This window comes from Methylorubrum populi, assembly GCF_002355515.1.
GTDB classification, from domain to species: domain Bacteria; phylum Pseudomonadota; class Alphaproteobacteria; order Rhizobiales; family Beijerinckiaceae; genus Methylobacterium; species Methylobacterium populi_A.
In genome coordinates this window covers 4,153,872-4,384,051 of sequence record NZ_AP014809.1, presented here as the reverse complement: position 1 = coordinate 4,384,051, position 230,180 = coordinate 4,153,872, and the positions used below count along the sequence as shown (strand labels likewise).

188 protein-coding genes, 2 tRNA genes, 19 pseudogenes, 1 riboswitch and 1 other annotated feature (2 of these 211 cut by a window edge) are annotated in these 230,180 nt (G+C 68.3%); of the genes and pseudogenes, 114 read left to right on the top strand and 95 right to left on the bottom strand.

Features of this window, described 5'->3' with window-relative positions; translation table 11 throughout:
* The 5 genes and pseudogenes from MPPM_RS20340 to MPPM_RS28120 form a co-directional block, all read right to left on the bottom strand.
* Nucleotides 1-678, bottom strand: the 5' end (the start) of a protein-coding gene (locus MPPM_RS20340; protein WP_096486604.1) for an efflux RND transporter permease subunit. Its footprint begins 2,496 nt before the window's first position; only the first 678 of its 3,174 coding nucleotides appear in the window; it begins with the start codon at nt 676-678; its stop codon lies beyond the left edge, outside the window.
* Nucleotides 675-2,153: an efflux RND transporter periplasmic adaptor subunit gene (locus MPPM_RS20335; protein WP_096486603.1), complete on the bottom strand. Its 1,479-nt coding sequence runs from the start codon at nt 2,151-2,153 to the stop codon at nt 675-677. The genes MPPM_RS20340 and MPPM_RS20335 overlap by 4 nt, the downstream gene beginning before the upstream one ends.
* A complete protein-coding gene (locus tag MPPM_RS20330; RefSeq protein ID WP_096486602.1) occupies nt 2,150-2,560 on the bottom strand; it encodes a FixH family protein in 411 nt (136 codons plus the stop codon). The genes MPPM_RS20335 and MPPM_RS20330 overlap by 4 nt, the downstream gene beginning before the upstream one ends.
* A gap of 81 nt (nt 2,561-2,641) precedes the next feature.
* Nucleotides 2,642-3,052, bottom strand: coding sequence for a hypothetical protein (locus MPPM_RS20325; protein WP_096487945.1), 411 nt, complete (start codon nt 3,050-3,052; stop codon nt 2,642-2,644).
* Nucleotides 3,053-3,235: 183 nt separating this feature from the next.
* Nucleotides 3,236-3,394 (bottom strand): annotated as a pseudogene (locus tag MPPM_RS28120) (response regulator); the annotation flags it as partial.
* Between the two features lie 94 nt (nt 3,395-3,488).
* Between MPPM_RS28120 and MPPM_RS20320 the strand changes: the two are divergent.
* Nucleotides 3,489-3,871 (top strand): annotated as a pseudogene (locus MPPM_RS20320) (IS3 family transposase); the annotation flags it as partial.
* Here MPPM_RS20320 and MPPM_RS20315 read toward each other — a convergent pair.
* Nucleotides 3,844-5,355 carry a T6SS phospholipase effector Tle1-like catalytic domain-containing protein gene (locus tag MPPM_RS20315; protein WP_096486601.1) on the bottom strand — a complete coding sequence of 504 codons (1,512 nt, stop codon included), beginning with the start codon at nt 5,353-5,355 and terminating at the stop codon, nt 3,844-3,846. The pseudogene MPPM_RS20320 and the gene MPPM_RS20315 sit on opposite strands and share 28 nt — an antisense overlap.
* Before the next feature lie 892 nt (nt 5,356-6,247).
* Here MPPM_RS20315 and MPPM_RS20305 point away from each other — a divergent pair.
* The 3 genes and pseudogenes from MPPM_RS20305 to MPPM_RS20295 all read left to right on the top strand — a co-directional run bounded on the left by MPPM_RS20305 (nt 6,248) and on the right by MPPM_RS20295 (nt 11,613).
* Nucleotides 6,248-7,975 (top strand): annotated as a pseudogene (locus MPPM_RS20305) (efflux RND transporter periplasmic adaptor subunit).
* 12 nt (nt 7,976-7,987) lie between these two features.
* Nucleotides 7,988-11,215: an efflux RND transporter permease subunit gene (locus tag MPPM_RS20300; RefSeq protein ID WP_096486600.1), complete on the top strand. Its 3,228-nt coding sequence runs from the start codon at nt 7,988-7,990 to the stop codon at nt 11,213-11,215.
* Between the two features lie 32 nt (nt 11,216-11,247).
* The gene (locus MPPM_RS20295; protein ID WP_003596849.1) at nt 11,248-11,613 is read left to right on the top strand and encodes a hypothetical protein; all 366 of its coding nucleotides are present in this window, start codon (nt 11,248-11,250) and stop codon (nt 11,611-11,613) included.
* Between the two features lie 249 nt (nt 11,614-11,862).
* On the opposite strand, the gene MPPM_RS20290 is transcribed toward MPPM_RS20295, so the two are convergent.
* The 6 genes from MPPM_RS20290 to MPPM_RS20265 all read right to left on the bottom strand — a co-directional run bounded on the left by MPPM_RS20290 (nt 11,863) and on the right by MPPM_RS20265 (nt 18,901).
* On the bottom strand, nt 11,863-12,804 hold the full coding sequence (locus tag MPPM_RS20290; RefSeq protein WP_003596846.1) for a cation diffusion facilitator family transporter: 942 nt from the start codon (nt 12,802-12,804) through the stop codon (nt 11,863-11,865).
* Nucleotides 12,805-12,846: 42 nt separating this feature from the next.
* Nucleotides 12,847-13,389, bottom strand: a complete 543-nt coding sequence (locus tag MPPM_RS20285) for a hypothetical protein (RefSeq protein ID WP_003596842.1) — start codon at nt 13,387-13,389, stop codon at nt 12,847-12,849.
* Nucleotides 13,390-13,416: 27 nt separating this feature from the next.
* Complete coding sequence (locus MPPM_RS20280; protein WP_003596841.1) at nt 13,417-13,770, bottom strand: hypothetical protein; 354 nt, start codon at nt 13,768-13,770, stop codon at nt 13,417-13,419.
* A 5-nt stretch (nt 13,771-13,775) separates the two neighbouring features.
* A complete protein-coding gene (locus tag MPPM_RS20275) occupies nt 13,776-17,024 on the bottom strand; it encodes an efflux RND transporter permease subunit (RefSeq protein ID WP_096486599.1) in 3,249 nt (1,082 codons plus the stop codon).
* Nucleotides 17,025-17,034: 10 nt separating this feature from the next.
* Nucleotides 17,035-18,402 (bottom strand): efflux RND transporter periplasmic adaptor subunit, encoded by a 1,368-nt coding sequence (locus MPPM_RS20270; RefSeq protein WP_096486598.1) that lies wholly within the window; start codon nt 18,400-18,402, stop codon nt 17,035-17,037.
* Between the two features lie 124 nt (nt 18,403-18,526).
* On the bottom strand, nt 18,527-18,901 hold the full coding sequence (locus tag MPPM_RS20265) for a hypothetical protein (protein WP_096486597.1): 375 nt from the start codon (nt 18,899-18,901) through the stop codon (nt 18,527-18,529).
* A 156-nt stretch (nt 18,902-19,057) separates the two neighbouring features.
* Here MPPM_RS20265 and MPPM_RS20260 point away from each other — a divergent pair, with 156 nt between their 5' ends.
* Complete coding sequence (locus MPPM_RS20260; protein ID WP_096486596.1) at nt 19,058-19,285, top strand: hypothetical protein; 228 nt, start codon at nt 19,058-19,060, stop codon at nt 19,283-19,285.
* Between the two features lie 223 nt (nt 19,286-19,508).
* On the opposite strand, the gene MPPM_RS20255 is transcribed toward MPPM_RS20260, so the two are convergent.
* The gene (locus MPPM_RS20255; protein WP_096486595.1) at nt 19,509-19,772 is read right to left on the bottom strand and encodes a hypothetical protein; all 264 of its coding nucleotides are present in this window, start codon (nt 19,770-19,772) and stop codon (nt 19,509-19,511) included.
* Nucleotides 19,773-20,050: 278 nt separating this feature from the next.
* On the opposite strand from MPPM_RS20255, the gene MPPM_RS20250 reads away from it, so the two are divergent.
* A complete protein-coding gene (locus tag MPPM_RS20250; RefSeq protein ID WP_096486594.1) occupies nt 20,051-20,746 on the top strand; it encodes a YoaK family protein in 696 nt (231 codons plus the stop codon).
* Nucleotides 20,747-20,754: 8 nt separating this feature from the next.
* Here MPPM_RS20250 and MPPM_RS20245 read toward each other — a convergent pair whose 3' ends face one another.
* Nucleotides 20,755-22,086 (bottom strand): ATP-binding protein, encoded by a 1,332-nt coding sequence (locus tag MPPM_RS20245; RefSeq protein ID WP_096486593.1) that lies wholly within the window; start codon nt 22,084-22,086, stop codon nt 20,755-20,757.
* On the bottom strand, nt 22,083-22,829 hold the full coding sequence (locus MPPM_RS20240; RefSeq protein ID WP_096486592.1) for a response regulator transcription factor: 747 nt from the start codon (nt 22,827-22,829) through the stop codon (nt 22,083-22,085). Before MPPM_RS20240 ends, MPPM_RS20245 begins: the two co-directional genes overlap by 4 nt.
* Before the next feature lie 524 nt (nt 22,830-23,353).
* Here MPPM_RS20240 and MPPM_RS20235 point away from each other — a divergent pair.
* Nucleotides 23,354-23,758, top strand: a complete 405-nt coding sequence (locus MPPM_RS20235) for a flagellar basal body rod C-terminal domain-containing protein (protein ID WP_096486591.1) — start codon at nt 23,354-23,356, stop codon at nt 23,756-23,758.
* Nucleotides 23,759-23,817: 59 nt separating this feature from the next.
* Here the strand turns inward: MPPM_RS20235 and MPPM_RS20230 are convergent, their stop codons facing one another.
* The 3 genes from MPPM_RS20230 to MPPM_RS20220 form a co-directional block, all read right to left on the bottom strand.
* The gene (locus MPPM_RS20230) at nt 23,818-24,504 is read right to left on the bottom strand and encodes a ZIP family metal transporter (RefSeq protein WP_096486590.1); all 687 of its coding nucleotides are present in this window, start codon (nt 24,502-24,504) and stop codon (nt 23,818-23,820) included.
* 7 nt (nt 24,505-24,511) lie between these two features.
* Nucleotides 24,512-25,450: a cation diffusion facilitator family transporter gene (locus MPPM_RS20225; protein ID WP_096486589.1), complete on the bottom strand. Its 939-nt coding sequence runs from the start codon at nt 25,448-25,450 to the stop codon at nt 24,512-24,514.
* 137 nt (nt 25,451-25,587) lie between these two features.
* On the bottom strand, nt 25,588-26,010 hold the full coding sequence (locus tag MPPM_RS20220) for a MerR family transcriptional regulator (RefSeq protein WP_096486588.1): 423 nt from the start codon (nt 26,008-26,010) through the stop codon (nt 25,588-25,590).
* Between the two features lie 127 nt (nt 26,011-26,137).
* On the opposite strand from MPPM_RS20220, the pseudogene MPPM_RS20215 reads away from it, so the two are divergent.
* The 3 genes and pseudogenes from MPPM_RS20215 (at nt 26,138) to MPPM_RS29030 (ending at nt 29,496) form a co-directional block, all read left to right on the top strand.
* Nucleotides 26,138-28,212: pseudogene (locus MPPM_RS20215) on the top strand (heavy metal translocating P-type ATPase).
* A 225-nt stretch (nt 28,213-28,437) separates the two neighbouring features.
* Entirely contained in the window at nt 28,438-28,866 is a 429-nt protein-coding gene (locus MPPM_RS20210; protein WP_173807932.1) for a MerR family transcriptional regulator, read from the top strand.
* Nucleotides 28,867-29,029: 163 nt separating this feature from the next.
* Nucleotides 29,030-29,496, top strand: a pseudogene (locus MPPM_RS29030) (VIT1/CCC1 transporter family protein).
* 68 nt (nt 29,497-29,564) lie between these two features.
* On the opposite strand, the gene MPPM_RS20200 reads toward MPPM_RS29030, so the two are convergent.
* Nucleotides 29,565-30,116 (bottom strand): helix-turn-helix domain-containing protein, encoded by a 552-nt coding sequence (locus MPPM_RS20200; protein WP_244573369.1) that lies wholly within the window; start codon nt 30,114-30,116, stop codon nt 29,565-29,567.
* On the opposite strand from MPPM_RS20200, the gene MPPM_RS20195 reads away from it, so the two are divergent.
* From MPPM_RS20195 to MPPM_RS29380, 8 genes are all read left to right on the top strand, one after another.
* Entirely contained in the window at nt 30,109-31,086 is a 978-nt protein-coding gene (locus tag MPPM_RS20195; protein ID WP_096486586.1) for a DUF6634 family protein, read from the top strand. The genes MPPM_RS20200 and MPPM_RS20195 overlap by 8 nt on opposite strands.
* A 133-nt stretch (nt 31,087-31,219) precedes the next feature.
* Complete coding sequence (locus MPPM_RS20190; RefSeq protein ID WP_096486585.1) at nt 31,220-32,494, top strand: metallophosphoesterase; 1,275 nt, start codon at nt 31,220-31,222, stop codon at nt 32,492-32,494.
* A gap of 244 nt (nt 32,495-32,738) precedes the next feature.
* Complete coding sequence (locus tag MPPM_RS20185; protein ID WP_244573368.1) at nt 32,739-33,698, top strand: metallophosphoesterase family protein; 960 nt, start codon at nt 32,739-32,741, stop codon at nt 33,696-33,698.
* A 269-nt stretch (nt 33,699-33,967) separates the two neighbouring features.
* Nucleotides 33,968-34,564: a hypothetical protein gene (locus MPPM_RS29025; RefSeq protein WP_244573367.1), complete on the top strand. Its 597-nt coding sequence runs from the start codon at nt 33,968-33,970 to the stop codon at nt 34,562-34,564.
* 48 nt (nt 34,565-34,612) lie between these two features.
* Nucleotides 34,613-36,694: an AAA family ATPase gene (locus MPPM_RS20175; RefSeq protein WP_096486583.1), complete on the top strand. Its 2,082-nt coding sequence runs from the start codon at nt 34,613-34,615 to the stop codon at nt 36,692-36,694.
* Nucleotides 36,695-36,793: 99 nt separating this feature from the next.
* Entirely contained in the window at nt 36,794-37,723 is a 930-nt protein-coding gene (locus tag MPPM_RS20170; RefSeq protein WP_244573366.1) for a 3'-5' exonuclease, read from the top strand.
* A gap of 220 nt (nt 37,724-37,943) precedes the next feature.
* Nucleotides 37,944-38,072 carry a hypothetical protein gene (locus MPPM_RS29385; protein ID WP_432419824.1) on the top strand — a complete coding sequence of 43 codons (129 nt, stop codon included), beginning with the start codon at nt 37,944-37,946 and terminating at the stop codon, nt 38,070-38,072.
* A gap of 30 nt (nt 38,073-38,102) precedes the next feature.
* Nucleotides 38,103-38,441, top strand: a complete 339-nt coding sequence (locus MPPM_RS29380; RefSeq protein WP_432419868.1) for a hypothetical protein — start codon at nt 38,103-38,105, stop codon at nt 38,439-38,441.
* 937 nt (nt 38,442-39,378) lie between these two features.
* On the opposite strand, the gene MPPM_RS20155 is transcribed toward MPPM_RS29380, so the two are convergent.
* Nucleotides 39,379-39,651 carry a hypothetical protein gene (locus tag MPPM_RS20155; RefSeq protein WP_244573365.1) on the bottom strand — a complete coding sequence of 91 codons (273 nt, stop codon included), beginning with the start codon at nt 39,649-39,651 and terminating at the stop codon, nt 39,379-39,381.
* An 875-nt stretch (nt 39,652-40,526) separates the two neighbouring features.
* On the opposite strand from MPPM_RS20155, the gene MPPM_RS20145 reads away from it, so the two are divergent.
* From MPPM_RS20145 to MPPM_RS20135, 3 genes and pseudogenes are all read left to right on the top strand, one after another.
* Nucleotides 40,527-41,482, top strand: a protein-coding gene (locus MPPM_RS20145; protein ID WP_096486579.1) for an IS630 family transposase whose coding sequence is annotated in 2 segments (ribosomal slippage) — nt 40,527-40,866 and nt 40,866-41,482 — 957 coding nt in all. Because the reading frame shifts where the segments join, the coding sequence is not laid out codon by codon here.
* A 26-nt stretch (nt 41,483-41,508) separates the two neighbouring features.
* Nucleotides 41,509-42,591 (top strand): annotated as a pseudogene (locus tag MPPM_RS20140) (IS630 family transposase).
* 66 nt (nt 42,592-42,657) lie between these two features.
* Nucleotides 42,658-42,906, top strand: coding sequence for a hypothetical protein (locus MPPM_RS20135; RefSeq protein ID WP_003596801.1), 249 nt, complete (start codon nt 42,658-42,660; stop codon nt 42,904-42,906).
* A 90-nt stretch (nt 42,907-42,996) separates the two neighbouring features.
* Here MPPM_RS20135 and MPPM_RS29230 read toward each other — a convergent pair whose 3' ends face one another.
* Nucleotides 42,997-43,131, bottom strand: a complete 135-nt coding sequence (locus tag MPPM_RS29230; RefSeq protein WP_255538462.1) for a hypothetical protein — start codon at nt 43,129-43,131, stop codon at nt 42,997-42,999.
* Between the two features lie 1,706 nt (nt 43,132-44,837).
* Between MPPM_RS29230 and MPPM_RS20125 the strand changes: the two genes are divergently transcribed.
* Nucleotides 44,838-47,426 (top strand): recombinase family protein, encoded by a 2,589-nt coding sequence (locus MPPM_RS20125; RefSeq protein WP_096486577.1) that lies wholly within the window; start codon nt 44,838-44,840, stop codon nt 47,424-47,426.
* Between the two features lie 167 nt (nt 47,427-47,593).
* Here the strand turns inward: MPPM_RS20125 and MPPM_RS20120 are convergent, their stop codons facing one another.
* The 3 genes from MPPM_RS20120 to arsH (MPPM_RS20110) all read right to left on the bottom strand — a co-directional run bounded on the left by MPPM_RS20120 (nt 47,594) and on the right by arsH (MPPM_RS20110) (nt 50,688).
* A complete protein-coding gene (locus tag MPPM_RS20120; RefSeq protein WP_096487941.1) occupies nt 47,594-48,031 on the bottom strand; it encodes an EamA family transporter in 438 nt (145 codons plus the stop codon).
* Nucleotides 48,032-48,338: 307 nt separating this feature from the next.
* Nucleotides 48,339-49,679: an anti-phage deoxyguanosine triphosphatase gene (locus tag MPPM_RS20115; protein WP_096486576.1), complete on the bottom strand. Its 1,341-nt coding sequence runs from the start codon at nt 49,677-49,679 to the stop codon at nt 48,339-48,341.
* A gap of 262 nt (nt 49,680-49,941) precedes the next feature.
* The gene (gene arsH / locus MPPM_RS20110; protein ID WP_096486575.1) at nt 49,942-50,688 is read right to left on the bottom strand and encodes an arsenical resistance protein ArsH; all 747 of its coding nucleotides are present in this window, start codon (nt 50,686-50,688) and stop codon (nt 49,942-49,944) included.
* A 50-nt stretch (nt 50,689-50,738) separates the two neighbouring features.
* Between arsH (MPPM_RS20110) and MPPM_RS20105 the strand changes: the two genes are divergently transcribed.
* Genes MPPM_RS20105 through MPPM_RS20085 form a run of 5 tightly spaced genes read left to right on the top strand, consistent with a single transcriptional unit; the run spans nt 50,739 to nt 54,388 of the window.
* Nucleotides 50,739-51,098, top strand: coding sequence for an ArsR/SmtB family transcription factor (locus MPPM_RS20105; protein ID WP_096486574.1), 360 nt, complete (start codon nt 50,739-50,741; stop codon nt 51,096-51,098).
* Nucleotides 51,091-51,618, top strand: coding sequence for an arsenate reductase ArsC (locus MPPM_RS20100; RefSeq protein ID WP_096486573.1), 528 nt, complete (start codon nt 51,091-51,093; stop codon nt 51,616-51,618). Before MPPM_RS20105 ends, MPPM_RS20100 begins: the two co-directional genes overlap by 8 nt.
* Nucleotides 51,618-52,043 (top strand): arsenate reductase (glutaredoxin), encoded by a 426-nt coding sequence (gene arsC, locus MPPM_RS20095; RefSeq protein WP_096486572.1) that lies wholly within the window; start codon nt 51,618-51,620, stop codon nt 52,041-52,043. Before MPPM_RS20100 ends, arsC (MPPM_RS20095) begins: the two co-directional genes overlap by 1 nt.
* Before the next feature lie 7 nt (nt 52,044-52,050).
* Nucleotides 52,051-53,118: an ACR3 family arsenite efflux transporter gene (gene arsB, locus MPPM_RS20090; RefSeq protein WP_096486571.1), complete on the top strand. Its 1,068-nt coding sequence runs from the start codon at nt 52,051-52,053 to the stop codon at nt 53,116-53,118.
* On the top strand, nt 53,108-54,388 hold the full coding sequence (locus MPPM_RS20085; RefSeq protein ID WP_096486570.1) for an MFS transporter: 1,281 nt from the start codon (nt 53,108-53,110) through the stop codon (nt 54,386-54,388). Before arsB (MPPM_RS20090) ends, MPPM_RS20085 begins: the two co-directional genes overlap by 11 nt.
* A 447-nt stretch (nt 54,389-54,835) precedes the next feature.
* Here MPPM_RS20085 and MPPM_RS20080 read toward each other — a convergent pair whose 3' ends face one another.
* Together MPPM_RS20080 and MPPM_RS20075 are read right to left on the bottom strand one after the other, a co-directional pair.
* Nucleotides 54,836-55,828 carry an IS481 family transposase gene (locus MPPM_RS20080; protein WP_096486569.1) on the bottom strand — a complete coding sequence of 331 codons (993 nt, stop codon included), beginning with the start codon at nt 55,826-55,828 and terminating at the stop codon, nt 54,836-54,838.
* 596 nt (nt 55,829-56,424) lie between these two features.
* The gene (locus MPPM_RS20075; RefSeq protein ID WP_096486568.1) at nt 56,425-56,937 is read right to left on the bottom strand and encodes a hypothetical protein; all 513 of its coding nucleotides are present in this window, start codon (nt 56,935-56,937) and stop codon (nt 56,425-56,427) included.
* A 402-nt stretch (nt 56,938-57,339) separates the two neighbouring features.
* On the opposite strand from MPPM_RS20075, the gene MPPM_RS20070 reads away from it, so the two are divergent.
* Nucleotides 57,340-57,873, top strand: a complete 534-nt coding sequence (locus tag MPPM_RS20070; protein ID WP_096486567.1) for a hypothetical protein — start codon at nt 57,340-57,342, stop codon at nt 57,871-57,873.
* Nucleotides 57,874-58,020: 147 nt separating this feature from the next.
* Nucleotides 58,021-58,767: a hypothetical protein gene (locus MPPM_RS20065; protein WP_096486566.1), complete on the top strand. Its 747-nt coding sequence runs from the start codon at nt 58,021-58,023 to the stop codon at nt 58,765-58,767.
* 300 nt (nt 58,768-59,067) lie between these two features.
* Here the strand turns inward: MPPM_RS20065 and MPPM_RS20060 are convergent, their stop codons facing one another.
* Both MPPM_RS20060 and MPPM_RS20055 read right to left on the bottom strand, forming a co-directional pair.
* Nucleotides 59,068-59,802, bottom strand: a complete 735-nt coding sequence (locus MPPM_RS20060; RefSeq protein WP_238307890.1) for a type II toxin-antitoxin system PemK/MazF family toxin — start codon at nt 59,800-59,802, stop codon at nt 59,068-59,070.
* 376 nt (nt 59,803-60,178) lie between these two features.
* Nucleotides 60,179-60,511, bottom strand: a complete 333-nt coding sequence (locus tag MPPM_RS20055; RefSeq protein WP_096486564.1) for a helix-turn-helix domain-containing protein — start codon at nt 60,509-60,511, stop codon at nt 60,179-60,181.
* On the opposite strand from MPPM_RS20055, the gene MPPM_RS20050 reads away from it, so the two are divergent.
* The 7 genes from MPPM_RS20050 (at nt 60,470) to MPPM_RS20020 (ending at nt 65,919) form a co-directional block, all read left to right on the top strand.
* Entirely contained in the window at nt 60,470-61,291 is an 822-nt protein-coding gene (locus tag MPPM_RS20050; protein WP_244573364.1) for an 8-oxoguanine DNA glycosylase, read from the top strand. The genes MPPM_RS20055 and MPPM_RS20050 overlap by 42 nt on opposite strands.
* Before the next feature lie 61 nt (nt 61,292-61,352).
* Nucleotides 61,353-61,754: a hypothetical protein gene (locus MPPM_RS20045; RefSeq protein WP_096486562.1), complete on the top strand. Its 402-nt coding sequence runs from the start codon at nt 61,353-61,355 to the stop codon at nt 61,752-61,754.
* Nucleotides 61,751-62,935 carry a PfkB family carbohydrate kinase gene (locus tag MPPM_RS20040; protein WP_096486561.1) on the top strand — a complete coding sequence of 395 codons (1,185 nt, stop codon included), beginning with the start codon at nt 61,751-61,753 and terminating at the stop codon, nt 62,933-62,935. The genes MPPM_RS20045 and MPPM_RS20040 overlap by 4 nt, the downstream gene beginning before the upstream one ends.
* Nucleotides 62,932-63,576 (top strand): 7-cyano-7-deazaguanine synthase, encoded by a 645-nt coding sequence (locus MPPM_RS20035; RefSeq protein WP_096487940.1) that lies wholly within the window; start codon nt 62,932-62,934, stop codon nt 63,574-63,576. Before MPPM_RS20040 ends, MPPM_RS20035 begins: the two co-directional genes overlap by 4 nt.
* Nucleotides 63,577-63,612: 36 nt before the next feature.
* Nucleotides 63,613-63,933: a hypothetical protein gene (locus tag MPPM_RS20030; protein WP_244573363.1), complete on the top strand. Its 321-nt coding sequence runs from the start codon at nt 63,613-63,615 to the stop codon at nt 63,931-63,933.
* Nucleotides 63,930-65,117 (top strand): carbohydrate kinase family protein, encoded by a 1,188-nt coding sequence (locus MPPM_RS20025; RefSeq protein WP_096486559.1) that lies wholly within the window; start codon nt 63,930-63,932, stop codon nt 65,115-65,117. Before MPPM_RS20030 ends, MPPM_RS20025 begins: the two co-directional genes overlap by 4 nt.
* A gap of 172 nt (nt 65,118-65,289) precedes the next feature.
* Nucleotides 65,290-65,919, top strand: coding sequence for an FRG domain-containing protein (locus MPPM_RS20020; protein ID WP_003604313.1), 630 nt, complete (start codon nt 65,290-65,292; stop codon nt 65,917-65,919).
* 295 nt (nt 65,920-66,214) lie between these two features.
* Here the strand turns inward: MPPM_RS20020 and MPPM_RS20015 are convergent.
* Nucleotides 66,215-66,290: transfer RNA gene (locus tag MPPM_RS20015), tRNA-Ala, on the bottom strand.
* 122 nt (nt 66,291-66,412) lie between these two features.
* Here MPPM_RS20015 and MPPM_RS20010 point away from each other — a divergent pair.
* Both MPPM_RS20010 and MPPM_RS20005 read left to right on the top strand, forming a co-directional pair.
* The gene (locus MPPM_RS20010; RefSeq protein WP_096486558.1) at nt 66,413-66,703 is read left to right on the top strand and encodes a YggT family protein; all 291 of its coding nucleotides are present in this window, start codon (nt 66,413-66,415) and stop codon (nt 66,701-66,703) included.
* Between the two features lie 294 nt (nt 66,704-66,997).
* A complete protein-coding gene (locus MPPM_RS20005) occupies nt 66,998-68,044 on the top strand; it encodes a MaoC family dehydratase (protein WP_096486557.1) in 1,047 nt (348 codons plus the stop codon).
* A gap of 28 nt (nt 68,045-68,072) precedes the next feature.
* Here MPPM_RS20005 and MPPM_RS20000 read toward each other — a convergent pair whose 3' ends face one another.
* The gene (locus tag MPPM_RS20000; RefSeq protein WP_096486556.1) at nt 68,073-68,864 is read right to left on the bottom strand and encodes a TSUP family transporter; all 792 of its coding nucleotides are present in this window, start codon (nt 68,862-68,864) and stop codon (nt 68,073-68,075) included.
* A gap of 152 nt (nt 68,865-69,016) precedes the next feature.
* Nucleotides 69,017-69,802, bottom strand: coding sequence for a class II glutamine amidotransferase (locus tag MPPM_RS19995; protein WP_096486555.1), 786 nt, complete (start codon nt 69,800-69,802; stop codon nt 69,017-69,019).
* A 309-nt stretch (nt 69,803-70,111) separates the two neighbouring features.
* Here MPPM_RS19995 and MPPM_RS19990 point away from each other — a divergent pair, with 309 nt between their 5' ends.
* Complete coding sequence (locus tag MPPM_RS19990) at nt 70,112-70,501, top strand: response regulator (RefSeq protein WP_096486554.1); 390 nt, start codon at nt 70,112-70,114, stop codon at nt 70,499-70,501.
* Between the two features lie 98 nt (nt 70,502-70,599).
* Here MPPM_RS19990 and rpsU read toward each other — a convergent pair whose 3' ends face one another.
* Entirely contained in the window at nt 70,600-70,908 is a 309-nt protein-coding gene (rpsU, locus tag MPPM_RS19985) for a 30S ribosomal protein S21 (RefSeq protein ID WP_096486553.1), read from the bottom strand.
* 312 nt (nt 70,909-71,220) lie between these two features.
* Entirely contained in the window at nt 71,221-72,435 is a 1,215-nt protein-coding gene (locus MPPM_RS19980; protein WP_096486552.1) for a polyhydroxyalkanoate depolymerase, read from the bottom strand.
* Between the two features lie 364 nt (nt 72,436-72,799).
* Between MPPM_RS19980 and MPPM_RS19975 the strand changes: the two genes are divergently transcribed.
* Nucleotides 72,800-73,456 carry a glutathione S-transferase family protein gene (locus MPPM_RS19975; protein ID WP_096486551.1) on the top strand — a complete coding sequence of 219 codons (657 nt, stop codon included), beginning with the start codon at nt 72,800-72,802 and terminating at the stop codon, nt 73,454-73,456.
* Between the two features lie 22 nt (nt 73,457-73,478).
* Here the strand turns inward: MPPM_RS19975 and MPPM_RS19970 are convergent, their stop codons facing one another.
* Nucleotides 73,479-74,963 carry an ATP-binding protein gene (locus MPPM_RS19970; RefSeq protein ID WP_096486550.1) on the bottom strand — a complete coding sequence of 495 codons (1,485 nt, stop codon included), beginning with the start codon at nt 74,961-74,963 and terminating at the stop codon, nt 73,479-73,481.
* Nucleotides 74,960-75,682 (bottom strand): response regulator, encoded by a 723-nt coding sequence (locus MPPM_RS19965; protein WP_096486549.1) that lies wholly within the window; start codon nt 75,680-75,682, stop codon nt 74,960-74,962. Before MPPM_RS19965 ends, MPPM_RS19970 begins: the two co-directional genes overlap by 4 nt.
* 243 nt (nt 75,683-75,925) lie before the next feature.
* On the opposite strand from MPPM_RS19965, the gene MPPM_RS19960 reads away from it, so the two are divergent.
* From MPPM_RS19960 to MPPM_RS19940, 5 genes are all read left to right on the top strand, one after another.
* Nucleotides 75,926-76,207 carry an accessory factor UbiK family protein gene (locus MPPM_RS19960; RefSeq protein WP_026105500.1) on the top strand — a complete coding sequence of 94 codons (282 nt, stop codon included), beginning with the start codon at nt 75,926-75,928 and terminating at the stop codon, nt 76,205-76,207.
* Nucleotides 76,208-76,543: 336 nt separating this feature from the next.
* A complete protein-coding gene (locus MPPM_RS19955) occupies nt 76,544-77,050 on the top strand; it encodes a type III secretion system chaperone family protein (protein WP_012455845.1) in 507 nt (168 codons plus the stop codon).
* 57 nt (nt 77,051-77,107) lie between these two features.
* Entirely contained in the window at nt 77,108-77,947 is an 840-nt protein-coding gene (gene proC / locus MPPM_RS19950; protein ID WP_096486548.1) for a pyrroline-5-carboxylate reductase, read from the top strand.
* A gap of 69 nt (nt 77,948-78,016) precedes the next feature.
* A complete protein-coding gene (locus MPPM_RS19945) occupies nt 78,017-78,814 on the top strand; it encodes a TetR family transcriptional regulator (RefSeq protein WP_096486547.1) in 798 nt (265 codons plus the stop codon).
* Between the two features lie 150 nt (nt 78,815-78,964).
* On the top strand, nt 78,965-79,288 hold the full coding sequence (locus tag MPPM_RS19940; RefSeq protein ID WP_096486546.1) for a hypothetical protein: 324 nt from the start codon (nt 78,965-78,967) through the stop codon (nt 79,286-79,288).
* Between the two features lie 251 nt (nt 79,289-79,539).
* On the opposite strand, the gene MPPM_RS19935 is transcribed toward MPPM_RS19940, so the two are convergent.
* From MPPM_RS19935 to MPPM_RS19905, 7 genes are all read right to left on the bottom strand, one after another.
* On the bottom strand, nt 79,540-80,229 hold the full coding sequence (locus tag MPPM_RS19935) for a DUF4142 domain-containing protein (protein WP_096486545.1): 690 nt from the start codon (nt 80,227-80,229) through the stop codon (nt 79,540-79,542).
* Nucleotides 80,230-80,395: 166 nt separating this feature from the next.
* The gene (locus tag MPPM_RS19930; protein WP_096486544.1) at nt 80,396-80,917 is read right to left on the bottom strand and encodes a GNAT family N-acetyltransferase; all 522 of its coding nucleotides are present in this window, start codon (nt 80,915-80,917) and stop codon (nt 80,396-80,398) included.
* Nucleotides 80,918-80,966: 49 nt separating this feature from the next.
* Nucleotides 80,967-81,245 (bottom strand): DUF2218 domain-containing protein, encoded by a 279-nt coding sequence (locus MPPM_RS19925; RefSeq protein WP_096486543.1) that lies wholly within the window; start codon nt 81,243-81,245, stop codon nt 80,967-80,969.
* Between the two features lie 28 nt (nt 81,246-81,273).
* The gene (locus MPPM_RS19920; protein ID WP_096486542.1) at nt 81,274-82,110 is read right to left on the bottom strand and encodes a sugar phosphate isomerase/epimerase family protein; all 837 of its coding nucleotides are present in this window, start codon (nt 82,108-82,110) and stop codon (nt 81,274-81,276) included.
* Nucleotides 82,107-83,432, bottom strand: a complete 1,326-nt coding sequence (locus MPPM_RS19915) for a DUF6005 family protein (protein WP_096486541.1) — start codon at nt 83,430-83,432, stop codon at nt 82,107-82,109. Before MPPM_RS19915 ends, MPPM_RS19920 begins: the two co-directional genes overlap by 4 nt.
* Nucleotides 83,429-86,383 (bottom strand): IucA/IucC family protein, encoded by a 2,955-nt coding sequence (locus MPPM_RS19910; RefSeq protein WP_096486540.1) that lies wholly within the window; start codon nt 86,381-86,383, stop codon nt 83,429-83,431. Before MPPM_RS19910 ends, MPPM_RS19915 begins: the two co-directional genes overlap by 4 nt.
* 4 nt (nt 86,384-86,387) lie before the next feature.
* Complete coding sequence (locus tag MPPM_RS19905) at nt 86,388-88,175, bottom strand: IucA/IucC family protein (RefSeq protein ID WP_096486539.1); 1,788 nt, start codon at nt 88,173-88,175, stop codon at nt 86,388-86,390.
* 916 nt (nt 88,176-89,091) lie between these two features.
* Here MPPM_RS19905 and MPPM_RS19900 point away from each other — a divergent pair.
* The 23 genes and pseudogenes from MPPM_RS19900 (at nt 89,092) to MPPM_RS19790 (ending at nt 117,985) form a co-directional block, all read left to right on the top strand.
* Nucleotides 89,092-89,613 carry a sigma-70 family RNA polymerase sigma factor gene (locus tag MPPM_RS19900; protein WP_096487939.1) on the top strand — a complete coding sequence of 174 codons (522 nt, stop codon included), beginning with the start codon at nt 89,092-89,094 and terminating at the stop codon, nt 89,611-89,613.
* 111 nt (nt 89,614-89,724) lie between these two features.
* Entirely contained in the window at nt 89,725-90,663 is a 939-nt protein-coding gene (locus MPPM_RS19895; protein ID WP_096486538.1) for a FecR family protein, read from the top strand.
* 159 nt (nt 90,664-90,822) lie between these two features.
* Nucleotides 90,823-93,345, top strand: coding sequence for a TonB-dependent receptor (locus MPPM_RS19890; RefSeq protein WP_096486537.1), 2,523 nt, complete (start codon nt 90,823-90,825; stop codon nt 93,343-93,345).
* A gap of 309 nt (nt 93,346-93,654) precedes the next feature.
* Nucleotides 93,655-95,226, top strand: coding sequence for an ABC transporter substrate-binding protein (locus MPPM_RS19885; protein ID WP_096486536.1), 1,572 nt, complete (start codon nt 93,655-93,657; stop codon nt 95,224-95,226).
* Nucleotides 95,227-95,347: 121 nt separating this feature from the next.
* On the top strand, nt 95,348-96,328 hold the full coding sequence (locus MPPM_RS19880) for an ABC transporter permease (protein ID WP_096486535.1): 981 nt from the start codon (nt 95,348-95,350) through the stop codon (nt 96,326-96,328).
* Nucleotides 96,328-97,216, top strand: a pseudogene (locus MPPM_RS19875) (ABC transporter permease). Before MPPM_RS19880 ends, MPPM_RS19875 begins: the two are co-directional and overlap by 1 nt.
* Complete coding sequence (locus MPPM_RS19870; protein ID WP_096486534.1) at nt 97,216-99,048, top strand: ABC transporter ATP-binding protein; 1,833 nt, start codon at nt 97,216-97,218, stop codon at nt 99,046-99,048. Before MPPM_RS19875 ends, MPPM_RS19870 begins: the two are co-directional and overlap by 1 nt.
* Nucleotides 99,048-99,896, top strand: a complete 849-nt coding sequence (locus tag MPPM_RS19865) for a DeoR/GlpR family DNA-binding transcription regulator (protein WP_173807931.1) — start codon at nt 99,048-99,050, stop codon at nt 99,894-99,896. Before MPPM_RS19870 ends, MPPM_RS19865 begins: the two co-directional genes overlap by 1 nt.
* Nucleotides 99,889-101,181, top strand: coding sequence for a Zn-dependent hydrolase (locus tag MPPM_RS19860; protein WP_096486533.1), 1,293 nt, complete (start codon nt 99,889-99,891; stop codon nt 101,179-101,181). Before MPPM_RS19865 ends, MPPM_RS19860 begins: the two co-directional genes overlap by 8 nt.
* Nucleotides 101,178-102,158, top strand: coding sequence for a phosphotransferase (locus MPPM_RS19855; protein WP_096486532.1), 981 nt, complete (start codon nt 101,178-101,180; stop codon nt 102,156-102,158). The genes MPPM_RS19860 and MPPM_RS19855 overlap by 4 nt, the downstream gene beginning before the upstream one ends.
* Before the next feature lie 10 nt (nt 102,159-102,168).
* Nucleotides 102,169-103,104, top strand: a complete 936-nt coding sequence (locus tag MPPM_RS19850) for a phosphotransferase (RefSeq protein ID WP_096486531.1) — start codon at nt 102,169-102,171, stop codon at nt 103,102-103,104.
* 3 nt (nt 103,105-103,107) lie between these two features.
* A complete protein-coding gene (locus tag MPPM_RS19845; RefSeq protein ID WP_096486530.1) occupies nt 103,108-103,914 on the top strand; it encodes an inositol monophosphatase family protein in 807 nt (268 codons plus the stop codon).
* Between the two features lie 204 nt (nt 103,915-104,118).
* Nucleotides 104,119-104,228, top strand: a riboswitch (guanidine-I (ykkC/yxkD leader).
* A 373-nt stretch (nt 104,229-104,601) separates the two neighbouring features.
* Nucleotides 104,602-105,612, top strand: a complete 1,011-nt coding sequence (locus tag MPPM_RS19840; protein ID WP_096486529.1) for an ABC transporter substrate-binding protein — start codon at nt 104,602-104,604, stop codon at nt 105,610-105,612.
* Between the two features lie 10 nt (nt 105,613-105,622).
* A complete protein-coding gene (locus MPPM_RS19835) occupies nt 105,623-106,681 on the top strand; it encodes an ABC transporter permease (RefSeq protein WP_096486528.1) in 1,059 nt (352 codons plus the stop codon).
* A complete protein-coding gene (locus tag MPPM_RS19830) occupies nt 106,678-107,625 on the top strand; it encodes an ABC transporter ATP-binding protein (RefSeq protein ID WP_096486527.1) in 948 nt (315 codons plus the stop codon). Before MPPM_RS19835 ends, MPPM_RS19830 begins: the two co-directional genes overlap by 4 nt.
* Complete coding sequence (locus MPPM_RS19825) at nt 107,622-108,410, top strand: creatininase family protein (RefSeq protein WP_096486526.1); 789 nt, start codon at nt 107,622-107,624, stop codon at nt 108,408-108,410. Before MPPM_RS19830 ends, MPPM_RS19825 begins: the two co-directional genes overlap by 4 nt.
* 1 nt (nt 108,411) lies before the next feature.
* Complete coding sequence (gene glnT, locus MPPM_RS19820) at nt 108,412-109,785, top strand: type III glutamate--ammonia ligase (protein WP_096486525.1); 1,374 nt, start codon at nt 108,412-108,414, stop codon at nt 109,783-109,785.
* A gap of 12 nt (nt 109,786-109,797) precedes the next feature.
* Nucleotides 109,798-110,145 carry a cupin domain-containing protein gene (locus MPPM_RS19815; RefSeq protein ID WP_096486524.1) on the top strand — a complete coding sequence of 116 codons (348 nt, stop codon included), beginning with the start codon at nt 109,798-109,800 and terminating at the stop codon, nt 110,143-110,145.
* Nucleotides 110,146-110,234: 89 nt separating this feature from the next.
* The gene (locus MPPM_RS19810) at nt 110,235-111,047 is read left to right on the top strand and encodes an urea amidolyase associated protein UAAP1 (protein ID WP_096486523.1); all 813 of its coding nucleotides are present in this window, start codon (nt 110,235-110,237) and stop codon (nt 111,045-111,047) included.
* A gap of 16 nt (nt 111,048-111,063) precedes the next feature.
* Complete coding sequence (locus MPPM_RS19805; RefSeq protein WP_096486522.1) at nt 111,064-111,681, top strand: urea amidolyase associated protein UAAP2; 618 nt, start codon at nt 111,064-111,066, stop codon at nt 111,679-111,681.
* Between the two features lie 5 nt (nt 111,682-111,686).
* Nucleotides 111,687-115,358, top strand: a complete 3,672-nt coding sequence (locus MPPM_RS19800) for a 5-oxoprolinase/urea amidolyase family protein (protein WP_096486521.1) — start codon at nt 111,687-111,689, stop codon at nt 115,356-115,358.
* Nucleotides 115,359-115,714: 356 nt separating this feature from the next.
* The gene (gene atzF, locus MPPM_RS19795) at nt 115,715-117,535 is read left to right on the top strand and encodes an allophanate hydrolase (protein WP_096486520.1); all 1,821 of its coding nucleotides are present in this window, start codon (nt 115,715-115,717) and stop codon (nt 117,533-117,535) included.
* 234 nt (nt 117,536-117,769) lie between these two features.
* A complete protein-coding gene (locus MPPM_RS19790) occupies nt 117,770-117,985 on the top strand; it encodes a DUF6894 family protein (RefSeq protein ID WP_017484412.1) in 216 nt (71 codons plus the stop codon).
* Between the two features lie 31 nt (nt 117,986-118,016).
* Here the strand turns inward: MPPM_RS19790 and MPPM_RS19785 are convergent, their stop codons facing one another.
* Nucleotides 118,017-118,901, bottom strand: a complete 885-nt coding sequence (locus MPPM_RS19785) for an alpha/beta fold hydrolase (RefSeq protein WP_096486519.1) — start codon at nt 118,899-118,901, stop codon at nt 118,017-118,019.
* 43 nt (nt 118,902-118,944) lie between these two features.
* A complete protein-coding gene (gene arsH, locus MPPM_RS19780; protein WP_096486518.1) occupies nt 118,945-119,691 on the bottom strand; it encodes an arsenical resistance protein ArsH in 747 nt (248 codons plus the stop codon).
* A gap of 50 nt (nt 119,692-119,741) precedes the next feature.
* Here arsH (MPPM_RS19780) and MPPM_RS19775 point away from each other — a divergent pair, with 50 nt between their 5' ends.
* The 13 genes from MPPM_RS19775 to MPPM_RS19720 all read left to right on the top strand — a co-directional run bounded on the left by MPPM_RS19775 (nt 119,742) and on the right by MPPM_RS19720 (nt 131,969).
* A complete protein-coding gene (locus MPPM_RS19775; protein WP_096486517.1) occupies nt 119,742-120,101 on the top strand; it encodes an ArsR/SmtB family transcription factor in 360 nt (119 codons plus the stop codon).
* Complete coding sequence (gene arsC, locus MPPM_RS19770; RefSeq protein WP_096486516.1) at nt 120,094-120,555, top strand: arsenate reductase (glutaredoxin); 462 nt, start codon at nt 120,094-120,096, stop codon at nt 120,553-120,555. The genes MPPM_RS19775 and arsC (MPPM_RS19770) overlap by 8 nt, the downstream gene beginning before the upstream one ends.
* 10 nt (nt 120,556-120,565) lie before the next feature.
* A complete protein-coding gene (arsB, locus tag MPPM_RS19765) occupies nt 120,566-121,624 on the top strand; it encodes an ACR3 family arsenite efflux transporter (protein ID WP_096486515.1) in 1,059 nt (352 codons plus the stop codon).
* Between the two features lie 97 nt (nt 121,625-121,721).
* Entirely contained in the window at nt 121,722-121,862 is a 141-nt protein-coding gene (locus MPPM_RS28585) for a hypothetical protein (RefSeq protein WP_173807930.1), read from the top strand.
* Nucleotides 121,863-122,423: 561 nt separating this feature from the next.
* The gene (locus MPPM_RS28115; RefSeq protein ID WP_017484418.1) at nt 122,424-122,513 is read left to right on the top strand and encodes a K(+)-transporting ATPase subunit F; all 90 of its coding nucleotides are present in this window, start codon (nt 122,424-122,426) and stop codon (nt 122,511-122,513) included.
* 33 nt (nt 122,514-122,546) lie between these two features.
* Nucleotides 122,547-124,262 (top strand): potassium-transporting ATPase subunit KdpA, encoded by a 1,716-nt coding sequence (kdpA, locus tag MPPM_RS19755; protein WP_096486513.1) that lies wholly within the window; start codon nt 122,547-122,549, stop codon nt 124,260-124,262.
* Nucleotides 124,263-124,264: 2 nt separating this feature from the next.
* Entirely contained in the window at nt 124,265-124,462 is a 198-nt protein-coding gene (locus tag MPPM_RS19750) for a hypothetical protein (protein WP_096486512.1), read from the top strand.
* A 60-nt stretch (nt 124,463-124,522) separates the two neighbouring features.
* Complete coding sequence (gene kdpB / locus MPPM_RS19745) at nt 124,523-126,619, top strand: potassium-transporting ATPase subunit KdpB (protein WP_096486511.1); 2,097 nt, start codon at nt 124,523-124,525, stop codon at nt 126,617-126,619.
* A gap of 13 nt (nt 126,620-126,632) precedes the next feature.
* Nucleotides 126,633-127,238 carry a K(+)-transporting ATPase subunit C gene (locus MPPM_RS19740; protein WP_096486510.1) on the top strand — a complete coding sequence of 202 codons (606 nt, stop codon included), beginning with the start codon at nt 126,633-126,635 and terminating at the stop codon, nt 127,236-127,238.
* A 22-nt stretch (nt 127,239-127,260) separates the two neighbouring features.
* Nucleotides 127,261-130,002: a DUF4118 domain-containing protein gene (locus MPPM_RS19735; RefSeq protein WP_096486509.1), complete on the top strand. Its 2,742-nt coding sequence runs from the start codon at nt 127,261-127,263 to the stop codon at nt 130,000-130,002.
* A gap of 36 nt (nt 130,003-130,038) precedes the next feature.
* Complete coding sequence (locus tag MPPM_RS19730) at nt 130,039-130,833, top strand: response regulator (RefSeq protein WP_244573361.1); 795 nt, start codon at nt 130,039-130,041, stop codon at nt 130,831-130,833.
* Nucleotides 130,830-131,330: a PTS sugar transporter subunit IIA gene (locus MPPM_RS19725; protein WP_096486508.1), complete on the top strand. Its 501-nt coding sequence runs from the start codon at nt 130,830-130,832 to the stop codon at nt 131,328-131,330. Before MPPM_RS19730 ends, MPPM_RS19725 begins: the two co-directional genes overlap by 4 nt.
* A 219-nt stretch (nt 131,331-131,549) precedes the next feature.
* The gene (locus tag MPPM_RS19720) at nt 131,550-131,969 is read left to right on the top strand and encodes a tellurite resistance TerB family protein (RefSeq protein ID WP_096486507.1); all 420 of its coding nucleotides are present in this window, start codon (nt 131,550-131,552) and stop codon (nt 131,967-131,969) included.
* Between the two features lie 537 nt (nt 131,970-132,506).
* Here MPPM_RS19720 and MPPM_RS19715 read toward each other — a convergent pair.
* Nucleotides 132,507-132,851: a winged helix-turn-helix domain-containing protein gene (locus MPPM_RS19715; RefSeq protein WP_096486506.1), complete on the bottom strand. Its 345-nt coding sequence runs from the start codon at nt 132,849-132,851 to the stop codon at nt 132,507-132,509.
* Nucleotides 132,852-133,640: 789 nt separating this feature from the next.
* Here MPPM_RS19715 and modA point away from each other — a divergent pair.
* Nucleotides 133,641-134,435: a molybdate ABC transporter substrate-binding protein gene (gene modA, locus MPPM_RS19710; protein ID WP_096486505.1), complete on the top strand. Its 795-nt coding sequence runs from the start codon at nt 133,641-133,643 to the stop codon at nt 134,433-134,435.
* A 388-nt stretch (nt 134,436-134,823) separates the two neighbouring features.
* Nucleotides 134,824-135,693 (top strand): annotated as a pseudogene (locus tag MPPM_RS19705) (tyrosine-type recombinase/integrase); the annotation flags it as partial.
* A 58-nt stretch (nt 135,694-135,751) separates the two neighbouring features.
* Here MPPM_RS19705 and MPPM_RS28110 read toward each other — a convergent pair.
* From MPPM_RS28110 to MPPM_RS28580, 4 genes are all read right to left on the bottom strand, one after another.
* Nucleotides 135,752-136,570: a hypothetical protein gene (locus MPPM_RS28110; RefSeq protein ID WP_157914219.1), complete on the bottom strand. Its 819-nt coding sequence runs from the start codon at nt 136,568-136,570 to the stop codon at nt 135,752-135,754.
* 90 nt (nt 136,571-136,660) lie between these two features.
* Nucleotides 136,661-137,392 (bottom strand): hypothetical protein, encoded by a 732-nt coding sequence (locus MPPM_RS29020; protein WP_244573360.1) that lies wholly within the window; start codon nt 137,390-137,392, stop codon nt 136,661-136,663.
* Between the two features lies 1 nt (nt 137,393).
* Entirely contained in the window at nt 137,394-137,729 is a 336-nt protein-coding gene (locus MPPM_RS19695; RefSeq protein WP_096486504.1) for a DUF3768 domain-containing protein, read from the bottom strand.
* A 110-nt stretch (nt 137,730-137,839) separates the two neighbouring features.
* Nucleotides 137,840-138,283, bottom strand: coding sequence for a hypothetical protein (locus MPPM_RS28580; RefSeq protein ID WP_173807929.1), 444 nt, complete (start codon nt 138,281-138,283; stop codon nt 137,840-137,842).
* Between the two features lie 622 nt (nt 138,284-138,905).
* Here MPPM_RS28580 and MPPM_RS28410 point away from each other — a divergent pair.
* The 4 pseudogenes from MPPM_RS28410 to MPPM_RS19670 form a co-directional block, all read left to right on the top strand.
* A pseudogene (locus MPPM_RS28410) lies at nt 138,906-139,040 on the top strand (IS5/IS1182 family transposase); the annotation flags it as partial.
* Nucleotides 139,034-139,372, top strand: a pseudogene (locus MPPM_RS19680) (hypothetical protein); the annotation flags it as partial. The pseudogenes MPPM_RS28410 and MPPM_RS19680, both read left to right, overlap by 7 nt.
* A 137-nt stretch (nt 139,373-139,509) precedes the next feature.
* Nucleotides 139,510-140,129 (top strand): annotated as a pseudogene (locus MPPM_RS19675) (IS5 family transposase).
* 17 nt (nt 140,130-140,146) lie between these two features.
* A pseudogene (locus MPPM_RS19670) lies at nt 140,147-140,413 on the top strand (transposase); the annotation flags it as partial.
* A gap of 1,148 nt (nt 140,414-141,561) precedes the next feature.
* On the opposite strand, the pseudogene MPPM_RS19665 reads toward MPPM_RS19670, so the two are convergent.
* The 3 genes and pseudogenes from MPPM_RS19665 to MPPM_RS28100 form a co-directional block, all read right to left on the bottom strand.
* Nucleotides 141,562-141,825 (bottom strand): annotated as a pseudogene (locus tag MPPM_RS19665) (IS110 family transposase); the annotation flags it as partial.
* Between the two features lie 235 nt (nt 141,826-142,060).
* Entirely contained in the window at nt 142,061-142,990 is a 930-nt protein-coding gene (locus tag MPPM_RS19660; protein ID WP_096486503.1) for a glycosyltransferase family A protein, read from the bottom strand.
* A gap of 47 nt (nt 142,991-143,037) precedes the next feature.
* Entirely contained in the window at nt 143,038-144,759 is a 1,722-nt protein-coding gene (locus tag MPPM_RS28100; protein WP_157914217.1) for a glycosyltransferase family protein, read from the bottom strand.
* An 821-nt stretch (nt 144,760-145,580) separates the two neighbouring features.
* Here MPPM_RS28100 and MPPM_RS19655 point away from each other — a divergent pair.
* A complete protein-coding gene (locus MPPM_RS19655) occupies nt 145,581-146,186 on the top strand; it encodes a CatB-related O-acetyltransferase (RefSeq protein WP_096486502.1) in 606 nt (201 codons plus the stop codon).
* Nucleotides 146,187-146,554: 368 nt separating this feature from the next.
* On the opposite strand, the pseudogene MPPM_RS19650 reads toward MPPM_RS19655, so the two are convergent.
* Nucleotides 146,555-146,836 (bottom strand): annotated as a pseudogene (locus MPPM_RS19650) (transposase); the annotation flags it as partial.
* Nucleotides 146,837-146,842: 6 nt separating this feature from the next.
* Nucleotides 146,843-147,310, bottom strand: a pseudogene (locus MPPM_RS19645) (transposase); the annotation flags it as partial.
* 3 nt (nt 147,311-147,313) lie between these two features.
* Here MPPM_RS19645 and MPPM_RS19640 point away from each other — a divergent pair.
* From MPPM_RS19640 to MPPM_RS29375, 5 genes and pseudogenes are all read left to right on the top strand, one after another.
* A pseudogene (locus MPPM_RS19640) lies at nt 147,314-147,868 on the top strand (IS3 family transposase); the annotation flags it as partial.
* A gap of 120 nt (nt 147,869-147,988) precedes the next feature.
* Nucleotides 147,989-148,141, top strand: a pseudogene (locus MPPM_RS29010) (transposase); the annotation flags it as partial.
* Nucleotides 148,099-149,088, top strand: coding sequence for an IS3 family transposase (locus MPPM_RS19635; RefSeq protein WP_348529779.1), 990 nt, complete (start codon nt 148,099-148,101; stop codon nt 149,086-149,088). The pseudogene MPPM_RS29010 and the gene MPPM_RS19635, both read left to right, overlap by 43 nt.
* A 777-nt stretch (nt 149,089-149,865) precedes the next feature.
* Complete coding sequence (locus tag MPPM_RS28095; RefSeq protein ID WP_157914216.1) at nt 149,866-150,618, top strand: class I SAM-dependent methyltransferase; 753 nt, start codon at nt 149,866-149,868, stop codon at nt 150,616-150,618.
* A gap of 342 nt (nt 150,619-150,960) precedes the next feature.
* Nucleotides 150,961-151,333, top strand: a pseudogene (locus MPPM_RS29375) (transposase); the annotation flags it as partial.
* 244 nt (nt 151,334-151,577) lie between these two features.
* Here MPPM_RS29375 and MPPM_RS19620 read toward each other — a convergent pair.
* From MPPM_RS19620 to MPPM_RS19595, 7 genes and pseudogenes are all read right to left on the bottom strand, one after another.
* The gene (locus tag MPPM_RS19620) at nt 151,578-152,531 is read right to left on the bottom strand and encodes a UDP-glucuronic acid decarboxylase family protein (RefSeq protein ID WP_096486500.1); all 954 of its coding nucleotides are present in this window, start codon (nt 152,529-152,531) and stop codon (nt 151,578-151,580) included.
* A gap of 53 nt (nt 152,532-152,584) precedes the next feature.
* Entirely contained in the window at nt 152,585-153,895 is a 1,311-nt protein-coding gene (locus MPPM_RS19615) for a UDP-glucose dehydrogenase family protein (protein WP_096486499.1), read from the bottom strand.
* Between the two features lie 606 nt (nt 153,896-154,501).
* Nucleotides 154,502-155,482 (bottom strand): IS3 family transposase, encoded by a 981-nt coding sequence (locus MPPM_RS19610; RefSeq protein ID WP_244573583.1) that lies wholly within the window; start codon nt 155,480-155,482, stop codon nt 154,502-154,504.
* Nucleotides 155,449-155,601, bottom strand: a pseudogene (locus MPPM_RS29000) (transposase); the annotation flags it as partial. The pseudogene MPPM_RS29000 and the gene MPPM_RS19610, both read right to left, overlap by 34 nt.
* Nucleotides 155,602-156,055: 454 nt before the next feature.
* Nucleotides 156,056-156,145: transfer RNA gene (locus MPPM_RS19605), tRNA-Ser, on the bottom strand.
* A gap of 140 nt (nt 156,146-156,285) precedes the next feature.
* Nucleotides 156,286-158,454, bottom strand: a complete 2,169-nt coding sequence (gene mdoH, locus MPPM_RS19600; RefSeq protein ID WP_096486498.1) for a glucans biosynthesis glucosyltransferase MdoH — start codon at nt 158,452-158,454, stop codon at nt 156,286-156,288.
* Nucleotides 158,455-158,483: 29 nt separating this feature from the next.
* On the bottom strand, nt 158,484-160,145 hold the full coding sequence (locus MPPM_RS19595) for a glucan biosynthesis protein D (protein ID WP_096486497.1): 1,662 nt from the start codon (nt 160,143-160,145) through the stop codon (nt 158,484-158,486).
* A 278-nt stretch (nt 160,146-160,423) separates the two neighbouring features.
* Between MPPM_RS19595 and MPPM_RS19590 the strand changes: the two genes are divergently transcribed.
* The gene (locus tag MPPM_RS19590; protein WP_096486496.1) at nt 160,424-161,590 is read left to right on the top strand and encodes a dimethylmenaquinone methyltransferase; all 1,167 of its coding nucleotides are present in this window, start codon (nt 160,424-160,426) and stop codon (nt 161,588-161,590) included.
* A 99-nt stretch (nt 161,591-161,689) separates the two neighbouring features.
* Here MPPM_RS19590 and MPPM_RS28995 read toward each other — a convergent pair whose 3' ends face one another.
* Complete coding sequence (locus MPPM_RS28995; RefSeq protein ID WP_244573359.1) at nt 161,690-161,833, bottom strand: hypothetical protein; 144 nt, start codon at nt 161,831-161,833, stop codon at nt 161,690-161,692.
* A gap of 681 nt (nt 161,834-162,514) precedes the next feature.
* Between MPPM_RS28995 and MPPM_RS19580 the strand changes: the two genes are divergently transcribed.
* A complete protein-coding gene (locus MPPM_RS19580) occupies nt 162,515-163,561 on the top strand; it encodes an LLM class flavin-dependent oxidoreductase (protein WP_096486494.1) in 1,047 nt (348 codons plus the stop codon).
* Here the strand turns inward: MPPM_RS19580 and MPPM_RS19575 are convergent.
* The 11 genes from MPPM_RS19575 to MPPM_RS28990 all read right to left on the bottom strand — a co-directional run bounded on the left by MPPM_RS19575 (nt 163,550) and on the right by MPPM_RS28990 (nt 177,105).
* Nucleotides 163,550-163,753, bottom strand: coding sequence for a hypothetical protein (locus tag MPPM_RS19575; RefSeq protein ID WP_096486493.1), 204 nt, complete (start codon nt 163,751-163,753; stop codon nt 163,550-163,552). The genes MPPM_RS19580 and MPPM_RS19575 overlap by 12 nt on opposite strands.
* 187 nt (nt 163,754-163,940) lie before the next feature.
* A complete protein-coding gene (locus tag MPPM_RS19570; protein ID WP_096486492.1) occupies nt 163,941-165,281 on the bottom strand; it encodes an NCS2 family permease in 1,341 nt (446 codons plus the stop codon).
* A gap of 108 nt (nt 165,282-165,389) precedes the next feature.
* Complete coding sequence (locus MPPM_RS19565; protein WP_096486491.1) at nt 165,390-165,647, bottom strand: hypothetical protein; 258 nt, start codon at nt 165,645-165,647, stop codon at nt 165,390-165,392.
* 124 nt (nt 165,648-165,771) lie between these two features.
* Nucleotides 165,772-168,009 (bottom strand): xanthine dehydrogenase family protein molybdopterin-binding subunit, encoded by a 2,238-nt coding sequence (locus MPPM_RS19560; protein WP_096486490.1) that lies wholly within the window; start codon nt 168,007-168,009, stop codon nt 165,772-165,774.
* A 26-nt stretch (nt 168,010-168,035) separates the two neighbouring features.
* Nucleotides 168,036-169,010: an FAD binding domain-containing protein gene (locus tag MPPM_RS19555; protein WP_096486489.1), complete on the bottom strand. Its 975-nt coding sequence runs from the start codon at nt 169,008-169,010 to the stop codon at nt 168,036-168,038.
* A gap of 13 nt (nt 169,011-169,023) precedes the next feature.
* Nucleotides 169,024-169,674, bottom strand: a complete 651-nt coding sequence (gene paoA, locus MPPM_RS19550; protein ID WP_096486488.1) for an aldehyde dehydrogenase iron-sulfur subunit PaoA — start codon at nt 169,672-169,674, stop codon at nt 169,024-169,026.
* 346 nt (nt 169,675-170,020) lie between these two features.
* On the bottom strand, nt 170,021-171,280 hold the full coding sequence (locus tag MPPM_RS19545) for an SfnB family sulfur acquisition oxidoreductase (RefSeq protein ID WP_096486487.1): 1,260 nt from the start codon (nt 171,278-171,280) through the stop codon (nt 170,021-170,023).
* Between the two features lie 76 nt (nt 171,281-171,356).
* Nucleotides 171,357-172,469 carry a dimethylsulfone monooxygenase SfnG gene (sfnG, locus tag MPPM_RS19540; RefSeq protein WP_096486486.1) on the bottom strand — a complete coding sequence of 371 codons (1,113 nt, stop codon included), beginning with the start codon at nt 172,467-172,469 and terminating at the stop codon, nt 171,357-171,359.
* A gap of 285 nt (nt 172,470-172,754) precedes the next feature.
* Nucleotides 172,755-175,172: a penicillin-binding protein 1A gene (locus MPPM_RS19535; protein ID WP_096486485.1), complete on the bottom strand. Its 2,418-nt coding sequence runs from the start codon at nt 175,170-175,172 to the stop codon at nt 172,755-172,757.
* A 142-nt stretch (nt 175,173-175,314) separates the two neighbouring features.
* Complete coding sequence (locus MPPM_RS19530; protein ID WP_096486484.1) at nt 175,315-176,625, bottom strand: N-acetylmuramoyl-L-alanine amidase; 1,311 nt, start codon at nt 176,623-176,625, stop codon at nt 175,315-175,317.
* Between the two features lie 141 nt (nt 176,626-176,766).
* Nucleotides 176,767-177,105, bottom strand: coding sequence for a hypothetical protein (locus tag MPPM_RS28990; RefSeq protein ID WP_244573358.1), 339 nt, complete (start codon nt 177,103-177,105; stop codon nt 176,767-176,769).
* Nucleotides 177,106-177,650: 545 nt separating this feature from the next.
* On the opposite strand from MPPM_RS28990, the gene MPPM_RS19520 reads away from it, so the two are divergent.
* On the top strand, nt 177,651-180,815 hold the full coding sequence (locus tag MPPM_RS19520; protein WP_096486483.1) for a ribonuclease E/G: 3,165 nt from the start codon (nt 177,651-177,653) through the stop codon (nt 180,813-180,815).
* Between the two features lie 754 nt (nt 180,816-181,569).
* Here the strand turns inward: MPPM_RS19520 and MPPM_RS28085 are convergent.
* The 3 genes from MPPM_RS28085 to MPPM_RS19510 form a co-directional block, all read right to left on the bottom strand.
* Nucleotides 181,570-182,325: a hypothetical protein gene (locus MPPM_RS28085; protein WP_157914215.1), complete on the bottom strand. Its 756-nt coding sequence runs from the start codon at nt 182,323-182,325 to the stop codon at nt 181,570-181,572.
* 630 nt (nt 182,326-182,955) lie between these two features.
* A complete protein-coding gene (locus MPPM_RS19515; RefSeq protein WP_096486482.1) occupies nt 182,956-184,119 on the bottom strand; it encodes a pyridoxal phosphate-dependent aminotransferase in 1,164 nt (387 codons plus the stop codon).
* 171 nt (nt 184,120-184,290) lie between these two features.
* Nucleotides 184,291-185,334 (bottom strand): HD-GYP domain-containing protein, encoded by a 1,044-nt coding sequence (locus MPPM_RS19510; RefSeq protein ID WP_096486481.1) that lies wholly within the window; start codon nt 185,332-185,334, stop codon nt 184,291-184,293.
* 320 nt (nt 185,335-185,654) lie between these two features.
* Between MPPM_RS19510 and MPPM_RS19505 the strand changes: the two genes are divergently transcribed.
* Entirely contained in the window at nt 185,655-186,434 is a 780-nt protein-coding gene (locus MPPM_RS19505) for a DsbA family protein (protein WP_096486480.1), read from the top strand.
* A gap of 84 nt (nt 186,435-186,518) precedes the next feature.
* On the opposite strand, the gene MPPM_RS19500 is transcribed toward MPPM_RS19505, so the two are convergent.
* A complete protein-coding gene (locus MPPM_RS19500; protein ID WP_096486479.1) occupies nt 186,519-187,700 on the bottom strand; it encodes a mechanosensitive ion channel family protein in 1,182 nt (393 codons plus the stop codon).
* 445 nt (nt 187,701-188,145) lie between these two features.
* Here MPPM_RS19500 and MPPM_RS19495 point away from each other — a divergent pair, with 445 nt between their 5' ends.
* Together MPPM_RS19495 and fumC are read left to right on the top strand one after the other, a co-directional pair.
* The gene (locus tag MPPM_RS19495; protein ID WP_173807928.1) at nt 188,146-189,717 is read left to right on the top strand and encodes an NAD-dependent malic enzyme; all 1,572 of its coding nucleotides are present in this window, start codon (nt 188,146-188,148) and stop codon (nt 189,715-189,717) included.
* 7 nt (nt 189,718-189,724) lie between these two features.
* Entirely contained in the window at nt 189,725-191,200 is a 1,476-nt protein-coding gene (fumC, locus tag MPPM_RS19490; RefSeq protein ID WP_096486477.1) for a class II fumarate hydratase, read from the top strand.
* 206 nt (nt 191,201-191,406) lie between these two features.
* Here the strand turns inward: fumC and MPPM_RS19485 are convergent, their stop codons facing one another.
* The 3 genes from MPPM_RS19485 to MPPM_RS19475 all read right to left on the bottom strand — a co-directional run bounded on the left by MPPM_RS19485 (nt 191,407) and on the right by MPPM_RS19475 (nt 195,582).
* A complete protein-coding gene (locus MPPM_RS19485; RefSeq protein WP_096486476.1) occupies nt 191,407-193,167 on the bottom strand; it encodes an AMP-binding protein in 1,761 nt (586 codons plus the stop codon).
* A 151-nt stretch (nt 193,168-193,318) separates the two neighbouring features.
* Nucleotides 193,319-194,092 carry a hypothetical protein gene (locus MPPM_RS19480; RefSeq protein ID WP_096486475.1) on the bottom strand — a complete coding sequence of 258 codons (774 nt, stop codon included), beginning with the start codon at nt 194,090-194,092 and terminating at the stop codon, nt 193,319-193,321.
* Nucleotides 194,089-195,582 (bottom strand): leucyl aminopeptidase, encoded by a 1,494-nt coding sequence (locus MPPM_RS19475; protein ID WP_096486474.1) that lies wholly within the window; start codon nt 195,580-195,582, stop codon nt 194,089-194,091. Before MPPM_RS19475 ends, MPPM_RS19480 begins: the two co-directional genes overlap by 4 nt.
* Before the next feature lie 332 nt (nt 195,583-195,914).
* Between MPPM_RS19475 and MPPM_RS28080 the strand changes: the two genes are divergently transcribed.
* Entirely contained in the window at nt 195,915-196,436 is a 522-nt protein-coding gene (locus tag MPPM_RS28080) for a hypothetical protein (protein ID WP_157914214.1), read from the top strand.
* 76 nt (nt 196,437-196,512) lie between these two features.
* Here MPPM_RS28080 and MPPM_RS19470 read toward each other — a convergent pair whose 3' ends face one another.
* Nucleotides 196,513-197,499 (bottom strand): transporter, encoded by a 987-nt coding sequence (locus tag MPPM_RS19470; RefSeq protein ID WP_157914213.1) that lies wholly within the window; start codon nt 197,497-197,499, stop codon nt 196,513-196,515.
* Between the two features lie 390 nt (nt 197,500-197,889).
* Between MPPM_RS19470 and lptF the strand changes: the two genes are divergently transcribed.
* The 9 genes from lptF to MPPM_RS19425 all read left to right on the top strand — a co-directional run bounded on the left by lptF (nt 197,890) and on the right by MPPM_RS19425 (nt 209,090).
* Nucleotides 197,890-199,059 (top strand): LPS export ABC transporter permease LptF, encoded by a 1,170-nt coding sequence (gene lptF / locus MPPM_RS19465; RefSeq protein ID WP_096486472.1) that lies wholly within the window; start codon nt 197,890-197,892, stop codon nt 199,057-199,059.
* A gap of 10 nt (nt 199,060-199,069) precedes the next feature.
* On the top strand, nt 199,070-200,158 hold the full coding sequence (gene lptG, locus MPPM_RS19460) for an LPS export ABC transporter permease LptG (protein ID WP_096486471.1): 1,089 nt from the start codon (nt 199,070-199,072) through the stop codon (nt 200,156-200,158).
* A gap of 33 nt (nt 200,159-200,191) precedes the next feature.
* Nucleotides 200,192-202,834 (top strand): LPS-assembly protein LptD, encoded by a 2,643-nt coding sequence (locus MPPM_RS19455; RefSeq protein WP_096486470.1) that lies wholly within the window; start codon nt 200,192-200,194, stop codon nt 202,832-202,834.
* A gap of 217 nt (nt 202,835-203,051) precedes the next feature.
* Nucleotides 203,052-203,528: a tellurite resistance TerB family protein gene (locus MPPM_RS19450; protein ID WP_096486469.1), complete on the top strand. Its 477-nt coding sequence runs from the start codon at nt 203,052-203,054 to the stop codon at nt 203,526-203,528.
* 126 nt (nt 203,529-203,654) lie between these two features.
* Nucleotides 203,655-204,041 carry a CidA/LrgA family protein gene (locus MPPM_RS19445; RefSeq protein WP_096486468.1) on the top strand — a complete coding sequence of 129 codons (387 nt, stop codon included), beginning with the start codon at nt 203,655-203,657 and terminating at the stop codon, nt 204,039-204,041.
* The gene (locus tag MPPM_RS19440; RefSeq protein WP_096486467.1) at nt 204,038-204,754 is read left to right on the top strand and encodes an LrgB family protein; all 717 of its coding nucleotides are present in this window, start codon (nt 204,038-204,040) and stop codon (nt 204,752-204,754) included. Before MPPM_RS19445 ends, MPPM_RS19440 begins: the two co-directional genes overlap by 4 nt.
* Nucleotides 204,755-205,011: 257 nt before the next feature.
* A complete protein-coding gene (locus MPPM_RS19435; RefSeq protein WP_096487935.1) occupies nt 205,012-206,166 on the top strand; it encodes an adenylate/guanylate cyclase domain-containing protein in 1,155 nt (384 codons plus the stop codon).
* Between the two features lie 61 nt (nt 206,167-206,227).
* Nucleotides 206,228-206,283 (top strand) — a sequence feature (sul1 is cis-regulatory element that is thought to sense ions involved in sulfur or methionine metabolism; They are found in Alphaproteobacteria).
* A gap of 67 nt (nt 206,284-206,350) precedes the next feature.
* Complete coding sequence (locus MPPM_RS19430; protein WP_096486466.1) at nt 206,351-207,829, top strand: SulP family inorganic anion transporter; 1,479 nt, start codon at nt 206,351-206,353, stop codon at nt 207,827-207,829.
* A gap of 169 nt (nt 207,830-207,998) precedes the next feature.
* Nucleotides 207,999-209,090: an alpha/beta fold hydrolase gene (locus tag MPPM_RS19425; protein WP_096486465.1), complete on the top strand. Its 1,092-nt coding sequence runs from the start codon at nt 207,999-208,001 to the stop codon at nt 209,088-209,090.
* 215 nt (nt 209,091-209,305) lie between these two features.
* Here the strand turns inward: MPPM_RS19425 and MPPM_RS19420 are convergent, their stop codons facing one another.
* A complete protein-coding gene (locus tag MPPM_RS19420) occupies nt 209,306-210,061 on the bottom strand; it encodes an SDR family NAD(P)-dependent oxidoreductase (RefSeq protein WP_096487934.1) in 756 nt (251 codons plus the stop codon).
* 109 nt (nt 210,062-210,170) lie between these two features.
* Between MPPM_RS19420 and MPPM_RS19415 the strand changes: the two genes are divergently transcribed.
* Complete coding sequence (locus MPPM_RS19415; protein ID WP_096486464.1) at nt 210,171-211,064, top strand: LysR substrate-binding domain-containing protein; 894 nt, start codon at nt 210,171-210,173, stop codon at nt 211,062-211,064.
* 378 nt (nt 211,065-211,442) lie between these two features.
* On the opposite strand, the gene rsmA is transcribed toward MPPM_RS19415, so the two are convergent.
* The 5 genes from rsmA to MPPM_RS19395 all read right to left on the bottom strand — a co-directional run bounded on the left by rsmA (nt 211,443) and on the right by MPPM_RS19395 (nt 214,971).
* Nucleotides 211,443-212,318 (bottom strand): 16S rRNA (adenine(1518)-N(6)/adenine(1519)-N(6))-dimethyltransferase RsmA, encoded by an 876-nt coding sequence (gene rsmA, locus MPPM_RS19410; protein ID WP_096486463.1) that lies wholly within the window; start codon nt 212,316-212,318, stop codon nt 211,443-211,445.
* A gap of 11 nt (nt 212,319-212,329) precedes the next feature.
* Nucleotides 212,330-213,379: a 4-hydroxythreonine-4-phosphate dehydrogenase PdxA gene (pdxA, locus tag MPPM_RS19405; RefSeq protein WP_096486462.1), complete on the bottom strand. Its 1,050-nt coding sequence runs from the start codon at nt 213,377-213,379 to the stop codon at nt 212,330-212,332.
* Nucleotides 213,380-213,402: 23 nt separating this feature from the next.
* Nucleotides 213,403-213,795: an amino acid transporter gene (locus MPPM_RS28985; protein ID WP_244573356.1), complete on the bottom strand. Its 393-nt coding sequence runs from the start codon at nt 213,793-213,795 to the stop codon at nt 213,403-213,405.
* Nucleotides 213,792-214,022: a nucleotidyltransferase domain-containing protein gene (locus MPPM_RS29370; protein ID WP_432419823.1), complete on the bottom strand. Its 231-nt coding sequence runs from the start codon at nt 214,020-214,022 to the stop codon at nt 213,792-213,794. Before MPPM_RS29370 ends, MPPM_RS28985 begins: the two co-directional genes overlap by 4 nt.
* A gap of 112 nt (nt 214,023-214,134) precedes the next feature.
* On the bottom strand, nt 214,135-214,971 hold the full coding sequence (locus tag MPPM_RS19395; RefSeq protein ID WP_096486461.1) for an alpha/beta fold hydrolase: 837 nt from the start codon (nt 214,969-214,971) through the stop codon (nt 214,135-214,137).
* A gap of 368 nt (nt 214,972-215,339) precedes the next feature.
* On the opposite strand from MPPM_RS19395, the gene MPPM_RS19390 reads away from it, so the two are divergent.
* Entirely contained in the window at nt 215,340-216,260 is a 921-nt protein-coding gene (locus MPPM_RS19390; protein WP_096486460.1) for an oxidoreductase, read from the top strand.
* Nucleotides 216,261-216,469: 209 nt separating this feature from the next.
* Nucleotides 216,470-218,443 carry a YgiQ family radical SAM protein gene (locus tag MPPM_RS19385; RefSeq protein ID WP_244573355.1) on the top strand — a complete coding sequence of 658 codons (1,974 nt, stop codon included), beginning with the start codon at nt 216,470-216,472 and terminating at the stop codon, nt 218,441-218,443.
* 200 nt (nt 218,444-218,643) lie between these two features.
* Here the strand turns inward: MPPM_RS19385 and MPPM_RS19380 are convergent, their stop codons facing one another.
* From MPPM_RS19380 to MPPM_RS19365, 4 genes are read right to left on the bottom strand one after another with little or no spacing between them, the layout of a single operon-like run.
* The gene (locus tag MPPM_RS19380) at nt 218,644-219,648 is read right to left on the bottom strand and encodes a magnesium transporter CorA family protein (RefSeq protein ID WP_096486458.1); all 1,005 of its coding nucleotides are present in this window, start codon (nt 219,646-219,648) and stop codon (nt 218,644-218,646) included.
* 21 nt (nt 219,649-219,669) lie between these two features.
* Nucleotides 219,670-220,524 (bottom strand): SDR family oxidoreductase, encoded by an 855-nt coding sequence (locus tag MPPM_RS19375; RefSeq protein ID WP_096486457.1) that lies wholly within the window; start codon nt 220,522-220,524, stop codon nt 219,670-219,672.
* Nucleotides 220,521-221,372, bottom strand: coding sequence for an SDR family NAD(P)-dependent oxidoreductase (locus tag MPPM_RS19370; RefSeq protein WP_096486456.1), 852 nt, complete (start codon nt 221,370-221,372; stop codon nt 220,521-220,523). Before MPPM_RS19370 ends, MPPM_RS19375 begins: the two co-directional genes overlap by 4 nt.
* Nucleotides 221,373-221,379: 7 nt before the next feature.
* Nucleotides 221,380-222,144 (bottom strand): enoyl-CoA hydratase-related protein, encoded by a 765-nt coding sequence (locus tag MPPM_RS19365; RefSeq protein WP_096486455.1) that lies wholly within the window; start codon nt 222,142-222,144, stop codon nt 221,380-221,382.
* A 448-nt stretch (nt 222,145-222,592) separates the two neighbouring features.
* On the opposite strand from MPPM_RS19365, the gene MPPM_RS19360 reads away from it, so the two are divergent.
* Nucleotides 222,593-223,036 (top strand): DMT family transporter, encoded by a 444-nt coding sequence (locus MPPM_RS19360; RefSeq protein WP_096486454.1) that lies wholly within the window; start codon nt 222,593-222,595, stop codon nt 223,034-223,036.
* 86 nt (nt 223,037-223,122) lie between these two features.
* Here MPPM_RS19360 and MPPM_RS19355 read toward each other — a convergent pair whose 3' ends face one another.
* Complete coding sequence (locus tag MPPM_RS19355) at nt 223,123-225,168, bottom strand: ATP-binding protein (RefSeq protein WP_096487933.1); 2,046 nt, start codon at nt 225,166-225,168, stop codon at nt 223,123-223,125.
* A gap of 1,083 nt (nt 225,169-226,251) precedes the next feature.
* On the bottom strand, nt 226,252-227,277 hold the full coding sequence (locus MPPM_RS19350; RefSeq protein ID WP_096487932.1) for a KpsF/GutQ family sugar-phosphate isomerase: 1,026 nt from the start codon (nt 227,275-227,277) through the stop codon (nt 226,252-226,254).
* Between the two features lie 269 nt (nt 227,278-227,546).
* Between MPPM_RS19350 and MPPM_RS19345 the strand changes: the two genes are divergently transcribed.
* Entirely contained in the window at nt 227,547-229,316 is a 1,770-nt protein-coding gene (locus tag MPPM_RS19345; RefSeq protein ID WP_096486453.1) for an outer membrane beta-barrel protein, read from the top strand.
* A gap of 3 nt (nt 229,317-229,319) precedes the next feature.
* On the opposite strand, the gene MPPM_RS19340 is transcribed toward MPPM_RS19345, so the two are convergent.
* Complete coding sequence (locus MPPM_RS19340) at nt 229,320-229,883, bottom strand: AprI/Inh family metalloprotease inhibitor (protein WP_096486452.1); 564 nt, start codon at nt 229,881-229,883, stop codon at nt 229,320-229,322.
* Nucleotides 229,884-230,130: 247 nt separating this feature from the next.
* A protein-coding gene (locus tag MPPM_RS19335) for a succinate dehydrogenase iron-sulfur subunit (RefSeq protein WP_096486451.1) crosses the window boundary here: on the bottom strand, nt 230,131-230,180 show its 3' end. 775 nt of this gene lie beyond the right edge of the window; only the last 50 of its 825 coding nucleotides appear in the window; its start codon lies off the right edge, out of view; it ends in the stop codon at nt 230,131-230,133.

The window sequence follows — 230,180 nt, the reverse complement described above, 5'->3', positions numbered from 1 at the left end:
CTCGAACTCGGACAGCTCGACCGTGCGCCCGCCGACGTCGGCGTTGCTCGACCGGATCGCGTCCCGGAGCTTGGACAGGGGGATGCCCTGCGCGCGCAGGCGGTTCGGGTCCACGACCACGTTGTACTGCTTGACGAAGCCGCCGACGCCCGCGACCTCGGCCACGCCCTCGGCGCGCGAGGCGCCGAACCGGATCACCCAATCCTGCAGCGACCGAAGCTCGGCGAGCGTCCGTTCCTTGGCGACGACCACGTACTGGTAGACCCAGCCCACCCCCGTCGCGTCGGGCCCGAGGGTCGGCGTCACGCCGGTGGGCAACCGGCTCGCGGCCCCGTTGAGGAACTCCAGCACGCGCGACCGCGCCCAGTAGGGGTCGGTGCCGTCCTCGAAGATCACGTAGACGAAGGACACACCAAAGAACGAGAAGCCGCGCACGACCTTCGCCTTCGGCACCGTCAGCATCGCGGTCGAGAGGGGAAACGTCACGACGTCTTCGACGGTCGTCGGACTTTGACCTGGATACTCGGTGTAGACGATGGCCTGGACGTCCGAGAGGTCGGGGATGGCGTCGAGCGGCAGGGTCCGCAGCGCCAGGACGCCGGTCGCGACCGCGAACACAGTGCCGATCAGCACCAGCACGAGGTTGCGGGCCGACCAGCCGATGAGGCGCGCGATCATGGCGTGCCCCCAGTGCCGGCCGCCTGGCGGTCGTCCTTCGGTGCGGTCTGGGACTGGAGCGCCGCCTTCAGGTTGCTCTCGGCGTCGATCAGGAAATTCGCCGCCGTGACCACCCGGTCGCCGGGCGTCACGCCCTCTCGGATCTCGACGTAGCCCCGGCCGCGCAGGCCGACCTTCACCGCCCTGGGCTCGAAGCGCCCCTCGCCCCGGTCGAGCAGCACGACCTGGCGCTCGCCGGTGTCGATGACGGCGTCGTCGGGCACCGCGGTCACCGGCTTGGCGTCGCCGGTCGCGATCTCGACGTCGGCGTACATGGAGGGGCGCAGTGCGCCGTCGGGGTTGGGCAGCTCGATGCGCAGCCGGGCGGTGCGGGTCTCCGCCATCAGGTGCGGGTAGATCCGCGTCACCGTCCCAGCGAAGGTCCGGTCGGGGAAGGCTCGGACCCGCACCGTCGCCTTCTGACCCTCCGCCACCCCGGCGAGGTCGCGCTCCGGCACGTCGGCCAGCACCCAGACGCGGGTGTGGTCGGCGATGCGGAAAAGGACGTCGCCGGACTTGGCCTTCACCCCGTCCGAGACGTTGCGCTCGACCACGACGCCGTCCCGGGGCGCGGACCACGTGATGGAGGGCGGCACCTTATGGGTCCGCTCGATCTCGTCGATGACCTCCGGCGGGATGGCGAGGTTCTCCAGACGCCGACGGCCGCCCTCGTAGCCGATGGAGGTCAGGTACTGGGCCGCGACCGCGTTGATCTCGGGCGCGAACAGGCGCAGCAGCGGCTGGCCCTTGCGGACATGGTCGCCCGTGGTGACCGGCTCGACCTTCTCGATGAAGGCGTCCGTGCGCATGGCGATGACGGAGACGCGGCGCTCGTCCTCCTCGACGCTGCCCGGCGCCCGCACCAGAACCGACAGGACGCGGCGCTCCGCGAGCTCGGTCCGCACGCCCGTGCGCTGGACCTTGCCCGGCGACACCTTCACGACGCCGCCCTCGTCCTCGCCCGCATAGACGGGGATGTAGTCCATCCCCATCGAGTCCTTCTTCGGCACCGGCGAGGTGTCGGCCAAGCCCATCGGGTTCCGGTAATAGAGGACGCGCCGGTCGCCGCCGGGCTTGGCCGCGTCGCCCGGCTCCGTCCCGTGCCCGGCCATGCCCGCGGGCATGGGCTCGCCGTCCCCGTCGTCGAAGCGCACGTCCTCGCTGGCGCGGACGGCCCGGAACTCCCGGCCGTCCGCCGTCACCATCGGCGACGCCGAGTAGGCGGGCTTCCCGTCCGGGTCCCGGTAGTAGACCACCGGTCCGGACGCGGGCTTGGACGGAGCCGGCGCCTGCGCGGCGGGCAGCAAGCGGGCGACGCCGTGCCGGGCCCGCTCGACCAGCGCCGGCACGGGACCGTCCTGCTGTCCGGCCCAGTAGCCGAGGCCCCCCGCCGCGAGCGCGGCGAGGGTGCCGGCGAACCATGCCTGGCGGGTCATCTCGCGGCCTGAAGGACCAGCCTGTCCTCGACCGTGCCGGTCTCGCCTTGGATCTTGGCGGCCAGCGACAGGCGCCAGCGGCCCTGCATCGAGAGCTTGGCCTTGAAGCGGTAGACGCCGGGCTCGGTCGAGGGGACCTGCTCCACCTTGGTGGCCATCTCCTCCATGGCGTCGGGGGCCATGTCGAGGCGCTTGGCGAAGACCACGGCGTCGGTCACCGGCTTGCCGTTCCGCTGGTCGACGAGCCGGACGGCGATGACGGCCTCGCCGACCTTCGCCTCCTGCTGCAGGAGTTCGAAGCGGTAATCCTTGATGTCTGCCAAGGCGGGCGGGGCGAACGTCGACACCGACAGTGCGGCGCCGAGCAGCGCGGCCGGCACGGCGCGCGCGAAGGGGTTCTTGGTCACGGATCTCATCTCCTGAACACGATGGATGGCGACGCGCGGATGCGTGTCACCGTGCCGGCGCGAGCGCCGGCGGCATCGGGTTCAGGCTCGGGGTGGCTCGGGTAGCGGTGGCCCGTGCAGGCTGGCGAAGGACGCCGTGTCGGGCCAAGCCGGTGCCGCACGCGTCGCGCTTGGCGCCGCGATGGTGATCGCGATCGGCAACAGAGAGGCGACGCTGGCGAGGCAGAGCGCCATCAACGGGCAGCCGGCCTTGGCGCAGTCCGGCTTGTCCGCCTTCTCCGGCGGGCAGCAGGGCATGTCGTCCATGTTCATGCCGCCCATGTCCATGCCGGCATGGTCCATGGCGGGCATCGGCTCGTGCGAGCCGCGGGCCTGAACCGTCGCGAACGCGTGCATGCCCGCGGCGGCCGCGGAGGCGGTCACCGGCGTCAGGGCTAGGCTGAGAACCGCCAGGAGCGGGAGCAGCCGCCAGAGGGCGAGCCAGAACGTCACGAATCGACGATGCCAGTTTTTAGGGTAAGCATAAAGCCTTCCGGCCTCCCGCACGTAGCAGTTGGCCCGGATAAGGCTTTCCACGATGGGAAGGTCAACCCTGTGAGGGTAGCCTGCCTTACGGTCGTCGAGAATCACGCCCTAGGGGACTATGCGTCGCCCGATCGGCTCTGCGTTAGATGGCTAGATCATGGAGCGGATGCGGGCGGCCATCGTGTCGACGGCGAATGGCTTGGTCAAGACCGCCATGCCCGGTACGAGATGCCTGTTTTCGAGAATATAATTCGCGGCGTAGCCGGTGGTGAACGGCACCTTCAGGTCGGGCCGGGAGACACGACCCACATTGTCCATGTGTCCGCCGTCAGCGCTCGTGAGACGGATTGAGGCCCCTGCACGAACGGAGGATGGCTGGTTCATCGTAGCCCCAGGAGCGAAGATGAAACAGTCATCCAGGCTGGTGAAAAAGCCGGCAGAGACCGTGCTCAAGGACATCCGCCGGGCCACGCGCCGGCAGTTATCGGCGGAGGAGAAGATCCGCATCGTGCTGGAGGGCCTGCGCGGTGAGGACAGCATCGCCGGACTGTGTCGGCGCGAGAGCATCGTCTCGTCAATGTACTACGGCCGGTCCATGGAGTTCCTGGAAACTGGCAAGCGGCGGCTTGCCGGCGACACGCCCGTGCCGCAACTGCGGATGAGGTCAAGGACCTGCGCCGCGAGGCGGGCGCGCTGAAGGAGGTCGTGGCCGACCTCGTTCTGGAGAACCGCCTGCTCAAAGAAATGCATGAGCGGGGCTATGGACGACGAGGCATGAGGTATCCGGATTTCGCTGCCCCTGGGTTTGGCGAGCCCGGCGCATAAGCGGTCCGGAAGTCCCGGTGGTTCGCCAACGCCAACGGCCTATAGGGACCTTTCCCATCACATTGGGTCACCTCGGCCAGATCGAATCTTTCCCTGACGCTCGGGTGGACCAGGGCATCCTCCGGGATCTCCCGGACCTTCACCGGCCATCCCAGCCATCCCATGCGACGGGACAGCCAGCGGGGAAGGATGCCGGCGATGGAGTCGTGCATGCCGGCGACCTCGCAGTGCTGCATACCATCGGACGCCGGATGCAGGTGCAGCCGGCCGGTACCGGGCTCTCCGGACACCATCCCGTCGACCCGAAGCGGATCCGGGATCTTGGTGGCCTGCTCCACCATCCACTGCAAGGCGACGTCGGACAGCCGGCTCTCGGCTTCGGGGTAGCTGCCGCCGATGTCGGAGTGGTTGCCGGCGAACCACATCTGGATGAGCGGATCAGGCTCGCCCTGGACCTTTTTCCGCACCCCGTCCCGGCTGCCCCACCTGACCCGCGGGAAGTCGGCGCGGGTCTCGTCGATGGAGAGGGCATGCCGGGCATAGCCGACATGGCCGCTCAGCAGTTGGTCGTAGTTCCCGGAGCGCCATTGCGCGATGTGCCAGCGCGCCTTCCCGTTCACCGGTGAGTTGGTGATGGTCTTGACCGCTGTCGGCAGCCAACGCCAGAGGACGAACGCCGCAGTGAGCGAGAGGGTGGCCAGGAACGGGCGCCAGTAGCCGGTGCCGAACGCTAGGTCGGACAGGACGGCGGGCACGGCTGCAACCAGCACGGCCAGGATCGTCAGGCCGGCCGCGATGCCCCACCACTTGGGTCCGGTCGCGCCGAGCGAGGCGACGGTGTCGAACACGCCGATGAAGTGCGGTGCCACGTTCGAGGAAAGATCGTCACCCGACCTGTACTTGCGCCGGAATCGCCTCGCCAACTCGAACCGGTCCTTCTCGTAGTCGCCGCCCCGCGGTGAACCCGCGCCGTACTCATAGACCTTGATCACCGCCTCATCCGCGATGTCCCGCGTCGCCTTGCGGAAGCGTGGAAGGTCTCCGCCCGGCACTTTCGTCGGGACGCCGCACAGGAACAGAACGTTGGCCACGCAACGGGCCGTGTAGGCCCCTCGGCTGAAGCCGATCAGGTAGATGCGGTCGCCGGGCTCGTAGTGGTTGATGACGAACTCGTAGCAGTCGGCGATGTTCTTCGTGATACCCAGGCCGGTCACCGAGGACAGCAGCTTCTGCAGTCGGCGGTAGGCACCGACGAAACCCGGGGCCGAGCCGTCCGTGCCGAGGCCGGCGTCGTAGAAGGCGACCTGCTCGCGCGGGTCGATGCCGCTGTCCGGCCCGACCCGGCAGACGCGGTAGAGCTTGTAGACGTTGCTGAGGCGCTGTTCCTCGCGGAGGCCACCTTCCTGGCCGGTGCCATCCGAGAAGACCACGATGTTCTTGGCCACGCCCCCCTCCTGCAGCCGGGATGGTCCTGGAATGGAACCCATCTTGCGAGGCTGGATCGCGTCCGACGCCCAGTCAGACCCGTTAAGCCCAGCTTCGGGAGTCGCAACCGCTAGGTTCTTTGTTTGTTCCCAATCTGAAACCAGAGTGTTCGCGCTGACGGAGGCCATGGCCTCCGAGCAGGAAGCCCGGCGGGCGAAGTCGCGCCCTGCACGCGAACAACCTCACCCCTGACACTAAGGCGGCCGGAATGGCGGCCGGGACCTAACCCCCTACCGGCGGCCGGCCCCGCCGGTACCCGGATTTGAACCTCGCTCACCGGACCGAACGGTTGGGGCGGATACATCCAAGGACTTTCGTCGGGGCGCCATCCGTTGAGCGCCAAAAAGCTCATGGTCTGCCCGCGTGGATGTGCTATGCACCCCGTATCATGTCGGCCACCCGGTCCTTTTGGCGTTCGTTGCTCACGGTCTTCCAGATCGTGTCGCTTGCCGCCTTTTCGGTGGCGGGTGCGGGACACTCGCACGCGGGGGAGCTTCACGTCGGACACGACACGTCCGTCTCGGTCGGGTACCAAGTGACTGGAGGGCCAGGTCAGGTTGACGACATGGTGGGCCATGCCGACCGAAGCGCCGAAGAGTCGGTGGCTGGTCCTTGCGGCCTTTGCTGCCCAGCGTCGTTCGCGCGCTGGGACTGCTTGACCGTCGTGGTTGCCTGGAAGCCCGAGCGAACGTTGGCTGGCGTCCGCAAAGTCACGTTCGACAGCGTGGTTCCTGAGACGCTTCCTGAACCCCCTCGAACCTTCGCCTGAGGTCCGCGCTCCAACGCGCGCCCTGAGCGGCTGTCCGTGAACGACAGCCGCCAGCCTCCTTTACGCGAAGGCTCGATCATCCCATGCGTGTTCTCTACGCCTCCGCCCTGCGGACGGCTCTCCTGGCGTTTGGCCTCTGGGCCGGTGCGCCGACGCTCGCCGTCGCCCATGAGGGGCACGACCACGGCAACGAGGCGCAGGCTCCGGCGGCGGCTACAGCGCCGCGCAGTACGTCGAGCACCGACGCGCTCGAATTGGTCGCCATCGTCCGAAGCGGCCGCTTGGCCGTGTTCCTCGACCGTGTGGGCACCAACGAGCCTGTGACGGACGCCGTCGTCCGAGCCGAGACGCCGGACGGCTCCGTCACCGCCTCGCCCATGCCGGACGGCAGCTACGCGGTCGATGCACATTAGAGCCTGCACCCCGGCGAGCACGAGGTGCTCTTCACCGTGACCGCGGCAGGCTCAACCGACATGTTTCCGGTTACGTTGACGGTGCGGGAGGCACCGCCGCCAAAGTCTGAGGCGGGTGTCTCCGCGTGGGCATCCGGCCTCGCCGCGGCCCACGACTTTCAGCGCCACCTGAAGGAGGCCGACCCGCTGCCGCTGGCCATCGGCGGCACCGGCTTCCTTCTCGGCATCGCGGTCACGCTCCTGATGAAGGGGCGCCGTTACTTGCCGGCCACTGCCCTCGTCGCCCTCATCGTCGCCCTCGCGTTCGCGCCGCGCGCCTTCGCGGGCGAGGGGCACGGTCACGGGAGTGCCCCCGGATCGCAAACCACCCTCATGGCCGCCCCGGCGCCGGGGGGACAGGACTTGGCGCGACGTCAACCGGACGGGTCGATCTTCGTGCCCAAGCCCACCCAGAGGGTACTGGCCGTGCGCACGGTGGTGACATCCTCCGACATCATGCGCCGCACCGTCGAGCTGCCGGGGCGCATCGTGCCCGATCCGAGTGCCAGCGGGGTCGTGCAGTCCTCGGTCGGCGGCCGGCTCTCGCCGCCGGAATCCGGGACCTTCCCGCGGCTCGGCACGCGGGTGCGCAAGGGCGAGGTGCTGGCCTACGTCACGCCGCCGGTGCAGGCGGTCGACGCCTCCGACATGCGCCAACGCCAGGGCGAACTCGACCAGCAGATCGCAGTCACCGAGCGACGGGTCGAACGTTACCGCAAGCTCGCACCGGGCGGCGCCGTATCGCAGGTGCAACTGGAGGACGCCCAGGCCGAGCTGAAGGGTCTGCTCGACCGCCGCGCCGCCCTCGACACAATCCGCCAGCAGCCCGAAGCACTCAAGGCGCCGGTCGACGGCGTGATCGCCGAGGCGACCGCCGTGGCCGGGCAGATGGCGAGCCCCGGCGTGCAGGTGTTCCAGATCGTCGACCCGACCCGCCTCTGGGTCGAGGCGCTGAGCTTCGACGCCCTCACCGGCGGCCAGCACGCCACCGCCCGCCTTGCCGACGGTCGCATGCTGCGCCTCGCCTACATGGGCGCAGGGCTCGCCGACCGCAGCCAAGCCGTGCCGATGCACTTCGCCGTCGAAGGCGCGCCGTCGGAATTGCGGACCGGGCAGTTCGTCACCGTGCTGGCCGCAACCGACGCACAGCAGAAGGGGTTGGCGCTTCCGCGCATGAGCGTGGTGCGTGGCGGCAACGGCCAAAGCATCGTCTACGAGCACACCGCGCCTGAGCGCTTCGAGCCCCGCGAGGTGCGGGTCGAGCCGCTCGATGCGGGGCAGGTTCTGGTCGTCTCCGGGCTCGCCGCGGGCAAGCGGATCGTGACCCAAGGCGCCGAACTCCTCAACCAGGTCCGCTGAGGAGGCCAACCCGTGTTCACGCTCCTCGTCACGCAATCCCTGCGCAACCGCCTCCTCGTACTGGCGCTCGCCGCGGTGCTCGTCATCTACGGTGCCTTCACCGCGACCAAGCTTCCGGTCGACGTATTCCCGGACCTCAATCGGCCGACGGTGACGATCATGACCGAGGCCGAGGGACTCGCCCCCCAGGAAGTCGAGCAGCTCGTCACGTTCCCGGTCGAGACGCAGATGAACGGCCTGCCGGGCGTGACCCGGGTGCGTTCCGTGTCCGGCGTCGGCCTCTCGGTGATCTACGTCGAGTTCGACTGGGGCACCGACATCTACCGCAACCGCCAGCAGGTCGCCGAGCGCCTCGCGATGGTGCGCCCGCAACTACCCCCAAACGTCAACCCGATGATGGGTCCGGTCTCCTCGATCATGGGCCAGATCGTGATGGTCGCCCTCAACGGCGGCACGGTCTCGCCGATGCAATTGCGGGAACTCGCCGACTTCACCATCCGACCACGCCTGCTCTCGATCCCCGGCGTCGCCCAGGTGATCCCGATGGGCGGCGAGGTGCGCCAGTTCCGCGTCGCGCCCCAGCCGACGGCCCTGCGGGCGCTCGGCGTCACCCACGGCCAACTGGAGACGGCGCTGGCTCAGTTCGGCACCAACACCGGCGGCGGCTTCACCGACCAGTACGCCCGCGAGTACCTGATCCGGAACCTCGGCCGGAGCATGAGCCTCGACGACCTGCGCAACATGGTCGTCGCCACCGTCAACGGCCGACCGATCTACCTGCGGCAGGTGGCCGAGGTCTCCTTCGCGGCCCGGGTGAAGCGGGGTGATGCCGGTTACATGGGCGCGCCCGCGGTCGTGGTCTCGGTCGAGAAGCAGCCGGGCGTCGACACGGTGCGGCTCACCCGCGAGGTCGAAGCGGCCCTCGCGGAGATCACCGCCAGCCTGAACGCCTGCGGCCCCGACGCGGGCAAGGGCAGCTCGGATCGGACGGGTCCGTCCGTGGCCGAACCCGTCGGCGAGGCCTGCGCCTTTCGCGGCGTGCGCGCCGACCAGCTCATCTTCCGGCAGGCGAACTTCATCGAGACCTCGATCCGCAACGTCGAGACGGTGCTGATGGAGGCCGTCGTCGTCGTCGCGGTGGTGCTGTTCGCCTTCCTCTTGAACGTGCGCACCACCGCGATCTCGCTCACGGCGATCCCGGTCTCGATCCTGGCGACCGCGGTCGTGTTCCACCTCGCCGGGCTGTCGATCAATACGATGACCCTTGGCGGCCTCGCCATCGCCATCGGCGAACTCGTCGACGACGCGGTGGTCGACGTCGAAAACATTTTTCGGAGACTCGGCGAGAACCGTAAAGCGGGTAACCCCAAAAGCGTCTTCACAGTCGTGGTAGAGGCCTCGAACGAGGTGCGCTCCGGCATCGTCTACGCCACTATGGTGATCGTGCTGGTGTTCGTGCCGCTCTTCGCCCTGTCGGGCATCGAGGGCCGGCTCTTCGCCCCGCTGGGTCAGGCCTACATCGTCTCGATCCTGGCGAGCCTCCTCGTCTCCATCACCCTGACGCCGGTGCTGGCCTACTACCTGCTGCCGGGCCTCAAGCGACTGGAGGAGCATGACAGCCGATTCCTCAAGTGGCTTAAGCGCGGGAACGCCGCCCTGCTGCGCGGCCTGCTCGGGCATGGCCGGCCGGTCATGGCGGTCGCCGGTCTGGCGGTGGCGGCGGCCGGGCTCGCGGCGACCTTCCTGCCACGCACCTTCCTGCCGCCGTTCAACGAGGGCTCGTTCACGGTCAACATGACCTTCAACCCCGGCATCTCGCTGGCCGAGAGCAACCGGATCGGACTGGTGGCGGAACGGCTGCTCCTGGAGATGCAGGACGTGAAGTCCATCGGTCGCCGCACCGGCCGGGCCGAGCTCGACGAGCACGCGGAAGGCGTCCACTCCTCCGACCTTGAGATCGACCTGAAGCCGGGGTCGCGACCCAAGCCCGAACTCGTCACCGATATCCGCGGGCGCCTCGCGGTGCTGCCCGTCAGCGTCAACGTCGGCCAGCCGATCTCGCACCGGCTCGACCACATGCTCTCGGGCGTGCGCGCCGAGATCGCGCTCAAGATCTTCGGCGAGGATCTCGACACCCTGCGCGCGCTCGCCGAGGACACGAGGGCGCGGCTCTCGGACATCCCCGGCCTCGCCGACCTCCAGGTCGAGAAGCAGGTGCTCATCCCCCAGTTGGAAATTCGCGTCGACTATGCCCGCGCGGCCCTCTACGGCGTCCAACCCGCGGCCCTGGTCGAGCAGTTGAGCCGCCTGTCGAACGGGCAGGTGGTCTCGCGGGTGGTGGACGGCTACCGCCGCTTCGACGTGGTGATGCGCCTCTCCGACACGATGCGCACGACCCAGCGCCTCGGCGACCTCCTCATCGAGACCCCGTCCGGCTGGGTGCCGGCCCGCCAGATCGCCGACATCCGCGAGACCGACGGGCCGAACCAGATCCTGCGCGAGAACGCCCGGCGCCGCATCGTCGTGCAAGCCAACACCCAACCCGGCTCCGACATGGGAAAGATCGTCCAGGCCATCCAGGAGAAGGTCGCCGCGGCGAACTTGCCCAACGGGTACACCACGAGCCTGGAGGGCTCTTTCCAGGCCCAGGCAGAGGCGAGCCGGACCATCGGCCTGCTGTCGCTGCTCTCCCTCGCCCTGGTCTTCGCGCTGCTCTACTCCCGTTACCGCTCGGTCGTCTTCACGCTGATCATCCTAGGCAGCATCCCGCTCGCCCTGATCGGCTCGGTGGCCGCCCTTTGGATAGCCGGGCAGCCACTCTCGGTCGCCTCGATGATCGGCTTCATCACGCTGACCGGCATCGCCACCCGCAACGGCATCCTCAAGATCAGCCACTACCTGAACCTTGCCATCCACGAGGGCATGCCGTTCGGGCGCGACCTCGTCATCCGCGGCAGCTTGGAGCGGCTGGCGCCGGTCCTGATGACGGCGCTCTCGGCGGGCGTCGCCCTGGTGCCGCTGATGATCGGCGCCGACGCGCCGGGCAAGGAGATCCTGCACCCCGTGGCGGTGACGATCTTCGGCGGCCTGATCAGTGCGACGCTGCTCGACACCGTGCTGACCCCGGTGCTGTTCCTGACCTTCGGCCGCAAGCCCCTGGAGCGGCTGCGGGACGAGGCCCGTCACCGCCCCGAGGCTTCACCCGAGGCACCGAGAAGTTCGCCCGTCGAGGCGTTCTGAGACCTTCCCGACCCCCGAGAAAGGACATCGTCATGCGCTCCCCCTTCCGCCTCGCCGTCGTTGCCGTCGCCATCGCCCTCGCGTCGCCCTGCCTCGCCGCCGGCCCGAACGGCGGCCAGACGACGGTCGCCGATGGACATCCCGTCGAGTTCGTCGCGACCGAGACCGGCATCACCTTCTTCGTGACCGGTGAGGACGGCAAGCCGGTCGAGACCGCCGGCCTCTCGGCCAAGGCATTCGTGCAGGTCGGAGGCAAGACGGAGACGCTGACCCTGAAGCCGGGGGCGCCGAACAAGCTCATGGCCGACCTTAAGGCCCCGCTGGCGGCGGGAGCGAAGGTCGTGCTGTCCGCGAAGATGCACGGGCACAACATCCAGGCGCGGTTCGAGAAGCAGTAGGGCCGTCGGTGGGGCGGCCCGTGCGGTTCCTTCCGCGCAGGCCGCCTCGGCCCGGCTACCTCCGGGTCAGGACAAATGGCCCAGGAGCACCAGGAAGCCCAGGAGCAGGAAGCACACCGCCAGCACCTTGACGAGGTCGCGTCCCGCCCGCCTTCTGACGTGCGGACGGGCACGACGCCTGCCGCGCGGCTTGGACTCCCATCTCTCGATTTCCCGGGCCAGCTTCTTGCCTACCATGGCCGCGCCGCCTCAGACGGGAAGGTGCGGGAACTCCGCGGAGAGTGCCTCGTCCTCGACCTGGACGGTGACGTGCTCGATGCCGTGCCGCTCCTTCATTAGGCCCCGCACGGCACGGATCACCGCCGGCCCGCCGGCGACGTCGTCGACCACCACGTGCCCGCTCATCGCGTCGAAGCCCGACGTCAACGTCCAGGCATGCAGGTCGTAGGCGCGGCGCACCCCCGGCATCGCCTCGATCTCGGTCTTCAGGGCGGCGAGGTCCACGCCGGGAGGCGTGCCCTCCAACAGGATGTGAAGGGCTTCGCTCAGCAGTCGCCAGGTCCGGGGTACGATGAACAGGCCTATGCCGGCGCCGATGAGAGGATCGACCCAGGTCCAGCCCGTGCCCATCACAACGAGGGCCGCGAGGATGACGCCGACCGAGCCCAGCATGTCCGAAAAGACTTCGAAGTAGGCGCCCTTCACGTTGAGGCTCTCGGACGAGCCGCCCGACAGCAGCTTCATGCTGGCGAGGTTCACGCCCAGCCCAACCAGCGCCACCAGCATCATCGGCCAGCCGAGGATCTCGGTCGGCTCCACGAAGCGCCGATAGGCCTCGTAGAGGATGTAGGCGGTGACCCCGAGCAGCACGACGGCGTTGGCGAGCGCCGCGAGGATCTCGAAGCGCATATACCCGAAGCTCTTGCCCGCCGTCGGCGCCTTGGCCGCGTAGTGAATGGCGAGCAACGCCAGGGCGAGGCCGCCGGCGTCCGTGACCATGTGCGCGGCATCCGCCAGGAGCGCGAGGCTGCCGGTGAGCAGGCCGCCGACGACCTCGGCGAACATGTAGGTCAAGGTCAGCCCGAGCGCCCAGGCGAGGCGTCCCTTGTTGCGGGCCGCAGCCGAGCCCGAGGGAATGCCGCCGCCGTGCGAATGCCCATGGCCGCCGCCGTGTGCGTGTCCGTGTCCCATATGCCGATCCCAGGTTTGCGATGATGTGTCCGACCGCGGGTTTCAGGGCGCGATTCCGCCGATCAGGTCGGCCACGTGTGCGCCAGCCGGATGCCCGGCCTCGACGTGGTGCGTCCCGGAACAGGCCTGGTATCCGGGGCCGAACGTCGTCATGACGAGTTCGCGCCGTCCGTCCGCGGTTTCGCGGCTGGCCAGCAGCGCCTGCCCACCGGGCCAGAGTTCCGCATCCGCCGTCGGTCCCGGCTCGGGTTCGCCGTAGCGGCGAACGCCTTCGTCGTGGATGGCCCGACGCGCTTTCGCGAGGTCGTCGCCGGAGAGTGGCACGCCGACCCAGACCACCTGCTGCAGCCCCTCGGTCCGGCAGATCACCAGGATGACCTCGGCCGTCCCGGGTCCCGTGGCTGGCCGCCAACCCTGCGGGTAGTACAGGGCCGTCAAGTTCGCCTCGCGGTCGACCTTCAGCGGACGGGGCACTTCGGAGAGCGGTCCCCACGCAAGGCCGAACGGCGCCTCGCCCGCATCGGCGGCGAGGGCCGGGACGACCGCGAATGCGGCCGCGTGAAGGACGCGCAGGTGCCACCTCATCGCTCGGTCTCCCGTCGGACCCGGTTCCTAGGACGCGGGTCCACGCAGTCGGTGGTAGAGGGCACGAACCGCGTCCGAGTAATCGGTGGCCGGATTGGCCGCGCAGAACGTCCGTAGGAAGTCCGCCTGGGCGGCCAAGGGCATGGAGGGCGGCGCGAGGTCCAAGCCCTCGTCGACCCCGTCCGGCGCCCGGATCAGCGCGCCGCTCATGAATCCCTGCGCCCAGGCGAAGTAGTCGCGCTCCATGGCCGGCTGCGCCGCGGCATCCGCGCCGAACCGGGCACAGGAGGCGGCACCGATGCCGACGATCTTGGTCGGCTCGGCCTGAACGGCCATGGTCAAGCCGAACCACACGAGCATGCCCGACCGGACCCTTCCCATCGGGGCTACTCCGCCGCCTTGAGTTGGCGAGGAACCGACGGCGCCGGGCGCTCAGCCGCTGCCGTGGTCTCGACCCTGCCGAAGCGCGCGTACAGGGCCGGCAGGACGACCAAGGTCAGCAAGGTGGCGCTGATCAGGCCACCGATGACCACGGTCGCGAGCGGCCGCTGGATCTCGGCGCCGGTTTCCGTGGCGATGGCCATCGGCACGAAGCCGAGCGAGGCGACGAGCGCCGTCATCGCCACCGGCCGCAGCCGGATCATGGCGCCTTCGAGGATGGCCTCGCGCTTGGGCCGTCCCTCGGCGACGAGTTGCTTGATGAAGGTCAGCATCACGAGGCCGTTCAGCACCGCCACGCCCGAGAGCGCGATGAACCCGACCGCCGCCGGCACCGAGATGGGCATGCCCCGCAGCCACAGCGCCGCGATGCCGCCGGTCAGGGCCAGGGGCACCGCGCTGAACACCAGCAGGGCGTCCCGGGGCGAGCCCAGCGCCGAGTAGAGCAGCAGGAAGATGAGGAAGAAGCAGACCGGCACCACGATCATGAGACGTTGCTTGGCGGAGGCGAGGTTCTCGAACTGGCCACCCCAGGTGACGTAGTAACCGGACGGAAGCTGGACCTGTGCGGCGACCTTTCCTTGCGCCTCCGCCACCAGCGAGCCGATGTCGCGGCCGCGCACGTTGGCCGTCACCACGACCCGACGCTTGCCGTTCTCGCGCGAGATCTGGTTCGGCCCCTCGGTCACCGAGAACGACGCCACCTGCTTGAGCAGGACCGAACTCGCCCGTCCGTTCAGCCCCGGAGGAAGCGGCACCGGGATGTTCTCCAATGCCTCGCGGTCCTCGCGCACCTTGTCGTTCAGGCGCACGACGATGGGGAAGCGCCGGTCGCCCTCGAACACCACGCCCGCATCCTTGCCGCCGATGGCCGCGCCGATGACCTCCTGGATGGCGCCGACGCTGAGCCCGTAGCGGGCGGCCTCGGCCTTGTTGATCTTGATTTCCAGGAACGGCAGGCCGGCGGTCTGCTCGACCTTGACGTCCTCGGCCCCGGTGATGCCGCGCAGCACCTGGGCGACCTGATTGGCCGCCTTGAGCATCGGCTCGAACTCCTCGCCGAACACCTTCACGGCGAGGTCGCCGCGGGTGCCGGCCAAGAGCTCGTTGAAACGCAGCTGGATCGGCTGGGAGAACTCGTAGACGTTGCCGGCGAGTTCGCCGACCGCCTTCTCGATCTGCTCCTGCAGGTCCGCCTTGGACAGGCTCGGGTCGGGCCATTCCTCCTGAGGCTTCAGGATGACGAAAGTGTCCGACGAGTTCGGCGGCATCGGGTCCGATGCGACCTCCGCCGTGCCGGTTTTCGAGAAGACGTAGGCAACCTGCGGGAATTTTGACACGGCCTGCTCGACCTTCAGCTGCATCGCTTGGGACTGGGTCAGCGAGGTCGAGGGGATGCGTGTGGCGTTGAGCGCGATGCTTTTCTCGTCGAGCTGCGGGATGAACTCGGTGCCCAGGCGTGTGGAGAGGATTCCCGCACCGACGAGGAGCAGGAGCGCTCCGACGACGAAGGTGACGGGCGCGCGGACCGCAGCGGCCAGCACCGGGCGGTAGGCTGCCTTGAACGCACGGATGATGAAGTTGTCTTCCTCGGTGACCTTGCCGGTGATGACGATGGAAATCAGGGCGGGCACGAAAGTCAGCGAGAGGACGAAGGCGGCCACGAGCGCGATGATGACTGTCAGCGCCATCGGCTCGAACATCTTGCCCTCCACCCCGGTGAAGGTCAGGAGCGGGACGTAGACCAGGATGATGATGGCCTGCCCGTAGAGGGAGGGCTTGATCATCTCCTCGGCCGAGGCCCGCACAGTCTGCAGGCGCTCCTCGGTGTCGAGGCTCCGCCCGAGTTCGTGCTGCTTCTCGGCGAGGTGCCGCAGGGCGTTCTCGGTGATGATGACCGCCCCGTCGACGATCAGGCCGAAGTCGAGCGCGCCGAGGCTCATCAGGTTGGCCGAGATCTTCGCCTCGACCATCCCGGTCATGGTCATCAGCATGGCGACCGGGATGACGAGCGCCGTGATGATGGCCGCGCGGATGTTGCCGAGCAGCAGGAACAGGATGACGATGACGAGGGCGGCGCCCTCGGACAGGTTCTTGGCCACGGTCTTGATGGTGGCTTCGACGAGGCGGGTACGGTCGAGGACGGTCTGCACCTCGACCCCCGGCGGCAGCGACTTGCGGATCTGCTCCATGCGTGCGTCGACCGCGGCGGCGACCTTACGGCTGTTGTCGCCGATCAACATCAGGGCCGTGCCGATCACGACCTCCTGGCCGTTCTCGCTGCCGGAGCCGGTGCGCAAGTCCTTTCCGATGCGGACCTCGGCGATGTCCCGGATGCGCACCGGGACGCCGGCACGGGTGGCGACGACCACGTCGCCGATCTCGTCCATGCTCTCCAGGCGCCCGGCGGCGCGAACGACGTAGCCCTCGCCGTTGTCCTCCAGGTAGCGGGCGCCCTGGTTGGCGTTGTTCGTCTCCAGGGCGCGGGCGACGTCACCGAAGGACAGGTCGCGGGCGGCGAGCTTCGTTGGGTCCGGCTGGACGTGGTACTGCTTCTCGAAGCCGCCGATGCCGTCGATGCCGGCGACCCCCGGGACCGTCTTGATCTGGGGGCGGATGATCCAGTCCTGGACCGTGCGCAGGTAGGCGGTCTGCTCCAGTTCCGTCCTGAGGCTCTGACCTTCCGGCGACAGGTAGCTGCCGTCCGGCTGCCAACCGGGCTTGCCCGCGGCCGAGACCTTGCGCTCGCCCGGCTTCGCGTAATGGATCGACCACATGTATATCTCGCCCAGGCCGGTCGAGATCGGGCCCATGGCGGGCTCCGCGCCGGGCGGCAGGTCCTGCTTCACCTGCGAGAGGCGTTCGGCGACCTGCTGGCGCGCGAAGTAGATGTCGAGCTTCTCGGCGAAGACGGCGGTGACCTGCGAGAAGCCGTTGCGCGAGAGCGAGCGGGTGTATTCCAGCCCCTTGATGCCCGCGAGCGCGGTCTCGACCGGGTAGGTGACCTGCTTCTCGATGTCGACGGGCGAGAGCGAGGGCGCGGTCGTGTTGATCTGGACCTGGTTGTTGGTGATGTCCGGGACGGCGTCGATAGGCAGCTTGGTCACGGCATAGCCACCGAATCCAGCCGCCAACAGCGACAGCAGCAGCACGAGCCAGCGCTGGTGGACAGAGAAGTCGAGGATCTTCGAAATCATGTCCCGTCCCTCAATGCGCGTGGTCGGCTTCGCTCTTTCCGAGCTCGGCCTTGAGGAGGAAGGTGTTCTCGACGGCGATGGTCTCGCCGGGCTTGAGACCCGAGGCGACCTCGTAGGCGTCGTCGTCGGAGCGCCCGAGTTCGACCTCGCGCTTCTCGAAGCCCTCGTCCGTGCGGACGAAGACGACGCGCTTGCCCTCGACGGTCTGGAGGGCCGCCTTGGGCACGCTCACCGGAACGGTATCCCGCGAGATCTCGACCTCGGCGGTGACGTAGGTGCCCGGACGCCAGGCCATGTCCTTGTTCGGCAGGGCGACGATGACCTTGGCGGCACGCGTGTCGGCGGTGAGGAAAGGACTGACGAAGACGACCTTGCCCTTCTCGTGCTGCACGCCGCCCTCCTGGCCCGGCGCGACCGTGACGGACGCGCCTTCCTTGACCTTGGCGAGTTCCGAGGTCGGAACGGCAAGTTCGATCCACACCGTCGAAAGGTCGGCGACGGTGTAGAGGTCGGAGGGGTCGCCTTCCTTGCCCACCGCGGTGCCGACGTCGACCTTTCGCTCGACGATGCGCCCCGACATCGGCGAGCGCAGTTCGTACTGGCGCAGGCTCGACAGGTTCGGAGTGGTCTCGTCGCGCTTGGCCAGCTTGGCCACCGCCGTCGCGTCGAGCCCCAGCGCCGACAGCTTCTGCCGTGCCAGATCCTGGCGCAGCGTCGCCTCGGAATAGACGGCCTTGGCGTTCAGGAAGGCGCTCTCGGCCGAGATTCGCTTGTCCCAAAGCGCCTGCTGCCGGTCGAAGTTGGTCTTCTCCAGGTCGGCCTTCACCGAGGCGGTCAGGTACTCGCTCTTGGCGTCCGCGACCTCGCGGCTGTCGAGGACGGCGACGACCTCGTCCTTCTTGACGGCATCGCCCAGGCGTTTTCGCATCTCGGCGACGGTGCCGACGACCCGGGCCGGGACGCGCGCGATCCGGTCGGTGTCGGGCGTGATCGTGCCGGGCACCAGGATATGGCGCGACAGCATGGCACCCTCGGCTTTGGCCACCTTGATGTCCTGGTTCTCGATCTGCTCAGCGGTCATCTTGACATGACCTTCCTCGCCTTCGGCCTCGGAATGCTCGTGCTCGCCCTGGGTCTGCTGGCCCGTGGGCTTGGTGGTCGGCTTGCCGTGACCGTGTCCGTCGCCCGCGGCGTGGCCCGCCTCGCCGGGGGGAGACTCGGCGGATTTGGCGGCGGTGGGGCCGCTGGCGAGGGTGGAGACGGTCGGCGGCAAGCCGGCCGATATCAACAGCCCCTGGACGAAGCCGGAGACGGCGGGAACCGCAGCGCCCACGAGGACGCCGACGGCCAGGATGAGGGCGGTCAGGATGATGCGCATGATGCCTGCTCGGGCGTGCCGGGAGCCGATGACGACATGCCGGACGGTCGCGGTCGGAGACGTGAGGGGACGGCCCGGGTCGGTCGGACCCGGGTTCGTGACGCGCCGCCTTCGCGGCGTCACCTCAGGCGCGGGGCGGTCGTGGCAGCCGGTCGGGAGAGACCGAGGGCATCTTCTCGGACAATCTGGCGTAGAGGGGTCGCGCTCCATCGGGGAGCGGGGCATCACCGGCAACGGTCGTGCTCAAGGCGACATGGCAGCCGCAATGAACATGGTCGGCCGGCCCGTGGTCGGAGGCTTGATCCAGGCCGGGTGCCGTATCCGAGACGAACGAGAGTTCGCTCCTGTCATGGCCTTGATGGCTCCGGTGACAGGTAAGGTCGTCCGTGAGCCCGGTGGTCGGCATCGCGATGGCCAGCGCCAGGACGAGCGCGAGCGCGGCGGTTGCCCACCACCCCCTCATCGCCTCGAAGGCCATATGGCGCCACACTGAACTCATCACCGTCCTTATCTGCGATTCAGAGGCTGTGTCGCAAGCCGCGGCCGCCTCTCGTGGTGAAGGCATCCCTGGCCGGAGAATGCCACAACGGTTGCTTCACGCCCTGTTCAAAGTCGTCGGTGGACCCTCGTGCGATCAGAAAAGGGACATCCGACCATGAAAAGTCTCTTGATCGCCCTCATGACTGTCGCCGCCGCGTCGGCGCCCGTGGCCGCGTCGGCCCAATATTACGGCTACGGACCACCTCCCCACCATCACGAGGAGGTGCGTCGTCACCATCACGGCGACCACGATCACGTGGAGGTTCGTCGCCGTCATCACGACTACCGGGACGAGGACCGCCACGGCTTTGAGCGCCGCCATCACCACGACTTCGACGACTGAAGGTCTCGTAAGGACGGATCATGGTGGGCGCCCGCCCCGACTTTCGTCGAGGCGGGCGTTTCCACGATGCGTGAGGGGGCGGTCCCGCACCGTGAACTGTTATCCATGCAAGGGGACGCCGCAAGCGCATAGCCGAGGCTTACGGCCAGGAGCGCGAAGACGACGAGCAGGGGCAGCAACCGCATCGCGCATCTCCCGCTCATCGTGTCACCTTGTTGGAAGCTTACTTCTTGCCGGGCTTGTCCTGGCTGTGCCCATGTGCGTGGCCGTCGCCTTCACGATGCGCGGGCTTGCCGTCCGGGCCTTTCTCCTGCGCCTCCCGCACCCGCGGATCGTCACGGTGGGCGGGTCCGCCGGAGACGTCGCCCGAGTTCGGGACGCTGCGCTCCGGGTTGGAGGCGTTGCCGTGCCCGTCGACCGCAAGGGCGGGCGTCGCCGCTCCGGCCAGCATCGCGGCGGCGAAAACGGCGGCAAGCGTAGGCTTCATCGATCTGTCTCCGTTCCATCGGCCACATCGGCCGCTTGAGGAGTGGAGATAGCCGACCCGTTTGACTGCCGTTCGCCGCGTTCGTGACGAAGTGTGTCAGGCGCGCGTGCCGACACACTTCGTCAAGGTCGAGCAAAGCCTCGGCCATGGGGTCGACGTATCCCTACCGGCTCCCCGCAGGACCGGACGCCGGGTCGAACGCGACCCCGGCGAGATCCGACGCGGCAGCGACAGGTGGCCAAGTGGACAGATCTTTCCCGTCGAGACCCGAGACCCGCGTGCCCCTGGCCGTCGCGCTGGCATTCCTGGCGGGTTCGGCCGACTCGATAGGCTTCCTGGAACACTCTCAACTGTTCATGTCGTTCATGAGTGGGAACACGACCCGGTTCGGCGTCGCGGCCAGTTCCTTCGATTGGTCGGGCGTCACCAGGTTCGGCAGCACCATCGCGCTGTTCTGCCTCGGCGCGTTCGTCGGCACCCTCGTCGCGGCCTGGGCCGGGCGGTGGCGTCTTTCGGTCCTGCTCGGCGCGCAGGCCGTCCTGCTGTCCATCGGCAACCTGCTGCCGGAGGCCCCCGATGCGTTTCCCCTTCATGCCTACCCCGTCGTCCTCGCCCTCGGCATGCTGAATGCGACGCTGCAGGATGAGGCCGGGCGGAGCCTCGCCCTGACCTACGTCACCGGAACCGTCGTACGTTTCGGGACCGGTCTGGCGAACATGGTCCTGCACAAGCCCGCGCCGTCGTTCTGGCTCCAGGCACCGCTCTGGGCGGGCCTGACGCTTGGCGCGGTCGCCGGCGGCTTCATCCAGAAGGCCCTTGGTCCCGATGCCTTCCTCGTTCCGGCGGCCCTGTCCGCGTCGCTGGCTGTCGCAGGCATCATCCTCACGGTGGCACTGCCTGGGAGCGGCTATGTCTCGAACGAGCGGTCGGCGCAGCCGGACGCGCACCCCGACGCACCGGCGACCGCCCGGTAGGCCGCGTCTCAGCCGCGTCCCTTCGCCCTCGGCAGGCGGATCTCGGCCCGCAGGCTGCCCTCCGGCCGGTTCGACAGGACGAGCGTGCCGCCGTCCGCCTCGACCGCGCGCTGGGCGATGGTCAGTCCGAGACCCGTCCCGCCCGTGTTGCGGTTGCGCGACCCCTCCAGCCTGGTGAAGGGCTGGAAGGCCCGGGCGACGTCCTCCGGCGCGATGCCGGGGCCGTCGTCGTCGATGCGCACCACCAGGGTCGCCTCTTCGATCTCGATGCCGACCCGAACCCGGGTCCCGTAGCGCACACCGTTGTCGACAAGGTTCTCGACCGCGCGGCGGAAGGCAACGGGACGTACCGACGCCAGCGCCCGGCCGGGGCCGTCGTAGCCCACCTCGCGGCCCGCGTCCGCGGAGGCGTCGGCGACGCTCATCAGCACGCTCGCCACGTTGACGACCTGCCGTGCTTCCGGGTCGGCTTCGCCACGCAGGTACGACAGCGTCGCGTCGATCATGGCCTGCATGTCGTCGAGGTCGGCAGCCATGGCACGGCGGTCCGCAAGGTCATCGACCTTGTCCAGGCGAAGACGGAGCCGGGCGATCGGCGTGCGCAGATCGTGCGAGACCGCCGCCAAAGCCTGCGTCCGTTCCGCGACGAGGCGGTGGATGCGCCCTTGCATCGCGTTCAGCGCCCGACCGATCCCGCGCGTCTCGTCCGGTCCGACCTCAGGCACGGACACGACCGTACCGTGCCCGATCCGGACGGTGGCGTGCGTCAGTTCCCTGAGCGGGCCGGCGATCCGGTGCACCAGCACGACGGCGGCGACGCCGACCAGGATGGCCATCGCGGTGGCGAGGTACGCCCAGGGTGCAAGGTGGACCAAGTGAGGCGAATGGGCGGACCGGAAGGTCAGGAAACTGCCGTCCGGCAGCGGGAAGGCGCCGCGCAGGTCCTGTTGGTGCAGCGGCTCGTCCGGCGCCGCCAGGGCGAGCGCCAGATCTGGGCCGAGCACGGGCTCGATCTCCAGGACGCGTTCGCGCAGATCGCGCAAGGCGGGGTCTGTCTTGCCGGTCTCGGCGGATTCCCCCCGCTCCCAGCCTATCTCGAAATGACCCGACGAGAGGGCTTTTGCCTCGATGCCGCGCTCCCCCGGCGGTCGCCGCAGTACCGCTTCCCGCGCCAAGACGAGCTGTCGCGCCACTTCGTTCGCGAACGCCTCGTCGGCCGCGGCCGCCGCCGACTGACGGTACAGCAACAACGCGCCCCCGTGGACCACGAGTACCGCCAGCAACAGCACGGCGACGGTGCGCCCCTCCAGGCTGCGGGCAAGATCGACCAGGAATTTCATGCCCGCTCGACCTTGGCGGCCATCATGTAGCCGGAGCCGCGAACCGTCTTGATCACGGGGAGCGTGCCCTCGGGCGGTTCGAGCTTGCGCCTGAGGCGGCTGACCAGCGTGTCCACGCTGCGGTCGGACGGGGCGGCGAGCCGTCCGCGGCTCATCTCCAGGATCTGCTCGCGGCCAAGCACGCGCCCCGGATGCTCTAGGAACACCATGAGTAGGTCGTGCTCGGCCCCCGAGAGGTCTACGGCAGCCCCCTCGGGATCGGTCAGCTGCCGGCTGCGCAAATCGAGCCGCCAGCCGGCGAAGGTCAGAACCTGTGCTCTCTCCGCCGCGGTGGCGGTCGGCGCGACGGCGGTTCGACGCAGCACCGCGCGGATGCGGGCCAGGAGTTCCGGCCGGCCGAACGGCTTGGCGACGTAGTCGTCGGCTCCGAGTTCGATTCCGAGTACCCGGTCCGCCTCCTCGTTGCGGGCGGAGAGCATGATGACCGGCACGGTGCCCTTGCTGCGCAGCGCCCGCAGTAGATCGAAGCCGGATGCGCCGGGCAGCATCACGTCGAGCAGGACGAGATCGACCGGCTTCCCGGGCAGAAGCGACCACATCTCGGCGCCGCTGCGGCAACCGGTGACGCGGTAGCCGCTCTCCCTCAGGAGTCGCGTGACCAACACCCGCATACCGTCGTCGTCTTCGATCAGGAGGATGTGCTCCTGAGCGGAGCCCGCTCCCGGCCTGTCATCGCGTTCCATCAGTCACCGTTTCACCCATCGCCGCGGGGTCCATTGCGAACAAAGCCTCCGCCAGATTCAGATAACGCATCAGGGGACCCTCATCGAGTGGGCCACGAACGTCAATGAAAGTTCTTTGTAAAATTGATCCAGATTTTTGATCGACAATACGTGAAATTGGTCAAATTATTTCCGCATCATGCTTGCAAGGAAACCCCGTAGATATGCGAGCAATAACAGTATTTAATCGAAATCATGTACATCCGTTCGTGCAAAATGCCCGGTGAGCACAAGTCGGCTTATGCATCCGGCTGCAGCGGAGGGACACATGAAGCGATCCAATGATGGCTCGCCTGATTTCCAAGCCGCATACTTGATGATGGTTCGTGGACATCGGCGAACACTTCTGGTCTTGGACGGGCCAGCGCTCGGTTCTCTCCAACGCCACAAGGCACAAGTTAATCATTTTTTAACTATGACTTATTAGGTTTGATTAACAAATTTGTGTCTGCCGGGACAGGGTGCCGGCAAGAAAGAGGCTGGCGATGAAGGAAGACATTTCCGGGCCAAGCTTGGCGTCCGCCGCCCTGCGCATTCATCAGGGTCGCATGCGCGTGTCGGTCGAGAACATTGCCAACGCGCGTTCCACGGCGTCCGCCCCAGACGGCGAACCCTATCGGCGCAAGATTGCAGTGTTCGAGCCGATCACGGGCAACACCGAAGAGGCACCGGCCATCCGTATCGTACGCGACAAGACCGAATTCCCGACGGTTCATAGTCCTGGACACCCCGCCGCCGATGCTGGCGGCAACCTCAAGCTTCCCAATGTCCGCCCTACGGTCGAGATGTCCGAACTTCGCTCTGCGATGCGAGCGTACGAGGCCAATCTGCGCACTATCGCGACCTTTGACGACCTGAAAGGAAAGACGCTCGCGCTACTGAAGAGCTGATGTCATCGACCCGAAAGCGTTTCGTGATGACGCATCGAACGCGGCCGGCCCGTGCGCCATCAACCGACAAGCTCATCAAGCAAGAGCAATAGCAGGAAGCCTGCGAAGAACATCGCGGTCACCCATGGACGGTCCTCCGTTTCGTGTGCCTCGACCAAAAGTTCCTCCGTCACGAGGTAGAGGAGCGCAATCAGGCCGAAGGCGAGAAAGCCGCCGCGGATGGCCTCGGGCAGCGTGGCGACCGGGCCGCCGAGCAGCGCACCGAGCGGCAGCAGGACGACGAGGGCGGCGGTCAAGCCGACCACCCTGGCTTTCGAGGTTCCGCCCTCGCCGAGTTCGTTCGCGACCGTCAGGCCGAGGAACAGCACCTCGATGGTCAGGGCGACCGTAAGCAGGAAACCGGCCTTGGCGCCCGCTGCGAAGGCGATGCCGAGGACGAGCCCGTCCACCAAGATGTCGATTCCGGTGACGGTCAGCAGACCGACCGGTCCTTTCACCCGACGCTCCAGAGTGCGGACCGCGAGCATGGCGGCAACACCGACGCCGCCGCCGACCAGGGTGGCCCAAGGCGATCCGGCATGCTTGAGGTCAGGCAGGATCTCGCCCGCCGCCGCGGCGAATACGACACCTGCGGCGAAGTGCTGGATGGCGCTGACCAAGACGGGTCCCGGCCGCATGTTGACGGCGACCGCGGCGCCGAGAACGGCGGCGGCTGCCGGGATGAGGGTATAGAGCCAGGCTTGCATCGCAGGTTCAGACCACGCCGTCCGGGGCCAGCGCGCAGGCGTTCGTCTCGCTCGTCTCGACCTGCAACGTGACGTGGACGATCCCGAAGCGGTCCCTCAATTCGCGTGCGGCTCGTATGAGGAAAGCGTCGTCCGTACCGTCCGGCCTTACGAGATGGCTCGTCAGGGCGACCTCGGTCGTGCTCATCGGCCAGACGTGAAAGTCGTGGACGGCCGTGACGCCCTCCAAGCCCCGCAGATGGGCGCGCACGGCGTCAGGGTCGATGCCGGGGGGCACGGCGGCGAGCGACATCCGCACGCTGTCGCGCAGGAGTCCCCAGGTGCTCCATACGACCGCCGCGGCGATGAGCAGGCTGGTAACCGGATCGAGCCAACGCCAACCCGTCAGGGCGATAAGCAGGCCGGCGACGACGACGCCCGCCGAGACGGCGGCATCGGCGGCCATGTGCAGAAAGGCGCCCTTCACGTTGAGGTCGCCTTCGCGCCCCGATGCGAACAGCCAAGCGGTGATGCCGTTGATCAGGATGCCGATGCCGGCGACCACCATCACGGTGGTCCCGGCCACCGGTGCGGGCTCACCGAAGCGCCGGACGGCCTCCCAGGCGATTGCGCCCATGGCGACGAGGAGGATGACCGCGTTGAACAAGGCGGCCAGGATCGAGGAGCTCTTCATGCCGTAGGTGTAGCGCGGCGTAGGCGCCCGTTTTCCAAGAACGGCCGCAGCCCAGGCGACGGCGAGCCCGAGCACGTCCGAGAGGTTGTGGCCTGCGTCGGCGACGAGGGCGAGGGAGTTGCTCAAGACGCCGTAGACCCCCTCGATGAGCACGAAGGCGACGTTCAGCCCGATCCCGACCGCGAAGGCCTTGCCGAAATTGGCGGGCGCGTGGGCATGACCGTGTTCGTGCCCGCCCCCGTCACGGGAGGCCTGATCCGCGTGTCCGGTCATCTGGATATCCGCTCGCATCTAAGCCCTCAACGGGGCGTCCGACATATGCGGCACGCCTAACTCCTCTAGCGACTAGAGGAGCAAGGGGTTTCGAACTTGGCGGGCGCAAAAAATGTAATTTCGCTTGACCTTAGGCATCAGTGAGCCTCGTGCAGGCATTCACCGTGATCGGCCAGCACTTCGACGATGCGGCATTCCCGGACATTGCCCCGCGAGCATTGATCCAGCATCGCCTGGACCTCCACCCTCAACCCGGTAAGCCGCGCAATCCGGTCGTCGATGTCAGCGAGATGCCGGCGGGCGATTGCGTCTACCTCCCCGCACGGGCGTTCCGGCTGCTCGGCGAGATCGAGCAGCGCGCGGATGTCCTCGATCTCAAATCCGAGTTCACGCGCGTGCCGGATGAACCGAAGCCTCCGGACGTCGGCCGCGCCGTAGGTCCGCCGGTTGCCTTCCGTTCGGGACGCGCGCGGCAGGAGTCCGCGCTCCTCGTAGAAGCGGATGGTCGGCACCTTCACGGCTGCCTTCCGCGACAATTCCCCGATTGCGATGGGCTGCATGGTACTTGCTCCTCTAGTCGCTAGAGGAAGTAGGGTCGACTTCACCACAAGGAAGGCACCCGCCGTGACCGAAGCAGCGACCCTGGACAGGACCGACGTCCCGACGACCCGCCTGCGGGTGACCGGCATGGACTGCGCGTCCTGCGCGGCGAAGGTCGAGGCCGCCGTGCGCCGGCTGCCCGACATCGCACAGGTGCAGGTCTCGGTGGCCGCCGAGACGCTCGCGGTGCGTCACGGACCCGGGACCGATGCGAGAATGATCGCTGACACCGTCCGCGGCCTCGGCTACGGGGCCGAGGACCCGGACGCCGTGGCGTCCGGGGATACCGCCGAAACGCCTTGGTGGAAGGCGCCGAAAGCCCTGCTGGCGGCTTCCTGCGGCGCGGCCCTGGTGACAGCCTACGCGCTCGGGCACGTCGCGCCGATTACCGAGCGCTGGGCTTTCCTCGCGGCTATGGCGGTTGGGCTGGTGCCGGTTGCCCGACGAGCTATCTTGGCCGCCCGGCATGGGACGCCTTTCTCCATCGAGATGCTCATGACGGTCGCCGCCGTCGGCGCGACCGTCATCGGGGCGACCGAGGAGGCGGCGACCGTCGTCTTCCTGTTCCTGATCGGCGAAGTGCTGGAGGGCGTCGCTGCTGACGGGCCCGGGCGAGCATCCGTGGGTTGACCGGTCTCGTCCCGGAGACGGCGCTGCTGGAACGGGACGGCACGACCGAATCTGTGCCCGCCGCGAGCCTCAAGGTCGGCGCCACCGTGCTGGTGCGGCCGGGTGACCGCGTCCCGGCGGACGGGACCATCCTGGACGGCGGGAGCAACATCGACGAGGCGTCGGTCACCGGTGAGAGCGTGCCGAGGCGCAAGGAGCTTGGCGACGCAGTCTTCGCCGGGACGGTCAACGGCGACGGGGCGCTCCGCGTCCGGGTGACCGCGGCTGCCAAGGACAATACCATCGCCCGGGTGGTGCAGCTGGTGGAGGAAGCGCAGGAGGCGAAGGCGCCGACCGAGCGCCTGATCGACCGGTTCTCCAGGGTCTACACCCCCGCCGTCGTCGCGGTGGCCGCCTTGGTGGCGGTGGTCCCGCCGCTTCTCACGGGCGGCGCGTGGGGGGATTGGGTCTACAAGGGGTTGGCGATCCTGCTGATCGGCTGCCCCTGCGCGCTCGTCATCTCGACGCCGGCGGCCATCGCGGCCGGCCTCTCGGCCGGGGCCCGGCGCGGGCTTCTCATCAAGGGCGGCGCCGTCCTGGAGCGGCTGGCCTCGGTGACGACGGTCGCCTTCGACAAGACGGGAACCCTGACGGAGGGCAAGCCCGTCGTGACGAACGTGGTGGCATTCGGGAGGTCCGAGCGGGACGTGCTGTCGCTGTCGGGCGCCCTTGAGGGTGGCTCCTCGCACCCGCTCGCCCGGGCCGTGCTGGCCAAGGCCGCCGAGGCCGGAGCGCCGGTGCCCCCGGCATTCGGGGCCCAGGCATTCGGCGGCAAGGGCATCGCCGGCAAGGTCGGGGGGCTCGACTTGTTCCTTGGCTCGCCGAGGGAAGCCGGCGCGCGCGTGCCGTTCACGCCCGATCAGGAGGAGCGGGTCTCCGGGCTCCAGGGCGAGGGTAAGACCGTGTCCGTGCTCCTCGCGAACGGGGCGGTAGCCGGGCTGCTCGCGATGCGAGACGAGCCCAGGTCCGACGCGAGGGAGGGGGTCGACCGCCTTGCGTCGCTCGGCGTCGGCGCGATCATGCTGACCGGCGACACCGCGCGGACGGCCTGGGCCGTGGCGGCCGCGCTCGGCATCGAGGTGCGGGCCGAGCTCCTGCCTGAGGACAAGCAGCGGATCGTGCGGGAGCGCCAAGCCACTGGCGCCGTGGTGGCCAAGGTCGGCGACGGCATCAACGACGCGCCAGCGCTCGCGGCCGCGGACGTCGGTATCGCGATGGGTGGGGGCGCCGACGTGGCGCTTGAGACGGCGGATGCGGCGGCCCTGCACGGACGCGTCGCAGACATCGCCCGGATGATCGAGCTTTCGCGCCGGACGCTGTTCAACATCAGGACGAACATCGCCCTGGCGCTCGGCTTGAAGGCAGTGTTCCTGGTCACGACGGTTCTAGGGGTCACCGGCCTATGGCCTGCCATCCTGGCGGATACCGGGGCAACCGTGCTGGTGACGGCAAACGCGCTGCGGCTCCTTGGAGAGGGAAGATCGAGCGCCTGAGGCCCTTCACGTTCCCACCATGGGAGGCCCCATCCGTGTGCGACGTCATCAACGGGAGAGCGTCACGCAAAGCTTCAAGGTCAAAAGGATGGGCTGCGGCGGCTTGAAACGGTCGAGTGACGGATGGCGTTCGGACAGTTCGTCGGAGCCATCCGCTTTCGTGCCCCCTTCCCATCGAGGAGGAAGGAGAGTGCAACCTCTAAGGACTGGAGGTTTGGCCGGGATATGAACATTTCAATCGGAGAGCTGTCGCGCCGCACGGGCGTGAAGGTGCCAACCATCCGCTACTACGAGGGAGCAGGCTTGATGCCGGCCCCGACCCGCACCGAGGGCAAGCAGCGTCGCTATTTGGAGACAGAGATATCCCGGACCAATTTCATCCGTCATGCGCGCGAACTCGGATTCGAGATCCAGGCGATTCGCGAGTTGCTGGCTCTGTCCACCGAGCCGGACCGGTCCTGCGCGGAGGTGGACGGTATCGCCCGTCGACACATGGCCGAGGTCGAGCGTCGAATCGGGCAACTCGTGGCTTTGCGCGGAGAGTTGCGGCGCATGGTCGAGGCATGTGGCCACGGTCGGGTGGGGGAGTGTCGGGTGATCGAGACGCTGGCCGACCATCGACAGTGCGCGCATGAGCACGGCCGCATCTCCTGAATCCGGGACCTGCTCAGGAAAAGCCGGGCAAGCTTGCGCCGTGTCGGCCATGACGCAGCGCTGGTTTATCCGCCACGAAAGTTTCAGCTCGTGCTGCGGTCAAAGGTCTTTCGGATGAACACGTTGGGCCTGCCGACCCTCGCTGTTCTCGCCGTAGCCGTAAATAGGACCCGCACAGCACCTTATCGACCGTGCCGGCTGGCTTCGCGTCGCGGCGTTTAGCACCAACGATGGACCCGTATCGACCGCGAGCCTCAGCGTCGGCGTCGCGGTGTCCGCCACGCACAAACGGGGAGATCCTGATGGCTGGCGCGATGTCGATGGCGGTCGGGAAGTGCCCTTCGGTCAATTCCCGGTCCGAGACCGAGCGGGCCGACCGCGAGCGGCTCGAACTCGCCGACGACCCCTGGCGAAGCGCCAAAATCTCGCTCGCATCTACGTCGAGCGCGGGCCCGAATACACGGAGATAGCGGCCTCGCTGGTGTTCCTCGCCATTCTCGGCGCCCTCGGGGCGAAGGCGGGTGGTGCCGCAGTGCCGCGGGCGACGGTACAGTACAGGTGACGTTCCGGGGATCACTCGCCGTGGGCGTCACCGCAGGCATCGGGAGCCTTGTCGGCAAGGTCGTGTGACGAGGCTCGAAGGCAGGACGGGGTGAGCCTGGAACGCGCCGAGAACCGCCACCGAGGGATTTCGAGCCTCAATCCCCCTGCGACCCACGCCTGCCGCGGGCGGGGCGCGGCTTGGCGGAACCGCCCGAGGGACCCGGGTCGGAGACGATCCCGGCTTCCTGGACTCCCTGTCCGAAGGGAACCGCCGGGACGCCCGCCTCCGTTCTCCGCCCGCTCACGATCACGCCGACGTATCCCTCGCCCGCGATGAAACGGGCGCCCGCGCCGCGAAGGGCCGCGACCAAGCGCTCCGCAAGCGCGACTCGGATCGCGATGAAGCCGTTCTCGTAGTCGTTGATCGACTTCTTCGAGACGCGCGCCATCAGGTGAAGCTCCTGCTGGGTGAGACCGACCAGCAGGCGGGCGGCTTGGCATAGGTATCCTGGCACGGTCCGGTCCGGAGGGAAATCCGCAGCCGAGGCGAAGTCCACTCCCCGAGGCGCGTCGGGCGAGGCTTGAAAGATTTTTATAGCACAGGTATAATTGGGATCTTCAACAAGCACCGCCGACTGCCCGCCCCCGCCCGACTGATCGTCGAGCGGGAGGGCCGCTTTCCGCCTTTGGGGTTTCGCCATGATCATCGCGCTGTTCGGCGGCGATGGCCGTGCCGTTGGCACGCACGCCGCCTTCCTGATTGCCCGTGCCGCAGCCTCGGTCGGCACCGCCACGACGCTCCTGCGCGTCGTAGGCGCGCACGAATCCCGGCTGCCTCGACTCGACAGCGTGCCGGACACGCTGCGCGTTGTCGAGCTTTGCAGGGACGGTCCCTCCTTCGCAGAGGACTTCCCGCGGGAGACGGCCGCCGATCCCGCGCGACGCCTCGTGGTGCTCGACCTGCCGCCAGGGTGGGCGGCGGACTGCCCGGTTGATCTCGGGGAATGTCCCAGGGTGATCGCCGTCGGACCGTCCGTCCTCGAACGCGCCATGGCCGTGTCCATGCTGCGCGCGACCGCGCATGCCGCCGTCCCTTGGCTGCTGGGGTGCGGTTTCCCCTCACTCGGAGCGTCCGACCGAACCGTGCGCGACACGGCCGCGGCCGCGGGCCTGGACGACACCTCGATCCGCGTGATCCCTCGCGGCCTGCCGGCTCCGCTGCGGGACGCCGCCGCCCCGGCCCATGGATCCCTGCTCGCGTCCCTGTCCGTTCGCGCTGCGCTTCGCGTGCTGAACGCGGTCGTACCCGGTGCGGTCCCGATGCCGGGGCATCCCGGCGACGTCATCGCTCCCGTCCTGGCCGGGATGGGCGAGGCGGACCGCCGCGACGCGCAGGACCGGCTCCGGGACCTTGCCGATGCCTTGGACGCCGCGGAGGACGGCGAATACCCGTCCGCGGAGGAGCTCGCCGCCGCCCCCGTCCTTGAGGAATGGGAGTTCGGGATGCGGCCGGTCGCGGCGCTCGTCGGTCGCGTCACGCACCATCCGGACTTTCCCCCAGGTCGCCGGGTCCGAACCTCGGAAGTCTACGTTTCCGACCGTCGTACCTGGGCGCGCACCTATTCCAGGCTCTACCGCCTGGGACGGCCCGCCGGTCCGCGTCCCTCCCTGCAGTAGCGCACCGTCTGCCTTTCCGTCGAGGCGGGTCGCCCCTCCCTCGCTCGAAAGGCGGAAGCCGGTCCCGCCCGTCGAGATGTGGGCGGGGGAGCCCTTGCCGCCTGTCCGGGCGGCCATGCGAGGATGTCAGGAGATGCCCGTGCACCCCCAAGGCGAACGTCGCTGGGCGCTGCCGGCGGCGGGCGGTTCGACGTCCCTCACCAGGTTGTGGCGGACGGTCGGGCCGGGCGCCCTCGCGCCCGATCTGGCCAAGCCGTTGCTGGCTGCGGCGACGGCTGCCCTCCAAGGGTCCGGTCCCTCCGTGGCCGCCTCGGAATGGGAAGACGCCCCGGCGGCGCTCCGCGACGCCCGGGCGGTCCTCGGACGATGCGGTCCGGCGCATCCCGACGTCGACGTGGTCGCCACCGCGGCGCTCGCGCTGGCGCTTCGCGGCGAAAAGGCTGCCGCGACGTTCCTCGCCGATGCGCTCGACCGTCTCGCCGCCGACGGGACGGGCGGACCGCACCATGCCCGGTTCGCCTATGCGTGGCGGTCCCGGGTGGAACTTAAGCCGGCGGGCGTCTCCGCCGGGAGCGACGACAGGGCGCCGGACCGGCTGCGGCTTCCGGGCGACGACACCGAGGGAGAACCGATGCGCCTATGGATCTTTTCGGACCTGCACATCGACATCGGGAGTCCATGGACCCCAGCCTCGATCCCCGGGGCCGATCTCGCGGTGGTCGCCGGCGACGTCGGCGAGGGCCTCGTCAAGTCAATCGCGTGGCTCGCCGCGACGGTCCGGCCGCATATGCCGGTTGCGTTCGTGGCCGGAAACCATGAATTCTACCGTCGATGCCTGCCGGACGAGTTGCAGGCGGGGCGCGCGGCCGCGATGGAGGCCGGAATTCACCTCCTGGAGAACGACACCGTCCGCTTCGGCGACGTCGTGGTCTCGGGATGCACCCTGTGGACGGATTACGAGCTCGACGGACCGGCGACGCGGGTCCCCGCCATGCGGGACGCACGCGTGGGCCTCAACGATCACCGCCTCATCGCCTGGAGCCGCAAGCCGGAGTGGCGGCGGTTCCGGCCGGAGGAGGCGCTCGCGCTGCACCTCGCGTCACGCCGCTTCCTCGAAACTGCGCTCCGGTCCGCCGCGGACGCGACGACGCGGGCGCACGTCGTGGTCACGCATCACGCTCCCGCGGCGGGGAGCGTCGCCCCACGGTTCCTCGGCAAACCGCTCAATGCCGCCTACGCGTCGCGGTTGGACGACCTGATCGAGGCCGGTCGGCCTTCGCTCTGGGTCCACGGGCACACCCATACGCCGTTCGACTACCGCCTCGGCGGGACCCGCGTGCTCTGCAACCCGCGAGGATATCCCGGCGAGAACCCGCGCTTCCAGCCCGGGCTGGTCGTCAAGGTCTGAGACCGCCCGGGGCGGCCGCCCCGCCCTGACTGCCTCCCGCAAGCCGAGAACCGATGGAGACGCCCTTGCCGGACTTCGCCCGTGAGCCTCGTGCGCTAGGATGCCGGGGAGCACCTCCGCCGCATCCCATCCCGTTCCGCTCCCCGGGCTCGACCGGAACGGGATCGGCGGCCGCCGGGGGGCTACGATGACGCGGCATGTTCGCCCCCCTCGTCGTGTTCCGGGCGCCGAGGTCCCGGAGCCGTTGCCGCTTCCGTTTCGGCCCCGAGCGCGGATCGACGCGACGCCCGAGGTGCGGACGGCCTGTCCCGGACCGGCCTCCGTCGGGAGCCGAAGGGAGAACGCGAGGTTCTGGATCCTGTCCGACCTGCTCGTCGACCGCAATCCCGAGTTCCGGCTCCCCGATCCGCTTCCTGAGTTCGACGTCCTGCTGGTCGCGGGCGGAGTGGCCATCGGGCTGGACGTCGCGTTGAACTGGTTGGCGCGGGCCCTGGACGGCAGACAGGGGAACAGGCCCGTCCTGATGGTGGCGGGCAGCGCGGAGTTGTGGTCCGAGACGCCCATGGTGGAGGCGGTCGCCCGCGGCCGGGAGCTCGCCCGGGACCTCGGCATCCACCTGCTCGCCGACGACGCGGTACGCATCGGTCCCGAGGCCGGCGGCGGGACCGTGGTGGTCGGGGCGACCCTGTGGACCGACTGGTGCCTCGAAGGGAGCTTCGAGGGCCGCTTGGCCAGGGTCGCGGCCCGCCACAGCTGGGCGGATTGCCGGCGCGTCCTGCTTCGGCGGGGGCGCCCGTGGTCGCCGCTCGACGCCCTCGGGGCCCATGCAAGGTCGCGGGGATACATCGAGGACGCCCTCACCAGCATCGTGTGTCAATCGCTGAACGTCGCGAGGGGACCCGGGACGCTCGTGCCCGGTGTTCGCCCCGGGGACCGCGCCGTCGTGCTCACCCACTTCGCGCCTTCACGCCGTTCGCTGCCCGACGCCTGGACGGGATGGCTCGGGGACGCCTGGCTGGCAGCCTCGCATGCCTCGGACCTGGAGGATGTCATGCACGCCTGGGGCGCGCCGACGCTCTGGGTCCACGGCCGGGCCGTCGCCCCGGCGGATTACCGCATCGGCCGGACCAGGGTCGTCGCCAATCCCTTGCGGCGCTGGGATGCGGCCGATGCCTTCGACCCAGCCTTGGTGGTCGAGGCCTGAGATGGGAACGTCGACCTACGGCCCAGGACCGCCCGTACCAAGCTCCCCGGACGGGCCAACGGGCATCGGGAGCCGGGAAAGGTTGGGCCGGGACGGCGCCCATCGCTGACATCCCGCCTCGGGCTGCCGCCGCCACGACTTTTCCCGGCCGCCAATGACGGCGATGGCTTGATCGCATTATATACCGCAGGTATAATATCAGCATCCTCGAACGTCGTGGGCATTTCAACAGCCCGGCCAACCGGGCTGGGCGCTGTGAAGCCGAGCCCGTGCGCAGCGCGGCGACCGCCTATTCGCCCATCGGGTCGTCCCGGCTCCCCGCGGGGGCACGGGCCAAGTTTTTCGAAAGCGTGACGGATTCGTTGGCCGCCTTGGAACGGGCGGGGCCGCTGGAGGTGGACATGGCATCGGAGCCTGGCCGGGTGGTTTCGTGTTCGGTTTTGCGGCGTGCGATCCGAACCCCGCGGCGCGGCGTGCCGCCCGGGGTCGAAGCCGGCGTGGTGGCGGCTTGGCGGACGTACCCGCCCGGACGCCTCGACCGGGCGGAAGCAACGGCCCTCGCGCGGCTGCTGGCGACGACGTCGATACTCGGCGAACCGCGCTGGTCCGCGGCAAGGGACGGGGACGCGGCCGCGGCCACGGCGCTCGCGATCCGTCACGTCCGCACGTGCGGCGCGGCTTCGGTCGCGTCGGATCTCGTGATGGGCAATCTCCTGCTGATGGCCGAGCGCGGCGACGCGACCGCGCCGGCGGTCATCGCCTACGCCCTGCGCGCGCTGGCACGGCGCAGCGCCGACGAGCGCCGGCTCATGCGCCTCGCGGCGCGATGGGCGCGACCGAGGATGCGCAAGCTTCGCCGCCGCTGAACCATCGGCCCCTCACCATCGAAGTCCCACGCGAAGCCGGAGGATGCCATGCCCGAACCGAACGAGGCGGCCTGCGCGATGGCGCGCGCCTTCGTCGAGGCGTTGCGGAAGGAAGCCGCGAGCCCGGATCCATCATGGTGCCTGGACGAAACCGAGCTCGACGCGCTCGCGCTCGGCCGGCGGGAGGCATCGCCCATGCCCCGGCTGGCCGCCGACGTCGTGGCCGCCGCGGTCATGCTGGGGCGCGCGTTCGCTCCGGCAGGACCACCCGCGGCCGATGAAGGCTTCCCCGTCCTACTGGTGCGCGTATCCTCTCCGGATTGGGTGGAGCCGATGCGGTGCGTCGTGGGACCCTGCCTCCTCGGACTGGGATGGAGGGTTCGGGATGGCGAGGGCGGGCGCGGGGCCTGGAACGACCGCAGCCGGCGGGAGGTCGTCGTGTTCGCGCGTGACGGGGCCTCGCGCGAGCATAGGCCCGACCGCGGCAACGAAACCGTCGGCGCGGCCGTGGTCGCCGGCGTCCCGCTCATCGGCGTCGCGTCGGATCCCGCCAGGACGCTGCCGCGCGACTTCCTGCGCGCCGTCGACCGGGAGGTTCTCGTCGCTCCGCTCGACGCCGAGGTTCTGAGCCTGGTGATCGAGGCGGTGACCGGCGAGGTTCCGCCCCTCGCCGCGCTCGGGGACTGCGTGGCGGTCCGGGCCGCCGCCGACCTTCGGCTCGGTATCCGCCCGGGTCGTGGAGCATCCGAGGCCCTGGAGCGCCTCGGGCGTTCGCGCCAGCGAGAGAGGCAGCGCACCGCGAACGCGCCCCGCCTTGAGGACACGCTCGGTCTCGGAGCCGCCCGGGATTGGGGGCTCGGCTTGGTGGCGGACCTACGGTCGTGGCAGGAAGGGATCATCCCGTTCGCGGCCTGTGAATCGGCCGTCCTCGTCAGCGGGCCGCCCGGCACGGGCAAGACGCGGTTCGCGGCGGCCCTGGCCCGAAGTGCAAACCTACCGCTTCATCCGGGCTCCCTCGCGCAGTGGCAGGGCTCCCGTGACGGACATCTTGGCCATACCCTGGGCGCCATGCGGCAGTTCTTCGAGGAAGCGCGGCGCTCGCCTTGCGTGGTCCTGATCGACGAGCTCGACTCCTTTGGTGATAGGAATACTTTCTTAGAACATCATCGTGACTACTCCAGCCAGGTCGTCAACGCCCTCCTGGAACACCTCGACGGCGCCGTCGGCCGCGAAGGGGTCGTCGTCGTCGGCACGACGAACCATCCATCAAGGATCGATCCTGCGATCTTGCGTTCGGGGCGGCTCGAACGGCACTTTCGGATCGAGCTTCCCGGTCTCGAAGCGCTGACCGGCATGCTGGTCCAGTATCTCGGGGCCGACGCCGATGACCTCGACCTTGCGCCGGTGGTCCCGCTGCTGCGTGGCATGACGGGTGCCGACGTCGAGGCGCTGGTGCGGCGGGCGCGTGGCAGCGCGCGACGGGCCGGCCGCACCCTCACGGTGGCCGACATCCTGGCAGGCTCCTCGGATGGGACGCCGGCGCTCGGGGATGGGCTCCGGATGCGCTGCGCCGTCCACGAGGCCGGGCATGCGGTCGCGCTCCTGGCCAGCGGCGCGAGCGGACCAGTGACGCTATCCATCGCCCCGACCGGCGGCCTGACCGAGCATGCGCTCGTCGATGCCTACGGAGCCCTGACCGAGGGCGACTTCGAACGGTCCCTGGTGATGATCCTGTCGGGCCGCGCGGCCGAGGAGGTGCTCCTGGGCGACGTCTCCGCCGGCGCGGTCTCGGATCTCGCCGAGGCGACCCGATGCGCCGCGGCGATGGAGGCGTCGTGGGGGTTCTCCGCCGATTTCCCGCTGCTGTCCCTGGCCCCCGCCCAGGACATCGACCTGGCCCGGATGCCCTGGCTGATGCGCCCGGTCCTTGAGCGGCTCCGGCTGGCCTACGAGCGCGCGTGCGACCTCATGCGGACCGAGCGCCTCGCCCTCGAACGGATCGCGGAGGCCCTGTTCCGCACGGCCTACCTCGACGACGCGGCCACCCGGGCGTTGTTCTCGGGAAAGGCCGCCTCCCCCCGACGCCGCGCCGGTCCGGGCCGCGGTGCCCGCCGCACGCACGACACCTGAAATGGAGAGGCCATGACGTCCTTCGTACGCCGACCGATTGCATGCCGGGACCCGTCCGCGTCGCGCTCACCCGCCCGTCGCCCGCTCGCGGAACGGACGTTGTTCGACGCCGCCACACCCGGGGCGGAGGCGCGCCCCGACACCATGCGACATCCCTTGCGCCGCCGCGACTTCGACGAGGGCAGCCCGGACACGTTGATGATGCTGGACATCGAGACCGTTCCGGACCCGACCCTGACGCCCGCGGATTGGCCGGCCGACCGGTTTCCAAAGGCCATGTGGCATCAGGTCGTCGCCATCTCGGTGATCGAGGCGGGGGTCGGTCGCGACGCGGGCACGGGCGTCGAGACCTACGAGTTGCGGTCCTGTCGCAGCGGCGGCGAACCGGGATGGGACGAGGCACGTCTGCTGCGCGCCTTCTGGAGGCTCTTCGAGGGTGGACGGTACAGGCTCGTCACCTGGAACGGCAGGGCGTTCGACATGCCGGTGGTCCTCGCCCGCTCGTTGATGCACGGTCTCGCGGCCCCCGCATGGTTTCTTCGCGGAACGCGCTGGGCCAATTACGGGCAGCGCTACGCCCAGGACTGGCACCTCGACCTCATGGATGCGATCTCATCCTTCGGGGCGGCCTCGCGTCTCACCCTGGAGGAGGCTGCGGCGGCGGTCGGCGCACCGGGCAAGATGGGCGAGCACGGGTCCTGCGTCGCCGAATTGGTCGCGCGCGACGAACTTAGTCGGGTGCGGGACTACTGCGAGACCGACGTGGCGAACCTCTACGTCATCTTCATGCGCTGGGCGCATCTGACGGGTAAGACGGATGCCGCGGGCCACGATGCAGCCGTGGAGGGATTCCTGCGCTACCTTGATGCGGAGGGGCCGGCCCGTCCGCACTTGGCAGCCTTCGCGCGGGAATGGCGACGGACTGGATCGCGCGCGCCGATGCATGTGGGTCGAACGACCGGGTCGGGTGCGGTGGTGGCTGGTCCGGACGCCTGTCACGGAGCGCGACGGAGCTCGCTCGGGGCCTGAGGGCCGGGTCGCGGGGTAGCCAATCCTCGGGATGCGCCATGAGCGGGCGGCGGGACGCAGGTCCCGCGCCCGGATCCGCCGGTCCGGCGTGAGTGCGCGATAAAACCGGGCGTTAGCCATGCGTGAGTCGAAGGCGTCGAAAGCCATCGGGGTAAATCGACCGTAATGGCTGGCGTGCGAACGATCGGGCAACGGCCAGCAAGCCGAGGAGGAACAGCCGATGACCCTGCCGCGCCTCTCGCGACCACTTGAACATAGCCGCGCTTGGGTGGCGCTCGGGGTCCTGGCACCTATCGGCATGCTGATCGTGTCGGCATCGATGCTCCTCGATCTTCGTCGCGATGCCTAGGACAAGGCCGAGCAGACCTCCAGGAACCTCATGCAGGTCATCGAGCGCGACATCGTGCGCAACGTCGAGATCATCGACCTTTCGCTGCGGGCCGTCGTCGACAACCTGCGCGCGCCCGAGACCGGGGAAGCGAGCCCGAAGGCACGGCAGATGATCCTGTTCGACCGTGCCGCGAGCGCCAGGGACCTCGGCGTGATGCTGGTCCTGGACGGGAACGGCGACAGCAGCCTCGTGATCACTCAGAACCAGTACGCTGCCGGTGTCGCTGCTCGCTCAGACGTGATCACCGCGCAAACCCAGCTTCAGACAACCGAAGCCTTGAGCATTGCGGTCGAGCTCAGCCGGGCGACACTGACGACGAACAAATGAAGACTATGAGAAGTCGCCTCGCAGATGATGACGCAACTAGATCGCAAAATCGATATTAGACTGAGCCGAAGCCGGATCTACCGTTGAGCATCCGGCCCCGACGACAAATAATAGTATAGCAGGCACACTCGACCGTGCTCAGTAACCGTAGTGGTAATCAAAGCTCGGAGCGTAACCACAACCGTAGTGGCCGTAGTATGGGCTGTGCGCCACGAGCCCACCGAGCGCCAAGCCACCGATCAATCCAGCTGCAACGGGGACCCCGTAGTAACCCCGCCTATGGCCGTAATGTCCGTGTCCTCTGCGGTAGCCGTGACCGCTATAGTAGCGGCGCCCATAGCCAAAACCACCATACCCATAAGTGCGACCGTGGCCGCCATAGTACCTGTGGCCTCCGCCATGGCCGCCATAAAACCCATGTCCTCCGCCATGGCCGCCATGATGGCCTTGAGCCTGGGCCGCACTCGGAATGGCCACGAGGCTGCCGACGAGCGTGACCGTCAGAAGGCCGACACTCAGTGCCGTCTTCACCCTACCAAGACGAGCCATAACTATTTCTCCTTTGCTTTGCGCGTCCCTTCCCGAAGACTCGTTTGAGCGGGTCAAGGCCCTCTGCCTTGCCCAACGCCTGAACGCACGGATGCGATCCGGCAGGCTCTGCTGAATGGTGTTTTCATCCCACCTCGCCCACGCGCTTGGCAGGAGCGTTCCATCACATGACTTCGAAGAAAGCAAATAAGGTGAAGAGTTATACAGTAATAAAAATATATTTTATAGCCACAGCTAAGCTGTAAATTCACCTTGTTTGTACGTCAGCTTCAGAAGCAACTGAATTGATCTGTGCTAGTCGGCCTAGACAATATCGTTGAAATGTACACGAGGGGCGACCTGTAATGGCCACCCGTCGCTTATTCACAGCTCTTTTTATCTCAAGGCGTCAGTGACGTTCCCGCGGGGCATCGCCATGGTGTCCCTCTCGACGCTCTTCGTGGTGCTCTCTGCGAGGTTCATGATGGCCGCCCTCGCGACGCTCTTCGACAACGCGTCGTCCGTGGCTATCGCCTTCCACCCGAACCTCGCCCGGATTGACATCGATATGCTGAGCGAAGACTGCTGTTGGAGATACGGCAAAGGCCGCAACGATCATTGCTATTGCTGACTTTTTCATCACGACATCATTCTCCTGTGCTCGGATTTGGAAGAAAAACATGGCTGTGCGTTGCTTCCGGATCGGATTTCGTTACGTCGGAGAATTATTCTGAGTAACGAACTATTTGCCGTCATCCGATGACTGAGTCCCGCCAACCTCGCCTAACGCTTGGGCTCAAGACAATCTTTGCGGGATCAAGCTTCTAGTTTGTGTCCCTAGTGGCCACCACCCCTGTGATGACCGCCACCCGAGCGTCCGTGCCCACCGAAATAGCCATGTCGCCGACCGCCGCCGTGCCCACTGTACGATCTGCGATGTCCGCCGCCATAGCCGTGCCGACCGCCGCCACCGTGACCGCCGTAGCCGCCACCATGACCGCGGGAATGACCGTAGCCATGGCCTTGGGCGGCTGCCGGTTCGGGGATTGTTGCCAAGCCAAAGCCTAGTGCGAGCGCAGCAAAGCCAGCGATGAGTGAGGCTCTGAACTTAGACGTACGTGTCATGGAATAAACTCCGCAATTACGGGGATCGATTTCGTGTGGCGACCTTGGCAGGTTCAACGACCGCCGCTGAAGACGATGTGAACAGCGAGCGGCGGCGGATGCGCATTTCCTACAGGCACCTAACGCTCGACGGGACGGAAAAGTCGAAGTCTCGTTCCAAAATGATCCGCAAACGGCCGTTTTCGGCGCAAAGCCGGCGACGAGCGAGGCAACCAGGAATTGCTGCGCTTAAATTGTCCCGCATCTCTGCTGCACAATCAGCGTACCCATAATACCAATCGGTACGGGTGAGGACCCGCGGGTTTACGCGGAAGCGGCGGATGTGATTCGATGTGGCAAGCTAGAGCGCGATCCGAGCGGGTTGAATCGTCTGGGGTTTTGGTTCGGGCGGGGATGTGATTCGATGTGCGGCCTTCCGAAGAGGAGAGCCGAATGCCGTCTGCCCTGTCCGCCGATCTGCGTGAGCGCGTCGTCATGGCCATCGAGGCAGGAGCCTCGCGCCGGGAGGCGGCGCGGCGCTTCGAGGTCAGCCCAGCCAGCGCGGTGCGTTGGCACGAGAGCTTCGTGCAGGAGGGGCGGACACAGGCCAAGCCGATGGGCGGCGATCAGCGCTCACACGCCGTCGAGGCACAAGCCATGTTGATCCGACGGACCTACGAGGGACAGCCCGGACTATTCCTGCACGAATTGCGCGACCGTCTGGCCGAGCATGGCTTGCGGGTCGGGGTGAGCAGCCTGTCACGCTTCTTCAAGCGCCACGGCATCACGCGTAAAAAAACACCGACCACGCGGCCGAGCAGGATCGGGAGGACGTGAAGGCAGCCCGCCTGGCTTGGTTCGAGAGGCAACTCGATCTCGATCCGGACCGGCTCGTGTTCCTCGACGAGACCGCAACCAACACGAAGATGGCGCGGCGTTACGGGCGAGCGCCGCGCGGCGAGCGGTGCCGCGTCGCCATCCCCTTCGGGCATTGGAAAACCATCACCGTCACGGCCGGCCTACGCGCCAACGGCCTCATGGCCACCGCCCTTTTCGACGGGCCGATGACCGGAGCCCGCTTCCGCAGCTATGTCGATGAAACCCTGGTGCCGGCACTGAAGCGCGGCGACACGGTCGTGCTCGACAACCTGCCCGCCCACAAGGTCGGCGGCATCCGCGAGCGCATTGAGGCGGCCGGCGCGCGGCTGCTCTACCTGCCGGCCTACTCACCCGACTTCAATCCGATCGAACTCGTCTTCGCCAAGCTCAAGGCGATTTTGCGCGCGGACGCAGCACGCACGGTCAGCGAGCTCTGGGACACCATCAAGCGCGCGTTCAGGCGCTTCTCAACGGCGGAGTGCCGCAACTATCTCGCGGCCGCAGGCTACGACGCCTACGATCCAACCTGATCGGATGCCGCTCTAGGAGGTTTGCCATGTCGAAGGCCGTGGATCTGCGCGAGGATTTCGATGCGGATACCCTGCGACGTCTGGCGCGGAAGAGCCGCGATGCCGGTCAGAGCCGGCGGCTTCTCGCGCTGGCCGCGATCTACGAGGGTGGGAGCCGGACGCAGGCCTCGCGGATCGGCGCGGTCGGCCTGCAGACGGTGCGCGACTGGGTGCTGGCCTTCAACGCGGCCGGGCCGGGCGGCCTGATCGAGCGCAAGAAGCCCGGCCCGCGGTTCAAGCTCGACGCGGCCCAGCGGCAGGCGCTCGCGGTTGCCATCGAGGAAGGGCCGGACCTGCAACGGGACGGCGTGGTGCGCTGGCGGCTGAAGGACTTGGCGGCTTGGCTGTTCGCGCGCTTCGGCGTCAGCCTCGACGAGAGCAGTGTCGGACGGGAGGTGAAGCGGATGGGCTATGCCAAGCTGTCGGCCCGTCCGCGCCATCATCAGCAGGACCCGGCGGCGCTGACGGCGTTTAAAAAAACCTCCCCGCCCGCGTGAGCGCGATCCGCGCCCAACTGCCAGTCGACACGCCGCTCGAACTCTGGTGGCAGGACGTCCTTCGAGAGCCTCAGGATGAGAGCCCGCGTCGGTCAGAAGAACACGGTCCCGCGCCGGTGGGCGCGCAAGGGCAGCCGGCCCACGGCGCCCAAGGATCAGCGCACGGCGTCCGCCTACATCTTCGGGGCGATCTGTCCCGAGAAGGGCAAGGACGCCGGTCTCGTCCTGCCCCGCTGCGCCACACCGGCCATGAACGCGCATCTGGCCGAAATCAGCCGCGCCGTCGATCCCGGCGCGCACGCCGTCCAAATCCTCGACGGCGCCGGCTGGCACGTCGCCGCCGACCTCGTCGTCCCCGACAACTTCACCTTGCTGACGCTGCCGTCTCATGCGCCCGAACTCAACCCGGTCGAGAATGTCTGGCAGTTCCCGCGCGAGAACTGGCTCGGCGACCGGATCTTCGACTCCTACGAGGACATCCTCGATCAATGCTGCGAGGCTTGGAACAAGCTCGTCGCACAGCCTTGGATGATCATGTCGCTCGGACTGCGCGAATGGGCCTATCGGTTATGAACCATGCCGATTGGTATTAGCCGGCGCTTGGACCACGTGCGTTCTGAGGAGTTCTGGGATCGCGTGATGCACGAAGCCTACGAGATCCTGCCTGCGCAAGGCAGCATGTCGGTTGCGGACATCATGGTTCGGCTGCGAATGACGACGCTGAAGGGCGGCCGCTTGGTCAAGGAAGCGCTATCCGAGGGGATGCCGCGCAAGAAGATCGAGATCAGCGTCGAATACGAGCGATACTTCCAGAGGGTTGGCAAGGACGCCTATGCGCGCCTCCCAGGCTGGGACGGCGCGCTGGGTAAGCGGACGCGCGCCGGGTAGGGTTGGCGAAGTGTCCGGCGCCTCCCGAGAGCGCCGGCGGGCTAAACTCACCTGGACCTCAGGAAGGATTGGCGCAGCTTCGGCCCTGCGTCACCAAAGGTCCTCCTCGTCGAGACGCTGCAGGGCCGAAACATGCAGCCGCAAGCTGTCCGATAGCTCGCCTCGGACCAAGGCGAGGTCCCCGAGTTCGTCGAACGCGACGTCGAGCAGTTCGGGACCCATCATCTCGACGAAGGCTCCTTGGGTCTCCTCATCGTATTCGGTGGATTCGACGACGCGATCTGATACTGCCCTCAGCCTGCCCAACCGTTCCCTGGTCGGCGGAAGGCGCCGGCGTGTGGCCCTTCCGGTTGAGCTTGACGGAGCCTTATCCTGCTCAACGTCGCGCGGACTCGCGTGCCTCATCGTCTCGCTCCCGTTGCTAGAGTGCGCTTCGTGTCTGGGGAACCGGAGTCGTAAATCGTCTGACACCGGTCGCGGCCATGTGCTCGCGGTCGGTGCGGTTGATCAGCAGGGCGGGGCAGCCTACCGCCCGGGGGACTTCGACGTCGCGATACCGTCCGACCACTGGCGCAGGGGCAGCCAAACCCTATCGGCACTTGGCGGCACCAGCGTCGTATTTATATCGCCAGTATATTCTACCTCCGATCCGTCTGCTTGACCATCACCCTCGCCGCGCCGGACCAGGATGGTCGTGGCGACCTGTGGATTGCGGGAACTTCGGTAAGGGGAATTCGGCAACGGCCCGGCAGCACCGACGACAGGCATAGGGTCAGTGCTCTCCGGGATGGCCCTGGGGGCCATCGGTTCCCACGTCATCTCGGTCAGCGGCTGTGCTTTTGCTCCTCAGGAGCAGGCCGATTGCTCCGAGCCTAGCCGCCCGGCAAACGTCGTGAATGCCCTTCACGGGCTGCTTGGTACGGACCGAAGCCGACACCCTGGACACCTGCCCGTACCGACGGAGCATTCGCAACGGGGACTGGGACGACAAGGTCGGAGGTGGCGCTCGCGGATATCGCAAGTCAGGTGGCGGTTCCGCGGCGTCGTAACGCGCCATACCGCTTCCGCATCGACCTTTGAGGTTCATCGAGAACGGGAACGGTCTCTTGAAACTGGACAGGCTACCTTCGGCACCGCGTGCGACCGCGATGCCCTTTCGTCCCGTCGGTCGCCGCACATGGCGACAAGTTCCGGATCGGCCTCCGGTATTGCAGTTATATATACCTGCGGTATAATTAGAGACTTCACCCACGTTTCGTCGATGCGGCGCGGCCGTCCCAGAAGGCGCGGCCGACGCGCGTTTCTCGTACGCCTGCCGCCATGCGCGATCCAGGGGTAATTTCATCGGAACAAGGAGAGCGGACGATGTCGTTCGGCATCCAGAGGTTTCGGGGCGAAACGTCCAGTTCAGGACGGCCGCTCACGGTCTTAGACGCTTTGTTCGAGGGCTTGGTGGGGATGGCCGCCGAACGGTCGGACGCCCAAAGGCTGGACGCGCGCGGACAGGATAGGAAAGTTGCCAGTCGGGACTTGTACGCGGGCGACCTGGAATTAGATGTCGCCGTGACGCGAAATGCTCCGGCCAGGATGCGAAATTCACGTCGCGATGGTGCAGCGGAGACCCGGCCCCGTGGACGGGAGAAACGAAAATCACGGCCAGACGCCCGAAGTCGCTTGTCGGCGGGAGCGAGCCGAAGCGTACGTTGCGTCGCGCGGCATGGATTCGAACGCCGGTCGCTACCGGGATGCCTGGAAGGATGACCGCTTGCGACCCGGCCAGGTGCGTCGAGGAGAACGTGACGGTCTCGGGCGGAGTCAAAGGAAAGTCATCCGGCGCACCGAGATGGACGTAAAGCGAACCCGCGCACGTCCCGGCTATCGCGTCCTCAGGCAAGCAATTCTCCCTTCTCTTCGCATGGAGCGGCGTTGCGATGGCCCACGGTGAACGGACGACCGACCTGATGCCTGGCGCCGTGGATCTGCGGCAGGTGGTCGATGCGACGGCATTGTGCCCTCTGGACCGGTTGGCCCTTCGACGGAACCTGGATGTCGAACGCCGTGACGGCTTCGGCCCACCGGACAAGCTTGTGCCCGTGGGCCTCTACGCTCGCTACTCGTCTAATAAGCAGAAGGAGATGAGCATCGAGCGTCAGGTCAAGGTTGTAACCGCTTACATGAGGAAGCTTGGTTACGCGATTTACGTGCTGTATGACGACCCTGCTCGAAGTGCCCGATCAATGCGTGATCGTGAAAGCCTGCAGCGTTTGCTCGAAGACTGTCGGTCTGGCAAGATAAAAGTCATCATGGTTGAGGACTTTGACCGGTGGTCCCGCGAAACTTACGATGCGGTCGAAGTATGCGAGGAATTGAATGAGCTTGGCGTGGAATTTCATAGCGCCGGCGACTTCAAGGCACTGAACAAGAAGGAGGTCATTGAAGCGGCACTTAAGGCCGAGGCGGATCGGGACCGTCGCACCCTGATCATGGGCATGGGCAGGTTCCAGCACGCAGCCCAGGGCGGCGCCCATTCCGGTGCGTTCTTCGGATACCGGTACGGCGAAGAAAGGGGCTTCCTCGTGCGTCACCCCGAGGAAGAGAAGACCATATTTTCAATCTTTGAAATGGCAGCCGCGGGAATTTCCTACCGAAGCATCGGCCGGATCATGAAGGAACGCGGGGTTGCAGGACCGACGAAGGATTGCAGATGGACGAAATCGACCGTTGCGAACGTTTTGGGCCAGTTGGCCTATACGGGTAGATGGTACTATCCATTTACCTTGAATACGTTCGACCGCAAATCGGGGAAGGTCACGGTCCAGCGTCGACATCCGAGCGAGATGACGCGCAACTACTTCGATCACCTTCGAATTGTGCCAGACGATCTATTTTTCGCTGTCAACGAGAAGCGACGCCCCCGGGGGAAGCATAAGTTCGAGCACAGCCACTTCTTGGCCGGAAAGGCGACGTGCGACTGCGCCGGGGTCGAAGGCCAGCGGTTCACCTTGGGTGGTCGACAGCTAACCTGCAACGTCTGGTCGGACGGGGGCTGCTGCCCGGCGAGGCGTCACTCCGTTATGCACGAGACCGTGGAGCGCGCCGTCCTCACAGCCGTTTGCGGCAAGCTGCGGTCCTTCGTCGGCGAGGAGGATTTCGCGGCTGCCGTCGACCGCTCGCTACGTGAAGCCTCCGCCGCCCGCCGCGCCGCCCGTGCGGATGTTGCGCGTAAGATTGCGGTCACCCGCGAACAGCTTCGCCGGGCGCTCGTCAAGGAGCTTGAATCGACCTACCCATCCGACCTGTTGTCCGAGGAGAGGAGCCGCCTGACGGGGGAGCTCGCAGACCTTCAGGCCCGTTCGGCGGACCTCGCCGAGCTGCCCGAGGTGGACGAAGCCGGTGAGAGGCTTCGAACGCTTTCCGCCACGTTGGATCACCTTATCGAGCGGGTGCCATTCAGGGCCTTGACGGAGGCGGAGGCGAAGGTCTCCGCCGCCCTTGCCCGCCTCGTCCAGCGGGTGGTGGTCATGCGGGATGGCCGGCCGGCGGGGACCTTGGGCCTGGCCATCCACCTGGACTTCTTGGCGTTCCTACAGGAGGACGGGAGCTGCGGCTCGCCCGGTGTTGGCTTGGACGTGATCCATGTCGATGTCGAGCAGCCGATGGGACGCCATGTCCGCCTTCGCGAAGACGCCCAGCGGCTTATGGCAACCGGAGGTTATCGGATCGACGACGCGCGTTGGGCCCTCGTCGCCAAGCACCTCCCGGACGTCACGGGCCACAGGAATGACTCGCGCCACATCCCGACGCGGGCTCTGGTCGACGCCCTCCTGCTCCGGCTCCGGACGGGCCTGCCTTTGCTGTCGGCGGCGTTCGGCGACGCGCTGGAGATGCGGCGTGCACTCTCGCGGTTCGTCTATGCCGCAGGGGACCAGATCCTGATTGACCTCCTTCGCGAGGCGGACCCTTCCTTCGTGGCTGGACTGGACCTCGGTCCGGTCGTGGCCGCGCGGGCGCGCTGGAAGGTTGGCGGTGATGATTGGCGCAAGCGCAGGGGGCCGGCCGCACGCTTCCAGGCCCTGGATGGCCAGGATGCGCTCACCGACGAGCAATGGCTGGCTTCGAAGCCGCTGTTGCATTCATCCATCGAGATCTCGTTCAAGGGCACCCCGGGCATTCCCGGCCGGCTGCTGCTGGAGGCGGTGATCCTGGCGCTGCGGACCGGCCTCTCATGGCGGAGGATGCCGGAGCGGTTCGGCGACGAACGGAACCTCACGAATTCCGTGCGTCGGCTGGTCCGCAGCGGAAGTTGGGACCGGTTGTTGGAGCTATGGGCGCTGCGCTTCCCTGAGCTTCTCGACGGCTTGGATGTCGGGCGCTTGGCCAATATGCTTCGGGGCTCGGCAGAGTGGCGTGGCCCGTCCCCCAGGCGCTCGCGCTACGCCAGGAACGGCGGCGTGGCCCCGGCCATCCATCGAGCGCGCCGACGCAAGTCGCCTGCCGGGCGGAAGACGGACGCGGCCTAGTCGCCGCCAGCCATGTTCTTGGACGGCGAGCGTCAAGGGCCTGGACGTTGGGCGCAGGAACGAATGCAGAGAGCGCTCGATGGCGATCGGCCAACGCGCGTGCTGGTCGCGGCGTCCCGGTCGCTCTCCTGCGTACGCCTCCGGGCGAAAGGGCACGCGGCCAGCCTTCAGCTCCTGTCGGCGACCAGGATCGTGCCGGCCGCTATCAGGTCGACGCCCAACCAGTTGGGGACGGTCAGGCGTTCTCCGAGGAACATGATCGCGAAGACCGCCACTAGGACGACGCTCAACTTGTCGATGGGCGCCACGCGGGCGGCATCCCCGAGCTTCAGGGCGCGGAAGTGGCAGAGCCACGATCCACCGGTGGCGCGCCCCGATAGGACAAGAAACAGGTATGTTCGTCCCGAAACTGAATCGAGTGGTTGCCATTGGCCCGTGCCGGCCAAAAGCGCGCCGAGGACGCACAGGATCACCACCGTACGGATGAATGTGGCGAAGTCCGAGTTGATGTTCTCTATCCCGATCTTGGCAAAGATCGCCGTCAGCGCGGCAAATGCCGCCGAGAACAACGCCCAGAACTGCCAGGAGGCCAGCACGGCTTTCATCGGCATCTCCGAAAGTCGGAACCGAAAGGGGTCGTGACGAGCAGCCGCCGAACCGAGCAACATGCAACGCTGTTCGACGGTCTTATGCGGATGCCGATGATCCACGGCGCCGTGGCGCTGCCGCGCCCCGGCACAAGATGGAGCGGGGCGAGGCTGCCGCCTCAGCATTCCGCCGGCGCCGGAAGGGAGGTCGCCCCGGCCTGCCCGCCCCTTCGGCATCGGTGAAGCCCTCACGCATTTGGGGTTGATGTGGACCGGGAGCAGGAAGGAATCACGGGTCGCTCGCTTAAACCGGGCGGCGGGTCGGTCAGAGGCGGTCGAACACGGAACCCATCCTCGGGCTGAACAAGCGCTCGTAAGTGCGCATGAGGAAGGCGTCGGTCATGCCGGCCACGTGGTCGCAGATTACGCGCCGACCGTCAGGCGCCTTTTCGTACGCCTCGTAGGTCGACCGCGGCAGGAACGACTTCGGCTCCGAGGCGAGGGCCTCGAACACCGCGACGACCATACCCTGACCCTTGAATTCGAGGTGCTGGACCCCCGGGCTGCGAATGACGACCTCCCGGACCAGTTCCTTCAGCGCTTCCAGGAAGGTGTTCGCTCCGGCTTCGATGGCAGCCCGATATCGAACGAGGGGCTCGTCGAACTCCTCCCTGGTCTCGATCACGCAGTTCGTGATCAGGTGATGGACCATCCGGCCGATGCACCTCTTCCGGGTATCGCCGGCACCGAACAGCCGATCAAGGAATCCCTCATAGACGTTGTTGCCGAACTCCTCCGGGTATTTCTCCTTGAGACTGTTGAGGAAACTTGAGCTCTTCTCCTCGGTCACGTGCGCCTCGAAATCCACCCGCGCTACCAGGCCAAGGGCGAGGGCATCCTCCAGGTCATGGATGCCGAAGCCGATGTCGTCGGCGACGTCCATAATGCTGCAATCGAACGACTTGTGGAGGGGCTTGCGGTGCTTGCCCTCTTGATCGCGGGCCTCGGTGAAGGCGTTGCGGTCCTTTTCGCTGAGTGGGGCGAGGATCCAGTCGACGACGTCTTGCTCGCAATCCAGGTAGCACTTGGGCGGCTTGGAGGCCTCGCGGTCGATGATCCGGATCGACTCCGGGCCGACGTGGAGGGCGGGGCGGATGTCCACGTTCATCGCGAGGCTGAAGGGCACGGGATACTTCAGAACCCCGAGCAGGGTGCGCCGCATCAGGTTCGCGCCGGCGACCTTGGAGAACTTTTCCAGCCTGGACAGGATGCGCAGGGTCTGGCCGTTGCCCTCGAAACCGCCGGCACCGCGCATGCAGAAATTCAGGGCAACCTCGCCGCCGTGGCCGAACGGGGGGTGGCCGAGGTCGTGGGTCATGCCCACGGCCTGGATCATGCTGAGGTCCGGGATGTATTGCCGGGCGGCATGGTCGGCATAAACCTTCTCGAACCGCCGCGCGATCCCGCCGGCAATCTGCGCGACCTCAAGCGAATGGGTGAGCCTCGTCCGGTAGAAGTCGCTGTCGCCGAGGTTCAGGATTTGCGTCTTGCCCTGCAAACGCCGGAACGACGCGGAGTGGATGACCCGGCTGTAATCGGTGGCGGCCCCATCGCGGGCGTCGTCGGCCTGGGCCTGCCATGGTTCGCGGCGGTCGTACCAATCCATATGCAATCACTTTCGCGGCTAAACTCGATCCAGGCAGCCGGTACCTCTCGGCTGCGCTGAATACCAACGGAAAGCGTCGATGCCGCCGCGGTTCCTTGCTCACGGCGCCTCCGTCCTCTTAGGAGCCTCGGCAGTTGGATGTGCGGGTCTTCCACCGTCGGTGTTTCGAGCCGCGGGACAAGGGCCGCTACGCCCGTAAGGGAGGCTGACAGCGCAATCCGCAGGCCGGGACCGAGGCTCGCTCCACGGGGGAACGGTCCGTCTACCGCTTCACGAACCCGATGTCGGCGGCGACGCCCTTGAAGCGCTCGGGCTCGCGCTCCTTACGCTCGGAGTAGCGGTCGACGAGGTAGTCGGCCCGTCCACGCGTCAGGAGAGTGAACTTCATCAGCTCCTCGCAGACATCGACCACGCGGTCGTAGAGCGGCCCTGGCCTCATGCGGCCGGCATCGTCGAACTCCTTGTAGGCCATCGGCACCGACGACTGGTTCGGGATGGTGATCATCCGCATCCAGCGCCCCAGCACCCGCATGCTGTTGACCGCATTGAAACTCTGCGATCCGCCCGAGACCTGCATCACCGCAAGCGTCCGCCCCTGCGTCGGGCGCACCGAGCCCTCGCTCAGCGGCAGCCAGTCGATCTGGGACTTCATCACCCCGGTCATGTTGCCGTGCCGCTCCGGGCTGACCCAGACCTGCCCCTCCGACCAGATCGAGAGCTGCCGGAGTTCCTGCACCTTCGGATGTTCGACGGGCGCGTCGTCGGGCAGCGGTAGCCCGTCCGCGTGGAATATGCGGACCTCCCCGCCCATCGCCTCCAGCAGCCGTGCCGCCTCGAAGGCCAGGAAGCGGCTGAACGAACGCTCCCGGAGCGACCCGTAGAGGACGAGGAACCGAGGCGCATGGTCGAGCGGCGTCGGCGCCGCCATCCGTTCCTCGGTCGGCACCTTGAAATGCGCCTCGGAGAGGTTCGGCACCCCGTCGGCGAACGGCTGCTGGGGCTTGTTCAAGGCGCTTAACTCCTCTACGTTTCAACGATAGTTGATATGTAGGTCATTCGATGGACGAACGGCAAGCCCTCGCCGCCTTCGCCGCCCTCGGCCAGGAGCATAGGCTCCGGGTCGTGCGCGCCCTGGTCACCGCCGGTCCGGACGGCCTCGCCGCGGGCGTCCTCGCCGAGACGGTGAACGTCGCCGGCAACAACCTGTCCTTCCACCTGAAGGAGCTCTCGCACGCCGGGCTGATCACCTCCCGGCGCGAGGGCAAGTCGGTCATCTACAGCGCCGCCTACGCCGGCCTGTCCGACCTCGTCCAGTTCCTCATGCGTGACTGCTGCCAGGGCCACCCCGAGGTGTGCGCCGCGGCCGTCGCCGCGCTCGCCGCCTGCGACTGCACCACCGGGGACACCCTACATGCCTGAGCCAGTCTACAACGTCCTGTTCCTCTGCACCGGCAACTCGGCCCGCTCGATCCTGGCCGAGGCCATGCTCAAAAAGGAGGGCGGCGGGCGCTTCCGCGCCTTCTCCGCCGGCAGCCAACCGAAGGACGAGCCGCACCCGCTGGCGCTGCAGGTCCTGCGGGAAAGCGACTACCCGACCGAGGGCCTGCGCTCGAAGTCGTGGGACGAGTTCGCCGGTCCCGAAGTCCCCGTCATGGATTTCGTCTTCACCGTCTGTGACAACGCCGCCGGCGAGACGTGCCCGTACTGGCCGGGCCAGCCGGTGACGGCCCACTGGGGCATCGAGGACCCCGCAGCGGCGGAAGGCTCCGAGATGGAGCGCAAGCGCGCCTTCGTCACTGCCCAGCGCTACCTCAAGAATCGGATCGCGGCCTTCGTCGCCCTGCCGCTCGGCAGCCTCGACCAAGTTGCTCTGTCGTCGAAGGTCCGCGAGATCGGCCAGCTCGTCGGCGCGACCTCGGCCCGCCCGGAGGTCGCGTGATGGACGTCGTCATCTACCACAACCCCGCCTGCGGCACGTCCCGCAACACCCTGGCGATGATCCGCAACGCCGGCATCGAGCCGCACGTCGTCGAGTACCTCAATACGCCCCCGAACCGGGCGCTCATCCGGCAGTTGCTCGCCCGCGCTGGCCTCTCGGTCCGGGACGCGCTGCGCGAGAAGGGCACGCCCTACGCCGAGCTCGGCCTCGCCGACCCGGCGCTGACCGACGAGCAACTCCTCGACGCGGTCGAGGCGCACCCGGTCCTGCTCAACCGCCCGCTGGTCGTCAGCCCCAAGGGTGTGCGCCTGTGCCGCCCATCCGAGGCGGTGCTGGACCTCCTCCCCGCCCAGCAGGGGGAGTTCGTGAAGGAGGACGGCGAGCGCGTCGTCGACGAGCGCGGCCGCCGCGTCGCCACCGCTTGAGGACACCATGAGCACCTTCGAACGCTACCTGACCCTCTGGGTCGCCCTCTGCATCGTGGCCGGCATCGCCCTCGGCCACGTCATGCCGGGCTTCTTCCACGCCGTCGGCGACGCTGAGGTCGCCAAGGTGAACCTGCCGGTCGCCGTCCTGATCTGGCTCATGGTCATCCCCATGCTGCTCAAGATCGACTTCGCCTCGCTGCGCCACGTCGGGCGGCACTGGCGCGGCATCGGCGTGACGCTGTTCATCAACTGGGCGGTGAAGCCCTTCTCGATGGCCGCGCTCGGCTGGCTGTTCATCGGCACCCTGTTCCGGCCCTACCTGCCGGCCGACCAGGTCGACAGCTACATCGCCGGGCTCATCATCCTGGCGGCGGCGCCCTGCACCGCCATGGTGTTCGTCTGGTCGAACCTGACCCGAGGCGAGCCGTACTTCACCCTAAGCCAGGTGGCGCTCAACGACACCATCATGGTGGTGGCCTTCGCCCCCATCGTTGGCCTGCTTCTCGGGCTCTCGGCCATCACCGTGCCTTGGGGGACGCTGGTGTTGTCGGTGGCGCTCTACATCGTCATCCCGGTCGTCGTCGCGCAAGTGATCCGCCGTGGCCTCCTGGCCTCCGGCGGGCGGGCCGCCCTCGACCGGCTGCTCGCCAGGCTCGGGCCCACCTCGCTCGCCGCACTTCTGGCGACCCTGGTGCTGCTGTTCGGCTTCCAGGGCGAGCAGATCCGGGCCCAGCCCGCGGTCATCGGGCTGCTCGCGGTCCCCATCCTCATCCAGGTTTACCTGAACTCGGGGCTGGCCTACCTCCTGAACCGGGTCGCCGGGGAGCAGCACTGCGTGGCCGGGCCCTCGGCACTGATTGGCGCCTCGAACTTCTTCGAGCTCGCGGTGGCGGCCGCGATCAGCCTGTTCGGCTTCAACTCGGGCGCGGCGCTGGCCACCGTGGTCGGCGTCCTCATCGAGGTCCCAGTCATGCTTTCCGTCGTATGGATCGTGAACCGCTCGCAGGGCTGGTACGAGCGTGGCGCGGCCGGCAAGGCAGCGGCGCTGAAGCCTGCCTCCCGTGAGGTCTGAGGTCCACAACCGCCTCGTCGTCATCTCGGCCCTGGGCGTGGTGGAGATCCTCGCCTGGGGCTCGTCCTTCTACTTGCCGGCGGTGCTCGCGGGGCCCATCGCCGCCGACACGGGTTGGCCGCTCGCATGGGTGGTCGGGGGGCTGTCCATCGGCCTGCTGGTGGCGGCAATCGCCTCGCCCCGGGTCGGAATCGCCATCCACCGGCACGGGGGTCGGCCGGTCCTTGTATCGGCGGCCTTGCTGCTAACGGGTGGCCACTTGGTGATCGGACTGGCACCGAACCTTCCGGTGTTCCTGTCCGGCTGGCTGGTCATTGGGCTCGGGATGGGCTGCGGCCTCTACGACCCGGCCTTCGCCACCCTCGGCCGGCTCTACGGCGACGAGGCGCGCCCGGCCATCACCACCCTGACCCTATGGGGTGGGTTCGCCAGCACCGTCTGCTGGCCGCTCTCGGCCCTTCTCGTCGAGCAGGTCGGCTGGCGCTCGACATGTCTTGCCTATGCCGGGCTGCACCTCTTCGTCACGCTTCCCCTGGTGCTCGGTCTGATCCCTGAGGCGCCTGCCTTGGCTAACGGCGGGGACGTAAAACACCTTGGCGAGGCGCCGCTCACCTCGCGGGAACGGCGCGCCTTCGCGCTGATGGCCGGCGTGCTGGTTTTCGGCGGCACCGTGATGACGTTGATCTCGGTCCACCTGATTACCTTGCTGCAGGCACGCGGCGTGGCCTTTGCCGCCGCCGTATCCTACGGCGCCCTGATCGGGCCGTCCCAGGTCGGAGCCCGCGTTGTCGAGATGGCCAATAAGGGGCGGCACCACCCGCTCTGGACGCTAAACGTGGCCATGGCCCTCGTGGCGTTCGGACTGGCAATCCTGGCATTGGGCATTCCTGCGGTCGGCATCGCCTTGGTGCTCTACGGTGCCGGCAACGGGATCTACTCGATCGCGAGAGGCACGGTGCCGCTCGCCCTGTTCGGGTCGGAACGCTACCCGGTTCTGGCGGGGCGGCTCGCCCGGCCGAGCCTGATCGCCCAGGCTCTTGCTCCGTCGCTGGGGGCCACGGTCCTCACCTACGGCGGCCCCGATTTGGCCTATGCCCTTCTGGCGGTGCTCGCGCTCGCGAACGTCGGTTTGGCAGGCGCCTTGTGGGGCACACGACCGGAAGCGGTCGGCATCCCTGGCGAGGCCGAGGCGGTTTCGAAGAACAGGTGCTTCGCGTCAGCAGCCAAGCCGAAAGGCCGCCTTCGAAACGGCCCCCCTTCTTCGCTCTAGGTTGCTTCAGTGCAGAATAATGGTGCTCGGCACCGGAATGCCGGGTTGACCAAATGAGGTGGCCGGTTCGGCACCACACTCCTGGCGGCAATGATCCGTCCACGTCGGCCTCTGGCGACCGCAAGTCCTCGCAAATCGCCCGATGTCATTGATCTTTGAATAATTTTTGGCAGACATCTCGCAATTGGGCGAACGGTCTCCGCTGGCTCCCGAGCCTCCGCTTGGGAGCCAGCGGAGGCCGGTCGCCCAAATGTCTGCTCTCTGCGATATCTATCTGTACATGCGCGATTTTTTTGATGTTGGGTGGTTACGTGTCCTCAGGATCCTGCAGTAGATAATTGGCCTCCTACCCCCGGGCCCGGAAATCGAAACGAAGAACGGCATCTCGGCAGTTTCGTGTGATGCATGGCTGCCGCCGCCTTGTCGCTAGAGTGGTGTTCAAGTCTGCTAGATGTTCGGTCCCGGCATTTGGTGGAGCGGGTTTGCCCTGAAGCGACTGGGCTCGGCGGACCATGCTTTGCAGATAGCCTCGTAGGGCGTGAGACCGCGCAGGGTCTTGAGACGGCGGGCAAAATTGTAGGCGCTGACGAAGTCGGCCAGGTGAGCGCCGAGCTGCTCGTGGCTGTCGTAGTGGTAGCGCTTGACCGTCGCGTCCTTGATCGTGCGGTTCATCCGCTCGACCTGACCGTTGGTCCAGGGGTGCCGCGGTCTGGTCAGCCGATGGTCGATCTCGTTGCGGGCGCAGGCGGACTCGAAGCTGTGGGCTCGGAACGTCTCGCCGGCTGCGATCGCCTCCCGGATGATGGAGGCGGCCGAAGCGATGTTGCCGGGCGTGGTGAAGTGGGTGCCGTTGTCGGTGAGCACCGTGTGCACCTTGTAGGGCACGGCCTCGATCAAATGGCGTAGAAAGTCACCCGCGACCCTTCGCGTCGCCTTCTCGTGGAGCTCAACGAAGGCGAACTTGGTCGTGCGATCGATTGCGACGAACAGGTAGAGCCGTCCTTCGGCCGTGTGGACCTCAGCCAGATCGATGTGGAAGTAGCCGAGCGGATAGGCCTTGAAGCGCGACCGCTTCGGCTTGTCGCCGTCGACCTCCGGCAATCGGCTGATCCCGTGCCGCTGCAGGCAGCGATGCAGTGACGAGCGGGTCAGGTGCGGGATCGTGGCCTGGAGCGCGTAGAGGCAGTCGTCCAGCGGCAGAAGTGTGTGGCGGCGAAAGGCGACGACGACCGCCTCGTCTTCCGATGACAGCACCGTCGAGCGCGGATCCTTCGGACCGGTGCGCTGGTCGGCAACCGAGGTCCGCTGCCGCCACTTGGCGACCGTCTTCGGGTTGATCCCGTAGCGCTTCGAGAGTGCCCTCAGGCTCGCTTGACTATGCTGGATCGCTCGACGGATCGCCTCAGTCGTCGTGGCGCTGCCGTGAAGAATTTGGCCCATAGCGCATCCCTCCACTCCGACGTGAAGAGTGCACCATCAAACCCTGGGATCAAACATCTAACCGCAGCAATCGGAGCAGCGCGGCCGAGCGCTTGCCGGAACCAGCCAGTGCGCAGCATCCGTGCGATCCCGAGCGCCGTCGCGGGCGGTCTCGTGGGCCATCGCCCGCGGGCGCGACGCACGTCCATGCACACGACGTGGAACACCGCGACTTCGGTCATCCGCCCGCACGGCCGACCCGCCAGCGCCCGTCTCCTGTCCGCAGCCGATCAGCGACAGGCCGAGGCCACCCAGCGACGCCGCCGCGCACGCGCGATATTGGCTTCGCTGATGATGCCGTCGTCCTCGCCTACGACGCATGCGCAGGTCTCAAGCCAGCGAGGCGTCGATATGGGTATAGCAGCGCATGAGCCACGCCCGTACGGTCGGTCGCGAGCGGAACCCGGCAGACCGGCCGGCCATCTCGGCAGCTTGCCACGATCCGCGGCTCGCGGGAGGCTGGCGATGGCTCGACCACTCGATCCAAGTCGTGACCGATCCGCCCGAAACCGCTGGCCCGCCCCGGGCGACGTGACCGGCACGTCGGAGCCCTTCGATCAGCGTGGTCGATCCGGCGGAAGCGGAAACCGCTGCGGCGCCTCCCGCGACCGTCGCTGATGGTCCAGGAGATCCAGGGCCCAATCCGGCCTCGGCGCGACGGACGCCTCGTACAATTCACGGTATGCTTCAGGTGTCAGCCAAGTGCCGACGGGATGACGTCCGGTCAGGTGCAGGAAGGCGCTCAGCGATAGGCAAACCGGCGGCGGCAGGCCGACGACGGTCTGGAGAGCGCAGCTGGAACTCTTGCTGCGCTGTCCCACGATACGCGTGTTGAGGAGGCCCATGGCCCCGGCCCGGGCATCCGGGCCGACGAGTTCCTCGTCGAGCGGCGTGGGCGTGCCGGGCGTCTCAAGCGCCGAAAGCAACTCGCTCCAGGACTGCCACCCCCACGCCAGCGCGACGACCTGTCGAGCGGTCGCCTCGGCGATAGGCTGCCGGACATTGGCGAGTTGCGCGCGCAGGGCGTGCACCTTGCGGTTTGCGAAGAAGATCGAGGACGGGCGGAACATCGCGGACCATGGGACTGCGTACGGTGAGCCAATGGATTCAGCTCGCTACGGAGCGGTCAAGGCAACGCCGCGTCGGAAGCTTCGTCGGGTCGCCCCGGCCAGGACGAGGTCCGGCTGGAAAGGCGCCTTGCCCCTTCAACGCCGCCGCCCAGGCGGCGACTTGGTCCGCGACCTGGGCGACGGTTCCGTCGCCGAGCGCGGAAGCGGTCGGGTATGTTGTCGCCTGCTCCTCGGCGGCGGCCGACCCACGTCCACCAGGATCTCTGCAATTCGCTGTGGCCATCCCTCCGCCGTGACGCGAAACTCCCTGTGGATAAATCGCGTCGCCTCGAACCCCGCTTAGATATCCATGTGGACGTGTAACCGTCGGAGGTTAGTGTGGCGCAACGGAGGTACGGCACCATGGGCGACTCGGATTGGGCGGCGGAGCGGGCGGAGGAATACTGGCGGCTCCACGCGGAACCCGTGCTCAAGCGCGTCGTCATCGACGCCTTCCTGTCCGGAACGGCGGCCGTGCCCCCTGCCTTGGCGAACTGGCTGGCTTCGGCGCCCATCGGGCGCGGTGCCGAGGCTGTCACGCCGCCTCCACCCCCGGAGCCTGCGCAGCAGGTGCCGCCCGGCGCCAAGGAGGTCGCGGCACCGCAAGCCGGTCCTCGGCCCAAGAGGTCCCCCCGCCCGCTCAAGGGGGTGAGCGCCGCTGCGTACGACCTCGTCAAGCGCGCAGGCAAGCCCCTGACATCCCGGGAGCTGCTCGGACAGCTGAGGGACTGGGACGGGGGCGAGCGGACCGAGGCGCGCGACAATTCCCTTCTGGCCGCGATGCGGCGGCTTCGCAAGGCCGGTTGGGTCGACTTCGACGGGACGCATTACAGCCCGTCGGCGAAGAGGCCCCGCAGCAAAGGCAGGTCCGATCCCGCCGGGCCGGGTCGGGTCTGATCGCCCGCCCATGGCAAGGCCAATCCATCGCCGCGCACATCGGCTCCCCGCGCAAGAAGGCTGGGCGCTGGCGGAGATCGAGACCCGGCAAGCCCGCGGCCTACTGCCCGTTCGACCATCCACCGCAAACATGAATTCGGAGCGCACATGAATACCTCGTTCGGCGACGCGCGTCGCCTGCACGTCCTGTCTCTCGTCGCCCTGCTCTCGGTCGTGACGCCGCCGCGCAGCCGGGCCGCCGACGGAACCATGAGCGAGCACGAGATCGCTCCCGGCATGGTCATCCGCGGCCTGGTCACCGCCGCGGGCGCGCGGGCTTTTCGCCTGATCGTGCGGGGAACGCTCGTTGCCTCCTTGACCGCGAGGGATGGGGCGCCGCCGACCGGGTACTGCCTCGTTGGAGAGTGGTTGTCCGTGCTGGAGGCAGTGGCTGCGCCATGGCGCGCGTTCGCCGGCGAGACCTCGCCGCGGAACTTCGGACCGCCGCGCCGGTCGCATTCCGAGCGCTCACCCTTCGTCGCACGGTTCCCGGCGCGCCAAGCCCGCCTCACGGGCCCGAAGCTCGTTCGGTTCCTCGCCGAGTGCACCGCTTCCCTTGGAGCGAAGGACTCGATGCGCGGCGATGAGATCGCCCTCGTCGTCGGCACGCCGGAGACCCGAGTTCGGATCGCGTGCAGCGGTGCCGAACTTCACGTCCTGGTCCATCGAGAGCGGCGCTTGGTCATGGCCGGCACCCTGTCGCGCCTCGACCTGAGTCGGCCCGGACGGACGCGCTGCTGCATCGGTCGCCAGTGGCTGCCCGAGTTGTTGGATTGGTTCTGGGCCGTGTCCGACGATGTCGATCCTGCAGACCTTGTTCGGTTCTGCCAGGGTGCCGCCTCGGATCGGCCCTAGCCCACGTCGGCCGATGGCGCCGACGCCCGGATGCAGGGCCGGCCCTCGCCAAGCTTAAGCTCTCGCCTCTCGGGCCGTGACGTGTGCCAGGAGGGAGCGCAGCTTGGGTGTACGGCGGTCGTTGTGCGTTCGAAGCGCATACCACCAACGAAAAAGCCCCGCCTGAGCGGGGCTTTCGTTTGAGGGGAATACCCGCGGGCAAACCCCGACCTCGGATGGCGAGCATCCTCGGTCAGCTGAAAAGACGGTGTGACCCGCCTCCAGCGAGTGAGAGGGATATCGCATATCCGCCTCGCCGGGTCAATGATCGAGGCCTAGCACGGTTCCGAGGAGCGCTCGGATGCCGGCGAGCTCGGCGGGCGAGATGGACGGCAGCGCCGGGCGGCGGTTCACGTTGACCTGCCACAGCCGGACCAAGGAAACGGTGTAGATGTGGTCGCAGACGGCCCAAACCGGGTCGGTCTGGTGGAAGAAGGGATACGTGCCCGGCTCGAACCGGAAATGATGGGTGTTGTTCTCCCGGGGCGGGCTCTTGCTCACCGGCACCACCGTGCAGCGCCCGGCGGCGCCGGCCGAGCGCGAGGACACGACGATCGCCCGCCGTTCCTTCTGCATCTCCGGCTTCACGAGGTAGGTGAAATCGCACATCACGACCCGGCCGGGGCTCGGAGCGTGCGGAACCGGCCGCCTGACCTCGGCCGTGCGGCGCGTGACGACCGAACCTTCCAGCGTCGTCAGGAACGCGTCCGCCTTCGCGGCGGCGATGCCGCCGCGAACCAGCGCCGTCTTCAGCTTGGTCCGCTCGTACTGCGCGGTGGCCTTTTCCGACAGGAAGCAGTGGCGCAACGCGCTGGCCACCGCCTCGGCGGTCTCTTCGGCGAAGCCTCCCTCGCACAGCCGGTCGAGGCAAGCCTCGCCGTTGAAGCGGGTATCGGGATGCCGGGAAATCTCCATCAATCCGCCGACGGCGAGCGCCTCGCCCTGGGCGAAGCCGAGATCCGTCATGGCCTTGAACATGCGAAAGGCGTGGGGCACCCCGAGACAAATGCTCCTGCCGATGGGAAGGCGATGGCGTAGCCCGGGCGACGTCGCGTCGGGCAGGCCGAGGGCGAGCCGATCCGTTCGAAGTCGGCAAACACCTCGGCCGACGCCGTATCCGCACGCCGGACCATTGTCATCCCACGCCGAAGGGGCCGAGCGCCGCCGGCGCCCGGGCGCCGCGATCTTGTCGGGGCCTGCCCGCCGTGGGTGCCTTGGTTTGAGCGACCCGACCCGGGGGGGCGGCACCCGCGCTCGTCATCGAGGCGCCGGTTCCCGCCGCCCGGGCGCGCCGCCTCGGCCTGGTCCCGGGGCACGTTCCATCCGGCGCCGAGAACGACGGTCCCCGACCTTGCCGCACCGCTCGAAGCGGCTATTCGTTTTCATTCAAGAGCGCCACCGCGGCCTCCAGGAGCGCTCGGAACGCGACCGACTGACCTGCAGCCGCCTCCACGCGCCGCGTCAGGTCCGAGGAAGCCGCGGGATCCTCCGACGGGTGCGCACCGATGAACCGAACCGCGGCGAGATGCAGCCCGGGTCTAGGCTTATGTTGCCCAGCCAACAGCTTCGATACGGTCGCCTGGCTCGCGCCGAGGATCTTGGCAAGGGCAGCCTGCGTAAGCCCGCGCTCTCGACGCGCGCGACCGAGGGCAATCGCCAGCGCATGCGCATCCCCGCCGTCAGCCGCCCGCTTGCTTCCGCTCATGAAGTCAATAAAATCGAATGGAAACGAATAATCAAGGCACGCAGGATGCAGGCTCAGACGTCCGGGAGGCCGCGGTCGGTCGCGACGATTCCCGCGGACCCGGAGGCCGAATTGATGCCGGGGGTGCGGTGGGGGCGCCCGGAATGGGTGCCGAGTGCCGCGTTCTGGGCTTTCATGGTCGGTCGGGCCAGCGAACCGGTCGACGGGTTCGTGGGGCGGGAGGTCAGCCTGGCTCACGAGATCGGCTTCTGTCTGCTCGGGGGCTACGGCATCACGGCCGAGGTCAACCACGCGGTCCATCGCGCGCTGGCCGCGGATGGGATCTTCGAGCCTGGCCGTCGTCCTGGGGCCGATGAGATCGAGGCCCTCCTGCGCAGGCCGGTCCGCATCGGCGAAAGGTCGGTGCGCTACCGCTTCCCGAAGCAGAGGGCGGGCAGGCTCGCCGACGCGCTGACGCTGATCGAGACCGATCCGCCGCCGTCGAGCGACGCCCTGGCCTTCCGACGCCACCTGATGCGCCTGCCCGGCGTCGGTCCGAAGACCGCCTCGTGGGTCACCCGGAACTGGCTGGGCTCGGACGAGGTCGCCATCCTCGACATTCACATCATCCGTGCAGGCCTCCTGATCGGCCTGTTCGAGCGGCCGATCCGCCTCCCGCGGGACTACGAGGCGCTCGAACGGCGCTTCCTGCAGTTCTGCGTGGCCCTGGACGCGAAGCCGTCGCTGGTCGATGCCGTCATGTGGCGGGCGATGCGCAACATCGGCCGGGGACCGGTTTGACCGGCGACGGCGGAGGCCGATAAGAAATCAGGTCTCCTTCACCAGTGGCCGGGCAAGCGGGATGTCGGGGGGCAGCAAGAAGAGTTCGGGCCGTCGCCTGGTCGCGCCGGCCGGTGCAGGGCCGGGAGCGCCGGGCTCGACCGCCGGATCGGAGGGCGGGAACGCGCCTACGGGCTCGCCCTGCGACCTCAGTTACGACGTCGAACTGACCGGGGTCCGGGCCGACGTCGTCGCCGTCGTGCGCATCGGCGACGTCCTGGACGTCGCGCTGCACAGGGCGGGTGCGTTCGAGACCGCCGTGTGCCGTACCCGCCCCGCCGGGCAGGTGGTCGGCACGCTGGCGAACGTCGAAGGCCTCGACGAACTTCTCGGTTGCCTGCGCACCCACCACCGCTACGCGGCGACCGTGACGCAGGTCGGCCGCCTCCTCTGTCGCGTCGCCATCGCACCGGTGCTGGGTTGATCGTCGCCGGAGGGTCCTACCTGGAGATCTGCGAGATCCCGCGCTGGCGCCGGCTGTTCGGTTCGGGCGGCCGCGCCGCCGCGGCGGTCGGGCAGCTCTCGCCGGGCAGCAGCCTTCACACCTATGCCTTCGCAGGCTGGGCCCGCGACGTCGAGAGCTCGATGCACGCCTGCGGGGTGACGGCGACGGTAATGCCCATCGCCGAGGAGATCAGCTTCGGCTACTTCCATGCCCTGTCGCCGGCCACGTTGCGGCCCGCCGTGCCGACGCGACACCCGGCCCTCTCGGTCGAGGGGCGGGTCGTGCTGCGTTTCGGCTTCGTGGAGGGCGACGCGGTCGTGTCCGCGGAGCGGGCGGTCCACGACCCGCAGGGCGACGACGTTGTCCCGTTCCGCGCCAACGGGTCCCGGGCCGAGACCCTGGCCGTAGTCCTGAACGAGGGGGAGGCGGAGGCGGCGACGGGCGAGGAGGGGCCGGCCGCAGGCGAGGCCGTTCTCGCCCTGCACGCGGCCGACGTGGTCGTGGTCAAGCGTGGCTGCTCGGGCGCGACCGTCCACCGGCCTGGTCGCGACCCCGTCGCGGTGCCCGCTTATCGATCCGCCCGCGTGTTCAAGATCGGCTCGGGCGACGTCTTCAGCGCCGCCTTCGCGCATCACTGGGGCGAGCGCGGCCTCGACGCCGCGGTGGCGGCCGACTTGGCGTCGCGCGCGGTCCACCATTTCGTCGACACGCGCTCGCTGCCGCTGCCCGCGGCCGCCGACCTCGCCGACCAGGCGCTCGCACCCGTGGGCGGGGAGCCCGGCCGCGTCTACCTCGCGGCCCCGTTCTTCCACATCGCCCAACGCTGGCTCGTCGAGGAGGCACGGGACCGGCTGCACGCCCTCGGCGCGTCTGTCTTCTCGCCGTTGCACGACGTGGGCACGGGGGGCGGTGCCGTCGCCCTCGCCACCGCCGACCTCGCGGGGCTCGACGGCTGCCAAGCCGTGCTCGCCCTGCTCGACGGGGCGGACCCAGGCTCCATCTTCGAGGTTGGACATGCGCGGGCGCGCGGCATCCCTGTGGTCGTGCTGGCCGAACGCCTCGACGAGCATCATCTGACCATGCTGGCCGGCACCGGCTGCGAGGTCGTCGACGATTTCGCCTCCGCCCTCTATCGGGTCGTGTGGGCCTCGCTGCGATGAGGGTTCTGCTGTTTTCCGGCGGTCTCGATTCGACCGCCCTCGCCTGGTGGCAGAGGCCGGACGCCTGCCTGTTCGTCGATTACGGCCAGCGACCGGCGGCGGGCGAAAGGGCTGCCGCGACATCCATCGCGGCCGAGTTCGGGCTGCGGCTCGAAACGCTTCAGGTCGACCTGTCCGCGCTTGGCCTCGGCCCCCTGGCCGGCGGGGAGCCCGCCGCGCTCGCGCGTGCCCCCGAATGGTGGCCCTACCGCAACCAGATCCTGGTCACCCTGGCAGGCATGCGCTTCGTCGCGGAAGGCCTGTCGGAGATCCTCATCGGAACGGTGGCGACCGATGTCCACGCCGACGGACGCGCCCCATTCCTGCGGACGCTCGACCGACTGATGCGGCTCCAGGAGGGTGGGGTGCGCGTCGTGGCGCCCGCACGCCACCTGAGCGGGCCGGCCCTGCTCGCGGCGTCCGGCCTTCCCGCCTCGGCGCTCGGGGCGACATTCTCCTGTCACGTCATGGAATATGCCTGCGGGCGGTGCCGCGGATGCGAGAAGCATCGCGAGACCTTGCGGTCGTTCGGCCTGCGGTCCGACGCGAAGGCATCCCGCGCGGCCCCGGACCGACCGGACGCGGCGCGGGCGGAGGGCTGACGAATGGGCGGAGGGCTCCCACCCAAACGCCGCCGCATGCCGTACGGCATGGGACAGGTCCGGACAGGGTCCGACGAGTGCGACCTGACCTTCACGGTCGACCTGATCGGTGTCCGCCGCGACGCCACGCGCGGCCTGCAGGCCGGGGACGTGTTGGAGGTTGACCTCGTGGCCGGCGCGGGCGCCAGCACCGCAGTCTGCCGCACCGCCGACGGGGCGACCGTCGGCGCCCTCGCCGCGTTCCGCGGCCTCGTGAGCCTGCTCGGCTGCCTCGACCAGGGGGTGCGGTTCGAGGCCCTCATCGAGGATGTCGGCGCGACGCGCTGCACCGTTACGGTCACGAGGGCCGAGACGTGAACGTCGTCGGCGGCACATATTTCGAGAGCTGCGCGTTCCCCGCCTGGGCCGGCCTGTTCGGTTCGGGCGCGCGCGCCGCCATGGCGGTGAGCGCGCTGTCCCCGGGCACCCGCCTGAGCACGTATGCTTACGCCGAGTCGGCCGGCGACCTCCGGGCGACCATGGCCGCCTTCGAGGTCGAGACGGATATCGTCGCCATCGGGGAGCGGCTCGAATTCGAGTATTGGCATCCCCTTCGCAAGAGCTGGGTTCCCGAGGCCGGCCGGCGCTACGCCGACCTGGCCGTCACCGGCGACGTCGTGCTCGGGTTCGGCATGCTGGAGGGCACGGCCCGGCTCACGGCCGGCCGGGCGGTCTACGACCCACGCTCCGCCGACCCCGCGTCCTCCTTCGTGCGTTCCGGCTCGCGGGCGACGGAGCAACTCGCCTACGTGGTGCAGGATGCCGACTTGGTCCGGCTCGGTCCGCTCCCGGACCCGCGCGACGCCGCGACCGGCGTCATGGCCCGCGAGGGCGCCACGCTCGTCGTGTCGCGCCACGCGTTCGGCGGTGCCACGGTGTACCGGGGCGACGCCCCCGGCATCCCGGTGCCGGCGTACGCCGCCCGCCGCTGGTTCAGGATCGGGGCCGGCGACGTCTTCTGCGCGGCCTTCGCGCACTATTGGGGCGAGCGTGGCTTCGACGCCGTGGGGGCGGCCGACCTCGCGTCCCGCTGCGTGGCGTGGTTCAACGACGGGGCTCGGTTGCCGCTGCCTCCGCCGGACGAGCTCGAAGGGATGGAGGCGGTGCCCGGGCGCCCCGCGTCGGGTTGCCGGGTCTACCTGTCCGGACCGCGCCGGACCATGGCCCAAAGATGGCTCTTCGACGAGGCGGCCGCTTACCTCGACGCGCTCGGGTTCAGGACGGAGACGGCGTTCGCGGACGACGGCCCCCGCTCACCCACGCGAGCGCATTGGCCGCCCCGGCCCCGCGTGCCCCATTCGGCCCTCCTCGCCCTGGGCGACGTCGCCGACCTCGGGACGAACCTTCACGTCGGCTACGCGCAAGCCAACGGCATGCCGGTGGTGCTGCTCGCCGAGACGGCCTCCGGCGGGGATTTGACGATGTTCTCGGGAAGCGGCTGCGAGGTGACGCACGATCTCGCCACGGCGCTCTACCGGACGTGTATGGCATGCCTTCGGTGATCGGCGGCCGGGAGGGCACCCGTTGAGGCCGCCTCGGTTTCCGCCCGCCCCGGCGCGCCTGCGGGCGCCTGAGCGCACGCCGTCCCCGCCCGGACCATTGGGGTCCGGCGATGGAGAGGGCGGTCCGGCGCAGGAGCGCTGGCAGGCGTTCCACGCCTTCCTGGCGGCACGCATGAACTCACGATGGGTGTTCCGCGGCTGCGCGTCGAAGGCCTTCGAGTGCAAGCCCAGCGCCGGCCGGGGCGCCGAGTTCGACCCGCGCCACGAACGGCAACTATTCCAGGATTTCAAGCGCGAGGCCAGGCTGCACGTCGCGATGCCCGGGGCGACGGATTGGGACTGGCTGGCGCTGGGTCAGCATTACGGTCTCCCGACCCGCTTGCTCGACTGGACGACCAATCCGCTCATCGCCTGCTTCTTCGCCGTTGCCAGCCAGCCCGCGAACGAGGACGCCATCGTGTACGCGCACCCGCTGGGCGGCAGTTCCATGATCGACCCCGAGCGGGGTCCCGGCCCCTTCGAGATCGCCGAGGTCGGCTTCCTGCTGCCCTCCGCCCTGGCGCCCCGCATCGCGAGCCAGAAGGGCCTGTTCTCGGCCCACCCCGATCCGGCCTCGGCGTGGACGCCGCCCGGCATGGCGGAGAACAGCTTCGAGATCCCGCGGGACACTCGCGCGGTCTTCCAGCGCAACCTGTTCCAGCTCGGCGTGGATGCGGCCCACATCTGGGCCAGCCTCGAAGGCGTCTGCCTCTCGCTGACGTGGCAGTACCGCCTCCGCATCGGGCTCGGCGCGGCCTTGTAGCCCCCGCCGCTCGGAATCCTCGGAGCATCCGGTCCGGACGGCGGCGGTCCCGCCAAGGCGGCGCAGGCTTCGACATTCACCGGCCGGCGCGCCCTCTACCGACGCGCACGGCGTGGGTCAGGCACAGCAAGGCTTGCCCGCCGTCGCCGCGCGGGGGTGGTGTGGATATCCTGTCGAAAACCGGACCGCGCCTGGGATTTAGCGAAACGGAAGCGTGGGAGGAATTGGGATTTTTCCGGGAGCTACCACTCCCCAAGTCCTTGATGCCACACACCAATTTTCAAGCAAAAGTTGGTGGTGGAGCTGAGGGGATTCGAACCCCTGACCTCCGCAGTGCGATTGCGGCGCTCTCCCATCTGAGCTACAGCCCCGTCCGAGGCGAGGGCCTTGTAGGCTTGTCCGCTTCGGCCTGTCAATTCCGGAAATTTCCCGCCGCGCCCCGCGCATCCGCGCCGGACGTGCGTTTGGGGCGACGAGGACCGATACCCCCCGCATGAACGCCCTGCTCTGGCTCTTCAACACCATCATCCAGCTCTACATCTACGTCCTCGTCGCGAGCGCGGTGCTGAGCTGGCTCGTGGCCTTCAACGTGGTCAATGTGCGCAACCCGATCGTCTCGCAGATCGGCGAATTCCTCTACCGCGTCACCGAGCCCGTGTTGCGGCCGATCCGGAATCTGCTGCCCAATCTCGGCGGCGTCGACATCTCGCCGATCATCCTGATCCTGCTCCTGCTGTTCGCGCAGAAGCTCATCACCGACCTCTACATCCAGCTCGCTTTCTGAGACGGCGCCTCGGCTCGGTCGAGGCGCCCCGTCCGAACCGCGGCGGCGCTCGGGCGAAGCCCGGATCCATCATCCATAAACATAGCCGGAAGGATCGATCGGGCCCGTTGCGACGGCGCGGCCCGACCGAGCGCGGCATTGCGCGGGCGCCGGGCTGGTTGCTAAGGCGGTCTGGCACCGGCTCGGCCGAAAAGCCGGTGCAACGTCAGAAGTTTAGGGCCTCGTTCTGAATACGGTATTCAAGACGGTGCCCCCTCGGCCAGCAAGAGCCGTACAGGGAGCGACGCGCGCGCCATGAAGACCAATCCGGGCCGCTTCTTCGAGGACTTCCGCCTCGGGGAGACCATCCGCCACGCCACGCCGCGCACCGTCACCACGGGCGACGTGGCGCTCTACACCGCCCTCTACGGTCCGCGCTTCGCCGTGCAATCCTCGGACGCCTTCGCGCGTGCGATCGGCTATCCGGCGAGCCCGCTCGACGACTGGCTCACCTTCCACGTGGTGTTCGGCAAGACCGTGCCGGACGTCTCCCTCAACGCGCTAGCCAATCTCGGCTACGCCGAGGGCGGCTTCCACCGCCCGGTCTATCCCGGCGAGACGCTCTCCACCGTCTCCGAGGTGATCGGCCTGAAGGAGAGCTCCAACCGCCAGACCGGCGTGGTCTACGTGCGCTCGACCGGCTCCGATTCCTCGGGCCGGACCGTGCTGAGCTATTGCCGCTGGGTGCTCGTGCGCAAGCGCGATCCGGAGGCCAAGATCGCCGAGGAGCACGTGCCGCAGCTCGCCAAGGTGGTGAACCCGGCCGACCTTGCCAACGCCCTGCCCCCGCTCGACCCGGCGGCCTACGACGCGGCGCTCGCCGGCAGCCCGCACCGCTTCGCGGATTACGCGGTGGGCGAGAAGATCGACCACGTCGACGGCATGACCGTCGAGGAGGCCGAGCACCAGATCGCCACCCGTCTGTTCCAGAACACCGCCAAGGTCCATTTCGACGCCGTGGCGACCCGGGAGACCAAGTTCGGCAAGCGGCTGATCTATGGCGGCCACGTCATCTCGCTGGCCCGGGCGCTCAGCTTCAACGGGCTCGCCAACGCGTTTGCCATCGGCGGCATCAATGCCGGCCGGCACGTGGCGCCGCTGTTTGCCGGCGACACGGTCTACGCATGGTCCGAGGTGCTGGAGACCGCCGAACTTCCCGGCCGCAGCGATATCGGTGCGCTGCGTCTGCGCACCGTGGCGGCCAAGAACCAGCCCTGCGGCGCCTATCCGGACAAGCAGGGCGAGGGTTACGACCCGTCGGTGATCCTCGATCTCGACTACTGGGCCTTCATCCCGCGCTGAAACGTCGGTCTGTAAGAGGCTGATCGGTCTACGAAAAGAACCCGGCCACGGCCTGACGCAGCGGATTGGCCGGGTTCGACAGCAGGCGTAGCGCCATCGCGCAGGCGATGACGACGAGGAGCGGGCGGATCAGCCGGGCGCCGAGGCGGACGGCCAGCGCCGAGCCGACCTGGGCGCCGAGAAAGGCGCCGGCCGCCATGGCGAGCCCGATGGGCCAGATCACCGCGCCCTGAAACGTGAACAGGGCGAGGCTGCCGAGATTGCTCGCGGCGTTCGACAGCTTGGTATGGGCGGTGGCGCGCACCACGCCGAGCCCGAGCAGGGTGACGAAGCCGATCATGTAGAACGAGCCGGCGCCGGGCCCGAACACGCCGTCGTAGAAGCCGACGGCCGGGGCCAGCGTCACGGCGAACAGGCCGGGGGTGATGCGCGCCGCTGCGTCCTCGTTGCTCATCCGCCGCGCGGTGGCGAAGTAGAGCGCGATGCCGACGAGCATGAGCGGCACCAGCGCGTCGAGGACCGGGCGCGGCAGCAGGCTGACGCAGAGCGCGCCTGCGACCGAGGCGAGGCCGGCCCCGAGCGCGGCGGGGGCCGCTTCCGGCCAGCGGATCAATCCGCGCCGGGCGAAGGCGATCGTGGCCGAGACCGAGCCGGCGCTGCCCTGGAGCTTGTTGGTGGCGATGGCGCTCACGGGGTCGAGCCCGGCGAGCAGCAGGGCCGGCAGAGTCATCAACCCGCCCCCGCCGGCAATGGCGTCGATGGCGCCTGCCACCACGGCTACGCCGAACAGCCCCGCCACGGTCTCGAACGCAATACTCATTGGGGATCCCAAAGGGCTTCAAGCCCTTTGGCGGGTTGTCAGGGCAGCGCCCTGACGTCGGCGGAGCCGATTTGCAGGGCCTTACCCTGCACCTTTGACAAGGACTCGTCCGTTCGAATCCTTGACCATGGCTGTGTCGTCCGGGCAAGCCTTCAGGCGGCGGCCCGCTCCGCCCGCGGCAGGCTGACGACGGCGCGGCTGCCGCGGCTCGCCCGCAGCGTGCCGCCCTTGGGCACGATCATCCAGCCCTCCTTGCAGCCGTCGATCGGCTCGGAGACGACGGTCAGGCCGCGCTCGCTCTCGCGGTAGTACAGGCTCGGCGGGCGGCCGTCGCAGGCCCAGCGGAAGGCGGTGAGGGTCTCGCCGTCGGTGAGAACGGCGGTGAAGCGGAACGCCTCCGTGATCCGCGCCTCCTGCATCAGCCCGCGCACGGTGGCGCAGGTCGTCTCCATCGCGGCGACGGGATCGGTGTCGAGGCCGTTGGCGAGCGCCAGCAGGAAGAGCGCCTCCGAATCGGTCGAGCCGCGGCGGCTGTCGTAGAGGGCGTCGGGGATCAGCGCCTCCAGGCGCCGCTTGATCCGGTGATAGCCGCCGATCTGACCGTTATGCATGAACAGGTGCCGGCCGTGGACAAAGGGGTGGCAGTTCGCCCGCGTCGTCGCCGTGCCGGTGGCCGCCCGCACATGGGCGAAGAAGGTCCGCGCCCGCACCTGACGGCAGAGGTTCACCAGGTTCTCGTCCGACCAGGCCGGGCAGATGTCGCGGTAGAGGCCGGGCTCGGCATGCTCGCCGTACCAGCCGATCCCGAACCCGTCGCCGTTGGTCTCGGTCTTGGCCTCGGAGGCGTGCAGCGACTGATGAACCAGTGAATGGGTCGGGGCGCAGACCAGCTCGTTCAGGAAGACCGGCTCACCGAGATAGGCGAGGAAGCGGCACATGGCGGGACGAGAGCCTCCTTTGCGGTCCAGGGCGAGAGATGCAAGCATCGGTCCGTTCGGGCCGCCGCGCGTCGCCGGACTGTAACAATTCAACTCGTGTGGTGAACAGTCCGTTAAGGGGCGGCTCGATGCGAGCGGTTCAGGCCGGCACAATTTCGCTGAACCGATCATCCCCGAACTTGTTGTCGCAGGGCAAGCATCGCCGCCGCCGCGTCCGCCGCGTCGTACCCTTGCGCAACGTGCCCTTGTGCGACGTGCCCTGGCCGGGCCGCCGCTTCCGAACCGCTCGCACAGCTTCAGGGAGACATCATGGCTCACACCGGAGACAGCCCGGTCGCGCTCGTCGTCGAGGAGGACGAGGCCGCCCGCGACCTCGCGACCGCCCTGATCGAGGAGACCGACCTCGACGTCATCGCTTGTTCGAGCGCCGAGGACGCGCTCGCCGTGCTCGAGCGCGGCGATGTGACCGTGGCGATGGTGATCGCCGACACGCATCTCTCGGGTGAGATGGATGGCGCGGCCCTGGCGCGCACCGTCGAGGACCGGTGGCCGGAGGTGCGGCTCGTGGTGACCTCCGAGGCCCGCGAGGAGCGCCGGACCGAGATCCCGCCGCACGCGGTCTATATGCGCAAGCCGTGGCTGCCTCTGGAGCTGCTGCGGCAGGCCGAGCGCGCCACCCTCACCGCGCGCGCCGCCTGAGTCGAGCGTCGGATCCGACTAAAAAAGGCCCCGCCGGTGCGACCGGCGGGGCCTTTTTAGTCTCGTCGCTGTGCGACCCGCGCCGGGGCCGGCCGGCCTCAGGAGGCGGCGGCGGGCGCCGGCGTGGCGGCCGGCTGCTGCGAGAAGCTCGGCATGCCGGGGCGGCGCGGGGCGCCGGTCCGGGGCTTCGGCTTCGGCGCGGCGATCAGGCCCTCGCGGATCGCGGTCTTGCGGGCCTGCTTGCGGGCGCGGCGGACGGCCTCGGCCTTCTCGCGAGCCTTGCGCACGGAGGGCTTCTCGTAGGCCTTGCGCTGCTTCATCTCGCGGAAGATGCCCTCGCGCTGCATCTTCTTCTTGAGGACGCGGAGCGCCTGATCGACGTTGTTATCGCGAACGAGTACCTGCAACGGAATCAACCCCTAGGATCTGTTGTTTCGAACCGCACCGGCCTCGGATTCCCGGCGGAACCGGGAAAAAGCCGTCAGGCGCCCCTGCCCCGGCTTTGTTCCGGAGGAGGCGTCGTGACGGCAGCCGAATCGGTGCGAAAGAATTGCACCTGAGCGCGCGGCATACACGAAACAGGTTCGTGTTGGAAGTGCGCGAAAGCCTCTTGCAAGCCTTCGCCCGTTCGGAGCCGCGCGGTTTTCGATCGATCGCCCCGGGCTCGCCGACGCTCGCGGCGAGGCCCACACACTCATCATGACGACGGGAGGCTCGGCTCAGGCGTGCGAGGCGATGAAGTTGCGCACGATCGGGTAGGTCTGGGCCTCCCACTTGCGCCCCGAGAACACGCCGTAGTGACCCACCCCCGCCTGGAGATGGTGGCTCTTCATGTGCGGCGGCAGGCCCGAGCAGAGGTCGTGGGCGGCCATGGTCTGGCCGACCGCGCAGATGTCGTCGCGCTCGCCCTCCACCGTCATCAGGGCGGTGCGGCGGATGGCACCCATGTCGATGGGCTCGCCGCGATAGGTGAGCTGGTTGCGGGCCAGCGTGTAGTCCTGGAAGACGGTCTTGACGGTCTCGAGGTAGAACTCGGCGGTCAAGTCGAGCACGGCGAAATACTCGTCGTAGAAGGTCTCGATCGCCTGCGCCTTGTCGGCGCTGCCGTCCACGTAGTGCCAGAACAGGTCGCGATGCGCGTCCGAGTGGCGCTTGGCGTTCATCGAGACGAAGGCGGACACCTGCATGAAGCCGGGATAGACCCGGCGCCCCGCACCCTTGTGGCGGCCTGGCACCGTCTCGATCAGGTTCTGCTCGAACCATTCGATCGGCTTGGAGGTGGCGAGCCTGTTCACCGAGGTCGGGCTGACGCGGCAATCGACCGGTCCGGCCATCAGGGTCATGCTGCGCGGCTGGGCCGGGTTCTTGGTGTGCGCCATCACCGCCGTGGCGGCGAGCGCCTGCACCGCGGGCTGGCACACGGCCATGAGGTGGGCGCCCTCGCCGATGGTCTCCAGGAAGCGCACGACGTGGTCGACGTAATCGTCGAAGCCGAAGCGCCCCTCCGAGACCGGCACGTCGCGGGCGTTGTGCCAGTCGGTGATGTAGACGTCGTGGTCGGGCAGCAGCGTGCGCACGGTGCCGCGCAGCAGCGTGGCGAAATGGCCCGAGAGGGGCGCGAGCACCAGCACCTTGGGCTGAACGGTGTCGATATCCTTGCGGAAGCGCAACAGGGTGCCGAAGGGCGTGGCGAGCACCGGCTCCTCGATCACCGGCACGTCGCGGTTGCCGACCCGCACGGCATGGATGCCGTAGGCCGGCCGCGCGAAGGTGAGGCCGGCCCGCATCATCATACGCGCGCCCGCCGACCACCATTTCGCGGCATCGTGCCAGGGCGTCCGCATCCATGGGGCGGCGGCCTCCTGCAGGAGCCGGCCCCATTGCCGGGTCTGCCGGGCGATGTCCGATTGGACATCGAAGGCGTGGTAGAGCATCGGGCCCGAACTCCAAGCGCGCAAGGTGCCTGCACGCGCCAATCTCTCGCGAACGTCCCGAATGGCCCGGATTCGCCCGCCTCGCTTCCGGATCGCCGCTGCCGCCCTCACGAGACGATGCCGGACGAAGCAGGCTAAGCGGTTCTGGATTGGGCGCAACTGATCAAAAGTACATCCCGCGCCGCTGTGATGTGGATGCATCACTTTGCACGCCTGCCGCGAGGAGAGGAAATCTATCTCCGGGCCGTGGCGGTCCGGGCGGGTGCAGACCCCCGTCGCGGCACCTGTCGCGGCACGAGTCTTGGATGTCGGTCGGGCGCCCTGGGCCGTCGGCTCGGGTGGAACGCGTATCCGGGAGAGGGCCATGGCCGAGGCGACGCTCACGATCTCCAGTCGCAACTACTCGTCCTGGTCCCTGCGCGGCTGGCTGCTGTGCCGGATGGCCGGACTCGATCTCTCGGTGGCGGTGCTGTCCGGCTCGGACGCCGCGACGCGGGCCGAACTGCTCCACCTGTCGCCGTCCTTCCTCGTGCCGCGCCTGGAGCACGGGGCGGTCGCGGTGTGGGACGTGCTCGCCATCGCCGAATATCTCAACGAGATCCGGCCGGAAGCCGGCCTCCTGCCCGAGGCCGCCGCCGAGCGCGCGCGCTGCCGCGCCGTCTCGGGCGAGATGCATGGCGGCTTCGTCAACCTGCGCTCGGCCCTGCCGATGAACCTGCGCAGCCTCCATCGCGGCTTCAAGATCTTCAACGGCGCCAAGGGCGATATCGAGCGCATCTGCGCGATCTTCGAGGATTGCCTGTCGCGCTCGGGCGGCCCCTACCTGTTCGGGGCGCGCCCGACCCTGGCGGATGCGATGTACGCGCCCGTCTGCACCCGTTTCCGCACTTACGACGTCACGCTTCCCTACACCGCAGCGACCTACCGCGACACGATCCTCGCCTGGGACCTGATGAACGAGTGGGCGGCGCTCGCCGAAGCCGAGCCGGAGGAGATCGAGGAGCTCGACATGGAGTTCTGAGGGCGGCCGCCGGCCCAGCCCGTCAGGCGGAGGCGCCACTGTCCGCGGACCGCCCTGCGGCGAGCGGCAGCTCGATGCGTGCGCAGAGGCCGCCGCCGGGGCGGTTCTCCAGGCGCAGGCGCCCGCCATGGCCCTCGACGATGGCGAGCACGATCGACAGGCCGAGGCCGAAGCCGCTGGCGGAATCGAGGTTGCGGGCCCGGTCGCCGCGCACGAAGGGCTGCAGCATGGCGCTGCGCTCGGCATCGGGGATGCCGGGGCCGTCGTCGATCACCTCCACCGCCACGCCGGGATGATCGCCGGAGCCTGCCGGCCCCATGACGAGGCGGGCGCCGCCGCCGTACTTCACGGCGTTGTCGACGAGATTGGTGATCGCCCGCTGCAGGTCGTCGGGGCGGCCACGCACGAGGACGTGGCGCGTCCGCTCTAGGCTCACCGCCGCGCCGATATCGGAGAACCCGTCGCAGACCGTCTGCACCACCGAGGCGAGGTCGATCAGCGTGGTCTCGCCCCCGCCCGGCGCCCCCTGCCCGTCCCGGACGTAGGAGAGCGCGGATTCCACGAGGCCGTTCATCTGATCGAGGTCGCGCAGGGTCATCTCGCGGGCGCGCTCGTCCTCGATGAATTCGGCGCGCAGCCGCAGCCGGGTGATCGGGGTGCGCAGGTCGTGGCTGATTGCGGCGAGCATCTGCGTGCGGTCGTCGAGCAGGCGCAGCAGGCGGGTGCGCATCCGGTCGAGGGCGCGGGCGAGCGCCAGCACCTCCTCCGGGCCGCGCTTGGGCAGGGGCGGCGGTTCCTCCGCCGTGCCGAAGGCTTCCGCCGCCGCGGCGAGCCCGGCGAGCGGCGCGGTGAGCGCCCGCGTCGCCCAGAACGAGAGCAGCGTGAGGCTGACGCCCAGGAAGACGAAGGTGAAGATGATCGGTCCCTGCGCCGGCGGGCGGGGAAAATCGTCGGGCAGCACCGCCCGCAGCCGGGCGCCGGCCGGGGTGGTGATGCCGATCTGCAGGAGCCCGGTCCGCCCCCGGTCGTGGCCGGGGGAGAGGTCGGTCACCGGCAGCGCCCGCCCGAAGCCGTCGCGCAGGCGCGTGATCAGGGGATGATGCTCGATCTCGTCGTCGGCATCGCCCGTCCCCGCCGGCGGCGTCTCGCCATCCCAGGGGGCGATGCGCAGGGTCGGAAGGCCGCGTGCCGCCGCCCGGAGGATCCCCTCCCGCTCGCCCGGCTCGGCGGCATCGAGCAGCCGCGCCACGGTCGAGAGCCGCGTCGCCGCCACCCCCGGCCGCTCGTCCGGCCGCCACGGCTCGCGCAGGGCGAGCAGCATGACCGCCGCCAGGACATGGGCGGCGAGCAGGGCCGCCACGACGAGGAGCGCGATCTGCCCGGCCGCCTTCTTCGGGCGCGGCCAGGCGAGGCGGAGCCGCGGCGGGCGCCGGCTCCGGTCCTGCTTGGGGGACGAGTCCGAGGCCGGGGCTTCCGCCGGGCCCGTTGCGGTCTTGACGAGGCTCATGAGCGGCCGATCTCCGGTGCGAACAGGTAGCCGCCCGAGCGGATCGTGCGGATGATCTCGGGGTTGCGCGGGTCGCGCTCGATCTTCTGTCGGATGCGGGAGACCAGGACGTCGATGCTGCGCTCGAACGGACCCGCCGCCCGCCCCTGCGTCAAGTCGAGGAGTTGGTCGCGGGACAGCACCCGCCCCGGCCGCAGGCAGAGCGCGTGGAGCAGGTCGAACTCGGCCCCCGTGATGGCGATGCGCGCGCCTTCCGGACTCAGCACCTGGCGCAGGCCGACATCGAGGGTCCAGCCCGAGAAGTGAAAGCGGCGCGCGCCATCCCCGTCCTGCGGTTCGGACCCCTTGCGCCGCAGGATCGCCCGGATGCGCGCCAGCAATTCGCGCGGGTTGAACGGCTTGCCGAGATAGTCGTCGGCGCCGATCTCTAGCCCGACGATCCGGTCGATCTCCTCAGACTTGGCCGTGAGCATCAGGATCGGCACCTGCGACGAGGCCCTGAGGCGCCGGCACAGGCTCAATCCGTCCTCGCCCGGCAGCATCAGGTCGAGCACGATCAGATCGACCCGCGCATCGGCCAGGACCCGATCCATCTCGCGCCCGTCGCCCGCGAGGCTGACGCGGCACTCGTTGGCGCGCAGGTAGCGCGCGACGAGCGCGCTGATCTCGCGGTCGTCCTCGACGACGAGGATGTGGGGCGTCGGCTGGTTCGTGGTCATGGCGGCACGAAGCTTACGCCCCCGCACGGCCCGCCCGGAAGTATGACCGTCCGCGAAGATTGTAACCGGGCGTTTCCGCTGCCGGGTCCGACACCTGCGGCAACAATCCGGCCCGGTTTTCCGCGCGCCGCCGGCACCGGCGACGGACGCGTTTCGTGAACGCCGCTCGATTGCCCTGCCGGCCGCCGATTCTTATGTCGTGGAGACGTGCTCGAACAGGTCCGGGCGCGGGAGGAGATCCCCATGCAAGGCTCGAACCGCCTTTTCGACGATGTCGCCCGCCTGTTCACCGACGCCGCCGGGGCCGCCCAGGGCGTGCGCCGCGAGGCGGAGACGATGTTCAAGGGCCAGGTCGAGCGCCTGATCCGCGACATGGACGTCGCCACCCGCGAGGAGGTGGACGTGCTGCGCGACCTCGTCGCCGCCCTGCGCAGCCAGAACGACGCGCTGGCCGCGCGGGTGAGTGCCCTGGAGGCCCGCCTCGGCGCCGAGGCCGGAAGCGCAGGCAGCACGGAATCGGTCTGAGCGGCGGCGCCGAGTCTTCGAGGACTCACTCAAGACTCACCGTTGAGGGAAAACGCGGAATCCGGATTTCTTTGCACAGGAAGCATCGGTGGATAGCCGCGTTGCCCACCGCTGATGCCGGGGCGACGCTTTGAAGCCCGCGGGGGCCGCGGGCTATAAACGATCCGAAGTTGATTCGCCCCGGCGGAAAGGTGGAACCAAACCCCGGGGCGGTGAAATCTGATTGAACCCCTCCGCAGGACGGAGATCGACGGGCGTCGCCTCGATTCCCGTCACGGCCCTGCTTTGCCCGCCGGCCCGATCGAGCCTTCGACCGGGTCGACAACTTGGATCGCCATGACCCAGCTCAGCTTCATCGAAGACAGCGACCGGCCGGAGCACCCGCTCGACGTCGTCGAGCGCCTCGCCTCGCTGCGGGACTGGATCTTCGATCGGATCGAGACGGACGAGATGTCGGTCTCCGTCTCGGGGCGCTGGGCCGAGTACCACGTCGCCTTCACCTGGATCGAGGAGGTCGAGTCGCTGCACGTCGCCGCCGCCTTCGATCTGAAGGTGCCCGAGCGGCGCCGGGCCGAGATCCTGCGGCTCGTCGCACTGGTGAACGAGCAGCTCTGGATCGGTCATTTCGACCTGTGGTCGTCCGACAGCGTGGTGATGTTCCGCCATTCCCTGCTGCTCACCGACGGCATCGCGCCGACCCAGGGGCAGTGCGCCATGATGATGAAGACCGCCACCGACGCCTGCGAGCGCTACTATCAAGCGTTCCAATTCGTGCTCTGGGCCGGCAAGGAGGCCCGCGAGGCCCTCGACGCGGTGCTGTTCGAGACCGAGGGCGAGGCGTAGCCGTTCCCGCGGGGCGGCGCCCTTGATTCGGGGCGCCTCCGGTGGGATCGAGGGGCCATGACGCGCGCGAACACCGAGACCTTTCCGGCCGCCCTCCCCACCCCTCTGGTTCTGGTCGGGGCCGGCAAGATGGGGGCGGCCCTGCTGCGGGGCTGGCTCGCGGGCGGCCTCGACCCCGCCGCCGTGACCGTCATCGATCCGCAGCCGTCCCCGGACATCGCCGCGCTCTGCGCCGAGCGGGGCCTGCGCCTCAACCCCGAGGCCGCCGCCCCGGCCGGAGCCCTGGTGCTCGGCATCAAGCCGCAGGTTCTCGATGCGGCCGCCGCCGCGCTCTCGCCCTGGATCGGCCCGGACACCCTCGTGGTCTCGATCCTGGCGGGAAAGACCATTGCCGACCTGAAGCGCCGCCTGCCGGGAGCCCGCGCGGTGGTGCGCGTCATGCCCAACCTGCCCGCCAGCATCGGCCGGGGGGCGACCGGTGCCGCCGGCAGCCCCGAGGTCGGGCCGCGGGCACGGGCGAGCGCGGAAAGGCTGCTCGCCAGTTCCGGCCTCGTCGCCTGGCTCGACGACGAAGCCTTGATCGACACGGTGACCGCGGTCTCGGGCTCGGGGCCGGCCTACGTCTTCCTGCTGGCGGAGGCCCTGGCGGAGGCCGGCGTGGCGGCGGGTCTGCCGCCGGACCTGTCGGCGCAGCTCGCCCGCGCCACCGTCGCGGGCGCCGGTGCCCTGCTCGATGCCGATGCCCGCGAGACCGGGCAGCTGCGCCGGGACGTGACCTCGCCGGGCGGCACCACCGCGGCGGCGCTGGCCGTGCTGATGCGCGAGGGCGCCCTGCCCGACCTGATGCGGGAAGCGGTCGCCGCGGCCAAGCGGCGGGCGGGCGAATTGTCCGGCTGACGGCGCAGCGGGTTCAACCCGGCGGCTTCGCCCCTACATGACACGTCGAACCGAACACGGAGACGGATCATGGACACGGCGCCCGAGCCCAATACCGGCGGCAAGCCCGAGACCGGCGGGCCGTCCGGTTCGTCGCAATCCGGCAAGGCGCGGACCAAGGGCGCGAACAAGCCCGACGCGAACAAGCCCAATCCGCGCGAGGCGGCGGTCGAGGCGCTGATGCGGCTCGCCGCCGAGCAGCCCTGGAACGACATCGAGATCGGCGACATCGCCCGCGAGGCGGATCTGAGCCTGGCCGAGCTGCGCGACCTCTTCCCCTCGAAGGGGGCCGTGCTCGGCGGGTTGTCGCGGATCATCGATCGCAAGGTGCTGGAAGTCGACACGGCCGACCTCGCCGACGAGCCGGCCCGCGAGCGCCTGTTCGACGTGCTGATGCGCCGGCTCGACGCGATGGCGCCCTACAAGCCGGCCCTGCGGCGCATCGCCTTCGCCCTGCGCGGCGACGTCCTCTCCATGCTGGCGCTCAACGGGGTCGCCCTCAACTCCCACCGCTACATGCTGGCCGCCGCCGGCATCGACACGGAGGGGCCGCTCGGCCGGCTCAAGCTTCAGGGCACGGTGATCGCCTTCGCCCGCACCGTCGAGGTCTGGCTGGACGACGACGACCCGGCGCTCGCCCGCACCATGGCCAAGCTCGACCGCGAGATCCGCCGCGGCGAGACCATTATGGAGCGCGCCGACGACGCCCGCCGCCTCACGGCACCCCTGCGCGCCCTCGGCCGCGCCCTGATGGAGCGGCGCTCCCCGCGCGACCGGACGCCGCCCGCGGGCGACGGAGAGGACCGCGACCCGGCCGCGGCGATCTGAGCGGCGGCGCCGCGCGCACGAGGCCGGAGCCGGAACGGGTTGGCCGATGCAAGTCGGTGTGGGTAACCCGTTCCGGGGAATGCCCGCTTAACGGGTTCGTCGCGCGGTCATGATGCTTCTGGGCGAGTGCTTCGGTGGGAGGGCTCGCCCGTGCAGTTCAAGCAGAGAAAGTTCGCCGCCATCGTGGCGGACAAGTTTCTCTACTTCACGCTCATGGGGGCCGTCGGAGGCATCGGCTCCATGATCAGGCCTGGTCCCGGTCCTGACGAGTATATCCTGCGTTGGGACGCGTCGAAGATCGCTCTCAGCACGTCGATCGGGGTGGCGCTGGGCGTTTTCGTCGGCGTGCTCGAAGCGCGTCGCTGGCTGAAATCGTACTGGGAAACGATTCACACCCTGACGGAAGAGGGCAAGGACCCCGCAGCGGTCTATCCGCCGGCGCAGCCACGCACGCGAACGCCGTTCTGGCCGTGAGGAGTTCTTTGTCCAGGAAGGGCCAGCTGAAGTCTCCGTTCCGCCTTACGGGAGGCGCGGTCCGTCTGCTCACGGAAGGCGCTCGGCCGAACGTCGTTGACGGCACCGCTCCCTGGATTGGCCTTCAAAGCAAGGCGCCGTGGTCTCGGGACCTAAGGAAGCCGACCTGATTGCATCAGGCTGGCGTCCCTCGGTTCGTCTTCAACGCGCTTTCTCTCGACGGACCGGTCTCCGCTCCGTCGAAACACGCCCTATCCCTGCCGCGCGCCGCCCATCGTCGCCTGCATCCGCGAGAGCTGCGCGATGTGCCGCTGGATCAGCGGGATCGCGCCTGCCGCGATGCGGCGCAGGCCCGGGTCGTCGCCGGCCTGGGCGTAGGAGCCGTGGATGTTGAGGGCCTCCTGATGCCCCTGGAGCGAGGCGTTGACGAACATCGCGTCGTATTCGGGGCCGGGCTGCATTCCGGAGAGCTGCGACAGGATCTGCGCCTTCTGCTCGTCCGTCGTCATGGCGCCCGGGCCGGCCCCGCCCGGCGCACCCAGGGCGCCCCCGACCACGCCGCCGACGGCGCCGACGGTCGCCCCCGCAACACCGCCCGCCACCGCCAGGGGCGCCGCGACGAGTCCGCCGACAAGCCCGCCCGGACCGGGAGGCGCACCGGCCGCCATGGGCGCCGCACCCATGTACGGGTCGAGCTTGCGGGCGAGGTTGACCTGCTCGGTCACCTCCGCCCGGCTGAAGGCCTTGACGCGCGGGTTGCGGGTCTTGGCGTGAGCGTCGCGCGCCGTGTTCTCGAGGAACAGGCCGCCCTTCGTCGCCATGGCGAGGTAGACGGGGGCCGGGATGGTGCCGGCCGGCGCGGGTTGAGCGAGGGCCGTGCGTGTGACGGCCAGCGCAGCCGTTGCGGTCAGCATGGTCGTCAGAAAATCGCGCCGATGCATGGTATCGGATCTCCCGGTCTGGAAACGAAACCCGAGCGCCGATTTTCTTGAGCGGAGCCGGAGTCTGACGGGCGAAACCTTCGCGAAATCAGCAATGTTCCTGGCGCTCGAGGAGCTTGCCGATCGAAGACGCTCAGGAGACGGGCGTCGCCGTTTCGGCCGCGTGTCAGAGCCCGCTCGACGGGCGCAGGCGGGCCATGCAGTGCACGTCGTCGAAGCGGCCGTTGCGGAAGGTGGCGGCCCGGTGCGTGCCCTCGATGACGAAGCCGAACTTCTCGTAGAGGGCGATGGCGCGCGCGTTGTCGGTGAAGACCGTCATCTCGATGCGCGAAACATTGATCCAGTTGTCCGCCGTATCGATCACCGCCGCGAGAAGTCGCGAGCCGATGCCGTTGCCGGCGAAATCTTCGTGGACGGCGATCCAGAATTCCGCCGCATGCGCCCGCCGGCCGTAGAAGGGGCGCAGGGCCGCCGCCCCGACCACGCGGTCGTTTGCCTGTGCGGCGAGGTGCAGATCCCGCGGCGAGCGGGGCTCCGCCCACTTCTTCACCGCCTCGAACGACTCGAAGGGGAGCGCGAGGGTTCCGAAGCGGAAGGCGGGCTGATTGTAGATCTCGAACAGATCCGGCGCGTCCTCCTCGCGCATCGCCCGAATGGTCAAGTCCCCGTCTCTGCCCATGCCGTTCATTCCGGTCCGTGCTCCCTGAGAGGTGGTTCTGGCTCGTTGCGGGGCGTGCTCACGTCCACTCGAAGCGCAGCGTCTCGCGAAAGGCGAAGCGCTCGATGTGGCGCACGACCACGTCGCGCAGGTCGGGCAGGCTGGCGGCGTCCCCCGCGGTCAGGTCGATCGTCAGGGTCTCGGCGTCGGCGGTCAGGCGCGTCTCCCCGAGCGGCAGCGCGATCCGGGCCTGGGTCGCGCTCGATTCGGTCTCGAACCGGTGCGACCAGTGCTTGCAGAGCTGCTGGAGATAGCGGCTGGCATGCGGGGTGCCGACGACGGCGCGGCTCTCGGTCATGGCGGTCTCCTGAATATGCAGCGCCCGCTCAGCGCGCGGCGTGGAGGGGGGCGGCCCCGCGGCGGCCGGCGGTGGCGCTGCGCAGGCGGAAAAGGTCGGTCGGCAGCACCGAGAAGGAGGCCTCGCCGAACCATTCGAGCGAGCCTTCCGCCTGCGGCGGCAGCGTCTTCAGGAAAGCGCCGTAATCCAGCGCGCCCTCGAACAGGGGGGTCATGCCCTCGCGCCGTCCGGCCGCGGCGTAGACGTTGGCCGGCGCGAACACCGACAGGTCGGCGCGGCTGCGCACGTTCTTGAGGTGGTAGTAGTCGATATGCGGGCTGAGTCGGGCATGGGCCGCGAGCGGGTCGTCGCCGCCCTCCCAGACGTGGAGCGTGTCGAAATTGACCCGGAGGTTCGGGTGATCCACCGCCGCCAGCAGGTCGAGGAGCGAGGCGGTGGTGTCGGCGAGCGTGCCGGGATGCGTCTCCACCACGAGCCGCAGGCCGCAATCGGCGAGCTGCTCTGCCGCCATCCGCAGGCGAGCGGCGACCTGGGCGCGCTCCTCCGGCGCGGCGGCGGCGCTGGCCTTGGTCCCGGCGAAGGTGCGCAGCCGCGGCGCGCCCCAGCTCCGCGCGAGGCCGGCGAGTTCGGCGGTCCGCTCGGTCAGGGTTTCGAGGGGCGCATCGAGCGGCAGGTAGTCGCTCAGCATCGGCACCCGCAGCCCGTAGGCGGCGAGCCATTCGGCGTGGTCGCCGGGGCCGAGATTGCGGGCATGCACGCCCCACAACTCGATCCCGTCGAAGCCGTGGCCGCGGGCGAAGCGGGCGAGTTCGCCGATCGACACGAGATGGTGGCGAAAGCTGATGGTGCAGAGCGCGATTCTCATGCGGGGAGCCTTTCGCGGGAGGGCGGCGCGGCGCGTCCGGGGGCGGGGCCGAGAGCCGGGCTCGTCTGCCGCCACGCGGCGTAGGCGGAGGCGAGCTGCCGCTTGATCGCGAATTCCTGCGCGTCGAGGGCGTCGAGACGCGCGAGGACGGGGGTGAGTTCGGCCGTGTCCCCGGTTCGGGCGAGCTTCAGCACGGCGTAGTGCAGGGCGGTGAGACCGTTCACCAGGGCCTCGATCTCGTCGCAGATCCGTTGGAATTCCGGGTCCGGCCAGCGCAGGGCCCGCCAGAAGAAGGCGAAGCCGTGCTCGTAGGCCCATTTGCGGATGGTAATGACCGGCAGTTCGCGCAGGGCCTCGCCGAGTTCGGTCAGCCTCAAACCCCCGCGCCCCTCGGCATGGGCGAGCACGATGGCACGCGCGGCATCGATCAGCGGGTTGGCGTCGAACCGGAAGCAGGCCTCGAAGAAGGCCGCCAGATCCGTGTCCGCGGGCGGATGGGCGAGGGAGGGATCGAAGCGGTAGCCGCCGGCGACGCTGGGCTGGCGGATGGCGTTCAGCATCCGCGCGCGCTCGATCACGCCTTCCCAGCGGAAATCGGGATCACGGACCTGCCACAGGTCGGGATCGTCGCCGAGCGACACGAGCAGGTAGTGCGGGAAGGGGTTCTGGTTGAACTTGTTCTCGCGCTCGGGGAGGTGGAACATGTCGAGCATCACCATGATGCTTGCCTCGGGCTCGCGCCGCTCCAGAAGGTCGAGCAGGGTGGCGACGTTCTCGTCCTTCGAGCGGGAATGGTCGTACCAGGACACGAGTGGCACACCGTAGAGCCGCTCGAACCAGTAGCGGAACGACTCGTGGTCCATCGCGTCCGAGTGGTAGGCGAGCCGCGACCCGTCGGTGATGGCGAACTCGGCGTCCCAGATCAGAGCGTAGAACGGGCGGTGGTCGATACCGCGGCTCTTCAGCCCGTCGCAGACGCAACTGACGAAGCAGTGGATCTTCAGATCGTAGGGCATCGCGCCGTGGACGCCCTCGGAGGATGCCTCCGGTTCGGCGGGCGCCACGGCCGGTTCGGCTGCCCCCGGCGCCAGGAGCCGGGCGAGGTCGGCGACGGTGGAGACGTCCTGCCGATTGATCGCCGCTTCGGGCACCGAGACGCCGTGCGTCAGCTCCAGCGCCAGGATGAGCTGAAGCAGCTGGACGGAATCGAGGTAGAGATCCTCGTTCAGCCGCGCCTCCGGCCCGAACCGATCGAGATGGGGATGGCGCATCTCCTCGCGCAGCACCGTGCCGATGGCCGCGATCAGCGTCTCGTTGCTCACGCCACCGCCTCCAGGCCGCCGTCCCGGTACTGTGCGGCGACCGCGCGACGGGAAATCTTGCCGTTGGCCTCGCGCGGGATCGCGCCGACCTGCACCGCCTCGACCGGCACCTGATGGCCGGCGAGCCAGCGGCGGCACCAATCCTGGAGGGCGCGGGGCGGGACGGGGCGTTCCGCGCTGAACAGCAGCGTCACCCGCTCGCCGGCGAACGGGTCGGGCCGGGCGAAGGCCACGGCGTCGGTGACCCCGGGCATCGCCATCACCACGTCCTCGACCTCGCCGGGATAGACGTTGAGGCCCGAGACGTTGATCGTGTCGTCCTTGCGCGCGACGAAGACCAGCATGCCGTCGGGCTCGCGGTAGCCGAGATCGGCGGTGCCGATCGCCCCGCCCTCCCCCTCGACCACGATCTCCGCTGGCGCCTCGGCGCTCGTCCCCGCCCGGACGCGGTGGTGCGGCAGCGGCCGGCCGATGGCGTCGGCCCGGCGCAGATCCGGATTGATCGCGATGCAGCCGGCTTCCGAGCAGCCGTATTGCTGGAACAGGTGGGTGACGCGCCCGCGGATGGCGGCGAACCAGGGCGCGGGCAGGAGCGTGCCCGAGACCATCGCCGCGTGCAGGGTCTCGCCCTCGGGCATGAGTCGGGCCAGCGTGTGCAGCATGGCCGGCGCGGTGTAGAGCACCGGCCGCTCGATCTCGCGCAGGCGGCGCAGGAGGTATTTCGGATTGGTGGTGTCCACGATCACCGGCACGCGGCCGCGCGCCAGGCCCACGAAGAGGCCGCAGATCAGACCGTAGGAATGGGTGATCGGGCAGGCGATGACCGGGGTCATGCCGTCCGGCTCGGTGAAGGCGCCGACGTAGCTCTCGATCTCGCGTTCCACCGCGCCCCAGGGGCGGGCGATGCATTTGGGCTCGCCGGTGGTGCCGGAGCTCATCTGGAGCAGCTCGCCCTCCCCCGGGACCGGCGGCGCGGCGCCGGCGAGCGCCTCGCCCTCCAGGCCGTCGAGGAACAGGCGGTGGCAGCCGGCGCGCTCGGCGAGCCGGCGCGCGCCCTCGTCCGGCAGGGCCGGATGGATCGGCAGCAGGCTCGCCCCGTGCCGACGGGCGGCGAGGATGAAGGCAAGGCACTGGGCGGTGTCACGGAAGCGCGCGGCGACGCGCTCGCCGCTGCCGCCGCGCAGGGCCGCGGCGTCCTCGACGCGCCGGATGGCGGCCTCCATCGCGTCCGCCGGGATGGTGCGGCCGTCGATCTCGATCATGCAGGCTCCGGAAGGGGCGTGAGGGGAAGGAAACAGGGTGTTGGGGGCCAGCAGGCTGTCCTGCGCCGCGCCGAGCCCGAGCTTGCGCGACAACAGCGCCTCGACCCGCAAGCCGGGCGCCTCGACCGACAGGCGGGCGAAGCGCGCCTCCAGCCCGTGCTCGACGGCATGGCGCCGCAATCGCCGGCCGAGGCGGCGCCAGAAGGTCGCCTCGTCGAGGCCGTGCCGCAGGGCCAGGAGGCCGGTGATTTCGCTGAGGTTGAAGACGAACAGGCTGTCGGTGACGAGTTCGGCCAGCGTCGCGGCCGAGCGAATGGCGTGGAAGCGGTCGTCCGCCGGGCCGGCATGGGCCGGATCGATCGCCCCGAAATCCGGCACCCGTTCCGGGTCCGCCACGAAATCGGGGGCGTATTCCGCGCTCTCGTGGAGGTCGCGCAGGATCACCCGGTCCGGCCAGCCGTCGCGGTGGACCAGAATCATGTTCTGGCCATGCGCCTCCAGGGCGACGCCGTGCGCCGTGAGTAAGTGCCAGACCGGCATGACCGCGACCTCGACGAGGCGGTCGAGCCAGGCGTCGCGGCCGTATCGGTCGAGCCAGGGCGCGACGAAGGGGCGGCCGTCCGCCTCGTGGACGCAGAGCGCGTTGAAGGGAACCGCCGCCTCGCCGGGGGCGAGGCGCGGGCTCTCCCGCCAGATCGCGGCGAGATGCCCGGCCAGCGGACCGTCCCGGTCGGCGAGCGCGGCGGCGTATTCGCGCAGCACCGTCACGCGGCCACGCAGAAACGGATCGTCCGCGACGAGGCCGGCGAGCCAGTCCGACAGGACCGGAGCCGTCAGCACGAAATGCGGATCGAGGATGCGCAGGCTCGAAGTCGAGACGACGGCGAGCGCGAGCTTCACGCTCGCGGCGGAGGGATTGTCGAAATTGTGCAGCGTGCGCAGGGACTGGCTCGCGACGTAACGCGGGCCGGCGATGCCGAGAGCGACCGCGCGGCCCTCCGCCAGCCAGGACCGCAGGGCCGCGCCTTCGAGCCGGCGCATCTGCCAGGGATGGACCGGCAGCAGCGCATGCGTGTCGAGGGAATGCCCGGCCTCGTCGAGGCGGCGGGCGAGCACGTCCCACGCATCGCCGAGTTCGGCCCGCCAGAACGCGGCCTCCGCGCCCGGCAGCGCGAGGGCGATCGCGTCGCGTCCAATCGCGAGCCATTCGAGGCGGAACGGTGCCGCGGCCTCGGGCCCGTAGCGGCGATGATCCTCCAGGGTGAAGCCGGTGCGCGCCTTGAAGCTCGGATGGTAGGGATGTCCCTCCCACAAAGCCGCATCGAGCGCGGCGAAGGGCAGGGTGCGGCGCGCCAGTAGCGACAGGTTCCGGGCGTTCCAGCGGCAGAGCGCGACCGTCTGCTCCAACTCGGCCAGCAGCCGCGCGCGGTGCTCGGGAGCGGCGGGCAGCGCTTCCACGAGATCGGCGAGGCGGGCCGCCTCCCATCCCTCCCCGGCCGCCCTCTCGACCGAGCCGGGATCGAGGCGGGGCCGGCCGAAGGGGCCGAGCGTGCCGGTGGCGCGGAAGCGGTGCGGGCCGAGACGCCACGCGATCCGGCGGGCGGCGCCGGCCGGATCGCCCGCGGCCAGCCCCTCGAACAGGACGGCTTGCGCCAACTGGCGCAGGACGCGCTCCTCGGGGTGGCTCATGGTCTCACGAGGCGAGGGCACGGCCGGCCTCGCTCCGAGCCGCCGCGCGAAGGTGAAGCGGGTTCGGCATGTCGATGTAGTTGCCGGTGCCGTCGCCCGAGGCGAGCTCGTCGCGGTCGCACAGGCGCACCCGCAGGTTGGCCTTGGTGCAGAGCGTCGGTCCTTCGAGCACCGAGCGGGCGAAGGCGCGGCCGGCGCCGGTCAGGCGGGCCGCCATCGCCTCCAGGCGGCGGGCGAGGTCGTCGAGGAGCGTTTCCTCGCGGACCACCCCGTCATGGCCCATCCGGGCGATGACGGAGAAAATCTGGTTGACCACCAGATAGTAGGCGAGCCGCCGCCGGATCTCGCCGTCGGCGAAGTAGAGCGAGCCGATGGATCCGGTCTCGGGCGCGTCGCGCAGGAGCCGGGGGCGGGCGGCCTCGGAGAGATAAAAACCCTGGTTGTCGCGGTAGAAGCCGCGGCGCGGCCAGCCGGAGACGATGTCGAGCAGCGCGTTCTGCTGATGGGCTTCGAGCGCGATGCCGTGCCCGTCGTAGAGCGCGACGACGGGCTCCAGCATGCAGTCGAGATAGAGACCGAACCATCGGCGAGCGGCCTGGGCGCGCGCAGCTGTACCCTCCGGACAGACCTGCCCCAGAAGGGCCTCCAGCCGCGAGGGACCGCCGGGCAGCGGCTCGGCGGTCAGCGCCGCCAGCGTGGCGACGCCCCGCTCCGCGCCGCCGCGGAAGGGATTTTCCCGCAGCACCGTCTCGAAGCCGCTCTCCTCGCGGCCGGGACAGTGCAGGGTAAGGTAGGCCGGATCGGCGAGGATCCGGAAGTTCGGATGCCGCGCCTCGAAGCCGCTCTTGGCCAGCAGCCGCGCCACGGCGACGCCGGCCTTGAGTTCGGCGAGGCGGTTCACCCGCAGCGAGTTGGTGAGGGTGACGGGCAGCGAGAACTTCGCCATCCACGGGCTCTCGGCGGCGTAGACGGTGCGCAGCGAGGAGGTCGCGGTGAAGCGGGGGCCGAAGGCGCCGAGCCGCCGGAGGCGGCCCGCCTCGATCCAGGCGGCGACATGCGGCTCGAGCAACAGCGCCTCGGCCTGGAGCGGATGCATCGGCAGGGCGATCTCCCCCGCGCGCAGGGGCAGCCGGGCGGCGTCGGCGCCGAGCAGGTCGAGGGCGAGGTCGGGCGCGGCGCGGGCCACCGCCGAATCGTGACGGACGAGGCTCGCCTGCGCGGCGAACACGGCGAGGCGGAACGAGCCGCCCTCCTCCGGTGCGTAGGCGCGGGCCTGCCAGGTCGTGAGGCCCTGCCGGCTCTTGGGCGTCGGGTGCAGCCAGTGGCCGAAGACCAGGGCGCGCTCGGCCCCGATGAAGCCCTCCTCCGCATCCTTGCTCCGCTCCGCGAGGTCGAGCAGGCGGGCGGTCTCGCGGTAGCTGTCGAGCACGCGCCCGAGCAGTTCCAGTTCGCGCTCGCGGGCGGTCTCGCCCCTGCCCTCGTCGGCGCGGGAATAGGCCTCGCCGAGCAGCTCCTGAAGCGCCCGCATCGGTGCCACCGTCCGCCAGCGCGGCTCGTGCAGGTGGCGTGTCCAGAGGCGGCCGAAGCCGTGGGCGCCGCACAGCGAGGGGGATAGGATTTCGGCCCGGATCGCGAGCCGCCGGCTGCGCAGGTTCCACTCGACGCAAGAGGCGGGCGGCCCGTCCGCCAGCGCGTGCCGGACGCGGATACCGGGGTCGATCTCGCGCAGATACCCGTTGGCGAAGCTGCGGAAGGCTGCCGCCTCGGCGATGATTTGGGGCGATGGTGGCATGATCCTCCGAACCTCGTGAGAGACGTCAGGGCTGGCTCCGGCCGTGTCGCGGCCGGAGCGGGCGTCCGCCGACCCGCGGACCCGGCCCCGATCCGGCCTTCCCGTCGGATGGCGCGTCAGCGGCTCGTCGACGGGATCCGTGCGACCTTCCGCTCGCCGTCGTACCAGCCGAAAGCGCGGCGAACTCACCGTTGCGGAGGCCGGCTCCGACCGGGATGCGGTTTCGTGGGTAGAAAGAAGGTGTTGGTAGAAGCGTAAGAAGAAGAAAATTGCTTTTCGTTGTACTTGCTCATCGGACCGAGCGCTCTCTCGAATCGCGTAAAGCTGAATGCGTGTCGCGCAAACTCGAAGCATGCGTCAAGAGAAGATAAAACAATTGGAATTGTTCTTGATTTAGGGTGTCGGCGGATTTGTTCTGTCGTGTCAGTCGGTTGGCGGTGCGGATCTCCTTTATTTATTCTTGCCTGACTGGGGTTGCGTCTCGGGTGCGAAGGCGTGCCGCGGCGTTGCGCGGCAAGGGGGCGGGCGCGAGCGGCCGATCTCTGGTTGTGCCGCTCTGCCGCCTCATCGGGTGACCCGGCCGGTTCGGTCCGGCCCAGGTTCGGTTTCCGGCTTTGGTTCATGCGCTGTCGGATGATCTCGACCCGCCGATTCCGGGGGGTGCGATGGTGAGGTGACCTGTTGCTGATCTGCAACGAGGCGATGAAATGCTTCCAGGGCTTGAGTTGTAATAATTCTTGTCTCCCGTTCAGAATAAACAATTCGACTGTATGGCCAACACCTTGCAATGGTGTCGGCGCCTAGATTGGAAGTCATACAAGCTATTGCAGCACTTGCATCATCCGCCTGCCTGCTTCTGTTCGATCCTCACTCATCAAGTGGTGCGGGATCATCTGTGGGCGGCGGGGCCGATGTCATGACGGGCGGGGCGACGGGGGTGTCGATCGATGCCCTCTACCGGCACGAGGGTCTGAAGCTCCGGCGCTTCCTCCTGCGCCTGCTCGACAACCCGGCGGATGCCGCGGATGCGAGCCAGGAAACCTATCTGCGCATGGTCGCCGCGCTCTCGCGCACGAGCATCGAGCACCCCTCCGCCCTGTTGTTCCGCATCGCCACCAACGTCGCCCTGCGAATGCGCAACCGCGGCCGTCTGGAGCGGACCCTGTTCGCGGCGAAGTGCGAGGCGGAACTCGCCGAGATCGCCGACGGATATGCCCTGCCGGAGCGGCAGACGATCGCCCGCCAGGAGCTGATGCGGCTCGCCGCGGCGATCGACGCGCTGCCGCCCCGCTGCCGCGAGGTATTCCTGCTCAGCCGCCTCGACGGCCTCGCCAACGGAGAGATCGCGTTGCGCCTCGGCATCTCGCGCAACATGGTCGAGAAGCACATCATCAAGGCCCTGCTTCATTGCCGTCGCAGCCGCCTCGATCTTTTTTGAACCGCGATTTTTTGAACCGATCGCATCAGGAGGCCGCGACCTCGTTGATCTAAGGGGATAGGAGACCCGCGCCGCGCCATATCGGGCCGCGGCGGGCCCCGGGGGAACGACGTGGTCGCCAGCGACGGGACGGATGCCGAGGACGGTGAGGATCCGCTCGAGCGCGAAGCCGCGGCCTGGGTCGCGCGGCTCTCCTCCTCCGATGCCACCGAGGCCGACCGCAGGGCCTTCGAGACGTGGCACGGGGCCGATCCGGCCCATGCGGCGGCCTATGCCGAGATGGATGCGCTGTGGCGCAGGCTCGGGCAGCTCCCCGATCCCCGCCCGCGCAAGGGACCTCCGAAGAGGCTGGCCGCTCTCGCCGCCCTCGCCCTGATCGGAGGCGGCGCCCTGATGCATCAGATCGGGCTCCTCGATCGGCTGCGCGCCGATCTGTGGAGCGACGTCGGCACCATCGAGCACGCGACCCTCGCCGACGGCAGCGGCGTCGACCTCAACACGGACACGGCGCTCGCGGTGCGGTTCACCGAGCGGGAGCGCGGGATCGCGCTTCTGCGGGGCGAGGCCAGCTTCGATGTCGTGCCCGACCCGAACCGCCCGTTCGTCGTGCGCGGCGGCGGCCTGAGCGTGCGCGCGGTCGGGACCCGCTTCTTCGTGCGTGCGGACGGGGCGGCCCGTCCGGTGGGGGTGGCGGAGGGGCGCGTCGACGTGTCGGGGCCGGGCGGGCGGGCCCTCGTTTCGGCCGGAGAGGGGATTCGTGTCGGCGAAGGCGCCCTGCAGGTTGTTGCCGCGGATGTGGAGCGCGACACGGCGTGGCGCGACGGCCGGCTGATCTTCGCCGGACAGCCGCTGGCGGCGGTGCTGGCCGAACTGGATCGCTACCGCCGCGGTCGCATCGTGCTGCTCGATGCCCGGCTCGGGGAGCGGCGGGTGACCGGCGCGTTCGACGCCCGCAACACCGACGAGGCCCTCGACGCGATCGCCGCGACCATGGGTGTCCGCATCCGGCGGCTCTCGCCCCTGCTGGTGCTGGTCGGGTCACCCCTGTGAGGGCGCGCGAAAAAAACCGCGTGTCCCACGTCAGGAGATCGCGCGCCCGTTGATCTTAATCGTTGAGGGCGCGGACGACGCGAAGCGTGCCGCCCCTCCCGACGGATCGATGGGGCTTACGGCATGGCGTCGCGCGCGCGCAGGTTTTCACGGGGCCGGATGGCGGGGATCGCGCTGGCCGGCGTGTCGGTCGCGGTGATGGCGCAGGCGGCTCAGGCTGGCGAGGCGAAACGACCGCGCGGCCCGGCTGCGCGGACGATCCTGGCCGAGGCGCCGGAGACCGGCCCGGTCCGTCTCGCCATTCCGAAGGGCGCGCTGGAGACCGGCCTCGTCGCCTTCACCGAGCAGGCGGGGGTGAAGCTGGTCTACCCGACCGAGCTGACGGCGCGGCTGGAGACGCAGGGCCTCGACGGCGAGTTCGCCCCGATCGAGGCGCTGACCAAGCTCCTGGAGGGTACCGGCCTGACCTATCGCCCGGCCGGCGCCTCGACCATCACCCTGGTCAACCCGCGCTACGTCCAGCTCAGCGCCGAGCCGGCCGGCACGGTGACGCTCGACGAACTGCACGTCCAGGGACAGGCTCAAGCGCAGGGCCGCGCCGCGGCCGCCGGCCTGCCGCCGCCCACCGGAACGGTCGGGCAGCCGCCCGTGCCCTATGCCGGCGGTCAGGTCGGCTCGGGAACCCGGGTCGGCTTCCTGGGCAACCGCTCCGTCCTGAAGACGCCCTTCAGCATCACGGGCTACACGGAGAAGCTGATCGAGGACCAGCAGGCGGTGTCGCTCGCCGATGTCGTGCTGAACAATTCGTCGGTGCGCAACGACGCGCCGCCCTACAGCGAACGCGATTCCTACTTCATCCGCGGCTTCTCGGTCACCAACCTCGACACCGCCTTCGACGGCCTGTTCTACCTCGCCAATCCGCGCCGCTCCTTCACCGAGGGGCTGGAGCGCGTCGAGATCCTGCTCGGCCCCTCCGCGCTTCTCAGCGGCGGCACCGGCCGTGTCGGCGGCACGATCAACCTCATCCCGAAGCGGGCCTACGACGAGCCGTTCGCGCGGCTCACCACGACCTATCTCAGCGACGCGCAGATCTGGACCCATGCCGATCTCGGCCGCCGCTTCGGCGCGTTCAAGGAATGGGGCGTGCGCTTCAACGGCGCCTACCGCACCGGTGCCACGCCGCTCGACAACAACGCGATCGAGGTGGGGGTCGCCGCGCTCGGCCTCGACTATCGCGGCGACCGGTTCCGCGCCTCGCTCGACATGACCCACTCGACGCAGAACGTCACGGCGCCGACCTCGCTGTTCAACGCGGTCGCCCCGGGCATCGCGATGCCGCGTGCCCCGAACAACCGGATCAACACCGCCAACCCGTTCGAGTACAACGACAGCCGCTACGGCATGATCGCGGGCCGGGCCGAGTACGACGTCCTGCCCGACACCACGGTCTACATCGCCGGCGGCGCCAGCCGCTACAACGAGGACTTCCTGACCTCGAACTACCGCGTGACGAGCACGACCGGGCAGGCGACCAACCTGCTCGCGATCCAGCCCCAGGAGATCCAGGGCCTCACCGGCGAGGTCGGCCTGCGCACCCGCTTCAGCACCGGCTTCCTCAACCATCAGGTGAGCATCTCGGCCGTCGAGGCGAACAACAAGAACTTCCGCAGCGGCTTCGTGCCCCCCGTCTTCACCGCCTACACCATCAACATCTACAATCCGGTCTACCTGCCGACCGGGTCGGTTCCGACGATCGGGCTGCCCCGCTCCGCCGCGCAGCCGCTCTTCGCCCAACTCTCCGCGCGCAGCGTGGCGGTGGCCGACACCCTCTCGCTGTTCGGCAGCGACCGGTTCCTGCTGACGCTGGGCGGGCGCTACCAGGAGATCGACCAGCAGGGCTACGCCACCCGGCCGGGACCGACGCAGGGGCAGGTGACCTCGAACTATCAGGAGGGCCGCTTCAGCCCCGCCATCACCTTCGTGCTGAGCCCGTTCGAGAACCTGTCCTTCTACGGCAACTACATCGAGTCGCTCGATCCGGTGGCCGCGGCGCCCGCCGTGGCGATCAATGCCAACGCCCTCTTCCCGCCCGCGGTGGGGCGGCAGAAGGAAATCGGCGTCAAGTACGATTTCGGCACTGTCGCCGCCACGGCCGCCTTGTTCGAGATCGAGCTGCCGAACGCCTTCACCGATCCCGGAACCGGCATCTACTCGGTCAGCGGCCGTCAGCGGAACCGCGGCATCGAGCTGAACGTGTTCGGCGAGCCGGTCCCGGGCCTGCGGCTGCTCGGCGGCGTCACCTTCATCGATGCGGAACTGGTCAACACCCCGGGAGGGCAGTTCAACGGAAAGGCCGCGCCCGGCGTTCCGGATACCGCGTTCAACCTCTACGCCGAGTACGACCTGCCGCCGTGGCTGGCGCCGGGCCTGACCCTGACCGGCCGGGCGATCTACACGAGCAGCATGTTCTACGATCAGGCCAACACCCAATCGGTCCCGGACTGGACGCGCTTCGACGCCGGTCTGCGCTACACCACCGAGGGCGTGAACGGGAAACCCGTCGTGTTCCGCGCCCTCGTCCAGAACCTGCTCGACGATTCCTACTGGGCCTCGGCCGCCCGCGGCTTCCTCGCCGTCGGCGCGCCTCGCACCTTCATCGTGTCCGCGTCGGTCGATTTCTGAGGTTCCGACGTCCACGGCCCGCCTCGCCGTCGCGGCGAGGCAGCGACAGACAGGCCCGATGCTGAAGGCTTCGACCGCCGCGCGACCCGCGAGGCGGTCGAAGCGCGTTTCGCCTGCCTGTTGCGCGCGCCCTGCCCTGAAAACGGGCAGACATCCGGGGTGAACGGTCCCCGTCCTGCTCGGCGCACCCGCCCCTGGCGGCCATTCCCGCCAAGATGAGGAGTCTGTGTGTTTTGTGGCTTCTGGCACGGGTCCTGCAATGTGGTTTTTGACCACTTTGATGGATGCGTGGAAACTGGGAGCCTCAGGATGGCCAGGACAATCGACCGCAGACGGTTTCTTCAGGCAGGCGCCGCCGCTGTGGGTTTTGCCCAGATCAACCCCGATTTCCTGATTTCCTCTGCCTTCGCCCAATCGGGCAAGCCGCTGGTCTTCCTCTCGGCCGAGAACATCACCGGCAACTGGGATCCGACCGCCCACACCACGCTCTCGCAGAAGAACATCGAGGGCTTCGTGATGGGCTTTCTGACCCGCACGCCGATGACCCTCGATGACCCCGGCAAGGTGGTCTACGAGCTCGCCACCGACATCAAGCTCCTCGATCCGCACCGCCTGCAGATCAAGCTGCGCAAGGGCGTCCACTTCCACGACGGCAAGCCGTTCGGACCCGAGGACGTGAAGGCGACCTTCGAGTACGGCGCGGGCAAGGACCGGCCGGCGCAGTGGTATCCCGGCCCGACCGAGACGCTGACGATCACCACGCCCGACGACGAGACCGTGATCGTCGATACCTCGAAGGGCGGCTATCCGGCCCACCTCTTCATCTTCCTCGCCTCGTTCCTCCCGATCCTCTCGGCCAAGGACATCGCCGAGGGGCCGGGCGGCGCCCTCACCCGGCGCCTGAACGGCACCGGCCCGTTCCGCTTCGTCGAGCAGCGCGGCAACGACACCGTGCTCAAGGCCCATGACGGCTATTTCCGCGGCAAGCCGGGGATACCGGGCATCAACTTCACCTTCACCGGCGATTCGACCACGCGGATGCTGTCGCTGATGAACGGGCAGGCCTCGATCGTCGAGCGGCTCGAACCCGAGCAGGTCGAGACGGTCAAGAACAACCCGAAGATCGCAATCAACGAAGTCGTCTCGGTCGAGAACAAGTATCTCTGGTTCCGCTGCTCCAAGCCGCCCTTCAACGACGTGCGGGTGCGCCTGGCCGCCTGCCACTCCATCGACCGGGCGATGCTCCTGGAGATCCTCGGCGCGGCGGGCCACGCCTCGGCGAACTTCATCTCGCCGGTGAAGTTCGGCTACGTCGATCTCAAGAACTATCCGGCCTACGACCCGGCCAAGGCCCAGGCGCTTCTGGCCGAGGCGGGCTTCCCCAAGGGCAAGGGGCTGCCGCCGCTCGAATACATCACCTCGGTCGGCTTCTACCCGAAGACCAAGGAATACGGCGAGGTCATCACCGCGATGCTCAACGAGCAGGGCTTTCCGGTGAGCCTCACGGTGCTGGAGCCGGCGGCCTGGAACGAGCGGCTCTACCACCGCCCCGGCGGCGGGCCCGGCCACATGGTCGATTGCGGCTGGTCCACCGCCTCGCCCGAGCCGGATCTGGTGCTGCGCACCCATTTCCACTCCTCCTCGCACCGGATCACCGGCATCGAGGATGCGGAGATCGATGCGAGCCTCGACAAGGAGCGCGCGGCGCCGACCCTGGAGGCGCGCAAGGCCATCCTCCAGAACGAGACCATGCCGCTGCTGGCAGCCAAGATGCCGGCCCTGTCGCTGTTCACCTCGGTGATGATCCACGCGATGCGGCGGGAACTGAAGGGCCTCTACATCTACCCGGACGGCTCCATCGACGCCTCCAAGACCGCCTGACGACGGCCTGACCGGCACGTTTCTCTAACCGGACTGCCCGCGCCCGGCGCGGAGCCCGGCCCCTCTCGCGGGCGGCCGGACCCCGCCCCGCCGATCCCGTCGCCGGACCGGAACCCCTTCGATGTTCGTTCTCAGCTTCCTCGCCCGGCGCCTCGCGCAGGGTGCGGTCATCATCTTCCTCGTCTCGCTGCTGATCTTCACCCTCCTGCGGGTGATGTCGGGCGATCCCGTGCGCCAGATGGTGGGCGGGATGGCGCCCGATTCCCTGGTGGAGGAGATCGCGACCACCATGGGCCTGCGCGATCCGATCATCGTGCAGTTCGGCCGTTACGCCGCCCAGGTGGTCCGGGGTGATCTCGGCCGCAGCTTCATGCGTCCGGCCAACGGCGCGGCGACGGGGGGCGCGAATTTCGACGACCTGACCCGCGGCGAGCGGGCCGGGGTCGGCGACCTCATCCTCGATACCCTGCCGATGACCCTGCAGCTCGCCGCCCTGGCGCTCGCCATCGCGCTCGCCTTCTCGGCCCTGCTCGGGATCGCGGCGGGCCTGCGGCCCGGCGGCGTCGTCGACCGGCTCGCCTTCGCGGTCTCCTCGGTCTTCATCTCGATCCCGAACTTCTGGCTCGGCATCGTGCTCGCCCTGCTCCTGTCGGTGAAGCTCGGCTGGCTGCCGGCGATCGGCTACGGCGGCTTCTCCTACACCGTGCTGCCGGCCCTGGTGCTCGCCGTCGAGCTGTCGCCGGTGCTGATCCGGACGCTGTCGAGCGCGGTGGCGGCGCAGATGAGCGAATCCTACGTCGCCGTCGGCCATGTCCGCGGCCTGTCGCGCCCGCGCATCGTCGCGGCGCATGCCCTGCGCAACGCTTCGGTGCCGCTCCTCAACCTGCTCGGTGTGCAGTTCTCCTCGCTGCTCGGGGGCGTGATCATCGTCGAATACATCTTCGACTATCCCGGCCTCGGACTGCTCACCATCAACGCCGTGCTCCAGCGCGACTTCCCGCTGATCCAGGGCATCGCGATCGTCACCAGCGCGATCTTCGTCCTCATCAACATCCTCGTCGATCTCGCGGCGACCACCATCGATCCGAGGCTCGAATACTGATGGATGCCGTGGATTCCGCCCTGGCGCTCGCGCCGCCGCGCGTCGATGTCGCCGCCTCGCGCTCCATCGGCCGGCGCATCCTCGGGCGCGCCGCCCGCTCCGGGAGCTTTCGCATCGGGGCCGCCCTGCTCGCGCTCCTCGTGCTCGCCGCCGCGCTCTACCCGGAACTCAGCGGCATCGACCCGGCGATGCGGGACATCCGGGCGCGGCTGCTGCCGCCGCTGTTCCTCGGCGACAAGTGGAGCTGGGCCCACCCGCTCGGGACCGACCAGATCGGCCGCGACATGCTGGTGCGCTGCCTCGTGGGCCGCCGTCACCGTGGTCATCGGCTGCGCGCTCGGCACCGTCGCCGGCTATTTCGGCGGCCGCACCGACACGGTGATCATGCGCATCACCGACGCGCAGCTCTCGATCCCGATGATCATCCTGGCGATCGCCGTACTCGGCGCCGACCGCCCGACCATTCCGGCGATCATCCTCGTGCTCGGCCTGTCGAACTGGCCGGTCTACGCCCGCGTCATGCGCTCGGTGGTGATGGCCGAGCGCGGGCGCGAATACGTGCGCGCCGCGCAGGTCTCGGGCGCCACGCATCCGCGCATCATCCTGACCCTCCTCGTGCCGCTCTTGGTGCCGCCGCTGCTCTTCACCTCGGTGCTCGACGTGGCGCGGATGATGATCTTCGAATCGACCCTCGGCTTCCTCGGCCTCGGCGTGCAGCCACCGACCCCGACCTTCGGCAGCATCATCGCCGACGGGCGCAAGTACCTGCTCAACGCGTGGTGGATCGCCACCATGCCCGGCGTGTTCCTGTGCCTCACGCTCACCAGCATCAACCTGATCGGCGCCGCGTTCGAGCGCGCCCGCAACACGATCCATGGGGGCGCCTGATGGACCCGGTGCTCTGCGTCCGCGACCTCTCCGTCGATCTCACCCTCCCCGGGCGTGAGCGGACCATCCTCGATCGGATCGGCTTCGACGTCGCCCCGCGGGAGATCGTCGGCGTCGTCGGCGCCTCGGGGGCGGGCAAGACCGTGCTGTCGCGCGCCGTGGTCAACTGGATCGCGGCCCCGCTCGCCATCCGCTCCGGCACCGTGTCCTTCCGCGGCCGGGACCTGCTGGCCCTGCCGCCGCGGGCGATGCGGGGGCTGCGGCGCGACATCGCCTATGTCGGCGCCGACCCGATGGGCGCCCTCGACCCGACCCTGCCGGTCGGGCGCCAGATCGTCGAGAAGCTGCGCGCCGTCATGCCCGAAGTGAGCCGCCGGGAGGCGCAGGCGCGGGTGATCGCCCTGCTCGACGCGGTGCGCATCCCGTCGCCGGGGGCGCGCTTCCACGATTATCCCTCGCAATTCTCCGGCGGCATGATGCAGCGCGCGCTCATCGTCGATGCCATGGTCTCGAACCCGGCGCTGCTCGTCGCCGACAACGTCACCCAGCCCCTCGACGTGACGGTGGCTGCCCAGGTGATCCGCCTGATGCGCGAACTCACCGAGCGGTTCGAGACGGCGATCCTGTTCGTCTCCTCCTCGCTGCCCGTGGCCCGCGAGGCGGCGAGCCGGACCCTGGTGATCGATGGCGGAAGACTGGTCGAGGAGCAGCCGACCGAGGCGCTGATCGCCGCCCCGCGCCACGCCTATACCCGCGATCTCGTCGCGCAGATCCCGGTGATCTGGGGGGCAGGCCCGACCCTGCCCGCCGCGCCGCGGGCCCCCGCCCCGGCCGAGGCGATCGTCAGCCTGCGCGGCGTGTCGCAGACCTACCGGGTGAAGCGGCGCGGGAGCTTTGCCGGCACCAGCGAATTGCGCGCGGTCCGCAACGTCACCTTCGACATCGTCAAGGGCGACAGCTTCGCGGTGGTGGGCGAATCCGGCTGCGGCAAGTCCACCCTGATGCGGCTCCTGAGCCGCCTGGAGCGCCCGAGCGCCGGCAGCGTGCTGTGCGAGGGCCGCGACATCGCCGGCTTGTCGGGACCGGAGCTGCTCGGCTTCCGCCGCAAGCTGCAGCTGGTGCTGCAGGACCCGTTCAACTCGCTGCCGCCGCGTACCGGCATCGGCGCCATGCTGGAGGCGCCCCTGCGCACCCACGGCTGGCGCGACCCCAAGAAAATCCGCGAGCGGGTGCGCGCGGTGATGGACGATGTCGGCCTGCCCGTCGCCCTCTACGACGACCTGCCGCTCGGGCTCTCCGCCGGGCAGCGCCAGCGCGTCAACGTCGCCCGCGCCATGGTGCTCGAGCCCGAGATCCTGCTCATGGACGAGACCCTCTCGGCCCTCGACCAGACCGAGCAGTTCAAGCTGCTGGCCCTGTTCGAGAAACTCCAGCGCACCCACGGGCTGACCTACATCTACATCAGCCACGACCTCGCCATGGTGCGAAAGGCCTGCAACCGCATCGCGGTGATGTATCTCGGCGAGGTCGTCGAACTCGCCGACAACGAGCGCCTGTTCTTCGATCCGGGCCACCCCTACACCCGTGCCCTGCTCTCGGCGATGCCGGCCCTGGAGGCGCGGCGCTACCGGCCGGAGGATTGCCTGATGGAGGGCGAGCCGCCGAGCCCGATCAACCTGCCGCAGGGCTGCGCCTTCCGTTCCCGCTGCCCGCAGGCCTTCGAGGCCTGCGCCGTCCATCCGCCACTCCTCACCGCGCGCGGCGCCCGCGACCTCGCCGCCTGCCACCGCGTGCCGGGCGCCGGCGCCGCCCTGCTGGCGGGGGCCGCCTGATGTCGGACGCGCTCAGGGTGCAGCCCCCGCCTCCCCGTCCCGCCGGGGAACCGGACCCGCGACCGGCGGCACGCGGGGACGGGGCCGCGACCGGCATCACCGGGCGGCGCCTGCGGCTCATCCTCGACGCGCTGGAGCGCGACGGGCGGGTGAGCGTGAAGGACCTCGCCGCGCGGCTCGCCATCAGCACCGAGACGGTGCGGCGCGACCTGCGCGACCTCGAACGGCGCGGCCATGCCCGGCGGGTCTATGGCGGCGCCGTCACCGACCGGCCGGAGGGCGACCAGCCCTTCGACGCCCGCGCCCGCGTCGCCACCCGCGAGAAGGCGCGCCTCGCCGAGGCCGCCCTGCCGCTGTTCGAGGACGGGATGACCGTCTTCATCGATGCCGGCACCACGACGCTCGCCCTCGCCCGGCTGCTCGTCCGCCGGCGCCTGCACATCCACACCAACGCCCTCGATATCGCCGCGCTGATCGGGGGGGACTGCGCCGCGCAGGTCACGGTGCTCGGTGGCGAGGTCAAGCCGGAATACCGCGGCCTGTTCGGCCACCGCACCCTCTCGGGCCTGCGCGAGCACGTCTACGACGTCGCGGTGATGGGCATCGTCACCGTGCATCTCGCGCACGGCTTCATGGATCTCGGCCATGACGAGGCGGTAATCCGCCGCGCCGCCCGGGCGCAGACCCGCCGCTCGGTGATCCTCGCCGACGATTCGAAGTTCGGCCGCCTCGGCACGGTGCGCACCCTCGCGCTCGCCGACATCGACACCCTCGTCACCAACGTCCCCCTGGCGCGCGACTTCGCGCACGCCTTCCACTCCGCAAAAGTCGACGTGATTCATGCCTGAGACGAAAGCCCCGCCTCCCGTGCGGATCGATCCCGCCCGCCTCCAGGCGATGATGGAGGCGGTCTCCGCCTTCGGCGGCGGTCCGGACGGCGCCCTGACCCGTCTCACCCTGTCGCGGGAGGACGGGCAGGCGCGCGACTGGCTCGCCGCGTGGTTTTCCGCGCACGGCTTCACGCCGAAGGTCGACGCGATCGGCAACCAGTTCGGCGTCCTCGAACTGGCCGGGCCCGGCGCGCCGACGGTGATGGTCGGCTCGCATCTCGACAGCCAGCCCAATGGCGGTCGCTTCGACGGGACGCTGGGGGTGCTCGCCGCCTGCGAGGCGATCCTGTCCGTGCGCGAGGCGCTCGACGCGGCCGGCGTCGCCTCGGCCTGCAACTTCGCGGTCGCCAACTGGACCAACGAGGAGGGCGCGCGCTTCCAGCCGAGCCTGCTCGGCAGCAGCGTCTTCACCGGCGCGGCCGGGCTCGACTGGGCGCTGGCGCGCCGCGACGGCGACGGCGTCACCGTGGCCGAGGCCCTGTCGCGGATCGGCTATGCCGGGACCGACGCCGTGCCGGTGCCCGACGCCTTCATCGAGCTTCACATCGAGGGCGGCCCGATCCTGGAGCGCGAGGGCCTGCGCTTCGGCGCCTTCACCCGCTACTGGGGCGCCACCAAGTACCGCCTCGCCTTCCTCGGGCGCCAGGCCCATACCGGCCCGACGCCGATGGCCGAGCGGCGCGACGCGCTCCTGGGCGCCGCCTACCTGATCGCCGACCTCAAGGCGATGGTCGCCGATTACGGCCTCGACCTGCACACCTCCGTCGGCCGGCTCGAAGTGCGGCCGAACTCGCCCAACACCGTCCCGAGCGAGGCGGTCCTGTTCATCGAGCTGCGCTCCGGCTCGCCCGCGATCCTGGAGGAAGCAGAGCTGCGGCTGAAGGCGGCGATCGATCTCGCCGCCGCTCGGGCCGAGGTCGGCCACGAGGTGCGGTCCATCGATCGCCGCGCCGCCGGGCCGATGGCGCCGGGCCTCGTGCGGCTCGCCGAGCGCGCGGGCGCCGCCAACGGCACGACGACCCGCCACCTCGACACGATCGGCGGCCACGACGCCGTCAGCCTCTCCGCCGTCTGCCCCGCGGTGGTGCTGGCCGTGCCCTGCCGCGGCGGCGTGATGCACCATCCGACCGAGTTCGCGAGCCCGGAGGATCAGGCCTTCGGCACCCAGCTGCTCGCCGACATGCTGAGGGTCCTGGCCATCGAAGGCCTGGCCGCCATCGAGAGCGAGGGAGGACGCCGATGAAACCGCTCGGCACGCCCGAGGACGCGTCGGAGCGCCTCGCCGAGGCCGCCCTGGCGGGCGCCTTCGCCGCGCTTCCCGGCCTTCGGGACGGGGTTCCGCACTACGCGGTGGCGGTGCCCGGCCTCGCCTCGCCCTCCTATCACGGGGTCGAATCCACGACCTACCGCGTGGCGCAGGCCGCGGGCGCCGAACCGGGCCTGTTCCTCAAGGTCTCCGAACCCTGCGCCGCGGCGCTGCTCGACCCCGGCGCCGCCTTCCGCGCGGCACACAAGATCGCGGCGCTGGGCCTCGCACCGGAGCCGCTGTACTTCGCGGCGGATCAGGGCGCGATCCTGTTCCGCGACCTCGGCCCGGACTGGCGCCCGGCCACCCTCGACCGGCTGCAGGACCGCGACGGCATGGCGCGCGTCATCGACGCCTTCCGCCGGATCGGCGCGGGCGAGGCCTTCGGGCGCCGCTGGAGCGTGTTCGAGGCGATCCGCGGCTTGCGCGCCCTCCTCGGCGACGATGCCGACGCCCTGCCGCCGGATGCGTGGTTCCTGTTCGACTGGGCCGAGGCGATCGAAGCGGCGCTCGCGGCCGCCGGCACGGATATCCGCCCGGCGCATGCCGACCCGCACGCCTCCAACCTGCTGTTCGGCCCCGGCGGCGCCCTGCAGTTCGTCGATTTCGACATGGCCTGCGACACCGACCCCCATTACCAGCTCGGCGCCTTCCTCAACGAGGCCTGCGCCTTCGAGACGCCGATGCGGGCCGGCATCGAGATGGCGGAGGGGCAGTTCCGGCCCGAGGTGTTCAACCGCGCCCGCGCCTACGCGGCGGCCGACGACCTGCACTGGGGCCTGCGGGCGCTCGCCATGGACCGGCTCTCGCCCCGCCGCTCGCTCGAATTCCGCAAATACGCGGCCTGGCGTTTGCTGCGCTGCCGGATGCTCGTCGGCCGGCCGGGCTTCGAGGAAACCCTGAGGGCGCTGTGAGGAGGGGAGCATGATCGCTTTGGGCAACGCCGCCACCGAGGCCGAGCACGCCTTCGAGGCGGCCCTGCGCGCCGTCCCGCGCTGGCAGGGACGGCCGACGCGCTACCGCCCGGTTCTCGGCGGGATCAGCAACGTCAACTGGCGCGTCGAGATCGAGGGCGAGCCGCATCCCTACTTCGTCAAGATGCCCGGCCGCGGCACCGAGATGTTCATCGACCGCGCCGCCGCCCGCGCCGCCAGCCGGCAGGCGGAGGTGATCGGCCTGGGGCCGCGCACCTTCGGCGACCTCGACGCGCAGGGCATCGAGATCGCCGAGTTCGTGGACGGGCGCCGCCCCTCGACCAACCGCGACTTCGCCGACCCGGCCCTGCGGGCGGAGGCGATGCGAGTCTACCGCCGCTTCCACGCGGCCCCGCTCCTGCCGCTCACCAAGACCGTGTTCGACATGATCGACGAGCACGACCGCCAGGCGGCCGAACTCGGCGCCCTCCTGCCGCCGGATCAGGCCTGGCTGACCCGCCAGACCCGGCTGGCGCGGGCGGCCTTGGAGGCCTCGGGCCTCGACCTCGTGCCCTGCTTCAACGACCCGATGCCGGGCAACTTCCTCCTCGGCGAGGACGGCTCGATCCTCTTGATCGACTTCGAGTACGCCTCCAACAACGACCGGCTCTACGACATCGCGATCTGGAGCGGGGAGATGTTCTTCCCCGAGAGCGTCGACCGCGAACTGATCGAACAGTATTTCGGCCGCTACGACGAAGCTTTGTTTGCGCGCCTGATGGTGCACAAGGCGCTCGCCGACGTGAAGTGGTCGACCTGGGCGATGGTGCAGAACCGCATCTCCACCCTCGACTTCGATTTCTACAAATACGGGATCTGGAAGCACATGCGCGCCCGCTCGATCATGAACGACCCGCGCTGGCCGCTCTTCCTGAAGGCGCTCTGAGCGATGGGTCTGGCTGCTCCCGCGACCGGCACCCTCGCCGCCGACGACATCCTCGCCTTCGCCGCCGAACTGGCGGAGGCGGCGCGCCCGATCGCGCGCGCCTATTTCCGCACCCCGCTCGACATCGTGACGAAGGCCGACGAGAGCCCGGTGACGCTGGCCGACCGCGCCATCGAGGCGCGCCTGCGCAGCCTGATCGAGGCGCGGTTTCCCGATCACGGCATCTTCGGCGAGGAGATGGGTGTGAAGCCCGGCACGGCGCCCGGCAACGGCCCGGTCTGGGTGATCGACCCGATCGACGGCACCAAGAGCTTCGTCACCGGCCTGCCGCTGTTCGGCACCCTGATCGCCTTCCTCGACGGCGGGGTGCCGCTCGTCGGGGTGATCGACATGCCGGCGCTGGGCGAGCGCTGGACCGGGCGGCCGGGGCAGGCCCTGTTCGGGGCCGAGCCCGCCCGCACCAGCGGCTGCCGGAGCCTGTCGGCGGCGCGCTTCTTCACCACGGCGCCCGACGGGTTCATCGGCGAAGACGCGGCGCGCTACCGCCGCCTCAGCGCAGCCACGGCCCTGCGCCGCTTCGGCGGCGATTGCTACGCCTACGGCCTGCTGGCCTCCGGCCATTGCGACCTGATCGCCGAGACCGGCCTCCAGCCCTACGACTACATGGCGCTGGTGCCGGTGATCCGCGCGGCGGGCGGGGTCGTCACCGACTGGGCCGGCGCAGACCTCACCCTCGCCTCCGACGGGCGCGTGCTCGCGGCGGCGAGCCCGGAACTGCACGCGCAGGCACTGGCGCTCCTGCGGGAATGAGGCCGCCGGCAGGGACCCGATCACGGGCCCCGACGATGGTGCGGGGCGGCGCGTCGCGGCGGAGACGAAGACCGCCCCACGCGCCGGTTGGATGCAAGTTCGGATCGCAGAGCGCTTAAAACATGGGCATCGAAGGTAAAAACTTGCGCATCGACGAGATGGTCTTTGCTTGACTGGGAAAATCGCCAATTTTAAAAATGTAATCGAGTTGATCGCTAGGGTTCCAGCATCGCTTCGATGTGTTCGGTCCGAGAGCGGTTGCCGCGGCGGGAGACATCCGCCCGGATGCACGGCGGGATAAAAGCCCGGGAGACCTCACTGGCCAGAGATTGGCAGGGACAGGTCTTGTACAATCTCTTTCTGTATCGGAAGGGACGTATGCCCGGCAGAGCCTCCAAGATCGACTGTTCGACATCTTCGAGCGGCGTCCTTCGGCGCCCCGTCCGCCGGCCCGTTCTGGCCGCGCGTCCTCCCGGTTTCCCCACCCCCGTTCCGTAGGCTGCGCCCGCGCGGGGACGCTCCACGTCCTCGTGGCGGCCGCCTGCCAACAGGCCTGCTTTGGCTGCCCGACGGCGGGCTTCGCCCCGCCGCCTGCCTCTGCGCGCGCTTGCACGCCGCGCCCGCCCCAGCTCCGTGTCCGGCCGCAAGCGGCCATCCCAGACGACAAGACATGCCAGGAGACGAGACATGCGCATCCCAAGCCTGATCACCGGCGGTCTCACAGGGGTCCGGCGCGGCCTGTCCGCCCTCACCCTCGCCGTCGGGCTCCTCGCCGCACCGATGGCGCAGGCCGCCGAGCCGCTGCGCATCGGCTACAGCGACTGGCCGGGCTGGGTGGCGTGGCAGGTCGCCATCGAGAAGGGCTGGCTCAAGGAGGCCGGCATCGACGCTAAGTTCGAGTGGTTCGACTACTCCGCCTCGATGGACGCCTTCTCGGCGGGCAAGCTCGACGCGGTGACCTGCACCAACGGCGACGCGCTCGTGATGAGCGGCAACGGCGCCAAGAACGTCATGATCATGCTCACCGACTACTCCAACGGCAACGACATCATCGTCGGCAAACCGGGGGTGAAGTCGCTGACTGACCTCAAGGGCAAGAAGGTCGGCCTCGAAGTCGGCCTCGTCGAGCACCTCCTCCTCATCGACGGCCTGCAGAAGGCCGGGATCAAGGAGAGCGACGTCACCCTCGTCAACGCCAAGACCAACGAGACGCCGCAGATCCTCGCCTCGGGCGACGTCGCCGCCATCGGCGCGTGGCAGCCGATCGCGGGCCAGGCGATGCGCGGCGCGGCGGGCGCCCGCCCGCTCTACACCTCGGCCGACCAGCCGGGCCTGATCTACGACGTGGTGACCGTGACGCCCGCAAGCCTCGCCGCGCGGCGCTCCGACTGGATCAAGCTCGTCGGCCTGTGGGACCGGGTCGTCGGCTACATCCAGGATCCGAAGACGCAAGGGGACGCGGTCGCGATCATGGCGGCCAAGGTCGGGGTCGAGCCTGCCGTGTTCACCCGCTTCCTCAAGGGCACCAAGCTCCTGACGCTGGCCGAGGGCCGCGCGGTGATGAAGGACGCCGACGGGTTCGGCTCGCTCTACGGGTCGAGCCGGCACGCGGATGCCTTCAACGTCAAGTTCGAGGTCTACAAGACCCCGCAGGACGTGAAGGCCGCCATCGATCCCGCCCTCACCGACGGCAAGTGAGGAGAGGCGGATGCGCGCCCGGCCGATCCAATCCGGTTCCGAGCCGGACGCCGCTCCGGCGGCGGTCACCCCGCTCCCGCCGGTGGCGGGTGCGGCCCCCGTCGCCGGCCGGGCGCGGCGCTCCTGGGTCGGCGTCGCCCGCCCGCTGTCGCGGCGGCGGCACGGGGCGCTGACGCTCCTCTCCTTCCTGATTCCGCTCGGCCTGTGGGCGGCCGTCTCCTACCTTCCCTTCCTCTGGCACCCCCTGGTCGAGGTGACGAACCCCGGCGACGTGGCCTGGATGGAGCCCGGCATGCGGGTGCCGCGGGCGGCCTTCGCCGAGGAGGTCGCGGCCGCCCAGGGCGCCGGTACCGCCCTGCCCGAGGGTCGCTCCGCCAACCCGGTCTACCTGCCGGCGCCGCACGAGGTCGCGACCGCCTTCTGGACCGCGCTGACCGCGCCGCCGCCGCAGCGCGACGCGATCTGGCTGCCCGCGAGCCTGTGGCACTCGATCCAGATCATCTTCTGGGGTTTTACCCTCTCCTCCCTGGTCGGCGTGCCCCTGGGCGTGCTGTGCGGGGCGCAGCCCACCATCGCCCGGCTGACCGAGCCCGTGATCGAGTTCGTGCGCTACCTGCCGGCGCCCGCCTTCGGCGCGCTGATGGTCGCGATCCTCGGGATCTACGACGGGCCGAAGATCGCCATCATCGTCATCGGCACCTTCTTCCAGCAGGTGCTCGTCATCGCCAACACCACCCGCCGGGTCGATCCTCTGCTGGTCGAGGCCGCCCTCACCATGGGCTCGCGCAACCTGCGCCTGATCCGCCGGGTGATCGTGCCGGCCGTGCTGCCGCAGATCTACCGCGACCAGCGCATCCTGCTCGGCTGGGCCTGGACCTACCTGATCGTCGCCGAGCTGATCGGCACCTCCTCGGGCATCACCTTCTTCATCACCCAGCAGGCCCGCTACCAGCATTTCGACAACGTCTACGCCGCGATCCTCGTGATCGGCCTCGTTGGCATCGCCACCGACATCGCGCTCGCGCTGCTCGGCCGCCGGCTCTTCCCCTATGCGAGGGCCGAGGCATGAGCGACGGCACCAGCAGCGCCCCCATCACCCTGCCGATCGAGGCCTGCGACTACCGCACCCAGTGCGAGCCCGTGCGCGCCCGCTTCGAGCGGCTGAAGGCCCGCGAGGTCGCGCTCAGGGTCGAGGGACTCGGCAAGGTGTTCCGCAACGCGGACGGCGGCGAGACCGTGGCTTTGCGCGGCATCGACCTCGTCACCCATCGCCGCGAATTCCTCTGCGTCGTCGGGCCGTCGGGCTGCGGCAAGTCGACCTTCGTGCGCATCCTCGCCGGGCTCGAGACCAAGAGTTCGGGCACCGTCAGCGTCGGCGGCGTGCCGGTATCGGGTCCGGGCGCCGACCGGGGCATGGTGTTCCAGGGCTACACCCTGTTCCCCTGGCTCACCGTCAAGCGCAACGTCGCCTTCGGGCTCGAGGAGAACGGCGAGGCCCGGCATGTGGCCGAGCGCGAGGCGCTGCAATGGCTGGCGCTGATCGGGCTGGAGCGCTTCGCCGACGCCTATCCGCACCAGCTCTCCGGCGGCATGAAGCAGCGCGTCGCCATCGCCCGCGCGCTGGCCATGCGCCCGCGCATCCTCCTGATGGACGAGCCGTTCTCGGCGCTGGACGCGCAGTCCCGCGCCCGGATGCAGGCCTACCTGATCGAGATCTGGCGCAAGATCGACATCACCATCGTCTTCATCACTCACGACCTCGACGAGGCGGTCTATCTCGCCGACCGCATCCTCGTCCTGAAGGCCCATCCCGGCGAGGTCGAGGAGCTGATCGAGGTGCCGGTGCCCCGGCCGCGCCATCCCGGACAGATGCAGATGCCGGAATTCCACGCCACCCGCGCCCGGCTCGACGCGCTGATTCATCCAGGTGAAGCCGAGGCCGACGGCCCGGCCGATCTGGGCAGCCTCGACATGGTCACCCGCATGGCGAGCGTGGGGGACGAGGTCGAATGAGCACGCCTCTCCTTTGGTCCGACCGCACCTGGGAGGAGATCCCCGGTGACCTCGCGGGCGCCGCGCAGGCCGCGCTCCTGCCGATCGGCGCCACCGAGCAGCACGGGCCGCACCTCGGCTGCGGCATGGATTTCGTGCTGGCCGATGCCGTCTGCCGCGCGGTCTCGGACCGCACCGACGTGCCGATGCTGCCCACCCTCCCCTACGGCTGCTCGCTCGGCCATTCCCGGCGCTGGCCCGGCACCATCGCCCTCGACCCGCTGCTGATGACCGACCTCGTCCGGCAGATCGGGGAACAGGCCCATCACTCCGGTGTGCGCCGCCTGTTCCTCGTCAACGCCCACGTCACCAACGCCGCCCCCCTGCGCTGCGCCCTCGAACTCCTGCGGGCGGCCCACGACGACCTGATGGTGGCGCTGATCAACACCGCCACCGTCAGCGAGCGGGTGCGCGCCGCCCATTTCCTGGACGCCGAGGACTGGCACGCCAACCGGGCCGAGACCGCGCTGATGCAGGCCGTGGCCCCTGCCCTGGTGCGGGAGGACCGCATCGCGCAGGCCGATGATCCCGATCGGACCGGTGGCCTCGTCTTCGCCCACCCGGTCAACCGCACCAGCCGCAACGGCGTCACCGGCACCCCCTCGCAGGCGAGTGCCGCGGAGGGTGCCGAGCTGTTCGCCTGGATGGTCGAGGACCTGACCGCCCTCGTCCGCCGTGGGCTCACCGAGACCCCGCCCCTTCCCCATTCCTACGACGGCCCCGCCGTCCCCATGCCAGGAGCCTGAAATGGGCCAAGCGACCGACATCGACCCGCAGGTCCGCGCCGTGCAGGAGGATCTGCGAGCCAAGGGCGTGAAGTACGTCATCGGCGCCTATGTCGACATCCACGGGGTGCAGAAGGCCAAGGTGGTGCCGATCGACCACCTGCCGCAGATGGCGGCGGGCTCCGAGCGCTATACCGGCTACGCCCTCGACGGCCTGGGACAAGCCCCAAACGAGGACGAACTCGCCTCGGTCCCCGACCTGTCGCGCGTCATCCCGCTGCCCTGGGAGAGCAAGCTCGCCTGGGCGCCCGCCGACCTGACCTTCCAGGGCAAGCCCTACCCGCTCTCGACCCGCGTCGCCCTCAAGAACGTCCTGGCCCAGGCCGAGGCGATGGGCTTCGGCTTCAATCTCGGCATCGAGTGCGAGATTTTTTTGCTGCGCCAGGCCGCCGACGGCTCGCTGCACACGCCGGTGGCGGACGATAAGCTGGTGAAGCCCTGCTACGACGTGCGCGGCTTCATCGACAACTTCTCCTGGCTCGACAAGGTCGCGACCACGATCAACGATCTCGGCTGGGACCTGTACTCGTTCGACCACGAGGACGCGAACGGCCAGTTCGAGTTCGATTTCAACTACGCCGACGCGCTGACCACCTGCGACCGGCTGACCTTCTTTCGCATGATGACCAAGCATTACGCGAAGGAGGAAGGGCTGATCGCGACGATGATGCCGAAACCCTTCGCCGACCGCACCGGTAACGGCGCGCATTTCAACATGTCGCTCTCCGACCGGGAGACGGGCCGCAACCTCTTCGCCTGCGCGCCCAACGAGGATCCCCGGGGCCTGGGCCTCACCGAGACCGGCTACCACTTCATCGGCGGCGTGCTGCGCCACGGAAGGGCGCTCTGCGCCGCCTTCGCGCCCACCGTGAACAGCTACAAGCGCCTCGTGCGCCAGGGGGCGATGGCCGGCTTCTCCTGGGCGCCGGTGTTCAATTCCTACGGCTCGAACAACCGCACCAACTCCGTGCGCGTGCCGGCCGGCGGCGGGCGCTGCGAGAGCCGCAACGCCGACGGCGCCGTCAACCCCTACCTCGCCGCCGCCCTGGTGCTCGCGGCGGGCCTGGAGGGCGTGCGCGAGCGGATCGATCCGGGCCAGCCCAACGAGGACAACCTCTACGAGCTGAGCGACGGCGAGCGCCGGGCGCGCGGCATCGGCTTCCTGCCCCAGACCCTGCAGGAGGCGGTCGACGCCTTCGCCGCCGACCCGCTGGTCGAGGCGACGCTGGGCGCAGGGCTTCGCGAGGAATTCATCCGCACCAAGCGCGAGGAGTGGAACGCCTACCATCTCACGGTCAGCCCGTGGGAGATCGAGCGCTACAGCCACCTGTTCTAGGCGGAGGCTTTCATGACCAAAGTCATCGCCTTCGCGAATTCTTGCGCCGAACCCGCGACCTACCGGCCGGCCCCGGAGCGCATCCTGGCCGGCGACCCGGTCCAGACCGCGACGCTCCACTTCACCAGCGCCGACGGGCGCTTCTCCGCCGGCACCTGGGCCGCCGAGCGGGGCACGTGGCGGGTCGTCTTCACCGAGAGCGAGTTCTGCCACCTGCTCGAAGGGGTGATCGTCGTCACCGACGAGGCCGGCGAGCAGACGACCTTCCGGGCCGGCGACGCCTTCGTTTCGCCTGCCGGCTTCACCGGCACCTGGGAGATCGTCGAGCCCGCCCGCAAGCTCTTCGCCTTCTACGAGTAGCCCCATCACAAGACTGGCCTGCTGGGACGACCCGGCCGCGACAGGGCGCTTCGACCGGGACGACCCGGCCCTCATCGGAGACATGCGCAATGTCGAATGAAGCGAGTGCGATCGCCGAGAACCGCCGCCGCTACGAGGAACTGAAGCGGGCGGGCCAGGGCCACGCCCCGCGCGCCCTGCCCGGCCCGAGCCCGCGCGGCGGCGTGCCGCTCGACGCGACCGCGATCCTCCACCGCGAGACGATCCCCGGCGGCTGGTACTGGACCACGGCGCTGAAAGCCGGCGAGGCGCTGCGCCTCGGCCTCGATTACGGCCTGTCGAGCGTCGCGCTGGTGGCGTGGTCGGCCGCCGATCCGAGCGAACGGCTGAACTACGCCGACACCGTCAAGGTGCAGTGGACGGCCGCCCTGCGGAAGGGCCGTGTGCTGTTCTCCGACATGGGCCGGGTGATGTTTTCGATGATCGAGGATTCCTGCGGGGCGCACGATGCCTTGACCGGTGGGTCCGATGCCGCCTCGAACGCGGCGCGCTATGCCGGCGGCCCGCACCGCAACACCCGCGACAACCTCGTGCTGGCCGCCCTCAAGAGCGGGCTCGATCGGCGCGACATCCCCCCCTGCATCACCTTCTTCGCCCCCGTCGCGGTCGGGCCGGAGGGCCGCCTCAGTTGGAACGCCGCTGGCCGCGCGGCGGGCGATTTCGTCGATCTGCGCGCCGAAATGGACCTGACCGTCGCCCTCTCGAACTGCCCCCACCCCCTCGACCCGGCCCCCGACTACGCGCCGAACCCGGTCGCCGTCACCCGCTTCCGCGCCCCTGCCCCGGCGGCGGACGACCTCTGCCGCACCGCCACGATCGAGGCCGTGCGCGGCTTCGAGAACAACGCCGCTGCCGGCTTCTGAGGGGGAGGCAAGACCGATGACCAATACCGTGACCACGCTTTTCGATCAGGTCGTGCCCGCCCAGGCGCCGTTCTCCACCCTCGTGCGGGCCGGCCAGACGATCCGCATCGAGGACATGGAAGGCTGCCAGGCTGTCGACACCCTGTTCTACCGGGCCGACGACATGGGCGAGCGCTACTCGTCTCAGGATACGGTGCGTGCGCAGGGCGCAGCCTACGTCACCACGGGCACGCGGGTGATGTCGAACGAGGGCCGGGTGATGCTGGTCGTCACCGCCGATTCCTGCGGGCGCCACGACACCTCCGCCGGGGCCTGCTCCTGCGAGAGCAACACCGTCCGCTTCGGCCACGCCACCAAGTATCTCCACGCCTGCCGCGAGAACTTCGCCCTGGAGGTGGCGAAGTACGGCCTGTCGAAGCGCGACATCGTGCCGAACATCAACTTCTTCATGAACGTGCCGATCGAGCAGGATGGCGGGCTCGCCATCGTCGACGGCGTCTCGTCGCCCGGCGACTATGTCGAGCTCAGGGCTGAGATGGACGTGATCTGCGTGATCTCGAACTGCCCGCAGATCAACAACCCCTGCAACGGCTTCAACCCCACGCCGATCCGCGTGACGGTGCGCGAGGGCTGATCGCCATGTTCCGCAAGGTCCTGGTCGCCAATCGCGGCGAGATCGCCGCCCGCGTCGTGCGCACGCTCAAGCGCATGGGCATCACTTCCGTCGCCGTCTATTCCGACGCCGACCGCTTCACCCCCGGCGTGCTCGCCGCCGACGAGGCCGTGCGCCTCGGCCCCGCGCCGGCCGCGCAGAGCTATCTCGACGTCGAGGCCGTCATCGCCGCCTGCAAGGCGACCGGCGCCGAGGCCGTCCATCCCGGCTACGGCTTCCTCTCGGAGAATGTCGGCTTCGCCGAGCGGCTGGCGGCGGAGGGCCTCGTCTTCATCGGCCCGCGCCCGGAGCATCTGCGCGCCTTCGGCCTCAAGCACACCGCCCGCGACCTCGCCAAGGCCAGCGGCGTCCCGCTCCTGCCCGGCACCGATCTATTGCCCGACGTCGAGACCGCGCTGAGTGCCGCCGAGGCGATCGGCTACCCCGTCATGCTCAAGAGCACGGCGGGCGGCGGCGGCATCGGGATGCAGCTCTGCCATTCGGCGCAGGAACTGGCCGAGCGCTTCGCCGCGGTCGAGCGCACGGCGCGGGCCAGCTTCGGCGATGCCCGGGTCTATCTCGAACGCTTCGTGGCGCGGGCGCGCCATGTCGAGGTGCAGATCTTCGGCGATGGCAAGGGCCGCGTCGTGGCGCTCGGCGAGCGCGACTGCTCGCTCCAGCGCCGGAACCAGAAGGTGATCGAGGAGACGCCCGCCCCCGGTCTCTCCGACACGGTCCGCGCCCGGCTTCACGCCGCGGCGGTGGCGTTGGGGGAGAGCGTCGCCTACGCCTCCGCCGGCACGGTCGAGTTCATCTACGATCCGGATCGCGAAAACTTCTCGTTCCTTGAAGTGAACACGCGGCTCCAGGTCGAGCATCCGGTGACGGAGGCCGTGTTCGGCATCGACCTCGTCGAGTGGATGGTGCGCCAAGCCGCGGGCGAGGATCCGATCGGCGAGGCCGGCCCGCTCGTGCCGCGGGGCGCGGCGATCGAGGCGCGGCTCTACGCCGAGATCCCGCACGCCAATTTTTCCCCCAGCGCCGGCCTGCTCACCGAGGTGCGGTTTCCATCGGACGCCCGCATCGACGGCTGGATCGACGCGGGCACCGAGGTGACGCCGTTCTACGATCCGATGCTGGCCAAGATCATCGTCACCGGCGCCGACCGGCCGGCGGCGATCGCGGCGCTCCGGGCGGCGCTCGCCGAGACCGCAATCTCCGGCATCGAGACCAATCTCGACTACCTGCGCACCATCGCCGCCTCCGATCTCTTCGCCGGGGGCCGGGTCGCGACCACGGCCCTGCGCGACCTCGATTATCGCCCGCGCAGCATCGAGGTTCTGCTGCCCGGCCCGCAATCGAGCCTGCAGGAGCTGCCCGGCCGGCTGGGCCTGTGGGAGGTCGGCGTGCCGCCGAGCGGGCCGATGGATGCCCGCTCCTTCCGCGCCGCCAACGCCCTGGTCGGCAACGATCCGCAGACCTGCGCCCTCGAACTCACGGTCTCGGGCCCGACGCTGCGCTTCCACGCCGACGCCCGGGTGGCGCTCGCGGGCGCCGCGATGCGGCTCACCCTCGACGGTGAGCCGCGCCCGCACGCTCAGGCGTTTGCGGTGACGGCGGGCCAGACGCTCGCCATCGGCCCGATCGAGGGGCCGGGCCAGCGCGCCTATCTGGCGTTGCGCGGCGGCTTCGCCGCGCCCTTGGTCCTCGGTTCGCGGGCGACCTTCGCGCTCGGCGCCTTTGGCGGCCACGCCACCGGCGTGCTGAAGGCCGGCGACGTGCTCCATCTCGGCGACGCGCCGGAGGTCGCGGCCGCGTCGCCCGAGCCCGCGCCGCTGACCCAGGATTGGGCGATCGGCGTCGTCTACGGCCCGCACGGGGCGCCGGACTTCTTCCAGGAGGCCGACATCGCCGACCTGTTCTCGGCGTCCTACGAGGTGCACTTCAACTCGGCCCGCACCGGCGTGCGCCTGATCGGCCCGACGCCGCGCTGGGCCCGGACCGACGGCGGCGAGGCGGGCCTGCATCCTTCCAACCTGCACGACAACGCCTACGCCGTCGGCGCCATCGACTTCACCGGCGACATGCCGATCCTGCTCGGCCCCGACGGCCCGAGTCTCGGCGGCTTCGTCTGCCCCGCTGTGATCGCCCGCGAGGACTTGTGGAAGATGGGCCAGCTCCGGCCCGGCGACCGCGTGCGGTTCCGGCCAGTCGAACGGCCGGAGGATGAGGCGCTGATCGAGACCCTCCCCCCTCTGCGGGGGAGGGTGACTGCGGAGCAGGCGGGAGAGGGGAGCGACGTTGCCGGCGACGGCGCAACCTTCATGAAGGACGCGACCGCATCTGCACCGTCGCCCCCCTCTCCCACCCCCCTTCGGGGGGCACCCTCCCCCGCAGAGGGGGGAGGGCAATACGGCTCGCCGATCCTCGCCCGCGACGAGACCGGCCCGGTGCCAGTCGCCTATCGCCGCCAGGGCGACGACAACCTCCTCGTCGAGTACGGCCCAATGGCCCTCGATATCGGGTTGCGGCTGCGGGTCCATCTGCTCGCCGAGGCGGTGCGCGCCGCCCGCCTGCCGGGGCTGATCGACCTGACGCCGGGCATCCGCTCGCTGCAGATCCACTACGACGGCGCCGCGCTGCCGCGCCCCCGCCTCCTCGGGCTGCTGCACGAGATCGAGGCCGGCCTGCCGGCGGCCGAGGATGTCAGCGTCCCGAGCCGCACGGTGCACCTGCCGCTGTCGTGGAACGACCCGCAGGCCGAGCTCGCCATGCGCAAGTACCAGGAACTGGTGCGCCCCAACGCGCCCTGGTGCCCGTCGAACATCGAGTTCATCCGCCGCATCAACGGCCTGCCCGACGAAGAGGCGGTGCGCCGCATCATCTTCGACGCCGAGTACCTCGTGATGGGGCTCGGCGACGTCTATCTCGGCGCTCCGGTGGCGACCCCGGTCGATCCGCGCCACCGCCTCGTGACGACGAAGTACAACCCGGCCCGCACCTGGACGCCGGAGAACGCCGTCGGCATCGGCGGCGCCTATATGTGCATCTACGGCATGGAGGGGCCGGGCGGGTACCAGCTCTTCGGGCGCACGATCCAGATCTGGAACACGTGGCGCACGACCCGCGACTTCGTGCCCGGCCATCCCTGGCTGCTGCGGCCCTTCGACCGCATCCGCTTCGTCCCCGTCAGCCACGCCGAGCTGACCGAGGCGCGTGCCGCCTTCCCGCACGGGGCCTATCCGGTGCGGATCGAGGAGGGCACGTTCTCCTACGCCGCGCACCGGACGATGCTCGCGGACAACGCCGCCGAGATCGCACGCGCGGGGGAGCGCCAGAGGGCGGCCTTCGCCGCCGAGCGCGAGCGCTGGAAGGCGGAGGGCCTCGACAGCTTCGTCGCCGACGAGGCCGTGGCCGAGGAGGCCGCCGCGATCCCGCCGGGCTGCGAGGGCGTGCCGACCACCGTGCCGGGCAATGTCTGGAAGGTTCTGGTCGGCGAGGGCGAGGCGGTGGCGGCCGGCCAGACGGTGGCGATCCTCGAATCGATGAAGATGGAGGTCGCGGTCACCGCCCCCGTCGGCGGCCGTGTGCGGGAGATCCGGGCCCAGCCCGGCCGCACCCTGCGCGGCGGCGACCTCGTCGCCGTCCTCGAGATCTGAGGCCGGGCCGGATCTTGCAAGGACCGCCGGCGCTCGGACGGCGGCCCCGCCCGGCGCGATCCCCGCACCGACACGGAGACGGCCGATGATGCAGCAGATCCACCGCGCCCTCGCCGGGCTCCTCGGCCTCGTCGTGCTGGGCCTTCAGGCCAAGGCCGCCGGGCGGCTGCCGCGGGGCGGCCGGGGCCGCGGGGCGCCGCGATAGGGCACCGTCCCGAACGGTGGCCGCCGGCTTTCGGGGCGAGGCAAAAACACGGGTCTCGAGCCTCGCGGCCGGCTCGGATCGCCAGAAACCTTCTTCGCATTCCGGGCGAGGTGCCGCCGGCACGACGCCCCTTCACGGACGTGAGAGATCCATGCCGGTTCCCGCCTTCCCGAGCCTGAGCGCGCTCCACGCCGCCTACGCCGAGGGGCTCTCGCCCGAGGCGGTGGTGGCCGAGACCTATCGCCGGATCGCCGCCACGGACGATCCCGGCATCTTCCTCGCGCGGGTGCCGGAGGCGGAGATGCGGGCCGCCGCCCGCGCGCTCGGCCCCTTCGACCCCGCGCAGAAGCCGCTCTGGGGCGTGCCCTTCGCCGTGAAGGACAATGTCGACGTGGCCGGCCTGCCCACCACCGCCGCCTGCCCCGATTTCGCCTACACGCCGCAGGCGACCGCCCCGGCGGTGGAGCGCCTGCTCGCGGCCGGCGCGCTGCTCGTCGGCAAGACCAATCTCGATCAGTTCGCCACCGGCTTGGTCGGCCTGCGCACGCCCTACCCGGCCCCGAGGAACGCCTGCGATCCGGCCGTCGTGCCGGGCGGCTCCTCGTCCGGCTCGGCGGTGGCGGTGGCGCGCGGCCTCGTCGCCTTCGCGCTGGGCACCGACACGGCGGGATCGGGCCGGGTGCCGGCCGGCCTCAACAACATCGTGGGGCTGAAGCCCTCCCTCGGCAGCGTGTCGGGCCGGGGCGTCGTTCCCGCCTGCCGCACGCTCGATACCCTCTCCGTCTTCGCCGGCACCGTGGCGGAGGCCGACACGGTCTACCGGATCATCGCCGGCTACGATCCGCAGGATCCGTATTCCCGCGCCCTGCCCGTCCCGCCCCGCCCCGGCAGCCTGCCGCCCGGCCTGCGCGTCGGCGTGCCGGACGCGGCGGGCCGGATCTTCGGCGGCGACGCGCTCTCGGAGGCGGCGTTCGACGCGTCGCTCGCCGACCTCCGGGCGGTGCTCGGGCGCGGGACGGCCGACATCGATCTCGCGCCCTTCTTCGCGGTGGCGGAACTCCTCTATGCCGGCCCCTGGGTGGCCGAGCGCTATCAGGCGATCCGCGGCTTCATCGAGGCGCGCCCCGATTCCCTGCACCCGACCACGCGGGCGATCATCGGCGCGGCCACCCGTCACGCGGCGGCGGACGCCTTCGCCGGCCTCTACCGCCTCGCCGAACTCCGCCGCGCCACGGAAGCCGTCTGGCGCGGCATCGACGTGCTCGTGGTGCCGACCTATCCGCGCCCGCGCCGGGTCGCCGACCTCGCCGCCGACCCGGTCGGTCCCAACAGCGAGCTCGGCACCTACACCAACTTCGTCAACCTGCTCGACCTCTGCGCCCTCGCCGTGCCGGGGCGGTGGCGCGGCGACGGTTTTCCGTCGGGCGTCACCCTGATCGCGCCGCGCGGGGCCGACGGGCTCCTCGCCGAACTCGGCGCCCGCCTCCACGAAGCGGCCGGCGCCACCCTCGGGGCGAGCGGCGTGCCGGTCCCGGCGGGGCCCGCGCCGCGCGGGGATCGCGCGCAGGGCGAGGAGATCGAGGTCGCGGTGGTCGGCGCGCACCTGTCCGGCCTGCCGCTCAACGGCGAGCTGACCGCCCGCGGCGCCCGCTTCCTGCGCGCCGCCCCGACGAGGCCGGATTACCGCCTATACGCCCTCCCCGGCGGCCCGCCGGCCCGGCCCGGCCTGATCCGCGTCGCGCCCGGCTCCGGCGCCGCGATCGAGACCGAGGTGTGGGCGCTGGCGCCGGACGCCTTCGGCCGCTTCGTGGCGGGCATCCCCTCGCCGCTGGCGATCGGGACGCTGTCGCTGTCCGACGGCACGACGCCGAAGGGGTTTCTGGCGGAGGCGGCGGGGCTCACGGACGCGCGCGACATCAGCGGGCACGGCGGCTGGCGCGCCTATCTCGCCTCGGGGGAGGCCGCGGCCTGAGGGTTGCCGGGGCCCCGCTCGTGGGGTGAGGGGCGCGAGCGATGCGACGCCGGCACGGACCGTCGGCCGGGCCGGGGCGGCGCCAGCCTGTCCACAACCCGGTCCGCCGATCAAAACCGGGTGTAAGTCCCTGCTGGTGCTGTCCGTCGCATTGCCCTTTTCCACATCCTGTCCTCATATGGAACGAAAGGCGAACAAGCGTCTTTCAGAGTCGATCAGGAGGGATGGGCGCAGATGGCACGCTACCGCTTCCACGCGACGAACGGCTACGAGTGCGTGTTCGACGCGCAGGGCAAGGACATCCGGGTTCCCGACCGCCTCGTGCGGCGCGCCGACGAGGTGGCTCAGGCGGTGATGAGCAGCCTCGCCGACCGCGAGGACTGGTCGGAGTGGCACGTCACCGTGCACGACCTCAGCGGCCGCCGGGTGCTGGTGAGGCCGTTCGTGTGACGGCCGGCGGGGCCGCGGATTCGGAGCGCGCTCAAGTCAGGAAGTCGCGAAGGGCGGCGAGCACGAGGTCGGGCCGCTCCTCCTGCAGGGTGTGGCCGCAATCGAGGGCGAAGCCGCGCACGTCCCGGGCCTTCTCGCGCCAGGTTTCCAGCACGTCGTAGGTCCGCCCCACCGTCCCCCTGGCGCCCCAGAGCGCCAGGAGGGGCGCCTCGATCCGCCGATCGGCGTCGTCCGCGTCGTGCTCCAGGTCGATTCCCGCCGCCGCCCGGTAATCCTCGCAGATCGCGTGGCGCGTGGCCGGATCGCGGTAGACGCGCAGATACTCGGCGAACAGTTCCGGGCTCGGGCTGCCCGGCGTCTTCGACTGCCCCTCGACATGGCTGCGCAGGAAGAATTCCGGGTCGGCCGCGATCAGGCGCTCCGGCAGGGGCGCCGGCTGGATCAGGAAGAACCACCAGAAATACGCCGTGGCGAAGGCCTTGTCGGTGCGGGCATACATCGTCGCGGTCGGCGCGATGTCGAGGACGGCGAGCCGGGTGACGGCCTCGGGATGATCGAGCGCGAGGCGGTGCGCGACCCGCCCGCCGCGGTCGTGCCCGACCACGGCGAAGCGGTCGTGGCCGAGGCGCCGCATCACCGCGACCGCGTCGGCGGCCATGGCGCGCTTGGCGTAGTTGGCGTGGCGCTCGGCCCCCTTCGGCTTCTCCGAATCGCCGTAGCCGCGCAGATCCATCGCCACGACGCTGTGCCGCTCGGCGAGCGGCGGGGCGACGGCGTGCCAGGTCGCGTGGGTCTGCGGATGCCCGTGCAGCAGCAGGACCGGCGGACCGGACCCGCCGACGGACGCGCGGATGCGCAGGCCGTCGGCGTCGATGTCGCGCAGCGTGAAGCCCGCCAGAAACGGATCTGCCGTCATCCTTCGCACCTCAGCCGAATCCGCCCCTCGATCGGCGGGGCCCCTACCGCTTGGCGAAGCCGATATCGGCGGCCACCGCCGCCAGCCGCGCCGGCTCGCGTTCCTTGCGCTCGGAGTAGCGGTCCACGAGGTGGTCGGCGCGTCCGCGGACCAGCAGGGTGAACTTCATCAGCTCCTCGCAGACATCGACCACCCGGTCGTAGAGCGGACCGGCCTTCATCCGGCCGGCCTCGTCGAACTCCTTGTAGGCCATCGGCACCGAGGATTGGTTCGGGATGGTGACCATCCGCATCCAGCGCCCGAGCAGGCGCAGGCTGTTCACGGCGTTGAAGCTCTGCGAGCCGCCCGAGACCTGCATCACCGCGAGCGTGCGCCCCTGCGTCGGGCGCACGGATCCCTCGCTCAGGGGCAGCCAGTCGATCTGGCTCTTCATGACCCCGGTCAGGTTGCCGTGCCGCTCCGGGCTGACCCAGACCTGGCCCTCGGACCAGATCGACAGGGCGCGCAGCTCCTGCACCTTCGGATGGTCGGCCGCCGCGTCGTCGGGCAGCGGCAGGCCGTGGGCGTGGAAGATCCGCACCTCGCCGCCCATCGCCTCCAGCAGCCGCGCCGCCTCGTAGGCCAGGAAGCGGCTGAACGACCGCTCCCGCAGCGAGCCGTAGAGGATGAGGAGGCGCGGTCCGTGGGACAACGGCGTCCGCGCTTCCACCCGTTCCGCCGTGGGCACCTCGAAATGGGCCTGCGAGAGGTTCGGCATCCCGTCGGAGAAGGGCTGCTGGGGCTTGTCCAAGACGGCTGCTTTCCGTACGTTTCAACAAACGTTGGATTGATGGATCAATCATGGACGAACGGCAAGCCCTCGCGGCCTTCGCTGCGCTGGGCCAGGAGCACCGCCTGCGGGTGGTGCGCGCCCTGGTCATCGCCGGGCCGGCGGGTTTGGCGGCCGGCGCGCTCGCGGCGGCGGTCGGAATCGCGAGCACCAACCTCTCCTTCCACCTGAAGGAACTCGCCCATGCCGGGCTGATCACCTCCCGGCGCGAGGGCAAGTCGGTGATCTACAGCGCCGCCTATGCCGGCCTGTCGGCGCTGATCGCCTTCCTGATGCGCGATTGCTGCCAGGGCCGGCCGGAGGTCTGCGAGACCGCGCTCGCCGCCCTGTCCCCCTGCGGCGGCCCTGCCGGAGACCCCGCCCATGCCTGACCACCTGCCTGCGCTTAAGCCTGCGCCGTTCGACGTCGTGATCTACCACAACCCGGCCTGCGGCACCTCGCGCAACGCGCTGGCAATGATCCGCAACGCCGGCATCGAGCCGCACGTGGTCGAGTACCTGAAGACGCCGCCGAGCCGGGCGCTGCTCGGGCATTTGCTCGCCCGCGCCGGCCTCTCGGTTCGCGATGCTCTGCGGAAGAAGGGGACGCCCTATGCCGAGCTCGGCCTCGCCGACCCGGCGCTCACCGACGCGCAGCTCCTCGACGCGCTCGAGGCCCACCCGATCCTCCTCGAGCGGCCGCTGGTCGTGAGCCCGAGGGGCGTGCGCCTGTGCCGCCCGTCCGAGACGGTGCTGGACCTGTTGCCCCCGCAGCAGGGCGAGTTCGTGAAGGAGGACGGCGAGTCTGTCGTCGACGCGCAGGGGCGCCGCGTCGCCACCGCCTGAGGAAGCGCCCGTGTCCCTGTTCGAACGCTACCTCACCCTCTGGGTGGCGCTGTGCATCGTGGCCGGCATCGCGCTGGGCCACGCCCTGCCCGGCCTCTTCCACGCCGTGGGCGCGGCCGAGATCGCGCGGGTGAACCTGCCCGTCGCCGTCCTGATCTGGCTGATGGTCATCCCCATGCTGCTCAGGATCGACTTCGCGGCGCTGCGCCGGGTCGGGCGGCACTGGCGCGGCATCGGCGTGACGCTGTTCATCAACTGGGCGGTGAAACCCTTCTCAATGGCAGCGCTGGCTTGGCTGTTCGTGGGCACCCTGTTCCGGCCCCATCTGCCGGCGGACCAGATCGACAGCTACGTCGCGGGTCTCATCATCCTGGCGGCCGCGCCCTGCACCGCGATGGTGTTCGTGTGGTCGAACCTGACGCGCGGCGAACCGCACTTCACGCTGAGCCAGGTGGCGTTGAACGACGCCATCATGGTGGTGGCCTTCGCCCCCATCGTCGGCCTGCTCCTGGGGCTCTCGGCCATCACAGTGCCCTGGGGCACGCTGGTCCTGTCGGTGGGGCTCTACATCGTGGTCCCGGTCCTCGTCGCGCAGGTCCTGCGGCGCCGCCTCATCGCCTCCGGCGGCCCGGGCGCGCTCGACCGGATGCTCGCCCGGCTCGGGCCGGTGTCGCTGGCGGCGCTGCTCGCCACACTGGTCCTGCTGTTCGGCTTCCAGGGCGGGCAGATCCTGGCCCAGCCGGCGGTCATCGCGCTCCTGGCGGTACCGATCCTCATCCAGGTCTACCTGAATTCGGGGCTCGCCTACCTCATGAACCGGATCGCGGGCGAGCAGCACTGCGTCGCCGGCCCCTCGGCTCTGATCGGGGCCTCGAACTTCTTCGAGCTCGCGGTGGCCGCCGCCATCAGCCTGTTCGGCTTCGACTCGGGTGCGGCGCTCGCAACCGTGGTCGGCGTCCTCATCGAGGTGCCGGTGATGCTCTCGGTGGTGTGGGTCGTGAACCGCAGCCGCGGCTGGTACGAGCGCGGCGCGGCGGGCGCGACCGACCCCGATGGCCGGTCCTTATGACGGACTGAGACCGAGGGTCCCGTCCTCGGCTTGTTCCCTAATGGGGTCGGCGGGCCTTCTCGCGCCACCGGGCCTTCGCCCGTGTGGAGAGCACCGCATGACCGTCCTCCGGCAAATCGCCGCCGAATGCAGGGCCGACCGGGTCTTGGCCCTGGTGATCCTGGGCCTCGGCGCGTGGTCGGCGATCGCCCTTGCGATCCTGGCCCTCACCATCCTCGACGGGCTGCCCGCATCGTGAGCCGCGGGTTTCGTCTCGGCCCCTGGGCGCGCTTCGCCGGTTCCGCGCCGCGCCTCCCGGCCGCCTCCGGGCGCGAGGATGCGCCGGATCGCGGTGGCGGGCTCCGGCCGGTCGGCGGGCGCTGCCCCGCCTGCGGCCTGCCCTATCGCGGCTTCTCGGGGCCCGATACCGGCGTGATCCGGGTCGATCGCGCCCGGTGGCGCGCTGTCTGCCCCAAAGCCCTTCGCTCAGGGACCGCCGGTCTTGCGGCGCCCGGCGCCTGCCGTGCGCTTCAAGGCGCTTGGCGGCCGGAGACGCGGCCGGCGGGGTCGCCGAAGCCGGGAGCGGGCCGATCCTGATACGATCCTTATGAGATCGCATCCCTCTTCCTCTCGAACCCTAACGCGGTTCCCGTCCATTTTCGCGGCCGGCCCGGATCGGCCGCGGGGCGCCCGCGGCCGCCGGCCGAACGGACACCGACCCAACCATGCTCGACATCGTCTTCCTGCTCGGCGGCCTCGCCTTCTTCGGGCTCGCCGCCGGCTACGCCGCGCTCTGCGAGCGCCTCTGAGGCACGCCGCCATGACCCTCGACCTCGCGCTGGGCGCCCTCGTGACCGCCGGGCTCCTCGTCTACCTCACCTACGCCCTCGTCCGCCCAGAACGCTTCTGAGCGGGTCCGAGCGGCCCCTGACGGACCTCTCCCATGACACTCAACGGCTGGTTCCAGATCGCGCTCTACGGCGCGGTCGTGCTGGCGCTCGTGAAGCCGCTCGGGGCCTACATGACCCGGGTCTTCAACGGCGAGCGCACCATCCTCTCGCCCGTGCTCGCGCCCGTCGAGCGCGGGCTCTACCGCGCCGCCGGCATCGATGCGCGCCAGGAACAGACCTGGCTCGGCTACGCGGGCGCGATGGTCGTCTTCAACGTGGCCGGCTTCGTCCTGCTCTACGCCATCCTGCGCCTGCAGACGGTGCTGCCGCTCAACCCGGCGGACCAGGGCGCGGTGGCGCCGGACCTCGCCTTCAACACGGCGACGAGCTTCGTCACCAACACCAACTGGCAGTCCTACGGCGGCGAGACCACGCTCTCCTACCTGTCGCAGATGCTGGGGCTGACGCACCAGAACTTCGTCTCGGCGGCCTCGGGCATCGCGGTGGCGGTGGCGGTGATCCGCGGCTTCGCCCGGGCCTCGACGAAGACGCTGGGCTCGTTCTGGGTCGATATGACCCGCGCCACGCTCTACCTGCTGCTGCCGCTGTGTCTCCTGATCGCGCTGTTCCTGGTCTCGCAGGGCATGCCGCAGACGCTCGCCCCCTCGGTGGAGGCCACCACCCTGGAGGGCGCGCGGCAGACCATCGCGGTCGGGCCCGTGGCGAGCCAGGTCGCGATCAAGATGCTCGGCACCAACGGCGGCGGCTTTTTCAACGCCAACGCCGCCCACCCCTTCGAGAACCCCACCGCCCTGTCGAACTTCCTGCAGATGGTGGCGATCTTCATGATCGGCGCGGCGCTGACCAACGTCTTCGGACGGATGGTCGGCGACGAGCGTCAGGGCTGGGCCATCCTCGCCGCCATGGGGCTGCTCTTCCTCGCGGGTGTCGCCGTCACCTACTGGGCCGAAGCCAACGCCCATGGCGTTCTCGGCGGTCTCGGCCTGACCGGCGGCAACATGGAGGGCAAGGAGGTCCGCTTCGGTCTCTCCGCCTCCGCCCTGTTCGCGGTGATCACCACCGCCGCGTCCTGCGGCGCGGTCAACGCCATGCACGACTCGTTCACGGCTTTGGGCGGCCTGATCCCGCTCCTCAACATGCAGCTCGGCGAGGTCATCATCGGCGGCGTCGGCGCCGGCCTCTACGGCATGCTCGTCTTCGTCGTCGTGGCGATCTTCGTGGCCGGCCTGATGGTCGGGCGCACCCCGGAATATCTCGGCAAGAAGATCGAGGCGCGCGAGGTGAAGATGGCCATGCTCGGCATCCTCTGCCTGCCCCTGATGATGCTGGGTCTCACGGCGCTGGCCACGGTGGTCCCGGCGGGGCTGGCCGGCCCGGCCAATGCCGGCCCGCACGGCTTCACCGAGATCCTCTACGCCTACACCTCGGCGGCGGCCAACAACGGCTCGGCGCTCAGTGGGCTCACGGCCAACACCCTGTTCTACAACACGACGCTGGCCATCGGCATGCTGGTCGGGCGCTTCTTCGTGAAGATCCCGGTGCTCGCCATCGCCGGCTCGCTCGCGGCCAAGAAGCGGGTCCCGGCCTCCGCCGGCACCTTCCCGACCCATGGCGGCCTCTTCGTCGGCCTGCTGGTCGGCGTGGTGCTGATCATCGGCGGCCTGACCTTCTTCCCGTCGCTGGCGCTCGGCCCCCTCGTCGAGCACTTCGCCGGCGCGGCCGGGCAGACCTTTCCGGCGGGGGGCTGAGCGTGCCGCGCGCCCTCTCCTCCCGGCGCGTGCCGCGTCCCCACCCGGCGTTGCGCCGCCCGCCCCGGCACCGGGCGCATGGCGGCAGGCTCCGGCCGACCCGCTCGTCCGACCTCGTGCTGGCGCTCCTCGGCGTGGCCCTGCTCGGCGCGCTCGCCCTGCTGGCGGCCTTCGCTCTGGCCGCCGGGACGACCCCCTGACCTCTCCAGGGTCCGGCCGCAGGCGCCGGACCGCCGCCCCCTTCCGGACGCACCCCTCCCATGTCCCGTCAGACCCAATCCCTGTTCAGCGCCGCCCTGATCGGGCCCGCGCTCCTCGGCTCGCTCACGAAGCTCGATCCGCGCGCCATGATCCGCAACCCGGTCATGTTCGTGGTCGAGGTCGTGGCGGCGCTGACCACCGTGCTGTTCCTGCGCGACCTCGCCGCGGGCGGGAGCGACCTGTTCTTCTCCGGCCAGATCATCCTCTGGCTCTGGTTCACCCTGCTGTTCGCCAACTTCGCCGAGGCCCTGGCCGAGGGGCGCGGCAAGGCCCAGGCCGAGAGCCTGCGCCGGACCCGCACCGAGATGACGGCCAAGCGCCTCACCGGCGGCGGACCCGGCTACGAGACCGTGCCGGGCACGTCGCTCAAGCTCGGCGACGTGGTGCTGGTCGAGGCCGGCGACCTCATCCCCTCCGACGGCGAGGTGATCGAGGGCGTCGCCTCGGTCAACGAGGCCGCCATCACCGGCGAGTCGGCGCCGGTCATCCGCGAATCCGGCGGCGACCGCTCGGCGGTGACCGGCGGCACGCAGGTGCTCTCCGACGCGATCAAGGTCCGCATCACCGCGGCTGCGGGCTCGACCTTCGTCGACCGCATGATCGGCCTCGTCGAGGGCGCGGAGCGCCAGAAGACGCCCAACGAGATCGCGCTCAACATCCTGCTCGCGGGGCTGACCCTCGTGTTCGTCTTCGCGGTGGCCTCGATCCCGAGCTTCGCCAGCTACGCGGGCGGGTCGATTCCCGTCATCGTGCTGGTGGCGCTGTTCGTCACGCTGATTCCCACCACCATCGGCGCGCTGCTCTCGGCCATCGGCATCGCCGGCATGGACCGGCTCGTGCGCTTCAACGTGCTCGCCCTGTCCGGCCGCGCCGTGGAGGCGGCGGGCGATGTCGACACCCTGCTCCTCGACAAGACCGGCACCATCACTCTCGGTAACCGGCAGGCGACCGCGTTCCGGCCCGTCCGCGGCATCTCCGAGCAGGATCTCGCCGACGCGGCGCAGCTCGCCTCGCTCGCCGACGAGACGCCGGAGGGCCGCTCCATCGTCGTGCTCGCCAAGGAGCAGTACGGCATCCGCGCCCGCGATATGGCCGGGCTGAACGCCACCTTCGTGCCCTTCACCGCGCAGTCGCGCATGTCGGGCGTGGACCTCGAGGGCTCCGCGATCCGCAAGGGCGCGGTCGAGGCCGTGATCGCCGCGGTCTCCGGCCAGCCGATGGCGACCCGCGGCTCGAACGCGGCGCTGGCCTTCCACCTGGCGGCCGAGACCGAGACCGAGGCCGTGGCCGAGGTGCGGGCGATCGCCGACGACATCGCCAGGGCCGGCGGGACGCCGCTCGCGGTGTCGCGGGACGGCCGGCTGCTGGGCGTCGTCTTCCTCAAGGACATCGTGAAGGGCGGCATCCGCGAGCGCTTCGCGGAACTGCGCCGGATGGGCATCCGCACGGTGATGATCACCGGCGACAACCCCGTCACCGCCGCCGCCATCGCGGCGGAGGCCGGCGTCGACGACTTCCTCGCCCAGGCCACCCCGGAGGACAAGCTGGCGCTGATCCGCCGGGAGCAGGCCGAGGGCAAGCTGGTGGCGATGTGCGGCGACGGCACCAACGACGCGCCCGCGCTCGCCCAGGCCGATGTCGGCGTGGCCATGAACACCGGCACGGTGGCGGCGCGCGAGGCCGGCAACATGGTCGATCTCGATTCCGACCCGACCAAGCTCATCGAGATCGTTGGCATCGGCAAGCAGCTGCTGATGACCCGCGGGGCGCTCACCACCTTCTCCATCGCCAACGACGTGGCGAAGTACTTCGCGGTTCTTCCGGCGATGTTCCTGGGGCTCTACCCCCAGCTTCAGGCGCTCAACGTCATGGGCCTCGCCTCGCCGCAGAGCGCGATCCTCTCGGCCATCATCTTCAACGCGCTCGTCATCGTGGCGCTGATCCCGCTGGCTTTGCGCGGCGTGACCTACCGCGCGGTCGGGGCGGCGGCGCTGCTGCGGCGCAACCTCCTCGTCTACGGCCTCGGCGGCGTGCTGGTGCCCTTCATCGGCATCAAGGCCATCGACATGGCCGTCTCCGCCCTCCACCTCGCGTAAAGAGAGACCGACCATGTCGAACCCGCTTCGCCCCGCCCTCGTCCTCCTCGTCGCCCTGACGGCGGTCACGGGGCTCGCCTACCCGCTCGCCGTCACCGGCCTCGCCGGGGCGATCTTCCCGGCCGAGGCCGCCGGCAGCCTGATCGAGCGCGACGGCCGGATCGTCGGCTCCGCCCTGATCGGGCAATCCTTCACCGGCGCCGGCTTCTTCCACGGCCGGCCCTCGGCCACCACCGCCCCGGACCCGGCCGACGCGGCCAGGACCGTGCCGGCGCCCTACAACGCGGCCAATTCCATGGGCTCCAACCTCGGACCGACGAGCGCGGCGCTCGCCGAGCGCGTGCGGGGCGACCTCGCCCGGCTGAGGGAAGAGAATCCGGGCCGGCCGGTGCCGGTCGATCTCGTCACGGCGAGCGGCTCGGGGCTCGACCCCGACATCTCGCCCGAGGCGGCCCTGTTCCAGGTGCCGCGGGTCGCGCGGGCCCGCGACCTGCCCGAGGACACCCTGCGCGGTCTCGTCGCCGCCCAGGTCCGGGGCCGGACCCTCGGCCTTCTCGGCGAGCCGCGCGTCAACGTGCTGGCGCTGAACCTCGCCCTGGACGACCTTGCCCGCCGCTGAAATCCGCCGTTGAGGAAGGCGCATGACCGGAACCGGCCGCGATCCGAACCGTCCCTCGCCCGACGCCCTGCTCGAAGCGGCGCGCCGGGAGGCCCGGACGCGCGGCCGGCTCAAGGTCTTCCTCGGGGCCGCCCCCGGCGTCGGCAAGACCTACGAGATGCTCACCGTCGGGCGCGCCCGGCGCAAGTCCGGCGCCGACGTCGTGGTCGGCGTGGTCGAGACCCACGGCCGGGCCGAGACCGAGGCGCTGCTCGCTGGCTTCGAGACGATTCCGCGCCGCGCGGTGCCCTATCACGGCACGGTGTTGGAGGAGATGGACCTCGACGCGCTGCTGGCCCGGCGGCCCGAACTCGCCCTCGTCGACGAGCTCGCCCACACCAACGCGCCGGGCTCGCGCCACCCGAAGCGCTACCAGGATGTCGAGGAACTGCTCGACGCCGGCATCGACGTGCTCACCACCCTGAACATCCAGCACGTCGAGAGCCTCAACGACGTGGTGGCCTCGATCACCCGGATCCGGGTGCGCGAGACCGTGCCGGACGGCGTCCTCGACCGGGCCGACGACATCGAGGTGGTCGATCTCAACCCCGACGACCTGATCGAGCGGCTGAAGGCGGGCAAGGTCTACGTTCCGTCAAATGCCGAGCGGGCGCTGAGGCACTATTTTTCCCGCGGCAACCTCACGGCGCTCCGCGAGCTGGCCTTGCGGCGCACGGCCGACCGGGTCGACGACGAGCTCCTGAGCCACATGCGGGCCAACGCGATCCCCGGCCCCTGGGCGGCGGGCGAGCGCGTGCTGGTCTGCGTCAGCGAGGACCCGCGCTCGAGCGGCCTCGTGCGCTACGCCAAGCGGCTGGCCGACCGTCTCCACGCGCCCTGGACGGCGCTCTCGATCGAGGGGCCGCGGGCCGCCTCCCTGAGCGAGACGCAGCGCGACCGGATCGCCGAGGCCCTGCGCCTCGCCGACCGGCTCGGGGGCGACGCCGTCACCCTGCCCGGCGGGCGGCGCGTCGCCGACGACATCCTCGCCTATGCGCGCTCGGCCAACGTGAACCACATCGTCGTCGGCAAGGCGACGCGCTCCTGGATGTTCGAGCTGATCAACGGCTCGGTGGTGCACGATCTCGTGCGCCGCAGCGGCGACATCAGCGTGCACGTGGTTCCCGGCGCGGCCGTGCCGGACGAGCCGGCCGCCCGCCGCCCGGTGGCGACCCTGGCGCCGCCCGCGGGGTCCGACCTGCGCTCCTACGCCCTCGCGCTGATCGCAACGGCCGCCGGGCTCGGCCTCGCGCTCCTGCTCCAGCCCTATACGGGGGTCGAGAACGCCGACCTCATCCTGCTGACGGCCGTGGTGGCCGTGGCGGTGCGCCTCGGCCTGGGACCCTCGCTGGCGGCGGTGGTGACAGCCTCGCTCGCCTACAACTTCTTCTTCCTGCCGCCGGTCTACACGCTCACCATCGCCGATCCGACCAATGTCGCCGCCTTCCTCCTGTTCACCGTGGTGGCGGTCATCGTCTCGAACCTCGCCGCGCGGGTGCGCCGGTCGGCCCTCGTCAGCCAGGGCCGGGCGCGGGCGACCGAGCGGCTCTACGGCTTCTCCCGCAAGCTCTCCGGCTGCGGCACCCTCGACGACGTGCTCTGGGCCACCTCCGCGCAGGTCGCGGCCATGCTGAAGGTCCGGGTCGTGCTGCTGCTGCCGGAGGACGGGACCGTCACCGTGCGGGCCGGCTACCCGCCCGAGGACCGGCTGGACGAGGCCGACCGCGCCGCCGCGCAATGGGCCTTCGACAACGACCGCCCGGCCGGGCGCGGCGCCGACACGCTGCCCGGCGCCCGCCGCCTGTTCCTGCCGATGCGCACCGGCCGCGGCACCCTCGGCGTGATCGGCCTCGACGCCGACGGCACCGGGCCGATCCTGACGCCGGAGGGGCGGCGCCTGCTCGACGCGCTCGCCGATATGGGCGCCCTCGCCATCGAGCGCGTGCGGCTGGTGGAGGATCTCGACCGGGCCGAGCGCGCCGCCGAGACCGACCGGCTCGCCCGCGCGCTCCTGACCTCGATCAGCCACGACCTGAGGACGCCGCTCGCCTCCGTGCTCGGGGCGGCCAGCACCCTGCGCGACCTCGACGCGGCGCTCCCGCCCGAGGCCAAGGCGGACCTGCTGGCGACCATCATCGAGGAATCGGAGCGGCTGAACCGCTTCATCGTCAACCTCCTCGACATGACCCGCCTGGAGGCCGGCGCCGTGGCGCCCAACCTCGCGCACCAGGACGTGGCCGAGACCGTCGACACCGCCCTGCGCCGGTTGGACAAGGTGCTCGCCGGCCACCGGGTCGCGGTGGACGTTCCCCCCGACCTGCCGACCCTGCGGCTGGACCCGGTCCTGTTCGAGCAGGTGCTCGTCAACCTCCTCGACAATGCCGCCAAATATGCCCCCGAGGGCACGGGGGTGACCGTGCGCGCGCGGCGGGACGGCGGCTCCGTCCGCATCGAGGTGCTCGATGAGGGCTCCGGGCTGCCCGAGGCGGAGGCCGAGCGCGTGTTCGACAAGTTCTACCGGGTGCGCAAGAGCGATCGGGTCCGCGCCGGCACGGGCCTCGGCCTTGCCATCGCCCGCGGCTTCGTCGAGGCGATGGGCGGGCGCGTCGTCGCCGCCAACCGCCGCGACCGCCCGGGAGCCTGCTTCACCGTCACCCTTCCGGTTCCGGCCGGGACTGCGCAGGATGCTGCCAAGAACGACGCCGCGAACGGCATCGCCGCATGAATCCGATTCCGTGAGCCCGACCCCGAGTCCGATCCTATGAGCGCGACCATCCTGGTCATCGACGACGAGCCGCCGATCCGCAAGCTCCTGCGGATGGGGCTGTCCACGCAGGGCTACGCCATCCTGGAGGCGGGCAATGCCGCCGCCGCCCTGGCGGTGCTGGGGCGGGACAGGGTCGATCTGGTCATCCTCGATCTCGGCCTGCCCGACATGCGCGGCCACGACCTGCTGCGCGCGATCCGGGCGCGCCATCCCGGCCTGCCCGTGGTGGTGCTGTCGAGCCGGGACGACGAGGGCGGCAAGGTCGAGGCGCTCGATCTCGGGGCGGACGACTACGTCACCAAGCCCTTCGGCATGGCGGAGCTCCTCGCCCGCCTGCGGGCGGCCCTGCGGCACCAGCTCGCCGTCCAGGGCGAGCGCCCGGTCTTCCGGGTCGAAGGCCTCTCGGTCGATCTCGTCCGGCGCATCGTGCGGGTCGACGGCGCCGAGGTGAAGCTCACCCCGCGCGAGTACGATTTCCTGCGGGTCATGGTGATGCATGCCGGCAAGGTGCTGACCCACGCCCAGCTGATGCAGGCGGTCTCGGTCTCGTCGGACCCGCAATATCTGCGCGTCTACATGCGCCAGCTGCGGCAGAAGCTGGAGGCCGATCCCGAGCGCCCGCGCATCCTCCTCACCGAGACCGGCGTCGGCTACCGCCTGCGGGCGCCCGACGACGAGCCGGCCCTCCGGCCGCCCGCGGCGGAGGATGCCGGGAACGGTGACGCGCGCTCGGCCGAGCGCCCGGTCGAGCGCGCTGCGACCCCGGCCGCGCCGGGGACGGATCCGTGACGTCGTCCCCCGTCGGCCCGGTGCCGGACGAGGCGATGAGCGTCGACGGCCTCCTCGCGCCGGGGCAGGTGATCCACGGCCTGCGGGTTTCGGGCAAGGCCGCTCTTCTCGATGACCTGGCCGGGCGCGCGGCGCGGATGCTCGCTCTCGACGCCGGCGCCATCCGCGCGGCCCTCGTCCGGCGCGAGGGGCTCGGCTCGACCGGAATCGGTGGGGGCGTGGCGCTGCCGCACGCGCGCCTGGACGCCGTCCGGCAGCCCTACGGCCTGCTGGCGCGCCTGCGCGATCCCCTCGACTTCGATGCCATCGACGAGCGGCCGGTCGATCTCGTGTTCCTGCTGCTGCTGCCCGCGGGGAGCGGCGGCGAGACCCTGAACGCCCTGGCCCGCGTCGCGCGCCGGCTGCGGGACCCGGAGACCGCGGCGGCCCTGCGCGGCGCGCGCGACGCGGCCGGCCTCCTCGCGCTGGTGAGCGGCCGGACCCTCGACAGGGCGTGAGACGACCGGTTGGCGGCAAGGGCTTGCCGGATTGCCCCCGACGCCGGGGCTGTCGTCGTTTCGATGCACGAAGCGCGTAAGGGTGGCTGCCATCATCCTCGCCGCTGCGACTGCAGGATTGCTCCGGACGGCCGCGGCATCGCGGCGGGCATGAGGCGCCGTTTCGACGGGGAGACCGAACCCGCGACCGCGCTTTACGCCGACCGGAGAGATCCGACGATGTTCAACATGTTCAAGTCACAGGCCTCCCTCGACCTCACGCCCCGGAACTGCATGGCCGCCGCCCTGATCTACTGCATGGCCTCCGACGGCGAGATCGATCCCGAGGAGATCGGCCACCTGATCTCGGTCCTGGGACGCAACGCGACGCGGCAGCAGCTCGATACGGTCCTGCGATACACCCGCGCCACTCAGCCGGCGCAGTTCCTCGCCGATGCGGCGCCCAGGCTGCGGCCGGAGCAGCGGCTCTGCATCGTTCTGAACATGATCGACAGCGCGATGTCGGACGGCGAGGCCGAGCCCGGCGAAGAGCGGTTGATCCTGCAGTTCGCCCAGGCCTTCGCGCTGTCGGAGAGCGAGCTGACGCCGCATTTCCGCACGCTCGTGGCCAAGAACGACCGGGCCGTGCTGGACCGCTGACCGAATCAAGCGAAATCCCGGCGACCGGGCGCAGGCCGAGCAAGATCGAGCCCAACTCGCCGAACCCGGCCGGCACAGGCGGGCCGGGAGCACGGACGCTGAGCCGCGACCGCTGCCCGCCGCGACGGGATCGCCGATGCTCAGGCCGGGGCCCTCTCGGCGGCCGGCCTGATTCGATCGGGTCGGGCGCAGCTCTAGAGCGCATTCCGACGAAGTGGTCACCGGTTCGTCGAGAGAAGGCGCGCCAAAACAATGAGCGAGAGACGCCGGCCTGATGCAATCAGGTCCGATACGGCTCTAGTGCAGCCTCGTTGTCTCTTCCCTGCGGCACCTTGCGGCTCTCGTCGAGCGATACTGCCCGTCCTCGGCCTGCAGGCCATACCTCTATGCGGACCAATCCTGCTGGGGCGGATTGAGGATCAGTCCATTCGGGTCGGAGCCGTACGCCGCGAACGAATCCATACGATCGCTATATCCGAAAAAATATAGAACAGAGCGGGACATGCGCCTTGGCCGGAGCCGTTCCGAGCCGGGCTCTTACGCCGCCGGATCGGCCGATTGTGTCAGGCGGGCGAGGAACGGTGCGGCCGCCTTCTCGGCGGCGTGCTCGATCGCCCGGTAATGCGCAACGACGTCCGTCCCGAAGGCCGAGAGCCGGGCACCGCCGCCCGCCTTGCCGCCGATCTGTGCCTCGATCACCGGACGCCCGAAGCCCTTGTTCATGTCCTCGACGAGGAGCCAGGCGCGGCGGTAGGACATGCCCAGCGCCCGGCCCGCTGCGGAGATCGAGCCGTGCTCGGCGATCGCTTCGAGAAGCTGGACCTTGCCCGGTCCGATCCGCCAATCCGGTCCGAGATCGATGCGGATGCTCAAACGGGCCATCACGCTCCTTGCGCTGTTCGAAGCGTTCTCAAGAGTGCTTCACAAGATGCCCGGTCACGGACCGCGCCTCATCGGAGTGCGCCGACCAGCGGGCGCTTTGTGAGAGACACTAAGCGCCCGCACGGACGAAGACGAGGCCGGCGTTTCAGGAGTCGATCTCGGGAGACGCCCTCGCGGGCGCAAGCGGGGCTGAGACGATCTCCGTCGACTTCCGGACCGTCATGGTGTGAGGCGACCGGCACGCCGGTGAGGCCCCCCGAGCAGGTCAGGAGGGTGCCGGCCCCGATTCAGCGAAGGGCGAAGCGTCGAGGAGGTGCATCAAGGCCGCGGCAGTGGGTGCGGCTGGCGGTGTCGAGCGGCACGCACTTGCCGATGGTCTTGCGTAGGCACGGCTCCAACCGTGCAAGGGCCTCCCCGATCGCCGGCATTGCCGGTGGTCAAGCTCGCGGCGCCGATCGGTGTCGGCCCGCGGGCTTCTCAGCGCATCCCGCCCATCGGGAAAAGCCGGTCGGCCCTGGTCGTAGCTATGATTTTTCGTATATAGCGCTTGCGGGGACGGAACGCTGCCCCAGCGCGCCTGGGCGCCACCATCGCGGAGACACGCGCATGTTCACCTGCATGGGCCATGCGGTTGCCGGCATCGAACCTCGACTGGCCCCTTCATCATCGAAGCCCGGCGATCGCGCCGCATTCGGCCGCATGGTCGGCGCCTGCCGCGAGGCAAGAGCCGTCTGGCTGCCGAGGGGCCGCCTGATCCCCTCCCCTCGTTCGACACAGGATCTGTCCCGTATGGCCCTCACCCGCACCCGCTTCCTGGCCGGCCTCGTCGCCATCACTATGGCGGGGACGCTGCCCGCACCGGCCGCTGAGGCGCCGACGGTCTTTGCCGCCGCGAGCCTGAAGAACGCCCTCGACGACATCGCCGGAAGCTACGCCAAGGAGGGCAAGCCGACCCCAAAAGTCTCGTATGCGGCCTCGAACACGCTGGCCAAGCAGATCGAGCAGGGCGCCACCGCCGACCTGTTCTTCTCGGCCGATCTCGACTGGATGGACTATCTCGCCAAGAAGGATCTCATCCAGCCCGATACACGGGTGAGCCTTCTGGCCAACAGCATCGTGCTGATCGCGCCGAAGGACGCCAAGGCCGAGGTGAAGATGGGGCCGGGGCTCGATCTCACGGCGGCGCTGGGCTCCGGCAAGCTCGCCATGGGCAATGTCGAGGCGGTGCCGGCCGGCAAGTACGGCAAGGCGGCGCTGGAGAAGCTCGGCGGCTGGTCGGGCGTGAAGGACAGGATCGCGCAGGCCGAGAGCGTGCGGGCCGCCCTGCTTCTCGTCTCGCGCGGCGAGGCGCCGCTCGGCATCGTCTACGCCACCGACGCGGCGGCGGACGCGAACGTGAAGATCGTCGCCACCTTCCCTGCCGATAGCCACCCGGCGATCGTCTATCCGGTCGCGATCACCAAGGATTCGCGCAACCCCGACGCGTCCGCCCTCCTGACCTACCTGCGCGGCCCCGCCGCCAAGGCCGCTTTCGAGAAGCAGGGCTTCACCGTGCTGAACCGTTCGGCCACCGCCGCGCAGTGATGGGGCGGCTCATGTATCCGGTCCGCTCGATGCTGTCGGATGTGGGGTTCGATCAAGCGGTGCGTTGGCTGGCCAACCCGCCGTTGCGACGGCCGCGCCGGGTATCGTGGCCCATCTGACGGGTACTCAGTGCAGCGGGAGCCCGTCGCGCGTCTGTCCGCGAGGCCCTGATCGTTTGAATCTCCTACAAGGTCAGCAAGTTAGAGGAGATTTGGCGGAAGGAGTTCCGCCGCGTTGATATCTGGTAGCGTCCAAGTCAGTCCATTATGCAAGCCATAGCAGAGATTTAGCGAACACTCATCGTCCGAGGCGATCCAGCTGGATCGGTCTACATCCGAGCCTATATGCGGTAAGGAATGTGGGGTAGCCGAGTTCCGGCGGAGGATTTGTGAAGGGTAAGGGCAAGCATCCGGAAAAGGTGCTCACCGCAGTGCAGGTGCGCCAGCTCAAACAGCCCGGCCGCTATGCCGATGGGAACGGTCTCTACCTCGTCGTCGACCCTTCCGGTGCGAAACGATGGCTCCTGCGCCTCGTTGTGCAAGGTCGCCGCCGCGATATCGGCTTGGGTGGGGCTGCCCTCGTGACGCTGGCCGAAGCACGCGAACGGGCACTGGCCTATCGCAAGACCGCACGAGAGGGCGGCGACCCGCTGGCCGAGCGCCGCAAAGCCCAGGACGTTGTGCCGACCTTCGCCGAGGCCGTCGAGCGCGTCCACGGCGAGCACAAAGCTTCGTGGGCGAACGCAAAGCACGCTCAGCAGTGGCGCAACACCCTTCAACAATATGCCTGCCCTCAACTCGGCACCCATCGCGTCGATCAGATCGACACCCCCGCCGTGTTGCGCGTGCTCGCGCCGATTTGGCTGACCAAGCCCGAGACGGCTCGACGTGTCCGTCAGCGCATCGGCACCGTGCTCGATTGGGCGAAGGCCGCCGGCTACCGCAGCAGCGAAAATCCGATTGAAGGAGTTGCCAAAGGTCTGCCGAAGCAAGGCGACCGCGACGAGCACCATGCCGCGCTGCCCTACGCGCAAGTGCCAGGTTTCATCGCGCAGCTGCGAGCAGCCGAGGCAAGCGAAGGCAGCCGGCTGGCCTTCGAATTCTTGATCCTGACGGCGGCGCGCACAGGCGAAGTGCTTGGCGCGCGCTGGGACGAGATCAGTCTGACGGATCGCTTGTGGACCGTGCCGGCTGCGCGAATGAAGGCCAAGCGCGAGCACCGAGTGCCGCTGAGTGAGCGAAGCTTGACGATTCTGAAGCGTGCGCGCGAGCTTGCCGCAGACAGCAGCTTCGTGTTCCCTGGCCGCTCGGGCGGGACTACGCAGCGTCTTCGTCCTCGTCCTCGTAGTCCAGGTCGTTGTCGTTGTCCTCGTGAGACGAGAGATTGGTCCCGACATCGCGGCCGTAGACGTATTCCCAAACATGGAGGCCGTCGGCGTCAGTGCCGCGGTAGACGATGTCCAAGCGACGGCGCTGGCCGCGACGGCACGAACCGTCGCGGTACCGCTCCAACTCCTCCTTTGATGGCATATTGACGAGGAGGCACTTCTTCGTGATGGCCTCGACCGTCAGGCGCTCGCCCAATGCCTTGGATGGCTCATGCGCCGCAGCATCGCTCTTGTCCAACGCCCGTGCCACCTTGGCGGCCGCCGGCTCGCGCTTGTCCGGCTTCAACGCCTGCCTTTCGCTGTCGCCGAAGCCGCCGGACTTGGCTTCATCCCGCGCCTGGCGCTTCTTCGCCTTCACCTTCTCGTAGACGCCCTCAATGCCCTCCATCGTCTCGATCCGCTTGGGGATTTGCGGCACGGCGATACTCTTGTTCACAAAGTAGCCCGTCACATAGCCGTACACGCGGATCCGGTTTTCAGTGGCTTCCGTGCCCTCGAACGAGCGGGCGACCACGGCGAAGGGCACGAGCTTCGTGAAATTCTCCTCGGTAGCGGCCTGGACACTCTTGTTGCCCTGGAGGCACGGCGCCTCACGCAACTCCTCGAATAGCGGGAAACGCTCGCAGACCTCGCGGGCGATGCCGACGCACATCGCGATGCCCTGATGTTTGTGGCCGTGGGCCCCACGCTCCCCCTTGTGGATGGCACCGGCGATCGCGTCAGTAAAGGCCACAGGACTGCGAAGCATCAGTCCTCTGGTACACCGCCAAGATGCCGCGAAAGCAGTATCAGCTGTGGCAGCGTGAGCGGGGCTCGCTGCAGCAGTACAAGGGCCAGATCAACGGAGTGAACGCGGTTCGCCTTTATGCGGCGCTGCGGCCGCTGCTCTTACCCCACTTGACCCTCGCCGGAGGCGCTGGCCGATCGATCCGTCGACGCACGCTTCGCGCCGCGGCGCGCTGGTAGGAGTGTGAAGCATGTCAGCCCGTCGATGGTGTGGCCTGACGCCTTCGCTGATCTCGGAGCGTTTACCCGCATCAGCTCGGTCATCATTAGGCCGGGTCAGCGCCCGCGCCCGCACCAGGACGGCACCGTCGAGTGCCGCCTCGTGCAGATCGGCCTCCGCGAGACCCACTGTTGCGGCCGCTTCGTCCCACCGCCGCTGCCGACACCGCGGGCGTTGCTCAAGCCGCTGACGGCGCCGTCCCGGTGGCACAGCTCGCGCGATCTCTGCGAGCTCAGCCGCGTAGCGCGGCCCGCTGTCCGAACCGCCTGGCAGCGCCACGCGCGGCCAGCCGATCCGGTCGACGAGGGCCGCCTCGATGCCGTCGCGGGTCCCGATCGCGGCGGCGTGCTGGTCGAGGAGTGCCTGAAACTCGGCAAACAGCCGTGGCATCGGATCGGCATCGACCACAATGTCCATTAGGCCGGCGCGACGCTGATCGGCGCCCTCGGACTGCACGGCGATGATGGGCAGGCTACTCAGCAGCGCGAGCAGGCGCCGCCGCGTCGGCGAACCTCGAATCTGGGGAGCATCATCATTGGGGCGCACCCCATCGCAGCGGCTCACCTCAATACTCCCCAGCGAGCATGATGGTGAGCACGCGGAAGGTGACACTGGTGTCGGCGGGATCGGGCGAGGCGAAGCGCCCCGAGCGGTCGTAGCAGTCGATCTTGAACATCACCCGCTCACCCGCTGCTTCCAGCGCGCCGAAGTCGCGCTCGTCGTGGGGATCGTTGTCGGGCCCGAACTGGTCGAAGGCGGCGATGGCGTCGAGGATGCCCTGCTGGCGCTCGCGGCCGAGCGCGACAATGCCAGCGGTGAGTACCAGCGTGCCGCCGCTGAGCGAGCGGCGCCGGATGTCGTTGAGCGCAGTAACGCGCCCCACATCGAGGATGTCGGTCATAGAAATCTTTCGAGAGGAGAGTTGAGGGGGGGTGTTTGGCGACCGGGGCGGCGCTGCCGCTGAGCGACCCAGGCCATCGGGCGGCCTGGGCGTGGTTCTCGCGATCTGGACTACGCCTCGCCGGGCGGCAGCAGGGCGAGCTCGGTGGTCGTGCGCAGAATGGTCGGCTGGGTGGGGTAGTCGCGCCAGCGCAGCGAGAAGACCCGGCCGTTGATGCCGATCACCTCAGCCTCCCGCCAGCCCTCGTCCGGACCCTCATGGGCGAGCACGACGCTGCCGAGGCCAATTTCGGCAGAGTCACGCGGTGTGGGCTGACCGATGAAGGTGCGATGATCGGAACGGGGTGCGTTCGATGCCGCCGCAGGAAGCAAGCCAGCTTCTGAGCTGGAGGCCGCGGTACCAGCAGTACCGGACACGCTGACCTTTGCATCGGCAGCGCCGCCCTTCCTTTCGGCGCCGACTGCCGTGGAGGTGGTTGTACTGATTAGACTGTCCTTGCCGGTTTTGCGGTCGCTCCCACTCGCCGGCAGGGCCACGGTCTCCGCCGCGCTCATTTCCTGCGCCCTGAGCGATGTCGCCTCCGACCCCTTGTCAGCGATTGCTCGCAGCTCGGCTGCGTTCGGGGACGACAATGATGCGGACGGGGTGGAAGGTCGCGGGGAGGCTCCTTGCCGCGAGGGCGGCGGTGCGGACGGAGCGCAGCCGAGAGGCTTCGGGGTCTTGGAGGGGCGTTCGGGGAGGACGTAGCGGGATGGCCGTGCCTATCGAAAATAATTCCATCTGCGCCTGGCTCAAACACTACATAGCAGTCTTCAAGTCGGTTCAGATTTAATTCAATTTTCGGTATAGTATTTCTGCTTGGTAGGAGACCAAATAGGTCATCAAAATTCTGATTTCCAAACGCAGGCACGATTGTATGACAAGCATCTCTAGCTGGCTGAATGCATGTTTTGATGTTTTCCATTTTGGAAGTCTCATAAAAAACGGCTGGCGTGTGTTTAACATATCACGGGCATGCTGTCAGAGCCAAGCAGTAATTTTTTATGATGTCTCCTTTACAGTCCGTCGTGCAGTCGGCGCCCCCGCGCTGGCGCTGAAAGAGCCGGCTTTTCCGGAACGTCGGGTTGACGGCATCTTAAAACGTGGGAAAAACCGGGTTGGGCTGATTGAGAGGGCATGGACGCTCTCGTACCTAACGAACTGTCGGCCGTTTTGAGGCCTCTTCTGCCGCCTGAGTTTGAGAAGCTGACGGGTGGTCGGCCGCAAGCTTCGGATCGAACTGCGTTGGAAGGCTTCATCCTGGGGCTACGCGCCCGACCATGCGGTTCGTGGCCCTCAAGTCCGAGGCGCATCTCGACGTATAGACCCTGCGCCGGGTCCGCAACCAACTCGTCGGCGAGCGCACGGCGTTGACGAACCAGATCCGCGCCATCCGGCTGAAACGCGGCCACGTCATCCCCCAGGGGTGCGCCAAACTCGCTGCCTGCCTCACGGAGTCGCTCGATACGGATGTGGGTGCGTCACTCACGCCACGCATGCGCACTCTCGTGGCGGACGTGCGCGAGCAATGGCAGTTCCTTGACCAAAGCGTCGTCGCACTTGATGCCGAGTTCGTCGAGCAGGCTCGTACGGACGGGGATGCGTGCTAGGGTCAGAACCGAACCAAGGTGTTGCGCGGGCTTTGGTTTTGTGATTCGGGGCGGTCGTTTGCAGCCTGGGGGCGGCGACGGCGGACCTATTCTGGCTCTCGGACGACCAGTGGGCGGTGATCGAACTGTTCATGCCCCGCAACCAGCCCGGGCCCGAGCGCAACGACGACCGGCAGGTCATCTCCGGCATCCCTCACGTGATCACCGCCGGCTGCCGCTGGTGCGACTGCCCGGACGCGTACGGTCCGCCCACCACGATCTACAACCGCTTCAACCGCTGGTCCCGCCGCGGCTTCTGGCGGGCGATTCTGGCCGCCCTAGCCAAGGCGGGCTGGGCCGGTTACACGGCCGCCCTCGACAGCACCTATGTCTGGTCCCACCGCTCCGCCCACGGGGCAAAGGGGGGCTCGCGCGCAAGGGATCGGCCCGTCGTGCGGCGGCCGGACCACGAAGATCCACGCGCTCACCGACGTGCTCGGCCGCCCCGGCGTCCTTCTGCTGACGTCGGGCAACGCCAGCGACGTGACGTCTGCGCCCGCCGTGCTGGCCGAGGCGCCCGGCCGCATCCGCCGCCTTGGCTGCCGATAAAGGCTACAACGCCAGCTGGCTGCGCGCCGACCTGCGGGAGAAGGGCATCACGCCCGTCATCCCGGGCAAGCGCGGCCGCAAGCACCGTATCCGCCACGACAAGCTCGTCCGCGACTACGCCTCAGCCCTCGCGCTCGCCGCCGTCATCGCCTTCTGGTGCTGATCGCGTCTCGACCCTGGCTGGCCACGAACCCAGGTATCGGCGCGTTCAACGCGACCGCCCTCGTCTCGGCCTTCGGCAACGGGTCCACTTTCGCCCGCGGACGTGATCTGGCAGTCTGGCTCGGCCTCGTGCCGCGACAGGTGACGACGGGCGGGAAGCTGAAGCTCGTCGGAATCACTGGCGGCGGCAGCAAGTACCTGCGCAAGACGCTCATCCGGGACACCCGGGCCGCAATGCCGACGCTTCGGCAGGGGGACCCACAGCTCGGGCAATGCTGTGCGGGTCCAGAGCTACTTGCGGACGGGGCGGGCCATATGGAGGGTAGTTTGTCATACTCTGAAATCCAAAGAATATCTCGGGGTGGTAATGAGTTCGAAGTGGACCGCCTTTGGAAATTATGCATGTACTCCAATGATTTCGCTCATGCCGCATACGGATTGAAATTATTCCAGCTGTATGAGAGCTTAGAAGGAAATTTGCGATCTTTTGATCTGGGCTCGGTAGAGCTGGACGGTAAAATTATTCCGCTGCTTTTAGATGGAATTAACAACTACAGTACGCTCTCGAACGAGCTGCTTAATGTTGACGACCGTATCAACGCGGGAGTAAATGTTGACATCTTCGCAGTAATTCCGGAAAATAATCGTATTGTAGAGAATCCTAGTCATGACGCCGGCCTTCGGCATGCGCTTCTTACTATGTCACCCTCAATTAGCGCAAAGTTGGTGGATTGCTATAATGGCTTCGATTGTTTCAAGCCAATCTTGGGAATAAGAGCATTCGACTCGCACCCGAGCACAGGATCGTACGTTAAATTTTTCAACTATATAATCAGTAATCTCGGCTATGATTTACCTTCTTTCACGATCCCATTTGATTTTGTGCCATATAGATGTGACCTAGCGTCTAGATTTTCAGAGGCCGAACCATTGTGCATGTTTATGTCACATATGCATTGCGTTAAAGATTATAACGCCGAGAAAACAACAAGCGGTATTCATAGATTGTACGAAAACTGTAATGCTCCGATAGACAAAAAAGTGCTTCTAATTGGCGATTCGCATTCTAACTCTGCCCTAAGTCAACTCTTCTCATACGTTTTTAGAGAAGTTCGATTTGTATGGGCGAGCCGAAGAGACAACTATGGGGTTTTTTCCGAAATTATAGAGTCTATCGTAGCCGAAGCAGATCATGTCATTGAGGAAGCGTCTGAACGATTCTTTCTAAGAAATTTTTGCTCGACGATGTAGCAACGCGTACGCTACTGCGTCCACGCGTAGCGCGATCACAAGCCGTGGCATGACGAAAGTTGCTAGAGCCGTGCCCGGCTGGGTTGGGACCTTGAGGGGTGAAGGAAGATGCTGATGCCTTCATCCTTGCCCCTCGATCTATGCGAGCGTGTTGTTTCTGCCGTTTCGGAAGAGGTATCCTATCACTCGGTGATGACCGGAGCTCGGTAGATCCCGCCCTTCGTCAGAAGGTCCCACGCGATTTGTGCGTTCTTATTCACCACCGCCACGATGACCAGCATCGGCGGCTTGCGCGCGAGCATTCGGCCGAGCCACGAGTCGGCCGGCACGCCCTTGCGCTTGGTTCAGTGCACCACCGCGCTGGGAGCGATGATGAGCAGGCGGCGCAGCGTCCCCTCGCCCTTGCGCGAGGTACGGCCGAGGCGCTCTTTGCCGCAGCCCGTTGAACACCTCCCCCAGACTGTGCTCGCGCTTGACAGCGGCTTCTGGCAGCAGTGTCAGGGAAGGGGCAACCAGAGCCAATTCTTCTCTGACATAGGACAGGTAGCCGCGGCGGGGCTGCATCCCTGCAAAACTGGCGCATCAGCAGGTTTATAATAACGTCTAGGCCCCCTCAACGCTAAAGCCAACCCTCGCCGGATGGGCTCTCAAGTCAAATTACTGAGTATCTAATACACTTATCTACCGCACCCCGCTTTTTCTGTAAAAAAGATCAGTCGATAATTTGAGATCGTCGATACAATTGCGCGCAGAATCTATAATTATATCATTCGGAATGTTGTTGTAAATTCGGTTTCGCGCCCAGAGTTCGAGATCTATTTGTTTGATGTTGACAGATAGGTTCGATTTGAGTTCCTCCGTTAACACATACGCCTTCCGCCATATTTGGGCTTCTGTGGAAAAGGGATCTGCCGACTTGTTTGTTGTGTTTATCATATTGTTGAAAAACCAATATTCGCAGATGCTTTCGTCCATCGATCTGAACGTAAAATTGTGATTTGGAATCAACCTCAGCAGCAATCGATAATCTTCAAGGTACGGAACATCTTCATCAAAAAATAGTTCATCTTTGCGAATTCGGTCGAGATCAAAAACGTAAGAATGAATAGGACAGAAACTGTCAACGATTAGATCTATGATAGTAGAACCATTAAAGGGTGTTGTCTTGCTAGTGGCGCTGAATACGTCGCCCCGCAGTGTTCCCTCCACACGGACACACCTGCCGAACGCAACGGCTGCACCGGTTTGCTTTAAATCGGCGACGAGCTGCTTGTACGCAAAATGGTACATTAAGTCATCGTCATCAAGTATCGCAAGGTATCGACTGCTCGATTGAGAAAGTCCTATATTTAAAAGCCTGCATCGAAGATCTCTTCTTTCGTCATTCTGATCTACATTGATTACCTTGACGGCCTCGATGGCTGGAAGTGAATACATATTATTGTCTACCCATTCCTGAACCAAGCACAGCGCGTCAGATGCGAATCCCTGCGTCATAAGAACGACTTCTAAACTTACATCTTGCTGCACGGATAGGGACAGGAGAGCCCTTTTTAGATATGCGAATCGCTTAACATTGTGAGTTCGAACTATTACGCTGATATCCGCCATTCTATTGCACCTTGTTGTCAATCTCTATTACGTTCGATCATCTCGCGCTACCAGCGTGGCAGGGAAAAGTAAAATCCTTGCCTAAATTCGCATAAGTCGGGAACTCTCTTTATCATCTGCTCGCTTAATGAAGGTAGGTACTCCCTAGCCGGAAAATGACCTTCAGCAACTAGCATTTCTTCGACCCAATTGAGAAAATCAGGTGCTCCCCATTTATGAGCTAGATAACGTCCACTTACCAACATGCTTTTGCGGGTTTGCTTACTGGACCTATCTCTAACATCGTGGAAAAATGCGGCTCGAGGTATGTATAGGATCTTGAGGCCGGCATCCCGCACCCTCCATGAAAGGTCAACATCTTCGCAATACATGACAAATTTTTCGTCAAAACCCATTGTGCTTTCATAGGCCGCTTTACTGACCAGCAAGCAGGCACCTGAGCACCATGGCGTTTCCAATGTGATTGGATCGTAATTCTTTGGATGATCGATTGGAAATTGTGATGCCTCCACAAGGCCAACATCAGAATAGTAATGCGCGGCATTAATCATATTATAATAGCAATCTTCGAGAGGGTATCCGTCCGGGTTGACCATAATATAATAATCAGCGCTCAATGTTTCGTCGAATGAACGACTCATTAGAAGATTGTGGCCCGCCGCAAATCCAGTGTTCGTCCAATTCTCGAAAGATATCCAATCTCTCATTGTTTCAGGGACGGTGAGTTTACTCGAAGAATTGTCAATAAAAATAAACTCGAATACGATATTGATGTTCCTAAGACCGAATTCTCTCTTAGCATAAGCCACCGATCGATTGGATTGATAGCTCAGATTTGATAGTTCATGCTGGGTATTATTATACAGGACGGTTCCGATAACAACTTTCAAGTCTTTGAAAGCAGGTAGGTGTCTATTTAAGTGAAAGTCAGAAGGTTTGAAGCTTGTGATAGGAACACTTGCTAAAATTTGCTCATCACCGCCCATTTTTTTGTCCGCATTGAAGGTGCCAAATACATTATTTGGCAAAATATTAATTCCTAGCTGATCTATATCGGATGCTTTCGATTTGACGACAATCAGCGTGCTATTAATTTCAATAGCTTCGAAAAGCATCTGTTGGAATGAAGTAGGAACTTTGAATGTTTTTAAACTACCGTTCGATCGCAAAATGTTTAAACTAGGTAAAACAACAAACATGAAGCTATCGTCACCATATATAGTTGATTCTTTGCGCAGCTTAAGACGAAAGTAATGTTCTGTTTCCCTAACACGGAACTGCTCCCGTACGAGCATGTACGAACTAAGGTGCTTTCCCCCGGCAATATCGGCAGGAACATTTTTTTCAATCTCACGTAATACGATCTGATTTTTATCTAATAGCTGAATGACTACCGCCGCCTTAGAGCGATGGGTTGCTACAAAAATAGTGAAATTGTAAAAATTATTTTTACGCAGCGGTATTTTTTGACTTTGAGTCAGCTCTGTTGGACCTGTGTGTTCGCTATAGTCGTGTATAGATAAAACGATCTCGCCTTGAACTTTTTCGTATCCCTCAACATTGTTGCTGATATTTACGAAATTGACATTTTGATTTGAATTCTGCCAATGCAAATGATCCAAATAGTAGTTCCCATCTATAAGACTTACTCGACTTTCGTCGAAATACAAAATACCATCCTCCGAGACGGTCAGATTTTGTTCAGTGTTTTGTTTTACGACAAACACTTCGTCTTCGTAAAAACCTCGAACTACAAATTTTTCGTCCATATTATACCTCAACCTTCCGCTAAGTATAGCTGTGCACAGTCCATAGCCGATGCTTTCAATTTAAGCAATTGGTCGCTGATTTGCCATGCGATGTCGCAACTTGGATGGCTAGGTGGGTGCCGTTACGTCTCCTGTGCGCCGCCTTTTAGAGGGTATCCCTGCTGATTGTCCATCTCATCGTCTATTATGATAGCCGGCTTCGGCGAGGCGCTCGGTGTGCTGGATTGAAACGTCCAGGTGCTGTGACGTAGACTGGGGATTCGCGGGCGTGGTGACTTGTGCGAGTCTGGGTGCACCCAGCGGGGGCGTTCGGAGGGCACGAATGCGGTCTTTGCCAGCAGCGTCGAGGCACGCCCCACCTCGGAGGATTCGGCCAGCAGGATGAGGCTCATTCAACCCAGGCCGGTCGCCTCGATGAAATGGCTGTCGGACGAGCGCACGGAATCGCAGTAGATGCCTTACGCCGCGATGCGTTTGCCGTGGCGCCGTTCGATTGTGTCGTGCAGTGGCGCGCTGGACGACACCGACGAAGGCAGACTTCCCTAACCCTCCGTCGCTGCCAGCCCGCCAGTCTCGCGGTCGGCTGCAATCGTGTGCAGTTAGGGCGCAAACCCGGAGCTGTTTGATCAGCCGCCGAGGTTACGCACGATTCTTGTTAAGCCCCGCCGCGTTCAGCCGTTGCCAGGTTTTTGGTGTACGAGCATTTCGATACTCTGCTTCCCGTTGCGCCAGCCATGCCGGCGGCGGGGTTGTGTGTAAAGTGCTGCGGATTTAATGGACTCCGATCGTAGTAATACAGCGCGTCAAATGCGAGGAAAGTGATGGATCAGCTCTTGAAAGAGGCCTATGCATCCAGTGGCGTTCCGATAACTAAAGATTATATTGAAAATGATAGTCGGGAATATTTGAGAAATATTGGAGAATACACTTATGGTGCCCCGAATATATTTTGGTGGGGTGAAAATGTCGGCCTTACAATTGGAAAATACTGCTCTATATCCTCAGACGTTTCAATCCTGTTGGGCGGCAATCATCGTACTGACTGGGTGACGACGTTTCCGTTTAGCTCGTTAGATCCATTTGCTACCAGTATGAGCGGCCATCCAGCAACAAATGGAGACGTTAACATCGGGAATGACGTCTGGCTTGGTTCATCATCAAGTATCATGTCTGGTGTCACGGTCGGAGATGGCGCATGCGTGGGTCATAAAGCAGTTGTTACTAAAGATGTTCCTCCATACGCGATCGTCGCAGGCAACCCGGCGCGCGTCGTTCGACTACGCTTCACCGCGGAGCAAATCGACCGATTGTTGAAAATCAAATGGTGGGATTGGCCACACGCGCATATTCGCGAAATTTTTGATTATATGCTTTCGCAAAATATAGACGAATTCTTAAATACCGCTGAAGCTTTGTTGCGTCGGTGATTTGTTCGTAGGAGATGCGTTGATTACTTACCAGGAATCTGATTTGAAGTACCTCTCGTGCAACTAATATTACAGGCGGAATTTTTTGCGGGACCGCAGATGGGCTGCCCGTGCGGAGGTGGAATGCGGTCGTCAGAGGGACCATGCCATCAGCAACCTGCGCACGGGGGCGACGGCAAGAACGAAACGGGCTAATAGGTGCTTGATGTCTGTAACGGAGGGCGGCTGCAGGTGCTCAGGGGGCCCAGGGCGGACGCACTCCAATGTGCACCAACTCCAGCACGCGGCCGGGCGATGAAAGCGAGCCCGTCCAGCCGCGCGGCGCAGAGCGGCGACGTAGGCGTGGGCGAGCATCGGCAGGGTGACATGCGGGCCACCGCGGCGCGCACTTTGGCTTTGAGCTTGACGAAGACGCGTTCGATCGGATCAAAGTGGGGTGAAAAGGCCGGCAGGTAGAGCGAGCGTGCGCCAGCCGCCTCGATGCGCTCACGGATACCGCTGACCTTGTGGACGGGCAGATTGTCGAGCACGATCGTGTTACCGGGTCGGACGGCTGGGACGATGGTTTCTTCGACATAGCCGCGGACGCGAACGCCCGTCATCGGTGTCAATCGGCGTGCAAAAGAGGGTCTGGCGCGCTCGCAATGCAGTCGGCATCACTCAACGGCGATGAGCCGCGCTTCAAGCAGATCGAGTTTGGCTCGCCTGAACATCTCTCGTTTCACGAGCTTCAGGCGGGTGATCTGCCCCTCGGTTTGGCCATTCGACCACGGCTCGGCCAGTGCCGCGGCAACAGCTGCTCTGTCTCTCGATAGGCCTTTCGCGAAGGACGCGAGGAGCCGGTGGGCGGCCGTATCGATCCAAGCGTCGAAATCTGGTGGTCTCCGCTCGCAGATCATCGCCTGGAAGCCGGAGAGTAGAGAACGGGCCTCGTCGAGCGTCGGTACCGCCGCTTCGATCGTCGCAACCGTCACGGCCTCGACCTTGTTGAAGCTGTCCCACCCGGTCGTCATCAGCCGCGTAAGAAGACGCGCAGATGGCACCCTGCCGGGCGCCCCCTCGAGAGACTGCTCACGGCGTCGGCGGTGGGTTACCCATTCTCCGACGACGCGGACGCTGTCGGTGGCCCGTGCCCGCTCGACCGAGGCAGCCGCCAGTTCAAGGCACCTCGGCCGAACGCGTTATGGGTCAGCGACTTCACCTGCGTGGCCACATGGGACGGCTTCGCCTACGTCGCCTTCGTCATCGACACCTTCGACTGGCGCATCGTCGGTTGGCGCGTGTCTCGCTCGGCTCGGGCGGACTTCGTGCTCGATGCCTTGGAGCAGGCCCTGCACGAGCGCCGTCCCTTCGCCGGCGGCGGCTTCGTCTGTCACTCCGACCGAGGATCGCAATACATGAGCATCCGCTACACCGAGAGTCTCGCCGCCGCCGGGATCGAGCCCTCCGTGGGCAGCGTTGGGGACAGCTACGACAATGCGCTCGCCGAGACGGTTATCAACCTGTTCAAGACCGAGGTCATCGATAGGCGCGGTCTGTGGCAGGGCTTCGAGGCGGTCGAGTACGCCACCCTGGAGTGGGTTGACTAGGTCAACACGCGTCGCCTGCTCGAACCCATCGGCCATAAACCTCCTCTCGAGGCCGAAGCGCGCAACTATTGCAAGGCCGAGGTGGCCGCCTAACCCAAACCAAATGGCCTCCGGAAAATCCGGAGCGGTTCATCTGACGTCCCCTTATCGCTTTGGTCCGGCGTGAGTGCGAGTTTTCCGGTTTCGTGAGCCCCTGAGGGGAGGAGCAGAGCCGTGAAGAAGAGCAGGTTCACCGAAGAGCAGATCGCCTTTGCACTGAAGCAGGCCGAGACCGGGACACCGGTCGCGGAGGTGATGCGCCGGATGGGCATCTCCGAGCAGACATTCTACCGCTGGAAGAAGCTCTACGGCGGCTTGGGCACGGGCGAGTTGCGGCGGCTGAAGCAGCTCGAAGACGAGAACCGCAAGCTCAAGCAACTCGTGGCCGATCTGAGCCTCGACAAGCACATCCTGCAGGACGTGCTCGCAAAAAAGCTCTGACGCCTGCTCGGCGACGCGAGCTCGTGCACCAGGTTCAGGAGGCGCACGGGGTGAGTGAGCGGCGCGGCTGCGCCGCGCTCGGCGTCGGCCGGTCGGGCGTCCGCTACCGCTCGACCAAGCCCGATCAGGCACCGCTGCGGATGCGCATCTGCGATCTGGCCAAGAGCCGGGTGCGCTATGGGTACTTCCGGATCTACATACTGCTGCGCCGGGAGGGTTGGCGGGTGAACCATAAGCGGGTTCACCGTCTCTACCGGGACGAGGGGCTGAGCCTGCGGCTCAAGCGGCCGCGCCGGAACGTCAGCGCGGCACACCGTGAGCGTCAGCCTGCTGCGCTCCGGCCGAACGAACGCTGGTCGATGGACTTCGTCTCCGACGCGCTGTTCGACGGCCGCCGGCTGCGGGCCCTGACGGTCGTCGATGCGTTCACGCGCGAGGCTCTGGCGATCGAGGTCGACGAGGGCATCAAAGGCGAGCAGGTCGTGGCTGTCGTCGGCCGCTTGGCGCTGCTGCGCGGAGCACCGCGCGCGATTCAGGTCGATAACGGGCCTGAGTTCGTCTCGAAAGCACTCGACCGCTGGGCCTACGAGAATGGTGTCACGTTGGACTTCTCACGGCCCGGCAAGCCGACCGACAACGCGCTGGTCGAGTCGTTCAACGGCCGGCTGCGCGACGAGTGCTTGAACGCGAACTGGTTCTTGTCGTTGGCCGACGCGAGGAGCAAGATCGAGACGTGGCGGCGGCACTACAATGAGAGCCGTCCTCACACCGCCCTGGGGTGGCGAACGCCCCAGGAATTCGCCCTGGCGGCGGCCCTGCAGGCCGCCGAATGAGATCCGGAAGCTCACCTTTCGGCCGGACCAAAATCCGGGGGACCGTCAATCGTATCCCTTATCGGCAATGAGGTGGCGGATGCAGCGGGGCGCCTCAGTCAGATCAGCCGGGGCGGTCTCACGTTGCTAGCATTGCCGGGCGTTCACCTCGACCAGATGCAGAAACTACGTCGCGGCCACCAGACACAAAAACGACTTGGCTGTTGCAGCATGATCGGATACCGCTGTATCCAGACGCGAGCGAATATCTTTTGCCAGCTCACGAGCCGGCGGTTGCGTTAAATGGCTTGCTCGGCGAGGTCCACGCCGCCATTAAGTACTTTGTCGCCTATGCTTACGGCGACCTGAAACCCTTCGCTTGGACAGCTAATCCCAACTATATCATCAAAGCCGATAGAAGTGATCGGCAAGCGTTAAGCTCCGCCTGCTATGTGGATCCAAATAAACTATGAAGAGCGAAAAGTGCTGCATCATCGGCGCTGTTGACAAATAAGCATAATAGTGTCGTAGACAGAGGCGTCATTGCTTCGGCTCAGTAATTATCATCAAGTAAAGCCTTGGTCTTGAATTGTCGATGGAAGTACCCCTCCCCAGTTGCTACGGATGATTTGATCGGGTTCTTGATATCGAGCAACTTGGCCTATTATTTTGATCGCTGATGAATGCTTCGGATCATAGATTTGGGATTGTACAGGTTTGTGAAAGGCAGGTCTATCATGTAAGGTTGAAAACATCTTCGCTTTGGTATGCGGAACACGCGCTCGAAGGAGTAAAGTTGTGGTAGAATCATCAAAAATAATCGAAAAAGACTTATCGGGCTTGGATTATATCGAAATGCTTCGCCGCATTCATAATGTAATGAAACCAGCAAATTATCTAGAGATTGGAACAAAGTATGGAGATACCTTGGCCTTATCTGATTGCAATACAATTGGGATCGACCCAAACTTCCAAATATCAAATCCAGAAGTTTTCAGCAGAAAAACTATCACAATGTTGTATCAAATGACATCAGATGACTTCTTCGCTAAGTTTGATATAAGAACGATCTTTGGGAGTCCGATTCAATTATCGTTTTTAGATGGTATGCATCGCTGTGAATTTCTGCTCAGAGATTTCTACAATACTGAAATGAATTCATCACGAAATTCAGTGATTGCCATTCATGACTGTTTGCCAACAGAGATGCCTATGACATCACGGCGAGATGATGGCATCGTTGCGATTAAGGATTCTCGATCTGGTTGGTGGACAGGTGATGTCTGGCGGACAGCATTACTTCTGAAAAGAGATCGGCCCGATTTGGAAATACTTTCCCTTGATGCTTACCCGACCGGGCTACTGCTGATAACGAATCTAGATCCGAAGTCATCTTATTTAAAAGAGAACTACAGATCGCATGTAAAAAAAATGATGTCGTATGACTTGTCGGCGATTGGTTTTGAAAAATTTTACGAAGAAATGGGTGTAGTTAGTACATCGGTCATCGACATGCCAGAAAAGATGACGACGCATTTCAACTTCTATTGATTTAGCTCATCACCATGTCTAGCCCGTCCGGGACACGGGGCACCGAGAGCACGCGAGTGCGGGCCAGCCCCACCCGTAGACGATGGGCTGCGAGCCCGAACCATTATAGTGATGCCGTCGCCTAGCACCTGCGCAAGTACGACTGACTGAGTGAGGGCTTGAAGGTCGCCGAGCGTCGACTGGCACGCCAGACCCGCGCCAGCGCGAACGTCACGTGTCTGATGACGGTTCCGGACATCGACCTGGTGGTTGCGGTCGGGCTGATCGCTGCCGTAGGAATCGTGGCGCGGTTCGCCGGCCCGGATTGGCTCGTGACCTATCTCAGGCTGAAATCAAGCGTAGTGGATCCAAGCCGTCGGCCGCTCGTGCGGCGGATTTACGAGCAAAATCTACTTATTGCTTGGCCGATGGTCGTGGCTAACCGGTAGCGGTCACCCTGACGCCGGGCAACGTGGCCGACATCAGCATGGCGCTGCCTATGCTGCGGGCCGTAGTGCTACCCGAGCACCTGATTGCCGACAAGGCCTGCGACGTACAGAGCCCGAGGGATTGGCTGAAGAGCCGCAAGGCGATCGCCACCATCCCAACCGCGGCCACCCGGACGATCCCCTATAAGCATAGCCGGATCACAATTCGAATGCCTGCTGGCCGCTTTCGCTCGCGAGGCCGCCGCAGGCTCGCACTGATGTTCGGCGATGTGCGCCTCCGCAAGAGGACGCACAGGCTAAACCCACACCGCATCCGCGGGAATTTTCCCGATTCGATAAATTGAGAACTGCATCACATCTACAACTTATTCCTGCATCGATTAGTATCCCCATCTCAATTGTTCGTGTGTATAAGTAGCAGACACAGTCATTTCGCGTTTTTTATTTGTCATGACTTGAGGCATGACGCCATAATCACATCACCATTGAACCACTCAGGTCTAAGCTGAATTGGAATAAATCTATGATATTTCACAGGCGCACATATTTCTCAAAATATTCTATTGTGCGTTTGAGTCCTTCTTGCAATTCGATTGTTGGGTTCCAATTCAAAATTGCCTGTGCTTTCGATATATCAGGGCGGCGCTGCCGGGGATCGTCAGGAGGGAGCGGACGATAAACAATTTTTGAACGAGAATTGGTGAGTTCGATAACAGTGTCGGCCAGCTGTCGAATAGTAAACTCTCCCGGATTGCCAATATTTATCGGGCCGGTTACATCTGCCCCCGTTTCCATCATTTTCATGAATCCATCTACCAAATCATCGACGTAACAAAACGACCGGGTCTGCGAACCGTCTCCATATAGTGTGATATCTTTATCACGCAAGGCTTGCAATACTAAATTTGAAACAACTCGACCATCGTTCGGATGCATTCTAGGGCCATAAGTATTGAAAATGCGCACAACTTTGATTTCAACGTTGTGTTGGCGCCTGTAATCGAAAAACAACGTTTCAGCGCAACGTTTACCCTCGTCGTAGCATGATCGGTAACCAATTGGGTTGACCCGCCCCCAGTATTCTTCGGGCTGCGGGTGTACCTCTGGATCGCCATAAACTTCCGATGTAGACGCCTGCAAAATCTTTGCTTTGACGCGTTTAGCCAGGCCCAGCATATTGATGGCGCCAATAACACTCGTTTTTGTCGTTTGTACCGGATCGAATTGGTAGTGAACAGGCGACGCAGGACAAGCTAAATTATATATTTCGTCAACTTCAACATAGAGCGGAAAACTTATGTCATGTCTCATCATCTCAAAATTTGAATTTCCGAGTAAGTGCGCGATATTGCGTCTTGTTCCAGTAAAGAAATTATCTACGCATAATATTTCGTGTCCTTGAGCTAGCAGACGCTCACATAGATGTGAGCCGAGAAAACCAGCACCTCCTGTAACAAGGATTTTTTTTGTCGTCCCGTAGCGCATAGTATGCTCCGTACATCTGAGTTTTCGGGCGTGGGATCATATGTTTGTTGAGATCATCGCATACCTATTCCTACCCCGGTATATTTAAATCCATTTTTCTCGGCTTCTGTGCGCGGATAGACATTACGCAGATCGACAAGAATCGGATCTCGCATTACTTCTCGCAGTCTATTTAGATCTAGAGCTCGGAAAGCATTCCATTCAGTGATGATAACTATTGCATCGGCTTCTTGCGCGCAACTGTAGGCATCGTCGGCATAAATCACATCACTCAGAAGCGCCTTTGCTTGCCTAATCCCTTCCGGATCGTATGCAATTATCGATGCACCAGCGTCTTGCAACCCAGCAATAATTGACAACGATGGCGCATCTCGCATATCGTCAGTGTCAGGTTTGAAGGTCAGGCCCAATACTGCTATGCGTTTGCCCCGAACGCTTCCTCTGCAAGCTTGGATTACCTTGCGTGCCATCGCCCTCTTCCGCTGATCGTTCACAGCAACTACTGCCTCGACGATCCGCACGGGCGTACCACAATCTTGAGCCGTCTTCACTAATGCTAGTGTATCTTTCGGAAAGCACGAGCCCCCATAGCCAGGACCCGCGTGAAGGAACTTTCGTCCAATTCGATTGTCGAGCCCAATACCGCGAGCAACTTCCTGGACATCGGCTCCTACACGCTCACAAAGATCTGCAATTTCATTGATGAAAGTAATTTTGGTTGCAAGAAACGCATTTGCAGCGTACTTAGTTAACTCCGCAGTTCTCCGTGAAGTGACAATTATTGGCGCTTGATTGAGGTACAAGGGCCGATAAATTTCGCCGATGACTGCTGCGGCACGTGGGTCATTGGCTCCAACGACTATGCGATCAGGGCGCTTAAAGTCTATGATCGCCGCTCCTTCGCGCAGAAATTCTGGATTTGATGCAACGGTAATTTCGATGTCAGGTCGCAGCTCTTTTACGATTCGCTCGACCTCATCCCCCGTACCTACTGGCACAGTTGACTTAGTAACGACTACAATAGGCCCCGTTGCATTTTGGGCGATGTCTCTAGCGGCTTGGTATACATAAGATAGATCAGCGAAGCCATCGCCGCGCCGAGATGGTGTCCCGACCGCTATAAAGATGGCATCTGCAGTTTTAATTGCTTCTGCTAAATTTGTGGTAAATGAAAGACGGTTCTGGCGGACATTTTCAGCTACTAATGCATCAAGCCCTGGCTCATATATTGGTATGCGCCCCTCCTGTAAATCCTCAATTTTCTTGGCGGCGGAATCGACACATACAACTGTATGACCAAAATCAGCGAAGCAAGCACCGGAAACTAGGCCGACGTATCCGGCTCCCAACATAACTACGCGCATCTGACGTTCCTTTTTCTGTCTTAGATATATGCTATAGTAGGTCTGGCTTCGGATCGTCGGTCATTCGTCTTAGCTATATCGATGAGCTCAAGTGGGCGGGTCAAATGCGCGTCTGCTTGATACATTTCTCTAGCATTGCGATCTATAACTGGTATAATAGATGTTCGTAGTGTCGTGTACGGCGACACTCATTTTTGAAGGTTGCTGCCACAAATCCTATCCCTAATACGAATATAGCTCCGATCCGATCCGAGCCGCCGCCGTGCGTCGTCGTAGATCGCAGCTAGCGCAAGCAATCAGCGGCTCCGGCCCACATCCCAGCTGCTTCGGGTGAAACGCCTCAGAACACTGGCGTGGAAGTCGTTGCGCAGCGGCACGGCAGCAGACATGGCTCTCCTGGTTCGCCTTATCGAATCAGATCCCCCACGGCAAGGATACTCCGCCACGCACGCTCAGTATGATCCCCCCATCGAAGTGGTCCGCCCTGAGGTATGGCTTTCGAGCAGGTAGAGTTGCTCCGGTTTGTGGTCCACAGCCTATGCAAGTTCTCGGGCTGTGTGACGGTCCCCCGGATTTTGGTCCGGCCGAAAGGTGAGCTTCCGGATCTCATTCGGCGGCCTGCAGGGCCGCCGCCAGGGCGAATTCCTGGGGCGTTCGCCACCCCAGGGCGGTGTGAGGACGGCTCTCATTGTAGTGCCGCCGCCACGTCTCGATCTTGCTCCTCGCGTCGGCCAACGACAAGAACCAGTTCGCGTTCAAGCACTCGTCGCGCAGCCGGCCGTTGAACGACTCGACCAGCGCGTTGTCGGTCGGCTTGCCGGGCCGTGAGAAGTCCAACGTGACACCATTCTCGTAGGCCCAGCGGTCGAGTGCTTTCGAGACGAACTCAGGCCCGTTATCGACCTGAATCGCGCGCGGTGCTCCGCGCAGCAGCGCCAAGCGGCCGACGACAGCCACGACCTGCTCGCCTTTGATGCCCTCGTCGACCTCGATCGCCAGAGCCTCGCGCGTGAACGCATCGACGACCGTCAGGGCCCGCAGCCGGCGGCCGTCGAACAGCGCGTCGGAGACGAAGTCCATCGACCAGCGTTCGTTCGGCCGGAGCGCAGCAGGCTGACGCTCACGGTGTGCCGCGCTGACGTTCCGGCGCGGCCGCTTGAGCCGCAGGCTCAGCCCCTCGTCCCGGTAGAGACGGTGAACCCGCTTATGGTTCACCCGCCAACCCTCCCGGCGCAGCAGTATGTAGATCCGGAAGTACCCATAGCGCACCCGGCTCTTGGCCAGATCGCAGATGCGCATCCGCAGCGGTGCCTGATCGGGCTTGGTCGAGCGGTAGCGGACGCCCGACCGGCCGACGCCGAGCGCGGCGCAGCCGCGCCGCTCACTCACCCCGTGCGCCTCCTGAACCTGGTGCACGAGCTCGCGTCGCCGAGCAGGCGTCAGAGCTTTTTTGCGAGCACGTCCTGCAGGATGTGCTTGTCGAGGCTCAGATCGGCCACGAGTTGCTTGAGCTTGCGGTTCTCGTCTTCGAGCTGCTTCAGCCGCCGCAACTCGCCCGTGCCCAAGCCGCCGTAGAGCTTCTTCCAGCGGTAGAATGTCTGCTCGGAGATGCCCATCCGGCGCATCACCTCCGCGACCGGTGTCCCGGTCTCGGCCTGCTTCAGTGCAAAGGCGATCTGCTCTTCGGTGAACCTGCTCTTCTTCACGGCTCTGCTCCTCCCCTCAGGGGCTCACGAAACCGGAAAACTCGCACTCACGCCGGACCAAAGCGATGGGGGGACGTCAGCATCGAAGTCCGGCCGCAACGGCACAGGAGCAGCCATCCCATCCTCCTCAAGCTCAAACCTCGACGACAGAATCACACCCCTTTCCGCACCGCTACCCCGCGTGAGTCCCGCTCAACGAGGCTTGGTATCACTCGTACAAACCTGACACTGTGTGAGCGGCGGAGACTGGGTCGTGCTCGGGATCATGCATCTCATCGTACAAGGGGTACCTGGGAGCCGTGGCGGACAGCATTGAGGCGAGTAGCGCAGCGAATGTCCGAGGAGGTTCGGTAGAGTTCAGTGCAAGTAGCCAAAAAATGTGGGCTGATTTAAGGGATTGCGACCTGAATCAAGAAGAAAATAATAACGACTACAATTACTTGAATGGCTCAATTGGCGGAAGGGGTGGGATTCGAACCCACGGTGGAGTTGCCCCCACGGCGGTTTTCAAGACCGCTGCCTTAAACCACTCGGCCACCCTTCCCTGGCGTCCGGAGTCGGGCGATCGCACCCGGTTCCGAGACAGAAATCTGTCTATGGCCGCGCGGGGATCAGCGTCAACGTGCGATGTGCGGATCGGGGCGTCATGCTCGAACCGGCCCGGGATGGGCCGGGGCGCGAGGATCAGGCGGGCCGCAGGCGCGAGAGCTGATCGAGGGTCGCGCGGTCGTGGAGCAGGGCGAAGCGCTCCTTCGGGGTGAGCCAGGTCTGCGCCTCCGCCAGGGTCTCCGCCTCCACGATCTTGGCGCGGGCGAGCGTGTGGTCGGCGTCGATCTGTCCGCGCGGACGGGACCTGCCCTCGGGCAGCATCGCCGCGTGGGCGTGGGCTAGGGCGGCATCGGCGTGGAGGGCGGCGAGCGCGTCGGCATCGTCGAAGCCGCGCGCCGCGTTGCGGCGGGCGAGTTCGCCCGCGCGCTGCGCGATGGCCGGCGGTGCCTGCTCCTCGGGGGTGACCAGCAGGCCGCGGTGCTTCAGGGCGAGGCCGAGCGCCAGCTGGCCGCTCGCCCAGGAGAGCGGGATCGCCAGGACGAGGCCGAGGATCGTCGGCGACATCCACAGGAACAGGGAGGTGGCGATGGCAAACGCCGCGATGCCCGTGACCACACCGAGGCCGGTGTGCCAGCGGTGGCGGCGCACGATGTCCGAGACCGGGATCGAGCCGTCGTCGCGGCGCTGCGGGTTCCAGCCGGTGTCGCGCCCGGCCAGGATCTGGAACACCGAGCCCGACTGGATCAGCATCGCGATCGGGGCGATCAGCGCCGAGAGCAGGATCTCGATCAGGAAGGACAGGATCAGCCGCCCGGCCCCGCCGCTCGCCCGCCGCGTCTCGGCATCGAGCAGCGCGAGGATGAGGCCGAGAACTTTCGGGGCGAGCAGAATGCCCATGGTCAGGGCGAAGAGCTGGAGCGCGCGCACCGGGTCGAAGCGCGGCCAGACCGGGTAGAGGCCGAACTCGGCCGAAAAATATTCCGGGCGCACCCAAGCGGTCTGCAGCACGATGACGATGCCGATCACGAGTTGCGCAAGCCAGAGCGGCGAGGCGACGTAGCCGGCGATCCCCGTGGCGAAGTGCTGGCGCGAGGCGGGCGCGAGCCCCGCCGCGCCGATGACGCGGGCGTGCTGGAGGTTTCCTTGCGCCCAGCGCCGGTCGCGCACGGCGAGGTCGATCAGCGAGGGCGGGCTCTCCTCGTAGGAGCCCTCCAGCTGCGGCAGCATGGTCACGCCCCAGCCGGCGCGGCGGATCAGCGCCGCCTCGACGAAGTCGTGGCTGAGGATGTGGCCGCCGAAGGGCGGACGGCCCTTGAGGTCCGGCAGGCCCGCGGCCTCGGCGAAGGCCTGCATCCGGATGATCGCGTTGTGCCCCCAGTAATTGCCGTCGCGGCCCGACCAGACCGAGAGGCCGGTGGCGATGACGGGGCCGTAGATGCGCGCGGCGAATTGCTGGAGCCGGGCGAACAGCGTGTTGCGGTTGATGATGAGCGGCAGGCTCTGGATGATGCCGGCCTGAGGATCCGCCTCCATCGCGGCGGCGAGCCGCACGATGCACGCGCCGGTGAGCAGGCTGTCGGCGTCGAGCACCAGCATGTGGTCGTAGGCCCCGCCCCAGCCGGTGACGAAGTCGGCGATGTTGCCGGCCTTGCGGTGATGGTTCTTTTCCCGGTGGCGGTAGTAGAGCCGGGCCTCGGGGCCGAGTTCCTCGCGCAGGGCCAGGAAGGCGCGCTCCTCGGCGATCCAGGCATCGGCCTGGGTCGAGTCGGACAGGACGAACCAATCGAAATGGCGCCCGAGGCCGGTGGCCTCGACGGCCTCGTACATCGCCTGGAGCCCGCCGAAGACCCGGGCGCTGCCCTCGTTGTAGACCGGCATGACGATGGCGGTGCGGGTGGCAAGACCTGCGGGAAGCGCTGTCGGACGGTCGCGCCGCAGCAGCACGGCGAAGCCGAGAAGCGCGGCGGTGAAGGCCAGGGCGATCCAGGAGAAGTTCAGGACGAACAGCACCAGCAGCACGTACTGGAGCCACGTGGCGCCGCCGGAGACCGAGATCACCTCGTACATCTGCCACCCGCCGTAGGCGGTCAGCGCGGCGGCCCCGCCGAACACGAACAGCCGCGCCAGCAGCGGCCCGCCGCCGCCGGCGCGGCGCGTCGCCAGCCGGGTGCGCAGGTCCTGCACCGGCATCGCCAGCGGCGCCCGCTTCGGCATGGCGGCCCGATCGAGGCTCGCCTCGGCCCGCTCGTCCAGCGGCGCGGGGCGGTCCATCACGGTCGAGACGCTGGCGGCGGGGTCGGGCATCGTTGCTCCGGCGGGCGTTCGGGGGAGGGTCAGGGCGTCCAGCGGTACAGCCACGTCTCCGTGACCTGCCGCCCTTCGGTCTTGAGGGCAAGGCGCAGCTCGACCGCCCGCTCGCTACCCGGATCCAGCTCGAAGGCGACGCGCACGGTGCGGGTCTCCGGATGGGCGATCCAGCGGGTTGCGCCCTCGACGATCCGGCCGGGACCGGCGATCAGCACCGTGTCGAGGGGCACCATCGCGCCCTGCGGCGTGAACAGGACGTCGCCGGTGAAGTCCACGAGGAACAGGCGCCGGGGATTGGCGCCGCCGCGGCCGCTGCGGGTGCCCGTGACCCGTGCGAGCGGACCGACCGGCGGCTCGCCGCCCCAGTTCTGCCGGTAGCCGACGCGGATCTCCTGGCCCGCGGGCAGGGCCGCCTTCGGCCGCCAGTAGGCGATGACGTTCTCGTTGATCTCGGCATCGCTCGGGATCTCAAGGAGGGTCACGGCGCCCTCCCCCCACAGGCCCGCGCTGCCCTCGCCGCCCTCTTTGGCCCCTGCCGCCTCGCCCGGCTCGACCCACAGCGAAGGGCAGCGCTCCCAGGGGTGAAGGTCGTCCTCGAAGGTCGTGGAAGAGCGGTCCCGCTGCACCAGGCCGAAGCCCTGCGGGCCGTTGTCGAGGAAGCCCGAGATCTGGAGCGTCTCCGGATTGCGCACCGGGCGCCAGATCGCCTCGCCGCCGCCGTTGCGGATCTGCAGGCCGCCCGCGGCGTAGACCGCGGCCCGGGCGTCGTCCGCGCCGCGCCGGTCATGCGGGCCGAACAGGAACGGCGCCTGCATCCCGCCCAGGCCCAGATGGTCGATCGCCTTGCGGGTGACCAGGGTGGCGGTGACCGCGGCGGTCGAGGTCGCGCCGGGGCGCAGCTCCAGGCGTAGCGCCGCGGCGAGCGAGTCGGAATCGATCAGGGCATGGATCACGAGCGGGCCGTCGGGCGTCTTCGGGCGCTCGACGAACAGGGCGCGCCAGCGCGGAAACTCCTCGCCGCGCGGGTCGGCCGGGCGCAGCATCAGGGCGCGTCCGTTGACGCCGAACTCCTGGCCCTGCCCCACCAGCCGGTAGAAGCAGGCGCCCTGGAACACCGCGAAATCCTGGTGCCGCTCGCCGACGCGCGCGCGGATGCGCAGGCCGGAGAAGCCCGGATCGGTCTCCGGCAGGGCGGCCGATCCGGCCTCCGATCCCGCCTCGTAGCGCCCGCGCTCGTAGACCACCGGGCGGACCACGCCGTCCTCGACGAGGAACAGGGCGACCCGGTCGGTGTAGTAGAAGCCGCGCACGAGCGGCTCGACGGCGAAGCCGTGCGGCTCACCGCCCCAGATCAGCGCCTCTGGCCGGATGCGGATCGCCTCGTAGGCCTCCCGCGACAGGTTTTTGAGCGGGTCGGGGACGTCGTTCGCGGGCTGGCCCGCGAAGGCGCGGTTGCCGAGCGCCCGGGCGAGGTCGGGCACGGTGGCGTCCGAGAAGGGCGAGCCCGCGGCGGGAAGCGCCGGCGGCGCGGCCTCGGCCCGCGCGGCGGCCGGCAGCAGGGCCAGGGCAGCGCCGGCCGCCGCGCCGCCGATCAGCCGGCGCCGGTCGAGGCAGGGGCTGAGGCTCGGGCCGGGAGAACGGTCGATCAACCGCGCATCGCGGGTCGAAGGTTCGGTCGCTTGCGTCATGCCCTCGCCGGTTCTCGGGATAGAAGAACGGTTGCAGATTGGATCTCTCAACGCCTGAACCGGGCGTTAAGGTTGCCGGGTTTGCCCGGTCGTCGCGGTGCATCGGCCTCCGCGTCCGACCGGTGCGCGGCGCGCCGGGCCTCGGAGCCGTCGAAGGCCCGTGGACCTTTCGGGGCTGGTCGGCGTAAGAGGCTCCGACCCCGCACGCCGCGCCGGCGATGCCCGCCGTCTCGCGTCCCGCGAGCCTCCTGTCCAGCCTTGAACCGAGATTTCTGCCGATGATCGTCACGCAGATCTCCCATCACGACCTCGACGGCTACGGCGCCACGACGGTGGCCGCCGCCTTCGCAGAGGTGTCGCGGGTGGTGCATGTCGCCCGCTATTCCGATGTCGGCCCGGTGGTGGAGGACGAGCTGAAGCGCCTGCGCGGGGCGGCGGCCTCCGAGACGCTGCTGATGACCGATCTCGGGCTGGAGGAGCCGACCATCGCCTTCCTGCGCCGCTTCGCCGCGATGAACCGCGGCCGGGCGGAGGAGGCGCGCCACCGCCTCGTGGTGCTCGACCACCACGCCTCCTCGATCGACCAGCTCAAGCGCCAGAACCTCGAGATCGGGCCCGACCCCGAGCGCGCGGGGCTGCTGCGGGCCGATCTCGGCGATCCGGACGTGTTCGTGCTCATCGACGAGGCGCATTGCGCCACGCGGATGGCCTACGACCAGCGCGCCCTCTACGCGTCCGGGAAGTCCTTGCCGGAGACGCAGGCCGCCGACCTCGCGGCGCTGATCGAGGCGGTCGAGGCGCTCGACCTCTGGAAGAAGGGCGAGCCGCCCTTCGCCGGCGGCCTCGCGCTGGATGAGTTGTTCTGGGACAGCGTCTCGACCCTGGTGCCGGCGGGTCACCCCTGGCACGACCGCTTCGTCTCGAATCTGCTGATGGCGGCGGCCGGCCTTCTGCGGGCGGGCGCCACACCGGCCGAGCTGGAGCGCCGGGCGGGCGAATTGCGCGCCGGCCTCGTCGACGGCCTGCTCGCCGGGGAGACTGGCGACGACCCGACGCTGACCGCGCGCCAGCGGCTCGCCCGGGCGCTTGCCCGATCGGATGCGCTGTTCCACCCGCTCTCGGACGGCACGCTGCTCTCCTTCGGCCTCGATTCCGGCACCTTCCAGCGGGTCTCCGACCAGGTGATGGAAGCGGGCCGGGCCAAGCGGGTCGTCAACGTGCAGCGGGCGGGCACGCTGTCGTTCCGCTCCATCGACGGCACGGCGCTGGACGGCGCCCGCGCCTTCCGCGGCGGTGGCCACCGCGACGCGGCCGGCGGCAAGCTGCCGAACGGCAGCGCGCATTCGCGGGAGGATGCGGTCGCTCAGGTCGAGCCGGTGCTCAACCCTCCGCCCCCGGACCTCTCCGGCAGCCCGTTCGCCGCGCTGAAGAACTGGAAGGGGTGAGCGCGAGCCCCTCGACGCCGCCGCGCGGCTGGATGGCTTCGCCCTGCAAGGACGGGCAAGAACGGGGAAAAGATACCGCCGCCACCGGCGGGCGCCGTCTCAGATCCCCAGATTGAGCGGAAGGTCGAACAGCGTCGAGTGATCGACGTAGCTGACCCGCAGGGTGTGCTCGCGGGCCTCGCCGTTCAGGGTGTCGGCCTCGCGCAGCCCGCGGATCATGTCGCGGGCGGCGCGGAAGGCCATGCCGCAATCCGGGCAGTCGCGCGTCTCCGTCCGGCCGATCCTCCGGCCATTGCGGCATAGCTCGAAATGAAAGAGAGGCATCCGGCGCCGGTCTCCGAGCCACGGGTCGGACGACGTTCGTGCAAGCCTTGAGCCGTAACGAACAGTACAACCCGATGTGCTGGAAATTTCGCTCTCGTGCCGGGTGATTGGGCAGGCTCTACGTTCCCTCGACAGAAAAAAAGCCCGCCGGCTTTCGCCGACGGGCTCTCGCAGGGTCCACGCTCTCGCGCGCGGTGGGAGCTGCTGCCCCGTCCTCGGACCGGCGGGGGAACTCGACCTTCCGCAGCGTTCAGGGAGCCACTATCCCTGCCGATCCTGGTTGGGTGGCGTGTCCTGATCCGCGTCGGCGGTGCGCGCGGGGGAGACGGTGATGCCGTGATGTCTCATGGCCGACCTCCTTGTCTCAGGGCGGCGCCGCAGCGCCGATGGGGAGAGGCTAGGACGGTTCGCGCGCCTCGCGCAAGCCCCTTTCTTTCTCCCGGAAACAAGTCTCCCGGCGGCGCTCGCGGCCTGCGAGCAACCTGGGCGCGATGGCCCGGTTCCTTGCGCCGGGCCGCCTCGCACCCGATCTGTCGGAATCGAGGGGAAACCGATTTTGTGCGCCCGCGCAGGCGCAGAGCGAAGGTGCGTCACGCGCCCATGCCAGCTCCCACCCCCTCCTCCTCCCTGCCTCCCCTCTCCGTCCTCGATCTCGCCTTCATCCCGGAGGGCGCCACGCCGGGGCGTGCGCTCGCCAACAGCGTCAGCCTCGCCCGGCACGCGGAAGAGCTCGGCTACCGCCGCTTCTGGCTCGCCGAGCATCACAACATGATCGGCATCGCCAGCGCCGCCACGGCGGTGGCGATCGGCCACGTGGCCTCCGGCACCACCCGCATCCGGGTCGGCGCGGGCGGGATCATGCTGCCCAACCACGCGCCGCTGGTGATCGCCGAGCAGTTCGGCACGCTGGAATCGCTGTATCCGGGCCGGATCGATCTCGGGCTCGGCCGGGCGCCGGGCACGGACGGGACGACGCTTCGGGCCCTGCGCCGCGATTACGCCTCAGCCGAGCGGTTTCCCCAGGACGTGCTCGAATTGCAGGCCCTGTTCGGCCCGGCGCGGGAGGGGCAGGCGGTGCAGGCGGTGCCCGGCACGGGGCTGAAGGTGCCGCTGTGGATCCTCGGCTCCAGCCTGTTCGGGGCGGAGCTCGCCGGCATGCTCGGCCTGCCCTACGCCTTCGCCTCGCATTTCGCGCCCGATGCGCTGCTGCCGGCGCTCGCGGCCTACCGCGCCCGCTTCCAGCCGTCCGAGCAGCTGCAGCGGCCCTACGCCATGGTCGGCATCAACGTCGTCGCGGCGGAGACCGATGCGGAGGCGCGGCGCCTGTTCACCACGGCGCAGCAGCAATTCACCCGGCTGGTGCGCGGCACCCGCGGCCTCCTGCCCCCGCCGATCGACGACATCGAGGCGTATTGGAGCCCGTCGGAGAAGGCGCAGGCCTCGCGGATGCTGGCGCGCTCCCTGGTGGGCTCGCGCGAGACCGTGCGCGCCGGGCTGGAGGCGCTGGTGGCCGAGACCGGCGCCGACGAGGTGATGGTGGCCTCGGCCATTTACGACCACGAGGCGCGGCTCGCCTCCTACGCGATCCTCGCCGAGGCGCACGGCGCCCTGGCGGCGCAGGCCCCGCCCAAGCGCTCAGCGGCCTGAGCGGACGGCGTCCTTCGCGGGCTTGTCGGGAGCGGGCGGCGGGGGAATCTGCGTGATATGGCGCAGGGCCGGCGGCGGCTCCGCGGCTGCGACGGGGCGGGCGCCCTCCTTCTCCGTCATCCGCGCGATGACGCTGCCGAGGGCGAATCCGCCGAGGCCGAGAAGGATCGCGAGGCCGGTGCGCTTGATCATGGCCGGTATCCATGGCCGGTGTCGTCCGAACCCGGCGGGTCTGGATGCTGCCATCGTGGCGCGAATTCGTTGACGGATCGTGCCACCGCCCGCGCGGCGGTGCGCGTTCCCATCCCCGGTCCGCTCGATCCCGTCGGAAGGGCGGATGGGAACGTCGCCCGGGCGCCGTGCGGGCTGGCCGATACGCTCAATGCGCGCCGCCGGTCTCGACGAACTTGAACAGGAAGACGGCCGCGATCCCCCACACCACCGGTTTCACCTCGCGGGCGCGGCCGGTCAGGGCCTTGAGCACCGCGTAGGTGATGAAGCCGAAGGCGACGCCGTTGGCGATGGAATAGGTGAACGGCATCAGGAGCGCCGTGACGCAGGCCGGGATCACCTCGGTGAGATCGTCCCAATCGAGGGCGGTCAGCTCGCGCAGCATCAGGCAGGCGACGTAGAACAGGGCCGGCGCGGTGGCGTAGGCCGGCACCGAGCCGGCCAGCGGCGCGAAGAACAGGCAGGCCAGGAACAGCACGGCGACGGTCGCGGCGGTGAGCCCGGTGCGCCCGCCCTCCTCCACCCCGGCGGCGCTCTCGAGATAGGCGGTGGCGCTCGAGGTGCCGAGCAGCGAGCCGGTGAAGATCGCCGCGGAATCCGCCAACAGTGCCCGGTCGAGCCGGGGCGCGCGGCCCGTCTCCGGCAGGAGCCCGGCGCGGCTGGCCACCGCCATCAGCGTGCCAGTGGCGTCGAACAGCTCGACCAGGAACAGCACGAGGATGACGTTGAGGAGCCCCCCGGTGAGCGCGCCGGGGATGTCGAGGGCGAACAGCGTGGGGCTGAGCGAGGGCGGGGCCGAGACGATGCCCTGGAAGGCGTTGCCGGCGAAGACGAAGCTCAGGCCCGTCACCGTCAGGATGGTGAGGAGGAGCGCCGCCCGCACCCGCCGGGCCGAGAGCACCGCCACCATCAGGAAGCCGAGGGCGGCCAGCACCGTGCCCGGCTGGCGCAGGTCGCCCAGCGTCACGAAGGTGGCGGGGTTGGCCGCCACCACGCCTGCATTCTTGAGCGCGATGATCGCCAGGAACAGGCCGATGCCGACGGTGAGCGCGATGCGCATCGAGCGCGGGATGCCCTCGACGATGAGCGCGCGCAAGCCCGTCAGCGTCACGGCGAGGAAGCAGAGGCCGGAGATGAACACCGCCCCGAGCGCCGCCTGCCAGGGATAGCCCATGCCCTGGACGACGACGTAGGCGAAGTAGGCGTTGAGCCCCATTCCCGGCGCGAGCGCCACCGGCCAGTTGGCGAGGAACGCCATCACCGCCGAGCCGAGCGCGGCGATGAGGCAGGTGGCGACGAAAACCGAGCCTTTCGGCATGCCCGCATCCGCCAGGATGCTCGGGTTGACGAAGACGATGTAGGCCATGGTGAGGAAGGTGGTGAGCCCCGCCAGCAGCTCGGTGCGCACCGTGGTGCCGTGCGCGCGGAGCTTGAACAGGCGCTCCAACAGGTTCGGCGGCGCGGCGGCCGTGTCCTGCTTGATGTCCATCGCCTCGCAGCCCCTTCCCGGATGAGCGGTTCCGCACCGTCATCGCAAGGGTCCGCGAAGCAATCCAGTCACCGGCAGCGCGTCACCGCGCCGTGTCCGGCCGAACGCTCAGCGAATGGCCGTCATCCCGCCGCGGGCGGCCGGGCCGGACAGGGGCAGGCCGAAGCGGCCGGTGCTGGGGCTGATCGCGTTCGTGGTCCAGCGGGGATCGTGCGGGCGCGGGCGCTCCGAAGGCGGAAGTTGCTCGATCATCCGCCGGTAACGCACCGACGCTTCGTCGTTGGGAAAGGCCTGGGCCTGGGCGGCACCGGCCAGCGCGGTGCCGCCGAGGACGAGGGCGATGGCGAGGGTCGGAAAACGGGACATGGCATGACACTGCGTTCCGGCCGGGGCCGGTCGGGGGCGGGTTTGGAAGGCGATCCGTTCGAGATGGGCACCCGGATCACGCTCCGCAATCCGAGTGCCGTCCAAAGAAGAGGATGGGAAGAAATCAGGTCCGGCGCTGCGCCGCGCTCTCCCGTTCGCTCCAGCCGTCGAGCACCTTGTCGAGGGTCAGCGGATAGTCGCGGATGCGCAGGCCCGTGGCGTTGTAGACCGCGTTGGCCAAAGCCGCTCCCGCGCCGCATATGCTGACCTCGCCGAGGCCCTTGCTCTTGAGCGGGTTCGCCTTGTCGTCGAGTTCGGGCAGGAATACCGCGTCGATGGCCGGCACGTCGGCATGCGCGGGCACGTGGTACTCGGCCAGATCGTGGTTCACGAAGTAGCCGTAGCGGGTGTCGGTCTCGGCGGCCTCCATCAGCGCCGCGCCGACGCCGAAGATCATGCCGCCGAGCGCCTGCGAGCGGGCGGTCTTCTGGTTGAGGATGCGCCCGCCGGTGAACACGCCGAGCATCCGCCGCAGCCGGATCTCCCCGGTGTCCCGATCCACGCCGACCTCGGCGAAATGCGCGCCGAAGGAGTGCTGCGAGTACTTCTCCTTCATCGCGCCGGGCTTGATCTCGCCCTTGGCCTCGATGCCCTGCGCACCGGCCAGATCCGTCAGCGCCTCCGAGCGATTGCCGGAGATGACGCGGCCCTCCGCGAACACGGCGCCGTCCGGGTTCATGCCCGCGTTCTGCAACAGGGATTGCCGGAGGTTGTCGCAGGCGACGTAGAGCGCCGAGCCGGCCGAGCCCGCGCCGAAGGAGCCGCCGGAGCCGGCAGCCTTGGGATAGGCGGTGTCGCCGATCTCGACGTGGATGCGCTCGACCGGCAGGCCCATCATCTCGCCCGCGATCTGGGCCAGGATCGTGTAGGTGCCGGTGCCGATATCGGTCATCGCCATCCGCACGGTCAGCGTGCCGTCGGGATTGAGCCGCACGCCCGCCTGCGAGGGCATCAGCGGGTTGAGGCGCGAGGCCGCCGCCATGCCCATGCCGACGAGCCATGGCCCGTCCTGCGTGGCGCCCGTGGCGCCGCGCTTGTCCCAGCCGAAGCGCCGCGCGCCCTCGCGCATGCAGGCGACGAGCTGGCGGGTCGAGAACGGGACCTTCTTCTCCGGGTCCTGTTCCGGCTCGTTGCGGATGCGCAGCTCGATCGGGTCGATCTTCAGCTGCTCGGCCAGCTCGTCCATGGCGCACTCAAAAGCGAGCTGGCCCACCGCCTCGCCCGGCGCCCGCATGGCGGAGGCGATCGGCACGTTGAGGTTGGCGAGCCGGTGCCGGGTCAGGCGGTTCTGCGCCGCGTAGAGCGAGCGGGTGACGACGGCGGCGGTCTCGTAGAAGACGTCGCCCGGGGCCGTCGCCGACCAGGATTCGTGGGCGATGGCGGTGAGCCGGCCGTTCTCGTCGGCGCCGAGCCGGATGCGCTGGATCGTGTCGGTGCGGTGGGTCGCGACGTGGAATTCCTGCTGGCGGGTCAGCGCGACCTTCACCGGGCGCTTGAGCGACTTCGAGGCCAGCGCGGAGAGGATCGCCTCGGGCTGCGGTTGCAGCTTCGAGCCGAAACCGCCGCCGATATAGTGCGAAACGAGCCGCACGTTCTCGGGCTTCAGCTTCAGCACCGAGGCGAGCGAGGCCTGGCCGCGGTTGAGCATCTGGTTGGCGGTGTAGAGCGTCACCCGGTCGCCGTCGGGACCCGTCTCCCAGGAGGCGATGGTGGCGTGCGGCTCCATCTGCGCGTGGATCTGCACCGGCGTGGTGTATTCCACGTCGAGCTTCACCGGGGCGCTGGCGAAGGCGCCGTCGAAATCGCCGAGCGTGGAATCGGGGGGCGTCTGCGCCGGCTTCGGCTCGACGGCCGTGGGCCGGGCCGCCTTCAGCGAGGCCTCGGGCTTCTCGGCGTCGTACTCGGCCTTCACGAGGGCTGCCGCCGCGCGGGCCTGCTCGAAGCTCTGCGCCACCACGAAGGCGATGGGCTGGCCGTGGAAGCGGATCTCGGTGCCCTGCAATTGCGGGAAAACCTGCTCCTTCTTCTCGCCCTGCTCCGGCACATTCTCGTGGGTCATCACGAGGAGGACGCCCGGCGCGCGCTTGGCCGCGGAGACGTCGAGGCTGCGGATGCGCCCCTTGGCGATGCCGGCCTCGACGAGGAAGCCGTAGGCCGGGTTCTTGAGGTCGCGGGTCTCGTAGGCGTAGGGCGCGCGGCCCGTGACCTTGAGGCGCCCGTCGATGCGGTCGATGGGGCGGCCGACGAGCCCGTCCGGCTTGCCGTCGAGGGGCGTCGCGCCGATCGGCTGGTTCATGTCCATGGCGGAATTCCTCAGGCTCGAAAGGGTCAGGCGCGAAGAGCTTCCGCGACGGTGGCGCGCAGCGTCCGGCGGGTGAGCGGGATCTTGAAGTCGTTGGAGCCCTGGCCGCGGGCGCCTTCCAGCACCCGCTCGGAAGCGGCGTCCGCCGAGCGGGTCTCGACCAGCGCGGCCTCCGCCGCCTCGACCCGCCAGGGCTTGTGGGCGAGGCCGCCGAAGGCGAGCTTGGCCAGTCGCGGCTTGTCGCCCTCGCCCTTGGCGATGATGGCGGCCACCGACACCGTGGCGAAGGCGTAAGAGGCCCGGTCGCGGACCTTGCGGTAGAGATGCACGCCCTCGACGGGTTTGGGCAGCGTCACGGCGGTGATGAGTTCGCCGGACTTCAGGTTGGTCTCGATCTGCGGCGTGTCGCCGGGCAGGCGGTGGAACTCGGCGATGGGGATGCTGCGCTTCGCGCCCTGCGGGTCCACCGTCTCCACCGTCGCGTCGAGGACGCGCATGGCGACGTTCATGTCGGAGGGGTTGGTGGCGATGCAGGACTCGCTCGCCCCCAGCACCGCCATGATCCGGTTGAACCCGCCGATGGCCGAGCAGCCCGAGCCCGGCTCGCGCTTGTTGCAGGGTTTGGTCGTGTCGTAGAAGTAGTAGCAGCGGGTCCGCTGCAGCAGGTTGCCGGCGGTCGTCGCCTTGTTGCGCAGCTGGCCCGAGGCGCCCGCGAGCAGGGCTTTGCCCAGCACCGCGTAGTCCTTCCGCACCCGCGGATGCGCGGCGAGGTCGGAATTGCGCACCAGCGCGCCGATGCGCAGGCCGCCCTCCTCCGTGTCGGTCACTTCGGCGAGCGGCAGGCGGTTGACGTCGATCAGGGTCGCGGGCGTCTCGATCTGGAGCTTCATCAGGTCGAGGAGGTTGGTGCCGCCGGCGATGAAGCGGGCGTCGGGCCGCTCGGCGGCAAGCCGCGCCGCGTCCTGGACCGTGGCGGGGCGCTCGTAGGCGAAAGCCTTCATGGGGTCCGCCTCCTCAGAGCTTGGTGCTGGCGTCGCGGATCGCCGCGACGATGTTGGGATAGGCCGAGCAGCGGCAGATGTTGCCGCTCATCCGCTCGCGGATTTCCTCGTCGCTGAGCGAGGCCTTCTGCGTGAGGTCGTCGGTGACGTGGCTCGGCCAGCCGGCCTCGATCTCCGAGAACATGCCGGCGGCGGAGCAGATCTGGCCCGGCGTGCAGTAGCCGCACTGGTAGCCATCATGGTGCAGGAAGGCGGCCTGGAGCGGGTGCAGCTCCTCGCCCTTCGCCAGCCCCTCGATGGTGGTGACGTCGTCCCCCTCGTGCATCGCGGCCAGGGTCAGGCATGAATTGATCCGCCGCCCGTTCACCAGAACCGTGCAGGCGCCGCACTGGCCGTGGTCGCAGCCCTTCTTCGAGCCGGTGAGGTCGAGATGCTCGCGGAGCGCATCGAGCAGCGTCGTGCGGGTGTCGAGGGTGAGGTCGTGCCGCTGCCCGTTGATGGTCAGCGAGACCGGCATGGTCTGCGGCTGGGGATCGCCGGCCGCCGGGGCGGCCTGCGCTCGGCCGCGCAGCGTCCCGCTCAGCGTCGCCAGGGCGGCGCAGGTCCCCATCACCGTGCGGCGCGTCGGGTCGAAGCGCCGGTCTCTCGTCGAATGGTCCGTCATGAAGCCTGCCGTCCCGCGCTTCCGGACCGGCCGCGGCAGGGCGCGGCCAGTCCGGAATGGATCGAGGCCGTGTGAAAACGTGAGAGGTATCGGTTGCGGCAGAAGGTTATTCCCCAAGGCGCTGTGTGAAGCGTCGAAAAGGACGCATTGCCGCCATCAGCATGACTGCCTTGCGAGTTGGACTCCTCGTCAAGCAGAAGATTGTTCTACGGTCTCGCAGCGTGTCTTCGTTTTCACACAGCCTCGATCGAAAACTGACAGGCGGAACGCGACGGGCGCTCAGGTTGATCCGAGCGGGCGCCGCGCCCCTATGGCGCAGGTGGCCTCCGGTCGTCCCGGAGCGGTCTCAGCTCCAGGCGTGAAGCGGCGGGTTCACCCCGTTGAGGGCGTGGTTGCCGACGATCGCGTATTTCCAGCGCACGGGATCGTGAAGCGTGTGGGTGCGGGCGTTGCGCCAGTGGCGGTCGAGATTGTGCTCGGCGAGCGTCGAGCGGGTGCCCGAGAGTTCGAACAGGGTGTTTGATGCGGCGAGGGCCACTTCGGTGGTGAGCACCTTGGCCTCGGCGGTGGCGATCTGGGCCGCGGCCACGCTCTCCGGCGTCGGGTTCGCCACCGCCGCATCGATGGCGAGCCCCGCCCGGTCGAGCAGGGCTTTCGCCGCGTGCTGGCGGATGGTCAGGTCGCCGATGGCGCGGATGGTGTGGGGATCGTCGGAAGCCCGCTCCTGCCCGCTGTCGATCCAGGGGCGCGCCTTCTCGCGCACGAAGGCGATCGTGTCGTCGAGCGCCTCGCGGCCGATCCCGGCATCGACCGCCGCCTGGATGATCTGGAAGATCGCCCCGTCCGCCCGCGGCGCCTCGTAGGCGCGGTAGCCCGGCACGAGGTGGCTTTTTTCCACCCGCACGTCCTCGATGACCACGGTGCCGCTCGCGGTGCCCCGCTGGCCGAAGGCCGACCAGTCGTCGATCACCGTCAGCCCCGGCGCATCGCGCTCGGCGATGGCGTACCAGGCGCGGCCCTCTCCATCGAGGGCGACAATCGGCACGAGATGGGCGAGGAGCGCCCCCGAGGAATAGAACTTTTGCCCCCGCACGATGACGTGGTCGCCGTGGTCGGTGAAGCGGGTCTCGAACTCGGCGGCGCGCCGGGTGCCGCGCTCGGAAAACGCGTTGCCGAAACGGGTGCCCTTCAGGACCTCGGCGAACAGAAGGGCCTGCTGCTCCGGGTCGGAGACGGTGCGGATCGCCGCGACGATGCCGAGATGGTTCTGGGCGATCTGCGCGATCGACGGGTCGGCGGCGGCGATGATCGCGATCACCTGCGCCAGTGTCCTGTAGGAGACCTCCGGCCCACCGAAGGCCTTGGGTACGTTGATCGACCACAGGCCGCTCTGCGAGAAGGCGTCGAGTTCGGCCAGCGGCCGCGCGTTGGTGCGGTCGCGCTCGGACGCGCCCTCGCGGAATTCCGTTGCCAGTTCGTGGGCGATGCGGATCGCCTCGGCGTCGTCGCGGATGATGTGGGCCGGCGTCGCCGGGCGGGCGGGGCCCAGCACACCCTGCGGCCGGCTGCCGGCCTCGGCCGTGGTGGGGCTGACGGCGATGGTCATGGGCGATCTCCGAAGGAGGGACGGGTTTGCCTCTCCCCGCGCGCGGGGAGAGGGATGTACGGCCAATGGGCGTGGCTCAGGCCGCTTCGGCCCGGCGCTCGCGGGCGGCCTCCAGCGCGCGCACCCGCGGGATCACCTGCTCGCCGAAATACTGAACCTCCTCCTGGAAATGCAGGAAGGCGAGGAGCGCGAGGTCGGCGCCGGCATCCTTGAGCGCGAGGATGCGCTCGGCGATCTGGTCGGGGGTGCCGATCAGGTTGGTCTTGAAGCCGTCGTTGTACTGGACGAGGTCGTTGAAGCTCGATTTCGCCCAGTTGCCCTCGCCCTCGGGCGAGGCGGCGCCGGCATTCTTCACCTCGTGGCCGAAGGCGCGCACCGCCTCCGGGTCGGCCTTGGCGATGATCTCCTGAAGCACCGCACGGGCCTCCTCCTCCGTGTCGCGGGCGATCACGAAGGCGTTGACGCCGACCTTCACCGCATGGCCGTTCGCGGCCGCCTTGGCGCGGATGTCCTCGACCTGCGCCCGCACGCCGTCGGGCGTGTTGCCGTTGGTGAAGTACCAGTCGGAGACGCGGGCGGCCATGTCGCGGGCCGCCCGCGAGGAGCCGCCCTGAAAGATCTCGGGCAGGCGCGCGGCCGGCTTTGGCTTCAGGGTGTAGTCGCTGTAGCGGTAGAAATCGCCGCGGAAGGTGAAGTTGTCCTGGGTCCAGATCCCGCGAAGCGAGCGGATGAACTCCTCCGAGCGGCGGTAGCGCTCGTCGTGGTCGAGCCAGGGCTCGCCGATCGCCCGGAACTCGCCGGAAAACCAGCCCGAGACGATGTTGACCGCGATGCGCCCTTCCGTGAGTTGGCTGATCGTGGCGATCTGCTTGGCCGCCAGTGTCGGGTTCCAGGGGCCGGGCAGGATCGCGGCGATCACGGTGAGCCGCGTGGTCGCCGCCGCCAGGGCGTGGCTGAAGGCGACGGATTCGTGCTGGTACTCGGCGCCGTAGCCGGCGGTGAAGCGGATCTGCGTCAGGGCGTAGTCGAAGCCCGAAGCTTCCGCGATCTGCGCCAGTTTCCGATTGTAGTCGATGTCCCAGCTCGTGCGCTGCTCGATCTTGCTGATGACGAGGCCGCCCGAGACGTTGGGCACCCAATAGGCGAAGCGGATCGGCTCGGGCGAGGAAGGATCTGTCCGGACGGTCATGGCGGCGCGTCGCTCGTCTTCTTGAGAAGTGATCTGGAACAATTCGAGTTGATCGAAGTCTTTATGGCTTCATCATTTCGTTGCTTCAGATCATCGCCGCGGAAAAACCTTCCGTCAAAGGAATGATCGGGCCTTTTTTTCAGCAAATCGCGAAAGCCCTTTCTGCGCCGTGCGGAGCTGGGGCGAAGATCGTTTTCGTTGAATACGATCCGCTCTTGGGCAGGCCGAAACGAAAAGAGCCGCCCCGGCGGGGGCGGCTCTGGATCGATGCGGACGGGATTGTCTTCAGTACACCCCGCCGGCCTGGGCGGCGGCGCCGGCATCCGGCGGTACCGCGGCAGGGGCGGCCGGGGCGACGTAGGCGTCCGGCGGGGCGGTGCCGGGCTTGAACGCCTCGAGGATCGTGCCGCCGCCCTCGCCCGAGCCGGCGCGGGTGCCCGACGAGGCGTTGACGCGGATCAGCTTGATTCCCGGCGGCACCCGGAACGGCGTCGGCGGCTTGTCCTTGAGCGCGACCTTGAGGAAGTCGAGGGCGATGGGCGCGGCGAGCCCGCCGCCGGTGGCGCGGTCGCCCAGCGAGCGCGGCTTGTCGAAGCCGAGATAGACGCCGACCGCGAGATCGGGGGAGAAGCCCACGAACCACGCATCCTTGGCGTCGTTGGTCGTGCCGGTCTTGCCGGCGAGCGGCTTGCCGATCTGCTTGAGGATGGTCGCGGTGCCGCGCTGAACCACGCCCTCCATGATCGAGACCATCTGGTAGGCGGTGAGCGGGTCGAGCACCTGCTCGGACTCGTCCACGAGCTTCGGCTCGTCCTGGCCCGACCACTTCTCCGCGTCGCAGCCGACGCATTTGCGGTTGTCGTGGCGGTAGATCGTCTCGCCGGTGCGGTCCTGGATGCGGTCGATCAGCGTCGGGCGGATGCGCCGTCCCCCGTTGGCCAGCATCGAGTAGGCGGTGACCATGCGCATCACCGTGGTCTCGCCGGCGCCCAGCGACATCGGCAGGACGGGGAGCAGGTCGTCGTAGACGCCGAAGCGGCGGGCATATTCGGCGATGAGCGGCATGCCGATGTCTTTCGCGAGCCGCACCGTCATCAGGTTCTTCGAGTGCTCGATGCCGTAGCGGAGCGTGTGGGGGCCGCCGGACTTGCCGTCGTAGTTCGAGGGCGACCATGCCTCCTGGCCGGGGCCGGCCTCGATGGTGATCGGCGAATCGAGCACCACCGAGGAGGGGGTGTAGCCGTTGTCGAGCGCCGCCGAGTAGACGATCGGCTTGAACGAGGAGCCGGGCTGGCGCATCGCCTGCGTCGCGCGGTTGAACTCGGATTCCTCGTAAGAAAAGCCGCCGACCATGGCGTGAACGCGTCCCGTGTAGGGGTCCATCGCGACGATGGCGCCCGACACCTCGGGCTTCTGCCGCAGGCGGTAGGTGCCCTTCCCGGAATCGATCGCCTCGACATAGACGACGTCGCCCGCCTTCAGCGCCGTGGCGACGGCGCGGCCGGTCCACTTCACGCCTTCCGCGGTGATCGCGCCGGTCTCGCGCTCCTTCGACAGGATGCCGCCGGCCTCGCGCTTGGGCTGGAGGCCGATCTGCGCCACGCCGCCATTGGTGTTGAGGACCACGGCGAGCCGCCAGGGGGCGATGTCGCCCAGCGCCGGCATCTCGGCCACCGCCTGGCCCCAGTCGCGGCCGGTCAGGTCGACCTTGTGCTCGGCGCCGCGCCAGCCGCGGGCCTGGTCGTAGCGCACGAGGCCGTCGATGAGCGCCTTGCGCGCCAGCGCCTGCATCTTCGGATCGAGGGTGGCGCGCACCGACAGGCCGCCCTCGTAGAGCTTGGACTGGCCGTAGCGCTCGGAGATCTCGCGGCGGACCTCCTCGGTGAAGTAGTTGGCGTTGGCCGCGTTCGGGAAGGCGACCCGCGGGTTGACGCCGAGCGGCTGCTTCTTGGCCTCGGTGGCCTCCTCGGCGGTGATGTAGCCGTTCTGGGCCATCAGGCCGATGATCTCGTTGCGCCGCGCTAGCGCCTGCTGCGTCCGCCGGTAGGGATGGTAGTTGTTCGGGCCCTTCGGCAGGGCGGCGAGATAGGCCGCCTCGTTGATCGTCAGCTCGTGGACGGACTTGCCGAAGTAATCCAGCGCCGCAGCGGCGACGCCGTGCAGGTTGCGGCCCGGAACGATCGTCCCGAGAAAGATCTCGTTGAGATAGAGCTCGAGGATCTTGTCCTTCGAGTAGGTCGATTCGATCCGCAGGGCGATCAGCGCTTCCTTGATCTTGCGGTCGTAGGTCTGCTCGGCCGAGAGCAGGAAGTTCTTGGCCACCTGCTGGGTGATGGTCGAGGCGCCCTGCTTCTTGCCCGACTGCGCGTTGGTCAGGATCGCGCGGACGATGCCCTCGGGATCGATGCCGCCGTGCTTGTAGAAGTTCTTGTCCTCCGCCGAGAGGAAGGCGGCGACCACGACCTTCGGCATCGCCTGGATCGGCAGGTAGAGGCGGCGCTCGTGGGCGTACTCGGCGAGCAGCGAGCCGTCGGCCGCGTGGACGCGGGTCATCACCGGCGGCTCGTAATTGGCCAAGGCGGCGTGGTCCGGCAGGTCCTGGCTGTACTTCCAGTAGAAGAACGCGCCCACCGCCGCGGCGATGCAGAACACCACGGCGCCGGCCGAGAACAGGAAGGCGAAGAATCGCAGGATGAAACGCATCCGGGGTCCGTTCCGTCGCTCGTCCGCTGCGCGCCGAAAGGCTCAGCGCGAGGGCCTGCCGCGGGCTCTGGTGAGGCCCCGCGCGGCCGCGCTTCTTGCAAGCGGACGGGGGCTCTCGTCGAGCCCCGTATCGACACCGGCTCTATGGTGAAACTGGGGCGATGGCCGCCGAGCGCCGCGGCGCGACGGGCGCGGGCCGCGAAAGGGTGGCCCGGCCGGAGAAGAACAGGTCCACGGCCTTGGCCATCGAGCCCGTCACCCGGGCGCGCCACTCCTCCGATTGCAGCTTCTCCAGGTCGCTCTTGCTCGACAGGTAGCCGAGTTCGATCAGCACCGAGGGCACGTCGGGGGAGCGCAGCACCTTGAAGCCGGCCTCGCGGTGGGGCTTCGGGCTCATCTCCATCACCGGCGAGAGCTGGCCCATCAGCCGGCCGGCGAAGCCCGCCGAGAAGCCGCGGGTCTCGCGCAGCGTCAGTTCCTGGAGGATGTCGGCGACATCCGCCGGCCCCTCGCCGGATTCGGTGCCGGCGGCGGCGTCGGCCCGGTTCTCGCGCTCGGCGAGCCGGGCCGATTCGCTGTCGGTCGCCTTCTCCGAGCCGGTATAGATCGTGGCGCCCTTCACCTGGGGAGCGGCCGAGATCGAATCGGCGTGGATCGAGACGAACAGGTCGGCCTTGGCCTCGCGGGCGATGCGCACCCGCTCCCCCAGCGGCACGAACACGTCGCGGTCGCGGGTCATCACGAGGCGGTAGCGGCCGGTCTGCTCCAGGCGCTCGGCGAAGGACTGGGCGAAGCCGAACACGATGTCCTTCTCGAACACCCCCGTGGCGGCGATCGCGCCGGGATCGGTGCCGCCGTGGCCGGCATCGATGACGATGAGCGGACGGGTGTCGGCGGCCTCGCGGGCGGGTGCGGCCTTGGCGGAGGCCGCCGGGCTCGGATCGCCCGCCACCGCCGCCTTGCGGAAGGTGTCGCGGTCGACCTTGCGGAAGGGAATCGAGACCAGCACCGCGCCCTCGCGGGTCCTCGTCGTCTCGACGGCCTCGACCACGGCGGGCCCGGCGAGATCGACGACGATGCGCGAGCGGCCCGGGGCGAACAGGCCGTAGCGGAACGAGGCGATGACGCCGTCCCGCTTGCGCCCGCTCAGCTTGCCCGTCTCCTGATCGAGCTGGAAATTGACCTCGGGCAGGTCGATCACCGCCCGGTCCGGCCGCTCCATCACGAAGGCGTGGGCCTCGATCGCCTTCGACAGGGTGAGAGTCAGCCGCGTGGTGCCGTCCCGGGTCGCGGTCTCGGCGGCGATCGCCACCGCCGCGCCGCCGAATTGCGGGCCGGCGGGGCCGTCCTGAGCCGGTACGGGCCCGGCGGCCAGGAGCGTGCCGGCCGCGAGCGCGAGGGCGGCGACGGTGCGAAGAAGTCCGGTGCGGGGCAGGCGGGTGCTGTGCGGCATCGGTCGGCCAAGGTTCCGGGGAGCCTCCGATACGGGATACGGCCGAGATGGTTAACCGTTCCTCACCCCGCCGGCCGCAATCCTGGGAACGCTGTTGTGCAAGAGCGACACCACCTGTGGCTGTGGGCTCCTGCCCTTCCCTCAGGATGAGAGGGGCGTTTGGGATGTCCGGCGCTCGGGCGACTCTCGCTCCGCCCCCTCGCCCTCGGGGGTCTCCCAGGCCCGTCGCCAGACCGCATGCGCTTCGGAGCCCTCCGGGTGCGGGTTGGCGCTGGCCGGGTCGCCCCGGTAGCGGGCCTCGCGCCCGTCCCTGGCCACCGAGGCGAGTGATTGTTCCGAAGCCGACACCGCGAAGCCCTCCCCTGCCGCCCGGCGGTGCCGGCGGCGTTCGCCTGCTTCAAGCCCGCAGGGCGACATCCGGTTCACGAAGACGGCAGGAACGACGCCGCGCGCCTGTAACGAAGTGTCGAGCGCCATCATACGGAACCCTTGCAATTCTCCCGCGACACTCTGTAATGATATCGACCCCATTCCCGGGTTGGCGCTTCGGCGGCCCCCGGGCGCGCCCGGGGCATGTCGGCGCCCACCTCGCTCGAATTGGCAGCGTCAGTCGGCGCCTCCCGGCATCCGGGCGGGTGTCACGGTATTCGCGGCCTCCCGATTATTCCGGGGCGGTCGCGCCCATGAAATCTGTACGGGCCGCTCAACCGGCCCACCATCTTCGCGAGGCCGGATCAGGATGGGAGGACGCACAGCATCGGTTGCCGCTGCTCGTGCCGAAGGCGCGCGGTTTTCGCGTCGCCTCGCCCCTTCCGTCGCCCCGGCCCTGTTCAACCCCCAGCGCGCCGATGCCCGGCGCCAGAAGGCGGTTGACGGCAATCCCCTCCCCGCACCATCCGCGGCCTCGGCGACGAGGCCGGCGCGAGCCCTGTTCCCACCGGCCGCAGGGCCGGGGGAGGCCCCGCCGGGACCGCGCGGCTCACGCGTGAGGAGAACGACGTCGGCCGCCATGTCGAAAGTTCGTCATGGCCAACAACAAGATGCTCATCGACGCGACGCATCCGGAGGAGACCCGGGTCGTCACCGTGCAAGGCTCACGGGTCGAGGAATTTGATTTCGAGGCGGCCAACCGCCGCCCTCTGAGGGGCAATATCTATCTCGCCAAGGTGACCCGCGTGGAGCCCTCGCTCCAGGCGGCCTTCGTTGAGTACGGCGGCAACCGCCACGGCTTCCTCGCCTTCAACGAGATCCATCCCGACTATTACCAGATCCCGATGGCCGACCGCCTCGCGCTGATCGAGGCCGAGGCGCGCGAGGAGGAGGAGCACCGCGAGCGCGAGGAGCGCCGCCCGCCGCGCGGCCGCCGCTCGCGCGGACGCCGGGCCGAGGCCCGCGGCTCGCGCCACGACGACACGGTGAAGTCGCAGGAGGCGGTCGCGGAAACCGTCTCCGAGAACGACGCGATCCCCGGCGAGGGCCAGGCCGCCGACGCGCCGGCGCCGGAGGCGATCGAGGCGGTGCGCGCCGCCCTCGTCGAGGAGCGGCCCCTGGGCGACGAACCCGCCGAGTCCAACCCCGAATCCAGCGCCGAGCCGGCCGCGGACGGCGCCTCCGCCCCGGTCGAGACCGGCGGCGACGCCTCCGCGAGCCTGCCCGAAGCGGCGCTGGCCCCCGGCGCGCCCGAGGGCGACGCGGCGGCCGAGCCTGCCGCCGAATCCGCCGAGGCTGCCGCCACGCAGACCGCCACGGTCGAGCCGTCCGATATCGCCGCGATCTCCGAGGCCCCCAATCCGCCGGTCGAGGCCGCGGATTCCGCGGAGGCTGCCGAGACCGTCGAGCCGCAGCCCGTCGCCGCCTCCGCGCCGGTCTCCGAGACCGTGGAGACGGACGAGGACGAGGATTCCGACGACGAGTCCGATGAGGATGAGGACGAGGAAGACGACGAGGACTCGGATGACGACGAGTCCGACGACGACGATGACGATGCGGACGACGAGGAAGAGGACGAGGAATCCGAGGACGGCGAGGCGCGGGTCGCGCAGGTCGGCGGCGCGGGCGATGCGCTCGCCGAGATCCCCGAGCGCCCGCGCGCCTATCGCCGCCACTACAAGATCCAGGAGGTGATCAAGCGCCGCCAGATCATCCTCGTCCAGGTCGTCAAGGAGGAGCGCGGCACCAAGGGCGCGGCGCTCACCACCTACCTGTCGCTCGCCGGCCGCTACTCGGTGCTGATGCCGAATACCGGTCGCGGCGGCGGCATCTCCCGCAAGATCACCTCGGCCGCCGACCGCAAGCGCCTGAAGGAGGTCGTGGCCGATCTCGACGTGCCGGAGGGGATGGGGATCATCCTGCGCACGGCCGGCGCCTCGCGCACCAAGCCCGAGATCAAGCGCGACTTCGAGTACCTGATGCGCCTGTGGGAGAGCGTGCGCGAGCTGACGCTGTCCTCAACCGCCCCGGCGCTGGTCTACGAGGAGGGCTCGCTGATCAAGCGGGCGATCCGCGACCTCTACAACAAGGATCTCGACGAGGTTCTGGTCTCCGGCGAGGATGCCTACCGCGAGGCCAAGGACTTCATGCGGATGCTGATGCCCGGCCAGTCGAAGGTGGTGAAGCCCTACCGCGACCCGACGCCGATCTTCGCCCGCTACGGCGTCGAGCAGCAGCTCGACGCGATGTTCTCGACCCACGTGGCGCTCCGCTCCGGCGGCTACCTCGTCATCAACCCGACCGAGGCGCTGGTCTCGATCGACGTGAACTCGGGCCGCGCGACCCGCGAGCACGACATCGAGGACACCGCGCTCAAGACGAACCTTGAGGCGGCGGAAGAGGTCGCCCGGCAGGTGCGCCTGCGCGACCTGGCCGGCCTCGTCGTGATCGACTTCATCGACATGGAGGAAAAGCGCAACAACCGGGCGGTCGAGAAGCGGCTCAACGAGGCGCTCAAGAACGACCGGGCGCGCATCCAGGTCGGGCGGATCTCGCCCTTCGGCCTGCTGGAGATGAGCCGCCAGCGCATCCGCACCGGCGTGCTCGAATCCTCCTCGATCCCCTGCGCCCATTGCGGCGGCTCGGGCTTCGTTCGGGCGACCTCCTCGGTGGCCCTGCACATCCTGCGCTCGATCGAGGAGGCGCTGCTCAAGTCGTCGAGCCACAACCTCGTGCTGCGCACCCGCACCGAGGTGGCGCTCTACATCCTCAACCAGAAGCGGGCGCATCTCTACGACCTGGAGCAGCGCTTCCAGGTGGCGATCACCATCTCCGCCGACGAGCGGCTGACGGCGACCTCGGCCTTCCAGCTCGAACGCGGCGAGCCGGCGGTGAAGCAGATCGGCCCGGCCACGGGCGTGCGCGCGGTCGCGATCTCGCCGGTCTACGAGGCCGAGGAGTTCGAGGACGAACTGGTCGAGAGCCTGGAGGGCGAAGAGTCCGAGACGGCGTCCGAGACGGCGTCCGAGAGCTCGGCGGAGACCGACGCGGAGGGCACCGCCGAAGGATCCGAGGAGGGCGGCGGACGCCGCCGCCGCCGCCGGCGCCGTCGCGGCGGGCGCTCCTCCGGTGAGGGCGAGGCCCGCGCGCGGAACGAGAGCGGCGACGAGAGCGGCGACGAGAACGGGATCGACTCTGAGGACGGCGTCGAGGACGGCGAGGATGCGCCCGAGGCCGGGAGCGAGGTCGCCGAGGCCGTCGAAGCTGGGGCCGAGCGTGATGAGACCGCGTCCGAGGCTGCCGAGGCCGGCGACGACGCCGAGGGCAATGGACGCCGCCGCCGTCGCGGGCGCCGGGGCGGCCGCGGGCGCGGCCGGACCGAGGCGCGCAACGACCGCTCGGACACGGACCCGGATTCCGAGCAGGCTTCCGAGGCGAACGAGATCCCGTCCGAAGCGCATCCCGAGGAAACCGCCTCCGACGCACTTCCGGTCGGTCCCGAGGAGCCGGTCAGCGACGCCGACGTGAGCACCGTCTCGCTCGCCGCCGAGAACGGCAGCGCCGCCGAGCGGCCCCCGGTCGCCCCGGCACCGGAAGCCGAGCCGATCCGCGCGGAGGCCGTCGCCGAGGCCGCGACCGAGGCGGCCGCTCCGGAGCCCGCGCCGGAACCCGTCGCGGTGGTGCTGACGCCGCCGGATCCGAACCGCCCGAAGCGGGCCGGCTGGTGGTCGCGCACCAAGGCGGCGCTCACGGGAGAGTGAGAAGGCTCGCGAGACTTCCGGTCACCGGCCGCCCCGATTCGGGCGCGCGACGGCGGAGCGGGTGTCTCGCGAGCATCGCCGAGGCGGTCACGGACTGGGCCGAAGCGCGAACTGAGAAATCAATCCCGCTCTGGCCGCCCCCTCCGGATGGCGGATCCAGATCCTGCCCGGGGGCCGCGTCGGCGAGATCCGGCGTGGCAGCGCCGTAGGGAAGCGGTTCATCGAACAATGCCCGCGATCGGCTCGTCGGCTCGGTTGCGGGGCCGGCGTCGGGCTACCCTTCGGCCGCTGGGGCTCCCCTCGGCCCGATGCTGTATCGGGTGGAGCGACGGTGACGCCTCGGGTCCAAACTCAACCCGCTCAACCGTGCGGAGGGCTGCCTTCGAGCCTTTGCAGACCCTAGGAAGGTCTGCTTTCCGGCCGCATAGTGGGCCTGAGAGTACGATTGGAACAGGTGGCTTTCTGCCTGTCGGCTTCCGAGCGAGAGTGAGAGCGAGAGGAAGCGGACGATGCGGTCGCGCCCGCTCGCTCTCTTATACGAGAAATAGAAATGTCGGCTTGAGGGCTGCCTGGTGCATCAGAGGCCTGCGACCGGAACGGGCTGTGGTCTCATCCAAGATGCCGACGGCCGCTGGAATTTTGGCCAGCAGGCATTCGCATTCGTGATCTGAGATGTCGGAAAGTTCCGTATGTCGCGTGCGGGCTGAAAATTTAAGAGGCATTTTTGTAAGGATCGACACGACTTCCCGGCCAACTATTCTAATCTCAAAAACGAAATGAGGCCTCGGCTTTTGCCCTGTGCGACGGCTTGGCAACCATCGATTTCGCGTTCCCTCAGCACGCCCTGATGGACCAAATGCGCGCGATCAGGGGCACAAAAATCCGACGATTTCCGGTCGTGTTCAACGATGCTGTTCGCGAAAGACATCACGCATCCACTCAAACTCGCATTGCCCGTACTCTGGACGATCGATCGGATTATTATTTTGTAGAGACGCTGGGTCGTTAGTGCGATTTGCGCGGCCGTTGGTGGTTTCGAGTAACGCGATGCAATTCGAGTAGTTGAGATAATCTGTAGTGGGCTGGTTTCGCCGTCAATTCCAAATGTAGATGCAAATAGATAATTATAAGGTCGCACCGTAATATCTTGGGCAATAATAAAGTGCTTGAAAGCAGAGCTGTCGCCTTCGGCCATGGTCGCCTGTCGGAACCGATCAGCAATCTGGGTAGCGTCGAGCTGGGTTTGTGTAGCTTTGAGATCGGAGCCGAGTAGCAACGGAAGGTCTTTCGCTGAAACCGGTGCAACCAAGACTTTCTCAAGTTCGCAGACGAGCGGACCGACAAAACCCCGATCCGTTACCTCGGGATGGATGTAGATGATTATCTCGGACGGAACACGGGGTGGCCCGTGCGTCACCTCCGACTCGGCGATGGCACTTCCGACGGTGAACGGGGCGGACGCAGCAATGAGCAGCGCATAGACACTGAAGGCGGCGGTTCTCAGACTCATCTGTCACCCTGACCATGTTGAGCCCTTACAGGGTACGCCGACGACTTCGCTAATCTGTACAGGCTGCGATTAAAATTTTCCGCGACCTGAGAATTGATGTCCCATAGGCACGGCAGGCCTTTGCAGACCCGGAAACGGAACCCACCACGCCCATGGCCCACGTGAAGCCGCCCTCGAACGGCTGCCGCCCTCGAACCGCTTTATGGACACCGGGGCGATTTTCCAGATGTCCCACATGGGTCGACACGGTCCGTCCGCCTACGACCGAGTCGAGTGAGAGCCCGAACGGCCCCTGCGAGGGGAAAGGGACAGGGGCTGGTCGCCACCCTTAGCCGCTCTTCGCACGGTCAAGCGGGATCGGTTTGGGCCCCTGACCCATCGGTCACCGCAGCCGGTTGGCCCACCCAGCTCGCTCCGGCTGTAACGCTCCGGTCTTCCCCCTGGAGAGCGGAGGGCGGTGCGGGTTTGCTCGTGGCTGATCTCCGCGATCCTGCCGCCGGCCGTGTTCGCTCAGGACCGCCGAACCGCGAGCCCGGCGCAGGGCGTCGCGGCGCGCTCAGGGCGACCGCGGCCGGAGCTCCCTGGCAGAGCCGGGCCTTCCTGGCGGTGCCGGTGCTGCTCTGAGACGCCTCAGCCCAGCCAGCCCTTCAGCCGCGTCACCGCCTCGGCGCAGTCCGCCTGCGAGCCGGCGAAGGAGAAGCGGATGTGGTGGCCGCCCTCCTCCGGGTCGAAGTCGAGGCCGGGCGTCGCGGCCACCCCCGCCTCGTCGAGCATGCGCCGGCAGAAGGCGCTGGCGTCGTCCGTCAGCCGGGCGATGTCGGCGTAGAGGTAGAAGGCACCGTCCACCGGATGGATGCCGGTGAAGCCGAGGGCCGGCAGCGCGTCGAGGAGAAGGGCGCGGTTGGCCGCGTAACCGTCGCGGATCGGCACGATCTCGTCGAGGGTGTCGAAGGCGGCCAGCGCCGCGACCTGCGAGAGATAGGGCGCGGAGATGTAGAGGTTCTGCGCCAGCCGCTCGACCGGACGCACGAGGGCATCGGGCACGACCATCCAGCCGACCCGCCAGCCGGTCATGCAGTAGAACTTGGAGAACGAATTGATGACGACGGCGCCCGCGTCGAACTGCAGGGCGGTCGCCGTCGGCACGCCGTAGCTGAGGCCGTGATAGATCTCGTCGGAGATGAAGGGCAGGCCCAGGGACCGCGCCGTGGCGCAGAGCTCGGCGAGGCGGGCCGGCTCGATCACCGTGCCGGACGGGTTGGCCGGGCTCATCACCAGCAGGCCCGAGAGGTTGTGCGCGCCGTGCACCGCGCGCAGCAGGGCGGGGGTCGGGGCGTAGCGGTCCTCCGCCCGCAGGGTCAGCGGCTGCGGGATCAGGTCGAGGGCGCGCAGGATTCCGTCATAGGCCGGGTAGCCGGGGCGCGGCACGCCGATCCGCGCGCCCGCGTCGAACAGGGCGAGGAAGGCGAGCACGAAGCCGGCCGAGGACCCCGTCGTCACCACCACCCGCTCCGGGGAGAGGCGCACGCCGTAGGTCTCGGCATAGTGCCGGGCGATGCGCTCGCGCAGGCGCGGGAGCCCGAGCGCCTCGGTATAGGGAATGCGCCCGTCGGCGAGGGCGGCCTGCGCCGCCGCGATCACCGCCCGGGGCGCGGGGGCCGAGGGCTGGCCGACCTCCATGTGGACGACGCCCTCCCCGCGGCGCTCGCGGGCGCCGGCCGCGGCCATCACGTCCATCGCCAGGAAGGGCGCGACGGCCTGCGCGCGGCGCGAGAGGGCGGGATCGGGGTTCAAGGCAGGGCTCCTCATGGGGAGAGGCGGGACCCGGATGCAGGTAGACCCTGAAGGCGTCCCGCTCAACGGCGGGTTTCCTCCGATCAGGCGAGCGGCGTCCGGCCGAGCCTCGGCGACCCTGTCGAGGGCGGAGATCGGCCCGGCGCTATCGTGGGAGAGCCGAAGGCGGCGTCAGGGCGTCTCTTGGACCGCCCGGCCGAACGCCTGCACCAATCCGCCCTCCAGCCTGCCGTCCATGCCCGCCAGGATGGAGAGCGCGTCGCGGCTCGACATCGGTGCCTTGTAGGGACGCCGCTCGATCAGGGCGGCGTAGATGTCGCAGATCGTCAGCAGGCGCACCGGATCGCCGATCTCGCTGGCGCACAGCTTGTCCGGATAGCCCGACCCGTCGAGCATCTCGTGGTGATGGCGCGTCACCGCGAGCGTCACCGGGTCGCAACCGCCCGATGCGGACAGGATCTCGTGGCCGATCGGCGCATGGGTCTGCATCACCGCCCGCTCGTCGTCGTCGAGGCGGCCGGGCTTGTTGAGGATCGCGTGGGGGATGCGCGACTTGCCCACGTCGTGCACGAGGGCGGCCCGGGTCATGAGCTTCTTGTCCGCGGCGGACAGACCCAGATTCTGGGCGAAGGCCGCGACGACGCCGGAGACCAGGAGGCAATGCTGGAAGGTCACGTCGTCATGCGCCCAGACCTCGTCGAGCCAGCGCGACAGGCCGCCCTCCTGGATCGCTCCGAGCACCGGGTCGACGCCCTCCTCCACGTTCGACATGTCGACGGCGCCGGCCTGGGCGGAGGCGAACAGGTTGGTCATCAGCGTGCCGGCCCGCTCGGCCTCGCGGGTGATGACGAGGTCGGCCACCGACTTCTCCGGCCAGACCTCCCGGACCAGAGAGCCCACCACCATGCGCGGCTCGGCCAAAGCCGACAGGCAGAGCGTGGCGCCGAGATTGCGCGCCTCGGTGAAGGCGGATTGACTGCTGCCGCGGGTCAGGCAGATCAGGGGCGCACGGGAGCGCGAGGGCCGGCTCGTCAGCAGGCGCAGGCAGCGCTTGGCCTCGGGGCGGCTCAGGGTAATGTCTGCAATCACGCCGCGCAGGGGGCCGATCCGATCCCAGGTCTCCTCGGTGCCCACGACCCGGCATTCGGCGACGGCGCGCACGGCATCGACCAGTGACTGGCTCCGATCCGGGCGGTCGCTCACCACGACGATCACATTGTGCTCCCCGTTTCGCCCGTTCCGGCTTTGCCGCGGCCAAACAAGAGGCTGCCCTGCATCATTTAGCGAAACGATAATATGATACGATTTCCGGTGGAATTTTAAAGTGAGTGCATGTGCCGCGAAATCGCCGCAGCGCGGGCGCACGACCAGACGTCGGCCTTTCGGGGCGCGGCACCCGCCGAGATCAGTTTTGCATCGGCGCGGCGGTCGCGCTGTGCCATAGTTCCGTCGCGCGGGGCCGGTCGGAATGCCTCGTCGATCGGTGTCGACCGTTCCGGCCGGGCATTCGTCCCGACACGTATTTCGAGGTATCGATGACGCTGTTCCGCTCCGTTTCCGCCCTCGCCCTCGTCGGCAGTCTCGCGCTCGGCACGGCCGCAGGCGCCCGCGCGGAGGAGGCTGCCCCCTTCACCGACGCCCAGCGCAAGGCGATCGAGGGGATCGTCAAGGATTATCTCGTCAAGAATCCCGACGTGCTGCAGGAGGCGATCGCCGAGGGCGAGCGCCGCGCCCAGGAGACGCAGAAGCTCGCCCAGGCCGCCGCACTGAAGGAATCGCGCGAGGCGCTGACCAACTCGCCCCACGGCATCGTCGCCGGCAACCCGAACGGCGACGTCACCCTGGTCGAGTTCTTCGACTACAATTGCGGCTATTGCCGCAAGGCCTTCACCGACGTGCAGACCCTGATCAAGTCGGATCCGAAACTGCGGGTGGTGCTGAAGGACTTCCCCGTGCTCGGCGCCGAATCACTGGAGGCGAGCCGGATCGCGCTGGCGGCCAAGCTGCAGCTCAAGCCCGAGAAGATGTTCGACTTCCACGCCAAGCTGCTTGAGACCAAGGGCCGCATCAACGGCGAGCGGGCGATCGCGGTGGCGCGTGAGTTCGGTGCCGACGTGGAGCGCCTGAAGCGGGACGCGCAGGGACCGGAGGTGAAGGCCGCGCTCACCGAGAATGTCGGCCTCGGCGACAAGCTCAGCCTGTCGGGCACCCCCGCCTTCGTCATCGGCGACGAGATCCTGCCCGGCGCGGTCGGCGTCGAGCCGATGCGCAAGACCATCAGCGACGTGCGCCAGTGCGGCCACGCGAGCTGCTGAGCCGGTCTCTCCCGAACCGATGAGACAGGACCCGGTGCGGATCGACCGCACCGGGTCCTTTTCGTTTCCGCTGTCGCGACCGGTTCAGGCCGCCGCGGCGCGGGGATCGCTGCGGATCGGGCGTTCGCCGCGGATGCCGGGCTCGTTGCCGGCCCGGGGCGCGGTCCGCCGGTCGGGCTCGGGCGGATCGGTCTCGACCCATTCGGCCCGCTGGCGCGGCAGGGCGGAGGGATGCTCCTTCTGCAGGAAGCCGATCATCTTCTCGCGCACCTCGCAGCGCAGGTCCCAGGTCTGGGGGGCGTTGCGGGCGCTCACCAGCATCCGAAGCTCGATCACGCCCTCCCGCGCATCCGAGACCTGCAGGTTGACCACGTTGCCGTCCCACAGCTGCGACGCCGCCGCGATCCGCCGGAGTTCGCTGCGCATCGCCTCGATCGGCGCCCGGTGGTCGACGTAGAGGAACACGGAACCGATCAGGGAAGCGCCCTCGCGGGTCCAGTTCTGGAACGGCTTCTGGATGAAGTAGGTCAGCGGCAGCACGAGCCGGCGCCAGTCCCACAGCCGCACCACCACGTAGGTGGCGGTGATCTCCTCGACCCAGCCCCACTCGTTCTCGACGATGATCGCGTCCTCGATCCGGATCGGCTGGGTGATGGCGATCTGGATGCCCGCCACGAGGTTGGAGAGCACCGGCTGCATCGCCAGCCCGAGGATCAGCCCGGCGGCCCCCGCCGAGGCGAGCAGGCTGACCCCGTATTGCCGCACCGGCTCGAAGGTCATCAGCGCGATCGCCGCGGTGACGATGGCCACCATGGTCAGGGCCGCCCGCTCAAGGATCCGCATCTGGGTGAAGTGCTTGCGGGCGAGCAGGTTGTCTTCCGCGTCGAGCTTGAACCGGCGCAGGTAGATCACGGTCGCGATGTGGATCGCCGTGGCGCAGGTCCAGCCCGCGAGCGTCACGAAGGCGACGAGCAGCACCTGATTGAGGACGAGCCGGATCTCCCAGGTCAGGGGCGCGGTCGAGACCGCGAGCGCCAGGGCCACGACCAGCAGGGCGAGCCGGCTCGGCCCCCGGGTGCGCGAGACCAGCGAGCGCCAGAACAGGCTCTTCCCGCTCGCGGCCCTCTGCGCGAAGCGATAGGCCACCCCGTGCAGGGGCAGCACCAGCGCGCAGCAGCCGGCGATCAGGATCGGGCTCGCGAGCCACCAGGGCCACTGAACGATCCAGCCGATCAGCCGATCGAAGAACGCGTGGACTTCCGCCATCGATCACCTCCTCGTCCAGGGGCAATGATCGCTGCCGGGCCCGGTTCCGCACTGCACAATGGTGCGGCGGGTTCGAGCGGAGGGGCGAATTTTGCTGCGTTCAGGAACCTGATCGGACGGTCCGGCACGACCGTTCCCAGTCAAAAAGACGTTTTTGTTCAATGACGTGATCAGTCGACGCAGGGGGGCTTCCGATGCAGGGGGGCGCCTCATCGAACCGAGCGAATTTGCCGGCTTCTGGCACCATAATGCTTCATATATCGTGGCTATAGCGATATCAAAAATATAAATCCTCAGGGCAATTCAGTATTCATGCCGCGCGTGCTTGTTACATATCAATAAAACAGTCATTGCGCGGCAACCAAGTCGGCCGTGAACTATTGGGGTGCCGGAATTCGTCTTCCGGAACGTCGCAGCCAAGGGAGTGGGCGGAGTGAACACCTCGATGCACAAAGGAACCGCGTTCACCCAGGAGGAGCGCGCGTCTCTCGGTCTCGAAGGCCTGCTCCCCACCGCCGTCGAAACCCTGGATCGACAGGTCGAGCGGGTGCTCGGCCATCTCGGCGCCAAGCCGAACGACATCGAGCGCTTCATCTACCTTCAGGAGCTCAGCAACAGCAATCAGACGCTGTTCTACGCAACCGTGATGTCCGATCCGGCGCGCTTCGTGCCGATCGTCTACGATCCGACCATCGCCGAGGCCTGCCTCACCTACGGGCACATCTATCGCCGGCCGCAGGGCATGTACCTCAACCGGCACATGAAGGGGCGCTTCGAGGAGGTTCTGCGCAACTGGCCGGTGAAGGAGGTGCGCTTCATCTGCATCTCCTCCGGCGGACGCATCCTCGGCCTCGGCGACATCGGCGCCAACGGCGCGCCAATCCCGATCGGCAAGCTCCAGCTCTACACCGCCTGCGCCGGCGTGCCGCCCGAGGGCCTGCTGCCGATCCATCTCGACATCGGCACCACCAACGCGGCGCTCCGCGCCGACGCGCTCTATACCGGGCTGCGCGAGGAGCCGCCGGAGCCCGACGCGGTGGACGCGATCGTCGATGCCTTCATGAAGGCGGCCAACGCGGTGTTCCCCGGCGTCTGCGTGCATTTCGAGGATTGGAAGGGCGACGACGCGATCCGGCTGCTGGAGCGCTACAGGGACAAGTACCTCGTCTACAACGACGATATCCAGGGCACGGCGAGCGTCGCGCTCGCGGGCATCGTCACCGCCCTCCAGATCAAGGGGGAGGCGCTCGCCGACCAGCGCATCCTGTTCGCGGGGGCGGGCTCGGCCGGCACCGGCATCGCCGACATGATCGTCGAGGCGATGCGGGGCGAGGGCCTGAGCGAGGGCGAGGCGCGGGCGCGCATCGCCCTGTTCGACATCGGCGGCCTGATCGAGAAGGGCCGCAAGGACCTCAACGCGTCGCAGAAGCCGTTCGCGCACGACTGGAAGCCGACCGAGGATCTCACGGACGCGGTGAAGCAGATCCGCCCGACGATCCTGATCGGCGTCTCGACGGTCGGCGGCCTCTTCACCGAGGCGGTGGTGAGGACCATGGCCAGGACCTGCGAGCGGCCGGTGATCTTCCCGCTGTCGAACCCCACCGAGAAGGCGGAATGCACGCCCGAGCAGGCCTATGAATGGACGGACGGCAAGGCCCTCGTCGCCTGCGGCGTGCAGTTCCCCGACGTGACGCTGGACGGAAAGACCTTCCATCCGGGACAGGCCAACAACTTCTACATCTTCCCGGCGATCGGGCTTGCGGTCCAGGCCACGAAGCCGAAGCGGATCGACGACGCGATGTTCATCGAGGCGGCGCGCGCCACGGCCGATCAGGTCAGCCAGGCCGACCGCGACAAGGGCATGCTGTTCCCGCGCCAGAACAACATCCTCGAGACGGAACGGACGACGGCGACGCGGGTGGCCGAATCGATCTTCGAGCGCGGCCTCGCCACCGTGAAGCGCCCCACGGACATCCGGGCCTTCATCGAAGCGCTCAGCTACACGCCGGAATACTGAGGCCGCCATGAGCAGGACGGACAAGCGGGACGGCGGCAAGGGCCATCCGACGATGCGGGACGTGCCCGTCGGCCTCGATGCCGAGGGCACCCGCGAGGAGTTCGACTCCATGGGCACCGTCGCGGTGCCCGCCGACCGCTACTGGGGGGCGCAGACGCAGCGCTCGCTCAAGCACTTCTCCATCGGCGGCGACCGGATGCCGAAGGCGGTCTACTGCGCCTACGGCACCGTCAAGAAGGCGGCGGCGCTGGTGAATGCCGAGGCCGGCCGCCTGCCGCAATGGAAGGCCGAGGCCATCGGGCGCGCCGCCGACGAGGCGATCTCGGGGGCGCTCGACGCGCATTTCCCGCTCTTCGTCTGGCAGACCGGCTCGGGCACTCAGTCGAACATGAACGTCAACGAGGTGCTGTCGAACCGGGCGATCCAGCTGCTGGGCGGCACGCTCGGCAGCCAGCAGCCGGTGGGGCCGAACGACGACGTCAATATGGGCCAGTCCTCCAACGACAGCTTCCCCACCGCGATGCACGTGGCGGCGGTGACGCTGCTCGACGAGCGCCTTCTGCCCGAACTGTCCAGGCTCGCCACGGCGATCGAGGCGAAGGCCAACCGCTGGATGGACGTGGTCAAGGTCGGGCGCACCCATCTGGAGGATGCGACGCCGCTCTCGGTCGGCCAGGAGTGGTCGGGCTGGGCCGCGCAGCTGCGCGCCGCGCAGGCCGAGATCGAGCGCGCGCGGGAGGGGCTCTACGCGCTTGCCATCGGCGGCACCGCCGTCGGCACCGGGCTCAACGCGCCGGAGGGCTTCTCGCGCAACGTCGCGGCCAAGATCGCCGAGCTGACCGGCAAGCCCTTCGTCACCGCGCCCAACAAGTTCATGGCGCAGGGCTCGCTCGACGCGATGGTGCGGGCCTCCGCCGCGCTGCGGGGGGCGGCGGTGGCGCTGATGAAGATCGCCAACGACATGCGCTGGCTCGGGTCCGGCCCGCGCTGCGGGCTCGGCGAACTCAAGCTGCCGGCCAACGAGCCGGGCTCCTCGATCATGCTGGGCAAGGTCAACCCGACGCAGTGCGAGGCGATGGTGATGATCGCAATCCAGGTGATCGGCGAGGACACCGCCACCGCCTTCGCCGGCTCGCAGGGCAATTTCGAGCTGAACGCCATGCGGCCGATCATCATCAACAACGTCCTCCACTCGGCGACGATCCTCGCCGACGGCTGCGAGAAGTTCCGCACGTATTCGGTCGAGGAAACGGAGATCGATCGGGACCGGATCAAGGCTTACATGGAGAACAACCTGATGCTCGTCACCGCGCTCTCGCCGGTGATCGGCTATCAGGCCGCGGCGAAGATCGCCGAGGAGGCTCAGGCCAGCGGCTCGACCTTGCGGGAGGCCGCCCTCAAGTCGGGCGAGGTCACGGAGGAGCAGTACGACAGGATCATCGTGCCGGGCGACATGATCGGCCACGGCGTCGCAGGTGCGTGACCGGCCGGACGACCGGGCGCGTCAGAGCCGTATCCGACCTGACTTTCTCGGGCCGGCGTCTCCCGGTCGCTGTTCCGGCGCGCGTTCTTCCGACGAGCCGGCCGCCGCCCCCTCGGGATGCGCTCCGGGGGGAGCACTCGAACGGAACCATCGGCGCCCGGACATCCGCTCGGTCACGCTTCGACATCCGGACAGCGGGCCGCCGCTCACCCCTGCGTCGGCGTGCCCTCCTCCCGCAGCGCCCGGCGCAGCACCTTGCCGACATTAGTCTTGGGCAGCGTCTCGTGCAGCACGATCCGGCGGGGCACCTTGTAGCCGGTGAGGCTGGCGCGGGCATGCGCCCGGAGCGTGTCCGGCTCCACGGAAGGATCGCGCAGCACCACGTGGGCGACGACCATCTCGCCGCTCTCGCCGCAGGGCGCGCCGACCACCGCGCACTCGACCACAGCCGGATGGGTGGCGAGCACGTCCTCGACCTCGTTGGGGTACACGTTGAAGCCGGAGACGAGGATCATGTCCTTCATCCGGTCGACGATGCGGATCTGGCCGTCGGGCGTCATCACCGCCACGTCGCCGGTGCGGAAGAAGCCGTCGGCGGTCATCGCCGCCCGCGTCTCCTCGGGGCGGTTCCAGTAGCCGGCCATCACCTGGGGCCCGCGCACGCAGAGTTCGCCCGGCACGCCGAAGGGCAGCACCGTGCCGTCCTCGGCGCGGATCGTCACCTCGGTCGAGGGCAGCGGATAGCCGATCGTCCCGGTCCAGTCGGCGAGCCCGAGCGGGTTGACGCTGACCACCGGCGAGGTCTCCGACAGGCCGTAGCCTTCGAGGATGGTCTGGCCGGTGATCGCCTTCCAGCGGGCGGCCACCGCCGACTGCACCGCCATGCCGCCGCCGACCACGTACTCCACCTTCGAGAAATCGACCGTGCCGATCTTCGGGTGGTTGTTCAGCGCGTTGAACAGCGTGTTGACGCCGGCGAAGTTGGTGAACCGGGTGCGGCTCAGGGTCTTCACGAAGCCGTCGAGGTCGCGCGGATTGGGGATCAGCAGGCAGCAGCCGCCGAGCCGGAAGAAGAACAGGAAGCAGGCGGTGAGCGCGAAGATGTGGTAGAGTGGCAGCGCCGTCACCGCGACGCGCCCGTCCCCGTCCTCCGCCGAGCCGCGGAACCACGCCCGGCTCTGCTCGACATTGGCCATGACGTTGCGGTGGGTCAGCATCGCCGCCTTGGCGATGCCGGTGGTGCCGCCGGTATATTGCAGGAAGGCGACGTCGCCGGGCTCGATCGCCACCGCGGGGCGCTTGAGGCCGCGGCCGGCCCGCACCACCGCCTCGAACCGCAGGGTGCGCCCGGCCGGCAGGGCGTAGGGCGGCACCGCCCGCTTCACCCGCCGCGAGACGAGATCGACGATCCGGCCCTTCAGCCCGAGCAGGTCGCCGGGCCCGGCCACGACGATCCGCTCCAGGCCCGGCATCTGCGGCAGCGCCTGCTCGACCGTGCGGCAGAAATTCTCCAGCACGAACAGGACGCGGGCGCCGGAATCGTTGATCTGCGCGGCGAGCTCCCGCGGGGTGTAGAGCGGATTGACGTTGACCACGGTGCAGCCCGCCACCAGCACGCCGAGCAGCGTGACCGGGCAGGCCGGGACGTTGGGCATCATCACCGCGACGCGGTCGCCGATTCCGTCGGCGCCCGTCTCGCGGCTCATCTCCCCGCGGCTCATCTCCCCGCGGCTCTTGCCGTAGCCGTTGGCGGCGAGCCACGCCGCCACCGCCTGGGCCGCGGCGCCGACCTCGCGGTAGCGCAGGCTCGCGCCGAAGCAGGTGATCGCCGGGCGCTCGGCGAAGCGCAGCACGCTGCGGTCGAACAGATCGACCACGGTGCCGACCGAGTCGGCGTCGATGTCGGCGGGAATGCCGGGGGGATAGGCAGCCAGCCAAGGGCGCTCCGCGCTCCGGTCCTGCGCCATCCTCGTCCCTCCTGCCCTGTGGCACGCGGCTTATGGGGGCCGGCCTCGTGCCGGCACCGCCGCTTCCCGTTGAGGCTTAAGCGTTTCCGGCGCGTTCGATCAACCCATACCGGGCCGCCCGGCCGGAGACATCGCCCGCATTGTGTTGCGCTCAGCCCGGCCGCCGCGACGGCCGACGACGCGCGGCCACGAGCACGACGTGCGGCAGCGCGGCGAGCGTCAGCAGCCCCGCGGCGACGACGAGGTCGCGGGCATCGAGCGGCCGGCGCGGCCAGGGGCCGAACCCGGCGTCGCGGGCGAGCCCGATCACGGCCGCGGCGAACCACAGGGCGAGGAAGCCCGCGATCCATCCGCGCAGCGCCCGCCCCACCCGGCGCCAGCGGCCGCCGCCGAGCGCCGGACCCGGCCGGCCGGCGAGGCGCGCGCCGAGCCCCGTGGCCAGCCCGAACAGGCCGGCGGCGGCGCCCGCCCCCAAAGTGTAGGCGATCGCCATCGGCGTGCCGTTGAGGAAGGCGCCGCTGCCGGTGCCGAAACCTGCCCGCAGCACGAGGCCGCCGAAGGTCGGGTGCAGGCTTAACCCCAGCACCAGAGCGAGGCCGATGCATCCGCCGACGAGGCGACGGGCCACCGAGGCGGGGCCCGGCGCCAGCATCGCGGCCAGGATGCGCACGAGTCCGTAGACCAGCGCGAAGGCGAAGAGCGGGTAGCGGTCGAGGAAGAAGCCGTAGAAGCGTGCCGCCACGTCCGGCGGCATCGCGCTGCGTCCGTCGAAGCCGGTGAGGAAGACGGCGAACAGGGCGGTGAGCGCCGCCAGGAGCGGCGCCGCGGCGATCGCCCAGGCACCCCGGTCGGCGCCGCGCTCCCGGCGCGGCGTGCCCGCCGGACCGGCGAGGGCTCCGGCGGGGAGCGCGTCGGCCCGGCTCACTGCTCGTAATGTTCGCGCACGAGCCGGTCGAGCAGGCGCACGCCCCAGCCCGCGCCCCAGCTCCGGTTGATCTCGGAGGGGGTGGAGGCCATCGCCACGCCTGCGATGTCGAGATGGGCCCAGGGCACGTCGTTGACGTAGCGCTTGAGGAAGGCGGCCGCCGTCGCCGCGCCGCCGTGGCGCCCGCCGGTGTTCTTCATGTCGGCGAACTTCGAGTCGATCGCCTTGTCGTAGGCCGGGATCAGCGGCATCCGCCACACCTTCTCGCCCGCCGCTTCGCCGGCCGCGGTGATCTGCGCCGAGAGCGCGTCGTCGTTGGAGAACAGGCCGGCGATGTCCTGGCCGAGCGCCACGATGATCGCGCCGGTCAGCGTGGCCAGATCGATCATCGCCTTGGGCTTGTAGGTCGCCTGGACATGCCAGAGCACGTCGGCGAGGACGAGACGCCCTTCCGCGTCAGTGTTGATGACCTCGATGGTCTGCCCCGAGAGCGAGGTGACGATGTCGGAGGGACGGTAGGAATTGCCGTCGGGCATGTTCTCGACGATGCCGATGGCGCCGATCACGTTCGCCTTGGCCTTGCGCGAGGCCAGCGCGTGCAGGGTGCCGACGACCGCGGCCGAGCCGCCCATGTCGCCCTTCATGTCCTCCATGCCGCCGGCCGACTTGATCGAGATGCCGCCGGAATCGAACACCACGCCCTTGCCGATCAGCGCCAGCGGCGGCTCGGAGGCGTCGTCCGCGCCGTTCCAGCGCATGATCACCACCCGCGGCTCGCGGGCCGAGCCCTGGGCCACCGCGAGCAGGGCGCCCATGCCGAGCTCCCGCATCCGCGCCACGTCGAGGATCTCGACCTCGACGCCGAGTCGCGTCAGCTCGGAGACGCGGCGGGCATATTCCTCCGGATAGAGGACGTTCGGCGGCTCGTTGACGAGGTTGCGGGCCAGCATCACGCCGCCGGCCACGGCCTCGGCCGCCCCCGCGGCGGCCCGCGCCGCGGACGGGTCGGCGACGAGCAGGGTCAGCGCGGTCCCCGCCTCGTCCTCGTCCTTCTTCTTGGTCTTGTACTGGTCGAAGCGGTAGTGGCGCAGGCGCGCGCCGAGGGTGAAGTCGGCCACATCGCGGGCGCTGCCGGCAAATCCCGGCCAGTCGAGCACGATCCGGCTCTCGCGCGCGCCGACCTTGCCCGCGGTGAAGCCGCCGAGCACGGTCCAGTCGGTCTTGGCGCGGTCCTTCTCGGAGCCGAGGCCGATCACCACGAGCCGGTCGGCGTCCACGCCCGACGGGGCCGGGAGGACCAGCGCGCTCTGCGCCTTGCCCTTGAAGCGCTCGCTTCCCGCGGCGCGGGCGACCAGTTCGGCGCCTTGCCGACCCAGGATCTCGGCCGCAGCCCCCGACAGGGCGAGGTCGTCGCCGACGAATACGACGACGTCGCCGCCCGGGCCGCGCGACGACAGCGGCTCAAAGGCGATTTCGATCCCACCGGCCATGATGCTCTTCGCTTTCCACCCGCGTTCCGGCGGCCTGCCGCGGGCTCCGCGACAGCCGGCGAACCTGTGTACCCGGTGAGACGCAGAACGCAACGCGGGGCGCTGTCGCGAAGCCCGCCCCGTACGGGCTTCGCGGCGGGGCGCGTGGTGAGGACATCGCGACGCGGGCCCGGTGCAATCGGTAAGGCGACGGCGTGCGCAAGCGAGGCCGCTTGATGCCGTGCAGTGTCTGGACGACGTCCCTGCGCCGGGGATGCGACAGCGCCCGTGCCGTTCAGGCGTAGATCGTGTAAAAAGCGCGTTTCAATTGTATGACTGCGTGGGATGTTACAGTGATCGGGTCCGCCTGGAAAAAGTTAACGGCGATCGTCGCGGGTATTGCGGCCCTGGTCGCTGGAATTTCTGCCTTTGTTGCAAATATCGATAAAATATTGCCGCAGAAATCCTCCATCAAGACCGCGAATTGGAAAGTCGACTCTGTCTCCAGGGTGCCGAGGTCTCGGGGGGATTATGCTGTATCGTTCCTAGAGGTCGAGTCGTTGAAGGAAGGGTTTTTGCCCATAAAAGATTGCTTCATCGAAATATCCTATCCCAATGGGTTTGCAATAGAACGCACATATATTGACGAATCAAGGCATAAATTCAGTTATGGATTCTTCAGAGAATATCGTAAGATCGAGACATTCGTTCACTGGGCGGGCGATGGTCTCTTGGTTCGGCAATTCATAGACGCGCGTAACGAGCGAAAATCGGGGAACATGCGTGCCCGCATTCGCTGTACGTCGATCGAGACTGAGTGGCAGGACATCGACGTACCCGGCCACGATGGGTGGAAGCGGGAGGCTTCGGAGTGAGACACGACAGGCGGGCGCGCGATCCGGCCGAGATGCCTTCGAGCTGCGAGTGCCGTCGATCCCGAGCGTTCTTCGCTCAGTCCTTCGACACGAGCGACCTCGACCCCGCCTCCGCGGCCTGGCCTGCGCTCGGTGCGGCGAGCGGCACGGCGAGGCGAAACCAGCCGCGGGTCTCCTCATTGTCCTGCACTTGGCCACCGCGGGTGCGCGTCTGGCGGGCGACGATGTCGCGGGCGAGATAGACCTGCACGATGAAGCGGTCGAAGCTGTAGCCGACAAGGGCGCCGGCGGCGAATTGCCCGGTCTTCTGATAGGTGCGGTAGAGCGGATCGCGGCGGTCCACCGCGAGGTCGAGGGAGCCGTAGGCGACTGGGCCGATTTCGAACCTCCCGAACCTTTTGACCAGCGTCAGGTCGAGGCCGAGCCCGTCCGCTTGGCCGATCGGCCCGAGCGACCGGCCGACGGCGCCGCCGAAGCGGGCGCGCGGGTCCAGGGTCAGGCCGTAGGAGAGCGACGCCGTGAGATTGTAGCGGCCGTCGCCGACATAGGTCGCCGCGAAGCTCTGGCGGAGGGTCGCCGAGGCGGCCTGCGGCAAGAGCGGCGTGCCGTCGAGGCCGAGGCCGAGCGAGCCGCGGTCGCTCACCGGCAGGTAGGCGCCGAGCAGATAGGAGACACCGAGGCCGTTCCCGAGATCCCAGGCCAGGGCGCTCGCGAGCAGCGGGTTGTACATCGCGCTGACGTCGCGGTTCGGCAGCGGCGCGGGGTTGCGCGTGCCGATGAGGGCGGTCGGGAACGAGACCACCGGTTGGATCTGCCCACCGAAGAGCTTGTAGGGCGAGGCCCAGACCACGAACGGGATGTTGCCCATCACGTCCGGGGCGTTCGGCCGGTCGGCCCGGCCGGCGGTGAAGGTATCGACCGCGATGACGACGCCGATCGGCAGGGGATAGCCGGCCGTGAGGCCGACCTGCTCGCCGGCACTCGTCGCCGGTGCCGCCCGCGCGATCGCCACGGTCATGCTCAGGCAGGCGGCCGCACCCAGGGCGGCCCGGCTCCACGACATCTTTCCCCCTCGCCCCGGACGCGAGAACGCCCGGGCCGAGAATGAAGGAGCGCGCGCAATTCGCATAGGTTACAACGAGGTCGTAGAATGGGAAGCAGTATTCCATCGCAGGGGCGGCGTGGTCGCCGGACAGGCTTTCTCGCGGCCGACCGCGAGGCGGCGGCGCGGCGTCCTCTCCCCCGATCCGAGCGCGGGTCGCGCCGGTGTCCCCTTCGCGGGCTATCCCGTCGCATGCTCGCCTGCGCCGCGAAACGGCCTCAATCCGGGCGCCCCGAGAGGCTTCGTTCGAGGATCGTTTACGGGACAGCTTGGCCTGATCGCCGCGACCGGCGAGAATGCGCGGCGCCGTGAGCTGTGGCGAGGAAGGGGTTCGAGGGGCGGAAGGCGCGGATGACGCAGATCGAGCGCTATATATTCAGGATCGCGCTCGGGGCCTTCCTCACCTGCCTGATCGGCCTCACCGGCACGATCTGGGTGACGCAGGCCCTGCGCGAACTCGACCTCGTCACGGCCAAGGGGCAGACGCTCCTCGTCTTCCTGTTCATCACCGCCCTGTCGCTGCCGACCCTGATCACGGTGATCGCGCCGGTCGCGCTGTTCATCGCCTGCGTCTACGCGCTGAACAAGCTCAACGGCGATTCTGAGCTCATCGTGATGTCGGCCGCCGGCATGCCGCCGCGCCAGCTGCTGCGGCCCTTCGCGACGCTCGCGCTCGCCGTCAGCCTCGTCGTCGCCTTCCTGACGATCCAGGTGATGCCCTCCTCGTTCCAGGAGCTGCGCGACGTGCTGACCCGGGTGCGCGGCGACTTCGTCGCCAACGTGGTCAAGGAGGGCCAGTTCACCGCGCTCGACAACGGCATCACCTTCCATTTCCGCGAGCGCGGCGCCGACGGCTCGCTCCAGGGCCTGTTCATCCAGGACAAGCGCGAGGCCGGCAAGGCGGTGGTCTACCTCGCCGAGCGCGGGCGCGTGACCGAGGTCGACGGGCAGACCTACCTCGTCCTCGAGAAGGGGAGCATCCACCGCCAGCAGAAGGACAGCCGCGATTCCTCGATCGTGAGCTACGAGCGCTACGCCGTCGATCTCGCCGCCTTCACGCCCCCGGACGCGGAGACGGTCTACAAGCCGCGCGAGCGCTCGACCCTCGCCCTGCTCTTCCCCGATACCGGCGAGGGCTATTACCGCCTGCAGAAGGGCCGCTTCCGGGCCGAACTCCACGACCGGCTCTCCGCTTGGCTCTACCCCCTGGCGCTCGCCTTCATCGCGTTCGCCGCGCTCGGCGACCCGCGCACCACGCGCCAGGGCCGTGGCTTCGCCGTGGCCGGGGCGGTGCTCGGCGTCGTGGGCTTGCGCATCGCGGGCTTCGCCGCGAGCAGCGCCGCCGTGCGCAGCCCCGGCGCGGTTGTGGCGATCTACGCCGCGCCGCTCGGGGCGATCGCCCTTTCCTGCCTCGTGATCTTCGGCGGCGCCCGGGTGCGGGCCTTGAACGAGGGGCTCGGCCGGTTCGGGCGGCGGCTCGCGGGGGCCGTGCGGCGGCGCCCCCTGGCCGGGCGCGCCTGAGGCCACCGCGATGCTGATCGGCGCGACCCTCGGCCGCTACTTCGCGTGGCGCTTCGTGCGCACCATCCTCGGCGTGTTCCTCACCGTCTTCGCCCTGGTCTACACCCTCGACTTCGTCGAGCTGCTGCGGCGCGCGGGCGACGCGGAGGGCGCCTCGCCCGGTCTGATGGCGCAGCTCGCCCTCTACCGCACGCCCGCGGTCGCCGAGAGCGTGCTGCCCTTCGCGGTGCTGTTCGGCTCCATGGCCGCCCTGCTCCAGCTCTCGCGCAAGCTCGAACTCGTGGTGGCGCGGGCCGCCGGCATCTCGGCGTGGCAGTTCCTCCAGCCCGGCGCCTTCGTGGCGCTGGCGATCGGCGCCCTGGCGATCGGCGCCTACAACCCGCTCTCCGCGGCGCTCAAGCAGCGCTCCAGCGAGATCGAGGCGAAGATCTTCGCCAAATCGACCAAGGCCGGCACCGGCAAGGACCTGTGGCTGCGCCAGCGCAGCGTGGACGGGCAGGCGATCATCCGCGCCGAGACGGCGGTCGAGGGCACGACGACGCTCGCCGGCGTCACCGTCTTCCAGTTCGACGACGCGGGCATCTTCACCGCGCAGGTCGAGGCGGCGCGGGCGACCCTGCACGACGGCTGGTGGGAGTTGCGCGATGTGCGCGTTCTCACGCGCGATGAACCGCCCGAGAGCCACGAGGTCTACCTCGTCGCCTCGACGCTCGATCCGAGCCAGATCCGCCAGCGCTTCACACCCCCGGAATCTGTGCCCTTCTGGCAACTTCCCGAGACCATCGCGCGCCACGAGCGGGCCGGCCTGGATGCCACGCGCTACCGCCTCCAGTACGATGTGCTGCTGGCAACGCCCCTGCTCTACCTCGCGATGGTCCTCGTGGCGGCAACGGTTTCCTTAAGGTTCTTCCGCTTTGGTGGCGTCGGGAAACTCGTGCTCGGCGGGGTGAGCGCCGGCTTCGTTCTCTACGTCGCGCGGCAGGTGATGGAGGGGCTGGGCGCGTCGGGGATGGTCGCGCCGACAGTGGCGGCATGGTTCCCGGCCGTGGTAGGGAGTTTGCTCGGTACGCTCACGCTTCTCTACCAGGAGGACGGCTGATGCGCGGTGCTCCGGGTGGGGACGGGTTCGGTTGTGGTCGTCGTGCAGGGGGCTGCACAGGGTTCGAGGGACGCGTTGCGTAAGGTCGCCGACATCGCGATCACGGTCTCCATGGCCGCACTGCTGACGGCAGCCTTCGGGCTCGCCGCGCCGCGCGCCCATGCCCAGGCCGGACTCGAAAGGCTCGCCGGCCCCAAGGACGGCAAGGGCAAGGACGGTCAGCCCCAGCGCCTGCTCGTCGAGGCCGACGAGCTGATCTACGACAACGACCGCAACACCGTGACCGCGCGGGGCAATGCCGAGCTGCATTACGGCGCCCGCACGCTCCAGGCCGACCGGGTGCGCTACGACCGCGGCACGAGCCGAGTCTTCGCGGAGGGCAATGTCCGCCTCACCGACGAGACCGGGGCCCTGGTCACCGGCGAGCGGATGGAGCTGACCGACGACTTCAAGAACGGCTTCGTCGACGCGCTGCGCATCCAGCAGACCGTCCAGCTCAAGGGCGAGACGGTGCGCACCCGCATCTCCGCCCCGCGGGCGGAGCGAATCGCGGGCGAGCAATCGAGCTTCGACTACGCCACCTACACCGCCTGCGAGCCGTGCAAGGACCATCCGGAGACGCCGCCGCTCTGGCAGATCAAGGCGGCCAAGATCATCCACAACAATGAGACCCACACCATCAGTTACGAGGATTCGACCCTCGAACTCGGTGGCATCCCGGTCGCCTACCTGCCCTATTTCGAGTCCGCCGACCCGACGGTGAAGCGCAAGACCGGCTTCCTGACGCCGCGCTTCATCACCTCGACGGCGATCGGCACCGGCGTGGCGACGCCGTTCTTCATCAACCTCGATCCGAGCTACGACCTGACGCTCTCGCCCGCCTTCGTCTCGCGCCAGGGCGTGCTGGGCCAGGCCGAGTTCCGCCAGCGGATCGACAACGGCAGCTACAATCTTCGCCTGTCGGGCATCTTCCAGACGACGCCCTCGGCCTTCCTCCCGGGACCGCTGGGGGCCGCCGACCGCGAGTTCCGCGGCTCGGTGGAGTCGCGCGGGCGCTTCTTCATCAACGAGCACTGGCGCACGGGCTGGGACCTCGTCGGCGTGACCGACAAGTGGTTCCTCGACAATTACCGCATCCGCAACCAGAACATCACCACCGATTATTTCCGCGAGGCGGTCTCGACCGCCTACCTGATCGGTCAGGGCGACCGCTCGTGGTTCGAGGCGCGCGGCTACTACTTCAAGGCCCTGTCGAGCTTCGACTGGCAGAAGGAGCAGCCGGTCGTCCTGCCGGTGATCGACTACGACAAGCGCATCGACGGGCCGCAGCCGATCGGCGGCGAGGTGCGGTTCGAGGCCAACGTCACCAGCCTCTCGCGCGAGGCGACCGACTTCCAGGGCATCCCGCGCACCGGCAGCTACCTGTTCGCCCCGAGCGTGAACGGCGTCAGCTACCCGCTCTACGAGACCTGCACCACCTTCGTGCGCGACCGCTGCATCGTGCGGGGCTTGGGCGGCGTCGACACGCGGCTCTCGGCCCAGGTCTCCTGGCGGCGCAGCTTCATCGACGATTTCGGGCAGGTCTTCACGCCGTTTACCTACCTGCGCACCGACGCCTTCTTCGTGAACCCGAGCCGCTCGGGCTTCCAGAACGCGCTGGTGAACAACATCACCACCGTCGACGAGGGCTTCTCCGGCCGCATCATGCCGGCGATCGGCCTCGACTATCGCTATCCCTTCGTCGCCGATTTCGGCGCGCTCGGCGTCCACACCCTGGAGCCGATCGCCCAGGTGATCGCCCGGCCCTCCGAGACCCGGATCGGTCGCCTGCCCAACGAGGACGCGCAGAGCCTCGTCTTCGACGACACCTCCCTGTTCGAGTGGGACAAGTTTTCGGGCTACGACCGGGTCGAGGGCGGCGTGCGGGCCAATCTCGGCGCGCAATACTCCGTCGTGACCCCGACCGGCTGGTACGCCAACCTGATGTTCGGCGAGTCGATCCAGATCGCCGGCGTGAACTCGTTCCGCCGCGGCGATCTCGCCAATGTCGGCCTCGATTCCGGCCTGGAGAACCGCCGCTCGGACTTCGTCAGCCGCTTCCAGCTCTCGCCGAACCAGAACATCAGCTTCATCGCCCGCGCCCGCTTCGACCAGCGCGACTTCGCGGTGAACCGGTTCGAGGCCGGCGTGACCGCGCGGTTCTCGCCGTTCCTGCCGCTCGAGACCTCGCTGTTCTACTCCACCTACGAGGCGCAGCCGGCCCTGGGCTTCCCGCATCGCCGCGAGGGCGTGACGGCGTCGGCCACCTACCGCATCACCCCGAACTGGTTCGTCACCGGCTCGGCGCTCGTCGACTTCACCCACTACCTCGACACGCGCGACACCTTCGCCGACTACTACACCGCCTACCTCGCCAACCCGGTCGGCCTGTCGCCGGTCTACAGCAATCCGGGCAAGGCCTACCTCTCCGGCATGAGCCTCGGCGGCGGCTATCAGGACGAGTGCACCACGGTCTCGCTCAACTACATCGTCTCGCCCATCGCCACCGCGATCGGCGTGCGCGAGCGCAATCAGACCGTGCTGCTGCGCCTGGAGCTGAAGACGCTCGGCGAGGCGGATCTGCGCCAGAACGTCAGCACCTCCGCCACCGCCGACGGCATCGCCACGGTCCGCTGACCGTTCGACCCGGCGGCCGGTGCAGCCGGGCCACGCCGGGCGCGAAACGAAGGCGCGGATCGCTTCCGGGCGGCGTCCGCGCTTGACCCGGCCCGGCCCGGTCCCGACCTTTGCGCCCGCAAGCGTCTCTCGCGAAACGCCCGCCGCGTCCCCGCGGCCGGGCAGGCGGCCGGTCACCGGAGGCCGCGCGAGGGCACAAGACCGGACGGGAACGGACATGGCCCTCCTCCAGCGGCTCCTCGCCTACGCCTCCTCGGCCTTCGGCCTGCCGGCCCCGGCCGAGACGGTGCCGGACGGCAGCGAGGAGCATCTCGCGGCGACCGCGCTCCTCGTCCACGTCGCCCGCGCCGACGGCGTGCTCGACCCGGCGGAATCCGAGCGGCTGGTGCGGCTGGTGCGCCGCCGCTACGCGGAGAGCGACGCGGAGGCGCAGGGCCTGATCGAGCGCGCCGCCACCTTCGAGGCGCAGACCCGCGACATGACGAGCCTGGTCGAACTGATCGGCAGCGACGGCAGCAGCCCGGAGGAGCGCGGGCGGCTGCTCGCCATGGCGTGGTCGGTGGCCGGCGCCGACGGCGACCTGCACGAGTTCGAGGAGGCGCTGGTCTGGCGCCTCGGCAAGCTGCTCGGCTTCGACGAGCCGGCGATCGCCGCCGCCCGCGACCGCGGCTTCCGCGAGCCCGCCGGCGCGTGATGATGAATCCGGATTTCGAAAAGGCGAGCCTTTTCGCGGGTCCAGGGCAGGGCCCTGGAAGATTGCCGGGGTTCCACCCTGGTGCCCCGCCAAAGGGATGATCCCTTCGGGATCCCGGACGTTGCAATGATCGTCAGCCTGACCCTGATCCTGCTCGCCCAGCTCCTCGGCGAGGTCGCCGCCCGCGCCGCCGGCCTGCCGGTGCCGGGGCCGGTGATCGGCATGGCGCTGCTTCTCGCCTTCCTGGTCCTGCGCGACCGGACGCAGCCGGCCTCGACCCGCTGGCTGCCGCCGCCGCTGGTCGATGGCGGGCTGGAGGGCACCGCCAAGGGGATGCTTGCGCATCTCTCGATCCTGTTCGTGCCGGCCGGCGTCGGCATCGTCGGCAAGCTCGACGTGCTGGCGAGCCACGGCCTCGCGCTCGCCCTGGTGCTCCTCGTCTCCGTGACCCTGACGCTGGCGGCGACCGTGCTCACCTTCGTCGCGGTTTCGCGGATGCTGGATCGCCGATGACCGGCGAGTTCGCCCTCTGGGTCTATCTGAGCCACACGCCGCTGCTGTGGCTCACCGTGACGCTGCTGGCCTACGCCGTGGCCGACCGCGCCTTTCAGGCGGCGGGGCGCCACCCGCTCGCCAATCCGGTGATCCACGCGATCTGGATGATCGGTCTCGTGCTGACGCTCACCGGCACGCCCTACCGGGCCTATTTCGAGGGCGCGCAGTTCGTGCACTTCCTGCTCGGGCCGGCCACGGTGGCGCTGGCCGTGCCGCTCTACGAGCGGCGGGCGACGGTGATGCGCGCGCTCCTGCCGATGCTCGCCGCCCTTCTGGTCGGCTGCGTCACGGCGATGACCTCGGCGCTCGTCTTCGCGCGGCTGGCCGGCATCCCCGACGACGTGCGGCTCGCCATGGCCCCGAAATCCGTGACCACGGGCGTCGCCATGGGCATCGTCGAAGCCCTCGGCGGCGACCCGACGCTGGCTGCCGTGCTTGTGATGCTGACCGGCATGGCCGGCGCGGTGATCGTCACGCCGCTGATGCGGATCCTGCGCATCGAGGACATGCGCGCCCGCGGCTTCGCGGCGGGGCTCGCCGCCCACGGTCTCGGCACCGCCCGCGCCTTCCAGGTCAGCGAGGTTGCCGGCACCTTCGCCGGCATCGCCATGGGGCTCAACGCCTTCCTGACCGCGATCCTGGTGCCGGTGGCGGTCAGCTTCCTGCGGTGAGGCATCCCGGCCGACCCCGAAGCGAGCGGGCGCACGGATGAGGCGGGTTCGAAGTGGTGGCTCTATCGACCGATGGTCCAACACGAATGAGGTGCGGAAATAATCCGCCTCGTGGTCCCGGTCCGGTTCTGCGTATTTTCAATCCGTGCGATGCCGCACGATGAGAGGGTGGAGGACATCGGAAAGTCTTCGCGGGTCACGCTGTCGCCGCGATTGCTTCTCTACTCCTTCGGCGGGTCCCGGAGCCGATGAAGACCATGTCGAACGGCACTCCGCTTTTCTGGATGATTATGGCCGCCGTCAGCGCCGCGTTCGGCGCGCTGCACGGTCTCCTGTTCGCCGATGGGCCGAAGCTCGCCGGTGTCCTCTACGGCACCGGTGTCGGGCTCCTGGTGATCGCCTACGAGCGCGGCCTCTTCCTCGCCGATTATAGCCGGCGCCTGCGGCAGCTGCCGACGCTTGCCTATTTCGCGGCCGCCGAGATCAGCCTGGTCCTCGTGATCGTGACCGCGATGTCGTTGACCGGCTCGATCGTCTGGGGGCTCGGCATCGCGGACAAGACCTTCCTGGAGGCCGTGACACCGAAGCTCCTCACGATCCCCTTCGCGCTGGCGGTGTCGGCGCTGATCGTCGCCGTTCTGCGCGTTCGTGACCTGATCGGCAGCGAGACGTTCACGAGCCTCATCCTCGGGCGCTACCACCGCCCGGTCAGCGAGGAGCGCGTGTTCCTCTTCCTCGATCTCGTCGGATCGACAACCTACGCGGAGAGGCACGGCGATCTCGCGGCGCAGGAGCTCCTGAAGGCCGTCTTCGCCGCGATCGCCGAGCCGGTGCGGCGCTACCGCGGGCAAATCGACGACTATGTCGGCGATCAGGTCATCGTCTCCTGGCCCCTCGCGCGGGGCATCGAGCGGGCGCGCTGCGTCGCCTGCGTCTTCGCGATCCGCCGGACCCTCGAGGCCGACCGGGACGGTTGGCTCGCGCGCTTCGGTCTCGTTCCCGAACTGCGCGCGGCCCTGCACGGCGGCAGCGTCGTGACGGCGGAGGTCGGCGTCGACCGGCACAAGATCGCCTATTTCGGCGACGTCATGAACGCGACCGCCCGGCTGGAGGGGCTGTGCCGGGAGACCGGGCGGAGCGTGCTGATCTCGGATGCCGTCCTGGCCCGGCTGCCCGCCCTCCCCGACGGGATCGAGGCCGAGGCGCTCGGAGGCTACCGCCTGCGCGGCCGCAGCGAGACGATGGCCGTGCACGCCCTGGCGGAGACGCGCGCGCCGGTCACGGCCGGCGCGTCGGACCGTCCTGCGGGCGCCGGAGCCGAGCGGAAGCCGGCGTCGCCGGACTTCGCACCACGGCCGAGGCGGCCGGAGGTGGAAGTGAGTGTGCCGAGTCGATCGGCAGCCACCGCCTGAGGCGCGGCCGGTCTTCCGTGTTGCGCTGCGATACCTGACGTTCTACAAGCCCGAATATTCGCCTGGACCCGGTGCAAGCCCGGGTGGCTCTTCCGGCCGCCGATCCGCCGGATCACGCATTCGAGACGCCTTTCTGGCTCCGCCGCCCGCGCGGTGCCGCGTCCCCCTGCGGAAATTTTCTCAGATGTCCCCTGCCCGACAAGCCGCCCGCGCGTGGTTCGCGAACCCGTGGGCCGACACCCTTTCCGGCATCGTCGTCGCCCTCGCCCTGATCCCGGAGGCGATCGGCTTCTCGGTCATCGCCGGGGTCGATCCCAAGGTCGGGCTCTACGCCTCCGTGGTGATCGCCTGCGTCATCGCCTTCGCTGGTGGGCGTCCGGCCATGATCTCGGCCGCCACCGCCGCCACCGCGGTGGTGATGGTCGATCTCGTGCGCGACCACGGCGTCCAGTATCTCTTCGCCGCCACCATCCTGATGGGCGTGTTCCAGATCCTCGCCGGGCTCGCCCGGCTCGGGCGGCTGATGCGCTTCGTCTCGCGCTCGGTGATGACCGGCTTCGTCAACGCGCTGGCGATCCTGATCTTTTTAGCGCAGCTGCCCGAACTCACCGGCGTGACCCCGGCCACCTACGGCCTGATCGCGCTGGGGCTCGCCATCATCTACGGCTTCCCGAGGCTCACCCGCGCGGTGCCCTCGCCGCTCGTCGCCATCGCCGTGCTCACCGCGCTGACCGCCTATCTCGGGCTCGACGTGCGCACCGTCGCCCATCTCGGTGCGCTGCCGACCACCCTGCCGAGCCTGGCCCTGCCGGAGGTGCCGCTGACCCTCGAGACCCTGCGCATCATCCTGCCCTACTCCGCGACGCTCGCGGCGGTCGGCCTGCTGGAGAGCCTGCTTACGGCGCAGATCGTCGACGACATGACTGATACCGGCAGCTCCAAGAACCGCGAATGCATGGGCCAGGGCGTGGCCAACATGAGCTCGGCCCTGTTCGGCGGCATGGGCGGCTGCGCCATGATCGGGCAATCGGTCATCAACGTCTCGTCCGGCGCCCGCGGCCGGCTCTCGACCCTGGTGGCGGGCGCCTTCCTCCTCGTGCTGCTGGTGCTGCTGCAGGATCTTCTCGCCATCGTGCCCGTGGCGGCGCTGACGGCGGTGATGATCATGGTCTCATTGAACACCTTCTCCTGGCGCTCGCTCGCGGAGCTGCGCAGCAATCCGCTGCCCTCCTCGGTGGTGATGCTCGCCACCGTCGCCGTGGTGGTCGCGACCCGGGATCTCGCCATCGGCGTGCTCGTCGGCGTCCTGCTCTCGGGCGTGTTCTTCGCCGGAAAGGTCGCGCGGATGAGCCGGATCGCCTCCGAGCTGTCGCCGGACGGGCGCACCCGCACCTACCGGGTCTCGGGCCAGGTGTTCTTCGCCTCGGCCGGCACCTTCGCCGAGGCGATCGACATCCGCGAGCCGGTGGAGCGCCTCGTCATCGACGTGCACGCGGCGCATTTCTGGGACATCTCGGCGGTGGGCGCCCTCGACCGCGTGGTGATGAAGGCCCGCGCCGCCGGCAAGGCGGTGGAGGTGGTGGGCCTCAACGAGGCCAGCGCCACCCTGGTCGAGCGCTTCGGCCAGCACGACAAGGCGGAGGCCTCGCTGCCGGCCCATTGAGGGGAAGGCATCCGCCGTTCTCCACGCGCCCTCCCCCACGGTTGTGCGCTGCGGCAGAAACTCGGTAGTGTCGGCGGGCGGCGCTTCGGTGCGTCGCGGTGAGGTGTCGCCCCGACGAGGCGGGACCAGCAACCCGGGGCTGGATCGGCCCGCTGCCCCGCGAGGCGCCGTGTTTCCCTTCGATCCTTCTCGTCAGACCCGGCGCCTCGTGCGCCGAAGCTTGAACCGCACGACGCGGCAGGTCACGCGGTCGATCAAGGCCGCCGCCGATGCGGCCAGCAAGGCCGTGACCCGATCGACCGAGCAGGCGATCCGCGAGACGCGCAAGGCGACGGCCCGATCCGTGAAGCGGACGGTCCGGCACACCGAGAAGGTGGTCGAGGCGGCCTTCGCCTCCTCCGGCCCCGAGACCGTCCGCCGGCCCCCCGGCCGGTTCGTGACCGTCGACGGCCTGCCCGTGCACGTGATCCTGCGCGGGCGCGGGCGTCCGGTGGTGCTCGTCCACGGCAACGGCACCATGGCCGAGGATTTTGCGATCTGCGGCCTGATCGACCGGCTGGCGGCGCGCTACCGGGTCATCGCGATCGACCGCCCCGGCTTCGGCTATACCGCCCGCCCCCGCCACCGCCTCTGGACGGCTCAAGCCCAGGCCGTGCTCCTGCACCGGGTGCTGGAACAGCTCGCCGTCGAGCGGCCCCTCGTGGTCGGGCATTCCTGGGGCACGATCGTCGCGCTGGCGCTTGCCGCCGACGGGCGGCGGACCCTGCGCGGGCTCGTGCTGCTCTCGGGCTCCTACTTTCCGGGACATCGAGCCGACGCGGCCCTGATCGCCCCGCTTGCCATACCGGGCCTCGGCGACGCGGCCCGCGCACTGGTGCCCGCGAAGATGAGCGCGGCGCTCACCGAGCAGTCGTTCCGGCCCGTGTTCTGGCCGCAGGCCGTGCCGGCCCGGTTCAAGGCGCGCTTCCCCGTCGAGATCGCGGCGGCGGCGACGCAGGCGCGGGCGGTCTCGGAGGACGCCGCCTCGATGAACGCGGCCGTCACCGGGCTCCAGCGCCGCTACGGGGGTTTGACGCTGCCGGTCTCGATCCTGGCCGGGGACGCGGACGCCATCGTCAAGGCCGGCGAGCACTCGGTGCGGCTGCACACGACGATCCCCGGCAGCACCCTGCGGCTCCTGCCCGGCATCGGCCACATGACGCACTATGCCGCGCGGCTAAAGGTCGAGCGCGCGATCGACGATCTGATGAAGCTCCGATAGGTGCGGCCCCAGGCGCCCGATCCGGCCCTGTCGCGCCCCGGATCGCCGGGCGCCGAGACTTGCCATCGTCGCGGGGCGCACGGTGGCCGATCAGAGCCTCCGGTCATCGAGGAGTGATATGTCACCGCGCTTGCTGGAAGGTCCGTGTTGGGTGGAGTGTGGACCGCCGGCTCCGAGGCTGTGATGCTCCAGAGCCGACCTTGGTTGCCGCCCGCTCAGATCTGCGCTTGACCACCATCGACGAAGAACTCCACGCCGTTGACGAAGCTCGCCTCGTCCGACGCCAGGAAGAGGGCCGCCTTCGCGATCTCCTCCGGCTCACCCACACGCCCGAGCGGGATGCGTGAGCCCAGGAAGTCGAGGAGGCCCTGCTGTTTCTCCGCATCCGTGCCGGCAAGACCAACGAGGCCGGGCGTGCGCGTCGCGCCGGGGCTCACGACATTAACCCGGATGCGGCGCTCCTTCAGGTCGAGGATCCAGGTGCGAGCGAAGTTGCGCACCGCCGCTTTGCTGGCCGAGTAGACGCTGAAGGCTGGCGTCCCTTCGCTGCCGGCGGTCGAGCCCGTCAGGACGACCGCGCTGCCATCCTTGAGAAGCGGAAGGGCCTTCTGGACCGTGAACAGCGTGCCCTTCACGTTGGTGTCGAACGTGCTGTCGAACTGCTCCTCGGTGATGGCGCCCAGCGGAGCGAACTCGCCACCGCCTGCGTTCACGACCACCACGTCGATGTGCGCATGCTTCTGCTGGACCGCGTCGTAGAGGCGGTCGATGTCGGCGAGCAGTGCCATGTCGCCCCGGACGCCGGTGACGCGCCCGCCGATACGCTTGGCCGCGGCGTCGAGCGCTTCCTGCCGGCGACCGGTGATGAACACCGACGCGCCCTCCTCCGAGAAGGCCTTCGCCATCGCCAGACCGATGCCGCTGGTGGCGCCGGTCACCACCACCACCTTGTTTTCGAAACGCTTCGTCATCGTCATTCTCCATCGTTCGGCTTTGCCCGCCGCTGATGAGAGAGATGCTTCGAGAACGATGATGCGAGTAGAAGGCAAACGTGGCACGTAGCGTTCCATAGAAGGAACGATGATGCGCGCCGATCTCAACGACTATCGCTACTTCGCCGAGGTCGTCGCTCATGGGGGCTTCGCCGCCGCAGGCCGAGCGCTGCGCGAGCCGAAGTCGAAGCTCAGTCGCCGGGTCGCGGCCATCGAGGCCCGGTTGGGCCTGCGCCTGATCGAGCGGTCGAGCCGGCGCTTCCGCGTCACCGAGGTCGGGCAAAGCTTCTACGAGCGTTGCCGAGCGATGATGGTGGAGGCCGAGCGGGCCGAGGCACTCGTCGCGGAGGCGCAGGCCGAGCCGCACGGGCGCATCCGCATGAGCTGCCCGAAGGGCTTGGTGGAAGTCGTCTCGGCGTCCGTGCGCGCCTTCCTGGCCCGCTACCCGAAGGTCAGCCTGCAACTCATCGCGATCGACAGGCCCGTCGATCTGATCGAGGAACGCATCGACGTGGCCGTGCGCGTGCGGCGGGAGCTCGACAGCGACGCCTCGTTGACGATGCGCTCGCTGGGGCACTCGCGCTGGATCCTGGTTGCGAGCCCCCAGGTCGCCAGCCGGCTCGGCGCTGACATCGCCTCCCTGGGCTCCTTCCCGACCCTCGGCACGAGCGACGACCAAGGCGAGGTGGAATGGCGGTTCGAACAGGCCGGTGGAGCAATCTATCGTCTGCGCCATGAACCGCGCATGACGTGCAGCGACTTCGCGGTCCTGTGTGACGCCGCCGCGGAGGGCATCGGCATCGCCTACCTGCCCGACCATGTCTGCGCCGGTCACCTCACCGCGGGCAAGCTCGTCCACATTCTCCGGGATTGGCAGGGTCAGGCCGGTATCGTCCACCTCGTCTTCACGACCCGGCGCGGCCTGCCGCCGGCAGTGCGTGCGCTGATAGACCACTTGGCGGCAGCCTTTCCGAAGCTGTGAGAGCAGCGGCGCAGCCAGCCTGTATCATCGACCCGGTGGCCGCCCGGTGACGCCGCTGATGTCCGCTCATGGGGGAGACGGACAGCAGGAAGGGTGACCGGATTGAGTCGAAAGTTTGTATTTCTCGGTCGCGCTGAGGACGCAACCGACGGTCAGGCATCACACGGATGGTCTCGCATCCACGGGGCTCTTGGCGCCCACCCGTGTTCGGCACGAGGACCGGCCCATGATTGGGCCCTGCTGGAAGACGAACCCATAAGCAGCCGCGGATTGGGCCAGAGGCCAGCACGGAGCTCGTGACGGGCGGTTATGCAGAGGATGCACCCAAATCCGCAAAAAGACGTCGCCCGGCCCCGGAGGCCCGATTGCCGGGCGCCTTCACGATCCCCCCGCCTCCAGCGCCCGCGCCAGCGCCACGAAGCCCGCCACCGGAATCTCCTCCGCCCGCGCCGTCTCCGGCAGGCCGGCGGCGGCGAGCAGGCGGGCGGGGTCGGGGGTAGCGGCCTTCAGGCTCTGGCGCAGCATCTTGCGGCGCTGGCCGAAGGCGGCGCGGGTGATCCGCTCCAGGTCGGCGATCCGGCAGGGCAGCGGCTCGGGGCGCGGGCGCAGGTGGACGATGCTGGAGGTGACCTTCGGCGGCGGCACGAAGGCGGAGGGCGCGACGTCGAACAGGATGGTGGCCTGCGTGCGCCAGCCGCACAGGACGCCGAGCCGGCCGTAATTGGCCCGGTCCGACTCGTCGGCGACGATGCGCTCGGCGACCTCGCGCTGGAACATCAGCGTCGCCGACTCCCACCACGGCGGCCAGCTGTCGTCGCGCGTCTCGGCGCCGAGCCAGCCGGTGAGCAGCACGGTGGCGACGTTGTAGGGGAGGTTGGCCACGATCCGCACCGGCCCGTCGCCGACCAGCGGGCGCGGGTCGAAGCCGACCGCGTCGGCGTCGATCACGTCGAGCCGGCCGGGATAATGCGCGGCGATCTCGGCGAGCGCCGGCAGGGCGCGGGGATCGCGCTCGATCGCCACCACGCGCTCGGCGCCCGCCGCCAGCAGCGCCCGGGTCAGCCCGCCGGGGCCGGGGCCGACCTCCACCACCGTGACGCCGTCGAGCGCGCCCGCCGAGCGGGCGATGCGGCCGGTGAGGTTCAGGTCGAACAGGAAATTCTGGCCGAGCGCCTTCTTCGGCTCCAGCCCATGCCGCCGCACCACCTCGCGCAAGGGGGGCAGGCCGTCGGCACTCAACGCATCAAGGCTCATCGGTTGCGTGTTCAGGCGCAGACGGGGAAGGGCGTGACGTTGTTCGCCGGGCGCTGCGCGAGGCGCTGCGCCAGACGCAGCGCGGCGATCAGGCTGTCGGGCTTGGCCACGCCCTGTCCGGCGATGTCGAAGGCGGTTCCGTGGTCGGGCGAGGTGCGCACGAAGGGCAGGCCGAGGGTGACGTTCACGCCCTCGTCGAAGGCCAGCGTCTTGATCGGGATCAGCGCCTGATCGTGGGTGGGGGTCAGCGCCACGTCGTAGGTCGCCCGGGCGCGTTCGTGGAACAGGGTGTCGGCCGGCAGGGGCCCGCGGATGTCGATGCCCTCGCTGCGCAAAACCGCCACGGCGGGGGCCAGCACGTCGCGGTCCTCGGTGCCCATGGTGCCGGATTCGCCCGCATGCGGGTTGAGGCCCGACAGGACGAGGCGGGGAGCCTCCAGGCCGAAGCGGGCGCGCAGGTCGGCATGGACGATGCGCGCGGTGCGCTCGACCAGTTCCTGCGTCAGCAGGTCCGGCACGCGGCGCAGGGCGACGTGGATCGTCACCGGCACCACGGCGAGCATGTCGCTCCACAGCATCATCACCGGCAGCGGCGGCTCGCGGCCCTCTCGCGCGGCGAGCGCCGCCAGGAACTCGGTATGGCCCGGATGGGCGAAGCCGACCCGGGTCAGCACGAACTTGGCGATGGGGTTGGTCACGACCGCCGAGGCCGCGCCGGAGCGCGCCAGATCGACGGCGGCGGTGATCGACTCGACGATGGCGCCGGCATTGGCCGAATCCGGCGCGCCGGGCGTGGCCGAAACCTTCGCCCCGCTCGGCAGCGGCAGCACCGGCAGCGCCCGCGCAAACACCTCGCAGGCGTCGTCGGGCTCGACCTCGGCCACGGGCACCGACAGACCGAGCCGGTAGGCGGTGGCTTCCAGAAATTCCGGATCGCCGATGAGCTGGAACGGCGGCACCCCGCGTTCGCCCCGCAGCCGCCACGCGGCGAGCGCGATTTCCGGGCCGATGCCGGAGGGATCGCCGAGGGTGAGGGCGAGCGGTCTGTCGTCGGAGGCCATGCGGGACCTATACAGCGTTTCGTCTACAGCGCCTGCGCCCAATCATGTCCGGGATGCAGGCGATCGAGTCGGTCCCGCAGCCAGAGGCGTTCCGCTGGGGCGAGATGCGGCAGGGCCCGTTCGAAGTCCGCCTGATCCTTGGCACGCCGATGTTTCGCTTTGAAGAGGAGGACGGCGGCGGGCCTGAGATGGGGGATACGGTCGGGCGTCATCGCCACCATCTCCGCGCGGGGATGCCGGATGGTCGGGCATCGCTTGCAGACCCAGATGTCGTGCTCGCCCGGCTCGATCATCAGATCGCCGCGCCAGCGGGCGGCGGGCACGTCGAAGCCCCAAATCTGGGCGATGTCCGGTGGCGGCTCCTCATCGTCGGGCAGCGCCTCGATGCGGCCGTCGGCCACCGTGTAGAACGTCACCTCCGCAAGCGCACGGCGGAAAGCGCACGGCGGAAGCAGCCGAAGTCTTCGCGCAGAATCGTGAATTCGAGATCGTCATGGTCGCGGGTCTGGTAGCCGTGCCAGAGATCGAGGGCCCAACCGCCGACGATGCACCAGGGCCGATCGACTGTGACCAGCCGCCTCGCCAGCTGGCCGGGATGCCAGGGAGCCCAAGCGTCATCCGGCGGTGCACAGCCTTCCGTCATGCCGGGAGGGTAGCACGGAGCGGCGCGTCGCCCGCCGCGATCCGCCCGCCGCCTCAAGATCGTCGCCGAGGCTTCGGCCGGCCGGCGGCTCCGGGCCGCGGCCGGCCTCCGCTCAGCCGCGGATGAAGGCGAGGAGGTCGGCGTTGAGCTGGTCGGCGTTGACGGTGAGCATGCCGTGCGACAGGCCCGGATAGGTCTTCAGCGTGCCGTTGCGCAGGAGCTTGATCGACTTGTGCGCGGCAGCGACGATCGGCACGATCTGGTCGTCCTCGCCGTGGAGCACGAGCGTCGGCACCGAGATCGCCTTCAGGTCCTCGGTCTGGTCGGTTTCCGAGAAGGCCTTGATGCCCTCGTAATGCGCCTTGGCCGAACCCATCATGCCCTGGCGCCACCAGTTGCGGATCACGCCCTGGTGGACCGTCGCACCGTCGCGGTTGAAGCCGTAGAACGGGCCGGTCGGGACATCGAGGAAGAACTGGGCCCGGTTGTCGGCCAGCGCCTTGCGGAAGCCGTCGAAGACCTCGATCGGCAGGCCCTCCGGATTGGCCTCGGTCTTCAGCATCAAGGGGGGCACGGCGCTCACCAGCACCGCCTTGGCCACGCGTCCCTGCGGTTCGCCGTGCCGGGCGACGTAGCGCGCGACCTCGCCGCCGCCGGTGGAGTGGCCGATATGGACGGCGTTGCGCAGGTCGAGATGCTCGGCGACGGCCGAGGCGTCGGCGGCGTAATGATCCATGTCGTGCCCGTCCGGCACCTGAGCCGAGCGGCCGTGGCCGCGCCGGTCATGCGCCACCACGCGGAAGCCCTGCCCGACGAAGAACAGCATCTGCGCGTCCCAGTCGTCGGACGAGAGCGGCCAGCCATGGTGGAACATGATCGGCTGCGCGTCCTTGGGACCCCAATCCTTGTAGAAGATCTCGGTGCCGTCCGTGGTGGTGACCGTGGCCATGACTGCCTCTCCTCGACGTTCGGTGGGCTGGGGCGGCGTCCGATCCGGGCCGCTGCGACCGCTGCTTGACGGTAGGAGAATGAACCGTCGCGGTTGATTTGAAAATTAGAAACGATTGAAATGCATCGTTTCCAAAAGAGGTATGATGCGGTGCCGGCGGGCCGTGATCCGGCGGCGTTGCAAGGGCGGGGCCGGCGCGCGCCGGCTGGCATCGCGGCTTCCAAAACGGGCGCCGAACTGTCAGGAGCGCGGGCGGTTTCCACCGCGACCGTTGGCACCCGCGCCCGGTGACGTCAGGGCCAGTTACGGCGTGCGGTCGCGCGCGGTCGTCCCCTCCGATCCGGAACTCATGAGGACCGTGAAGCCCGATGGCGAGACAGCGCTGGACCGTCGCCGACATCCCCTCCCAGGCCGGCCGCCGCGCCGTGGTGACGGGGGCGAGCGCCGGGCTCGGATTCGAGACCGCGCGGGCGCTGGCCGGTGCGGGCGCGTCGGTGGTGCTGGCGGTGCGCGATCCCGAGAAGGGGGAGCGCGCCGCCGCGGCGATCCGGCGGGCGCATCCCGGCGCCGACCTGTCCGTGCGCCCGATCGACACCGCTTCGCTCGCCTCCGTGCGCGCCTTCGCCGGGGGCTGGCCGGCGGAGGCGTCGATCGACCGGCTCGTGCTCAACGCCGGCATCGCCGCGGTGCCCCGGCGCGAGGAGAGTGCGGACGGGTTCGAGCGGCAACTCGCCACGAACTTCCTCGGCCATTTCGCGCTGACCGGGCTGCTCCTGCCGGCCCTGAGCCCCGCGGCGCGGGTGGTGTCGGTGGCGAGCCTCGCCCATCGCAGCGGAACGATCCGCTTCGACGACCTGCACTGGCGCGAGACCTACGCGGCGCAGCCCGCCTACCGGCAGAGCAAGCTCGCGCTCCTGATGTTCGCCCTCGAACTCGACCGGCGGCTCAAGGCGTCGGGCTCCGGCATCGCCTCGCTCGCCGCGCATCCGGGCCTCGCCGTCACCGAGGTGTTCCGCCGGGGAGACCGGGCGGGCGCGTTCCAGCAGGGGGCGGGGCGGATCATCTTCTCGCTGATCGGCCAGCCGGCGGCGCAGGGCGCCCTGCCGATCCTCTACGCCGCCACCGCGACGGAGGCGGAGCGCGGCGGCTATTACGGGCCGGACGGGGTCTGGGAGGCGCGCGGCTTTCCGAGGCCGGCCTCCATCGCCCCCCGCGCCCTCGACCGCGCGGCGGCCGGGCGGCTGTGGACGATGTCCGAGAGGCTCACCGGGGTGCGCTTTCCCCTGTGAGGCGGGGCCGCGCTGTCGCCTCGGTTCAGCCGCTGTCCGTCGTCCCGGCTGCCCTCGCGCGTCCCGTCTTTTGTTGAGCTCTCGGTCCGGGCGGCCTATGCGTAGGCCCCATGGAACTCCGAGCTTCGACCGAGCGGTCCTTTGAGGGCGTCTTGGCGCCCCTCGCCTGCAAACGGCCGCCTGCCGGCAAGGCGGCGCCGTTTCTGCCGATGAGCCGCGCCGAGATGACGGCGCTCGGCTGGGACGCCTGCGACATCGTTCTGGTGACGGGCGACGCCTACGTCGATCATCCGAGCTTCGGCATGGCCATCATCGGCCGGTTGCTCGAAGCGCAGGGGTTCCGGGTCGGCATCATCGCGCAGCCCGACTGGCAGTCGGCGGAGCCGTTCCGGGCGCTGGGCCGGCCGAGGCTGTTCTTCGGCGTCACCGGCGGCAACCTCGATTCGATGGTGAACCGCTACACCGCCGACCGCCGCCTGCGCCACGACGACGCCTACACGGCGGGCGGCGAGGGCGGCAAGCGCCCGGACCGCTGCACCATCGTCTACACGCAGCGCTGCCGCGAGGCCTACAAGGACGTGCCGGTCATCCTCGGCGGCATCGAGGCCTCGCTGCGCCGCATCGCGCATTACGATTACTGGTCCGATAAGGTGCGCCGCTCGATCCTGGCCGACGCGAAGGCGGATCTGCTCCTCTACGGCAATGCCGAGCGGGCCGTGGTCGAGGTGGCCAACCGCCTGGCGGCCGGCGAGGCGCCGCACCAACTCGACTCCGTCCGGGGCGTCGCCCTGTTCCGCCGGGTGCCCGAGCACTACACCGAGCTGCCCGCCGACGACCTCGATTCCACCGACGAGGCCGCCGCCCGCCGGCCCGGCGACACGGTGATCCGCCTTCCCGCCTACGAGGATGTGAAGGACGACAAGGAGGCCTATGCCCGCGCCTCGCGGGTGCTGCACCGGGAGGCCAATCCCGGCAACGCGCGCCCGCTCGTCCAGCGCCACGGCGACCGCGACCTCTGGTTGAACCCGCCGCCGATCCCGCTCTCCAGCGACGAGATGGACGCGGTCTACGACCTGCCCTACGCCCGTGCGCCCCACCCGTCCTACGGCGACGCCAAGATCCCCGCCTGGGACATGATCAAGTTCTCGGTGACGATCATGCGCGGCTGCTTCGGCGGCTGCACCTTCTGCTCCATCACCGAGCACGAGGGCCGCGTCATCCAGAACCGCTCGGAGGGCTCGATCCTGCGCGAGATCGAGCGGATCCGCGACAAGACGCCGGGCTTCACCGGCGTGATCTCGGATGTCGGCGGGCCGACCGCGAACATGTATCGGATGGCCTGCAAGGATCCGAAGATCGAGGCGGCCTGCCGGCTGCCGTCCTGCGTCTTCCCCGACATCTGCCCGAACCTGAACACCTCGCACGACGACCTGATCCGGCTCTACCGCAAGGTGCGCGAGGTCAAGGGCGTCAAGAAGGTGATGGTGGCCTCGGGCGTGCGCTACGACCTCGCGGTGCGCAGCCCCGAATACGTCAAGGAGCTCGTGACCCATCACGTCGGCGGCCGCCTGAAGATCGCGCCCGAGCACACCGAGCGCGGGCCCCTCGACCTGATGATGAAGCCGGGAATCGGCACCTACGACCGCTTCAAGGAGATGTTCGACGAGGCCGCCAAGCAGGCGGGCAAGAAGTACTACCTGATCCCGTACTTCATCGCGGCCCATCCCGGCACGACCGACGAGGACATGCTGCACCTCGCGCTCTGGCTCAAGAAGAACGATTACCGCGCCGACCAGGTGCAGACCTTCCTGCCCTCGCCCATGGCCACCGCCACGGCGATGTATCACACCGAGGTCAACACGCTGAAAGGGGTGCGGCGCGGCGGCAGCGAGCCGGTCGAGGCGATCAAGGGGCTGCGGCAGCGGCGCCTCCACAAGGCGTTCCTGCGCTACCACGACCCCGAGAACTGGCCGCTTCTGCGCGAGGCGCTGCGGGAGATGGGCCGCGCCGACCTCATCGGCCCGCGGCCGGACCAGCTCGTGCCGTTCTCGCAGCCGCCGGGCACGGGCCTGGGCAAGGGGGCCGGCCAAGGGCCCGGCAAGGGGCGGGGCCAGCCACGGCCCGAGTATCGCCCGGGCGGCGGGCAGCGCTTCACCACCAAGGGCGTGCCGCTGCGGAAGTGACGGGTCCACGGGGCCGGCGCAGGCCGCCTACGGTCTCCGCTCGACGGACTCGGTGCCGTCTTGCGTCATACGGTTTCCGGTTGATCCTTCCGGTCCCGCCTGCCCGTCATTCCGGGTTCGCCTCCGGCGCCCCGGAATGATGGCGGAGGGGGCCGACCCGAAGCGATCAACGGGAAACGGCCAGGGACGACCTCGCGCCCCTACAGCCACTTCTTCCAGCGGAAGAACACGTAGGGCAGCACGGCGGCGACCACCATCATGCCGACCGCGGCGGGGTAGCCGAAATGCCAGTCGAGTTCCGGCATGGTCTTGAAGTTCATGCCGTAGATCGAGGCGATCAGGGTGGGGGGCATGAACACCACCGCCATGACCGAGAACAGCTTGATGATGTTGTTCTGCTCGAGGTTCACCAGGCCCAGCGTCGCGTCGAGCAGGAACTGGATCTTGGCCGAGATGAAGGTCGCGTGCTCTTCGAGCGATTGCAGGTCGCGCAGGGTCGAGCGCACGTCCTCGCGCAGCTCGCGGGGGGCCTTGGCCGTGCGGTAGGTCGCCGAGAGCGAGAGCAGGATGCGCTCCATCGAGACCAGGCTCTCGCGCTGCTTCGAGATCAGGTCGCCGTGCCGCCCGAGCGAGCGCAGGGTGTCCTGCAGCGCGTTGTTGCGCGAGGACGGATCGCCCTTCTCCTCGAAGATTTTTCGCGAGAGGCGGTCGATCCGCTCGCCCTGGAGCTGGAGCACGTCGGCGGCGCGGTCGATCACCGCCTCGATCAGCCCGGCCAGGATCGATTCGCCCGAGACCGAGCGGGACGGCCCGTTGCCCGTCGCCCGGCCGGCGCGCTGGGTGTACATCCGGAAGGCCTGCGGCTCCTCGTAGCGCACGGTGATGAGCCGGTTGTCGCGCAGGATGAAGGTGATGCCGGCCAGGCCCGGCTCCTCGGAATCGCTGACGCGGGAGAGCACGCGCCCCGTCATGTAGCGGGCGCCGGCCTCGACGTAGAGCAGTTCCGAGGGCTCGATGTCCTTCATCTCCTCCCGCGTCGGCACGGTGATGCCGAGGAAGGATTCGACCTTCACCTCCTCCTCCCGCGTCGGGCGCACGAGGTCGAGCCAGACCGTATCCTCGGGGATCGGCTCCTGCAGTTCGAGGTAGCGGCGCTCCAGCACCGTCTGGGTGTCGCCCGCGACGGGCTTGTGCGTGAAGATCAAGGCGTGGCGACCTGTGACGTCTCAGTCGAGCGCCCCGGGCGGGGCGACGCTTGTCTCCGGCACGAAGAAGTCCGGCGCAAGCGGGACGCCTGCTCTGACGCGGTATTTTGAAAAGTCCGTGACGCCTTCCTCGGAGAGGAACGTGTCGTCGATCAGGAATCGGCCGGTGAAGCCCCGCGCGTCCTTCAGGAACAGGGCGTGGGCGGCGTCCGCGATGATCTCCGGCGTGCGGCTCGCCTGCATCAGCGCGTCGCCGCCGAGCAGGTTCTGCACCGCCGCCGTGGCGATGGTCGTGCGCGGCCACAGGGCGTTGACCGCGATGCCCCTCCCCCGCAGCTCCCCGGCCAGCCCCAGCACGCAGAGCGACATGCCGAACTTCGCCATGGTGTAGGCCAGATGCGGCGCGAACCATTTTTCCGCCATGTCGAGGGGCGGCGAGAGCATCAGGATGTGCGGGTTCTCGGCCCGCTCCAGATGCGGGATCGCGTATTTGCTCACCATGTAGGTGCCGCGCGCGTTGATCCCGTGCATCAGGTCGAAGCGCTTCATCTCGGTCTTGGGCGTGTTCGAGAGCGAGATCGCGCTCGCGTTGTTGACCACGATGTCGATCCCGCCGAACGTTTCCGCGGTTTGGTCGAGGGCGCCCTTCACCGCCTCCTCGTCGCGGACATCCACCGTCAGCGGCAGCGCCCGGCCGCCCGCCCGCTCGATCTGCTCGGCGGCGGTGAAGATCGTGCCTTCGAGCTTCGGGTGCGGTTCGGCGGTCTTGGCGGCGATCGCCACGTTGGCGCCGTCGCGGGCGGCGCGCAGGCCGATGGCGAGCCCGATGCCCCGCGAGGCGCCGGTGATGAACAGCGTCTTACCTTTGAGGCTCATGGCATCTCCTCTGCGATCCGGAAGCGCTCCGGCTGGCGTCCGTCGGCGTCGGTGAAACCGTAGGCGCGGGCGAGATCCCCGACATGCAGCGTCCGTCCGGCCCGGTCCAGCACGGACGGGTCGGCGGCCAGCGCCGCGAGCGCGCGCCCGGCATAGAGCGGGCTCTCGGTGGCCAGCGCTTCCTCGCCGAGATCGAGCACCCGCTCGGTGGCGACGAAGCCCGGCGAGAGCCCCAGCGCGCAGACCCCGTGCGGCGCCAGTTCGGCGGCGCAGGCGAAGGCGAGCCGGTTCGTCGCCGCCTTGGCGAGGTCGTAATAAAAGTCCCCCAGAAATCCGTCCTCGGTGCCGAAGGAGACGAAGGCGATCAGCCCCTGCCGGGCCGCCACCATCGCCGGCGCCACGGCCCGCGCCAGCAGCAGCCCCGGATACGGCCCGGTCCCCAGAAATTGCGAGAACGGCTCGGCCGAGCGGCGCCAGAACGGCGTGCCCCAGGCGGCGCCGTCGGGGTAGCGCGCGCCGTCATAGCCCTCGTTGCCGCCCCAGACGGAGGAGGCCGCGACGTCGATCCGCCCGAACCGGCGCAGCGCCCAGTGCACGAGTTCGTCCACCGCCCGCTCGCTGGTGTGGTCGCACAGGTAATGGTGCCCCTCGCCCCCCGCCGCATCGACGGCGCGGGCGGTGTCCTCGATCGTCTCGGGCCGCGTTTCGGTGCGCCGCCCGGTCTCGGAGGAGCGGGCGGTGACGATCACCGTGGCGCCGGCCTCCCCGAGCCCCCGGGCGAGCCCGCGCCCGACCCCGCGCGAGGCCCCGGCCACGAGGCAGACCTTTCCCCGCAACGACGGCGCCATGCCGCGCTCACGCCTTGCCGGAGAGGAAGCGGGCGAGCCGCGCCTGCGTCTCCGGATCGCGCAGGCCCGCCTCGAAGGCTTGCGCCTCGGCCTCGATCGCCGCCTCGACGGCGTCCTGCTCGCCGCGCATCAGCGCGCGGGTCGCCTGCACCGCCCGGCGCGGCAGGGCGGCGAGCCGCGCGGCCTGCGCCAGGGCGTGCGCCTCCAGCTCCTCGGAGGGCAGCAAGCCGTTGGCGAGCCCCATCGACACGGCCGCCGCCCCGTCGAACGGCTCGCACAGGAGCAGCAGCGACGCGGCGCGGGCGAATCCGATCCGCCGCGGCAGGAGGTGGCTCGCGGCGGCCTCCGGTACCACGCCGAGTTCCACGAACGGCATGCGGAAGCGCGCCTGCGGCGAGACGTAGACGAGGTCGCAATGCAGCGTCAGCGTCGTGCCGACGCCGATGGCGAGCCCGTCCACCGCCGCGACCAGCGGCGTGCGGGTGCGGGCGAGCTGCCGGATGAAGCGCAGGGCCGGCATCTCCGAAAAGGATTCGCGCGGCGCCGTGCCCGCGGCGAAGAAATCGCCAAGGTCGTTGCCGGCGGTGAAGGCGCCGGGCGCCCCGGCGAACACCACCGCCCCGATTGTTTCGGAGTTGGCGTCGGCGTCTTCCAGCGCCGCGGTGGCGGCGTCGTACATTGCCCCGGTCAGCGCGTTCTTCTTCGCCGGGCGGTTCCAGCGGATCAGCCGGACGCCGCCCGCGACATCCTCGATGATGGTGGCCTCAGTCATCCGCCCTCGCCCCGCGCGCGTCCCGAACGACAGGTCCGATGCGCCGCCCCACCCTTCCTCCCGCCGCCCCGCTTTGTCGAGGGGCCATCGGCGGCGCTCGGGGCGCGCGCCGCGGGCGGCGTCGCCTGACCCGAGCGCCGCCCCGGTTCTTGGAACTGTCCTTTGGACTGTCCTTCCGGGGCCGCGGAGCGGAACCCGGACCCCACCCGTGAGGCGCCGTGCGGCGCGGGTGGGTTCCGGGTTCGCCTGCGGCGCCCCGGAATGAGGGGGGGAGGAGCCGGGCCGGGCGGCCTTCCGAAAAGGCTCGGCCTCGACCCGCCGGACCGACCCACTCGGTCGATCCATGGGCGCGACCCCGGCCCCCGCCGCGCCGGGCGGATCACGCGGCCGGGACGGCGCCGGTGTCGCACCCCCGAAACTTGGGCGCAGGCCCGGCGGATGACCGGCCATGTGGTTCCTCTACGCTCTCACGATCCTCGCCGGTCTCGCCAACGCGATCCAGCCGGGACAGAACGCGACCTTGTCGAAGTCGCTCGGCCTGCCGGTCACGGCGGCCCTGCTGACGCTCCTCGTCAGCACCGCCGGCCTGCTCGCCGGCGGCCTCGCGCTCGGAAAACTCGAAATCCCCACCGGCCAGCAGCTCGGACAGGTGCCGTGGTGGGCGTGGCTCGGCGGATTCTTGAGTATCCTGCTGATCCTGGCCCAGCTCTACGCCTCCCCCGCCATCGGTGCGGCGACCTTTTTGGGGATCATCGTGACGGTGGGCGTCCTCGCCTCGCTCGTGTTCGACCACTTCGGCTGGATCGGGTTTCAGGTGCACCCGGCGAGTTTTTGGCGCGTCGCCGGGGCGGTTTTGATGGTGGTTGGGGTGGGGCTGGTGGCGGCGTTTTAAGGATAATTTGCAGAGCAAGCCCTGGCGACAACATAAACTAGAAAGATGAAGTTACAATGAGATTTTCTGCGCAAATGCTGCGTCTACTATGTCGCCATATTCGCTGTTGAGTCGGCGATTTGCTCAAAATGATTCGGCTTATCTAATATTTCCTGAAGAACACTGAGTGCGTCTTTAGGAATAAAATCAACCTTATCTAATACCACAGTGTTAATAATATGCTGCATCAGGAGACCAGGCTTTTTTTGTCTGGCTATCGACAGCAGGTGCGGGAAAGCGTTGTAAATTTTATGTTCGTAAGTATGGTCGTCCGTAAATAAACATCTTTTATCAACCCTAAGAGTGAAATTTCCGCAGTATTCTGACTCCACGCTCTCATCTGGCGGAGATGAAAATACATGCTTACAAAATCGGTCTATCAATATCTGGTACTTGTCGTATGGCAGCATCAGAAAATCAATGTAACTCGTACTTTCATCTACGCCAATGATTGGCTTGTATTCTTTAAAATCGCGGCAAATAAGACCGCAAACAAGTAGTGGATCTAGTAGCACGTTTTCTAGACCATCTCGCGAGCCGTAGGCGATAACCGCAATCCTACTAGAGGGGCTGTGCTTTTTATCCCAATCTAATAACCCAAATACGGTTGTGTTTCCGCTTGTTGTAAGATCATTCACAAGCCGCTTTACGGCTTCGCACCCTGTATTTTCTTCATTTCCGCTCGAAGATCGTGTTCCTGTCGAGATAAATTCAAGTGAGCACTCGGAAATTATCTTCGACTTTACTGCTCGGTATAGGTCGCTATAGGTCTGTGCATCAGACGGGCTTTCGACAAAAACCTGCTTTCTTCCTCGATAATCTATAGATATTGTGGGGACGCCATCTGTCAGCACGTTCAATGAAGTGGCTTTTGATGTTTTCGAGAGGCCGAGGCCGTTCCCGCGCATTACATAAATAGATGATTCGTCTGACATCGCAACTGTAGACGGGGAGTGAGTCGTAGCTATTACTTTGATCTCAAAATCCCTTACCAGCGTATTTTTTATTGTTTCAATCAAGCCGTGTGACATTGAGGGATGCAGTGGGGCATCGATTTCATCGAGTAGCAGTAGCTTTGGATACGTGGAAATTTGACGCCGATCTTGTGAGTAATAAATGCAGAATGCAAACGACATGAGCACTTTCTCGCCTGACGACAAATTGCTAAATGCAAGCTGTGCTCCGGTCTTCTTTTTTGTAAGCCGAGGTTCGTAAGGTGAGTAACTGTAAAGGTGAGGGTGATTAATTTCGAAATCCAACCCCGCATTTGCGAGAGCGGCATTTACAAAAGTCCATGGGGCAGGGCCAAACTTCTTTTCAAATTGGTTGCTATCAAGAAAATCTGAGTCTTCGCCTCGCTGACTTTGTAGATTTGCAAGTTCGTTCTCAAGAAAAACATCCCTATAAGCCACGAATAGCCGTGAAAAGGACTGCTGAAATATACTACTCCCGCCCCAGCTGGGGATTGAATTCGAAAATATATCCTTGTCATTTAGGGAAAATATAGTTTTCTTAGTAATTGCTGCTAAGCTTCGAAGTTGTAGCGCATTATTGGGATCGAGGTTGCTGTAGACAGTATTCTCGGATTGTGTTATTGCGTTTTTTAGGTTGGTGTGAATGATTTCTGCTCTGCCTTCCTCTGGGAAATGTTTTCTTAGATCTTCAACGTCAAGCGATATCAGGCCCGCTATGTCGTCCAAATATATGTTGTTCAGTCCATATGAGCGAGCAACTGCCCTGATTGGCTCTAAATAATGTGGATTTTGCTTTATTCCATTTATCAGCTGGAAAAAGTATTGGCGCTCGTTTCGAAATGTCTCAGACGAAAATGATCCAGTATCTTGCGGAACAAGCGTAGACCAATCAAAAATCCTTATTTCTGTTTGGTTTCCTGCCGCCTGATTTGGCGCGCAGGTAGATCTTATGCTCCCGTTGTAAAGTGCTTGAAGTAGGTGGCTTTTTCCAGACCCATTTTTGCCTGTAATCATAGCAAAATCTGGAAGTTCGATTGTTGGAAATGAGCTTATAGACAGGTGAGTTGTCTGAAATGTAAGTTGATGCACCATTTTATTATCTCTAAAATCGTAGCGCATATGTTGTTGGTGTCTGATGCTGGCCCATCATGGGCTGCGCCGTCAAGAGTTCAGGTCATGTATCTTGCATTGCGCCACTTCACCCATAAAGCGATCTAGACTCGCAATTTATGTGATGTATGCCTGTTTTTATTAATGTGTTCCAATTGACAATTTTTTTATCAGTATGAATTCTATGGCTAGCAATTTTTCTGCTAAATAGTTCTTTGTGAGTTCGCGCTACAATTAGTTTTTGCTCCATCGGCGAATGTCAGTGGCGGATGCTGTGACACGTTGATTCGGGACATAACCCTTGACATCATAGACAAAAAATCCTACAACCCCTGCCACTCACCTCCCGGACCAACCGGGGGAGCTTTTCCGGTGACCGGCCGGCGAGGCTCGTGGGGAGGTGGGGCGGTTCCCGCGTCGGTGGCCCGGTCGCCATCGCCCCGGGCGCTGTGCGCGACACAACGCTGTCTCGGGATGGGGCCATAGGCCGGTCTCGGGTCGGCGCCCAGGAACAACCGGAGCCGGGCCCAATACGAGGTCCGGTGCGGACGAGTCCGCCCATAGCCGTCTGCCGAGGTTCCCTCTCCCCTCGCGGGAGGCGGGCCGAGGGTCCCACAGCGCCTAGATCCGGGGTCGATGCCGGTGGAGCGACCGTGACGCAAAAACGGAAGGGCGGCGTCTCCTGATAAGGACGCGACCCCTCCGCGGGACGCCGGGAGACCGGCACAGTGTCAAACAAGCATCCGGAGGTTTCGCGGCGTCCCGCGTCCCCCTCGGGGTTTGGTGAAGCGTGGATGCGTCCCCAGCCGGCCGATCGGCCAGCCGTCCTCCGGGCCTCGGTGCCGCGGGGGCGACCGTGTTTCCAGGCAAGCTCTTCGACCGGTCGGGGAAGCGGGCGCGATGGTCGAGCCTCGGTTCCAGGCCCGGGTTCCAAGCCCCGGTTGCAAGCCTCGGCCTCATCCTGAGGGGCCGGCGCGCAGCGGCGGCTTCGCGCGGTGTTCCCGTTCCCGCGCGATCCCTGGAGCACCGCTCAAAGCCGCTCACGCGGCACCTCAGGATGAGGGCGTGGGAGGGAAGACGGTGCGAGGCGCCTCAGGCCACGCCGGTGCGCAGCAGGTCGTGGTAGTGGACGAGGCCGACGGGGCGGCCGTCCTCCACCACCACCAGGGCGGTGATCTTCATCGCCTCCTGGATCTGCAGCGCCTTGGCGAGCAGGGTCTCGGGGGTGATCGTGCGGGGGTTCCTGGTCATCACCGCCTCGACCGGCATCCGGTCCAGGCCCTCGCGGGAGAAGATGGCGCGGCGCACGTCGCCGTCGGTGAGGATGCCGGCGAGCGCGCCGGCCGCATCGACCACGAGGACGGACCCGAACCCCTTGGCGTCGATCTCGGCCACGGCCGCCCGCATCGCGGTGCCGAGCGCCACCACCGGCAGGTTCTCCCCGCCATGCATGACCTCGCGCACCTGCCGCAGGGAGGCGCCGAGGCGGCCGCCGGGATGGAACACGGAGAAGTCGCGGGCGGAGAAGCCGCGGGCCTCCAGGAGCGCCACGGCGAGCGCGTCGCCGAGCGCGAGCTGCATCGCCGTCGAGGTGGTGGGGGCGAGCCCGTTGGGGCAGGCCTCCTTCGCCTTCGGGAGCGCCAGGCAGGTATCGGCCTCGCGGCCGAGCGTCGAGGCGGCGTTCGAGGTGATCGCCACGAGGCCGACGCGGTAGCGCCTCGTGTAGCCGATGATGTCGGCGAGTTCCGTGGTCTCGCCCGACCACGAGAGCGCCAGCACCACGTCGTCGGGCTGGATCATGCCGAGATCGCCGTGGCTCGCCTCGGCCGGGTGGACGTAGAGGGCCGGCGTGCCGGTGGAGGCGAAGGTCGCCGCGATCTTGCGGGCGACGTGGCCGGACTTGCCCATGCCGGTGCAGATCACCCGGCCGCGGGCGGCGCCGATCCGCTCGACGGCCCCCGCGAAGGGCTCGCCGAGCCCGTTATCGATCGCCGCCATCAGGCAGGCGAGGCCCTCGCGCTCGGTCTCGATGGTGCGCAGGGCCGAGGCGATGGCGGGCGCCCGCGCCGTCGCCTCGCGCGCCTCGTTCCTCTCCTCGATCCGCTGTGCCAGGGCCATGAAGCTGCGTTCCGTGCCGTCCGGGGCCGCGCGCACGGCGCCGGATCTCGATCTTGCTTTGCCGCGCCCTCTTCGCCCGCGACTGTGGCCGCAAGGCGGCTGGCCCCCGCGGTTCGCCGCGGGACGGGGCGGGCCCGTCCGCCGCAACGGCACGTTAACCATGTCCGCTGTAGCTCTCTTAACCATGGAGCGCCGCCCGGACACGGACGCCGCCCGTCCACGGGCCGCCGGCCGTATCCAGGACCCTCTGCAGGGAAAGAGCGCTGCCGGTGTCACGCGAGCGGCCGATCGGGGACAAGCGAGGGGGGCTCCGCGGCGCGCTCGCCCTGGCGCTTCTGCTCGGCCCGGTTCTCGCCTCCCCTGCCCCGGCGCAGGAGACGCCCGATCCGGCAGCCTCCGCGCCGTCGTCCGGCCCCGCCCCGACCCCGCGCAACGCCTCCGAACCCGCCACCGCCGGCCGCCCGCGCCGCTCCGCCTTCGACGCGCCGACGGCCCTGCGCGGCTCCGGCGCCTTCTCCGCCCCCGCCCCGCTCGGCAGCGAGACGGCGGGAAGCCCGGCGCCCGCCGCCTCGTCGGCCGAGGAGGAGCCGACGGTGGCGCGCCTGCCGCGCTTCCGCAGCGCGCCGAGCCTGCCCGGCTCCGCCACCGCGCAGGGCACGCCGGCCCGGCCCTCGCTGCTGCGCCTGCGCGCGGCGCCCCCGCGCCGGCTCGGCTCGGCGACCCGCCGGATTACCCAGGCCCGCACGCAGCAGACCGTCACGGATCTGCGCCTCACCCCGGTGATCCAGACGCCCGTCTCCGGCGTGCCGCTGCCGACGCCGATCCTCGGGCTCGGCCTGCCGAACGCCGCCGGGCTGCTGCTCGGCACGGCGCTGCGCCGGCCGATCCCGCCCGACACCGCCTACGCGCCGCTCGGCATCCGGCTCGGCACCTTCACGCTGCTGCCGGCCTTCACCCAGAGCGTCGGCTACGATTCGAACCCGGACCAGATCGGATCGACCCGCCCGCGACCCTCCCTGACGCTCCGCAGCGAGGCGGAACTGGCGCTGCGCAGCGAGTGGTCGGCCTCCGAACTCACCGCCGAGATGCGCGGCAGCTACCTCGAATATCCACAGAACCCCGAGGCGAGCCGCCCCAACGCCGTCGGCACCGCCCGGATGCGCATCGACGTCGACCGCGACACCCGCGTCGATCTCGAGACCCGCTTCCTGCTCGACAGCCAGCGCCTCGGCAGCCCCGATCTCGGCGCGGGCGGGGCGACGACCCGGCCGCTCTTCGCCAGCTACGGCGCGACCGCGGGGGTACAGGAGAACTTCAACCGGCTGCAGCTCTCCCTGCGCGGCTCGATCGACCGCTCGGTGTTCGAGGACGCGCAGCTCGGCAACGGCACCACGATCATCCAGAGCGACCGCGACGCCAACCAGTACGGCCTGCGCCTGCGCGCCGGATACGAGATCTCGCCGGCGATCACCCCCTTCGTCGAGACCTTCCTCGACACCCGGGTCTACGACACGCCGGTGGACCAGTTCGGCCTGCGCCGCGATTCCGACGGCATCGCCTTCACCGTCGGCGCGGCGGTGGCGCTCAACAGCACGCTGACGGCGGAGATCTCGGGCGGCCTGCAGCACCGCTCCTACGTCGACCGCACGCTGCAGGACATCAACGCGCCGGTCATCAACGCGGCGCTGGTCTGGTCGGTCTCGCCGCTCACCACCGTGCGGTTCAACCAGCAGACCGGCGTGATCGAGACCGCGGTGCCGGGCTCCAGCGGCGCCTTCACCGACGCCGCCACGCTCGAAGTGCAGCACGACCTGCTGCGCAACCTCTCGATCACCGTCGGCGGCGCCTACCTGTCGACCAACTACGACGGCGTGCGCATCCGCGAGCGGGGCTACTCCGCCACCGCCCGGTTCGATTACCGCTTCAACCGCTGGCTGGCCCTGCGCGGCAGCTACATCTACTCGACGCTCAACAGCACCATCCCGCTCTCGACCTACGAGGCGCACACGGTGCTGCTCGGGGTGCGGGTGAACCCCTGACGATCAGCGCGCCAGGGAGAGCGGCGCGCCGGATTTCGAGAGGGCGCCGTCGAGGCTGCCGCCGGCCTGCCGCAGGCGCGCGGCGACCGTGCCGCCCGGCTGGTAGAGGTAGACCTCGCCATCGCGAAAGTCCCAGGCCGAGACCTTGGCGAGATCCTTGTTGCCGCAGCCCGCGGTCGTGGCCTTGTAGAGGTCGAGCGAGGGCGTGCTCGACAGGGAGACCTTGCAGCTTCCCGCAGCGTCGGTGGCGTTCCACGAGCCCACCACCGAGGAACGGCCGGTCGCGACCACCGGCGGCGGCGCGGGCGGGGGCGGCGGCTCGAGCGCCGGGGACGGCGCGGCGGCGACGCTCGGGGGCGGCGGCTCGCCCGGGGCGGCGGAGGCGCCCGGCGGGGGCGCGAGCGGCTCGCTCGTCACCGTGCCGGCGGGCAGAGCGGGCGTGGCGGGTTCGAGCGCCGCCTGCGGCCGCGGACGCTCGCGGGGGCCCTCGAAGCGGTTCGAGGCGCAGGCGCCGACGCTCGCGGCCAGCGCGAGACAGGCGGCTTTCGACAGGAACCCACGCGTCATCAAAGACCCCTCACCCCAAACACGCTACGGTCGCGCTTGGCCTCGCGGGCAAATGCGCTTGCGGCAAGGCAGGCTGCGCGGCGGGGCCGGGAAAAGCCGCGCTCGGACCGGTTTTCGAGGGGGTGTGGCGGTGCTGCCGCACTCGGGGCAGCACCGCGGCACGGGCTATTCGTGGGAGGCTGAAACGCAAAGAGCCGCACCCGGATCGGGACGCGGCTCTCGCGAAGGGCGGTGTGCTTGGAAAAGATCAGACCTCGCGCTCGACCATCATCTTCTTGATCTCGGCGATGGCCTTGG

Bases quoted from the DNA above. Each gene is read 5' to 3' on its own strand.
- MPPM_RS19470 (WP_157914213.1), bottom strand. From the start codon at position 197,499: ATGTCGTGGAGCCGGGCCGCCCTGGGTGCGGCCGCCTGCCTGAGCATG.
- MPPM_RS19740 (WP_096486510.1), top strand. From the start codon at position 126,633: ATGTCGAACCCGCTTCGCCCCGCCCTCGTCCTCCTCGTCGCCCTGACG.
- kdpB (WP_096486511.1), top strand. From the start codon at position 124,523: ATGTCCCGTCAGACCCAATCCCTGTTCAGCGCCGCCCTGATCGGGCCC.
- MPPM_RS28990 (WP_244573358.1), bottom strand. From the start codon at position 177,105: ATGATGGCGCTCGACACTTCGTTACAGGCGCGCGGCGTCGTTCCTGCC.
- MPPM_RS20010 (WP_096486558.1), top strand. From the start codon at position 66,413: ATGAACGCCCTGCTCTGGCTCTTCAACACCATCATCCAGCTCTACATC.
- MPPM_RS20265 (WP_096486597.1), bottom strand. From the start codon at position 18,901: ATGAGTTCAGTGTGGCGCCATATGGCCTTCGAGGCGATGAGGGGGTGG.
- MPPM_RS19580 (WP_096486494.1), top strand. From the start codon at position 162,515: ATGCCAGCTCCCACCCCCTCCTCCTCCCTGCCTCCCCTCTCCGTCCTC.
- sfnG (WP_096486486.1), bottom strand. From the start codon at position 172,469: ATGACCGTCCGGACAGATCCTTCCTCGCCCGAGCCGATCCGCTTCGCC.
- MPPM_RS19475 (WP_096486474.1), bottom strand. From the start codon at position 195,582: ATGGCCGGTGGGATCGAAATCGCCTTTGAGCCGCTGTCGTCGCGCGGC.
- MPPM_RS19910 (WP_096486540.1), bottom strand. From the start codon at position 86,383: ATGAGCCACCCCGAGGAGCGCGTCCTGCGCCAGTTGGCGCAAGCCGTC.
- MPPM_RS20070 (WP_096486567.1), top strand. From the start codon at position 57,340: ATGGGCGACTCGGATTGGGCGGCGGAGCGGGCGGAGGAATACTGGCGG.
- MPPM_RS19620 (WP_096486500.1), bottom strand. From the start codon at position 152,531: ATGCGCTACGGGACGACAAAAAAAATCCTTGTTACAGGAGGTGCTGGT.
- MPPM_RS19555 (WP_096486489.1), bottom strand. From the start codon at position 169,010: ATGAAGGCTTTCGCCTACGAGCGCCCCGCCACGGTCCAGGACGCGGCG.
- MPPM_RS19730 (WP_244573361.1), top strand. From the start codon at position 130,039: ATGAGCGCGACCATCCTGGTCATCGACGACGAGCCGCCGATCCGCAAG.
- MPPM_RS20135 (WP_003596801.1), top strand. From the start codon at position 42,658: ATGCACGAAGCCTACGAGATCCTGCCTGCGCAAGGCAGCATGTCGGTT.
- MPPM_RS19835 (WP_096486528.1), top strand. From the start codon at position 105,623: ATGCGCGCCCGGCCGATCCAATCCGGTTCCGAGCCGGACGCCGCTCCG.
- MPPM_RS19735 (WP_096486509.1), top strand. From the start codon at position 127,261: ATGACCGGAACCGGCCGCGATCCGAACCGTCCCTCGCCCGACGCCCTG.
- MPPM_RS19860 (WP_096486533.1), top strand. From the start codon at position 99,889: ATGCCTGAGACGAAAGCCCCGCCTCCCGTGCGGATCGATCCCGCCCGC.
- MPPM_RS20245 (WP_096486593.1), bottom strand. From the start codon at position 22,086: ATGAAATTCCTGGTCGATCTTGCCCGCAGCCTGGAGGGGCGCACCGTC.
- MPPM_RS19720 (WP_096486507.1), top strand. From the start codon at position 131,550: ATGTTCAACATGTTCAAGTCACAGGCCTCCCTCGACCTCACGCCCCGG.
- MPPM_RS19365 (WP_096486455.1), bottom strand. From the start codon at position 222,144: ATGACTGAGGCCACCATCATCGAGGATGTCGCGGGCGGCGTCCGGCTG.
- MPPM_RS19565 (WP_096486491.1), bottom strand. From the start codon at position 165,647: ATGTCCCGTTTTCCGACCCTCGCCATCGCCCTCGTCCTCGGCGGCACC.
- MPPM_RS19880 (WP_096486535.1), top strand. From the start codon at position 95,348: ATGTTCGTTCTCAGCTTCCTCGCCCGGCGCCTCGCGCAGGGTGCGGTC.
- lptF (WP_096486472.1), top strand. From the start codon at position 197,890: ATGACGCAGATCGAGCGCTATATATTCAGGATCGCGCTCGGGGCCTTC.
- MPPM_RS19430 (WP_096486466.1), top strand. From the start codon at position 206,351: ATGTCCCCTGCCCGACAAGCCGCCCGCGCGTGGTTCGCGAACCCGTGG.
- MPPM_RS19920 (WP_096486542.1), bottom strand. From the start codon at position 82,110: ATGAGAATCGCGCTCTGCACCATCAGCTTTCGCCACCATCTCGTGTCG.
- MPPM_RS19350 (WP_096487932.1), bottom strand. From the start codon at position 227,277: ATGGCCCTGGCACAGCGGATCGAGGAGAGGAACGAGGCGCGCGAGGCG.
- MPPM_RS19500 (WP_096486479.1), bottom strand. From the start codon at position 187,700: ATGGCGGAAGTCCACGCGTTCTTCGATCGGCTGATCGGCTGGATCGTT.
- MPPM_RS19655 (WP_096486502.1), top strand. From the start codon at position 145,581: ATGGATCAGCTCTTGAAAGAGGCCTATGCATCCAGTGGCGTTCCGATA.
- MPPM_RS19545 (WP_096486487.1), bottom strand. From the start codon at position 171,280: ATGACCATCGCCGTCAGCCCCACCACGGCCGAGGCCGGCAGCCGGCCG.
- MPPM_RS28115 (WP_017484418.1), top strand. From the start codon at position 122,424: ATGACCCTCGACCTCGCGCTGGGCGCCCTCGTGACCGCCGGGCTCCTC.
- MPPM_RS19975 (WP_096486551.1), top strand. From the start codon at position 72,800: ATGGCCGAGGCGACGCTCACGATCTCCAGTCGCAACTACTCGTCCTGG.
- MPPM_RS19530 (WP_096486484.1), bottom strand. From the start codon at position 176,625: ATGCCGCACAGCACCCGCCTGCCCCGCACCGGACTTCTTCGCACCGTC.
- paoA (WP_096486488.1), bottom strand. From the start codon at position 169,674: ATGACGGACCATTCGACGAGAGACCGGCGCTTCGACCCGACGCGCCGC.
- MPPM_RS19815 (WP_096486524.1), top strand. From the start codon at position 109,798: ATGACCAAAGTCATCGCCTTCGCGAATTCTTGCGCCGAACCCGCGACC.
- MPPM_RS20270 (WP_096486598.1), bottom strand. From the start codon at position 18,402: ATGCGCATCATCCTGACCGCCCTCATCCTGGCCGTCGGCGTCCTCGTG.
- MPPM_RS19535 (WP_096486485.1), bottom strand. From the start codon at position 175,172: ATGCGTTTCATCCTGCGATTCTTCGCCTTCCTGTTCTCGGCCGGCGCC.
- MPPM_RS19560 (WP_096486490.1), bottom strand. From the start codon at position 168,009: ATGGACATGAACCAGCCGATCGGCGCGACGCCCCTCGACGGCAAGCCG.
- MPPM_RS20000 (WP_096486556.1), bottom strand. From the start codon at position 68,864: ATGAGTATTGCGTTCGAGACCGTGGCGGGGCTGTTCGGCGTAGCCGTG.
- MPPM_RS19415 (WP_096486464.1), top strand. From the start codon at position 210,171: ATGATGCGCGCCGATCTCAACGACTATCGCTACTTCGCCGAGGTCGTC.
- MPPM_RS29370 (WP_432419823.1), bottom strand. From the start codon at position 214,022: ATGACGGAAGGCTGTGCACCGCCGGATGACGCTTGGGCTCCCTGGCAT.
- MPPM_RS20125 (WP_096486577.1), top strand. From the start codon at position 44,838: ATGGCCCACGGTGAACGGACGACCGACCTGATGCCTGGCGCCGTGGAT.
- MPPM_RS19990 (WP_096486554.1), top strand. From the start codon at position 70,112: ATGGCTCACACCGGAGACAGCCCGGTCGCGCTCGTCGTCGAGGAGGAC.
- MPPM_RS20020 (WP_003604313.1), top strand. From the start codon at position 65,290: ATGAACTCACGATGGGTGTTCCGCGGCTGCGCGTCGAAGGCCTTCGAG.
- MPPM_RS19965 (WP_096486549.1), bottom strand. From the start codon at position 75,682: ATGACCACGAACCAGCCGACGCCCCACATCCTCGTCGTCGAGGACGAC.
- MPPM_RS20295 (WP_003596849.1), top strand. From the start codon at position 11,248: ATGCGCTCCCCCTTCCGCCTCGCCGTCGTTGCCGTCGCCATCGCCCTC.
- MPPM_RS19360 (WP_096486454.1), top strand. From the start codon at position 222,593: ATGTGGTTCCTCTACGCTCTCACGATCCTCGCCGGTCTCGCCAACGCG.
- MPPM_RS28580 (WP_173807929.1), bottom strand. From the start codon at position 138,283: ATGAGCGCGGCGGAGACCGTGGCCCTGCCGGCGAGTGGGAGCGACCGC.
- MPPM_RS28585 (WP_173807930.1), top strand. From the start codon at position 121,722: ATGACCGTCCTCCGGCAAATCGCCGCCGAATGCAGGGCCGACCGGGTC.
- MPPM_RS19375 (WP_096486457.1), bottom strand. From the start codon at position 220,524: ATGAGCCTCAAAGGTAAGACGCTGTTCATCACCGGCGCCTCGCGGGGC.
- MPPM_RS19340 (WP_096486452.1), bottom strand. From the start codon at position 229,883: ATGACGCGTGGGTTCCTGTCGAAAGCCGCCTGTCTCGCGCTGGCCGCG.
- MPPM_RS19800 (WP_096486521.1), top strand. From the start codon at position 111,687: ATGTTCCGCAAGGTCCTGGTCGCCAATCGCGGCGAGATCGCCGCCCGC.
- MPPM_RS29380 (WP_432419868.1), top strand. From the start codon at position 38,103: ATGCAGGTCATCGAGCGCGACATCGTGCGCAACGTCGAGATCATCGAC.
- MPPM_RS20280 (WP_003596841.1), bottom strand. From the start codon at position 13,770: ATGGGAAGGGTCCGGTCGGGCATGCTCGTGTGGTTCGGCTTGACCATG.
- MPPM_RS20065 (WP_096486566.1), top strand. From the start codon at position 58,021: ATGAATACCTCGTTCGGCGACGCGCGTCGCCTGCACGTCCTGTCTCTC.
- MPPM_RS19865 (WP_173807931.1), top strand. From the start codon at position 99,048: ATGTCGGACGCGCTCAGGGTGCAGCCCCCGCCTCCCCGTCCCGCCGGG.
- pdxA (WP_096486462.1), bottom strand. From the start codon at position 213,379: ATGGCCTCCGACGACAGACCGCTCGCCCTCACCCTCGGCGATCCCTCC.
- MPPM_RS19520 (WP_096486483.1), top strand. From the start codon at position 177,651: ATGGCCAACAACAAGATGCTCATCGACGCGACGCATCCGGAGGAGACC.
- MPPM_RS19970 (WP_096486550.1), bottom strand. From the start codon at position 74,963: ATGAGCCTCGTCAAGACCGCAACGGGCCCGGCGGAAGCCCCGGCCTCG.
- MPPM_RS19370 (WP_096486456.1), bottom strand. From the start codon at position 221,372: ATGGCGCCGTCGTTGCGGGGAAAGGTCTGCCTCGTGGCCGGGGCCTCG.
- MPPM_RS20220 (WP_096486588.1), bottom strand. From the start codon at position 26,010: ATGCAGCCCATCGCAATCGGGGAATTGTCGCGGAAGGCAGCCGTGAAG.
- MPPM_RS20240 (WP_096486592.1), bottom strand. From the start codon at position 22,829: ATGGAACGCGATGACAGGCCGGGAGCGGGCTCCGCTCAGGAGCACATC.
- MPPM_RS19485 (WP_096486476.1), bottom strand. From the start codon at position 193,167: ATGGCGCAGGACCGGAGCGCGGAGCGCCCTTGGCTGGCTGCCTATCCC.
- MPPM_RS19945 (WP_096486547.1), top strand. From the start codon at position 78,017: ATGGACACGGCGCCCGAGCCCAATACCGGCGGCAAGCCCGAGACCGGC.
- MPPM_RS20080 (WP_096486569.1), bottom strand. From the start codon at position 55,828: ATGGGCCAAATTCTTCACGGCAGCGCCACGACGACTGAGGCGATCCGT.
- MPPM_RS19870 (WP_096486534.1), top strand. From the start codon at position 97,216: ATGGACCCGGTGCTCTGCGTCCGCGACCTCTCCGTCGATCTCACCCTC.
- MPPM_RS19955 (WP_012455845.1), top strand. From the start codon at position 76,544: ATGACCCAGCTCAGCTTCATCGAAGACAGCGACCGGCCGGAGCACCCG.
- MPPM_RS20210 (WP_173807932.1), top strand. From the start codon at position 28,438: ATGAACATTTCAATCGGAGAGCTGTCGCGCCGCACGGGCGTGAAGGTG.
- MPPM_RS19905 (WP_096486539.1), bottom strand. From the start codon at position 88,175: ATGCCACCATCGCCCCAAATCATCGCCGAGGCGGCAGCCTTCCGCAGC.
- MPPM_RS20190 (WP_096486585.1), top strand. From the start codon at position 31,220: ATGCCCGTGCACCCCCAAGGCGAACGTCGCTGGGCGCTGCCGGCGGCG.
- MPPM_RS20290 (WP_003596846.1), bottom strand. From the start codon at position 12,804: ATGGGACACGGACACGCACACGGCGGCGGCCATGGGCATTCGCACGGC.
- MPPM_RS28085 (WP_157914215.1), bottom strand. From the start codon at position 182,325: ATGAGTCTGAGAACCGCCGCCTTCAGTGTCTATGCGCTGCTCATTGCT.
- MPPM_RS19595 (WP_096486497.1), bottom strand. From the start codon at position 160,145: ATGACGCAAGCGACCGAACCTTCGACCCGCGATGCGCGGTTGATCGAC.
- MPPM_RS20155 (WP_244573365.1), bottom strand. From the start codon at position 39,651: ATGTTTTTCTTCCAAATCCGAGCACAGGAGAATGATGTCGTGATGAAA.
- arsB (WP_096486571.1), top strand. From the start codon at position 52,051: ATGAGCACCTTCGAACGCTACCTGACCCTCTGGGTCGCCCTCTGCATC.
- MPPM_RS19900 (WP_096487939.1), top strand. From the start codon at position 89,092: ATGACGGGCGGGGCGACGGGGGTGTCGATCGATGCCCTCTACCGGCAC.
- MPPM_RS19995 (WP_096486555.1), bottom strand. From the start codon at position 69,802: ATGTGCCGCTTCCTCGCCTATCTCGGTGAGCCGGTCTTCCTGAACGAG.
- MPPM_RS19925 (WP_096486543.1), bottom strand. From the start codon at position 81,245: ATGACCGAGAGCCGCGCCGTCGTCGGCACCCCGCATGCCAGCCGCTAT.
- MPPM_RS20260 (WP_096486596.1), top strand. From the start codon at position 19,058: ATGAAAAGTCTCTTGATCGCCCTCATGACTGTCGCCGCCGCGTCGGCG.
- MPPM_RS20235 (WP_096486591.1), top strand. From the start codon at position 23,354: ATGAAGGAAGACATTTCCGGGCCAAGCTTGGCGTCCGCCGCCCTGCGC.
- MPPM_RS19450 (WP_096486469.1), top strand. From the start codon at position 203,052: ATGGCCCTCCTCCAGCGGCTCCTCGCCTACGCCTCCTCGGCCTTCGGC.
- proC (WP_096486548.1), top strand. From the start codon at position 77,108: ATGACGCGCGCGAACACCGAGACCTTTCCGGCCGCCCTCCCCACCCCT.
- lptG (WP_096486471.1), top strand. From the start codon at position 199,070: ATGCTGATCGGCGCGACCCTCGGCCGCTACTTCGCGTGGCGCTTCGTG.
- MPPM_RS19840 (WP_096486529.1), top strand. From the start codon at position 104,602: ATGCGCATCCCAAGCCTGATCACCGGCGGTCTCACAGGGGTCCGGCGC.
- kdpA (WP_096486513.1), top strand. From the start codon at position 122,547: ATGACACTCAACGGCTGGTTCCAGATCGCGCTCTACGGCGCGGTCGTG.
- MPPM_RS19445 (WP_096486468.1), top strand. From the start codon at position 203,655: ATGATCGTCAGCCTGACCCTGATCCTGCTCGCCCAGCTCCTCGGCGAG.
- MPPM_RS19960 (WP_026105500.1), top strand. From the start codon at position 75,926: ATGCAAGGCTCGAACCGCCTTTTCGACGATGTCGCCCGCCTGTTCACC.
- MPPM_RS19570 (WP_096486492.1), bottom strand. From the start codon at position 165,281: ATGGACATCAAGCAGGACACGGCCGCCGCGCCGCCGAACCTGTTGGAG.
- arsC (WP_096486516.1), top strand. From the start codon at position 120,094: ATGCCTGACCACCTGCCTGCGCTTAAGCCTGCGCCGTTCGACGTCGTG.
- MPPM_RS20285 (WP_003596842.1), bottom strand. From the start codon at position 13,389: ATGAGGTGGCACCTGCGCGTCCTTCACGCGGCCGCATTCGCGGTCGTC.
- MPPM_RS19590 (WP_096486496.1), top strand. From the start codon at position 160,424: ATGATCGTCACGCAGATCTCCCATCACGACCTCGACGGCTACGGCGCC.
- MPPM_RS19435 (WP_096487935.1), top strand. From the start codon at position 205,012: ATGTCGAACGGCACTCCGCTTTTCTGGATGATTATGGCCGCCGTCAGC.
- modA (WP_096486505.1), top strand. From the start codon at position 133,641: ATGGCCCTCACCCGCACCCGCTTCCTGGCCGGCCTCGTCGCCATCACT.
- MPPM_RS20175 (WP_096486583.1), top strand. From the start codon at position 34,613: ATGCCCGAACCGAACGAGGCGGCCTGCGCGATGGCGCGCGCCTTCGTC.
- MPPM_RS19825 (WP_096486526.1), top strand. From the start codon at position 107,622: ATGAGCACGCCTCTCCTTTGGTCCGACCGCACCTGGGAGGAGATCCCC.
- mdoH (WP_096486498.1), bottom strand. From the start codon at position 158,454: ATGCCCGACCCCGCCGCCAGCGTCTCGACCGTGATGGACCGCCCCGCG.
- MPPM_RS20230 (WP_096486590.1), bottom strand. From the start codon at position 24,504: ATGCAAGCCTGGCTCTATACCCTCATCCCGGCAGCCGCCGCCGTTCTC.
- MPPM_RS20030 (WP_244573363.1), top strand. From the start codon at position 63,613: ATGCCGTACGGCATGGGACAGGTCCGGACAGGGTCCGACGAGTGCGAC.
- rsmA (WP_096486463.1), bottom strand. From the start codon at position 212,318: ATGAGCCTTGATGCGTTGAGTGCCGACGGCCTGCCCCCCTTGCGCGAG.
- fumC (WP_096486477.1), top strand. From the start codon at position 189,725: ATGAGCAGGACGGACAAGCGGGACGGCGGCAAGGGCCATCCGACGATG.
- MPPM_RS20115 (WP_096486576.1), bottom strand. From the start codon at position 49,679: ATGGATTGGTACGACCGCCGCGAACCATGGCAGGCCCAGGCCGACGAC.
- MPPM_RS19420 (WP_096487934.1), bottom strand. From the start codon at position 210,061: ATGACGAAGCGTTTCGAAAACAAGGTGGTGGTGGTGACCGGCGCCACC.
- glnT (WP_096486525.1), top strand. From the start codon at position 108,412: ATGGGCCAAGCGACCGACATCGACCCGCAGGTCCGCGCCGTGCAGGAG.
- MPPM_RS19575 (WP_096486493.1), bottom strand. From the start codon at position 163,753: ATGATCAAGCGCACCGGCCTCGCGATCCTTCTCGGCCTCGGCGGATTC.
- MPPM_RS20335 (WP_096486603.1), bottom strand. From the start codon at position 2,153: ATGACCCGCCAGGCATGGTTCGCCGGCACCCTCGCCGCGCTCGCGGCG.
- MPPM_RS20055 (WP_096486564.1), bottom strand. From the start codon at position 60,511: ATGAGCGGAAGCAAGCGGGCGGCTGACGGCGGGGATGCGCATGCGCTG.
- MPPM_RS20035 (WP_096487940.1), top strand. From the start codon at position 62,932: ATGAGGGTTCTGCTGTTTTCCGGCGGTCTCGATTCGACCGCCCTCGCC.
- arsC (WP_096486572.1), top strand. From the start codon at position 51,618: ATGGACGTCGTCATCTACCACAACCCCGCCTGCGGCACGTCCCGCAAC.
- MPPM_RS19890 (WP_096486537.1), top strand. From the start codon at position 90,823: ATGGCGGGGATCGCGCTGGCCGGCGTGTCGGTCGCGGTGATGGCGCAG.
- MPPM_RS19790 (WP_017484412.1), top strand. From the start codon at position 117,770: ATGGCACGCTACCGCTTCCACGCGACGAACGGCTACGAGTGCGTGTTC.
- MPPM_RS20050 (WP_244573364.1), top strand. From the start codon at position 60,470: ATGCGCATCCCCGCCGTCAGCCGCCCGCTTGCTTCCGCTCATGAAGTC.
- MPPM_RS20120 (WP_096487941.1), bottom strand. From the start codon at position 48,031: ATGAAAGCCGTGCTGGCCTCCTGGCAGTTCTGGGCGTTGTTCTCGGCG.
- MPPM_RS19385 (WP_244573355.1), top strand. From the start codon at position 216,470: ATGAGCCGCGCCGAGATGACGGCGCTCGGCTGGGACGCCTGCGACATC.
- MPPM_RS20005 (WP_096486557.1), top strand. From the start codon at position 66,998: ATGAAGACCAATCCGGGCCGCTTCTTCGAGGACTTCCGCCTCGGGGAG.
- MPPM_RS19775 (WP_096486517.1), top strand. From the start codon at position 119,742: ATGGACGAACGGCAAGCCCTCGCGGCCTTCGCTGCGCTGGGCCAGGAG.
- MPPM_RS19845 (WP_096486530.1), top strand. From the start codon at position 103,108: ATGGGTCTGGCTGCTCCCGCGACCGGCACCCTCGCCGCCGACGACATC.
- MPPM_RS19980 (WP_096486552.1), bottom strand. From the start codon at position 72,435: ATGCTCTACCACGCCTTCGATGTCCAATCGGACATCGCCCGGCAGACC.
- MPPM_RS19850 (WP_096486531.1), top strand. From the start codon at position 102,169: ATGATCGCTTTGGGCAACGCCGCCACCGAGGCCGAGCACGCCTTCGAG.
- MPPM_RS19615 (WP_096486499.1), bottom strand. From the start codon at position 153,895: ATGCGCGTAGTTATGTTGGGAGCCGGATACGTCGGCCTAGTTTCCGGT.
- MPPM_RS19830 (WP_096486527.1), top strand. From the start codon at position 106,678: ATGAGCGACGGCACCAGCAGCGCCCCCATCACCCTGCCGATCGAGGCC.
- MPPM_RS19440 (WP_096486467.1), top strand. From the start codon at position 204,038: ATGACCGGCGAGTTCGCCCTCTGGGTCTATCTGAGCCACACGCCGCTG.
- MPPM_RS28995 (WP_244573359.1), bottom strand. From the start codon at position 161,833: ATGGCCTTCCGCGCCGCCCGCGACATGATCCGCGGGCTGCGCGAGGCC.
- MPPM_RS19935 (WP_096486545.1), bottom strand. From the start codon at position 80,229: ATGCATCGGCGCGATTTTCTGACGACCATGCTGACCGCAACGGCTGCG.
- MPPM_RS19785 (WP_096486519.1), bottom strand. From the start codon at position 118,901: ATGACGGCAGATCCGTTTCTGGCGGGCTTCACGCTGCGCGACATCGAC.
- MPPM_RS20105 (WP_096486574.1), top strand. From the start codon at position 50,739: ATGGACGAACGGCAAGCCCTCGCCGCCTTCGCCGCCCTCGGCCAGGAG.
- MPPM_RS19805 (WP_096486522.1), top strand. From the start codon at position 111,064: ATGACCAATACCGTGACCACGCTTTTCGATCAGGTCGTGCCCGCCCAG.
- MPPM_RS19715 (WP_096486506.1), bottom strand. From the start codon at position 132,851: ATGGCCCGTTTGAGCATCCGCATCGATCTCGGACCGGATTGGCGGATC.
- MPPM_RS19810 (WP_096486523.1), top strand. From the start codon at position 110,235: ATGTCGAATGAAGCGAGTGCGATCGCCGAGAACCGCCGCCGCTACGAG.
- MPPM_RS19355 (WP_096487933.1), bottom strand. From the start codon at position 225,168: ATGCGCTACGATTTTAGAGATAATAAAATGGTGCATCAACTTACATTT.
- MPPM_RS28110 (WP_157914219.1), bottom strand. From the start codon at position 136,570: ATGCTTCGCAGTCCTGTGGCCTTTACTGACGCGATCGCCGGTGCCATC.
- MPPM_RS19885 (WP_096486536.1), top strand. From the start codon at position 93,655: ATGGCCAGGACAATCGACCGCAGACGGTTTCTTCAGGCAGGCGCCGCC.
- MPPM_RS29230 (WP_255538462.1), bottom strand. From the start codon at position 43,131: ATGATGGGTCCCGAACTGCTCGACGTCGCGTTCGACGAACTCGGGGAC.
- MPPM_RS20195 (WP_096486586.1), top strand. From the start codon at position 30,109: ATGATCATCGCGCTGTTCGGCGGCGATGGCCGTGCCGTTGGCACGCAC.
- atzF (WP_096486520.1), top strand. From the start codon at position 115,715: ATGCCGGTTCCCGCCTTCCCGAGCCTGAGCGCGCTCCACGCCGCCTAC.
- MPPM_RS20255 (WP_096486595.1), bottom strand. From the start codon at position 19,772: ATGAAGCCTACGCTTGCCGCCGTTTTCGCCGCCGCGATGCTGGCCGGA.
- MPPM_RS19855 (WP_096486532.1), top strand. From the start codon at position 101,178: ATGAAACCGCTCGGCACGCCCGAGGACGCGTCGGAGCGCCTCGCCGAG.
- MPPM_RS20045 (WP_096486562.1), top strand. From the start codon at position 61,353: ATGTCGGGGGGCAGCAAGAAGAGTTCGGGCCGTCGCCTGGTCGCGCCG.
- MPPM_RS29385 (WP_432419824.1), top strand. From the start codon at position 37,944: ATGACCCTGCCGCGCCTCTCGCGACCACTTGAACATAGCCGCGCTTGG.
- MPPM_RS20100 (WP_096486573.1), top strand. From the start codon at position 51,091: ATGCCTGAGCCAGTCTACAACGTCCTGTTCCTCTGCACCGGCAACTCG.
- MPPM_RS28100 (WP_157914217.1), bottom strand. From the start codon at position 144,759: ATGGACGAAAAATTTGTAGTTCGAGGTTTTTACGAAGACGAAGTGTTT.
- MPPM_RS19930 (WP_096486544.1), bottom strand. From the start codon at position 80,917: ATGAACGGCATGGGCAGAGACGGGGACTTGACCATTCGGGCGATGCGC.
- MPPM_RS20200 (WP_244573369.1), bottom strand. From the start codon at position 30,116: ATGATCATGGCGAAACCCCAAAGGCGGAAAGCGGCCCTCCCGCTCGAC.
- MPPM_RS19505 (WP_096486480.1), top strand. From the start codon at position 185,655: ATGACGCTGTTCCGCTCCGTTTCCGCCCTCGCCCTCGTCGGCAGTCTC.
- MPPM_RS20275 (WP_096486599.1), bottom strand. From the start codon at position 17,024: ATGATTTCGAAGATCCTCGACTTCTCTGTCCACCAGCGCTGGCTCGTG.
- MPPM_RS19395 (WP_096486461.1), bottom strand. From the start codon at position 214,971: ATGGCCACGGTCACCACCACGGACGGCACCGAGATCTTCTACAAGGAT.
- MPPM_RS19390 (WP_096486460.1), top strand. From the start codon at position 215,340: ATGGCGAGACAGCGCTGGACCGTCGCCGACATCCCCTCCCAGGCCGGC.
- MPPM_RS19695 (WP_096486504.1), bottom strand. From the start codon at position 137,729: ATGACCGACATCCTCGATGTGGGGCGCGTTACTGCGCTCAACGACATC.
- MPPM_RS20225 (WP_096486589.1), bottom strand. From the start codon at position 25,450: ATGACCGGACACGCGGATCAGGCCTCCCGTGACGGGGGCGGGCACGAA.
- MPPM_RS20075 (WP_096486568.1), bottom strand. From the start codon at position 56,937: ATGTTCCGCCCGTCCTCGATCTTCTTCGCAAACCGCAAGGTGCACGCC.
- MPPM_RS19660 (WP_096486503.1), bottom strand. From the start codon at position 142,990: ATGGCGGATATCAGCGTAATAGTTCGAACTCACAATGTTAAGCGATTC.
- MPPM_RS19495 (WP_173807928.1), top strand. From the start codon at position 188,146: ATGCACAAAGGAACCGCGTTCACCCAGGAGGAGCGCGCGTCTCTCGGT.